147 protein-coding genes, 2 tRNA genes and 1 riboswitch are annotated in these 176,214 nt (G+C 36.0%); of the genes, 67 read left to right on the top strand and 82 right to left on the bottom strand.

Annotation, left to right across the window (positions count from 1 at the left end; translation table 11 throughout):
- From QUH73_RS12345 to QUH73_RS12335, 3 genes are all read left to right on the top strand, one after another.
- Window positions 1–1,080: gliding motility-associated C-terminal domain-containing protein (locus tag QUH73_RS12345; protein ID WP_289530743.1), on the top strand; the 1,080-nt coding region annotated here is incomplete at its 5' end.
- A 229-nt stretch (window positions 1,081–1,309) separates the two neighbouring features.
- Window positions 1,310–2,668 carry a choice-of-anchor Q domain-containing protein gene (locus QUH73_RS12340; protein ID WP_289530742.1) on the top strand — a complete coding sequence of 453 codons (1,359 nt, stop codon included), beginning with the start codon at window positions 1,310–1,312 and terminating at the stop codon, window positions 2,666–2,668.
- A gap of 1 nt (window position 2,669) precedes the next feature.
- Window positions 2,670–3,725: an endonuclease/exonuclease/phosphatase family protein gene (locus QUH73_RS12335; protein ID WP_289530741.1), complete on the top strand. Its 1,056-nt coding sequence runs from the start codon at window positions 2,670–2,672 to the stop codon at window positions 3,723–3,725.
- A 43-nt stretch (window positions 3,726–3,768) separates the two neighbouring features.
- Here the strand turns inward: QUH73_RS12335 and QUH73_RS12330 are convergent, their stop codons facing one another.
- Window positions 3,769–5,217 (bottom strand): monomeric [FeFe] hydrogenase, encoded by a 1,449-nt coding sequence (locus QUH73_RS12330; protein ID WP_289530740.1) that lies wholly within the window; start codon window positions 5,215–5,217, stop codon window positions 3,769–3,771.
- A 127-nt stretch (window positions 5,218–5,344) separates the two neighbouring features.
- Window positions 5,345–6,778, bottom strand: a complete 1,434-nt coding sequence (locus tag QUH73_RS12325) for a CCA tRNA nucleotidyltransferase (protein ID WP_289530739.1) — start codon at window positions 6,776–6,778, stop codon at window positions 5,345–5,347.
- Window positions 6,779–6,986: 208 nt separating this feature from the next.
- On the opposite strand from QUH73_RS12325, the gene trxA (QUH73_RS12320) reads away from it, so the two are divergent.
- The 6 genes from trxA (QUH73_RS12320) (at window position 6,987) to QUH73_RS12295 (ending at window position 13,442) form a co-directional block, all read left to right on the top strand.
- Window positions 6,987–7,346 (top strand): thioredoxin, encoded by a 360-nt coding sequence (gene trxA, locus QUH73_RS12320; protein ID WP_289530738.1) that lies wholly within the window; start codon window positions 6,987–6,989, stop codon window positions 7,344–7,346.
- Window positions 7,347–7,581: 235 nt separating this feature from the next.
- Window positions 7,582–8,025, top strand: coding sequence for a thioredoxin (gene trxA / locus QUH73_RS12315; protein WP_289530737.1), 444 nt, complete (start codon window positions 7,582–7,584; stop codon window positions 8,023–8,025).
- Between the two features lie 89 nt (window positions 8,026–8,114).
- Window positions 8,115–8,211, top strand: a riboswitch (TPP riboswitch).
- 64 nt (window positions 8,212–8,275) lie between these two features.
- Window positions 8,276–10,714: a TonB-dependent receptor gene (locus QUH73_RS12310; protein WP_289530736.1), complete on the top strand. Its 2,439-nt coding sequence runs from the start codon at window positions 8,276–8,278 to the stop codon at window positions 10,712–10,714.
- Between the two features lie 70 nt (window positions 10,715–10,784).
- The gene (gene pnuC / locus QUH73_RS12305) at window positions 10,785–11,375 is read left to right on the top strand and encodes a nicotinamide riboside transporter PnuC (RefSeq protein ID WP_289530735.1); all 591 of its coding nucleotides are present in this window, start codon (window positions 10,785–10,787) and stop codon (window positions 11,373–11,375) included.
- A gap of 51 nt (window positions 11,376–11,426) precedes the next feature.
- Complete coding sequence (locus QUH73_RS12300) at window positions 11,427–12,044, top strand: thiamine diphosphokinase (RefSeq protein WP_289530734.1); 618 nt, start codon at window positions 11,427–11,429, stop codon at window positions 12,042–12,044.
- Between the two features lie 144 nt (window positions 12,045–12,188).
- Window positions 12,189–13,442, top strand: a complete 1,254-nt coding sequence (locus QUH73_RS12295) for a hypothetical protein (RefSeq protein ID WP_289530733.1) — start codon at window positions 12,189–12,191, stop codon at window positions 13,440–13,442.
- A gap of 51 nt (window positions 13,443–13,493) precedes the next feature.
- Here the strand turns inward: QUH73_RS12295 and QUH73_RS12290 are convergent, their stop codons facing one another.
- The 5 genes from QUH73_RS12290 to QUH73_RS12270 are packed head-to-tail and all read right to left on the bottom strand — an operon-like array spanning window position 13,494 to window position 19,274.
- Window positions 13,494–15,359, bottom strand: coding sequence for a sensor histidine kinase (locus tag QUH73_RS12290; RefSeq protein WP_289530732.1), 1,866 nt, complete (start codon window positions 15,357–15,359; stop codon window positions 13,494–13,496).
- A 39-nt stretch (window positions 15,360–15,398) separates the two neighbouring features.
- The gene (gene dacB / locus QUH73_RS12285; protein ID WP_289530731.1) at window positions 15,399–16,823 is read right to left on the bottom strand and encodes a D-alanyl-D-alanine carboxypeptidase/D-alanyl-D-alanine endopeptidase; all 1,425 of its coding nucleotides are present in this window, start codon (window positions 16,821–16,823) and stop codon (window positions 15,399–15,401) included.
- Window positions 16,816–17,016 carry an exodeoxyribonuclease VII small subunit gene (gene xseB / locus QUH73_RS12280; protein ID WP_101259469.1) on the bottom strand — a complete coding sequence of 67 codons (201 nt, stop codon included), beginning with the start codon at window positions 17,014–17,016 and terminating at the stop codon, window positions 16,816–16,818. Before xseB ends, dacB begins: the two co-directional genes overlap by 8 nt.
- On the bottom strand, window positions 17,009–18,421 hold the full coding sequence (xseA, locus tag QUH73_RS12275) for an exodeoxyribonuclease VII large subunit (RefSeq protein WP_289530730.1): 1,413 nt from the start codon (window positions 18,419–18,421) through the stop codon (window positions 17,009–17,011). Before xseA ends, xseB begins: the two co-directional genes overlap by 8 nt.
- A gap of 52 nt (window positions 18,422–18,473) precedes the next feature.
- The gene (locus tag QUH73_RS12270) at window positions 18,474–19,274 is read right to left on the bottom strand and encodes a toxin-antitoxin system YwqK family antitoxin (RefSeq protein ID WP_289530729.1); all 801 of its coding nucleotides are present in this window, start codon (window positions 19,272–19,274) and stop codon (window positions 18,474–18,476) included.
- Window positions 19,275–19,601: 327 nt separating this feature from the next.
- On the opposite strand from QUH73_RS12270, the gene QUH73_RS12265 reads away from it, so the two are divergent.
- From QUH73_RS12265 to QUH73_RS12230, 8 genes are all read left to right on the top strand, one after another.
- Window positions 19,602–20,285: a hypothetical protein gene (locus tag QUH73_RS12265; protein WP_289530728.1), complete on the top strand. Its 684-nt coding sequence runs from the start codon at window positions 19,602–19,604 to the stop codon at window positions 20,283–20,285.
- 320 nt (window positions 20,286–20,605) lie between these two features.
- The gene (locus QUH73_RS12260; protein ID WP_289530727.1) at window positions 20,606–20,803 is read left to right on the top strand and encodes a helix-turn-helix domain-containing protein; all 198 of its coding nucleotides are present in this window, start codon (window positions 20,606–20,608) and stop codon (window positions 20,801–20,803) included.
- 10 nt (window positions 20,804–20,813) lie between these two features.
- A complete protein-coding gene (locus QUH73_RS12255) occupies window positions 20,814–23,510 on the top strand; it encodes a DNA methyltransferase (RefSeq protein WP_289530726.1) in 2,697 nt (898 codons plus the stop codon).
- Window positions 23,511–23,512: 2 nt separating this feature from the next.
- The gene (locus QUH73_RS12250) at window positions 23,513–24,544 is read left to right on the top strand and encodes a virulence RhuM family protein (RefSeq protein WP_289530725.1); all 1,032 of its coding nucleotides are present in this window, start codon (window positions 23,513–23,515) and stop codon (window positions 24,542–24,544) included.
- 87 nt (window positions 24,545–24,631) lie between these two features.
- Window positions 24,632–26,599: a DEAD/DEAH box helicase gene (locus QUH73_RS12245; RefSeq protein WP_289530724.1), complete on the top strand. Its 1,968-nt coding sequence runs from the start codon at window positions 24,632–24,634 to the stop codon at window positions 26,597–26,599.
- Window positions 26,592–27,809, top strand: coding sequence for a GIY-YIG nuclease family protein (locus tag QUH73_RS12240; protein WP_289530723.1), 1,218 nt, complete (start codon window positions 26,592–26,594; stop codon window positions 27,807–27,809). Before QUH73_RS12245 ends, QUH73_RS12240 begins: the two co-directional genes overlap by 8 nt.
- A gap of 426 nt (window positions 27,810–28,235) precedes the next feature.
- Window positions 28,236–28,895: a hypothetical protein gene (locus QUH73_RS12235; RefSeq protein WP_289530722.1), complete on the top strand. Its 660-nt coding sequence runs from the start codon at window positions 28,236–28,238 to the stop codon at window positions 28,893–28,895.
- A gap of 264 nt (window positions 28,896–29,159) precedes the next feature.
- Window positions 29,160–29,915 (top strand): hypothetical protein, encoded by a 756-nt coding sequence (locus tag QUH73_RS12230; protein ID WP_289530721.1) that lies wholly within the window; start codon window positions 29,160–29,162, stop codon window positions 29,913–29,915.
- Here QUH73_RS12230 and dcm read toward each other — a convergent pair.
- Window positions 29,912–30,892: a DNA (cytosine-5-)-methyltransferase gene (gene dcm, locus QUH73_RS12225; RefSeq protein WP_289530720.1), complete on the bottom strand. Its 981-nt coding sequence runs from the start codon at window positions 30,890–30,892 to the stop codon at window positions 29,912–29,914. The two genes, QUH73_RS12230 and dcm, sit on opposite strands and share 4 nt — an antisense overlap.
- Before the next feature lie 192 nt (window positions 30,893–31,084).
- Entirely contained in the window at window positions 31,085–32,986 is a 1,902-nt protein-coding gene (gene dnaK / locus QUH73_RS12220) for a molecular chaperone DnaK (RefSeq protein ID WP_289530719.1), read from the bottom strand.
- A gap of 365 nt (window positions 32,987–33,351) precedes the next feature.
- Between dnaK and panB the strand changes: the two genes are divergently transcribed.
- The gene (gene panB / locus QUH73_RS12215; RefSeq protein WP_289530718.1) at window positions 33,352–34,170 is read left to right on the top strand and encodes a 3-methyl-2-oxobutanoate hydroxymethyltransferase; all 819 of its coding nucleotides are present in this window, start codon (window positions 33,352–33,354) and stop codon (window positions 34,168–34,170) included.
- A 120-nt stretch (window positions 34,171–34,290) separates the two neighbouring features.
- Window positions 34,291–34,989 carry an RluA family pseudouridine synthase gene (locus QUH73_RS12210; protein WP_289530717.1) on the top strand — a complete coding sequence of 233 codons (699 nt, stop codon included), beginning with the start codon at window positions 34,291–34,293 and terminating at the stop codon, window positions 34,987–34,989.
- A 77-nt stretch (window positions 34,990–35,066) separates the two neighbouring features.
- On the opposite strand, the gene cdd is transcribed toward QUH73_RS12210, so the two are convergent.
- Complete coding sequence (gene cdd, locus QUH73_RS12205; RefSeq protein WP_289530716.1) at window positions 35,067–35,552, bottom strand: cytidine deaminase; 486 nt, start codon at window positions 35,550–35,552, stop codon at window positions 35,067–35,069.
- Between the two features lie 319 nt (window positions 35,553–35,871).
- On the opposite strand from cdd, the gene QUH73_RS12200 reads away from it, so the two are divergent.
- Together QUH73_RS12200 and QUH73_RS12195 are read left to right on the top strand one after the other, a co-directional pair.
- Window positions 35,872–36,807 carry a glucosaminidase domain-containing protein gene (locus tag QUH73_RS12200; RefSeq protein WP_289530715.1) on the top strand — a complete coding sequence of 312 codons (936 nt, stop codon included), beginning with the start codon at window positions 35,872–35,874 and terminating at the stop codon, window positions 36,805–36,807.
- Between the two features lie 175 nt (window positions 36,808–36,982).
- Complete coding sequence (locus QUH73_RS12195; protein ID WP_289530714.1) at window positions 36,983–37,324, top strand: hypothetical protein; 342 nt, start codon at window positions 36,983–36,985, stop codon at window positions 37,322–37,324.
- Between the two features lie 60 nt (window positions 37,325–37,384).
- On the opposite strand, the gene QUH73_RS12190 is transcribed toward QUH73_RS12195, so the two are convergent.
- The 3 genes from QUH73_RS12190 to QUH73_RS12180 form a co-directional block, all read right to left on the bottom strand.
- The gene (locus tag QUH73_RS12190; RefSeq protein WP_289530713.1) at window positions 37,385–37,765 is read right to left on the bottom strand and encodes a hypothetical protein; all 381 of its coding nucleotides are present in this window, start codon (window positions 37,763–37,765) and stop codon (window positions 37,385–37,387) included.
- Between the two features lie 21 nt (window positions 37,766–37,786).
- Complete coding sequence (locus QUH73_RS12185; RefSeq protein ID WP_289530712.1) at window positions 37,787–38,368, bottom strand: RNA polymerase sigma factor; 582 nt, start codon at window positions 38,366–38,368, stop codon at window positions 37,787–37,789.
- 373 nt (window positions 38,369–38,741) lie between these two features.
- The gene (locus QUH73_RS12180) at window positions 38,742–39,737 is read right to left on the bottom strand and encodes an NAD-dependent epimerase/dehydratase family protein (RefSeq protein WP_289530711.1); all 996 of its coding nucleotides are present in this window, start codon (window positions 39,735–39,737) and stop codon (window positions 38,742–38,744) included.
- A 499-nt stretch (window positions 39,738–40,236) separates the two neighbouring features.
- Here QUH73_RS12180 and QUH73_RS12175 point away from each other — a divergent pair, with 499 nt between their 5' ends.
- Window positions 40,237–40,608, top strand: a complete 372-nt coding sequence (locus QUH73_RS12175; RefSeq protein ID WP_289530710.1) for a hypothetical protein — start codon at window positions 40,237–40,239, stop codon at window positions 40,606–40,608.
- A gap of 572 nt (window positions 40,609–41,180) precedes the next feature.
- Here the strand turns inward: QUH73_RS12175 and QUH73_RS12170 are convergent.
- From QUH73_RS12170 to QUH73_RS12130, 9 genes are all read right to left on the bottom strand, one after another.
- Window positions 41,181–42,965, bottom strand: a complete 1,785-nt coding sequence (locus QUH73_RS12170; RefSeq protein WP_289530709.1) for an acyl-CoA dehydrogenase family protein — start codon at window positions 42,963–42,965, stop codon at window positions 41,181–41,183.
- Between the two features lie 91 nt (window positions 42,966–43,056).
- On the bottom strand, window positions 43,057–44,232 hold the full coding sequence (locus QUH73_RS12165) for an acetyl-CoA C-acyltransferase (protein ID WP_289530708.1): 1,176 nt from the start codon (window positions 44,230–44,232) through the stop codon (window positions 43,057–43,059).
- Between the two features lie 31 nt (window positions 44,233–44,263).
- A complete protein-coding gene (locus tag QUH73_RS12160) occupies window positions 44,264–46,666 on the bottom strand; it encodes a 3-hydroxyacyl-CoA dehydrogenase/enoyl-CoA hydratase family protein (RefSeq protein WP_289530707.1) in 2,403 nt (800 codons plus the stop codon).
- Window positions 46,667–46,687: 21 nt separating this feature from the next.
- Window positions 46,688–48,457, bottom strand: a complete 1,770-nt coding sequence (locus QUH73_RS12155; RefSeq protein ID WP_289530706.1) for an AMP-dependent synthetase/ligase — start codon at window positions 48,455–48,457, stop codon at window positions 46,688–46,690.
- 287 nt (window positions 48,458–48,744) lie between these two features.
- On the bottom strand, window positions 48,745–49,710 hold the full coding sequence (gene fmt, locus QUH73_RS12150) for a methionyl-tRNA formyltransferase (RefSeq protein WP_289530705.1): 966 nt from the start codon (window positions 49,708–49,710) through the stop codon (window positions 48,745–48,747).
- A 6-nt stretch (window positions 49,711–49,716) separates the two neighbouring features.
- Window positions 49,717–49,884, bottom strand: coding sequence for a DUF5522 domain-containing protein (locus QUH73_RS12145; RefSeq protein ID WP_289530704.1), 168 nt, complete (start codon window positions 49,882–49,884; stop codon window positions 49,717–49,719).
- A gap of 1 nt (window position 49,885) precedes the next feature.
- Window positions 49,886–50,356: a nuclear transport factor 2 family protein gene (locus QUH73_RS12140; RefSeq protein ID WP_289530703.1), complete on the bottom strand. Its 471-nt coding sequence runs from the start codon at window positions 50,354–50,356 to the stop codon at window positions 49,886–49,888.
- Complete coding sequence (locus QUH73_RS12135) at window positions 50,349–51,809, bottom strand: LptF/LptG family permease (RefSeq protein WP_289530702.1); 1,461 nt, start codon at window positions 51,807–51,809, stop codon at window positions 50,349–50,351. The genes QUH73_RS12140 and QUH73_RS12135 overlap by 8 nt, the downstream gene beginning before the upstream one ends.
- A gap of 185 nt (window positions 51,810–51,994) precedes the next feature.
- A complete protein-coding gene (locus QUH73_RS12130) occupies window positions 51,995–52,369 on the bottom strand; it encodes an START-like domain-containing protein (protein WP_289530701.1) in 375 nt (124 codons plus the stop codon).
- A 366-nt stretch (window positions 52,370–52,735) separates the two neighbouring features.
- Here QUH73_RS12130 and QUH73_RS12125 point away from each other — a divergent pair.
- The 4 genes from QUH73_RS12125 (at window position 52,736) to tsaA (ending at window position 54,661) form a co-directional block, all read left to right on the top strand.
- Window positions 52,736–52,809, top strand: a tRNA-Met gene (locus QUH73_RS12125).
- 389 nt (window positions 52,810–53,198) lie between these two features.
- Window positions 53,199–53,272 (top strand) — tRNA-Met (locus tag QUH73_RS12120).
- A 229-nt stretch (window positions 53,273–53,501) separates the two neighbouring features.
- Window positions 53,502–54,014, top strand: a complete 513-nt coding sequence (locus QUH73_RS12115; protein ID WP_289530700.1) for a DUF4494 domain-containing protein — start codon at window positions 53,502–53,504, stop codon at window positions 54,012–54,014.
- A gap of 149 nt (window positions 54,015–54,163) precedes the next feature.
- Complete coding sequence (gene tsaA, locus QUH73_RS12110; RefSeq protein WP_289530699.1) at window positions 54,164–54,661, top strand: tRNA (N6-threonylcarbamoyladenosine(37)-N6)-methyltransferase TrmO; 498 nt, start codon at window positions 54,164–54,166, stop codon at window positions 54,659–54,661.
- A gap of 136 nt (window positions 54,662–54,797) precedes the next feature.
- Here the strand turns inward: tsaA and QUH73_RS12105 are convergent, their stop codons facing one another.
- The 10 genes from QUH73_RS12105 to nifH form a co-directional block, all read right to left on the bottom strand.
- Window positions 54,798–55,916 (bottom strand): homocitrate synthase/isopropylmalate synthase family protein, encoded by a 1,119-nt coding sequence (locus QUH73_RS12105; protein ID WP_289530698.1) that lies wholly within the window; start codon window positions 55,914–55,916, stop codon window positions 54,798–54,800.
- A 34-nt stretch (window positions 55,917–55,950) separates the two neighbouring features.
- Window positions 55,951–56,256, bottom strand: a complete 306-nt coding sequence (locus QUH73_RS12100; protein ID WP_289530697.1) for a (2Fe-2S) ferredoxin domain-containing protein — start codon at window positions 56,254–56,256, stop codon at window positions 55,951–55,953.
- 51 nt (window positions 56,257–56,307) lie between these two features.
- A complete protein-coding gene (locus QUH73_RS12095; RefSeq protein WP_289530696.1) occupies window positions 56,308–57,567 on the bottom strand; it encodes a radical SAM protein in 1,260 nt (419 codons plus the stop codon).
- A gap of 54 nt (window positions 57,568–57,621) precedes the next feature.
- Complete coding sequence (locus QUH73_RS12090) at window positions 57,622–59,019, bottom strand: nitrogenase component 1 (RefSeq protein WP_289530695.1); 1,398 nt, start codon at window positions 59,017–59,019, stop codon at window positions 57,622–57,624.
- Between the two features lie 5 nt (window positions 59,020–59,024).
- Window positions 59,025–60,356, bottom strand: a complete 1,332-nt coding sequence (nifE, locus tag QUH73_RS12085; protein WP_289530694.1) for a nitrogenase iron-molybdenum cofactor biosynthesis protein NifE — start codon at window positions 60,354–60,356, stop codon at window positions 59,025–59,027.
- Between the two features lie 173 nt (window positions 60,357–60,529).
- On the bottom strand, window positions 60,530–61,912 hold the full coding sequence (gene nifK, locus QUH73_RS12080) for a nitrogenase molybdenum-iron protein subunit beta (RefSeq protein ID WP_289530693.1): 1,383 nt from the start codon (window positions 61,910–61,912) through the stop codon (window positions 60,530–60,532).
- Between the two features lie 14 nt (window positions 61,913–61,926).
- Window positions 61,927–63,558, bottom strand: coding sequence for a nitrogenase molybdenum-iron protein alpha chain (nifD, locus tag QUH73_RS12075; protein ID WP_289530692.1), 1,632 nt, complete (start codon window positions 63,556–63,558; stop codon window positions 61,927–61,929).
- A 10-nt stretch (window positions 63,559–63,568) separates the two neighbouring features.
- Entirely contained in the window at window positions 63,569–63,937 is a 369-nt protein-coding gene (locus QUH73_RS12070) for a P-II family nitrogen regulator (RefSeq protein WP_289530744.1), read from the bottom strand.
- Between the two features lie 30 nt (window positions 63,938–63,967).
- A complete protein-coding gene (locus QUH73_RS12065; RefSeq protein ID WP_101310082.1) occupies window positions 63,968–64,294 on the bottom strand; it encodes a P-II family nitrogen regulator in 327 nt (108 codons plus the stop codon).
- Window positions 64,295–64,353: 59 nt separating this feature from the next.
- Window positions 64,354–65,178, bottom strand: a complete 825-nt coding sequence (nifH, locus tag QUH73_RS12060; protein ID WP_289530691.1) for a nitrogenase iron protein — start codon at window positions 65,176–65,178, stop codon at window positions 64,354–64,356.
- 514 nt (window positions 65,179–65,692) lie between these two features.
- On the opposite strand from nifH, the gene QUH73_RS12055 reads away from it, so the two are divergent.
- Window positions 65,693–67,249, top strand: coding sequence for a sigma-54 interaction domain-containing protein (locus tag QUH73_RS12055; protein WP_289530690.1), 1,557 nt, complete (start codon window positions 65,693–65,695; stop codon window positions 67,247–67,249).
- A 26-nt stretch (window positions 67,250–67,275) separates the two neighbouring features.
- The gene (locus QUH73_RS12050; RefSeq protein WP_289530689.1) at window positions 67,276–67,767 is read left to right on the top strand and encodes a GNAT family N-acetyltransferase; all 492 of its coding nucleotides are present in this window, start codon (window positions 67,276–67,278) and stop codon (window positions 67,765–67,767) included.
- 19 nt (window positions 67,768–67,786) lie between these two features.
- Here QUH73_RS12050 and hemH read toward each other — a convergent pair whose 3' ends face one another.
- The 4 genes from hemH to QUH73_RS12030 all read right to left on the bottom strand — a co-directional run bounded on the left by hemH (window position 67,787) and on the right by QUH73_RS12030 (window position 72,007).
- Window positions 67,787–68,800 carry a ferrochelatase gene (gene hemH, locus QUH73_RS12045; RefSeq protein ID WP_289530688.1) on the bottom strand — a complete coding sequence of 338 codons (1,014 nt, stop codon included), beginning with the start codon at window positions 68,798–68,800 and terminating at the stop codon, window positions 67,787–67,789.
- A 137-nt stretch (window positions 68,801–68,937) separates the two neighbouring features.
- Window positions 68,938–69,831, bottom strand: a complete 894-nt coding sequence (gene hemF, locus QUH73_RS12040) for an oxygen-dependent coproporphyrinogen oxidase (RefSeq protein ID WP_289530687.1) — start codon at window positions 69,829–69,831, stop codon at window positions 68,938–68,940.
- A 36-nt stretch (window positions 69,832–69,867) separates the two neighbouring features.
- Window positions 69,868–70,179 carry a DUF6787 family protein gene (locus QUH73_RS12035; RefSeq protein WP_289530686.1) on the bottom strand — a complete coding sequence of 104 codons (312 nt, stop codon included), beginning with the start codon at window positions 70,177–70,179 and terminating at the stop codon, window positions 69,868–69,870.
- Window positions 70,180–70,363: 184 nt separating this feature from the next.
- Window positions 70,364–72,007, bottom strand: a complete 1,644-nt coding sequence (locus tag QUH73_RS12030; protein WP_289530685.1) for a peptide MFS transporter — start codon at window positions 72,005–72,007, stop codon at window positions 70,364–70,366.
- Between the two features lie 410 nt (window positions 72,008–72,417).
- Here QUH73_RS12030 and QUH73_RS12025 point away from each other — a divergent pair, with 410 nt between their 5' ends.
- Both QUH73_RS12025 and QUH73_RS12020 read left to right on the top strand, forming a co-directional pair.
- A complete protein-coding gene (locus QUH73_RS12025; RefSeq protein WP_289530684.1) occupies window positions 72,418–73,929 on the top strand; it encodes an NAD(P)H-hydrate dehydratase in 1,512 nt (503 codons plus the stop codon).
- Window positions 73,930–74,005: 76 nt separating this feature from the next.
- Window positions 74,006–75,148 carry a DUF4831 family protein gene (locus QUH73_RS12020; protein ID WP_289530683.1) on the top strand — a complete coding sequence of 381 codons (1,143 nt, stop codon included), beginning with the start codon at window positions 74,006–74,008 and terminating at the stop codon, window positions 75,146–75,148.
- 87 nt (window positions 75,149–75,235) lie between these two features.
- Here QUH73_RS12020 and QUH73_RS12015 read toward each other — a convergent pair whose 3' ends face one another.
- The 6 genes from QUH73_RS12015 to QUH73_RS11990 form a co-directional block, all read right to left on the bottom strand.
- Complete coding sequence (locus QUH73_RS12015) at window positions 75,236–76,507, bottom strand: adenylosuccinate synthase (RefSeq protein WP_289530682.1); 1,272 nt, start codon at window positions 76,505–76,507, stop codon at window positions 75,236–75,238.
- A gap of 243 nt (window positions 76,508–76,750) precedes the next feature.
- Window positions 76,751–77,209 carry a Fur family transcriptional regulator gene (locus QUH73_RS12010; RefSeq protein ID WP_289530681.1) on the bottom strand — a complete coding sequence of 153 codons (459 nt, stop codon included), beginning with the start codon at window positions 77,207–77,209 and terminating at the stop codon, window positions 76,751–76,753.
- A gap of 101 nt (window positions 77,210–77,310) precedes the next feature.
- Complete coding sequence (locus QUH73_RS12005; protein ID WP_289530680.1) at window positions 77,311–79,557, bottom strand: RelA/SpoT family protein; 2,247 nt, start codon at window positions 79,555–79,557, stop codon at window positions 77,311–77,313.
- A gap of 182 nt (window positions 79,558–79,739) precedes the next feature.
- Window positions 79,740–81,056, bottom strand: a complete 1,317-nt coding sequence (locus tag QUH73_RS12000) for a M16 family metallopeptidase (RefSeq protein ID WP_289530679.1) — start codon at window positions 81,054–81,056, stop codon at window positions 79,740–79,742.
- A gap of 2 nt (window positions 81,057–81,058) precedes the next feature.
- Window positions 81,059–82,297, bottom strand: a complete 1,239-nt coding sequence (locus QUH73_RS11995) for a M16 family metallopeptidase (RefSeq protein ID WP_289530678.1) — start codon at window positions 82,295–82,297, stop codon at window positions 81,059–81,061.
- Between the two features lie 33 nt (window positions 82,298–82,330).
- Window positions 82,331–83,284 (bottom strand): NAD(P)H-dependent flavin oxidoreductase, encoded by a 954-nt coding sequence (locus QUH73_RS11990; protein ID WP_289530677.1) that lies wholly within the window; start codon window positions 83,282–83,284, stop codon window positions 82,331–82,333.
- 373 nt (window positions 83,285–83,657) lie between these two features.
- Here QUH73_RS11990 and QUH73_RS11985 point away from each other — a divergent pair, with 373 nt between their 5' ends.
- From QUH73_RS11985 to QUH73_RS11975, 3 genes are all read left to right on the top strand, one after another.
- Window positions 83,658–85,433 carry a chloride channel protein gene (locus QUH73_RS11985; protein WP_289530676.1) on the top strand — a complete coding sequence of 592 codons (1,776 nt, stop codon included), beginning with the start codon at window positions 83,658–83,660 and terminating at the stop codon, window positions 85,431–85,433.
- A gap of 339 nt (window positions 85,434–85,772) precedes the next feature.
- Window positions 85,773–87,548, top strand: a complete 1,776-nt coding sequence (locus QUH73_RS11980; RefSeq protein WP_289530675.1) for a chloride channel protein — start codon at window positions 85,773–85,775, stop codon at window positions 87,546–87,548.
- Between the two features lie 127 nt (window positions 87,549–87,675).
- Window positions 87,676–89,451, top strand: coding sequence for a chloride channel protein (locus QUH73_RS11975; RefSeq protein ID WP_289530674.1), 1,776 nt, complete (start codon window positions 87,676–87,678; stop codon window positions 89,449–89,451).
- Between the two features lie 38 nt (window positions 89,452–89,489).
- Here the strand turns inward: QUH73_RS11975 and QUH73_RS11970 are convergent, their stop codons facing one another.
- From QUH73_RS11970 to QUH73_RS11960, 3 genes are all read right to left on the bottom strand, one after another.
- Window positions 89,490–90,050 (bottom strand): hypothetical protein, encoded by a 561-nt coding sequence (locus QUH73_RS11970; protein ID WP_289530673.1) that lies wholly within the window; start codon window positions 90,048–90,050, stop codon window positions 89,490–89,492.
- Between the two features lie 134 nt (window positions 90,051–90,184).
- Window positions 90,185–90,691, bottom strand: a complete 507-nt coding sequence (locus QUH73_RS11965; protein ID WP_289530672.1) for a hypothetical protein — start codon at window positions 90,689–90,691, stop codon at window positions 90,185–90,187.
- Window positions 90,692–90,727: 36 nt separating this feature from the next.
- Complete coding sequence (locus QUH73_RS11960) at window positions 90,728–91,210, bottom strand: hypothetical protein (RefSeq protein WP_289530671.1); 483 nt, start codon at window positions 91,208–91,210, stop codon at window positions 90,728–90,730.
- Window positions 91,211–91,643: 433 nt separating this feature from the next.
- On the opposite strand from QUH73_RS11960, the gene glyA reads away from it, so the two are divergent.
- Together glyA and QUH73_RS11950 are read left to right on the top strand one after the other, a co-directional pair.
- On the top strand, window positions 91,644–92,924 hold the full coding sequence (gene glyA, locus QUH73_RS11955) for a serine hydroxymethyltransferase (RefSeq protein WP_289530670.1): 1,281 nt from the start codon (window positions 91,644–91,646) through the stop codon (window positions 92,922–92,924).
- 204 nt (window positions 92,925–93,128) lie between these two features.
- Window positions 93,129–93,899, top strand: a complete 771-nt coding sequence (locus QUH73_RS11950) for a sulfite exporter TauE/SafE family protein (RefSeq protein ID WP_289530669.1) — start codon at window positions 93,129–93,131, stop codon at window positions 93,897–93,899.
- Window position 93,900: 1 nt separating this feature from the next.
- On the opposite strand, the gene QUH73_RS11945 is transcribed toward QUH73_RS11950, so the two are convergent.
- From QUH73_RS11945 to QUH73_RS11925, 5 genes are all read right to left on the bottom strand, one after another.
- Window positions 93,901–94,848: a cell envelope integrity protein TolA gene (locus QUH73_RS11945; RefSeq protein WP_289530668.1), complete on the bottom strand. Its 948-nt coding sequence runs from the start codon at window positions 94,846–94,848 to the stop codon at window positions 93,901–93,903.
- A 9-nt stretch (window positions 94,849–94,857) separates the two neighbouring features.
- Window positions 94,858–95,250, bottom strand: a complete 393-nt coding sequence (locus QUH73_RS11940; protein ID WP_289530667.1) for an ExbD/TolR family protein — start codon at window positions 95,248–95,250, stop codon at window positions 94,858–94,860.
- A gap of 7 nt (window positions 95,251–95,257) precedes the next feature.
- Window positions 95,258–95,968, bottom strand: coding sequence for a MotA/TolQ/ExbB proton channel family protein (locus tag QUH73_RS11935; protein ID WP_289530666.1), 711 nt, complete (start codon window positions 95,966–95,968; stop codon window positions 95,258–95,260).
- A gap of 122 nt (window positions 95,969–96,090) precedes the next feature.
- The gene (gene nhaD / locus QUH73_RS11930) at window positions 96,091–97,479 is read right to left on the bottom strand and encodes a sodium:proton antiporter NhaD (RefSeq protein WP_289530665.1); all 1,389 of its coding nucleotides are present in this window, start codon (window positions 97,477–97,479) and stop codon (window positions 96,091–96,093) included.
- Between the two features lie 163 nt (window positions 97,480–97,642).
- Entirely contained in the window at window positions 97,643–102,010 is a 4,368-nt protein-coding gene (locus tag QUH73_RS11925; protein ID WP_289530664.1) for a translocation/assembly module TamB domain-containing protein, read from the bottom strand.
- Window positions 102,011–102,231: 221 nt separating this feature from the next.
- Here QUH73_RS11925 and tsaD point away from each other — a divergent pair, with 221 nt between their 5' ends.
- The gene (gene tsaD, locus QUH73_RS11920; protein ID WP_289530663.1) at window positions 102,232–103,254 is read left to right on the top strand and encodes a tRNA (adenosine(37)-N6)-threonylcarbamoyltransferase complex transferase subunit TsaD; all 1,023 of its coding nucleotides are present in this window, start codon (window positions 102,232–102,234) and stop codon (window positions 103,252–103,254) included.
- 36 nt (window positions 103,255–103,290) lie between these two features.
- On the opposite strand, the gene QUH73_RS11915 is transcribed toward tsaD, so the two are convergent.
- The 6 genes from QUH73_RS11915 to QUH73_RS11890 all read right to left on the bottom strand — a co-directional run bounded on the left by QUH73_RS11915 (window position 103,291) and on the right by QUH73_RS11890 (window position 111,317).
- On the bottom strand, window positions 103,291–103,728 hold the full coding sequence (locus QUH73_RS11915) for a hypothetical protein (RefSeq protein WP_289530662.1): 438 nt from the start codon (window positions 103,726–103,728) through the stop codon (window positions 103,291–103,293).
- Between the two features lie 86 nt (window positions 103,729–103,814).
- On the bottom strand, window positions 103,815–104,357 hold the full coding sequence (locus QUH73_RS11910; protein ID WP_289530661.1) for a class IV adenylate cyclase: 543 nt from the start codon (window positions 104,355–104,357) through the stop codon (window positions 103,815–103,817).
- Window positions 104,358–104,481: 124 nt separating this feature from the next.
- Window positions 104,482–105,048 carry a chemotaxis protein CheB gene (locus tag QUH73_RS11905; RefSeq protein ID WP_289530660.1) on the bottom strand — a complete coding sequence of 189 codons (567 nt, stop codon included), beginning with the start codon at window positions 105,046–105,048 and terminating at the stop codon, window positions 104,482–104,484.
- Window positions 105,048–105,890, bottom strand: a complete 843-nt coding sequence (locus QUH73_RS11900; protein WP_289530659.1) for a CheR family methyltransferase — start codon at window positions 105,888–105,890, stop codon at window positions 105,048–105,050. The genes QUH73_RS11905 and QUH73_RS11900 overlap by 1 nt, the downstream gene beginning before the upstream one ends.
- 2 nt (window positions 105,891–105,892) lie before the next feature.
- On the bottom strand, window positions 105,893–107,488 hold the full coding sequence (locus tag QUH73_RS11895) for a response regulator (protein WP_289530658.1): 1,596 nt from the start codon (window positions 107,486–107,488) through the stop codon (window positions 105,893–105,895).
- Between the two features lie 82 nt (window positions 107,489–107,570).
- Window positions 107,571–111,317, bottom strand: coding sequence for a response regulator (locus tag QUH73_RS11890; RefSeq protein ID WP_289530657.1), 3,747 nt, complete (start codon window positions 111,315–111,317; stop codon window positions 107,571–107,573).
- Between the two features lie 310 nt (window positions 111,318–111,627).
- On the opposite strand from QUH73_RS11890, the gene QUH73_RS11885 reads away from it, so the two are divergent.
- The 3 genes from QUH73_RS11885 (at window position 111,628) to QUH73_RS11875 (ending at window position 113,928) form a co-directional block, all read left to right on the top strand.
- Window positions 111,628–112,164, top strand: a complete 537-nt coding sequence (locus QUH73_RS11885; protein WP_289530656.1) for a hypothetical protein — start codon at window positions 111,628–111,630, stop codon at window positions 112,162–112,164.
- On the top strand, window positions 112,148–112,693 hold the full coding sequence (locus tag QUH73_RS11880) for a PepSY-associated TM helix domain-containing protein (RefSeq protein WP_289530655.1): 546 nt from the start codon (window positions 112,148–112,150) through the stop codon (window positions 112,691–112,693). Before QUH73_RS11885 ends, QUH73_RS11880 begins: the two co-directional genes overlap by 17 nt.
- A 191-nt stretch (window positions 112,694–112,884) precedes the next feature.
- Window positions 112,885–113,928, top strand: coding sequence for a tetratricopeptide repeat protein (locus QUH73_RS11875; RefSeq protein ID WP_289530654.1), 1,044 nt, complete (start codon window positions 112,885–112,887; stop codon window positions 113,926–113,928).
- Between the two features lie 67 nt (window positions 113,929–113,995).
- On the opposite strand, the gene QUH73_RS11870 is transcribed toward QUH73_RS11875, so the two are convergent.
- Complete coding sequence (locus QUH73_RS11870) at window positions 113,996–114,502, bottom strand: LytTR family DNA-binding domain-containing protein (RefSeq protein ID WP_289530653.1); 507 nt, start codon at window positions 114,500–114,502, stop codon at window positions 113,996–113,998.
- Window positions 114,503–115,021: 519 nt separating this feature from the next.
- Here QUH73_RS11870 and QUH73_RS11865 point away from each other — a divergent pair.
- Entirely contained in the window at window positions 115,022–116,104 is a 1,083-nt protein-coding gene (locus QUH73_RS11865; protein WP_289530652.1) for a sensor histidine kinase, read from the top strand.
- 34 nt (window positions 116,105–116,138) lie between these two features.
- On the opposite strand, the gene QUH73_RS11860 is transcribed toward QUH73_RS11865, so the two are convergent.
- Window positions 116,139–118,484 (bottom strand): ABC transporter permease, encoded by a 2,346-nt coding sequence (locus QUH73_RS11860; protein WP_289530651.1) that lies wholly within the window; start codon window positions 118,482–118,484, stop codon window positions 116,139–116,141.
- Between the two features lie 32 nt (window positions 118,485–118,516).
- Entirely contained in the window at window positions 118,517–119,230 is a 714-nt protein-coding gene (locus QUH73_RS11855; RefSeq protein WP_289530650.1) for an ABC transporter ATP-binding protein, read from the bottom strand.
- 226 nt (window positions 119,231–119,456) lie between these two features.
- On the opposite strand from QUH73_RS11855, the gene QUH73_RS11850 reads away from it, so the two are divergent.
- The 8 genes from QUH73_RS11850 to QUH73_RS11815 all read left to right on the top strand — a co-directional run bounded on the left by QUH73_RS11850 (window position 119,457) and on the right by QUH73_RS11815 (window position 129,992).
- Complete coding sequence (locus tag QUH73_RS11850; protein ID WP_289530649.1) at window positions 119,457–120,830, top strand: sigma-54-dependent transcriptional regulator; 1,374 nt, start codon at window positions 119,457–119,459, stop codon at window positions 120,828–120,830.
- A 10-nt stretch (window positions 120,831–120,840) separates the two neighbouring features.
- Window positions 120,841–122,199 (top strand): sensor histidine kinase, encoded by a 1,359-nt coding sequence (locus tag QUH73_RS11845; RefSeq protein WP_289530648.1) that lies wholly within the window; start codon window positions 120,841–120,843, stop codon window positions 122,197–122,199.
- An 83-nt stretch (window positions 122,200–122,282) separates the two neighbouring features.
- The gene (locus tag QUH73_RS11840; RefSeq protein WP_289530647.1) at window positions 122,283–122,861 is read left to right on the top strand and encodes a TetR/AcrR family transcriptional regulator; all 579 of its coding nucleotides are present in this window, start codon (window positions 122,283–122,285) and stop codon (window positions 122,859–122,861) included.
- A gap of 173 nt (window positions 122,862–123,034) precedes the next feature.
- Window positions 123,035–124,105: an efflux RND transporter periplasmic adaptor subunit gene (locus QUH73_RS11835; RefSeq protein WP_289530646.1), complete on the top strand. Its 1,071-nt coding sequence runs from the start codon at window positions 123,035–123,037 to the stop codon at window positions 124,103–124,105.
- Window positions 124,102–127,158, top strand: a complete 3,057-nt coding sequence (locus QUH73_RS11830) for an efflux RND transporter permease subunit (protein WP_289530645.1) — start codon at window positions 124,102–124,104, stop codon at window positions 127,156–127,158. Before QUH73_RS11835 ends, QUH73_RS11830 begins: the two co-directional genes overlap by 4 nt.
- Before the next feature lie 107 nt (window positions 127,159–127,265).
- Window positions 127,266–128,633: a TolC family protein gene (locus tag QUH73_RS11825; protein ID WP_289530644.1), complete on the top strand. Its 1,368-nt coding sequence runs from the start codon at window positions 127,266–127,268 to the stop codon at window positions 128,631–128,633.
- 92 nt (window positions 128,634–128,725) lie between these two features.
- Window positions 128,726–128,920: a hypothetical protein gene (locus QUH73_RS11820; protein ID WP_289530643.1), complete on the top strand. Its 195-nt coding sequence runs from the start codon at window positions 128,726–128,728 to the stop codon at window positions 128,918–128,920.
- 307 nt (window positions 128,921–129,227) lie between these two features.
- The gene (locus QUH73_RS11815; RefSeq protein ID WP_289530642.1) at window positions 129,228–129,992 is read left to right on the top strand and encodes an adenylate/guanylate cyclase domain-containing protein; all 765 of its coding nucleotides are present in this window, start codon (window positions 129,228–129,230) and stop codon (window positions 129,990–129,992) included.
- On the opposite strand, the gene QUH73_RS11810 is transcribed toward QUH73_RS11815, so the two are convergent.
- The 8 genes from QUH73_RS11810 to QUH73_RS11775 form a co-directional block, all read right to left on the bottom strand.
- Window positions 129,969–132,812 (bottom strand): ATP-binding protein, encoded by a 2,844-nt coding sequence (locus QUH73_RS11810; RefSeq protein WP_289530641.1) that lies wholly within the window; start codon window positions 132,810–132,812, stop codon window positions 129,969–129,971. The genes QUH73_RS11815 and QUH73_RS11810 overlap by 24 nt on opposite strands.
- 201 nt (window positions 132,813–133,013) lie before the next feature.
- Window positions 133,014–133,586 carry an electron transport complex subunit RsxA gene (rsxA, locus tag QUH73_RS11805; protein WP_101310131.1) on the bottom strand — a complete coding sequence of 191 codons (573 nt, stop codon included), beginning with the start codon at window positions 133,584–133,586 and terminating at the stop codon, window positions 133,014–133,016.
- Window positions 133,587–133,598: 12 nt separating this feature from the next.
- Window positions 133,599–134,183 (bottom strand): RnfABCDGE type electron transport complex subunit E, encoded by a 585-nt coding sequence (locus QUH73_RS11800; RefSeq protein WP_101310132.1) that lies wholly within the window; start codon window positions 134,181–134,183, stop codon window positions 133,599–133,601.
- A complete protein-coding gene (locus QUH73_RS11795; RefSeq protein ID WP_289530640.1) occupies window positions 134,176–134,796 on the bottom strand; it encodes an RnfABCDGE type electron transport complex subunit G in 621 nt (206 codons plus the stop codon). Before QUH73_RS11795 ends, QUH73_RS11800 begins: the two co-directional genes overlap by 8 nt.
- 2 nt (window positions 134,797–134,798) lie before the next feature.
- A complete protein-coding gene (locus QUH73_RS11790; protein WP_289530639.1) occupies window positions 134,799–135,794 on the bottom strand; it encodes an RnfABCDGE type electron transport complex subunit D in 996 nt (331 codons plus the stop codon).
- A gap of 77 nt (window positions 135,795–135,871) precedes the next feature.
- A complete protein-coding gene (gene rsxC / locus QUH73_RS11785) occupies window positions 135,872–137,200 on the bottom strand; it encodes an electron transport complex subunit RsxC (RefSeq protein ID WP_289530638.1) in 1,329 nt (442 codons plus the stop codon).
- A gap of 15 nt (window positions 137,201–137,215) precedes the next feature.
- On the bottom strand, window positions 137,216–138,166 hold the full coding sequence (locus QUH73_RS11780; RefSeq protein ID WP_289530637.1) for a Fe-S cluster domain-containing protein: 951 nt from the start codon (window positions 138,164–138,166) through the stop codon (window positions 137,216–137,218).
- Between the two features lie 3 nt (window positions 138,167–138,169).
- Window positions 138,170–138,598 carry a SoxR reducing system RseC family protein gene (locus QUH73_RS11775; RefSeq protein WP_289530636.1) on the bottom strand — a complete coding sequence of 143 codons (429 nt, stop codon included), beginning with the start codon at window positions 138,596–138,598 and terminating at the stop codon, window positions 138,170–138,172.
- Between the two features lie 670 nt (window positions 138,599–139,268).
- On the opposite strand from QUH73_RS11775, the gene QUH73_RS11770 reads away from it, so the two are divergent.
- Window positions 139,269–139,694 carry an HIT family protein gene (locus QUH73_RS11770; protein ID WP_289530635.1) on the top strand — a complete coding sequence of 142 codons (426 nt, stop codon included), beginning with the start codon at window positions 139,269–139,271 and terminating at the stop codon, window positions 139,692–139,694.
- A gap of 146 nt (window positions 139,695–139,840) precedes the next feature.
- Here the strand turns inward: QUH73_RS11770 and recG are convergent, their stop codons facing one another.
- Complete coding sequence (recG, locus tag QUH73_RS11765) at window positions 139,841–141,946, bottom strand: ATP-dependent DNA helicase RecG (protein WP_289530634.1); 2,106 nt, start codon at window positions 141,944–141,946, stop codon at window positions 139,841–139,843.
- A 261-nt stretch (window positions 141,947–142,207) separates the two neighbouring features.
- Here recG and QUH73_RS11760 point away from each other — a divergent pair, with 261 nt between their 5' ends.
- The 3 genes from QUH73_RS11760 to QUH73_RS11750 all read left to right on the top strand — a co-directional run bounded on the left by QUH73_RS11760 (window position 142,208) and on the right by QUH73_RS11750 (window position 143,917).
- Window positions 142,208–142,975 (top strand): hypothetical protein, encoded by a 768-nt coding sequence (locus QUH73_RS11760; RefSeq protein ID WP_289530633.1) that lies wholly within the window; start codon window positions 142,208–142,210, stop codon window positions 142,973–142,975.
- A gap of 99 nt (window positions 142,976–143,074) precedes the next feature.
- A complete protein-coding gene (locus QUH73_RS11755; protein ID WP_289530632.1) occupies window positions 143,075–143,635 on the top strand; it encodes a cob(I)yrinic acid a,c-diamide adenosyltransferase in 561 nt (186 codons plus the stop codon).
- A gap of 60 nt (window positions 143,636–143,695) precedes the next feature.
- Complete coding sequence (locus QUH73_RS11750) at window positions 143,696–143,917, top strand: DUF2795 domain-containing protein (protein WP_054714819.1); 222 nt, start codon at window positions 143,696–143,698, stop codon at window positions 143,915–143,917.
- A gap of 21 nt (window positions 143,918–143,938) precedes the next feature.
- Here the strand turns inward: QUH73_RS11750 and QUH73_RS11745 are convergent, their stop codons facing one another.
- The 6 genes from QUH73_RS11745 to guaB all read right to left on the bottom strand — a co-directional run bounded on the left by QUH73_RS11745 (window position 143,939) and on the right by guaB (window position 151,940).
- Window positions 143,939–145,519 (bottom strand): OstA-like protein, encoded by a 1,581-nt coding sequence (locus QUH73_RS11745; protein ID WP_289530631.1) that lies wholly within the window; start codon window positions 145,517–145,519, stop codon window positions 143,939–143,941.
- Between the two features lie 6 nt (window positions 145,520–145,525).
- Window positions 145,526–146,491, bottom strand: a complete 966-nt coding sequence (locus tag QUH73_RS11740; RefSeq protein WP_289530630.1) for an AAA family ATPase — start codon at window positions 146,489–146,491, stop codon at window positions 145,526–145,528.
- Between the two features lie 78 nt (window positions 146,492–146,569).
- Window positions 146,570–147,922 (bottom strand): peptidylprolyl isomerase, encoded by a 1,353-nt coding sequence (locus QUH73_RS11735; protein ID WP_289530629.1) that lies wholly within the window; start codon window positions 147,920–147,922, stop codon window positions 146,570–146,572.
- Window positions 147,923–147,932: 10 nt separating this feature from the next.
- Window positions 147,933–148,775, bottom strand: coding sequence for a hypothetical protein (locus tag QUH73_RS11730; protein WP_289530628.1), 843 nt, complete (start codon window positions 148,773–148,775; stop codon window positions 147,933–147,935).
- A complete protein-coding gene (locus tag QUH73_RS11725) occupies window positions 148,768–150,387 on the bottom strand; it encodes a peptidylprolyl isomerase (RefSeq protein WP_289530627.1) in 1,620 nt (539 codons plus the stop codon). Before QUH73_RS11725 ends, QUH73_RS11730 begins: the two co-directional genes overlap by 8 nt.
- A gap of 83 nt (window positions 150,388–150,470) precedes the next feature.
- Window positions 150,471–151,940 (bottom strand): IMP dehydrogenase, encoded by a 1,470-nt coding sequence (gene guaB, locus QUH73_RS11720; protein ID WP_289530626.1) that lies wholly within the window; start codon window positions 151,938–151,940, stop codon window positions 150,471–150,473.
- A 179-nt stretch (window positions 151,941–152,119) separates the two neighbouring features.
- Between guaB and QUH73_RS11715 the strand changes: the two genes are divergently transcribed.
- From QUH73_RS11715 to QUH73_RS11680, 8 genes are all read left to right on the top strand, one after another.
- Complete coding sequence (locus QUH73_RS11715; protein WP_289530625.1) at window positions 152,120–154,027, top strand: RecQ family ATP-dependent DNA helicase; 1,908 nt, start codon at window positions 152,120–152,122, stop codon at window positions 154,025–154,027.
- A 99-nt stretch (window positions 154,028–154,126) separates the two neighbouring features.
- A complete protein-coding gene (locus QUH73_RS11710) occupies window positions 154,127–154,756 on the top strand; it encodes a DUF5063 domain-containing protein (RefSeq protein WP_289530624.1) in 630 nt (209 codons plus the stop codon).
- A 43-nt stretch (window positions 154,757–154,799) separates the two neighbouring features.
- Complete coding sequence (locus QUH73_RS11705; RefSeq protein ID WP_289530623.1) at window positions 154,800–155,384, top strand: 3'-5' exonuclease; 585 nt, start codon at window positions 154,800–154,802, stop codon at window positions 155,382–155,384.
- 148 nt (window positions 155,385–155,532) lie between these two features.
- Window positions 155,533–156,720 carry a class I SAM-dependent rRNA methyltransferase gene (locus QUH73_RS11700; RefSeq protein ID WP_289530622.1) on the top strand — a complete coding sequence of 396 codons (1,188 nt, stop codon included), beginning with the start codon at window positions 155,533–155,535 and terminating at the stop codon, window positions 156,718–156,720.
- 124 nt (window positions 156,721–156,844) lie between these two features.
- Window positions 156,845–158,053, top strand: coding sequence for a DEAD/DEAH box helicase (locus QUH73_RS11695; RefSeq protein WP_289530621.1), 1,209 nt, complete (start codon window positions 156,845–156,847; stop codon window positions 158,051–158,053).
- 19 nt (window positions 158,054–158,072) lie between these two features.
- Window positions 158,073–159,275, top strand: coding sequence for a protoporphyrinogen/coproporphyrinogen oxidase (locus tag QUH73_RS11690; RefSeq protein WP_289530620.1), 1,203 nt, complete (start codon window positions 158,073–158,075; stop codon window positions 159,273–159,275).
- Window positions 159,276–159,428: 153 nt separating this feature from the next.
- Window positions 159,429–161,558 carry a Tex family protein gene (locus QUH73_RS11685; protein WP_289530619.1) on the top strand — a complete coding sequence of 710 codons (2,130 nt, stop codon included), beginning with the start codon at window positions 159,429–159,431 and terminating at the stop codon, window positions 161,556–161,558.
- 511 nt (window positions 161,559–162,069) lie between these two features.
- A complete protein-coding gene (locus tag QUH73_RS11680; RefSeq protein ID WP_289530618.1) occupies window positions 162,070–162,306 on the top strand; it encodes a hypothetical protein in 237 nt (78 codons plus the stop codon).
- A 170-nt stretch (window positions 162,307–162,476) separates the two neighbouring features.
- On the opposite strand, the gene QUH73_RS11675 is transcribed toward QUH73_RS11680, so the two are convergent.
- The 7 genes from QUH73_RS11675 to QUH73_RS11645 all read right to left on the bottom strand — a co-directional run bounded on the left by QUH73_RS11675 (window position 162,477) and on the right by QUH73_RS11645 (window position 169,627).
- Window positions 162,477–163,202 (bottom strand): head GIN domain-containing protein, encoded by a 726-nt coding sequence (locus QUH73_RS11675; RefSeq protein ID WP_289530617.1) that lies wholly within the window; start codon window positions 163,200–163,202, stop codon window positions 162,477–162,479.
- A gap of 157 nt (window positions 163,203–163,359) precedes the next feature.
- On the bottom strand, window positions 163,360–164,085 hold the full coding sequence (locus QUH73_RS11670) for a head GIN domain-containing protein (RefSeq protein WP_289530616.1): 726 nt from the start codon (window positions 164,083–164,085) through the stop codon (window positions 163,360–163,362).
- 193 nt (window positions 164,086–164,278) lie between these two features.
- On the bottom strand, window positions 164,279–165,097 hold the full coding sequence (gene cobA / locus QUH73_RS11665; protein ID WP_289530615.1) for a uroporphyrinogen-III C-methyltransferase: 819 nt from the start codon (window positions 165,095–165,097) through the stop codon (window positions 164,279–164,281).
- A gap of 196 nt (window positions 165,098–165,293) precedes the next feature.
- Window positions 165,294–166,997, bottom strand: a complete 1,704-nt coding sequence (locus QUH73_RS11660) for an NADPH-dependent assimilatory sulfite reductase hemoprotein subunit (protein ID WP_289530614.1) — start codon at window positions 166,995–166,997, stop codon at window positions 165,294–165,296.
- Between the two features lie 96 nt (window positions 166,998–167,093).
- The gene (locus QUH73_RS11655) at window positions 167,094–168,869 is read right to left on the bottom strand and encodes an assimilatory sulfite reductase (NADPH) flavoprotein subunit (protein ID WP_289530613.1); all 1,776 of its coding nucleotides are present in this window, start codon (window positions 168,867–168,869) and stop codon (window positions 167,094–167,096) included.
- A 33-nt stretch (window positions 168,870–168,902) separates the two neighbouring features.
- Window positions 168,903–169,385 carry a precorrin-2 dehydrogenase/sirohydrochlorin ferrochelatase family protein gene (locus tag QUH73_RS11650; RefSeq protein ID WP_289530612.1) on the bottom strand — a complete coding sequence of 161 codons (483 nt, stop codon included), beginning with the start codon at window positions 169,383–169,385 and terminating at the stop codon, window positions 168,903–168,905.
- 11 nt (window positions 169,386–169,396) lie between these two features.
- Window positions 169,397–169,627, bottom strand: a complete 231-nt coding sequence (locus QUH73_RS11645; RefSeq protein WP_289530611.1) for a DUF2061 domain-containing protein — start codon at window positions 169,625–169,627, stop codon at window positions 169,397–169,399.
- Window positions 169,628–170,351: 724 nt separating this feature from the next.
- On the opposite strand from QUH73_RS11645, the gene QUH73_RS11640 reads away from it, so the two are divergent.
- From QUH73_RS11640 to QUH73_RS11610, 7 genes are all read left to right on the top strand, one after another.
- The gene (locus QUH73_RS11640; RefSeq protein WP_289530610.1) at window positions 170,352–170,606 is read left to right on the top strand and encodes a hypothetical protein; all 255 of its coding nucleotides are present in this window, start codon (window positions 170,352–170,354) and stop codon (window positions 170,604–170,606) included.
- A gap of 107 nt (window positions 170,607–170,713) precedes the next feature.
- A complete protein-coding gene (locus tag QUH73_RS11635) occupies window positions 170,714–170,968 on the top strand; it encodes a hypothetical protein (RefSeq protein WP_101310164.1) in 255 nt (84 codons plus the stop codon).
- Window positions 170,969–170,985: 17 nt separating this feature from the next.
- A complete protein-coding gene (locus tag QUH73_RS11630) occupies window positions 170,986–171,174 on the top strand; it encodes a PspC domain-containing protein (RefSeq protein ID WP_101310165.1) in 189 nt (62 codons plus the stop codon).
- Between the two features lie 254 nt (window positions 171,175–171,428).
- Window positions 171,429–172,142 carry a hypothetical protein gene (locus tag QUH73_RS11625; RefSeq protein WP_289530609.1) on the top strand — a complete coding sequence of 238 codons (714 nt, stop codon included), beginning with the start codon at window positions 171,429–171,431 and terminating at the stop codon, window positions 172,140–172,142.
- Between the two features lie 130 nt (window positions 172,143–172,272).
- Complete coding sequence (locus tag QUH73_RS11620; protein ID WP_289530608.1) at window positions 172,273–172,653, top strand: nucleoside triphosphate pyrophosphohydrolase family protein; 381 nt, start codon at window positions 172,273–172,275, stop codon at window positions 172,651–172,653.
- Window positions 172,654–172,669: 16 nt separating this feature from the next.
- Window positions 172,670–173,461, top strand: a complete 792-nt coding sequence (locus QUH73_RS11615; RefSeq protein WP_289530607.1) for a PhzF family phenazine biosynthesis protein — start codon at window positions 172,670–172,672, stop codon at window positions 173,459–173,461.
- Window positions 173,462–173,499: 38 nt separating this feature from the next.
- The gene (locus tag QUH73_RS11610; RefSeq protein WP_289530606.1) at window positions 173,500–174,075 is read left to right on the top strand and encodes a pentapeptide repeat-containing protein; all 576 of its coding nucleotides are present in this window, start codon (window positions 173,500–173,502) and stop codon (window positions 174,073–174,075) included.
- Window positions 174,076–174,229: 154 nt separating this feature from the next.
- Here the strand turns inward: QUH73_RS11610 and QUH73_RS11605 are convergent, their stop codons facing one another.
- Window positions 174,230–175,900 carry an alanine/glycine:cation symporter family protein gene (locus tag QUH73_RS11605; RefSeq protein ID WP_289530605.1) on the bottom strand — a complete coding sequence of 557 codons (1,671 nt, stop codon included), beginning with the start codon at window positions 175,898–175,900 and terminating at the stop codon, window positions 174,230–174,232.
- Between the last annotated feature and the right edge of the window lie 314 nt (window positions 175,901–176,214).

Raw genomic sequence — 176,214 nt, 5'->3', positions numbered from 1 at the left:
CAGGGAATTCATGTTATTAATTGGACTTTTGATGATGGCAACGGGAACAGCATCATGGTTCCTCAAAATGTAATTATTGATGATGTAACGGCTCCCACCGCTCCGGTTTTGGATGATGTAAGGGCTATGTGTACCCTTAGTCTTGCAGTACCAACAGCAAACGACAATTGTGCAGGAGAGATACAGGGAACTACATTGGATCCGTTGACTTATAACACCGAAGGCAGTTATGTTGTCTACTGGATATTTGATGATGGCAATGGCAATAGCAGTAGAGTTGCACAAAATGTAGATGTATTTACCATTGTGGAAGATGTTGAACTAAGTTCTTCAGCAACAGAATTAACCTGCGGTGTAAAGAATATTGATTTGACAGCGAGAGCGAAAGTACAAGGGGAGGTTCATTACAAATGGTTTAAAGATAATGATTTAATCTCCGGGGAAATGGCTTCTTTTTTAGAGATAGGAAATGGAGAAGAAGGGGCGTATACAGTTGAAGTTTCAGATGAAAATCTCCAATGCAATGTGCTTTCTGATCCAATACTTATTACAGAAGATGTAGCTGTTCCTATAGTTTCACTTTCGCCACTTTCAGGTAGTTTATCCTCTGCTGAAAGTATTATAATTAATGCCACAGCAATTACTAAGGGAAATGCAGGTTATATTTGGTCTACAGGGGAAATTACTTCAGGTATAGAGGTTAAATATCCGGGCGAATACAGTGTTGAGGTAATTGATCATGCTAATGGATGCAGTGTAAATTCTGCTGATATAGGACAGAAAGCAATAATATTGAATTATTGGGAAGAAAACCTTCTTAGAGCTTTTACTCCGAATGCTGATGGCTTTAATGATAGCTGGCGTATTGAACGAGTTGGATTGGTACAAAAATTGAAAATTGTGATATATGATCGATGGGGTAAAGTAGTTTATAAGTTCAGTGGTTCGGGAAATGAATATAAGGGAACACCTTGGAAAGGAACCGATGGAAATGGTAATTTACCGATTGGTTCGTATTATTATGTCATCAAAATAGATGATGAAAAACCAATGAAGGGAACTGTTACAATTATGAGATAAAACACCTAAAATTCAATTTCAACATTCCAAATAAAATGAAGAGGGAGAGTAGATTGAGAGAAAGAAGAGCTGCTGATCGAAATTTTAGTAAAACAAAAACCTCACGTTACAAGAGAAACAGCAAAAGTTATATCTTCTTTTAAGAAATTTTAGAAGAACTTGAATCCGGTATTTTTACATAAAATACCGGATTTTTTATATCTTCAAGTTCGATTTAAACAAGTAAGCTATGCATTTCTATCGTCTTCTTTTTTTTGTTGTCATCTCACTCACAATTATTTCCTGCGACGAAGATGATAATTTTACGACCGATCCAAATTTTAAATTGTCATTTTCAACGGATACCGTTTCATTTGACACCTTATTCACTGGATTCGGTTCAACAACCAAGCAATTAAAGGTGAAGAATACCTCCTCCAATACAATTAATATCTCGCACTTATACCTTCAAAATTCAGAATCAGCATATCGGCTGAATGTGAATGGAATTCAGTCGAATGATTTAATAGATATTAAGCTGGATGCGAAAGACAGCCTTTTTATTTTTGTTGAGGTAAGTCTTGAAACAAAAAATGAGGATACTCCACGGTTATTGGAAGACCAATTGAAGTTTGAGATGAATGGGCGGGTGCAGGAAGTGATTTTAGAGACTTTTGCACAAGATGTTTATATAGTTAATGCGGACATCAAAAATAATACTGTTTGGACTGATGATCGTCCTTATCTTATTACGAAGCCTGTTTGGATTGATGAAGGTGTTGACCTGATAGTTAATGAGGGAACAAGGGTTTATTTTAGAAAGAATGCAGCACTGCATGTTAAGGGCAATTTTGAGGTGAGAGGAAGTTTTCAAAAACCTGTTTATTTTGGAAGTTCACGATTAGAGGAATTGTACGAAAATGTTCCCGGCCAGTGGAATGGAATCTACTTTTACGATGGAAGTACAACTCACCTTCTTAGTCATTTTATTCTCGAAAACGGCATTAATGGATTAAGTTTTCCTAAAACCATATTGGATAACAATCCAATTTTAATAGAGTATGGAATTATTCGGAATTTTACGGGGAAGGGATTATTTGCTTTAAATTCCACTATTGCAGCTCATGATATGCTGATTAGTAATTGTGGCGAGGAATGTATTCGGTTAAAAGAGGACGGCTCCTGTCTGATATCTCATTCAACTTTCTATAATTCGTGGTTTTTTTCTGCTCGCTCGAGAGCAATTATATCTTACGATGGTCCTGGTGAAAAAGGCTTGACAATCAGAAATTGTATTCTGTATGGGAATAGATCTGACGAGTTGGAATTCGAAACACCCGAACATGTTTCTGTTCAGAATTCACTTTTAAAATTGGGCAATTCAGCCCGGACTAATTATGCTTCAATATTTACCGAATGTTTGTTTAATGAAGATCCTGATTTTCTTGATTTGGAAGAGCTTAATTTTAGCTTGAGTGAGCAATCACCAGTTATAAATAAGGGGAGTATTGAATTCATATCGACCTACCTTTTTGATTTGGCAGGTAATCGCAGAGATAATGATGTTGCCCCGGATATGGGTTGTTACGAATTTTCAGAAATTAAATAATATGAAGTTTTCTCTAATCCTAATCATTTGCCTGTTCTTGTGTGCGAGAATTAGTTTGGCACAATCTGTTATCGATGGATCGGAGGAAGGAATAAGAGGTGATTTTAGACTGATGTTCTATAACGTTGAGAATCTCTTTGATTGTTTTGATGACAGCCTTACGTTGGATAATGAATTTCTTCCAAGGGGAGAGCGGAATTGGACATGGGAAAAATATCAGAAAAAATCACAAAAGGTTGCCAAAGTGATATTAGCAGCTGGAGGTTGGGAGTTTCCCGATTTAATTGGACTCTGCGAGGTTGAGAACCGATTTGTTTTAGATGGTTTATTTAAAATTGGATATCTGAACAATGCAGGATATCAAATTATTCATCGCGAATCGCCGGACAGGAGAGGGATAGATGTGGCATTAATTTATCAGCCTGAAACGTTTCATCCCATCGATACGACTTTTCTCAAATTGATTTACGAGGGAGATTCAATCTCAACTACTCGGGAAATTCTCTATGTAAAGGGGAAAACAAATACAGATGATACTTTGCATGTCTTTGTAAATCACTGGCCTTCACGTTGGGGAGGCCAGCTGGAGTCCGAGAATAGAAGAATATCAGCATCACATTTGTTGAAAGGAAAAGTATCTGAAATTTTTAATCATAACGGCAATGCCTTGATTATAATAATGGGCGATTTTAATGATTATCCGGACAACAGATCTTTACAAACAGAACTGAATGCTTTATCTCCGGAGAAAGAGTTTTGCGATCATAAATTATACAATTTGGCTTATCCATTTTTAAATAAAACAGGAATTGGAAGTCATAAATATCAAGGAAAATGGGGAATGCTCGATCAATTCATTGTATCAGGAGCTTTGCTTAATAAGTCTGGATTTTTGTATTGCGATCCAGATAATATGAGTCTTTTTAAACCCGAATTCTTATTGGAAACTGATAATACTTATTTCGGTGAAAAACCTTTTAGGAGCTTTGTAGGATATAAATTTAATGATGGTTTTAGCGACCATCTTCCTATTATTCTTGATTTGTGGAGAAAATAAAAATGGTTGTCAATTGATATTGGCAACCATTTTAGTAATTTATTTATTCTGCAGAAATAATATCTGCAAGATTTTTTTCATATAATTTACTACCCGTTTTCGGATCGAAATTCGAACTTGGACCGGAAATGCAACCACCTTCGCAAGCCATTACCTCAATAAAATTACCACTTGTTTTACCTGTTTTAGCAAATGCCTTAAGCATATTAATCTTCTTTTTGTCAAGACCATTTACAATTACAGGTTTAATGTTAACGTAAGGCTTAAGTTCAAGTACCGATTGTGCCACACCACCACTTGCGGCGTAAGCTCTTCCGTGATTTAAGATGCTTTTGTCAAGATTTATTGTATTTTCCATTTCCATCTCAACTTTCCAACCTTTAAAAAGAGCCGATAATTCTTCAAATGTCATTACGTAATCTACGTTCGGATCATTCATTCCTTCCCGGCGTTTGGCAATACATGGCCCAATAAATACAATTTTTGCCTTTGGATATTTTGCTCGGGCAATTTCTGCTGCATAATACATCGGACTCTTGGTATGCGAAATGTATTTTTTCATTTCGGGTATATGCTTGTCTACAGCAGAAACATAAGCAGGACAGCAGGAAGTTGTCATAAAAGGGGCTTTAGCTCCTAGACGTTCCAGTAATTCGTCGGCTTCATTTTCAGTAGTTACATTTGCACCTTTAGCCACTTCTATTACATCTGTAAAACCCAATTTCTTGATTCCTCCCAAAACATTCTCTATTTTAGAATGGAATTGTCCAAGAACAGCAGGAGCAACAATGGCAATGGTTTCTTCCTCTTCCTTTTTTATGGATTTCATCACATCGATTATTTGAGAATTCTCCATGATTGAACCAAAAGGACAAGCCGTAATGCATTTGCCACAATCAATACATTTATCTTCATCGATTCGTTCGATACCATACTCATCCTTGGTGATAGCGCCAACAGGACAAGCATTTTCGCATGGTACAGGCATGTATATAATGGAATGATAAGGGCAAACACTCATGCAAATACCACAATTAATACAAGTTTTTGGATTGATTTGAGCCTGACCGTTTGCATTCCAGCTGATGGATTCCTTAGGACAGTTCATCATACACGGATGAGCAACACAACCTTTACAAAGATTGGTTACGATGTAACTGTTTTTTACACAAGAAGTACATGCTTCGTCAACAACCGTTAATATTTTATTTATTGGATTTTTTCTTTCAAGTGCTTCTTCAGCATACGAAGCCAGAGTTTTAAGCTCATCTGTATATTCATCTAAATCGAAGCCTAATAGAGGAATCAATTTTTCTTTAATGATTACACGTTCTTTAAAAATACAGCAACGATCAGATTTAGGGCTTCTGCGAGGAGCCATTTCAAGAGGAATTCTATCAAGTCCTTCCATCAATTTCCCTTCATTAAAAAGATCTGCCATTCTTGCCAGAAGATCTCTTCTGATTATCATTGTATTGTCAACGTACGCCATTCCTGAATACTTTATAAGTGGGTTGTTTTCTATTTTTTTTTCAGGCTGCAAAAATAGATATTATTGCTTTATTTTATGATGCTGTTTAGCACGAAAAAGTTATTAAGGTCAAAAAAAAACCTTTGGACTAATCCAAAGGCTCATTTTTGTTGGTTTTTCTTATGGGTTCAAGCCCCAGTTCTTTTCCTTTTTTCAGCATAAATTGATAGGCTGCATCATGTTCATTGGGAATATCTCCATCAAGAATAGCCTCTTTTATTGCCATTTTAATATCTCCAATTATCCTGCATGGCGATAAATTAAAAATATCAATAATTTCCTGTCCATCAATTGGTGGCTGAAAGTTACGCACAGAATCCTTTTCCTCTACCTCTTTTAGTTTCCTTCGTACCAATTGAAAATTATCGAGAAACTTTTTCACTTTTTCTTCATTTTTAGAAGTGATATCGGCTTCGCATAACTTCATTAGTTCATCTACATCATCGCCGGCATCAAATAGCAATCTGCGAATTGCAGAATCGGTTACAACCTCTTGAGCCAATACAATGGGACGCATATGAAGAAGCACCATTTTCTGAACAAATTTCATTTTCTCGTTCAAGGGCAATTTCATTTTCTTAAATATACCGGGTACCATTTTCTCACCAATAAAATTATGAGCATGAAACGTCCATCCAATTCCATCCACAAATCTCTTGGTATTCGGTTTGGCAATATCGTGCAGCAAAGCCGACCATCGCAGCCAAAGATTATTGGATTTTGGTGTTAATTGATCCAGTACCTCAAGAGTATGGTAGAAATTGTCTTTATGACTGATTCCTTTTCTGGTTTCCCGTCCTTTTAGTCTAACAAATTCGGGAAATATTAATCTTAACAAGCCTGTTTCATCCAGTAACTTAAATCCGATAGAAGGTTTGTCTGAAAGAATTATCTTATTTAATTCCTCGATAATTCTTTCCTTAGTGATGATATCAATTCGATCCTTATTGGTACGAATAGCTTCAAGAGTTTCCTTCGATATTGTGAAGTTAAGTTGAGTTGCAAAACGTATTGCCCTCATCATTCGCAAAGGATCATCAGAGAATGTTATTATTGGTTCCATTGGTGTTTTAATGATTTTATTATTTAAATCATTAATTCCATCAAATGGATCGAGCAACTCTCCAAAATTATCTTGGTGCAGGCTAAGAGCCAGAGCATTAATTGTGAAATCTCTTCTTTTTTGATCGTCTTCGAGCGTACCGTCTTCAACAATAGGGTTTCTGGAATCCCGATTGTAAGATTCTTTTCTGGCACCAACAAATTCAATTTCCAGATCTTTATACTTTAGCATTGCCGTTCCATAGTTCTTAAAAACAGAAACTTTTGATACGCCGGCTTCTTTTGCTACTTTTTTGGCAAGTTCGATACCACTGCCAATAACTACAATATCAATATCTTTAGATCCTCGTTGTAAAAATAAATCTCTTACAAACCCACCAATTACATAACTCTCTAGATTTTCACGGGTTACAATTTTGGAAATAATTGAAAATATAGGATGTTTTAAATGTTCTTTCACTTTACTTTTTTTCAAACAGTTTACTCTAAATCATGTGTTTCAGGTGCCTAAATTCATAAATCCCTGATTCATTGCGCTGACAAAATTACAATTATTTAGATGGAATCTATAAAAACAAGCAAATTTTGAATTTGGCATACAAATTGTAAGATATAAATATGTATATTTATACATGTAAAATGATTGTATTATTTTAATATTGAAGGTTATGGTAGAACATTTGACAGTAGAAACATTTAAAGCGAAAGTATTCAATTTCGAACAAAATAAAGATTGGAAATTTGAAGGTAACCGACCTTGTTTGGTTGATTTTTATGCGGATTGGTGTGGTCCATGTAAAGCTGTTGCTCCTATTTTAGAGGAATTACAGGAAGAGTATGGCGATAATCTGGATATTTACAAGATTGACACAGAAAAAGAACGTGAATTAGCATCAATGTTTGGAATTCAAAGCATTCCGTCTTTGTTGTTTATTCCTACAGATGGCCAACCACAGATGTCACAGGGTGCTATGTCAAAAGAATCCTTTAAGCAGGCGTTTTCCGAGGTTCTTGGTGTAGGTAAATAATGTTTGAAACTTAAAGTTTTGTTAAAGCTCCGGGATAATAATGATGGTTCTGAAAAAAGTATCATTTTTGTAAGAGAGTAATAATAAAAAAAGAAGTTGAACGAGGGGTTGTTCTTTTGTTGGGTTACCTCTGTAAAGAAACAAAGATGAAACGAGCCATGAGAAGACTTTTCTCACACATGAGGATGACTAAGTTGGCGAGTTCCATGTGGCAATAAAAAACAAATTTAGACACATGAAAAAAATATTTTTTGCATTGTTTGTAGCAATGATAAACTTAAGTGCATTTTCCCAGGCAGCAAATGAAGTCATTCACTTGGATGATAATAGTTTTAAGGAAAAGGTATTTGATTTTGCAAATAGTAAAGAATGGAATTTTAAAGGGGATAAACCTGTAATCGTTGATTTTTATGCAACATGGTGTGGTCCGTGTAAACGTGTTGCGCCTGTGCTTGAGGAGCTTCAAAAGGAATATGGCCAGGACATTCAAATTTACAAAGTTGACACCGATAAATCACCAATGGTTTCCAGAGCATTTGGAATTAAAAGTATACCAAGTTTTTTGTTTATTCCTGTTAGAGGCAAACCAACAATGGCACAGGGAGCTTTACCAAAAGAAACATTTGTAAAAGCGATAAAAGATGTTTTGGGCGTTAGTGCGCCTGAATCAATTAAATAGGGTTGGAAAAATGAAAGTTTAGGTTTTAGAAAGAGTCGGCATTTAGCCGGCTCTTTTGTTTTTGAACTATTTCCGATTATCTTTGACGCAAAATCACAGTGGGGTGCCTTAAATAACAGGCTGAGATCATACCCTTTAAACCTGATCCGGATAATGCCGGCGTAGGGAAAATTGCGAATTAACTTTTCGCCAACCTGATCTTATTTACAACCTCATTGCAATATATTATTAACGTTTTAACTTATAAACAATGTTTACAAGAAAGATGAACTGTGTTTTGTGCAGAGCAGCAGTGTTAATTTTATTGCAATTTGTATGTTTTATCGGATTCTCTCAACTTACCTTAACTGGTAAAGTTACCGATCAAGCAGGAAAAGCACTCCCGGGTGCCACAATCGCAGTAAAAGGAACTTATTTAGGAACCGTTGCCAGTTCGAATGGTACATACAGGTTTCAGAATTTAAAAGAAGGAAACTACAGTTTTGTGGTTTCATTTTTGGGTTATGAAAGTGCTCAAAAAGAAGTGAAGCTGAGTAAGTCAGAAGAAATTGACTTTAATTTGGAAGCATCTGCCATTATGGCCGATGAGGTTCTTGTTGCTGCTACCCGTGCGGGGAATAAGGTTCCGGTTGCTGTTACAAATCTCTCCGGGGATGATGTAAAAAGGCAGAATACAGGACAAGATATTCCTTATCAGTTAAGTTTAACGCCTTCATTGGTTGAGGCTTCAGAATCAGGTAATGGTGTTGGTTATTCTTCCTTGAGAATTCGAGGAACAGATGCTACCCGCATTAATGTAACGATTAATGGTGTTCCTTTGAATGATTCAGAATCACAAGGTGTTTTTTGGGTAAATATGCCCGATTTTTCGTCTTCGGTAAATAACATTCAAATTCAACGGGGAGTAGGAACATCAACTAATGGTTCTGCTGCTTTTGGTGCTACCATTAATTTTCAGACAGAAACTATTAATGCTGATCCTTATGCAGAGGTGCAAAGTGTTGCAGGTTCTTATAATACGTTTAGGAATACGGTAAAAGTAGGAACTGGACTAATTGATGGCAAGTTTAGTTTTGATGCTCGTTATTCCCGTTTAAAATCAGATGGTTTTGTTGATCGTGCATTTTCGGATCACGAATCTTTTTTTGTTAGTGGAACTTACTATACAGAAAAAAGCATGGTGAAATTTAATGTGATGAGTGGCGATCAGAAAACAGGTATTTCCTGGTGGGGAAATGATGATATGGATGGCAAAGGTAGAAAATACAACCCAGCTGGGAAGTATAAGGATAAAGATGGCAATACGAAATTCTACGATAATCAAACCGATAATTACAAGCAGACTCATTACCAGTTGTTTTATTCTCAGGAGTTGAATTCAGCTTTGAATATGAATGCAGCTTTGCATTACACCAAGGGGAAAGGGTTTTATGAGCAATACAAGGCGGATGAAAGCTATGCAGAATATGGGTTAAGTAATCCAAAGTATGGCGCAGAAGAGGTAAGTACTACAGATTTAACTCGTCAAAAATGGCTGAAGAATGACTTTTATGGATTTACATATTCTTTAAATTATAAGAAGAACAGTGTAGATGCTTCATTAGGTGGTGCTTGGAATCATTATGATGGAGATCATTTTGGAAATATACTTTGGGCCAAAAATGGTGGTATAATAAATGATTACCAGTGGTATTTAAATAATGGTAAAAAAACAGACTACAATGCTTTTGCAAAAGTCAATCTTGAATTGAGTGATCAATTGAATGCATATGGTGATGTTCAGTATCGTCATATTTCGTACGAGATGGATGGAATTGATGATGATTTGAAGCCATTGGTTCAAGATCATAAATTTGATTTCTTCAATCCTAAAATGGGATTGTTTTATACAATTAACGATAGAAATAATGTCTACCTATCTTTTGGTTTGGCTCATCGTGAGCCAACACGTACTAACTTTAAGGATGCTAAAGAAGACATTACAAAATTACCAAGTTCAGAGTCTTTATTTGATTATGAATTAGGTTATAATTTTAAATCTGCGAAAGCGACATTTGGGGTAAATATTTACTACATGTATTATCATGATCAGTTGGTTGCAACTGGTGAAAGGAATAATGTAGGTTCTGCAATTATGACGAATGTTGATAAGAGTTATCGTGCCGGCATTGAGTTTATTGGAGGTGTGCAGCTTCTTCCTAATTTGAAGTGGGATGCTAATCTGACTTTAAGTCGAAATAAGATTAAAGATTTTACAGATTATGTAGGTGTGATTGATGAAAATTGGCATGAAGTTGATGTGAAAGCTATAAAGCTAGGTGAGACTGATATCAGTTATTCTCCGAAAGTAGTGGGTAGCAGTATTCTAAGTTGGACTCCTGCAAAAGGGTTGGGTGTTAGCTTTATTAGCAAATATGTAGGCGAGCAGTTTTTCGATAACACATCAAACGATGATCGTAAAATTGATGCTTATTTAGTAAACAACCTACGCTTCGAGTACACCGTTCAACCAAAATGGATGAAAGAAATTGCTTTCAATGTTCAGATCAATAATTTGTTTGATAAAGAATATGAGAACAATGCTTATGGTGAACACAACGAGGGTTTAGATGGGACTCCTGGAACTTGGAAAGCATATTTCCCTCAGGCAGGAACAAATTTCATGGCAGGATTAACATTTAGATTTTAATTATTTGATATACAGAACACCGGTTTCTATCTTGCATAGAATCTGGTGTTTTTTTTAATATGCTTCATAAATGAATTGGATTGTTGATAATATTATTGAAATAATTGGGACCATTGCCGGTTTAATCTTTCTTTATCTTGAAATCAAGCAGAATAAATGGTTGTGGCCTGTGGGTTTGCTCACCTCTGCAATGTACATCTATGTGTTTTTTATTGCCAAGTTGTATGCAGACATGTCTCTTCAATTCTACTATGTATTTATTAGTATTTACGGTTGGATTGTTTGGTCGAAAGAAGCTGGTCAAAAAGAACTTCCGGTCATTAAATTATCCAAGGAATTATTTTTGATTCTTTTTGGAGTCAGTATGTTAATCTATGCTGTTATCTCGTATATATTGGTGGCCTATACTGATGCTTCTATTCCATATTGGGATGCTTTCACAACAGCCTTGGGTATTGTTGCTACCTGGATGCTGGCGCGGAAAATATTGGAACAATGGCTGGTTTGGGTAATTGTAAATGCGGTTTCTTTGGGCTTGTATATCTATAAAGGACTGTATCCAACCTCTGTTCTTTTCTTCTTTTATACTGTTTTGGCGGTGGTGGGATATATCCAATGGAAAAAAGATATGCTTTATACTGAAGCAATTTCCCATGAATAGTTACTTTTGTGTTTGTAAAATTCAAATTCTGAAAGATTTAGATTAATAAGCATGCAAAAGAAAGCGGTAATTCTGGCTAATGGCTCATTCCCTATACACAAAATTCCTTTAAACGAATTAAAATCCTCAAAATATATTGTTTGCTGCGATGGTGCAATCAATAAATTGGATGAAGCGGGAATTGAGCCTTTCGCAATTGTAGGTGATCTGGATTCTTTAAATCCGGAAATGAAATGGAAATACCGCGATATCATTCACCATTTTGCCAATCAGGATAGTAATGATTTAACCAAAGCCATTAATTGGTGCCTGGAAAATAAATTTTCTCAAGTTATTATTGTTGGAGCAACCGGACAGCGTGACGATCATATGATTGGAAATGTGTTTTTACTGCCGCAATACGCAAAAAAAATTCGTGTGAAAATGCTTACCAATTATGGTTGTTTTACACCTATTCTTCGTTCAAAAAACTTCGACAGTTACACTCGTCAGCAAGTTTCAATATTTTCTCCAAACACGGAGACTCTAATTTCTACAGCCAACTTACGATATGCATTAACAGAGCAAAAGCTGGAGTTGATGAATCAAGGAACCCTAAATGAATCGATGGGGGACAGTTTCCGAATTGAATTTGAAGGAGGTCCGTTAATTGTTTATCAGGAGTATTGATAGATCTATCTGATAAATAGTTGTTTCTGTGATTTTATTTTGATGTTCTTTTGTTCTGGATACGTGAATGAAAAGCTGTTTTATAATATCCTTAGAAACGAATATTCCTGTATATCTTTGCGGTGCAAAAAACTAATAAGATCTATGAAACAAATTAACTACCTACTACTTTTAATGCTTTTTTGTGTTGGCATTCCTACAGGTAAAGCACAAGAGAAAAAACAAGAGATTTCTGTTAAATTTGGAGGCTATGTGCACTCTTTATTTACCTACGATACCCGTCAGACGGTTAGTGCCCGGGAGGGATTCATATTACTTTACCCACAAGATGAAGATTTGGATGCTGCCGGAAAGGACATGAACAAAGGCGGTGTTTATAATTTGGCTGTTATTCAGTCGCGTGTAAATGCAAAGATTACAGGTCCGGAAATTTTAGGAGCGAAGACCAACGGTTTATTGGAAGCTGAGTTTATCGGCAATGCTGAATCGGATGTCAATGGAATGCGTTTACGTCACGCTTATGTGAATTTAAATTGGGGGAAGACTTCCCTGTTGATTGGACAAACATGGTCTCCTTTATTCGTAGATGAAGTATTCCCAGAGACTGTTGGTGCCAATGCCGGATTACCATTTAAAGCATTTGCACGTAATCCTCAGATGCGTTTAACTTACAGAACAGAGCATTGGAAATTGTTGGCTGCTATTTCTTCGGAGCGTGATTACACAAGTACAGGCCCCGACGGAGCGAGTAATAAGTATCTAAGAAATTCAGGATTACCTATTCTTCAAGGACAGGTTCATTATTATGTAGGAAAACATCTGCTGGGACTTAGTGCCGAGTTTAAAAATATCAAACCATCTTTAACAAGTACAACTGGTTCTGGAAATGATTTAATGAGATGGAAGAATGATGAAACACTTTCTTCGTGGGCATTGGTTGCATATTATAAGTTGAATTTAAAACCAATTACTTTTAAGACTCAAACTACTTATGGAACCAACTTAACCGATGTGTTAATGTTAGGTGGATATGCAGCGAAAAGTTTAAATCCTATGACCAACGAGGCCAGTTATACAGGAATAAAGGTTTTAGGAACATGGGCTGATGTTTCTTACATTAAAAATAATTTTGAGTTGGCCTTACATGCCGGTTATTCAAAAAATATGGGTGCTGATGATAAGGTTATTACAAGTATGATTTATAGCCGGGGAAGTGACATTGGAGAATTGTATCGCATTGCACCACGGGTTTCGAAACGTTTCGAGAATTTAAAAATGGAGCTTGAGGTAGAATATACTGCGGCTGCTTATGGCGACATTACTGAGAAAGCAGAAGTTGAGAATACTCATTGGGTAGGAAATACTAGAATTTCGGTAGGTTTGTACTATTTCTTTTAAGAAGAAATTGATTAAGATATAGCAGGCGGACAGAGATGTCCGCCTTTATTTTTAGAATGGAATGGTGAAGTAAAAGGTAGTTCCTTCATCAAGTTTCGAGGTAAACCAGATTTCGCCTCCTAATAATTCGACGAGGCTTTTACTAATTGCCAATCCCAATCCGGTACCTCCATATCTCCTTGTATCTGCATTTAAATCAGCCTGCCGAAAACGGTCGAAAATAATTTTTTGTTTGTCTTCAGATATCCCTATTCCTGTATCTTTCACAAAAAACCGCAGGAAGTCTCCTTTAATATCATATCCAATTTCAATTGTTCCTATGCTGGTAAACTTTATTGAATTTTCGATCAGGTTGTTGAAAATTTGAACCAAACGCATTGTGTCAGTATTGAATTCAGTGATGCTTTTATCATCGGGGATTGTGGTTATAATGGAAAGTTTTTTATTATCATGCAAGTCCAATATGGTTTCGTAGATTTCATTCAGATTTACGAACAGATTATCCAGTATGCATTTATTTTTTACAATCTTTAATTGATTGGTCTCAATTTTTGAGATGTCCAATATATCACTAATTAAGCGAAGCAAGTGTTTCGTATTTCTTTGAATAATTGAGATAAAACGGGTACGTTTTTCTTTTACTACATCATCAGTGGCTAAAAGATCCGTAAAGCCTAAAATTGCATTCATTGGAGTTCGGATTTCGTGCGACATATTAGCCAAAAATGCCGATTTCAGCCTACTTGATTCCTCAGCAGCTTCCTTAGCAATTTTCAGTTCTTCATGATTGGCTTTTATTTCCAGCAAATGAGCTTTTTCTTTTTGAGCACGAACCTTCCGTAAATGCATATTAACCGTCATCACAATGATAATAACTGTCAGTAGAATCAATACTGTTAGGGTTAGAATAACAATTTCTTTATTTTCGCGGACAAAATTGGATGGTTCATTTATAATTCGGGAATCTTTAGGGAGTTTCGATCTGTCTATATTAAAATGTTTTAGTTGTTTGTAGTCAAAACAATTCTCGTATTTTGCCTTCTGGGAAGGAATGTCATCTATACGAGTACCTGAAAGGACTCGTTTTGCCATTTCGGAAACTTGTTTTCCTTGATTTCTACCGGTAATTAATGAGCCCCCAACAGCGCCTTGATCCATGTAAAAATCCCAAATACTGTAAATTGGCACCTTGCAATAAGGTATTACTTCTCTAAAACTATTTTCGTACGTATAATACTTCCCTTCAGAGTCTCTATTGTAAAGCAGATATAAAACAATCGAATTTTCATCCAACGAGGAGAGTTCTCTTTGAAGATGCTGCATGTTATCAGGTTGAATGATTCTGTAGCGAATCAGTTTTTTCATGTTTTTGATGTCATTTTCAACCAATTGTGCCATGACTTTTCCTGTGGTGGTTTTGTCGCTGACGATAACAAGTTCTGAAAACTTTGGGTGATTTTTCTTAATGAGATGAATGGTAGAACAAAAATTCATATTTTCGAAAACTCCGCTATATCCTTTCGGAATGCCAATAATTGAGTTCAAACCACAAAACAATACAGGTACTGAGCCAAAGACCTGATCCTTGTATTTCAACAAAAAATCGTAAGCGTTGTTGTCTGTTGATATAATTAGGTCGATTTTTTTTTCCTTATATTTTTCCTTGTAAAAATTGGCAAGTACATTCAAATAGTTTTGCGAGAAATACCTTTTTGTATCCATATCCTCTATGTAAACAGAATAGGATGATTCCGTTGAAAGTTCTCGCTTGATACTCGATACGATGGAGTCGGTCCAGCTTAAGCCATTGTGATAGGAATTTAATACCAGGATATCTTTCTGGTTAGAGGAAAGTCCCTTAAAACAGAAAACCAGAACAAGGAATACAATAGGTAAGTACTTCTTTAAAATTCTCATAACATCAAATTGGGATCAGTAAACAGATGCAATCTGAAGTTAAGAATTATAAAGATGATTTAAAAGAGTTAAAAGTTTAATATTTAAAGCAGAAGATGAACAGATATAATTATTAATCAGAATGGTTACAGAGTATTCTTTTCCCGTTTTTGTTTTTAAGTAGCCGCAATAAGTTCTCACACCAGTCATCGAGCCGGTTTTAGCTTTCCAGTTCCCTTGCAGATCACTATTCCTGCCAAACGATTTTAAAGTCCCAGATATTCCGGCAACAGGCAATGAAGAGCTAAACTCATTTGAATACCTGCTCTGATACATGATTCTTAAAACCTGATCGAAAAAGTTTGCAGAAACAGCGTTGAAGTGGGAGAGTCCGCAACCATCATACAGCGACAGGTATTTTGTGGGAAGACCTTTTTGATTCCAGAAATTTTTAACCGCTTCAATCCCGTTTTCCCAGCTTGCCTTTCCTGATTCTTTTGCACCAATTTCGAAAAGCAGATGATCGGCAAACAGATTGATGCTTTTTTGATTGGTAAGGCTTACAATATCTTTTAGCTCCGGAGAATTCAGATTAAGAAGCAAACTTCTTTCTTTAGCCGGAACAACTTTGTTTTCTATTGAGATTCCTACTTGCAGAAACGATTGATTCAGGGATTCGATTAAACTGTTTTTTGGCTGCAAAAGGGCGCCTTTTACTTCAAATTGAGATCTGTTTTGCGGAATACTGCCTTCAATTCTTCGATGATTGCTGGTGTTTCCGCCAAAAATATAGGCCAAGTCGCGATTTACAACCGAGCTGATTACCTGATTGTCGAAAATCAATCCTGTGTTTTGTGGTTCTGTTTTTATCAATTGTGTTGCAGTGACGGCTTTTCCCGATGAAAAGAACAGACTGTACATATTATCATGAAAGCTAAGTCCGTTGGGAATTGCACCGTAATAATTTCCGATATCTTCCCAGATCCATGTTGTTGGTATTTTGGCTTCAATATAAGAGTCGTCAGCCAGTATTTTTCCTTGAATTTTCCGAATGCCAAGAGCCTTAATTTTCTCTGCAATCTGTTGCTCAATCGGTTTTTCATTCTCAAAATATTTCGATCCCAGTGTGGGATCTCCAAAACCTTTTACAATCAGGTTCCCGGCAAGAGTTCCGTTTTTAAGAAGTTCTCCGTCGGTTTCAATTTTAGTTGTAAACTGGTAATTGCTTCCTAAAATTTCCAAGGATGCCGCCGTAGTAATTAATTTTTGTGTTGATGCGGGAACCAAGGCCAAGTGAGCTTGGTTCGTTGCTAAATTTTCACCTGTTTTCACATCCGAGACTACAATTCCTATTCCGGCCGAATAAAAACAGCTGTCCGATACAAATTCATCTACATAAGTCTGCAATTTATTCGTCTCAGGTTTTTGAGCCTCACAAGAAATTCCCAATAAGGAAACCATGAAAACAAGCAGTAATTTATTCATCCATCTCATTTAAAATTTTCTCAACTTCTTTTTCGGTATTGTGAAGTTTCTCCTTGCAAATTACAAGAAGTTCCGAAACCCGTTTTACCTTATCGGATAAATCATCCACATCCAGCTCGTCATTTTCGATGGAAGCAATGGTTTCTTCAATTTCGGTAATTGCATCGCGGTAGCTTGTCTTTTTTTTAGCCATTAGTATTTAATTTAGTCGTTTTCTTTTTCCGGTTGATTTTTTGAACCTGACTTTCAACGCTTCCGTTGGCAAACCGGGTTTCAATAATGTCTTGGGGCGATAGCTGATCAATATCCTTTATAATTTTTCCTTCTTTCAAACTTAAGGTATATCCTTTTTTCAGAATATGATCAGGATTAAGATATTTTACCGATTGCCCGAATAATGAAAGATGGTGTTTCTGTTGCTCAATCTGTCTCTTAATCTTGGTTTTAAGTTTTATTTGCAACTGATTGATAAGCATTTTTTGATTTTCGATTCTTCGTTCTGTAGAATGCTGAAATTGTGAATTCAATCTTTGCTGATAATGAAATTGATTGCCCAGCAAATGAGTACCGGCAGTTTTCAGTCTCAGTTTAGCTGCACTCAGCTGATTCGATTTCCGTTCCAGTATCTGACTCACCATGGGCGAGAATTTGTTGGTTAAATGAACCAGTTTTTCCGATGACGATAAAAGAACTTCATTCACCTCTTCTAAAAATTGCTCCCGTAAATTATTCTGATATTCTCTGCATTCGTCGAAACAATCAATTAAGAATTCGGCAGCAGCAGTTGGTGTTTTTACTTTGGTATGAGCCACCAAATCAACAATCGTTTCATCTCTTTCGTGTCCGATACCCGAAATTACAGGCAATGGAAATTGAGCAATGTTAAAAGCCAGCCAATAGCTGTCAAAACAATTCAAATCTGCCTGCGAGCCGCCACCACGAATAATCACGGCAACATCAAATACATCTTCGTACTCATTTATTTTATCGAGAGCAGCAATTATCGATTCTTCGGCATTATTTCCCTGCATAATAGCCGGAAACAATTTGTAGTGAAATTTGTAGCCGAATGAGTTGTTGTCGAGCTGATTTGTGAAGTCATCGTAGCCTGCAGCTGTAGGCGAGGAGATGATGGCAATGCATTTTGGAATCTCAGGAAAATCCAGTTCCTTGTTCATTTCCAACACACCTTCTTCATCCAGCCGTGCAATAATTTCTTTTCTTCGTCTGGCCATATCACCCAAAGTGTAGGTAGGGTCAATGTCTTTAATATTTAAAGAGAAGCCATAAATTTCCTGAAACTCAACACTTACATTTACCAATACTTTTATTCCTGACGAAAAAGACTGACCTGTTGTTGTTTCGAAGTAAGGCTTCAGCATTCGAAAGGTATACGACCAAATGGTAGCTTTTGCTTTCGCAATAATCTGATCGCTGTTTTCATCTTTTTCTACCAGTTCCAGATAACAATGTCCGTTTTGATTGTAACGCAGTTCACTAATTTCAGCCACAATCCAAACGCCCGAAGTAAATGTATCGGAAAGGATATTTTTTATTTGTTGATTCAGTTGAAAAAGACTGATTCCTTTTTGGCTCATCTACTTATAATTAATGAAGTTGTGTTTCGGAGAATGGCAAATATGCTGGTGTTTATCTCATTTGCGATCGGAGATAAGAATCCGGATCATCAACAAAATTTTCCGGATCAACCAAATGATCCTTTTGTTTTTCCATATCCTCTAATTTTTTCTGTTGGATACTATCCAGTTCATCCTGATTGGCGGCAATGCCGTTTTTGTATTCTATATTGAAAAGAAGCTCCCCTTTTTCAGAATAAAAATACCATTTCCCGTCGCGCCTGTTGTTTTTGTAAGTGCCGCTAAATTCGATCACTCCATTTGGGAAGTACGATTGAGTGATGCCATCTAAATTTCCGGAGTTGTAATTCGCCTCCAAATATGTTTTTCCATTTTCAAAATAACGTTTCCAAATCCCATGTCGTTTGCCATTTAGGAAGCTAAGAGTCTCGGCAGGTTTGCCGTTTTTAAAGTAGTACACACTTTCACCATTTTTTATTCCCTTAGTAAATGTTTCGCTGGCGCGGATGTTTTTATTCTTATCGAAATACAGCCAAATACTATCCTTTTTCGATTGTATGAAATTTCCTTTTGCAATTAATCCGGCAGATTCATTGTAAAGAATGGCTCTCGCTTTTTGTCCTTCATTGGTAAAAAATAATTCAGCTTTTAAATTGCCGTTGTCGTGATAACGTTTCATTTCTCCAATCGGGTAATTATCTTTAAAAGTTCCGGAATAGTTAAGCCTGCCATTGGCGTGCGATTTTTCCCATACACCTTGCTTGTTGCCCAACTCGTCGGTTTTGTTAATTTGCTGTGCAAAGTTTAACAGTGGCAAAAGGATAAAGGCGAGTAATAGTATTTTTTTTGTCATCTTATTTTTATTGGGTCTATACAAAACTAATAAAAGATTGATTGATGCTGAATAAAACAGATAGCTTTTCACATTAAAATCAAGGTCTTTTGCTGAGCGATTCTAAAAACATGTTTTATATCATTTTTTATATTTTTCCGATTGTGCTGATTTTTTGTATTTTATGAGTCGGAAATGATTGGATTTTGTGTAATTATGTTATTAATTACAGAAGGATTATTTCTTTGATTTTCGATGCTGTTTTATATAGATTCTGTAAGTGGTGAGATAGAATAACAGCAAAGAAAGAGAGTGTAAAATGTATGCATAACTAACAAAAATGGTGGTATGGAAACAATAGATTTTCCTTTTAGTTTTGATGAAATGCCGGTGGCGGCAAAATTCTTGCTGGATAGTTACACGCGGGATATGGCAGATTTCAACAGAATGTATCCTATATTCGATGAGACTTTTAAAGCCCGTGTAAGTGAGCAAATTCAGCGGGCAAAAGAATATGTGAATTGTGGTCCCGAGGGAGTACAGATTCAAAACCTGCGCTTTGGAATTTATAAACGGATCGAATCTCTGAACAACATGATATTGGAGGTTCAGGATAACTTCCCGGTATCCCGGATAAACGAATTTGATCAAATTGTAGAAATCATTGAAAAGAAGGATTTGAAAGCCATTCTCACAGTGATTCCAAAATTTATAGTGCAGTTGGAAGCGAATATTCCCCGCGAAAATGCCGAGGTAACCCAAACGATTATTGAGAAAATTTTGACACTTTTTCAAGTGCTCAAATTAAATAGAATAGAACTCAATCGTTTGCTTAACTCGAGAGGTCTGCTTAAAGAAGAAGTATTCCGTTGTTTGAATCACTTGTGGGCAACCATGCAGGATATCATGGAAATAGGACAGGATTTGTATAGAAAATCAGATCCTATGAAATGCGTGGAGTACGAATCGAACTACTTAAAAATGAAAGTGAAGAGTTTTTGGCTGCATACCAGTCAGGATTTAGTGGCATAGTAACACTTCACGATTTGTTAAACTCTAAATAAAATACAAAGCCCGTTTTGATCGAAACGGGCTTTTTGTTGCCTTACATACAAATTAATAGTGCTTACATAAAGTAGGACGACAATATCCTTTATTTAGTTCATTTATAATGCCCTGTAAAATATGATTGGGAATGTTTTGTTTAGGGGTTCTTGTTTTGTGAGGAACGAACAAAACAAAAGCGCTTTAGTGTACCATTTACAAATAAACTTCGCGGCCATTTTTATACTCACCCAATGAGTATATTGAAATAAAATACTTACTTTCGAAAATTGACCAAAAGAATTATAATGAATAGAATAAAAGAGGTTGTTAAGCAAAAAGGAATCAAACAAAATTGGTTAGCTGAAAAACTGGGTAAGAGTTACAATATGGTTAATTCTTATGCACAAAACAGACGACAACCCAGCTTAGAGGATTTATTTAAAATTGCTGAAATCCTTGATGTTGACATTAAAGATTTAATCGTTTCAAACAAAGAGCACTGATTCCGAAAGAATGAATACAAAAGATATAGAACACAACGTACAATCCGTTTTCGAAGACTTCTCTAAAGACGAATTTATTTACGACTTACTAGTTGCTTACGGTATTTCAAAAACCTCGGTTACTAGACTTAAAAAGGGAGACTTTAACTTATCTAAAATTGAGGGCGAAGTTTTATACAAAAAGAAAATATTCTTTAAAGTTGAAACTGTCGATCAACTCTTAAATACTATTGACTCAATCTCTAAAGAAGAGAGGATTTTAAAGCATAAACCACGTTTTGCGATTGTAACAGACTACAAAGAATTAGTTGCCAAAGACCTTAAACTTGGCAAAAGCCTGGATATAAAAATTGAGGAACTGCCTAACTATTTCGACTTCTTTTTACCTCTGGCAGGTAGCGAGGTTTACAGCTCATCTAACGACAACGAAGCCGATAGAAATGCCTCATACAAGATGGCATCTTTATACGACTTGTTAATTGATGAGAATCCTCACACTTACAACTCAAAAGACAGAGTTCATCACCTTAATATATTCCTATCGAGACTGCTTTTCTGCTTTTTTGCTGAGGATACCGAAATTTTCGCAGAGGAAAGCGTTTTTACAAACACATTGGCTCAGCATACATCAAAAGATGGAGCAGATACGCACCTGTTTTTAAACGAATTATTCAAACGACTTAACACTAAAGACGGCAGTAAATACCCTGCCTATTTAGCAAAGTTTCCTTATGTAAATGGAGGTTTGTTTAAAGACACTATTGATGCGCCCCTGTTTACATCTAAGGCGAGAAAAACCCTAATAGATCTTGGTGAGCTTGAATGGAAAAACATCAACCCAGATATTTTTGGCTCCATGATACAGGCGGTAGTAATACCCGAGTACCGCAGCGACTTAGGAATGCACTACACCTCGGTACCTAATATCTTAAAGCTAATAAAGCCTTTGTTTTTAGATGAATTGTATGAGGAGTTCGAAAAAACCAACACCGTAAAACAGCTCAGGTTGTTAATGCAACGCATGTCGAAAATCAAGTTTTTCGACCCTGCTTGTGGCTCTGGTAATTTCCTTATTATTACCTACAAAGAGATTCGTTTATTAGAGATCAGAATCCTCCAAAAGATTATAGACTTAAGCCCCAATCCAACTTTAGAGTTTACCCAAATACAACTATCGCAATTTTACGGCATAGAGCTCGACGATTTTGCTCACGAAATGGCAATCCTATCACTTTGGTTGGCAGAACACCAAATGAATAGCGTGTTCGACGAACAATTGGCTGGTTTTGGACAGTCTAAACCCATACTTCCGCTTAAAGAGGCAGGGCAAATAAAACAAGGCAATGCTACCAGACTAAATTGGAAAGAGGTGTGTCCTATCGAACCTAATGATGAAGTTTATATTATTGGCAATCCACCTTATTTAGGGGCTAGAGAGCAAAATGAAGAACAAAAAAATGATATTAAATTAGTCTATTCAAAATATAGTGGAAGTTCAAAGGTTGATTATATTTTTCCTTGGTTTTTGAAAGCATCAGAATACATCCAAGGAAATATTCAAGCTAAATTCTCTTTTGTTTCGACTAACTCAATTTGTCAAGGTGAACAAGTTGCTTTATTGTGGCCACATATCCTACATAAAAAACTAGAAATAGGATTTGCTTATAATTCCTTTAAATGGAACAACAATGCTAAAGGGAATGCTGGTGTTACCGTTGTTATTATCGGAATAAGAAATAGATCATCAAAACCGAAACGACTATTTCAAGAAAAATTCATCAAAGAGGTTAAGAATATTAGTCCCTATTTGATTGAAGGTAGTGATAACTACATTACTAAAAGGACACGAACTTTATCCTCTTTTCCAAGAATGGAATATGGTAATATGGCAATTGATGGTGGTAATTTATTATTATCTAGGGAGGAAAAGAAAGAACTAATTGCGCAGTGTAAAGAAGCTGAGAAGATAATAAAAAGAGTGATGGGCGCACAAGAATTCTTAAATGGTAAAGAGAGATATTGTTTGTGGATTCCTGATGATGAATTACAGTTTGCTCTATCAATACCTGTTATTTCTCAACGTATAGTATCTACTAAAGAATTTCGCTTATCTAGTAGTGATAAAGGCACTCACAAAATTGCCAAAAGACCACATCAATTTAGAGAGATGAAAGAGTCTGAAAGTGCAATCATAGTACCTACAGTTACATCAGAAAGAAGAGATTATTTACCTATTGATTTTCTTAGTATCGATAAAAATGTAATTGCACCAAATCAAGTTATTTATGATGCAGATCCTATTGTTTTTGCAATCATTAGTTCAAAGATGCATATTATTTGGGTGAGAGCTGTTGGGGGGAAAATGAAGACAGATTATAGATATTCTTCAACATTATGCTACAACACCTTCCCTTTTCCTAATATCAGCCTTAAACAAAAAGAGAACTTAAATCTTTATGTGTTTGCCATATTAGACGAACGTGCCAAGCACCCAAGTAAAACCTTGGCTCAATTGTATAATCCCGAAACTATGCCAAAAGGTTTAAAAGAGGCACATCACGAATTGGATGAAGCAATAGAAAAGTGTTACCGTTTGCAACCCTTTAAAAACGACACCGAGCGTTTAGAGTACCTTTTTAAAGAGTACGAAAAGATGATTAATAAAGAGACGCTTTTTGCCAAACCAAAGAAAACAAGAAAGAAATAGCCATGAATAAGAAACCGGATATAAATAAAAAAAATGAGTTGCAACAGTTCTCTAACTTTGTGATTTTCCAAACCGAAAGTGGCAAGGTTAATATCGATGTTTATTTTCAGGACGAAACACTTTGGCTAACACAAAAACGCATAGCCGAGCTTTTCGAAAAAGGGCGTTCTACCATTACCGAGCATCTTAAAAAGATTTTTTCGGATAATGAATTAGACGAAAATTCAGTATGTCGGGATTTCCGACATACTGCCGAAGATAGCAAGCAATACACAGCAAAATACTACAATCTGCGGGCAATTACAGCTGTGGGTTACCGTGTCAACTCGCACCGTGCCATTGAGTTTCGTAAATGGGCAACCGAAATTTTGCACGAATACATCATCAAAGGTTTTGCAATGGATGATGAGCGACTAAAACAAATCAAACATTTTGGTAAGGATTACTTCGACGAAATGTTGGAACGAATCCGCGAGATTCGTTTAAGCGAACGTCGATTATACCAAAAAATTACTGATATATATGCCCTATCAGCCGATTACGATAGTAAATCAGATATCACTCGTCAGTTTTTTGCTACTGTACAAAACAAATTGCATTGGGCTATAACAGGAAAAACAGCAGCTGAGATTATTTACACCGAAGCCGATGCCGAAAAAATACACATGGGTTTAAAAACATGGAAACAAGCTCCCGATGGTAAAATAGTAAAAAGCGACGTTACTGTAGCCAAAAATTATCTAAACGTTGAGCATATTAAGGCTCTCGAACGAATTGTAAGCTCTTATCTAGATATGGCCGAGAACAGGGCTGTTAACCGACGAGTAATGAACATGAAGGATTGGGATAAATTTTTAATTCAATTCTTAGATTTAGCCGATTATCCTATTTTAACTCACAAAGGAAAAATATCGATGTTAGAGGCAAAACTGAAAGCAGAGGACGAATACGATAAGTTTAGAGTAATTCAAGATAAAAACTACATTTCCGATTTCGACCGTGAGATTAAACGAATAATAAAAAAGAATGATTAATTACGATGCACTGAACGTAGTCGAAGTGTTAATGCTGAATATTATAATTCATCACTCATAATTCACCATTCATAATAAAAAAAATATATGCCCAATTTAGTAGAAGTTAACTACCAACAAACAGGAAAAAGCAAAAAGACCAATGAATTTGGTATGCGCGAAATGCAGGAAAAAGCATTCGAAGCTCGTACGGCCCAGTATCTTTTAATTAAAGCACCTCCTGCTTCGGGTAAGTCCAGAGCCCTAATGTTTATTGCCTTAGACAAACTTAAAAAGCAAGGCATCAAAAAAGTAATTGTTGCCGTTCCCGAAAAATCAATTGGTGCATCATTTGGTACTACCGAATTAAAAAAAAACGGTTTTTTTGCCGACTGGTCTCCAAACCCAAAATACAACCTTTGTACTCCGGGCGAAGAGAAGAGTAAAGTATCTGCTTTTTTACAGTTTTTAGAAACTGATGAGCAAATTTTAGTTTGTACTCACGCCACATTACGATTTGCATTCGATGGTTTAGACGAAAAGAAATTGAACGGTACATTGGTCGCAATCGACGAATTTCATCACGTTTCGGCTGATGGGGATAACCGTTTGGGCGAGGTTCTCAAAAACATTATGGCTAAATCTAATGCACACGTAGTTGCCATGACAGGCTCGTATTTTAGAGGCGACAATGTGCCTGTTTTAATACCCGAAGACGAGGCCAAATTCACGAAAGTAACCTACACTTATTATCAGCAGCTAAATGGTTACGAATACCTTAAATCATTAGGTATTGGGTATCACTTTTATACAGGTCGGTATTTTAAAAAACATCCCGAAAAAGAGATGTCTGCTTTAGCAGAAATTCTGGATGAATCAAAAAAAACCATCATCCATATCCCAAGTGTAAATTCTGCAGAATCATCAAAAGAAAAATTAGAAGAAGTCAGTCATATTATCGATGTATTAGGAGACTTAGACTATCAGGACAAAGAAACAGGTGTTTTATATGTAAAAAGTAAAAAATCAGGTAAAATACTTAAGGTTGCCGACCTTGTTAACGATGATCAAAAAGCTAGAGAAAAAATAAGTAACTACCTAAGAACGATCAGTTCGCCCGATGATATGGACATCATTATTGCATTGGGTATGGCAAAAGAGGGGTTCGACTGGCCATATTGCCAACATGCTTTAACCATTGGCTATAGAGGTTCTTTAACCGAAATTATACAAATTATAGGTCGCGCAACCCGTGATAGCAGTAATAAAACTCATGCGCAATTCACTAACCTTATTGCTCAGCCCGATGCCGAAGACAACGACATAAAACTATCTGTAAACAACATGCTTAAAGCGATTACAGCATCATTATTAATGGAGCAAGTTTTAGCACCAAACTTCAAATTCAAAATCAAGAAAGATGATGATGACGAAGACAATTCCGATGATGAAGACGATGATAGAACCATTAAAATAAGGGGGTTTAAGCTACCAACATCTCAACGTGCAAAAGATATTATTGATACGGATCTTAACGATTTAAAGGCTAAAATTCTTCAGGATGATAAAATGCTTAAAGCTATGCCTGGTAATATTGAGCCCGAGGTAATCAATACAGTTTTAATTCCTAAAATTATCAGAGAAATATATCCTGATTTAAGTGATGAAGATGTTGAAGCAGTAAGACAACATGTAGTGGTCGATTCTGTAATAAAAAATAGTACAATAGAAGAACAAGGCGATAAAAAGTTTATTCGCATGGCAGGTAGTTTTGTTAATATCGATGATATTCATATCGACCTTATTGATCAGATTAATCCATTTCAAAAAGCATTTGAAATATTATCAAAATCGGTAACAACACAAGTTTTAAAATTAATTGACGAACACATACAATCTACAAAGATTGATATGACTGAAGACGAAGCCATACTATTATGGCCTAAAATTAAAGAGTGGAGAGAAAAAACAGGAGAAGTTCCAAGTATTCAATCTTTCGACCATAAAGAGAAAAGAATGGCAGAGGCTATTATCTTTTTAAAAGAGCTAAAACGTCAAAGAGATTTAAATGAGTAAGAAAAAACCAACATTAGACGACATCTTTAACGATGATAATTTTGGATTATTAGAATCAAAAGCTAAAACTTCGAATGTAAAATCCGAAGAAGATAGACTTATTGACTCTTTTGAAGAAATCAATTCGTTTTACGATAAAAATAAAAGAGAGCCCAGCACATCAAGTATGTCTGAATATGGTTTATTGGCAAAACTTAAAAATTTCAGACAAAACGAAGAGCAAAAAATTATATTAAAACCATTTGACAGGCACAATCTGTTAGGCCATGTCGAAATCGAAAAACCATCCTTAGATGATATTTTAAATGAAGTTGATGATTTTGGATTGCTCAGTAACGATGATGAATTATCTATATTCAAATTTAATCATACGCCTAAACCAGAGGATAGAGCCGAAACTGATTTTGTTGCTCGTAGAAAATCATTATCCGAAGAGGAATTTGCACCATACGAAGAAATGTTTCATAAGGTGCATCAAGAAATAAAAGAGGGCAAAAGGAAAATTAAAACGTTCCACAATATCGAAAAAAACCTTCATGTGGGCGATTTCTATGTAATGGACGGCATTTTACTTTATCTTGAAACAGCAGATTTAAAAAGAGAAGAATGGGAACAGAAATCAGGTAACCGAGTACGTATTGAAGGCAGAACTAAAACTGTTTTCGAAAATGCTACTTATAGCAATATGCTATTTAGATCATTAGGTAAGCAAATTCAGAAAAACGGCAAGTTAGTAACCAATACTGATGCAAAATCAGAACAAGAAATGTTTGTTAATGCCAATTTAATCGCAGAAGAAGACATGCAAACAGGTTGGATTTACGTTCTAAAAACACAATCTAAAAATCCAGAATTAACATCAATAAAAGATTTATACAAAATCGGATTTTCAAGCACTTCGGTTGACGAAAGAATTAAAAATGCTAAAAACGAAGCAACATATCTTTTTGCCGGTGTAAAAAAAGTGGCTACATATAAATGTTACAATCGCAATGCAGACAAGCTCGAAATTTTGCTTCATCGTTTTTTTGCTAATGCTTGTTTAGATATTGATTTGTTCAACGAAAAAGGACAGCGCCTTAATCCAAGAGAATGGTTTGTTGTTCCCTTTGAAGTTATTGAGGAAGCAATCAAATTAATACTGAATGAGAATATTGTGAATTACGCATACGACTCTAATTCTAAAAAAGTAAAATTAAAAGATCAGTAGCAAATCTTTTTCTTGTTTAGGCGCTTGTGCAATAAAAGCTCAAAGAGCTTAAACTGTTTTTAAACAAAAACTATGTATCATTTTCTTTTGTCTGTTTAACATTTTTAACTACTTTCATAACTGATTTTTACAAAATCAGATGCAAATACCCTCAAACACCAACAAATATGGGGTATGTTAAATAGAACAGCAGTTACAAAGAGCAGAACGGCGGGTACAAATGGTCAAACAGCCGTGATTAATAACAAAACGGTCGTGATTGATGGTTAAACGACCGTGATTAGTGGCAAAACAACTGTAGTTTAAGGCAAAACGTTTGTGATGGGTAGGCAAACAGTGGGGATAGATAATCAAACGCTTTTTAGACGCATCTGTTCTTTAAAAATGTATTTTATTTTTTTAGTATAAACTTTAAATACATTACACATGATTAGAACACAAAGCAAGTCCGAAGGACAGCTAATCGAAACATTCCGCATTTCATTGGCAAATGTCGAAAATCAACCCAAAATTGCAGCAACAATGGCCGAGTTCGGTTATGATTTATCTACTATCACAAAAGGCAGGGAATTATTAGAAGCAACTATCTCCGCTTTTAATTTCAACCAGCAAGAAGACAATGAAACCATTCAAGCTCGTGCCGATTTCGATGCGAAAGTCACTCTAATGACTGAAAAATATACATCGCATCGCAGAAAAGCTAAAGTCGCTTTCCGTAAAGACGAAGTAGTACTTAAACAACTTGGTTTGGCAGGGAACTATTCCAAAGCTTACACGAAATGGATTACTACAATGAAAACATTTTACAATGGAGTTCAGACAAATGCAGCCCATTTAGCGAAACTATTAGTTTATAAAATTACCGAAGAAGAGATTGCAGCTTGCATTACAGAAATTAATGCCTTAGAAACAACTAGAACATTATATTTAAAAGAAGTTGGGGAATCACAGGAAGCCACAAAGTTAAAAGACAAAGCCCTTGCTGACCTGGAGGAATGGATGAGCGACTTCTACGCTGTTGCAAAAATAGCAATGGAAGACCAACCACAACTTCTCGAATCATTAGGACTATTAGTTCGTAGCTAGTAGCAGGCATTTGCAGGCATATTGCCAAAGGCCACGTACCAACGCACAATCAAACTTTGGCAAAGCCTGCAAGTAACAATTGAATAGCTTATCTCTCTAAAACCGCTGGTACAGAACAAAAGTAACTCTTGCTTAACCACTTCCAATTCCAAAAAAATAGAAGGAAACCTTAAAACTTTGCGACTCAGGTATAACTTTTAAATAGCCATAGTAGTAATTTCTCTACTATAAATTTTAGTGAAGTACTTGGTTTAAACTAAAACAATGAAATTAGAGCTTAAGAATTCCCGTGAATATTTTATTACTGCTAAAAGAGAATTTAAAGCAGTTGCAATCGACCGTATTACAATTGTCGCTTGTTTTGATTTTGCATGGCGCATGGTTTTTGGGGAAGGCCATCATCGAAGGCATCGTTCGGGAGGAAAGCAGGAAAGGAAAAGGGGCGAATTGTTTGCGAATACTTTTCAGGGGAAATTGGCCGAATTTGTTACCTACAGGGAGCTGTTGAAAAGAGGTTTTGCAGATGTTGAGAAACCCGATACCGGTATTTACGGCAAAGGCATTTGGGATGATGCCGATCTGGAATACCGGGGCAAAAGAATCAATATTAAATCGGCGGCTTTTTTTTCCAATTTGTTACTGCTCGAAGCAAAAGACTGGAATGGGAAAGGGGAGTACATTCCTAATTTGGCGAACGGCACCAAGCAACACTACGATTTCTTTTTACTGGTGAGAACTAAGCCTGATAGTAAAAAGCTGTTGAAACACCATCAGCTTTTTTACTCCAACGAGCTTGATTTTGAGCAGTTGAAAGAAATAATATTGGGTGAGAAATGGACTTTCGATTTTGCGGGTGTTTGCACTCAGGAAACCATCAGGCACATTATTGGTGAAGGGTATCGGTTGCCTCAGAATGCTCTTTTAAACGGCAAAATAAAAATGGATGCAACCAATTACTACATCCAGTGCGGCGATTTAAAAGAATTCGATTTCCTGATTTGTGAATTGCAAAAGCTTTAGTTACCGCTGATTTTGCAGTCAATCCCCTTAATTGCTTTTAGTATGTTTTCGGCAATTTTCTCGATAACGGGAACACTCACCGAGTTTCCGGCTTGTTTGTAGAGGTGTGAGTTGGCAATTTCGGGCAAAATATAAGTATCGGGAAAGCCCTGAAACTTAAAACACTCTTTGGGCGTTAATTTTCTGATTCCGAACTCAGTTTTTATTAAAGGTACATTGTGTCCGCCAGTGCCCATATTGGCCGTTAAAGTGGGGCAAACATCCGATTTGTTCTCTCTCACATATTGTCTTCGGAACTGATATACGGTATCGTCTCTTGTGATATCGTTCTGCAGCATTTCAAACATGTACTTGTCTTCGCGGTAATAAAATTTCTCATCTACTTTATCTTTTAGGAGTACACTTTTCACCTTTCGGGTTAAGGTTTCTTTGGCCGGAAAATCGAAGTATTTATAGTTTTCGGGGTACACATTTTTATCGAAGCCGATAATGAAAATCCGTTCCCTGTTGTGTGGAATGTTGCCGTAATCTTTTGTGTTCAGTACTTTGGAGTGAAAAGAATAGTTTCTCTTCTCGATTTCGTTCCGAATTACTGTAAAGGTATTTCCTTTATCGTGCCCAACCAGATTTTTCACATTTTCGAAGAATAAAACTTTGGGTCTCATTTCGTCCACAAAATCGAGCATTCTAAAAAAATGATTTCCCCGGTTGTCGCCGAATCCTTTTCTGTAGCCTGCCACCGAAAAAGGCTGACAGGGAAAACCACCGGCAAGCACATCTACTTTATTCAAGCTGCTGATATCAATTTCCATGATATCGCCTTCAATCAGTTTGTGAGTGAAATTTTCACGATAGGTAACACAGGCGTTTTTGTCGTATTCGTTGGCCCAGGAAACAGCAAATCCTGAGTTTTTAAATCCCAGACAGATTCCGCCAACACCTGCATATAAACTCCCAACTGTAAATTTGTTCTTCATAAATCTGATAATTGTAGTTTGCGAAAATAGGGGTTTTTATTGAAAAATGAGAACGGAAACAGGTTAAAGGAGAGTGGAAAATAAGAATGAGTAATTGGCCTGCAGGTGAAAGTAAGAATCAGTTACAATTTGTACAAATAAAAAATGGCGGTCAATTAATTTGACCGCCATTTGCTTTTATCTGAAGTTGAATTATTTCACTTCTTCGAAGTCTACATCAGTAACTTCGTCATTTTTGGATGCACCTTCAGCTTGAGGTTCGCCTCCTGGCTGACCAGCCTGAGTATCTTGTGCCTGAGCGTTGTACATCTCCTGAGAAGCTGCCTGGAAAACAGTGTTCAACTCTTCAACTGCTGCATTACATGCATCAACATCCTGAGCTGCGTGAGCAGTTTTCAATTTAGCCAAAGCATCTTCGATAGGCTGCTTTTTATCAGCAGGAAGTTTATCGCCGATTTCTTTCAATTGCTTTTCAGTCTGGAAAATCATACTGTCAGCTTTGTTCAAAGCATCAACTTTTTCTTTTGCTGCATTATCAGCAGTTTCGTTTTCTTTTGCTTCCTGTCTCATTCTTTCGATTTCAGCATCAGATAATCCTGATGAAGCTTCGATACGAATACTTTGCTCTTTTCCAGTTCCTTTGTCTTTCGCAGAAACATGAAGAATACCATTCGCGTCAATATCAAAAGTAACTTCGATTTGAGGAATTCCACGAGGTGCTGGTGGAATGCTGTCTAAATGGAAACGGCCAATTGTTTTGTTGCCGTTAGCCATCGGACGCTCACCCTGAAGAATGTGAATTTCTACAGAAGGCTGGTTATCAGCAGCAGTTGTAAAAGTTTCAGTTTTCTTAGTAGGAATGGTTGTGTTCGACTCAATTAATCTTGTCATTACACTTCCCATTGTTTCGATTCCCAATGAAAGAGGAGTAACATCTAAAAGAAGTACATCTGTTACATCACCGGAAAGAACACCACCTTGAATTGCTGCACCAACTGCAACCACCTCATCAGGATTAACACCTTTTGAAGGAACTTTTCCAAAGTAATCCTCAACCAGTTTCTGAATAGCAGGAATACGTGTAGATCCACCCACTAAAATTACTTCGTCAATGTCGGATGTTGAAATACCAGCATCTTTAAGAGCCAATTTACAAGGTTCAAGAACAGCTTGAATCAATTTGTCAGACAATTGCTCGAATTGTGCACGGGATAATGATTTAACAAGGTGTTTTGGAATACCATCAACCGGCATAATGTATGGCAAATTGATTTCAGTGCTGGTAGAACTTGAAAGTTCAACCTTAGCTTTTTCAGCAGCTTCTTTCAAACGTTGAAGAGCCATAGGATCTTTACGTAAGTCAATTCTTTCATCGGCAAGGAAACTTTCAGCCAACCAGTCAATAATCACCTGATCGAAATCATCACCACCAAGGTGAGTATCACCGTTAGTTGATTTTACTTCGAATACACCGTCACCCAATTCAAGAACAGAAATATCGAATGTTCCACCACCAAGGTCAAACACAGCAATTTTCATATCCTGAGCTTTCTTATCAAGACCATATGCCAATGCAGCTGCAGTAGGCTCGTTAATAATACGTTTTACTGTAAGACCGGCAATTTCACCAGCTTCTTTAGTAGCCTGACGTTGTGAATCGTTGAAATAAGCAGGAACAGTAATTACTGCCTCGGTTACTTCTTGTCCTAAATAGTCTTCAGCAGTTTTCTTCATTTTCTGAAGAACCATAGCTGAAATCTCTTGTGCAGAATATTTACGGTCATCGATAAGAACACGAGGTGTGTTGTTATCACCTTTGATTACTTTATAAGGAACGCGACCAATTTCTTTAGTCACTTTATCGAAACTTTCTCCCATGAATCTCTTGATAGAAGAAATTGTTTTTGTTGGATTTGTAATAGCCTGACGTTTTGCAGGATCCCCAACTTTTCTTTCACCGTTTTCTATAAAAGCAACAATAGATGGTGTTGTTCTTTTACCTTCGCTATTAGGAATAACAACAGGCTCGTTACCCTCCATTACAGAAACACAAGAGTTGGTTGTTCCTAAGTCAATTCCAATTATTTTACCCATTTTTAGTATTTATTTAATGTTTTAATTCTATTACTTGTTTGAGATGTTTGTTTCATCCGATAGCAATTTATCAAAGCCTGTGCCATTAGTTATTTTGCCAAAAGAAATGTTATTCTGGCATCGGCGGGCGAAATTTTATGCATTCGACTGACATGTTTTCTGCCAAAAAGACAGAACAATCTAATTTCGAAGTAGGAATTATTAATTGCAAATTGAGTGCTGTCTGGAAATGATTTTCACTTTTTTAAGCTTTTGCCTTTCTTCTTTTATCTTGTTGCTTTTGCCTTATTTTATAACTTTGCAATTCAATATTCATTATTGTTGGTTAGATTTGATTAGCCAAACTAATATCAAAAATTTTAAAAATGTCAATCCATAAAGAATCCGCAAAGAGAGTTACTACACATGTACTTTCTGAAATGAAGTTGAAGGGCGAGAAAATTTCTATGCTTACTTCGTATGATTATTCCATGGCACTGATTGTTGACAGAGCAGGTATAGATGTAATCCTGGTTGGCGATTCGGCTTCCAATGTAATGGCCGGACACGAAACTACTTTGCCAATTACTTTGGATCAGATGATTTATCATGGTGCATCGGTTGTAAAAGCTGTGCAAAGAGCATTGGTTGTTGTCGATCTTCCGTTTGGAACTTATCAGGGAAATTCGAAAGAAGCTTTGAACTCATCCATCCGAATTATGAAAGAGGCCAGTGCCGATGCAGTGAAGCTGGAAGGTGGCCGTGAAGTTTTGGAATCGGTGAATCGAATTCTTTCTGCAGGAATTCCGGTAATGGGGCATTTGGGTTTAACGCCGCAGTCTATTCATAAATTTGGAACCTATGCGGTTCGTGCCAAAGAGGACGAAGAAGCCGAAAAGTTGGTTGAAGATGCTAAACTGTTGGAAGAAGCAGGATGTTTTGCCATTGTTTTAGAAAAAATTCCAGCAGCTTTAGCAACTAAGGTCGCACAGAGTGTTGCCATTCCAATTATTGGAATTGGTGCCGGCGGCGGTGTTGATGGTCAGGTTTTGGTGATTCATGATATGTTGGGAATTACTCAGGAGTTTTCTCCACGTTTCTTACGAAGATATCACAACTTATTTGCTGAAATACAAGGAGCTGTAGAGACTTATATTGGTGATGTAAAATCAAGGGAATTCCCGAATGAGAGAGAGCAGTACTAAAAGCAGAAGGAACGGGAATAAAGTCTTAGGCATCAAGTATCAGATCCGATGATAAGTATCAAGTCTTTTTTCTTACCTTTGCGCGCTTTCATTTGAAAATTAAATAAATAAGGAGTACCAATGGCGAAAGAACAATTGGATATATTATTCGAAGACAATCATATAATTGCCGTAAATAAAAAGTGTGGTGATATTGTGCAGGGTGATAAATCGGGCGACGAACCTTTAAGTGAAAAGGTAAAAGCCTATATAAAGGAAAAATACAACAAACCCGGCGATGTTTTTTTAGGTGTTCCACATCGTATCGACAGACCCGTTAGTGGTGTTATTGTGTTTGCTAAAACCAGCAAGGCTTTAACCCGTTTAAGTCTGATGTTTCAGCAAAAGGATAAGGAAATCAGTAAAATATATTGGGCAATTGTTCAAAACTGTCCAAGACTCGAGGAAGAAACATTAACTCATTACTTGCTGAAAAACGAAGAGAAGAACAAAACCAATGTTTTCGATAAATTGAAACACGGAGCTAAGGAAGCAACTTTAGAATATAAGTTACTGACTCGTTCTCAGAAATATTTTATGCTCGAAGTGAAACTGCATACCGGTCGTCATCATCAGATTCGTGCACAGCTGGCCAAAATTGGTGTTCCAATTCGCGGCGATTTAAAGTACGGAGCTCCACGGTCTAAAACCGGCGGTGGAATTGGTTTGCACGCCAGAGAAATATCGTTTATTCATCCGGTAAAACAAGAGCCGATTCGAATTGTTGCTCCTGTTCCCAAGAATGATAATCTTTGGAAAGAACTGGCGAATCAGCTATAAGTAAACGGGGACTCTTAATAAAGAATAAGAAATGGCTAAATCATCAGCAAGCGCTTACGATTTAGCCATTTTAAATATTATTCATCAAGCATTTCTTTTTCAAAATACAGGGGAAGCATTTCTTTTATCGTTTCAACAATTCTGATTTTTTTCTCCCCATACAAAATCAATTTAATTGGCTGATTGAATCTTTCTTCCGTTTCCAATAATACCTGTCGGCACGAACCGCAAGGAGGAATTGGTTTGTCTGAAAATTCATCATTGGTACGCGCAGTAACCGCAATTGCTTTAACGGCTGTGTTGGGAAATTTTGAATTGGCATAAAACATGGCAACACGCTCGGCACACAGGCCGGAAGGATAAGCCGAATTCTCCTGATTATTACCTTGAATGATTTCATCATTTTCGAGAAGAATGGCTGCGCCAACACCAAATTTTGAATAGGGTGAATAGGAGCGGTGAGCTGCTTCTTTGGCATTTTTAACCAATTCTTGTTCTTTCAGAGGTAATTCATCTACCGAATCGTATTCGAATACAGTTGTAATTATTTGAGTTTTCTTCATTAGTTATTCTGTTTGCTCAGATTGTTTTACGAATTATTGGTATTCCTGCTTAAAGAAATGGAAGCTTGTATCCATTTCAAATGGCAATTAAATCAATACTTTCTGAAATTTAAACATTTTTTTAATAATTATAATAAACAAGCAAGAATAGGCGTTTCCATACATCAGAAACAGATTGTTAATTAAATTAATTGTTTAAAGTAACGGAGGATAACAGGATTGTTATATTTTTATGGTTGTTTTGGAAATCGCGACTAATATATACATAAATAGATTGATTTCCCATTTTTCACACACGATTCAAAAAAACCTAAACCGAATGAAGAGAGTTTTCCTATATATCGTACTGAGTTTTGTTCTTGGTACATCTGTTTTTGCAAAAGACTTAACCCGAAAACAATACATCGAAAAATATAAGGATTTAGCTGTTCGCGAAATGCTGCGAACAGGAATTCCAGCTAGTATTACTTTGGCTCAGGGGTTACTTGAATCCGGAAACGGCAACTCAATACTGGCAAAAAAAGGCAATAATCATTTCGGAATTAAGTGTCACGACTGGACCGGTCCGAGTATGAAAATGGATGATGACCGCAGAAATGAGTGTTTTAGAAAGTATGATCATGCCTATGATTCTTATAAAGATCATTCTCAATTTTTAACCACCCGCTCGCGTTATGCATTTCTGTTTAAATACGGTTCCAATGATTACAAGCGTTGGGCTCATGGCTTAAAAAAAGCAGGATACGCTACCGATCCTCAATATGCACATCGATTGATAAAAATTATTGATGAGGAAAATTTGCATCAGCTTGATCAAAAAGGGAAAGGTGAAGATCTGATTATTGAAAAACCTACAGGAACCGATTTGGCAGATATTGATTCTTATTTGGAAATTGATCCGTTTGGAGCACGCTTGGAAATTGCGAATGGAGTGCATTATATAACCACCAAAAAAGGCGATACATTTTTTAGTATTGAGAAAAATTTAGGGGTAAACCGTAGGAAACTCTTGAGGTATAATGATCTTCCCAAGAATTATATTCTGCAGCTCGATCAACGATTGTATTTGCACAACAAGCGCGGAAGAGCAGCCCGAGGTTACAATTTCCATAGGGTGAAAGAAGGGGAAAGCTTGTATAGTATTTCGCAGGAATATGGAGTTCGGTTGAAGAGGATCCGAAAATTTAATGGAGTGGATAAGAATTACAAGCCTGAGCCTGGAGAACGAATATGGCTGAGACATAAAAAGAGATAAGTAATTGAATCCGGTTCGAAAGAATCGGATTTTTCATTGATTAGGTTTTTTCTTTCGTTTTACATAAATTTAAAATTCACAGGCAAGATAATGGAGTATCCATAAACCTAAGGGAAACCGGGGATAATTGCGTTAATATTTTGCATTTTTAATCATATAACTAAATCGAAAAAAAATGAGACAGCTTTTTTTTATTGTTCTTTTAGCAATTTTTGCTTGTAGTTGTGCAATAACTCAAACTACGGTTACGCCGCCACCTAATGTAAATGTACCCAAGCATGCTGTTTTTATTTCGCAATCGGGAACTCAGAATTATTTAATGCAAACAGTTCTGGATTTGAAGAACAACGAAATGGTGGTGTTGAGTTATAATTTCAATTATCTGTCAACCGTAATTAGAACGGGTATTTATTTAAATCCTGATGATTACAAAGGGGTGCACATTATAGGAACAGATGCACCGTTTAAAGAAGAGGTGGAAGAAAACAAAACGGAAACTTCAGAGGAAAATAAATAAATTAAAAATGGGGCAATTCAATAGCAGATTGCCCCATTTCATTTTTAAGACGTTTAGAATTTATTCTTCCAATTGATCTTTTGTACGGCTCAGCAGCAGTACATCGGCTACCTGAATCGAAAGAATACAAAGCACACCAAACAGAAGAGGATATTTGTACGTAAAAACCAGTTCGAGAATGACATCTACTTTAGCCGATTTTAAATAGTAAAGCAGGCCAAAAGCGATTCCGGGAATGCCAAGATATCCTAAACTCATCATTAACATACGCAGCAATGCCTCTTTAACCGATTTTTGTTTCTCCACCTTTTCGGTCACTAAATCGGCAAAATCATCAGGAATCGAAACCGAAAAATCCTGCTCAAGACTCTCCTTAAGCAGTTCATCAATCAGTTTTAATTCATCTAAATTCCAGTTTTCTTCTGCATTTTCGAAATTCATATTCATATCTGTATTAAAATCTCAAAGTCCTTTCCTCTCATATCTTGAATCTCTTTTCAATTCGCTTTTCTCCAACATTTCTTTCAGCATTTTCCGGGCTCTAAAAATATAATTTTTCACTGTTCCCTCGGGCAAACCAGTTATTTCCACTATTTCGTGGTAGGCGTATTCCTCCAAATGATACAAACTCAAAACTGTTTTGTATTGAGCCGGAAGTCTGTCAACCATTTGTTGAACCATTTCCTTCAACTCTTTTTTCTGCGTCAACTGCTCCGGATTTTCATCAGAAACTCTGCTGTGTTTTAGCAATTCATACTGCGGTTCTCCAATATCCACATCGGGTTTTCTCTTTCTTAAATGATTCACCGATACCCGGTAAGCAATGGTTGCAATCCATGTCGAAAGTTTCGAATCACCTCTAAATTCAGGCAATTTCTGATGCACCTTTATGAAAACCTCCTGCGCCACATCCTCCAAATCTTCCTGCTGATTCAACAATCTTCCGGCTACATGAAACACCAATCGCTCATATTGCTTCACCAAATATCGGAAAGCTTGAGGATTGCCATTACAAATCTGTTGTATCAGCTCGGTTTCGTTCATCTTTGAAGGAGTAGACAAGCACTCTCATTTATTTGTTGCACGATATGGCAATTAAATTTCATTTTCTTTTGGGCGTTCCCCTTCGGGTCGGGTCATCCGCTCATACTCCTCGTTCGTACCTCACTGCGGGGTAACCGCTTCTACCCCTAACGCATGTGCCCTGTAAGCAAGCAATTCTAAAGTTAGGGTATTTTTAGATCCACTATTTGAAATTAAGCGTGGTGCTCCTGTTTTAAATCGGGGTACAAGTAAGCATACCTCCTTCACCTTTAGGAGAAAGGGCCGGGGATGAGGTCTTTTTGACGAATTTAAATACCTAAATTCCAGATTGCAAATTCGGGTCAGCTGATTTACCTCATCCTATTCTTCGCCTTTAGAAAAAGGGGTATAAGGCCTTATAGGCATTTAAAATGTTGTCAATTTTAGCATTGGTTTCGGGATTAATAAATTTCATATCCGGATTTTGATTCAGCCATTTTAAGGTTCTTTTTATTCCAGTGGAAAATGGGATTGCAGCCTTAAATTCCGGCACAAAAGTTTTGATCTTTGTATTATCAAAAATGACACTTTCACTTTTATCGGCAAGCAATGTTCCTGTAAAAGAAGGTTCTATTTTACAAATAAAATCAGAAGCAATATGCACCACCTTTGCTTCACAACCTAAACTGTCAGCTAAAATTTTATAAATCATGTTCCAACTTAAAATTTCGTCGGAAGTAATATGAAAAGCATGTCCTATGGCTTGTGTTAAACCCAATAAGCCAACCAATCCTTTTGCAAAATCATCCGAATGGGTTACAGTCCATAATGAAGTTCCGTCGCCGTGAATAATAATACTTTTTCCTTTTAAAATTCTGTCAGCAGTTGTATATTCCTTAAATCCCCCAATGGCAATTGGGATTACAGTATCATATGTTAACGAAGGGCGCACAATTGTAACAGGAAAATTTTCTTCCCGATAAGCTTTCATTAATCGCTCTTCACATTTAATTTTATTAGCCGAGTAATCCCATAAATTATTACTTAAGGGAGTCGATTCAGTAATTATAGGATAACTAAGTGGTGTTTGATAGCACGAAGCAGAACTTATAAAGATGTATTGTTTGGTTTTTCCTTTAAAAAAGGCAATATCACGTTCAATATCATCTGGTGTAAAGGCGATCCAGTTTACAACAACATCCCAGTTGTGTTTTTTCAGATCGGTTACCTCATTCATTTTATTACTATCACCTAATATAACTTTAACACCTGATATTTTCCGGAGTGTATTCCCTCTGTTCAAGTGATAAATTTCAATTCCTTTTTCAATGGCTAATTGGGTGGATGAAGTACTTATGTTTCCTGAACCTCCTATAAATAATACTTTCATTCTTGGTTGTTGGGTGGTTAATAAAATCTTGATTAGCAAGATAAAAATAAATTAATAGTAAAAGTCACACCTTTAATCTTATACCAATTTAATTTCAAAAGTATCTTTAATAAAATGGAATAATTTTCTGCCGGATCGAGGCAAAAAAGTAAAAGACAGCCAGGTTAGCTTGCATCTTTTTTAACGAAGATATAGCTGAAAAGAAACATTTTATAAGATCAATTTTGATGTTAATTTGGTATTATTTATTTCTGCAATTGAATTAGGTACTTTTATTTTCTTCTGCGTTGAGGCTGGTGGTGATGTGGGTTTTGCTTCGGCTCCCATTAACTTTTTAAAAATAATAAATACACTCAAGAGGTCGTTTTCGGGTGAAAATTTGTTTTTCGGACAAGTCTTGAGGGGATGAGGTGTAAAAAAAACAAAAATTTTTTGCAACATTCTGCAAAGCACTCTGGTCTAATAGGCAAAATACATTCAGAAACTTAAAACTTAAAATATGAATTTAGGCGAAGTATTAATGGCAGCGGTGGTTTTTTATAGTATTGTTACTTTTGTTAAAATTATGTCATCGCATTTTTTGAAGCGAAAAATTATTAAAACAGGACATTTCGATCGTGCTGAAATATTGGATCAGAATACTGATGTTGAAGTGAAAAAACAAGTGAAATACGATCAGTATCCGGCTTTAAAATGGGGCTTGGTTGTTTTGTTTGGCGGACTGGGCTTAATAGGTATAGAAATTTTAGGTTTAAATTATCCCGAATTTATCCGCTACAATAGTGTAATGCCTTATGGTATTGAATTCGTTTCGGTCTCTATTGGTTTCTTGTTGTATTATTTAATAATGAGCAAAAAAGTAAAAGAGTAAACTTCTTTATCGATCATAGTCAAAGTAAAACCTCCGGTTGCAAATAATTTGCCCCCGGAGGTTTTTTAATATGCTAATATTATTTGAGAGGTTTAAAATTCGTCTGTTTCAGGGGACGAATTTAGTTAGGGACTATAAGGTTTACCCTTTTGTCAAAAAGCAAGTCCCGGCATTGATTCCCTAAGCCTAAAAGTGCCTTCCTGGTACTAAAAAGTGCTTCCCTATGCCAAAAAGAGCCTTCCCGATACTAAAAAGTGAATTCCCTATATCTAAAAGTGTCTTCCCGGTACTAAAAAGTGCTTCCCTATGCCAAAAAGAGCCTTCCCGGTACTAAAAACTGAATTCCCTAAGCCTAAAAGTGCCTTCCTGGTACTAAAAAGTGCTTCCCTATGCCAAAAAGAGCCTTCCCGATCTAAAAACTGAATTCCCTATGTCTAAAGTGCTTTCCCGATACTAAAAAGTTCCTCTGCACTTAAAAGAGTGTTTTTCCCTATCTCTGTGTAAAGGTTAAAAATAAGCATACTGCAAATCCATCTAATAGTTCATGTCTAACATCTAACAACCTGCTGTTATCAGAAACAATACTTGTTTTCTTCAATCAATTTACCCGCGATTAACCGGCGTTTTTCTTTGCTGTTGAGTCCGGAGTGTTTTGTGAATCGTTTCAAACCCAAAAGCATCATGCGCAATTCATCACCCTGAGCTATTGAGTTTGCAGCATCTTTGGCATTTTTATGAATACGATCGGCAGCATCATAAAAAAAGACCTCACACATGGCTGTTTGTTCTGTACATGCTTCTTCACCTTTTAAGGCAATCAGCTTTTTTGCCCGCAATAAAAGAGATTCTGCCTGATAGCAATCGATAATGATATCAGAAATATTCATGAGTATTTCCTGTTCACTGCTTAGTTTTTGCATGAATTTTTGCGCAGCTGCACCTGCTATTAGCAGGGCACTTTTCTTAAAACCGACTATTAATTTGCTTTCCCGGGCCAACAGGGATGTGTCTTCTTCGCCAAATTCAGGAATTGCCATTAATTCTTTTACAACGTTTTGGGCTGCCGATAAAAGAGGCAATTCATTATTAAAAGCTTTGCGCAACAGGAAGTCGACCACCAGCATTCGGTTGATCTCGTTGGTTCCTTCAAAAATCCGGTTGATACGGGAATCGCGGTAAGCGCGCTCCATAGGTGCTTCGGAAGAGTAGCCCATTCCGCCATAAATCTGAACGCCTTCATCGGTTACATAGTCCAAAGCTTCGGATGCTGCCACTTTTAGGATGGCAGCTTCGGCGGCAAATTCTTTTTGAGCCTGAATAACAGCCTTTTCTTTCGGCATTCCTTCCTCGATTAAATGGAGCATTGCATTTTGTATGTCGTTGCTGCAGCGGTAAATGGCCGATTCAACCGCATAGGTTCGAATTGCCTGTTCTGCAATTTTGTATTGTATGGCACCAAAATTTGCAATGGCTTTCCCGAATTGTATGCGCTCATTGGCATAAGTAATTGAATGGGTAATTATTTTTTTGCCTGCACCTAAAACGGCAGCAGCCAATTTTATTCTGCCGTTGTTCAGAATATTTAAGGCGATTTTAAAGCCTTCGCCCCGTTTGCCGAGCAGATTTTCTGCCGGAACTTTACAATCTTCAAAAAACATCATACAGGTCGACGAGCCTTTAATGCCCATCTTTTTCTCTTCCAGTCCGAGCTTGATGCCATTAAAAGTTTTCTCAACAATAAACGCACTTAGGTTTTTATCGTCATCGATCTTGGCAAAAACAGTGTAGATATCTGCAAAGCCGGCATTGGTAATCCACATTTTTTGTCCGTTTAAAAGGTAGTGTGAACCATCTGTCGAAAGTGTGGCTTTACTTTTTCCTGAATTGGCATCCGAACCCGCTCCGGGTTCAGTTAAACAATAGGCTCCTTTGGCTTCACCGCTTGCAAGCAGGGGTAAATATTTTTCCTTTTGTTCCTTGGTTCCGTAATACAAAATCGGAAGGGTGCCAATTCCCACATGCGCGGCGTAGGCAACAGCAAAGGAACTGTAGGTTCCCATAATTTCGGTACTCAGCATCGATGTATTCAAATCCTGACCGAAACCACCATATTCTTCCGGAACAGCGATTCCCAGTAAACCCAACTCACCTGCTTTATCCATGAGAGAGGTCATTAATCCTTCTTTCTGACTGTCGATTTCATCCAGCAGAGGAAGAATTTCCTTTTCCTGAAAATCACGGCAGGTTTCCATGATCATTTTTTGCTCCTCCGAAATTTCTTCGGGGATGAAAATATCCTGAGGGCTGGTTTCTTTCACTAAGAATTGTCCGCCTTTTACTGTTTTTATCTTTTCCATATTGTTTCATTTTACAGTTAGCAGTAAACAGTAATCAGTGAAGGATGTTTTTCTTGAATTTACTTTCACCTTTTACCTTAATCCTTTTTCCTTATAATAATTCAAAAATCCCGGCAGCACCTTGTCCCGAACCAACACACATGGTAACCATGCCGTATTTCTGTTTGCGCTTTTTCATTTCGTGAAGCAGTTGCACGGATAATTTCGTACCTGTGCAGCCAAGCGGATGACCAAGAGCAATGGCACCACCATTTACATTAATGATTTCAGGATTCAGGCTCAATTCTTTTATCACGGCAAGTGCCTGTACCGCGAAGGCTTCGTTTAGCTCAATCTGCTCTATTTGATTCATCGATAAACCTGAGCGTTTTAAAACCTTTGGAATGGCCTCTACCGGACCAATCCCCATGTGTTTGGGTTCCACACCTGCAACAGAATAGGAAACAAAGCGGGCTATTGGCTCCACATTCAACTGTTTCAGCATTTTTTCGGATACCACCAAAACAAATGCAGCACCATCGGAGGTCTGCGATGAGTTGCCCGCAGTCACACTTCCTCCTTGCGCAAAAACAGGGCTTAATTTACTCAAAGCCTCTTCTGTTGTTCCCAATCTAGGTCCTTCGTCCAAACCAATGATGTGTTCTCGGGTTTGTGCTTTGTCCTGTCCATTTACAAAAGTCTCCAGCACGTGAATGGGAACAATTTCATCTGCAAAACGATTATGAGCCTGTGCCTCCAATGCTTTTCGGTGAGAGTGAAAAGCAAATTCATCCTGCTCTTTGCGAGATATATTGTACTTCACCTGCAGGGCTTCAGCTGTAATTCCCATATTCCAGTACCAATCGGGGTGCGATTTTGCAATTCCCAGATTCGGCACCAAGCGCCATCCGCCCATCGGCATCAGCGACATCATTTCAACCCCACCGGCAAAGATACAATCGGCCAGACCGGCCTCAATTTTCGAAGCGGCAATGGCAATGCTTTCCAAACCCGATGAACAATACCGGTTCACGGTCATTCCCGGAACCTGCACATTGTCCAATCCCAGCAGGGCAATCATACGGCCAACATTCAATCCCTGTTCTGCCTCAGGAGTTGCATTTCCAACAATTACATCATCCACCATTGCTGCATCCAAATTTGGAATCTCTGTCATGATCCGCTGCACCACCTGGGCCGCCAAATCATCGGGACGAATGAATCTCAGATTTCCTTTTTTTGCTTTGCCTACAGGGCTTCGGTAGACGGCTACTATATATGCGTTCATATTTTTGCTTTTTGTTGTGAGTACCGGGTTTTTAGTTTCGAAGAATTTTGCCTTTTTGCAGCAGACTTTGCATTCGCTCCAGGGTTTTCTTTTGCTGACATAGTTTTACAAAGGCAACCCGTTCCAGATTTAGCATATAGTTCTCAGAAACTTCGGCAGGTTCGCTCAGTTCTCCGCCACTCAATACTTTCCCAAGTTCAATGGAGAGATATTTATCGTAGTCCGAAATGTAATTGCCAACTTCCATTCCGTCGGCTCCGGAATAAACTAACGCCAGTCCTTCAGCACCTAGCACGCGAATATCTTTGGTTGGCAGAGGAGGAGTGTAGCCTTTTTCGCACATCAACATAGCGGCTTTTTTCGCATATAACAATTGATGCTTTCTGCTTACAATCACTTCATCTACGTCTTTTCGCAGGTAACCTAATTCAAAGGCTTCATATCCTGATGTTGATACTTTTGCTTGTCCGATAGTTAAGAATTTATCACGGAAACGGTTGGTTCTAATATCGTCTGCAGCCATTTCTTTCGATAGGCGATAGGCAAATTCTTTGGTGCCACCACCAGCAGGAATTACGCCAACACCCAATTCAACCAATCCCATATAGGTTTCGGCATGAGCAATCACCTTATCGGAGTGCATGCAGACTTCACATCCGCCACCCAGTGTCATTCCATGCGGAGCGGCAATTACTGGTACCGATGCATATTTTAGTTTCAGCATGGTATTTTGAAAGGTCCGGACAACCATATCCAGTTCTTCAAACTCCTGTTCAATGGCCAGCATAAATACCAGACCAATATTTGCCCCAGCCGAGAAGTTTTCTCCTTCGTTGGAAATGATGAGGGCTTTGTATTCCGTTTCGGCCAGCTCAATGGCTTTGTTAATCCCCTGAATAATCTCACTTCCAATGGTATTCATTTTGGTATGGAATTCCAGATTAATTACGCCATCACCCAAATCGATAATACTGCATCCTTCGTTACTCCATATGCTATGTGTTGGACGAAGATTGTTGAGCAATATTAATTCTTCTGTTCCTGGAATTGTGAGATAATTCTGACTTTTGACATCATAGAATTGCTTATTGCCATCTTTCAATTGATAGAACTTTAGGTCTTTTTCTGCCATTTTATAGATCCAATCGGCAGGTTTATATCCCAGTTCTTCCATTAGGGGAATGGTCTTTTTCAATCCCAGAGCATCCCAAATTTCGAACGGACCCATTTCCCAGGCAAACCCCGTGCATATAGCTTCATCAATTTTGTAAATTTCATTTGAAATTTCAGGGATTCTGTTTGATACATAGGCGAATAATCCCAAAAACAATTTGCGGTAAAATTGACTGACTTTTCCTTCTCCTTTTATCAGCAGTTTAAACCGGTCGTTCAGATGAGGAATGGCTTTGGCTGCTTCAAATTCAGCAAATTTAATTCTCTGTTTGCCCTGATATTCAAAGTTGGATAAGTTCAGGCTAAGAATTTCACTGATTCCTTCTCCATTTTTGATCTTTTTATAAAAGCCTTGTCCTGTTTTTGCTCCCAGCCATTGGTTTTCCATTAATTTCTGAATGAAATCAGGAATCTCAAAAACATCTTTGGATTCATCCTGAGCAAGTGCTTTTTTTAGGTTTTGAGCCACAAGCACCAAAGTATCCAATCCAACCACATCGCAGGTTCGGAATGTCGCAGATTTTGGTCTTCCAATAATTGGGCCGGTTAACTTATCTGTTTCTTCCACCGAAAGGTCGAATTCTTTTTGAAGATGAAATACGGACATCATGGAATACACTCCAATTCTGTTGGCGATAAAGGCTGGAGTATCTTTACAAATCACTACTGATTTTCCCAAGTGTCTTTCTCCAAATTCAGTGAGGAAACTGATTACTTCCTGTGATGTGTGTTTTGAAGGAATGATCTCCAGAAGTTTGAGGTATCTTGGCGGGTTGAAAAAATGCGTGCCGCAGAACGATTGTTTAAAATCATCCGATCTTCCTTCCAATAACATTCCAATCGGTATTCCTGATGTGTTGCTTGTAATTAAGGAACCTGTTTTTCTAAATTCCTCAATGCGGGCATATAATTTTTGTTTGATGATTAAATTTTCGATGATTACCTCTATCACCCAATCACAATCTTGAATTCGATGAAGATCATTTTCAAAATTTCCGATCAAAATCCGCTTTACAAAACTCCTTAAATACAAAGGGGCGGGGGTTATTTTCAACGTTTTTGCAAGCATTTGGCTTACAATTCTATTCCTCACTTTAGGATGTTCAAGAGATAAACCTGCTTTTTCTTCTTCAGCATCTAATTCTTTTGGAGGCATATCCAACAAAAGAACTTCTATGCCAATATTTGCAAAATGGCAGGCGATTTGGGCACCCATAACACCGGCTCCCAAAACGGCAACTTTCCTTATTTTACGATGCATATATAGTATTTTAAGTGTGTGTTAGGAATAAATTTCTTCAATTATTAATTGATATTTAATTTTTAAAACGGAACGTTTTAGCTTTAGAGTAGGTGAGAGTTCTCCAGTTTCAGGAGTCCAAACGTGAGGAACCAATCTAAAACTTTTAATTTTTTTCGGACGATCCAGATTAACATTCATTTTTTGAATTTCTTTCCAGATACGAACTTGAATTTTCTGATTGTAAATGATCTGATCAGCACTCTCAAATGGTATTTTCTTACGTCTGCAATATTCTTTTAGAAAAACAAAGTTAGGTGAAATGATTACGGAAGGGAACCTTTTAAATTCACCACAAACAATACTTTGATCAATAAATGGAGATTCTTTAAGTTTGTTTTCAATTTCCTGAGGAGCAATATATATTCCTCCGGATGTTTTAAACATTTCTTTTTTCCGATCAGTAATTTTTAAAAAACGCTCATCTTCCCAACAGCCAATATCTCCCGTATGAAACCAACCATTTTCGTCAAGAACTTCCTTTGTTAATTCCGGATTTTTGTAGTAGCCAAGCATTACGTTCGGTCCCCGGACTAAAATCTCACCATCCTCCGCAATTTTAACTTCTACACCTTTTAATACTGGTCCCACAGTACCAAACCTCACGTTAGGATAAGAATTCTGATTTGCCGAGATAATTGGTGATGTCTCTGTTAGCCCATATCCCTCTTGAACAGGAATTCCCGCAGCCCAAAAAAGTCGCTCTAAACGAACCTGTAAAGGGGCACCTCCGGAGCACATGAATTTGATATTTCCGCCTAAGGCTTCCTGCCATTTGCTGAAAACCAGCTTGCGGGCAATTTTCAATTTAAATTCATACCACCAACCATTTGCTCGATTCAGTTCATATTTTTGCCCTAGGTTAACAGCCCACAAGAAAATTGCTTTCTTTAAAAAAGGCTGACTTTTCCCCTTTGCCATGATTTTATCATATACTTTTTCGAGTAAACGAGGAACAGTAGCAAAACCATGAGGCTTTAATTCGCGTAAATTGTCACCAATCGTATCCATGCTTTCGGCGTAGTAAATACTAATTCCTTTATATTGATACTGGTAGTTTACCATTCGTTCGTAAACATGGTTAATTGGCAGGAAACTCAAGGTTTTGTGAGATGAATCTAAATTTAAGCTGGCAGCAGACGCCAAAACATTGCTTATGAAATTGTTGTGAGAAAGCATAACACCTTTAGGATTTCCTGTAGTTCCGGATGTATAAATGATGGTTACTAAATCATCTGGTTGAATACTATCTTTTATTGCCAACAGCTCTTTTTGCATTTTGTTTTCTGTCATTTCGCCTATTTCCAGTAAGCGGCTCCAGTGAGCAACAGATTTTATTTTTTCAAATGAATACACAAATTTTACTGATGGATGATTGTTTAGCAGAGGAGCAATCTTTTCATATAAAACATGATCAGCAACAAAAATGGCAATGGGTTGACATTGCAGAATGATATAATCGTAACTTTTGGTGTTTATTGTTGGATATAGGGGGACGTGCACAGCACCAATCTGTGCCAGACCCATATCAACAAAATTCCATTCAGGTCTGTTGTTGGTTATTGTAATAACGCAATCATTCTTTTTAATTCCATTTGCCAGCAGAGCATAGCTTATATAATCCGAATAAGTAAGGTATTGCTCAGTTGAAAACGGTATCCATCCGTCTTTTTCTTTTTTAGCAAAGGCATCTCTTTTGTCCGGAAAGTTTTTCCGGTAATTTTCCAGTAAATCAAAAATGCGCGTTACCATAAATTATAAGTTTATGTAGGTAAGATAGAACAGCATATCAAAATGTAGAAGTGACACATGATGAGGCGCAAAAGAATATAGTCTCTAAGGGGAAGAGGTGAGAGGATGAGAATATTATTCTGGCAGCTGTGTGAATATGATCTAATTGGGAATTTAACTTCCTGAAAACCAAATTAGAGCTATATAGAATTTACGAAAAGGTTTTCGAAAATAAAAGAATAATTGGTGAGTATCCTTTTTTATTTGGTGAGCATAAAAAAAGGAAGCTGAAACAGCTTCCTTGTATTTTATAAATGATAGTTCTTTATTTGTTGAAATCCTCGGAGAAAATCTTCCGTTTTCATGCGCTTTTTGCCCGCTTGCTGAAGCATTTTGATGGAGATAAAACCTCCGTTTACAGCTACCTTTAAATAGGTCTTGCCATCGGTAACGATATGGCCAATTTCTTCATTGTGATTTATTTTTTCTTTTTCGCTTGTGAAGATTTTAAGTCCAATTGCTTTTCCCGCTTCATTAGGGATTAGTTCAGTCCATGATGCCGGGTATGGACTTAAGCCGCGAATCAAGTTATGGATAGAGTTTAAATCTTTGCTCCAATCAATTTTACAATCTTCTTTGAAAATTTTTGGTGCCGATTTTAATGTAATTACTTCATTGGATAAATTTTCCTGAGGAATCTGAGGATATTCTCCCGCCTCTATAGCACGAACTGTTTTAACAACCAGTTCAGAACCAACAGTCATTAATTTATCATGAATAACTTCTACGTTATCATTATCTCCAATCGAAATTTTTTCCTGAAACAGGATATTACCGGTATCAATTTCGTGCTGAAGAAGGAAGGTAGAAACACCTGTTTCCTGATCTCCATTAATAATAGCCCAATTGATCGGCGCCGCACCTCTGTACTGTGGAAGAAGTGATGCGTGAAGGTTTAACGTTCCGTATTTTGGCATGCTCCACACCATTTCCGGAAGCATTTTAAATGCAACCACTACTTGAAGGTCAGCTTTTAATGCTTTTAATTCTTCCAGAAATTTTTCATCTCTAAATTTCTCCGGCTGAAGAATTTTTAGTCCTTTTTCTACTGCGAATTTTTTCACTGCAGCTTCCTGAATTTGTTGACCTCTGCCGGCAGGTTTGTCAGGATTTGTAATTACACCAACAACATTGCATCCTGCATTTAGTAAGGCTTCAAGAGGAGCAACAGCAAAATCGGGCGTACCCATGTATACAATTCGAAGTTTATTCATAATTCCTTACTCTTTTAATGTTCTGTTTCCTTTATTGTGTTTTGGGAAATAAGGACAATGTTTGCATCCGTTTCCACAGCAATATCCTCTCTCTGTTAAATACTTTTTTGTGAGTATTCGATATCCGTCGGGACTCATCGTATAATCAATATCTGGTTTTAAGTCGTCGAACATGTTATTCTTGATTGATTCGTAAAAATTCGTTCATCTTTTCATTTTTAATGGTGACTGAAAGATGATAGTGTGAAATTTTAAGTTCTCCATTTTCAAGAACAATAACCCCCGATCCGCGGCAAACACCCATCCAGGTATTTAGTAGTTCATCAAACCAGATGGTTTTGTGATCATCGGAGAAATATATTTGTCGGTCGAAAGGCTTAAAATCCCAGGTTTTTCCTTTTAAAAAGTGAGGTTTGCAGAATGCGAAAAACTCTTTTTTAGTCCAGCGTTCGCCTGCATCTGTACCAATGTAAACAGCATTTTCACTCATCATATCAAAATAGGATGTCAATTCTGCCTCAGCTGCAGTTTTGTGCCATTTATTAATGAATTCATCTACTTCCTTATTCTGTGGCGACACTGATGTGCTGCAGGAACCCGATATAAGAATAAAAAGTAATCCTAAAATAAGGGATAGTTTATGCATTTTTTTTCTTGAAAAATTTCAGAGGATTAATTTTTTTAAAGAAATCAATATAATTCTCGATATTGAATACCGCGGAGTCGGTTGTCGCTTTATAAGTAAGAATTATTCCTAAAGGCAGAACGATAAGTGAAGACATCCACATGCCCCAAACCGACTGAAGAATCAACTCTTTTGAAAAGCGTTCTGCTGTCATCGAAATAATGTAGTAAATAATAAAAAACAAAATCGAGATAATTACCGGCATACCCAATCCTCCTTTACGGATAATTGCTCCAAGAGGAGCTCCAATAAAGAAAAAGATAAAGCAGGCAAAAGGCAATGTGAATTTACGATGCCATTCGTTGGTGTATTTTCTAATCCATTTAATTTGGCCGGAAAATTCGCCATCTTTTCTGGAAATATTTTCACGGGCTTTTCTGCCTTTATTTAAAGCATAACTAATTGTAGTGAGTTTTTTTGATGAGGAAAGCTTATCGAACAAAGAGTCCGCATCTTGTATCTTTTCTGTAATCAAGATGGATTTTATGGAGTCCCTCAATAAGTTCTTAGGTTCTTTTTGAAAATAATGTCTGGCAAGTAAACTTTTAGTAAAGGTATCTTTTTCCTTTTTTAGGTTAAGTTCAAGAGAGTCTTCCTGATTTACCAATTGTCCCAAATTCAGCATTCTATAACTGTTTTTGTAAACATTTTCGTCAGTCCTCTTTAAATCTGTGCCCGGCAACGAGATATTTTGCTTGAACACCCTGAATTTTATTCTTCGGGAAGGATGATTTTTGTTCCTGTCTCGGGGTTTTTGTTTTACTTCCTGATAAATATTACCACTATATAGCGTAAGATTCATGGTTAGCTTGTCAGCTGAAGTTACCATAGTTCCCGAATCGGCTACAGTTACATCTGTATTACCTAGATTTTCACGATGATCATAGATCAAAAGATCATACATCATTCCTGTATTTTTATCTATTTTTCCAACCTTAACACTAAATTTTGGTAAGTCGTTAGTGAATATTCCCTCCTTAAGAATTAATTCAGGGTTTTGTCTTTTGATATCACGAAGTAAGGTTGTTGTTTTAAGGGAAGCAATAGGCATTATATTGTTGGAGAAATAGAATGCACCTAAACTAATAAGAATAATTAGAATAGTTAATGGTTTCATGATCCTTTGTAAGGATATTCCAGCCGCTTTCATTGCTAAGAGTTCGTAATTCTCACCCATATTGCCGAAGGTCATTATGGAGGCTAATAAAATAGCTAAAGGAAGTGCCATTGGGACTAAAGTCGCCGAAACATAAAATAGAAATTCAGCAATAACAGTCCAGTCAAGACCTTTTCCTACCAATTCATCTATGTAACGCCATAAAAATTGCATGAGTAAAACAAACATGCAGATGAAAAAGGTAAATGCCAGAGGCCCTAAAAAGCTTTTTAAAATAAATGAATGCAATCTTTTCATTCCTTGCCATTTTGGTTGATAAATGGAATCTAAAATATCTTTCAACCAGATTAGTAAATCATGTTTGTTGAAACTTCACGGTTTGTTCCATACAAAACAAGACCAATAACACAATGAGACTGGTCTTGAGGAATACAAAAATAAGGTATTTTAATTAGGTTTCGTAAATGTGGAGTGTTAAAAAATTAGATGCCTAAAACTTGTTTTAGTTCTGAAATTTGTGAATCCCATAGTTCAATTCCCTCTTCAACTTCATCTTCTTCGGCATAATCAGTGATAATTAAGGATAAATCGTTGGTTAGAGCATCTATTTCAATTTTGAATTCGAAGAAACTTTCATCGTCTTCGCTGTCCAGCCAATGAAAACGAATCAGGCGATTGTCTTTTTTTAGAATTAGTTCCGCTTGTTGTTCCGAGCCTTCCCAAATGAAAGTAAAAATTTTTCCTTTTTGATTAACATCATCAGCAAACCATTCTGATAATCCACTGGCACTGCTTAATCTATCGTAAATTACTTTCTGTGAGGCATGGAGCACATATTCGAGTTCAAATTGTTGCATTGGACGGGCTTTGATTTAATAAAATAATTAGATGAAAATATGTAAAAACCATTTATACATGTCTATAGTTTTTTCATATAACCCAAAATACAGGGGTTTTTCTAACTAAAAACGTGAATTGTAAGTTACTACTGAAATTTTTCGCAAGATACTTAAGAATATGGAATAAAAAAAAACAGGATAAAACTTACCGGATTTCCATATTGTTCAGTATTTTTCATTTTGTCAGTGGTTTAACTTTAGTAATATAAGGAAAATTTAAGAAATAAATTTTAGAGATTGCAATTCTAAACTTTTTAGAAAAAAATGGGTGAGGATTTTTTTTAAATGAAAAAGGATTTTATATTTGCACCTCGTTAGAAAAACGGCGAGGTAGCTCAGCTGGTTAGAGCGCGTGATTCATAATCACGAGGTCGGCGGTTCAAGCCCGCCTCTCGCTACAAAAAGGGAATAACTTTTCAGTTATTCCCTTTGTTTTTTTATTAAAATCCAGAACCAAGTGGGATCTGATTTTGACATATTCATAGTCTTTGAAAATTGATTTGAATCAGGATATTCAGATGTTTAATGGGAGGAGGTTGTTTTACGATTAAGTTGTGGCAAGTAGACTACTTTATAGATACGAAATTGGTTCATATTTGGCCTGTTTTTTTTAATTGAGTAAGGATTATTTGCTTTTTTGAAATAAAATAAAATAAATTTTGAGTGTAATATTTCTGTAATTGAGATAGTTTGCCCTATTAAAACCAAAGCTTGATTCAATTTCCAATAAAAAGATTTTTTTTAGAACTAAAATGCAATTATATTTGCACCGCAATCCAGCAAAAACGGCGAGGTAGCTCAGCTGGTTAGAGCGCGTGATTCATAATCACGAGGTCGGCGGTTCAAGCCCGCCTCTCGCTACAAAAAGGATGTCTTTACAGGCATCCTTTTTTTTTGTGTCGGAACAATTTAATATATAAAATGCAGTTTTAGTAGGGGACGCTGTTTACATATGTCTTCGGCACGTGCATATAAGTTTCCTGCAGCAGGAGAATAAATGGTTAAGAATATTTCCATTTTTATTCTAAATCTAATAATGATTACTTCTAGGTTATTTTATCTTTGTTAACCTAAAAAAAATAAATTGAATATGATGACAAATAATTGGTTTGAGTGCAAAGTAAAATATGTAAAAATTGATGAAGCATCTGGCAAAGAAAGAAAAGTATCTGAACCATATTTGGTAGATGCTGTCTCTTTTACAGAGGCCGAAGCAAGAATTCATAAAGAATTGGAACAAATGATTAGCGGAGATTTTAATGTTACAAACATTAGTAAATCGAATGTGACAGAATTGTATCCGAACGAGAATGGTGATCGTTGGTTTAAAGCAAAGGTTTCTTTTGTAGATGTTGATGAAGCTTCCGGAAAAGAGAAGAAAGCGACTCAATATATGCTTACTCAAGCCAATAATGTGAAGCAGGCATATGAATTTTTGGAAGAGTGTTTAAGTACAATGATTGTGCCTTATGAAATTCCTGCAATTTCAGAAAGTCCATTAATGGATGTATTCCCATATTTTAGCGATGAACTTAATGAAGAGATTCCTGCACATTTAAAACCGATTGCAGAAATGGAAGCAAATAGTGACGAATTTGAATAGATAAAAATTCTTCGAATAATGAGATTTTATTTAATCTGTAATAACTGATACAGATTTGGCATACAGAAGAGGTTGCTTCGTTTATCGGGGCAACCTCTTTTATTTTAGTGAGAATTGTTAATTTTAGTGTTCATTTCAAAATTGTTACGATGCCAGAAATAAAATTTGAGACCATAGGAATTATCCGAACTTCATATAAAACCCTTGAAAATATGCCAATACAGCCAATGGGAGCGAAGGGGGTAAAGGCCACTGTTGAATTAAAATCTGAATTTGTTGATGGATTAAAAGATTTGGTGGAGTTTTCTCATATTACTTTGATTTACCATTTGCATAAAGTAACTGATTACAAATTAAGAGTAATTCCATTTATGGATAATGAAGAGCATGGTGTTTTTGCAACCCGATCACCTCGCAGACCAAATGCAATAGGTATCTCAACCGTGAAATTGATAGGTGTAAATGGAAATATTCTTCATGTTGAGGATGCTGATGTTTTGGATGGCACACCTTTGTTGGATATTAAACCATTTTTTGGACAGTTTGATAATCGTGAACATGTAAAATCAGGTTGGTTAGATCGGAAATGGGATGAAAAGCACAAAACATTGAAATCTGATGAACGTTTTAAAACATCAATAGACTAGATGGAGATTTTTTAATCAGAAATAAAAAACTGCCAAACTTCCTTTTTACAAGAAGCCTGGCAGCAACCTAATTTACCGCATATTACCACAGAATTGACTTTTGTATGTTTTGTGATTTGGTCTTTTTGTGTTGAAATTAATTAGTGCAGCAAAATAAGTTATTGTATAATTGTTGTAATTCATTCCTGTTTAGTCCTGATTTTTTTCTGGCTGAGAGCTTTTTCACAGCATCAATAAATAATTGGCTTTGCTTGTCGTTTAAATGAATTCCCATTTCTTTTAATGCATCTTTTAGAACAGCCGCACCAGAGTGTTTACCTATAATGAATTGACTTTTTTGCCCGATTAACTGTGGGTCAAAAGCATGATAACTCAATGGATCCCTGAGAAGACTGTTGCAATGAATTCCCGATTCATGGCTGTAAACTTTTTCGCCTGAAATGGGTTTTGATTCGGAGTTTTTTCGTCCCGAAGCCTTTTCTACAAATTCGCAAAGCTGAATACAGCTTTCTAAATTGATTCCACAGGATTTCGAAATTGAAAAAGCCATAGCTGCCACAACTTCTTCCAAGGCGGCATTACCAGCCCGTTCTCCAAGACCATTAACTGTTACAGAGACGGTATTGGCTCCTGCACTTAAAGCGGCAATGGTATTGGCTGTAGCCATTCCCAAATCGTTGTGAGCGTGAAATTCCAGTTCTGTTCCTGACAAGCAAAGTTGATATCTTTCAAATAGTTTTTGAACCGACATGGGATTCATGATGCCTACCGTATCGGCCAATCGAATGCGGTTTACCTTCAGGTTTTCAGCGGCAAAAACAAAATCATCAAGCAAATCGGTTTGACAACGGGAAGCATCCTGCGCACCTACTGCAACGAATTCAAACATGTTTTGTGCCTGCTTAACTACTGTTGATAAGGTGCCAAGCATCCAATTCCGGTCTTTTCCAATCGATGCCAGATGAATTGCTGAAACCGGGAAGGAAATGTTGATTCTTGAAACACCTGTTCGGGCAGCAGCCTGCAGATCATTAGTGCAGGCGCGCGCCCAACAGGTGGCATTGAAACGAAATCTTTGATCGTTGATGATCCTAATATCTTCTTCATCTGCCAAAGAAATGGCAGGTGTTCCTATTTCCAATTCTTTTACACCAGCCTCGTCCAACAATGCTGCAATTTTTAGCTTTTCTTCAAGAGAGAACACAACTCCAGGTGCTTGTTCTCCATCACGAAGAGTGGTATCGATAATGTGCATGGTGTTTTTAGTTTAGTGATTTTTGATAACGAGCCTATTCTGCAATTAAATATTCGGCTACCGCTTCGCCTTCTTCCAGGGCATCCAGAATTTCATCAATTCGATCCGGCGTTACGCCTCCATACCATAGGTTGTTTGGATGTATTACCATTACCGGACCTTGGGAGCAAACATTAAGGCAACCAGTGGTTGATACTGTTGCATCAAGGCCTCTGTCTGCACACTCTTCCATAAGGTATTGAACCATGTCTACAGATCCGTTTTTATTACAATAGCCTTGTGCTTCGCCTGCTATTCTAAATGAATTGCAAACTAAAATATGAAATTCAGGTTTTTTCATGATGATAAAGATTTTATGTTTTTTAATTGATAATTTGAATTTGTTCGTATATCAACCGCATCCTGTAGCAGAACCTGTACATCCTGTTCCGCATTTTGTCATGTCGGTTTTGCAAAGAGAGCGAAGTTCTGTGCCTTTGTAAACAGAATCCAGACCTTGGTCGATTAATCCACTCATTTCTATGATTTTAATGCCACTTCGGCCTAGGATTCCTGCAGGTTTTTTGCCGATTCCTCCAACTAAAATTGCACGGCAGTCAGCCAAAGTTTCTGCCAGTTTTTCCCAGCGGGAATCGCCTTGTCCAGTATCGGGAGTTGCCCTAACATTTACCAGTTTGTATCCTTTCGGCGTTTCTCTAAAAACGTGAATTCGATCAGCTTCACCCAAATGCTGATTTACCAAAATACCTTCCATGGAGGTGACTGCAACACAAGGTCTTTCTTCTCCTTTTTCTACTGTAAGAAGCGCTGTTTCAGAAAGTAATTTGGCTGCTTCGGCTGAATCTTTTCCGAGTAATCCTGCTGCGTCGGCTCTGCATCGTGCGCAGTGTGACATTGGGGGAAGAAACACTTCTACTTTTTCACGTAATGATTTCATGAATTCAGGAGTAGGCTCTTCCATGTGTTCCATGGCGGTATCTTTTACCGGGAACAAAGGAATTGTATTCATTAAATCTACTCCAAGTGATGCGATTTTTTCTGCAATTTCTGCAATTTCATGATCGTTAATGCCCGGCATTATAATGGTATTTACCTTTACAGTAATGCCAACTTCTTTTAGTCTGTGGATTGCTTCCAATTGTTTTTTAAGTAGATATTCTCCGGCTTGGGCTCCAAAATATCCTCTTTTGTCGTGTCGTACCCAACTGTAAACTTTTGCCAAAGTTTCGGGACGCAGGCTGTTCAGAGTAATTGTAACGTGTGATACGTCCAGCTCTTTTAATTCATCGATATATGGAGCAACATTTAAACCATTTGTAGATAGGCAAAGCAGCATATCTGGAAAGTTGTCCCGAACCAAATGAAGCGTTTTCATGGTTTGGGTAGGATTGGCAAATGGATCGCCTGGTCCTGCAATTCCTACCACTTTAAGTTCGGGCATTATTTTCACCAATTTAATCAGATAGCTTAATGCCTGATCTGGTGATAAAACGCTGCTGGTAACTCCGGGTCTGCTTTCGTTTACACAGTCGAATTTTCGATTGCAATAGTTGCATTTTACATTACATGTTGGAGCTACAGGCAAATGTACCCGGGCATATTTATGATGTGCGTCTTTGTTGAAACAAGGATGAGTTGATAAATCTTTCATGATGCGGCTTTTATGTGAGATTTCTTAACTTTTATTGATTGTAAATGGTCTCTTTTACATGTATTTATATCCGATAGGAGAATTATTTTGTTTGTATTCAATCGTGGCATTTACCACCTTGTCGAATAATTCCTGAGTTCCTTTATATCCAAGAAGAGTAATTCGTTGTCCTCCAATTCGATCGTGAATTGGGAAACCGACTCTTATTAGTGGGATATTGAAATTGCCGGCGATATAATTTCCCTTGCTGTTCCCGATTAGGAAATCTGGTTTAATTGTATTGCACGCCTCATTGATTTGTTCAAAATCAGAATCACTAATTACTTTGATGGTTTTTCCATGTTCGGGACAATGTTTGATGATTTCCTTTTGAAGTTTTCCGCTGTTTGCTCCCGATGCAGCCAAAACAACTTCGATACCTATTTCATCGAGAAAAGAGCACAGACCTAGAACTAAATCTTCTTCGCCGTAAACCACAGCCTTTTTTCCGAAGATGTATTTGTGTCCATCGGCATAAGAATCCAGTAAACGACCTCGTTGCATTTGATATTTTACAGGTATGTCTTTTCCGCTCACTTTGCTTAGAATATCAAAAAATGAATCGCAACTGTTCATGCCTATCGGGAGAATACACTGGTGATTTTTCACGCTGTGTTCACTTTCCAGCCACGATGCTCCGCTAACTTCTATTCCACCGTTTTGTCCGCCTTGTTTTACAGTTGTAAAAACACCCAATTCAACAGATGCATAAGCTTCTCCCATTTTTTCAAGCTCTGATATTGGTGTTCCTCCCTTTGGTACCCGATAATATTGATCCCAAACGGGGTTGTCCAAGGTATCCGAGTAATCGGGCAGAATTGTTGTTTTAACATCAAAGTCGATAATAATTTCTTTGAGATGACGAATGTCTGCAGGCGAAACAAAACCTGGAAATAAATTGATCTTGTCTGCAGGCGGTAATTTTTTTGCAAATTTTTTGATAATTTCCAATACCGTTGCATGAAATCCATCCATGTGTGTTCCTTGATAACTTGGAGTTGAAACGGTGAATAAACTTGGCAAATTGGAATTTGAGCTATCGTTTCTTATGTGACTTAATTGTGAGGCAACGTCCTCGCCAATGGTTTCGCTCAGGCAAGTTGTTGCGACTCCAATTGCTTTGGGCTGATATTGATTGGTAACATTGGTTAGTGCAATTTTTAAATTGGCTTCTCCACCAAAAATTGTAGTTTCTTCACTAAAATTGGAAGAAGCAATGTCGACCGGTTCTTTGTAATGGCTAATTAGGTAACGGCGAATGTAGGTGGCACACCCTTGAGAACCGTGAATTACAGGAACGCAACCTTCAATGCCCTTTATAGCAATACAGGCACCCAAGGGTGAGCACAGTTTACACGCATTTCGCGTTGATACAAATGGTCTGATATATGATAATGTTGGGATTTTTTCCATGTGTGTTAGCGTTTAAAGAATTTCCAAACGGGACTGGTAACCGAGGCGTAAACCTCGTTTGCAAAGTTTAGCATGCCTTCGAAACCAGCCAATGCTTCTTTTCTTTCGTGATTGTGATCGCAGAATCCAATTCCTAATTTGTAAGCAATTGGACGCTCTTTTACGCCACCAATAAAGAGGTCGACTCCTTTTTCTTTTACAAATTCTGAGAGTTCATTCGGATTCGAATCATCAACAATAATGGTTCCCTCATCGCACAATTTTTTAAGCAAATTGTAATCGTCTTTGTTCCCGGTTTGCGAACCTACCATTACGGTTTTCATTCCAATCAATCGAAGTGCTTTTACCAGGCTGATTGCTTTAAAGGCACCACCAACATAAATTGCCGCCTTTTTTCCTTGTAATTTCTCTTTGAATGGTGCCAAAGCAGGCAGTAAAGTCTTTATTTCTTCGGATACTAAATTTCTTGCTTTTTCAAGCATTTCATCATTCTTAAAAAAGCCAGCTACTTCGTAAAGGGCATCAGCCATATCTTCAATACCAAAATAGGATACTTTTATGAATGGAATGCCGTATTTTTCTTCCATTTCTTTGGCCAGATGCATCATGGAGCCGGAGCATTGAACCACATTTATTGAGGCTTTGTGTGCCTGGCGAATTTCATTTATTCTGCCATCGCCGGTAAGGCCGGTAATAATGTTTACACCAATTTTTTCGTAATATTCTTTTAACATCCATAGTTCTCCAGCCAAATTAAAATCTCCTAAAATGTTAATGCTGAAAGGAGGTGCCTGAAATTCATTATCTGTGCCAACAAGTTTCGATAGGGCATCGCAGGCAGCTTTGTACCCATCTTTTTTTGTGCCTTTAAAACCTTCGGCCATAACCGGCAATACATCTATTTTTTGTTCTGCGGATACTTTTCTGCACACAGCTTCAACATCATCGCCAATAACTCCAACAATACAGGTGGAGTAGACGAATGCTGCTTTGGGCTGGTAGGCTTCAATCAGTTCAGTAAGTGCAGTATATAGTTTTGGTTCTCCGCCAAAAACGACATCGCGTTCGCGTAAATCGGTTGAAAAACTTAATCGGTGCAATTGTGGCCCGGAGGATAATGCACCGCGGATATCCCAGGTGTAAGCGGCACAACCTATGGGACCGTGAATTAGGTGCAGGGCATCGGCAATGGGGTAGAGTACAACCCGCGAGCCGCAAAATACACAGGCGCGTTGGCTGACACTTCCAGCTAAGCTTTTCTTTTCACAATCTAAATCGTGTACAGATGTACCTATTGTGTGTACCTGAGTGGATCGTTCTTTGATTATTCTCTCCATTGTTGTTAATTATAGTTGTGCAAGCCACAGGTTCATATTGAGAATGAAGAAAGTTTTACTTTCTTTTATTCCGGATGATAAAAATGAAGGAGGCGGGAGACACTTTATCCTAGCTATGAGAAAAGGGTATAATTTGCATATCAGCTAGTTGCCTCCTTCATTTCATCGCATCACTACATGACCAACTCGAATGATTCTTCAGGGCAAGTTGCATCCTGTCGGTCCATAAGTACAGAAAGAATTTTTTCAAGAATTCTTAAACCTCCCATATAGCCTAGTGTAGGAAAATAACTATGTCCAACACGGTCGATAATAGGGAAGCCCATTCTTACGAATGGAATATTTTCATCTCTTGAAATGTATTTTCCATAGGTGTTGCCAATTAGCAGATCTACAGGGTTTTCTTTGATCCATTGGTGCATTAACAGCATGTCGGCATTGGCACCATTTTTATATTTGGCTTCAGGTACACTTTTACCAAGAATCTTTTCCATTCTTTTTTCGAATGCTTTACCTGGAGTTCCTGAAACAATATAAACCGGTTTCATATCCATGTCTACCAAAAATTCAGCCAATGGAATCAATTGATCTGGATCACCCCATAATGCTACCCGCTTATTATAAAGGTATTGGTGCATATCAGTAATCACATCAACCAAGCGTCCACGTTCATCGTTAATAGATTCGGGAACCGAAACAGAACCTAATTTCGCTAATGATTGAATAAAACGGTCAGTTGCCTGAATACCAATTGGCAGATCCTGCATGCTGAATTTTACTTTACACTGATTGTCCAGATTGACAGCCGCTTTTTCTGTTGCCCATTCGCCCAATGCTATAGTATGCAGGCTATCGCCCATACTTACCATTTCAGGAATTGTTGTTCCTCCTTTCGGATACATTTCAAATTTTCCTGTCATTGGTGAATCTAAAACATCAGAAGTGTCAGGTAATAAAACATTTTTCACCTTCATCAGTTTTAAAATCCTTTTTAATTCTCTCATATCTGAAGGTTCTACCCAACCTGAAAGAATATTTAACTGGTTTTTAAGTTCATCGCTTTTTTTAGCAAAATATTTTACAATACCTTCCAGCATATTGGCGTAACCAGTTACATGACTTCCAACGTAGCTAGGTGTTGGAGCCTGAATAACGTGCTTTCCCTCCGGAATTTTGCCATCTGATGCAGCTTTGCTTACAATCTGACCTAAGTCATCTCCAATTGTTTCTGATAAACAAGTGGAATGCACAGCGATAATATCCGGCTCGTATATTGTAAAAATATTCGTGATTGCCTGCAGTAAATTTGCTTGTCCGCCAAAAACAGACGATCCTTCGGTAAAGGAACTGGTTGCAGCCATTACAGGTTCTTTGTAGTGGCGTGTTAAGGTGCTTCTGTGATAAGAACAGCAACCTTGTGATCCATGACTGTGAGGTAAACATCCGTGTACTCCTAATGCGGCATACATTGCACCAATAGGCTGACAGGTCTTCGCCGGATTTACCGTTAAGGCCTTTCTCTCTACTATTTTACTTGTTGTATGATTTAATAACATGTATTTGTCCTCCTTTATTCGTTAATGGCAAAACTTCCAACAATCTCAGGGTCGGTTTTCCAAGGTGTATTCACCATTTTCCAGATTCGGGTGCAGAGCATGCGCTCCATTTCAAGGTAGAAATTGATTGCCCCTTCAAATCCGGCATACGGGCCACCGTAATCGTAACTGTGTAATTGTTTTAATGGAACTCCTGATTTTTGCACCACATATTTTTCCTTAATACCTGCACAAAAAATATCCGGTTTGTAGTACTCAATTAGTTTTTCAGTTTCCCAATGGTTGATATCATCAATAACCAGTGAGTTCTTTTTCATTTCGGGCATCATACCGTCATAGTTGCTGAATTCGTAACCGTTCTTAAGTAGTTTTTCTTTTTTTACAGCTAAGTCTTCCCGGTATAATTCAATGTCTTTCTCAACAGTTAAATCTTCAATGTTTCGGGTATCGGCATCAATTTTAATGCTTGGAATAACGTCTCTGCCTTCGTAATCGTCACGGTGAGCAAATTCATATCCTGCCGATACTGTTGTTACACCTATTTCTGCAAATAAATCCTGATAATGGTGAGCTCTGGAACCTCCAACAAACATCATGGCTAATTTGCCTTCTGTTTTGGCCTTTACAGCTTCTCTTACGGCTATCACTTTCTTCATCTCGCGATCAATAATCTCTTCCACTTTTGCACTTAGCTCAGCATCATCAAAATATTCAGCGACTTTTCGAAGAGCTTTTGCACTGCCTTCTGCACCAATGAAACTAACTTTTACCCAAGGAATACCATATTTTTCTTCCATCATCTCAGCAATGTAATTGATGGAACGGTGACACATAATCAGATTAAGGTCAGCGGTATGAGCATATTCCATACTTTCGATCGTAGAGTTTCCACTAAAAGTGGACAGCAAAGTGATTCCTGCTTCATCAAACAATCTTTCCAATTCAAAAGCATCACCACCAATATTGTATTCGCCAAGCAGATTGATTTGGAATTTGCCAATACGGTCTCTGTTGTTGTTGCCGATTACATTTTTGAATACACCATTATTAGCAATGTGGTGACCTGCCGATTGAGATACTCCACGGTATCCTTCGCAACTAAAACCAAAAATATTAATTCCCAATTCCTCTTTCATCTCGCGGGATACTGAGTGAACATCATCTCCGATTAAACCAACAGGACAGGTCGAGAAAATACCAATTGCTTTTGGTTTAAATATTTCGAATGCTTCACGAACTGCATCTTTTAGTTTTGCTTCACCACCAAATACAATGTTGGAATCCTGTATGTCGGTAGAAAAACTGTAGGTAATAAAGTTATCTTCCCCTTCAGCAGGTCTGGTTTGGTTTCTTCTTGTAAGCCAAGCGTAAAAACTGCAGCCAATTGGTCCGTGAACCAAATTAATAATATCTCTGGTTGGACCTAAAACTACTCCTTTACATCCTGCGTAAGTACAACCGCGTTGTGTAATAATTCCAGGAATGGTTCTTACGTTCGCCTGAATTTCTTTTCCTTCAGCAGGATCATTAATCACCAATGACTTTTGACGTTTCTTGGCGATTTTTGTCGGGTATTTTGCCATGATTTCATCCATCACTTTCGATGGATCCGGCAAGCCCTGTGTTATATCTAATTTTTTTACCATAGCTTTTCGTTTAATTATCCAGAACTTGATCACCGCTTTCTGCAGTTCTTACACGTATCGCTTCATTTACAGGCAAAACGAAAATTTTACCATCTCCTGGGCTTTTTGATTGATTCGCTTCGATTATTGTTTCAATACATTCTGATACCTTATGGTTCGGAACAACAACTTGAAGCAGGCGTTGAGGGCGAAGTCTGGGTTCTTTTCCTAAAAGTTCCAATGCTTCAGGTTGATCATTCTTCACACCTTCTAAAACTTTAGCATCCCAAAGGCCTTTGCCACGTCCGAAGACACTGCCTGTTGCAGTCATCGAAGAAAATCCGGCATCACGTAAAGCCCTTTTGGTTTTGTTCATTTTATTAATTTTGATAATGGACATTATACACTTCATACCTTCGAGTTTTTAGGTTTATAATTCTTTGGTGCCTCTGCTTATTGTATAGGCTTCATCAACTGGAGATACAAATATTTTTCCATCACCGAAGGCTCCTTTTGGAGTGGATCGGGCAGCATCCAAAATGGTATTGATAGCGAAGTCTTTGTCTTCATCTTTTATAACCATCATCAGCATTTCTTTAGGTAGTTCATCGTAAGTAACATCACCTATTTTTATTCCCCGCTGCTTACCGCGGCCAACCACCGGCATTTTTGTTACAGCGATGTATCCCGCTTCAAATAGAGCTTTTAAAACTTTATTGGTTTTTTCAGGACGGATTATTGCTTTTATCATTAACATATTCTGTATTGTTTTAAATGTTTGGAATTATGTGTTTTTATTAATTTGGGTAAGATTTATTAGGCGTCAATACCAAAATCGATTAGAAGTTTTTCCAATTCTTCCATTTCCAGAGGCGTAGGAATTACAAACATTTGATTGCCATCTATGGCATTGGATAATTTACGATATTCATCGGCCTGTCCATGTTCCGGTTCATATTCAATCACTGTTTTACGATGAATTTCAGCTCTTTGAACAACATTGTCACGAGGAACGAAGTGAATCATTTGTGTGCCTAATTTTCGTGCCAATTCTTCAATCATATCACTTTCGTGATCAACATTACGAGAGTTGCAAATTAAACCTCCCAAACGAACAACTCCGTTCTGTGCATATTTTTGAATTCCTTTACAGATATTGTTTGCAGCATACATGGCCATCATTTCACCTGAAACAACAATGTAGATTTCTTCCGCTTTTCCTTCACGGATCGGCATTGCGAAACCTCCGCAAACCACATCTCCAAGAACATCGTAGAATGTGTAGTCTATTTCGTATTTGTCATCCCAGGCACCTAGTTGTTCCAGCATGTTAATCGAAGTAATAATTCCACGACCGGCACAACCAACTCCTGGTTCAGGTCCGCCTGATTCAACACATCTTACTCCTCCATAGCCCGGACGAACAATATCATCCAAATCAACATCTTCACCTTCTTCACGCAGTGTGTCAAGAACTGTTTTTTGAGCTAATCCTCCTAATAATAATCGTGTGGAGTCGGCTTTTGGATCGCATCCAACAACCATGATGTTTTTTCCTGCTTCAACCAATCCTGCTACAGTATTTTGTGTGGTTGTTGATTTTCCAATTCCACCTTTTCCGTAAATGGCAATTTTTCTCATGTCAGTTATATTATTTGTTAATAGTTGTCAGGTTGTATTCATAAAGCGTACCATTTGCAATTTTAAATTGTTTACTTCTTGATTCTAATTGATCGTAATTAGCTATCTGTGAGTTGGTTATGTTTATTTTGTCGGGATGTGTTCGATTCTCATTGCACTTCAAAATCCTACAGATTTGTAGGAAATATAGCTTTTGAGTACATATTTGAATATAAGTGCATATTTGTTGATTCAGTAAGGGGTTGCGAACTGTTTTATTATCTGGGTCATACAAAAATGTATTATTAGTAAAACCTGAATTGAGGACTCAAATTCTGATAAAATGATTTTGTTTGTGTTGAGGATTGTTTAAATGGGGTATGTTTGTTTTAAATGTATTTTATTTGTATTTAATTGTGTTTTGTGTGGGGGGTGTGATTTAAAATAGATATAAATAATTAAATCATTTATTGATTTTATGGGGGTGATGTTGGTTTTTTTGTAATTTCGCAGATGTATCCCCTAAATTTCGATTATGAGTTTAAAATGTAAAAAGGCTGGCGACGAATGTTATGGTTTTAAAGAGATGTCTCTTCTTTTCGAGATAAGCCAACGACTTTTGAACAGTAATGAATTGAAACAGGATTTATCACCGATATTAGCTTGTTTGGTGAAACACTTGAATGCCGAAAGAAGTTTTATTACTATTTTCAATCGGCAAACAAACCGAATGATGATTGAGGCAGCTTATGGTTTAAGTGCTTCGCAGCAAGCAAGAGGAAAGTATGATTTAGGTGAGGGAATTATAGGTAAGGTTGTTGAATTGGCCAGACCTGTTGTAATTTCTGAAATATCAAAATCGAAACTTTTTATTAATAAAATAAAAACGGAACTTACAAAAGACGGACAAGAGTTAACTTTTATTTGTGTGCCTCTTTTGCTTGATAATGCTGTTACCGGGGCTTTAAGTGTTGTGAGAATTTACAATTCCAACATTTCGGTTAATGAGGATATTCAACTATTAAGTATTGTTGGATCGATGATTGCAAAAACGGCCCGTTATAAGCAAGCTAAGGTTGAAGAACTTGAAGCATTAAGAGAGCAAAACAGAGAATTGCAAAGTCAGCTAGATAGCCAAAAACCGCATAATATCATTGGCAATTCGGGTAAGATGTGTGATTTGTATGCATTGGTAAATCGGGTAGCCCAAACAAACAGCACGGTTTTGTTACGTGGCGAAAGTGGGATTGGAAAAGAACTATTTGCCGAGGAAATACATACTAAAAGCAAACAAAAGGATCATAAGCTCATTAAAGTAAATTGTTCTGCATTGCCAGAAAGCTTAATTGAAAGTGAACTTTTTGGACATGAAAAAGGAGCCTATACAGGTGCCGATCAAATGAGAAAAGGACGATTTGAATTGGCCGATGGAGGAACAATATTTCTAGATGAAATTGGTGATTTGCCTTTATCTACGCAAGTAAAATTGTTACGGGTTTTGCAGGAAAGAGAGTTTGAGCGTGTGGGTGGTTCAAAAACCATTAAGGTGAATGTACGAATAGTGGCAGCAACAAACCGTAATTTGGAGGAGTTAATTGAGAATGGTGATTTTAGAGAAGATTTCTATTACCGAATTAATGTTTTTCCAATATTTATTCCTCCTTTAAGACAAAGAAGGGATGATATCCCAATTTTGGTTGATCATTTTATCGATAAATTCAATCGGAAGAATAATTTTCAAATTAAAAGAATAACAACATCTGCATTAAATATGTTAATGGTTCATCGTTGGCCAGGAAATATTCGGGAACTGGAGAATGTTATTGAACGATCATGCATTATGACGAAAGACAATGTTATTCATAGTTATGATTTGCCTCCAACTCTTCAAACTGCTGATTCAACAAACAGTGTAATGGAGGGGGGAATGATGGTTGTTGTTGAGCAGCTTGAAAAACAATTAATTCGTGATGCACTCACTACTACGGGTGGAAATGTAACAAAAGCAGCAGAATTGCTTTGCATTACAGAAAGAATGTTGGGGACAAGAGTAAAAAAATATGAGATTGAAACCTGGCGTTTTAAAGTGTAATTTAAAATAGATTCCAAACTATAAATATGACAAGACCTTCTTATTCCTATGTCGAGTTGGATCTTGATGATCCGGATCATCAGACGGCATTGTTCAATTTAATGAATGCGTATATGTTGGATCGGATGGGTTGTGAAAAGCCATTGCACGCAGATTCTTTCAAAGAATTAGTATGTGGATTGAAAAATCAGGCTAATTATTTAGGTGTGTTGGTAAAAAGTCAGGGTAAATATATTGCTTTATCTAATTGTTTTGTGAATTTCTCAACTTTCAAGATGTCTCCCCTCATAAATATTCATGACTTAATAGTTTTACCTGATTATAGGGGGAAAGGTGTAGGGCGATTCTTAATTCAATCTGTTAAGGCCATTGCCCGGAAGAGAGATTGTTGCAAAATAACCTTAGAAGTCCGCAATGACAATAAAACAGCTCAAAATCTTTACCTTTCGAAAGGCTTTAAGGAGTGTAATCCTCCAATGTATTTTTGGGAAGCAACTATTGATCGGGCTAACAATTAGGCGAATTAATTATTTTGGGTTATGAATTAATTACTAAATCCTTCAAGGTCGCAATCCACTTCGGATGATCGTTTAAACTTTCAACCAATACTAATTTTTCGCCGCCGTTTACCTCGAAAATTTCTCGGTATTCCATTCCAATTTCTACAGTTGTCTCTAAGCAATCAGCAACAAAAGCAGGGCTGAAAACGAGTATCTTTTTAGTGCCATTTTTTGCTTTTTCTTCTACTACTTTATCAGAGAATGGTTCCAGCCAGTTTTTGTCCAATCGGGATTGAAAAGAAACCGTGTATTTTTCTTTAGGGATAGAGAGTTTTTCAGCCAATAGACGACTGGTTTCGAAACAGGTTGAACGGTAACAATAGTAATCTGTTTCCGGAATAAATTTTTTGTGACAATCGCATTTAATACAATTCCGGTTTGGATGAACTTTGTTTATTTGACGAATTGGCAAGCCATGATAGGAGAATATGAAATGATCGAAGTCATTCAGATCATTCTTTTGGGCATTTTCAGCAATCGTATCCAAATATCCTTCATGGTCGAAGAATTGATTAATAAATCTGACATCCGGAATAACTTCCCATTTTTTGATAATTTCCATTGCTTTCTGGAAAGTTGAGCCTGTTGATGAGGAAGCATATTGAGGATACATTGGAAGGATAATCAACTTCTGAGGCATATCCTTTTGTATTTTATCCAGAACGCTCTTCATCGACGGTTGCTGATAACGCATAGCCAACTCTACAGTGAAATTGGAATCCAGTTCCCTTTGAAGTAAATCTTTTACTTTCTCTCCAGAAATTAACAATGGGGAACCATCTTTGGTCCACAATTTCTTGTATATTTTCGATGAACCTTTTGCCCGAAAAGGAACGATAATTAGGTTCACTAATATTTTCCGTAACAACCAAGGAATGTCAATTACTCTCGGATCGTTTAGGAATTCGAAAAGATAGGTGCGAACATCTGATACATCAGGACTTTTTGGTGTTCCTAAATTGAGTAGTAAAACGGTCGTTTTTTTTGACATGGTGTTCATCTTGGTTATTGAGACAAAAAGGGAGTGTTTAGCTGTTTCCCAGTTTAAAGTAATAAAAATTTTCTTCCACTGCTAAACAAATCAAACTGCAATTTGTTTTTTGATTTGGTAAGTAAACAGGATTGTACTTATTCCACCCAATTAATTCCTTTTTTTAGAAGAGAAAGTGTTAGCTCTTCTTTGGAACCTCTTTCAATTGGGTACTGATAAGTCCATCTCACTTCAGGAGGCATGCTGACCAGTATTGATTCGGTTCTTCCATTGGTATCCAGTCCAAATTTGGTTCCTTTATCTAGTACCAGGTTGAATTCTGCGTATCTTCCTCGTCGGTGCAATTGCCAGTCTTTTTCTTTCTCCGAATAGCTTTTCCCCTTGTTCTGACTCATTATTCGACAGTAAAGAGGTGCAAATAAATTGCCTACATCCATTGTGAAATTAAAAATTTGCTCCTTGCTTAAACCATCTGTTCCATTCAAATGATCGAAGAAAATTCCTCCAACACCACGTGTCTCCTCCCGAAAGGGAAGAAAGAAATAATTATCAGCCCAAGTTTTGAATTTTGAATAATATTCCGGATGATGACGATCGCATACTTCTTTCAGTTCCTTGTGAAAATCTTTGGCTTGATCTACATTTATATAAATAGGAGTAAGATCGATTCCTCCACCGAACCAAAACGTACCATCCTCTAATTCGAAGTAACGAACATTCATGTGTACAATTGGTACATGAGGGTTTTCGGGATGCATGATTAGTGAGACTCCGGTTGCAAAGAAATTTGAATTGGAAAGATTTAATTTGTGTTTGATTTTTTTTGGTAATTTGCCGTGAACTGCTGAGAATTGAACTCCACCTTTTTCTATAATGTTACCATTCGCTATTACTCTGCTTCTACCACCGCCACCTTCTTTGCGTTCCCAAGTATCTTCAGTAAAATTTGCTTTTCCATCGGTTGTTTCAATGGCTTTGCATATTCTGTCTTGTAACAGGCGAAATTTTTCGGCGATTATTTCTTTGTCCATGTAAGTGTGATTGTGTTCTTGATCCATATTGTTTTTCTAGGATAGAGGTTGTTCTTTCTTTTTAGGGATAAAACGGCTCAGCATTTTCTTCTCGAATTTCCAAAAGAATCGAAATTGGCCTAACAGACTGCCAACAATAATTAAAAACACCTGATAAGTTGGAGTGATTATTAAAATGCTCATGAAAATTTTAATCAGCAGGTTTGTGTCAGTACCAATTGACAAGTAGGCAAAAACAGACTTGCGTACCATAACCGCAAGACTTCCAGTAACCGAAAAGGCAATAAAAATTAGAATTAATTGGATGTTAGAGGTGATCTCCCAACGCTTTTTAAGTTTCTCAAACATGAGGTTTTATTTAGAATTATTTTGAATAAGAACAAATATAATATAAAATACCTTTATGTCTTAAATAGGATGCTAAAATTCTGTTTGAATTTATTGGTGAACCGATTGAATGTTTGATTTGAGAGTGGCAGGCATAAAAAAACCGCCTCTATTTGAGGCGGTTCTAATAGGCTATATTTTTATGTTAGGATACTTTCTCTAGTTTTTTCATGATAGAAAAAATGAAAGAAGCAGCAATAAAACACAGAATAATGAAAATTGTCCATACTTGCCAGATTGCAACTCGTTCATAAAGATAACTGCCAATGCTTAAAAATAAGTTTCCAACCGCAGTTGCACCCAACCAACATCCTTGCATGATTCCTTGGTATTTTGGAGGAGAAACTTTTGACACAAAAGAAATTCCCATCGGACTTAAGAATAATTCAGCGATAGTTAGAGTAAAGTAAGTGCTGATCAACCAACCTGTACCAACACGAAGATGATTAGGATCTGCTTGCATTGCATTAAAAGGATCTAAGCCTAAAGATCCAATTAAAAGAATTAAGAAACCAACAGATGTTATAATCATACCAATACCAATTTTTCTTGGAGCTGATGGTTCGATGCCTTTTTTGTTTAACCATGCAAATATACCAACAATAATAGGCGTAAGTAATACAATCATTGTTGGATTAAAATGCTGGAATAACTCAGGAGAGAATGCATTTACTTCAGGGTTTTGAGTATAGAAGTAATAGGTTGAAATTACAGAAACTGCAAGCACACCAGCTCCAATTAATTTGTTTTTTGCTGATGCTCCTTTGTTAAATATAGAGCTTAAAGCAAGTATTCCAATTACAATTGAAAGTAAAGACCAAATATTGAAAACCAAATAGGTTGCAGGTCCTACGCTGGTTACTGTATAGTCACGAGCAAAGAAACTCATGGTTAAACCGTTTTGGTGAAAGGCCATCCAAAAGAAAATAACGACACCAAACACAAGGAATAATGCAGTAAGTCTTTGTTTTGTTTCTTCTTTCGACATTTCAACAATTGCTCCTTTTGCTTCACCGGCTTTTTGCACATCTGGAAGTAATTTCTTATAAATAGAATAGATTACAAGAGATAAAATCATTGTAAGTCCAGCGACACCAAAAGCATAATTAAAACCAGAACTATAAGCGGAGAGATATTTTGTTGCAAAGTCTGATAAATCGGCAACAGGAGCTCCAGATACCTTATCAGCAAGTGTTTGCAATTCAGAAATAATTCCGGTATCTGAAGGAGCTGCTTGAAATTTATGGATGATTGCCGGTAAGGCATCATCACGTAAAAATCCTTTTGATTTTATAAACCAGTTAATGATTCCGGCAGCGGCACTAGGTGCAAAAAGAGCACCAACATTGATACCCATATAGAATACGCTAAACGCTGAATCTCTCAAATGAGAATATTTGGGATCATCATAAAGTTGACCAACAACAGCTTGCAAATTACCTTTGAACAAGCCATTTCCTAATGCAATTACGAATAAAGCAAGAACCGTGAAAACCAGACCAAAGCCTGGAATAGCCATTAATACATAGCCGGCTAGCATCGTAATAAGCCCGATATAAATGATGCCTTTGTAGTTTTTAGTTCTATCAGCTAGAAAACCTCCAACAAGAGCTAATCCATAGATAGAGCCATAAAAAACACTGTATATCATACCTGCTTTAGTCGCAGATAAACCATATTTTGCGGTAAGGTAGTATACCAGAATTCCCATCATGGTGTAGAAGCCGAAACGCTCCCCCAAGTTGGCGAAAAATGCAACGTATAGTCCTTTAGGATGTCCTTTAAACATAAATGTTAGTTTTTAGTTATAAAAGTAAAGTTTCAGTTTTAAGATTGACAAATATATAGAAAAAAAAAGAAGACAGTAAGGATTTGTTATCAGAATGAATCTATTTAAAACGTTTTCGTAAGTAGAATTGGTTATTGAAAGTTTAGTATCTTTGATTGAAACGTTCATAACATAAGAAATAGGAACGCAGAAATAGACGAAAAAAGTAAGATTGATACTGATACCTGAAGTGTTTTGTTTTATCAGATTATGATATTTTGCTTGTATGCCTATGGATTGCGTGCAATTTAATTTTTAAAAACTTAATACAATGAAACGTCCACGATTGAATAATTACTAACTCACACACGGGCATGATTATTTTAATCATGGTAAGTTCCATCTGACCATAACATGAAAAATATATACAGATGAAAATATTTACTGCTAAACAGGTTGCTGAAATAGATGCTTACACTATAGAGCACGAACCAATATCTTCTATCGATTTGATGGAACGAGCCGCGGGTCAAATTTTTAAATGGATTATTTCACATTTTCCAGCCCCTAAAAATTGCAAGATTTTTGTTGGTCCGGGTAATAATGGAGGCGATGGATTAGCCTTGGCACGCATGTTGGCTGACAAAAATTATGCTGTTGAAGTATTTGTGCTTCGAATAAATGATAAGGTATCGGCTGAATCTGAGGTGAATCTGGAGCGAATAAGAAATCTGAATACATTGGATTTGTACGAAATGACTTCGATTGAATCGATGCCATGGCTTTTTAAGGATGACATAATTGTTGATGCAATTTTTGGCTCAGGCTTATCAAGGCCTTTAGAGGAATTGTCGTTGGATGTTGTGAAAGCCATAAATGCCAGTGATGCAAATGTTATTGCCATTGATATTCCATCGGGCTTGATGGGAGAGGATAACTCTAAAAATAATCTGAGAGGAATTGTCCGGGCAGATTACACATTAAGTTTTCAATTTCCCAAATTGGCATTTCTTTTTCCCGAAAATGCTGAATATGTTGGTGAATGGGAAGTCTTGCCAATTGGGTTGCATCCCGAAATAATTCAAACAGAACCCACTGCCTACAAGTTATTAAGTAGAGAGTTTGTGAAATCTTTATTGATGCCCAGGAAAAAATTTGATCATAAGGGAACCTACGGTCATGGCTTACTTATAAGCGGCAGTTATGGGAAGATGGGGGCTGCAATACTGGCTTCCCGTGCTAGTTTGCGTTCAGGAATTGGACTGTTAACCACCCATATTCCGCGTTTGGGATATCAAATAATGCAAACAACTGTCCCCGAAGCCATGGTTAGTATCGATCGTTCAGATATTATTTTTACAGAATATCCCGATTTGAGCCAATTTAAGGCGGTTGCTATTGGTCCGGGCATTGATAAAAAGCAAAATTCTTTTATGGCAATGATTGATCTTTTAAAGGAAGTAAAAGTTCCTATGGTAATAGATGCTGATGCGATTAATATCATAGGAGAGCATCCTGAACTAAAAGAAGAATTGCCAATGGGAAGTATTTTTACTCCACATGTTAAGGAGTTTGAGCGTTTGGTAGGAAAAAGCGGTGATAGTTATACCCGCAATTGCATGCAGCGGGAGTTTGCAAAAAAGCATGGACTAAGCTTGATGCTAAAAGGAGCATATACGGCTATTTGCTGTCCGGAAGGAAGTTGTTATTTTAATCCCACAGGTAATCCGGGAATGGCAACAGCTGGCAGCGGTGATGTGTTAACTGGAATAATATTATCTTTGTTATCGCAGGGCTATTCATCACATATCGCGGCAATAATTGGAGCGTATCTGCATGGTTTAGCGGGCGATTTAGCTTCTGTAGATGTTGGTGTAGAGGCACTTACTGCCAGCGATATAATTGACTATTTGCCAAAAGCATGGTTGCATTTAAAAAAATAGTAAGCTTTGTATATTAGTTCGGTAATAATTACCGTTAATATTATTAGCCGATTTTAAACAAAAAATTCAGATGATAATGAACCGAATGATTCTAAGAACTTTATTGGTATTACTTGTTGTAATTTCTTGTCAGTGGTACGCCGGTGCTCAAAAAAGAAGAACACTTGAAACTCCAAATACAGTAGTGTATGCATTACCTCAAACAGTTTTAAAACTTAATGTGACTGCCGAAAAAACGATTTTGAAAAGAGGTCCTTTTGCCGAATATGCAAAAAAATATCTGAATATTTCGGATGTTGTTTCTGCTGATGGAGTGGAGTGGGAACTAAAATCAATTGATGTTTCCTCTCATGGTGAGGTAGATCCGGAAGAATATCATAAAATTACCACTTCAGTGGATTATGAGCCTGGTTTAATTTCTTTAACTCCTAACGGATTAATTAGAGGCTTTAACTTGGAGAAGAAAATGATATTGAAAGAAGAAAAGGAATCTGTTTTCATTACTGAAGATAAGATTAATATAGAATACGGGAAATTTTCAATCGATCCAATAATAAAGTATAAAGAGGATACCATTTTTAAAGTTGTGGAAACTGATACTGCCTTTGTAAAAGTACCGGTTCTGGAAAAGCAGGTCTTGGTAAAATCAATGGAGGAAAAAGCGGAAGAAGCCGCTCATCAAATATTTAAGTTAAGAAAAAGACGATTTAAAATATTAACTGCAAATTATGATGTATTGCCTCCGGATGGAAAGGCTTATGAGGTAATTGTTGGAGAATTGGAAAAATTGGAAAATGATTACATGTCTCTGTTCATTGGTAAGAGAGTTGGTTTTTTAGAGAGTTTTCAGTTTTTATACACTCCTAAAAATGGTGAAAATGGCGGCGTGATTTTTAGAATGTCTCCGCAAGCTGGTCCTGTAGGAGTCAATAATTTGGGAGGAAAACCAATTCGTGTCGATTTTAAAAATTTAGAGCAAACAAGAGAATTGGCTATTATTCCTGCAGTTGGGCTTGTTCCTCAAAAGCAAATATTTTACCGAATTCCAGGAATGGCTGATGTGTCCATCTCTAATGGAAAAGAAATATTATTTCAGAATAGAATGCCGATTGCACAGTTTGGAAAAATAGCGAACATGCCTGCAGAAGTATTGCTGAATGAAAATTACAGCATTGAATTCTATCCTGATTTAGGATCGATTAAAAATGTAAGTAAATAATGTTTTACAGAATTAAAAAAAACCTGTTTGAATTTTCAAACAGGTTTTTTTTTGAGTCTTAAAAAGACTTTTATTATAGGTGCCTGATTAATCAAGCATTCTTTCAATAGTTTGAGCTCTGTTTGGACCAACAGAAACAACTTTAACAGGCACTCCGGTTTCTTCCTCAATAAAATCAATGTACGCATTGAATTCTTCAGGGAATTCATTTTCATGAGTAACAGCAGTCATATCCGTTTTCCAGCCTTTAAACTCTGTGTAAACAGGTTTAATTTCGTCAGTCATTTCATAAGGAACATGCTCAACTTCTTCCCCGTTTACAAGGTAAGAAGTACAAATTTTAATCGTATCAAAATCGTCCATTACATCCGATTTCATCATGGTTAATTCAGTAACGCCGTTAATCATGATTGAATATTTAAGAGCAACCAGATCCAACCATCCGCATCTTCTGGCACGACCAGTTGTTGCTCCGAATTCATTTCCTTTAGCTCTTAACAAATCTCCATCTGCATCAAAAAGTTCAGTTGGGAATGGTCCCATACCAACTCTTGTGCAGTAAGCTTTAAAAATACCAACAACTCTGCCAATTCGATTTGGTGCAATACCTAAACCAGTACAAGCTCCTGCACAAACAGTGTTCGATGAAGTTACAAATGGATAGGATCCAAAGTCAACATCGAGCATGGTTCCCTGTGCACCTTCAGCAAGAATTGATTTACCATCTTTAAGAGCATCATTAAGGAATTGTTCGCTGTCGATTAACTGAAATTCAGCTAAAACTTTAATTCCTTCAAACCATTCGGTTTCGTATTCAGAAATATCGTAATCAAACTCATAAAGTTTGTCAAGCATTAACCGATGCTTGTCAACTAAAGAGTCGTATTTTTCCTTGAAGTTTAATTTGATATCTCCTACACGTAAACCGTTTCTTCCGGTTTTATCCATATAGGTTGGTCCAATTCCTTTAAGGGTTGATCCAATTTTTGATTTTCCTTTAGCTGCTTCAGATGCCGCATCAAGAATTCTGTGAGAAGGTAAAATTAAATGAGCCTTCTTCGAAATAAATAAGGTCTTGGAAAGATCGACTCCAAGTTTTTTTATTCCTTCAATTTCTTTCTTGAAAATTACCGGGTCGATAACAACGCCATTTCCAATAACATTAATCTTATCATCGCGGAAGATACCGGAAGGGATTGTATGCAGAACGTGCTTAATTTCATTAAATTCCAAAGTGTGTCCTGCGTTGGGGCCACCCTGAAAACGGGTAATAAAATCGTACTTTGGGGTTAGTACATCCACAACTTTTCCTTTACCTTCATCTCCCCATTGGAGGCCTAAAAGTACATCAACTTTCATCTGTCTAATAATTTGATAGTAAATCTTAACAAGTAATTATCCAAACCAATTTTATGATTGGATTTATAAAAATGGTTCGGGTTATGCGGTTAAATCTTGAAGAATGCTTGCAAGTTTTAACAGTCAAAGGTAATAAATATTTTTATTTTGGGCAGTAGAAAACGGGTCTTGTTGATAAGTCATTTTTGGGCATAAAAAAACCTCTGGTTACAGAGGTTTTTGGAGATATTTATTGTTGATAAATTAATTGGTTTCAATTTTCCGACATTCTTGACATGTTCCGTAAATGTATAAGGAATGATGAGAAACTTTGAAGTCCATATCATCAGAAACATTTTTACGAACATCTTCTAAACGGGTATCGCAAAATTCAAGAACTTTGCCACAACGGATACAAATTAAATGATCGTGCTTGTTGCTGTCATATGCTTTTTCGAATTGAGCGATATTTTTACCAAATTGGTGCTTAACTACCAATTTACAATCTAAAAGAAGATCTATAGTATTGTAAAGTGTTGCTCTACTAACACGATAGTTTTTATTTTTCATAAAGATATAAAGAGATTCAATATCGAAGTGACCTTCCCGGGAATATATCTCATCTAGTATTGCGTATCTTTCCGGAGTCTTTCGATGTCCCTTTTTCTGAAGATATTCTGTAAACATCTTCTTAACAATTTCTTTAGTGTCTTCGTTGCTCATATCAAAAAATAACCTAGGTGTTATCTAATCTAATTTAAAATAATGGGTCTAAAATAGTGATTTTTTTTAGAACTGAAAGCTTATTTAGAATAAATTTTAATTTAGCTGTATTCTTCAATATTTTCGATACGCTTCACATTATCAAGACCTTTGATCTTAATTAGTTTCATAATTAAATTGTTAAGATCTTCAGTATTGTGAACATAGAGGTGGATTAAGCCCTCAAACACACCATCATGGCTTTCAAAGTGCAGCGAGCGCATATTTACATCATGATCTTTTGAGATAACATTGGTAACTTCATTAACAATACCAATTTTATCAATTCCTGTCAATTCAATAATGGCGAGAAAAGACATTAACCTGTGGCTGGTCCAATCTGCAGCAAGAATACGATCGCCCTGACTTGACATTAATTTTAATGCGTTGGGGCATTTTCTTTTGTGAATGGTTACATTATTAGCCATATCCAGATAGCCAAGAACTTCGTCGCCAGGTATTGGTTTGCAGCAGGTTGCAATTTTATAACTCTCATTAGCTGCTAATTCGGTGAGCATAAGAGTTTTCTTTTTATCAAGTTCTGGTTTTGTATTAGGAGTTTCAAGGATTTCTTCGTCCTCATTTTCGGCAGAATTTCCAAAAAACTGAAGTTTCCAATACTTAATAAATTTACTTTTTGATTTTTTTCGAACAACACCATCAATTTCGTTGATATTGATGTTTCCTAAACCAATTTTATAAAATAATTCTTCTTTATTTGAAAGTTTGTAGTGCTCCAGCATTTTGCGAAATGCTTTTGCATTTAGGAGAAGACCGCTGTCAGATAACTGATCTTCTATCATTCTAGCACCTTTTACAGTGTATTCTTTTCTTTCTTTTTTAAAGGCAGATTTAATTTTGGATTTTGCCCGGGCAGTGATTACAAATTCAATCCATTCATATTTTGGGATCTGTTTTTCAGAAGTTAGAATTTCCACTTGATCACCACTTTTTAATTCATGGCTTAACGGCACCAACCGATGATTTACTTTAGCTCCAATACAATGATTTCCAATATCTGTATGGATGTCGTAGGCAAAATCAAGAGTTGTGGCTTTTTTGGGTAAAGTGCGAATGTGACCTTTAGGTGTGAAAACCTGAATTTCCTTCGAAAATAAATTCAATTTAAATTCGTCGAGGAAAGCCATGGCGTCAGCTTCTGGATTATCTAAGATTTCACGAACATCGTTTAGCCACTTATCCAATTCGGACTCACCACTTCCACTGGTATTGTATTTAGAATGAACTGCAAAACCTTTTTCTGCAATGTCATCCATTTTTTCTGTTCTTATTTGAAATTCTACCCACTTTCCCTGAGGTCCCATAGCTGTTACGTGCAGAGCTTGATAACCATTGGCTTTAGGTGTACTAACCCAATCCCGAATACGTTCTGGTTTAGGTTTGTAAATATCAGTAATAAGGGAATAGATATTCCAACATTGGTTTTTCTCAGGAACACCTTCCTTGGGTGTAAAAACGACCCGAACCGAAATCAGATCATAAATTTCTTCGATGCTGGTATTCTGGGTCTGAATTTTATTCCAAATAGAAAAAATTGACCGTGGTCGGTTTTTAATGGAGCACTGAATATCTGCTTCTTTAAGTTTCTCCTTAATTGGAGCAATTATGCTCTGTATTATTTTTTGTTGTTTTTCTTCTTGTTCTATTATCTTTTTAGAAATGTTGTCAAAGTCATCCGGGTGTTCATATCTCAGACTTAAATCTTCCAATTCAGATTTAATAGCATACAATCCCATTCGATGCGCTAAGGGAGCAAAAAGAAAAAGTGTTTCGCCGGCAATTTTCATTTGCTTGCGCAATGGCATAGAGCTCAAGGTGCGCATATTGTGTAGTCTGTCGGCCATTTTTATCAGAATTACCCTAAGATCATCGGATAGGGTTAACAGCATTTTTCTGAAATTCTCTGCCTGCATTGAAGTTTGCTGATCAAATACGTCCGAAATTTTAGTCAGACCATCAACAATTTGGGCAACTTTTTCACCAAAATGATTTTGGATATCTTCAAGTGTATATTCGGTATCTTCAACTACATCATGCAATAAAGAAGCTACAATAGATTTTGTTCCCAGCCCCATTTCTTTAGCAGCAATTTGAGCTACAGCAATTGGATGCAAAACATAAGGCTCTCCTGATTTGCGACGTACCTCTCTATGAGCTTCCCATGCAAAATGAAAAGCTTTATCTATCAGTTGTTTACTTTCAGGCTCACGACTCCTTTTGCAATGTTTCAAAAGCTCCTCGTAGGCATCAAGTATTAGTTGTTTGTCTTTTTCGGTCTCACTACTCATAAAAACCTGTTTGTTCTGTATAAATCGTTGCTAGGATTAAAAGTAGCAAAATCTTATAATTTTAGGATACTAAACGCAGGACTTGTTTGCCTTTTTTTAGCAGGTAATCACAGTTCTGTGAAGTTTCACAGCAAATTACCATACGTTAAACGGAAGTATCATCCTGTTTAGTAAAAAAGGAATTACTTTGGAAAAGTAACAGCTTCTTCACATTCCTTCGGTCCACAGACTATAAGGTAAAGATCATCAAGCTGTAAATACTCATTCGCCAATTCCATTATTCTTTTGGCAGTAACGGCCTTTAAATCCTTAATGAATTGGGCAAAATAAGTATTGTCTAAACCAAAAGGTAAATTTCCTTTTAATCCATCCGACAAGGCAAAAGGACTGTCTAAATTTCTAAGCATTTCTCCTGAAATATAATTTTTCACTAGTGTCAACTCATCTTCAGAGACTAATTCTTCTCTTAATCGTTTAACTTCGATAAAAATTTCTTGAACTGCAGCTTTACAAACTTCAGCACCTACCTCAGTAACAATCGTAAAGTGACCATCTTTTAAATGAGAGAGTATGATGGAGTTGATTCCGTAGGTAAATCCTTTATCTTCCCGGATATTTTGCATCAATCTCGATCCGAAATAACCTCCCAGTATTAGATTTAAGAGTTGCATTCCAGTATAATCTGGATGGGTTTTAGTGAATAATTTGCGGCCAATTCGGATTGTGGATTGAACAGCATCACCTTTACATACGAAGGCTGATTTTTCTTTTGAACCAATTATTTTATGATCGAAATCAATTGACTGAATTTGATTTGTCCATTTATTTTTACCAAATAAATCTTCAACTTCAGTTAATACATTATCATCCACCTTTCCAGCTATTATAATGTGGCAATTGTCGGGAGTGTAATGTTTTTTGTAAAATTCTTTAACTTCCTGCAGACTGCAATTGTCAAATTCACTACTATCATAAATGTTTGAATAAGGATGATTTTTTCCATAAATCATCTCTGTGAATTTTTCTTTAGCTAAAACATTTGTTTTCTGATGATCAATTTGATATTGCTGTTTTTTATTCGTTAGAATTGTTTTGAATTCTTTCTCGGGGAAAATGGAATTCTTAATTAGATCAGCAAGTAAAGCAAGAGTCTCAGAAAAATGTTTTTTAAGGCTGTACAGCGTAACACTTGCATCATGTTTGCTGGTAGAAAACCCAATGTGAGCCCCTAAAAAATCAAATTTTTCTGCAATATCAGATGCAGTTAAAGAGGTGGTTCCCTCGTTAAGCATTGTGTTTGTTAAAGTAGCAATTAACGGCTTTTTTTGTTGCCAGATTCCAGCATTAAAAACAAATTCAATTTTCACAACGTCTTGACTGCCACCGTTAATAATATGAACGGGAATGTTATTGCTCAACGAATGTTTTAGTGAGGGCAGAATTTCAACGCTATCAACAGTTTTGAATTTGGGAGCTGTGTTTCTATATAAATTTTCCATTCCTATTTTTTTGAGTAGTAATAAAGTGTAGAGCAATTTTCTTTTCTGAAAACTTTAGCGGAACTGTTTAAAATGTCAGCAACACTTACTTTCTGATATTTTTCCACTTCTTTATTGATATCGTCGGCATCACCTAATAATTCATGTGTTGCTAAGTTCATAGCCTTGTTTAAATAGCTGATTTCTGAAAATACTAAGCTTGACTCCACTTTATTTTTTACTTTTTGAAGTTCATATTCATCAACTTTTATTGTGGCTATTTTATTCAGTTCTTTCCAAATGGCGGCTTCTGCGGTTTCCATGGCTACACCTTCAACCAGTTTTCCTGTAATTAGAAACAATCCCGGTTCAAATTCACCTGTAATATAGGCGTCGATCGAAGAGAATAAATTCTTTTCTTTTACCAAAGATTGAAAAATCCGGGACGATTGTCCGTTAGACAATACATCCGAAACCAAATCAATAATATAGAAATCCTCGTCCATTCTTTTTCCCATATGAAAGGCCATATAGATTGCATCGAATGGAACGTTACTGTCAATTCGTTTGCTCCGGAATTCATTTTGAGTTGGTTCTACAGGAAGATTTCTTTTCTGAATGTCTCTTCGTTCAATTGGGCCAAACCATTTTTCCGATAGTTCTTTAACTTGTTGAGTATCTACATTTCCTGCAACAACCATAATTGCATTGTTGGGTGCGTAATGGTGAAAAAAGAAATCTTTAACTTCTTCTAAAGTAGCTTTTTCAATGTGATCAATAGATTTTCCAATTGTAGGCCATTGGTAGGGATGTTCTTTATAAGCCAAAGGGCGAAGATGTAACCAAACATCGCCGTAAGGCTGATTGAAATATCGTTGTTTAAATTCTTCAATGACTACACTTCGTTGTACTTCCAGACTTTTTTCGCTGAAAGCAAGACTCAGCATTCTGTCGGATTCCAACCAAAAAGCAGTTTCTAAATTTGCTTTGGGGACAGTAAGGTAGTAGTTAGTGATGTCATTATTGGTCCATGCATTGTTGTCGCCTCCTACCATTTGCAGGGGTTCGTCATAATTTGGAATATTTATCGATCCTCCAAACATGAGGTGTTCAAAAAGGTGTGCAAATCCGGTTCTTTCAGGATTTTCATCTTTTGCTCCAATATTGTATAATATGTTTACGGCAGCCATTGGAGTGGTTTCATCGCGATGCACAATTACCCGCAAGCCATTCTTAAGTGTAAATTTATCAAATTCAATCATAGTTTTTTCTGTGTAATTAAGAATGGATACGCCTTAAAATTTATATTTATCGGATTGTAATTGAGCCAAACTTTCTTGATATTCTTGTTCTATTTGGGATATAATTTCAGAAACGGTTTGGATTTTAGTGATTAGTGCCGAAACTTGACCAATCTCCAATTCGCCTTCCTCTAAATTTCCTTCAAACATGCCGCTTTTAGCGCGACCTTTTCCTAAAATTTCCTTCATTTCTTCCGAAGAAGCACCTCTGCATTCCGCTTCATTCACTTGATTGAAAAAATCATTTTTAACCAAACGGGTAGGGGCTAACTTTTTCAAAGCCAGTTTTGTTCCGCCTTCACCTAGTTTCAGTACCGATTTTTTAAAATTTTCGTGAGCCGATGATTCTTCAGAAATGGCAAAACGGGTTCCCATTTGAACTCCATCAGCTCCTAGTATCATTGCAGATAACATACTTTCTCCGGATCCAATTCCACCAGCCGCAATCAAAGGTAATTTAATGGCTTTTCGCACCGAAGGAAGTAATGTCATTGTAGTTGTTTCCTCTCTTCCGTTATGACCTCCAGCTTCAAAACCTTCAGCAACAACTGCATCAACACCTGCTTCTTCGCATTTTTTCGCAAAAAAAGCACTTGATACAACATGAACCACCGTAATATCATGTTCTTTTAGAAACGGAGTCCATTTTTTAGGGCTTCCTGCCGATGTAAATACAATTCTAACACCTTCATTTATAATGATATTCATGATTTTATCCATTTCAGGATAAAGTAATGGAACATTAACACCAAATGGTTTATTGGTTGCAGCCTTTGCTTTCCGAATATGCTCTTGAAATGTATCAGGGTGCATCGATCCGGCACCAATTAAACCTAATCCTCCGGCATTACTAACTGCCGTTGCTAACTTCCAGCCTGAGCACCAAACCATTCCACCTTGAATAATAGGGTATTTGATATTGAAAAGAGATGTTATTCTATTTGTCATTTTCTTTAAAATCTAATGTCATTCAATCAAAAAAAGACACAAGAACAAAGATTGTATGCTTGTGTCTATGAATATGAATTGGGGATACTGCAAATTTAGAAAAATTCTTGATAAGAATAAGACATAGAAGTATGATTTTAAGCATGCCTATTCAACTTGTTATTCTTTTGAACGTAGTAATAGGATCTGACAGATGTTCTTTAGATCTATTATATATATCAGATTACATTGGATTATTCTTTCGTTTAGGGAGTTCCTACTTGTATCTTAAGGAAGATATTCTTTATTTTAAGCTTCGAATGAAGGAATTTGGTGAATGATTGGCAATTGGTTTGCGTCGGAATCGTGAGATTGGTCTTATTTAAACTTTAGAGTGAAAAAAAAATCATTATTAGGTCGTTTTTTAGTTTGGCGTTTAAAGCACATAAATAATCGTCAGTTTATTTCGATGTTAGCCATCCTTATTGGTGTAACATCAGGAATAGCAGCCGTAATTATTAAAAATTCTGTGCATTTTATTAGTTCTCTTCTTCACCGTAACTCCTCTCCGGAATATGAAAATATTCTGTACGTTATTTATCCCACTATTGGAATTCTAATGGCCGTTTTATTTATAAAATATGTAATCAGACGTCCGGTTCGGCATGGTATACCTAATGTACTGTATGGCATTTCAAAATCCAATGCTCAAATTAGCCGCCACAATATGTTCTCATCAGTTGTAACATCGGCTCTAACAGTTGGATTTGGTGGTTCTGTTGGTTTGGAAGGACCAACCGTGGCGACCGGAGCTGCTCTTGGATCAAATATTGGCCGTTTATTTCACTTGAATTACAAGCACATTACATTGCTTTTGGGTTGTGCCTGTGCGGGAGCAATGGCTGCTATTTTTAAAGCGCCGATTGCTGCAATTGTTTTTGCTTTGGAAGTAATTATGCTTGATCTTACCATGTGGTCTTTGGTTCCGCTTTTGTTAGCATCTGTATCAGCCATTATAACCTCCTATTTCTTTCTGGGAATGGATGTTTTGTATCCTTTTAAGGTGCAAAATGGGTTTATTATGTCGGATTTACCTTACTACATTGTTTTGGGAATTTTCACCGGTCTGATTGCTACTTATTTTACGAAATGTTACATGTTTATACATGGTATTTTTGAGAAGATTGATTCGATTTATAAGAGATTAATTTTTGGAGGATTATCACTGGGAGTTATTATCTTCTTTTTTCCCTCTTTATTTGGTGAAGGCTATGATGCGATAAACTCTTCTTTGTCAGGAAATTACTCATATTTGTATAATAATTCATTTTTCTATTCTTTTCAGGATAGTTTTTGGATGATTATTGTTTTGTTGGTCATGGTAATATTTTTTAAAGTAATTGCCTCTTCAATTACTTTTGGTGCAGGCGGTATAGGCGGTATTTTCGCACCAACACTGTTTATGGGCGTTAATGCAGGAGTTTTGTTTGCTAAACTTGTGCAGCATTTGGGACTCCGGGATTTAGAGGTTAATAATTTTGCTCTTATCGGTATGGCAGGAATGATCGCGGGAGTATTGCATGCCCCATTAACCGGATTATTTTTGATCGCTGATATATCAGGAGGATATCAATTGTTTGTTCCTTTGATGATTACAGCTACGGTTTCTTATGCTACCGTAAAAACCTTCGAAACACATTCTGTTTATACCATACAGTTAGCCAAGCGTAAGGAGTTGATGACACATGATAAAGATCAAAATGTGCTGTCGTTGATGCGTGTTACCAGATTAATAGAGAAAGACTTTAGTACCGTAAATTCAGATGCCACATTAGGTGAATTGGTGAAAATTATTGCTAAAGCACATCGAAACATATTTATTGTAATTGATGAAGTTAATAATTTTCAAGGCATTGTAAAACTGGATGATATTCGGGAGATCATGTTTCAGCCGGAGAAGTATGATGATGTATTTGTTCGGGATTTGATGGTTGTTCCTGAGGTTGTTATTCAGCACGACGAGTCGATGGCTGATGTGGCTAGTAAGTATCAATATTCTGATAAATTTAACTTGGTTGTTCTTAATGAAGGTAAGTATTGTGGATGCGTATCAAGGGCACAGATTTTTTCTACTTACCGTCGTATGTTAAAGCATTTTTCAGAAGATTAATAAAATCAAATTTTAAGATTGTTTCTTATACTTTGTAACAACAAACGTTTGTTCTGTTTGTGTTGATTGTCAGCGTCTTAGTTTGTTTTGGGTAAAGTTTATAAAATTTCCTGTCAAAAGGTTTTCTCCTTATTAATTATCTGTTACTTTTGCAGTCCATTTGAAGAGCTGTTATGTAGATGTATTGCTTAATAAGTTCAGATAATCAGTGGGGTACATAATATTAATAGAATCGCTGGATTTTTTTATGTAATTCTCTAGAGGGTCGCCTGACTTCTTCAGCCATCCGACCGATACGTATTAATAATGTCGTTAGACGTAAACGTTGATTTTTTAGAAATGAAGAATAAAAGCTTGCTTTCCCGTTTTTTAATTTGGAGAGTGAAGAACATCAAGGAGCGGCAATTCGTTCTGTTATTAAGTTTTTTAGTTGGTCTTGTAAGTGGTATAGCTGCTCTTCTATTAAAGAATGCAATTCATTTTACACATCATTTTTTAACGCATCGATTGCATGTTGATTCTGCCAATTTATTGTATTTGGCTTATCCCGCAATCGGAATATTTCTGGCCGTTTTGTTCGTGAAATTTTTTGTGAAGGATAATATCGGACACGGCGTATCGCGTATCTTGTATGCAATATCAAAAAAGAATTCTCAAATAAAACCTCATAACAACTACTCTTCAATTATTGCCAGTACTTTAACAATTGGTTTTGGAGGATCGGTTGGAGCTGAGGCACCCGTCGTGCTTACCGGAGCATCTATTGGTTCGAATCTGGCCCGTCTCTTCCATATGAACTATAAGATTGTTACACTGATGGTTGGATGTGGTGCAGCAGGTGCAATTGGTGGAATTTTTAAAGCCCCAATGGCTGGAATGATTTTCACTTTGGAAGTTCTCATGCTCGATTTAACCATGGCTTCTTTAATTCCTCTTTTAATTTCATCGATTACAGGAGCCAGTGTTACCTATTTTTTCATGGGAAAAGCTGTATTATTAAGCTACGATGTTACAACTCCTTTTGTGATTAATAATATTCCTTACTATATCATTTTGGGTGTTTTTGCAGGCTTGGTTTCACTCTATTTTACCCGTTTTTCAATGTATCTGGAATCTATATTTGGGAAGATTACCAACTGTTATCGCAAAATGGTTGTCGGAGGTATTTTGCTGGGGATAATGATTTTCTTGTTTCCTCCGCTTTATGGAGAGGGTTATAACACCATTCAATCTTTGCTGAATGGTAATCATACTGATTTAGTAAATAACAGTATATTCTATTTTCTGAAAGACAACTATTGGCTGTTGTTAGGATATGTGGTGCTTGTCATTGGTTTTAAGGTGATTGCATCAACGGTTACTACGGGTAGTGGAGGGGTTGGAGGTATTTTTGCACCATCTTTATTTTTAGGAGCTGTTGCCGGATTTTTTGTTGCCCGGGTAATTAATGGATTTAATTTTATTAAGCTTTCCGAAAGTAATTTTACCCTTATCGGGATGGCTGGAATGATGGCAGGTGTTATGCACGCGCCTCTTACAGCAATATTTCTTATTGTTGAAATCACCGGTGGTTACGCATTGTTTGTGCCAATCATGATTACAGCAACCATAGCTTATCTTACAATCATGTATTTTGAGCCACATTCAATTTACACCAAACGTTTAGCAAAACGTGGCGAGTTGATTACTCACAATAAGGACAAAGCGGTTCTTACGCTTATGAAAATGGGTAAGGTGATCGAAACGGATTTGAAACGAGTGAACCCGAACGCAACTTTAGGAGAATTAGTGAAGATTATTTCACATTCACAACGAAATATTTTCCCTGTAGTTGATGAGGATGAGAAATTGTTGGGAATAGTGCTGTTGGATGATATCAGAGACATCATGTTTAATCCTGAAATGTACGATGATACGTACGTGTGGAGTTTAATGATTATGCCACCTGCAATTTTGGATGTTGATGCTCCTATGGATACAGTAATGCGGAAATTTGAAGAAACAGGAGCCTGGAACCTTCCGGTTGTACAGGATGAAAAATATTTGGGTTTTGTATCAAAAGCGAAAATCTTCAATGTTTACAGAAGAGTTTTGGTACATTTTTCGGATGAGTAGTGAGTTAGGATTAGTTATTAGATTAGTTAAGGTCCATTTTGCAATTGCGAAATGGACTTTTCTTTTTTTGTAAATAACTGATATTAAAATTCTATTTATTAAATTAGAACTAAACCAATTGAATTTCATGATCGGAAACACGCGATGGCGTCGATTTCTAATATGGAGGCTACGTCACATCAACAATCAGAGCTTTATTTTAATTCTGAGCGTACTTATCGGTATTGCTTCCGGAATGACTGCGCTTGTATTGAAAACCGCAGTCTATCGCGGGCGTGAGTTTTTGTTGGAAGGAATCAATTGGAGTTATCAGAATTATTTGTTTTTTCTGTACCCGATGATCGGGGTTGGTCTTACTTTGGTATTCAGAAAATACATTCTTCGCGATCTAGCAAAACACAATCTCACATCACTACTACATGCAATATCAAAAAGGAATAGTATAGTGAAATTACACAAAACCTATTCATCGGTTATAGGAGCCATTATTACTGCAGGATTTGGAGGTAGTATTGGTCTGGAGTCTCCAATCATTTCTTCAGGCGCGGCTATTGGATCGAATATGGGGCGTAATTTTCATTTAAACTATAAAGAAATTACCTTGATGTTGGCTTGTGGTGCATCGGGAGCAATTGCAGCTATTTTTAATACTCCTATCGCAGCTATTGTATTTGCTTTGGAGGTATTGTTAATCGATTTGTCGCGATTCTCCTTAATTCCCCTACTAATGGCCTCGGTTAGCGGGGCAATAACAACAAAACTTTTTTTGGATGAGGATATATTGATTGAATTTGCTATCATTCACCCTTTTGCTATACGGGATATTCCATTTTTTATTTTATTGGGAATTCTATCAGGACTTGTTTCTGTTTATTTCACTAAAACATTTCTTTGGATCGAAAACCGATTTGAGCAAGTTAAATTTTTGAGAAACAGGATGCTGATTGGAGGACTTTCATTAGGAATACTTATATTTTATTTTCCTGCTTTATATGGCGAAGGCTATAATACAGTAAAAGCATTGGTGGGTGGGAATCTTGCTGAGGTTTTTCGTTCAAGTTTGTTTGAAGATTATACTGATGTTTGGTATATGGTAGTCATTTTTATTGGAGCTTTAGTTTTTTTTAAAGTGATTGCAGCCTCAATTACTTTAGGTGCGGGAGGAATAGGTGGAATTTTTGCTCCTTCGGTATTTACAGGAGCGATGCTGGGCTTTCTGTTTGTATTTATATACAATCATTTTGAATTGGGAGAGCCACTCTCGGAAAGTAATTTCACACTGGTTGGCATGGCCAGTGTTCTTGGTGGTGTTTTGCATGCCCCATTAACCGGGATTTTTTTGATAGCAGAAATTACGAGTGGATACGAGCTGATTGTTCCGCTGATGTTGTCAACTACTATTTCTTTTATTACGGTAAAGAGTTTGCAAAAAGAGTCGATTGTTACCGCTCAATTGGTTAAACGGGGAGAGCTGATTACTCACAATAAGGATTTGGCCGTTTTACGTTTTATGCAGCTTTCAAAAGTGATAGAAACAGATTTAATCAGCATTTCAGAAGATGGAAATTTAGGTGATTTGGTGAAAGTGATATCCAAATCGAAGAGGAATATATTTCCTGTACTTACCGAAGAAGGTTATTTAATTGGAATAATTTTGCTTGATGAAGTTCGTGAAATCATGTTCAACAGTGAATTGTATTCTATGCCAATTAGTAACTTTATGATTATGCCACCCGCTTCAATTTCTTTTACAGACTCTATGGAAAAAGTGTTGGCCAAATTTAAGGAAACAGAATCCTGGAATTTGCCTGTTTTGGATAAAGGCAAATACGTTGGATTTGTCTCGAAATCAAAATTGTTTTCTGCTTATCGGCAGCATTTGCTTGAGATTACCGCCGATTAGCAGTTTTTCTTCTTGAGAAACCGTTCTTGCATTAGAGTTTACAATTCGAGAGATTTGCTGTTATCGCTTTTATTTTTACGATATATGGAATCTCTTTGTTGAAAATATCTCTTTTGTTTTTTCATAAAATCATTGTGCAGAGAATCAAGATTTCGATGCATCTTTTCATTGTGTTCCTTAGAGAAATTCATGTGCTCTTCCATCATTTTCTCCATTTTTTGAAGAATATCATTGTGACTGGAATCACGGGAAAAAAAATCATTATTATAGAAATATTCGTTGAAAAACGGATGGTGGAACGGTTCGTTTCCGGAACTGTCTCTGTTAAATAAATGCTCCATTTGTTCCTGCATCTTTTTTCTCATCTCATGGATATCCGAAAAATTATAAAAGGCAGAGTCGGGAGTAAGCTGGTGGCAGCTATCCGAAGACCAAGTGTAAACATAGGTTGAATCATATCGGATAAGGTTCCCATCTTTATCAAATTCTTTGTTGACTTTAATGTCCTCGTTTGGCTTTGTTTTTGTGACCTTGTTTTGAGAAAATCCGGAAAGGGAAAACAGTAAGATCAAAACAAAAAATACAGATTTAGTTCTCATTTTAAGTAAAGTTTAGTTTCCAATATCACCGTAAATTTACAAAAAGAGTGATTTTATTCCGAGTTAAATAATTTTAAAAAGTATTAAAAAAGCCACTCGGAATGAGTGGCTTGCATCTAATATCTTGGTGGGTGCTAGTCCATGTGTTTTAATTGCACCGCATAAAGGATAACAAATAGAGTAACTACCGCTCCTCCAATTAAGGAATTTGTCATTGATGCATCAAAATCGATTAAAACCAAAGGGACTAATACCCAAAAGTAATTTACAATGGTGTATAAGTAGAAACCATTCTTTTTCAATTTAAACATCATGAAAACACCAAGTAGACTTAATAATGCAAAAAGACAATTTACACCAGTTATCAGTCCGAGGTTCTGAGACATTTTCTCTAGTACTACGATTCCATTTTCAGTGCTTTTGTAGAAAAAACCTGAATCCATTCCTGCCTGTTCTAATTGATCCATTGCGGTAGTTAATTTTTCCATTTGAGCAGGATAAGTGCTTTCAAATGTTGCATACTGATATACAGAATACAATAATCCAAGTCCACCGCTGCCAATTAATGACAGGATACAAAGAACAGTTAAGAAAGTTGGTCTTTTTTTAGGGGCTTCGATAGTTGTTACATTTTCTTCCATAATAGTTTGGTTTTTCTTAGGGATAATAAATATTAATTAATTCATTTTATTAAGGTTGATAGTATAAAGGGCAATAAATAAGATGGTAAATACACTTCCAAATAAGATTCCAATATTAACAAATAAGTTAAATTCAATAAACAAAGGAGCTACAAAGAGCAGTAACATCTGAGCTACTGAATAAATGTAAAATCCTGTTTTTTTTAATTGAAACATCAGAATGGCTCCTATTAAGCTTGCTGCATACAATAGGAATTGAGTCAGAGAAATTTCAAAAATATGCTGAAGAGCTTTCTGCCCTATTTCGAGTGCCTGTTCTACAAATTTCCGGGCATACTCATCATGTACATTGTCCAGTGCAGTTTCGAAGAGATCAGGATCCAGCAGTTTTTGGAGAGGAGACATAATCATCCCAAGAATATTTTTTAAAATACCGAAACCACTTCCAATAAAGGTAAGAATACATAAAGCAGTTAGTAGTCCTGGTCTTTGTTTTGGGTTAATGTCTACGATTTCCATCCTGGTTTATTTAGGGTTAATTGCAATGTTAAATTTACAATAAATGTGTTAAGTTGTGAAATGAAAATTTAGAATTTAGATTTTATGTGCTTATTGAAAGGTGAGTTGGGATTTTTACAAGATGATTATTGATTTTTATAGCTTCATGAGTTTTGTAAGAATGTAATGAGATTAGGGATTTTAATTGGTCTATTTTATATATGCTTTATAAATATTCATTTAAGGATGAATTATGCAGGAAATAATTTTTTTAATATGCTGATTTGTCTAATTTTGAACCTGCACTTTTAGGAATCTATAATTTTATTTTTTTTGTGGTGCATCATCTTTTCAAGGGGGAGTAAATACTTTATCGATAAGGAATTATATTCCTTCTAAACACTAACAAATCATTAATTCATTTCGATTAATTTCGGAAAAAAGACAAACAACAATGGAAAGAGATATTCAAATTTTCGACCTAATTGATCAGGAATACCTACGTCAAAAGAATGGTATTGAATTAATTGCTTCTGAGAACTTCGTGAGTCAGCAAGTGATGGACGCAATGGGCTCATGCTTAACAAATAAATATGCTGAAGGATATCCAGGAAAGAGATATTATGGTGGTTGTCAGATCGTAGATCAAACTGAACAATTGGCTATTGACAGAGCATGTGAATTATTTGGAGCAGAATATGCTAACGTGCAGCCACACTCTGGTGCACAGGCAAATGCTGCTGTATTTTATGCTTGTTTGCAGCCAGGGGATACATTCTTAGGATTGGATTTGTCACATGGTGGTCACTTATCACACGGATCACCGGTAAACCTTTCCGGTACTTTGTACAATCCTGTTGCGTATCATGTAAAAGAAGAAACCGGAACAGTTGATTACGATGAGTTAGAGCAATTGGCTTTGGAGCACAAACCAAAAATGATTGTTGCAGGAGCATCTGCTTACTCCCGCGATTGGGATTTTGTTCGTTTGCGTGAAATTGCAGATAAGGTAGGTTGTTTGCTTATGGCGGATATCGCTCATCCTGCAGGATTAATTGCAAAAGGATTACTAAGCAATCCAATTCCTTACTGTCATATTGTGACAACAACAACCCATAAAACTCTTCGTGGACCACGTGGAGGATTGATTTTAATGGGAAAAGATTTTGAAAATCCTTGGGGACAAACAACTCCAAAAGGGGAAGTGAAAATGATGTCTCAGGTATTAAATTTTGCTGTATTTCCTGGACAACAAGGTGGACCTCTTGAGCATATTATTGCTGCTAAAGCGGTTGCTTTTGGTGAGGCTTTAACCGATTCATATAAAGAGTACGCTGTTCAAATGCAGAAAAATGCAAAGGTAATGGCTGCAGAATTTATGCGTTTAGGATATAAAGTTATTTCGGATGGAACGGATAACCACTCAATGTTGGTTGATCTTCGTTCAAAATACCCTGAAATATCTGGTAAGAAAGTGGAAAATGTATTGGTGAAAGCTGATATTACCATTAATAAAAATATGGTTCCATTTGATACTCGTTCTCCATTTGCAACATCTGGTTTACGTGTTGGAACTCCAGCAATTACAACTCGTGGTTTAAAGGAGGAGCATATGGCAGTTATCGTTCAAATGATTGATGAGGTAATTAGTAATATCGAAAGCGAAGAGGTTATTACTTCTGTTCGCGAACGTGTAAACGAAATGATGTGTGAGCGACCAATGTTTGCTTGGTAGGCACATTTCACAAATATAGAAGAAGAGGAGGATTTGATTCTCCTCTTTTTTTGTTCGATATTCTGAGAAATACTTCGCAATTATTGATTTTCTAATTGATTCATAATATGTTTAGTCAAATTAATTTCTCAAAAGAATTTTGTTTTTTAACATGTTTTGTTTGAATTTTTATTTTTAGTTTAAACATCTAAAATAGATGAAATTATGGAGTGGTATTATTATATTTTAATTGTAGTTGTCGGCGTTTTTTGTGGGTTTCTAAATACGCTTGCGGGTAGTGGATCAATAATTAGCTTGGCTATGTTGATGTTTATGGGGCTTCCCGCAAATGTCGCCAACGGGACCAATAGAATTGCCATTCTGATGCAGAATATTGTTGGGGTCAGCAGTTTTAAAAAGCAAAAAGTTTTTTCCTTTAAAGAAGGGATATGGCTGGCACTTCCAGCTATTGTTGGATCGGTAATTGGAGCAAGTCTGGCTGTTGAAATCAATGAGGATATGATGCAGAAAACCATTGGAGGTTTGCTTATTTTCCTTTTTTTTATTGTGCTTTACAAACCTGATGCCTGGGTGAAAGGACAAGCTGGTTTAATTCGATCTAAACCAAGTGTGATACAAGTTGTAATTTTCTTTTTTATCGGATTGTATGGTGGATTTATACAAGCTGGGGTTGGATTTTTTCTTCTTTCAGGATTGGTATTAGGAGCAGGTTTTGATCTTGTGAAGGCAAATGCGATTAAGGTATTTATTGTTCTTCTTTATACTCCGTTTGCTTTAGGCATTTTTATAATGAATGGACAAATTGATTATAAAATTGGTTTTATTCTTGCGGCAGGAAATATGATCGGCGCTTATATTGCGGCTAATTTTGCTGTTAGTTTAGGAGCTAAATTTGTCCGTTATATTCTTCTAACGGTAATTATTTTCGCCTCTCTTAAGTTTCTTGGCGTTTACGAAATGCTTGGATTGATATAGATCAATCCAATTGAAAATGATAAGTGATTGATCCCTGTTGAAACGCAGAAGCTTTTGGGTCAGAATTGAAAACGGCTTTCATTGCTGCCTTCCTGGCTGCTTCGAATAGAGTAGAGTTACTGGTTGTAGAACCTGGCATTCCAGGTCTTGCATTAACAACTTTGCCATTTCTGTCAACAGTTATTTCGACCACAACTTTTCCACTTTCCTGAAGATTGTATTGTGGCTTTGGGATAGACAGCGAGTTTCTTCCTTGTAAATCATACGAAACTCCTTTATTTCCTAATCCGGAACCACTGTAATTATCTGAGTCGGAAGATCCGTTAGGGTTACCTTGATTACCCGACGGAAATGTTTTGCCCTGCGATGAATTCGAAGAAGTTCCCTGACCAAAAACGTTTTTCGCCTTATTGTTGATGTTGTCAATTTTTTCCTGTCTTTCCGCTTCTTCTTTTTTAAGTTTTTCAATTTCAGCCAAACGTTGTCTTTCAGCCTCGGCTTCCTGTTGTTGTTTGATTTCTTCTTGTCGTTTCTTTTCGGTTTCGATTTTTTTCAGTCGATCTTGTTCCGCTTTTATTTTTTTATTTTTTTCAACTTCAGCCTTTTTTTTCGCAATTTCTTTTGCAGAAGGAACAGAAGGAGCATCTTCGCTGTCCTGAGTAAGAATTTTTTCGTTGGCTGAACTTGCTGATTTTTCTGGTTTCGTTTGAGAAGCTTGTGGTTTTGGTGCAGGCTTTGAAACAGTAGTAACCGCTTGAGTCGATTGGGAAGGAGCCGGATCTTTTTTCCCTAGTCCCTGATTCGTATTCCCAAAATTTACCAAAATACCTTCTTCTTCAGGCAGAGGAAGTGGCGTATGAAAGCCTAGATAAAATAGTATGGCAAGTAATCCAATGTGGAAAATTATAGTCCCAACAAACCCAATTCGTTTACCTTTAGAATTACTCATCTAATAAAATTATTTAGCTCTTGTTGCCAATATTAACTTGTACTTGTTGTTTTTCGCAATATTCATTACCCTAACAACTTGCTCCATAGGCACAGATTTATCAACGTGCAAAGAGATGGTTGGATCCTCTTCTCTGGCCAATCGTTTTTGCAAACGATTTTCAAGTTGAGAAAATGGAATAGGAGTGGTTTCAATAAAAAAGTTAAACTCCTTATCGATAGAAACTGTAGTTATTGGTTTTGCAGCAGTTTGATTCTTACTTTGTGGCAGGAGTAATTTTAGTGCGTTTGGAGCGATAAGAGTTGATGTTACCATAAAGAAAATTAGTAACAAAAACACAATATCTGTCATTGATGACATACTAAAATTAGGATTTACCTTATTTCTGGTTTTTAATGCCATGAGCTGATTACTTAATTGGTTCGTTCAATAAATCCATAAATTCGGTAGTGGTTGCTTCCATAGTGAAAACGACTTTTTCAACCTTTGCCACCAAAATATTATAAGCAAAATAAGCGATTATCCCTACAATAAGACCAGCAACAGTTGTTACCATTGCAGTATAAATACCGTGCGACAGAAGGGATACATCAATATTATTGCCAGCAGTAGACATATCGTAAAAAGCCTGAATCATACCCATTACTGTTCCAAGGAATCCAATCATAGGAGCTGCGCCGGCAACAGTTGCAAGAGTCGGCAGGTTTTTTTCAAGTTTAGAAACCTCAAGATTGCCGATGTTTTCAATGGCAGCATTAACATCATTCAGTGGTCGTCCGATGCGCTTAATTCCTTTCGAAATCATCTTTGCTACAGGAGTATCATTCGACTCACAAAGAGCTAATGCCGAATCCATTTTTCCTTCATGAATATAATCTCTTATTCTGTTCATGAAATTTGAATCTACTTTCGTTGCTTTTCGTATCGCATAGAATCTCTCAAAAAAAATGTACATCGCAATACCGGAAAGTACTATGATTGGAACCATAATCCATCCTCCTTTAAAGGCCAGATCAATAAAATTAAGAGAAATTTCGGTGGCTTCCGTTCCTTGTCCTTCAAGTAAGGCCTCATTTTGTGCCGCAGTTTGAATCCCAGCTAAAATCAAAAGATAATTCATATTTACTATTTTCAAGTTAAATCTTACACATAAAAAAAACGAGATATAATACAGAATATTATATCTCGCTAAATTAATATTATTGTTTTTGATTCTTGATACAAAAACAGGAAATTCTAATTTTAATGCAATAAGACTGCTTCGAGGTAGTATACGCCAGCACCAGCAAGGTATCCGGCTAAAGCCAGAAGTGAAATCTTTTTCAAATACCAGATAAAATCGATTTTTTCCATTCCCATTGCAGCAACACCGGCAGCAGATCCAATAATCAAGATACTTCCTCCTGTACCAGCGCAATAAGCTAAAAATTCCCAGAATAAACCATCCTGAACAAAGTTGGATAGATATCCTACAGCTCCTGCACTTTCAATAGAATACATTCCCATCGCTCCTGCTACCAATGGCACATTATCCACAACAGATGAAAGTAGTCCAATTATTAGATTGATGATATAGATATTATGAATGTTTTCATCCATGTATCTGGCTAAAATATCCAAGTGTCCTGCAGATTGTAAACTGGATACGGCTGATAAGATCCCTAAAAAGAAAAGTACGGTTGGCACATCCACTTTATTAAGGATTCCTACAACAGTTAGTTTTTTCTTATTTTCATGAGTCTTATTTTTATGCATAATTTCGGTAACCATCCACATAACACCTAATCCAAATAACATTCCCATGTATGGAGGTAAGTGGGTTACGGTTTTAAAAACGGGTACAAACAACAGGGAGGATATACCTAATGTTAAAATGAAGGCACGTTCTTTGGCTGTAGTAAATTCTTTTTCGTTTTCGTTTGATGATGTTGGACGTTTAACGTTTCCTTTCATCCAAAATGAAACGATGATTAACGGAACAATCATTGTGAACAAAGAAGGCAGGAATACTCCGGAGATAATTTTAAGAGTGGTTACCTGTCCGCCAATCCAAAGCATAATAGTTGTTACATCACCAATTGGCGACCAGGCACCTCCGGCATTTGCGGCTAATACAACCATTGATGCAAAAAACCAACGGTTTTCTTTGGCAGAAATTAATTTACGGATAAGGGCAACCATAACAATTGTTGTAGTTAAATTATCCAAAGCTGCAGACATGAAGAAGGTTAAAATACTTAGTACCCAAAGTAGTTTAATTCTGTTTGTTGTTTTAATTTTGTCCGTAATAATTTTAAATCCTTGATGCTGATCTATGATCTCAACAATTGTCATTGCTCCTAAAAGGAAGAAGAGAATGGCGGATATTTCAGATAAATGATGAAGAACCTCGTGATGAGTTATAAAATCTAACATTCCTTGATGACTGTCAGCATCCGGATTTATTGCAACATATTCATTCCAAGCTCTGCTAACACCTGTTGAAAGAATATCAACTCCTCCAAATACATAAAGAACCCAGGTTATTACTCCGATTAATAGAGCCGAGGCGGCTTTGTCAATTTTTAGTGGATGTTCCAGAGCGATAGCTGCATATCCGAGAACAAAAACCACAACCATTAGTGTAAACATAGTAATAGATTATTTTTGAGTGAATTAATTTTTATTAGATAAGATGCTAATATAACAATATTTGCTATTTAATATCCGAGGTAATTAAAGAAAAAAACCTCTAATTAATTCTGTTGAAAAACATTGAATCTACAATTATAAAACACATTTCGACTAATAATGGCTAGTTCTCTTTTTTGTCTTTGTTTGATTTGAGGAAATTGAGGTATTTTTTCACTAATTCGGAAAATGTGTTGAAGTCTTCTTTGTAAAAAATACCGATTCCTTGTGTATTTCTTGTTTCTTCGTACACTAAATATTCATTTGAGCGGGTGAATGCTTTTAGTTGTAGCTTTCCTTTTTTATCCAATTTAAAGTTCACATCAACATCACCAACAATATCACTATTACGGGTTTGGCTATTTCCTGTTCCTACATTACCATTAATTGTAAGCTTATCGTTAAAAACCTGAGTGGAGAGAGCTAATTCAATTTCATCATTAGTTAAGTTATCTCCGGGTCTATAGCTTACTCCAACATCAAAATCGTTACTGATTTGACTAAGCCAGTTCGATAATTGATTGGATAGCAATTCGCTAGTGGTGATTCCAACAGCATAGCTGGAGTTTTTATTTTCAAAATCAGGATCTGTTGATCTAAGATACTCCGGAGTGTAAAATCGGTTTAAAACCAATAAAGATAAGATTTGCTTATTCATCTCATCTTCGGTTGAAAACAGGCCTTCCAAAATGCTTTGTGTTTGCTGATCCAAAGTAGGGAAATTGATGTCAAAGCGAATAAGTGGATTTTCAAGTTGTTGACTTAGATTCATGTTACATTCAACCGGAACCTTCTTGGTATTATCGATATATGGTGTATTTAACAGCAGATCGTATAATGTTGTTTTAACATTGTATACAGCATTAATATTAAGTGTTGCATTGTAAGGATCGCCATCCCACTTAATGTTTCCGCCATTTGCCAAATCGAACTTTTTATTGATCACATTCTGCAGTGTGAAAAGGTAACTTCCTGTTTGAATTGTATAATCTCCAAATATCTTAAAATCACCTTTGGTGTCGATTTCGAGTTTTAAATTTCCTCCTCCTTTGGCCTTTAGAACATCGCCGATTTTTGAATCAAAAATAATTTGCACCTCTGTTTCCGGAGTAATCTCCAAATCACAATTTAGGCGAATACCCGACAAGTCAATTTTATATTCATTTTCTAAATTGGTTTCCGATTGGCGATTTGAATTTACGAATGTGATGAAATTACTTTCCTCAATATCGCCACTGTTGTTTAGCGGAACAAATAATTTGGTATTCTTGTCAGTCTTTACTCTAACCTCAATATCCAAGTCATTTATAGAACCAAACAAAGTTGTTATCCCGGTTATGTAGGCTTCTCCGTAAAATAATTCGTTGTCAGTTATTTTTGTATCAAGAATATTAAACGAACGTGCATTTACTGCCAAATCTAAATTAAAGTTATGAAATTGCTGATGAGATATAACACCATAAATGGTAGCTGTGTGTTGATCAGTATCTACTAGTTTAAAGTTATTAAACTGCAATTCTGATGGCGTTATTTTAACACTGTCGTTGCAGGTATAGCTTGTTTGAAGCTCGTTTATTGTGAAATTTGCATTTTCCAATTTAAGAAAACCCGATGTTTTGGGCTTACTGGACTGCCCGGCTACATGAACGTGGCCAGATGCATTTCCTTTTATGTTAGAAATATTTTCTTGTAGGTATGGATTTAATAAGTTCAAACGTATATTGTCAATATTAATGTCCATGTTTAAGGAATCCAGTTCAGGGAAATAATTACCGTATAAATCCAACTCTTTGTGATTGTTGTGGTCAGTAAAAGAGGAGAATGAAAGTTTCTTTTCAACTTTATCCCAATCGCTAACCAAGTAAAAATTTCCTAAGGTGTCATTATTAAGAACAAGGTTTTCAAGCATGAGATTGGAGTTGGATAATCTGTCGCCGTAAAAGTCGGAAATCTGCACGTAGCCACGAACGGTTCCATCAATTCCAATGTTTTGTTCCCGGGTTAAATCATTTAGATTCTTTAAGCTAATGTTTTGAATTTGAAAGTCAATACTGTCAGTAGGATTGGAGGAAATCTTTCCATTTAAGCCAAAATATTGATTATCTCGGCTGATTCTGAAATTATTAATGGCAAAACTTGTGCTGTCAATAACCAGTTTGGATTGTTGAATAGACCAAATACTATCAGCCATTATTAAACTGCTTGGAAGCAGATTGATATCCCAAACAGGATTATTCGATTCTTTTGACTTTTGAACACTCGCATTAGCGCTAACAAAACCACTGTAGGTAACAGCATCCCAGTTATTCCATAGGAGATCTAAACTAACGTTATTATTGCTGGCAGTAATTTTTTCTGACAGATTGTACAATTTAAATTGATCTGAAAAACTAAATTTATTTGTACGTCCCTTTATAACAAGTTCTTGATTATCGGTAGAGAGATCTAATCTGAGTTCTTCAAACGATTTATCTTGTATCGCAAGAATTGGCGAAATAAAATGCATTTCGATTAACTGCTCTTTTGCATTTAATTTCCCCGTTAAGCTAGTATTTGGAGCTAATTTAATATCCGGATAAAAAAGCTTTGTAGCGGGTTCTGTTTCTTTTAAATTTATTGAAAAATTAAAATTATTTGTACTGTCGGTATTTACAAATTCTTTTTCCGGAGCATAGGCTGGAAAATAAACATAGGCCATGTTTGCAACAGAAGAAATTAATTGGTCAATTTCATAATTCCCTTCTACTTTGGCGTCTGAAATATCAGATTTCAGGATAATTCTTTTAAATGTTGGCGATGAAAATGAGTTAATTGTAAATTTGTTGAGAACAAATTCACCCAAACTGTTTTTGTATTCAGTATTTGTAATTTCAATATTACCATTTGCGTTATCAAATTCGCTTCCGGAAAAATTCGCATCCAGAGATAAGCTAAGTTCTGATTTTGGATCTTTTGTATTTAAATGAAGGGGAAAAAGTTTAGCATTACGAAGATGGGAACTAAATTTCATTGTTGGAATCTCCTTTGAAAAGTCAATGTTACCGGTAAAATTCAATCCTATATTCGGATCTTCAATAGAAATTTGACCATCAAAGCTTGAATTAGTGAAAAATCCATCTAAGGAAAGGTTTTTATATTCGTAATCGTAGAAATCCACTTTACTAATATTTCCTTTCATTTCACCTTGGGTTGTATTTGTTTCAGTAAAACCGTTTACCGAAACATTTAAGGAAACATTTCCAACTTTTTCCTGTTCGATTAAACCTCCGAGGTAGAAGTTTGATGCTTTAAGATCTCCCGTGAAATTTAATCTGCTGCTTCCAGGGTTGGGTTTAAATAATATATCCGTTTCTATTTCTCCCAATTCAGTTTTAAAATCTCCATAGAAAACAAAGTCATTTAAAAAACCATTAAATTGACCATTGTAATGAATTAAGCCTAAATTATCGAAGTATTCAGGCAAATTAAAGAATTCTTTTTCATAACCTGGAATGTAAACTTTTTCAATATCAGAAATTGTAGTTGTGAGCTCTTCAAAATCGGCTTCTAAATATGCATCTTTTAGGTAAGGAAGGCCATTCATATAAAATTTTCCTTTAAGAACTGTATTTGCACCATATAGAATATCAATATCACGACCTCTTAAATCGTAAACAGTACCATAAATATGTCCGGAAATAAATCCGGTCTCCCTAAATCCCAAAAGCAAACTGTTAAAATAAGCGACATCTAAAAAACTAACCCGCGAGGAGATTAATTGGAAATCCAGCTTCATTTTTTTAGTGAAATGCTGCCAGTATTGCTTACCAGGTTCGTAGTTGAAATATAAATGTTCTGCTTGAAGCTTACTGTTTGATGATGTAATATTTACATCTTTTAATCCCCATTGATGACTTGTTATCCATGTTTTAGCAGTAAAGTCTTTCAATTCGAATCCTGATTTCTCAATACAACTTAAATGCTGCAGTTGAAAATCTACCGAATCTCCAACAATTTGAATATTTCGGGCTTGCAGATTCAATTTTGTGACATAAATATTGTTATAATTCATGCCAAATTCTTGAGGGATAGTATCTGGTGCGCTATATCCAAATTGAGAATTGATAAGATCAACGTTGGTAACGGTAATTTCCCATGATTTTTGAATTGTATCAGTCGTATTTCCTTTTTTACCACTTGATAGTGAGTCCAGAAAAACATCATAGTTAAACAATCTGTTCTCATCTTCGCGAAGATTTACATAGGCCCTGTCTAAAGTCAGTTTGTTGATGAAAATCTTTTGTTTTCGGATACTAAAAGAATCAATTTTAGCAGTTAGATTACCAACATAAACCAAAGTGTCCTTCTGATAATCTTCAATATAAAGGCCTTTAAGTATTATGCTTTTAAAGGGGGAGATGTTTACTCCTTCAATTCTGACAGGAGTATTTGTTTGTTCTGAAATATAATTGGCAATTTTTTGGCTTGCGTAGGTTTGTACACGACTGTTCAAGAATATCAAATAGGTTAAAATGGGTATCATAATGATAACCACAAGTGTCCAAATTGATATTTTGAGAAATTTTTTGATAATTTTGCTTTTTTATGAGATGCACAAAATTAGCTAAAAAGAAGAAGATTTTTACACCTTAATATAGTGTTTCAAGAGATTTTTGATTTTTTTAACCTTTTAAGTGTGTAAAGCCATTTTTATTCTGATTTAAATAAAATTTAATGAGTATAACTATATTAGGAATTGAGTCGTCATGCGATGATACTTCTGCTTCAATATTAAAGGATGGAGTAATTTATTCGAATATCACAGCCAACCAAGATGTACACATGGATTATGGCGGAGTTGTTCCAGAGTTAGCTTCCAGGGCACATCAACAGAACATAATTCCCGTGGTTCATCAAGCCATGCAAAAAGCAGGAGTTACTGTCGATGAGATTGATGCAGTTGCTTTTACCAGAGGTCCGGGTTTATTGGGGTCATTAATGGTTGGAACTTCCTTTGCTAAAGGTTTTGCTCTTTCTAAAAATATTCCTCTAATCGAGGTAAATCATCTTCAGGCACATATTCTTGCACATTTTATTGATGATTTAAAGAACAAATACGAGCATCCTGATTTTCCTTTTTTGGCTTTGCTTGTATCCGGCGGTAATTCTCAAATTATTGTGGTTAAAGATCATTTAGAGATGGAAGTAATTGGGGAGACCATTGATGATGCCGCAGGAGAAGCTTTTGATAAATGTGCCAAGGTGATGGGCTTGCCTTATCCTGGAGGTCCAATAATTGATCGTAATGCAAAATTAGGCAATCCTCTTGCGTTTGAATTTAGCCGACCAAAAATTCAAGGTTTAAACTATAGTTTCAGTGGTCTTAAAACGTCATTTTTGTATTTTGTTCGTGATCGGATAAAGGAAAATCCGAATTTCATAGAGGAAAATATGAATGATTTGTGTGCATCACTGCAACACACAATTGTTGATGTTTTAATGAACAAAGTTAAAAAAGCAACAAAAGAAACCGGGATTAAGCAAGTGGCTATTGCCGGTGGAGTTTCAGCCAATTCGGGTTTGCAAAAAGCATTGACCGAGGCAGCCGTAAAATTCAAGTGGAAAGTTTTTATTCCTCAGCTTGGTTATTCTCTCGATAATGCTGCTATGATTGCAATTACCGGATATTTTAAATTCCTTAAAAAAGAATTTGTAGAACAAGATACAGCTCCTTTTGCAAGGATGACCATTAAATAACAAATAGAAAACGGAAGAAATTAAAGTCTTCCGTTTTTATACATTCAAATAGTTTTTTAGTACCGTAATTGCATTATCACTAAAATAACAGAGATTGACAGGTATTTTTTCTTTGCTTTTTAGAACAATAATTAGTTTGTGATCTGTTATGGTAAAATCTTTAATATCCTTTAAGTAAATTTTCAGCTCTTTATTTCCCCATCCTGTTTTATAAGTTAATTTTCTGGCGTTGATGGTCAAATATTCTTTTGGGTAAAGCAATTTACAACCTAAAAGTAAACCAATGAAATAAAGCGATGCAATTACCAAAACAAGAACAAGGTATTCACTAAAAGGAAAGAAATCAAGATGGTTGATAAACAAAAAAAATGAAACGGCACAAATTAACAAAGAAATACCCAAGGCGAGTTGTATTCCTCTCGATTCGTTATTGTTAATTTTATGGTCTCGTATATCAAATTCAAATTGGAGCATCAATACATAGCTTTAGATTCTATTTTAAAGTTACTAAATTGTTCGATGATATAGGTAAAAAAAATACGACAGATTCAATGGAAGTATTATTCATCAACTAAAATCTGACTAAAAAGATTATTCTGTTGTAACAGATCAGAGTAGGATTCTGAGATTAAATCTTTCGCATTGATTTCGAGGGTTTTAATGTATTGGTTGCACTGTTCCTGCAATTTTTCATTGGATATATTGCCATCACCCTCTTTGGCTTTAATTTCAACAAAATCACCTAATCCTATAACTGTGTCGATATGGAATGTCACATTATTTATAATGTAAATTTCTCTTGTTTTCTCGACTATGGATCTCGTACCTACGGTCTTTTCAAGAATTTCTTTTAAGGTAGAATCGGGACTTGTTAGGTATAAGTGCACCCGACTTTCATTAGATCCTTTTTTGTTTTCCCTGATATAATGAATTAACTTATTTTCGATAGATCCTTCTTTAAGCTTTAGTGTGCCTGATTTGGAATGGAAGTACGTGTCTGTTTGGTGATCAATTCCGCAACATTCGGCACCAATTGATAAGAGTATTTTTCTAATTTTCTCCTTGTTCTTACAATACGCTTTAAACTCTATATTGGTTGGCATCTTTTTTGAATTAGTTATTGCGGAAAGTTCGGGAAAAATATTGGTTTATATCTTACTCTAATAAAATCTGAAGTATTTTGGAGCTTATTTCTAAATAAATCTGTCGATAGATTTGATTAACAACTTAATCCAGCTTACTTAATTCGATTATTTTTTTAGAAATTTGGTCTAAGTGTAAGATGTAGTCTGGTTTCATTATTTCAATGGCCGAAGCAGGCATAATTGTAGCAATTGCGGTTTCTGGATCTTCCACGATAGTAATTCCACAATATTTTTGGATTTCTTTTATTCCAAGAGCACCATCATGATTCAAGCCTGTTAAGAGAATGCCAATCAATTGATTTTTAAAGTGCCAGGCGGCCGATTCAAACAAAACATCAATAGATGGTCTTGAATGGTGTATTTTAGGATCAGTAGATAAAGCAATGGTAGAATTGTTTTCTATCAGTATATGATAGTTTGGCGGTGCGAAATAAACCGTTCCTGCTTTTATTTCTTCTTTTTCTTCGGCCTCTTTTATTTTTACTTTACTCTGTTTGTTTAGGTATTGAATGAAAGAGTCGTTTTTATTATCACCAATATGAAGTACAACAAAAATTGCCAAAGGGAAATCTTTTGGCAGATGCGGAATAATAGCTTTTAAAGCATTTAAACCACCATAAGATGTACCTATAACTGCAGCTCTAAACATTAATTGATTCTCTTTTTATATATTTTTTGCGAGGAATCGATATTGGCAAAATTGCTTTCTAATTGCGTAAAACGAAGGCTCTCTTTTGTTCCTAAACACAAAAATCCGCTTGATGATAAGCTCTTGAAGAATAAATTGATTACTTTATTTTGAAGATCTTTATTAAAGTAGATTAAGACATTTCGGCATAGAATTAAATTAACCTCAGCAAATACATTGTCGGTTACTAAATTGTGATCAGCAAAAACCACTTTTTTTGAAAGAGATTGATCCAATTTAAGAGAACCGTATTTAAGAGTATAATAGTCGGAAAGTTTTCCCTTACCACCGGATTCGATGTAATTACGGCTGAATTTTTCAAGATCTTGAGTTGGGTATATTCCTAATTTAGCAATATCCAAAACTCTTCGATTAAAATCTGTAGCATAAATCTGACATCTGTCAAGCAGATTTTCTTCTTTTAAAAGAATTGCAAGTGAGTAAACTTCTTCGCCGGTAGCACATCCGGCATGCCAGATTTTAATAAACGGGTAGGTTCTTAAATTGGGCACAACATGCTCACGAAAAGAGGAATAGAATTCCGGATCGCGAAACATTTCGGTAACGTTTATGGATAGATCTTCCAGTAAGCTGATAAAAAAGCTTTTATCCCGAAGAACTTTATCTTGCATCTGGGAAATTGTTTCAAATCTTCCAATTGCCATACGATGCATTAAACGTCTTTTGATATGTGCAGTTGAATAATCTCTAAAGTCGTAACCATATTTCTGAAATATTGCCTCAAGAAACAAAGGAATTTCTATATCGATATTTTCGAGATCTTCAAGTTGGTTTGGATTCATATCTATTGTGCGATGCTTTTCGAAGCCTGACTCAAAATTTTTCTAAGATCAGCTTCTTTAAATGGTTTAGTAAGGAAATCGTTCATACCAGCTTCAATACATTTTTGTTTGTCTTCGATAAAACTATTGGCTGTAAGAGCAACAATATATGTAGGCTCATCAATAGTTTCAGAAATTTCGAAGCTTCTAATTTTTTCGGTGGCACTAATTCCATCAAGAACCGGCATCTGCATGTCCATAAGAATAATTTGATGACGATTTTTTTTATACAATTCAAGAGCTTCAACGCCATTTTTTGCAATATCACAAGTTAATCCCATCATTCGAAGGGTGAGTGTAACCACTTTTTGGTTTATTGGATTGTCCTCAGCTACGAGTATCGATAAGTTAGAAGGGAGTGTAATGTTTTGATGAATGGGCATGTTTTCTTTTCTTTCCTTGCATCCAAATTTCAATTCAAACATGAATTCTGAACCAACTCCCAGTTCGCTTTCAACAATAATTTTTCCGCCCATTAATTGAGTAATATTTTTTGAAATGGCAAGGCCAAGACCTGTTCCTCCATATTCCCGGGAGATTGAACTGTCTGATTGGGTGAATTCTCTAAACAGTTTTTTTTGTGCATCCTTTGATATTCCAATACCGGTATCTTTAATGGTGAAGAATAAAGACACATGCTCTTTCGATTTTTCAATGCATTTTATGGATAGGGTAACAGAACCGTTTTGTGTGAATTTGATTGCATTATTTGTCAAATTCATGAGTACTTGATTTAAACGAAATGAGTCTCCTATTATATTTTCAGGAATGATTTCATCCACCTCAATTTTAAATTCAATTTCTCTTTCAATGGCTTTATAATTTAAAAGATGAAAAATTGTGTCGGTCACTTTTCGGATATCAAAATCAATCTCCTCAATTTCAATTTGTCCCGCTTCAATTTTCGAGTAATCTAATATATCATTAATAATTTGAATTAAATTTTCACCTGATCTTGCCATCACATCAAGCATATCTTTTTGCTCTGAATTGAGTTCGGATTGCTGTAAAAGTTTTGAAAGACCTAAGATCCCATTCATCGGAGAACGAATTTCATGTGACATGTTTGCCAAAAATAATGATTTTGATCGGGTCGCTTCCTCAGCTTTATTCTTTTCAATGATAAGTTCTTCATTCTTTTTTTCTAAATACACCAACAACAAATCCAATTCTTTACGCTGACGATATAAATCTAGAAATACACTTACTTTTCCTTTCAAAACTTCAGGAATAATAGGCTTCGGAATAAAATCGACAGCTCCGGTTTCTATTCCTTTAATGATGTGTAAATCGCTTTGATGAATTGCAGAAACAAAGATCACCGGTAAATATTTGGTTTTCTTTCGTTGCCTCATTAATTCAAGGGTTTCATAGCCATCCATTTCTGGCATTTGCACATCAAGAACGGCCATTGCAAATTCATCTTTCAGAGTATATTTTAGGGCATCTTCACCAGATGATGCACGAACAAATTCGACATCAAAATCGCTAAGAATTCTTTCAAGGCTTATTAAATTTTCTTCCTTGTCATCAACGATTAATATTTTGTCTTTTTTCATTTTCCTGTTATTGTTTGTTGTCCAATTGTATTTTGTTTGGTACTGATTTTCCGCTTTAATTGAATGTATTTTAAAAGCAGCATTAATTGTAAAGCCATATTTTTAACATCGAAAACAATTTATTTTCATCAATTGGTTTTGATAAATAATCATTTGCTCCCGATGAAATTGCTTTCTCATAATCTTCTTTCATAGCCTTGGCAGTTAGGCAAATAATAGGGATATTTTTAATTTCGGGAGTTTTTCGAATGATAGTCATGGCTTCATAACCATCCATTTCCGGCATCATAATATCCATAAGCACTAAATCTACATTTTTGTGTTCTTTTAAAATATCAACCGCAATTTTACCATTCTCGGCTTCAAGAACCTCTATTTCTTTATCTTCAAGTATTTTACCCAACGCAAAAATATTTCTGATTTCATCATCAACAACCAGTACTTTTTTTCCTTTAAAAATAGAATCATCTATTTCGGTAACCTTAATTTTAGGATTATCGGGAATTGTTGTTGCTACATGATGCAGAAAGAGCGTAACTTCGTCCATTAATCTTTCATCGGATTTTAATCCTTTTAAAATAATTGAATTGGTGTATTTGCTCAGTTGCCGGTGTTCTTCCCGTGATAATTCTTTACCTGTATAAATAATTGTGTTTGGTATAATTATATTGGCTTCGGATAGCTTGGTTAGCAGTTCATTCCCTGTAAAATCAGGCAGACCTAAATCTAATATTACGCAATCGTAACTATTTTCCCTAATTAGTTTAAAGGCCTCAATACCAGTAGAAACTTCTTCTATTTCAGCATTTGTTGATTTTAAAAGAGTTCTAATAATTTTCCGCGCAATTGCGTCATCTTCAACGATTAATATTTTTTTTGATTCTGAAAATAGTTCTTTTTGAATTTTTTTTATGGCACTGGAGAAATCTGTAGCTTTAACTGTTGGCAGTACATTTTTTTCTCTTTCTCTGATTCCCTCGACAGGATTTACGATGTGAATTGGCAAATTAGATGCGAATGGGTGTGATCTTAACCGATCCAATTCTGCTTCGCCATTTTCCATAAGCAATTCGACTCCTATGATGATTGCCGAAGGTTGATGAGCTTCGATGAGTACAATTGCGTCTTCAACATTTGAGGCAGCCAAAGCGTGAAAACTGCTTTCGTGAATTTGGTAGTACAATAAGCTTGCTTCTTTTTTGTCGGGATGAATAATTACTACAGTAGAACCTGTATGCGGAATATCTCGATCATCATCAATGAAAAGAGGAAGAACAATATGTTTTTCAGCTTCAGGCAGTAAGTTTTTCTCCTGTAACTCCAAAGCAGGGTTTTGAACGGTTTTAACGGATTGTTTTACCGGCAACAGTAAAGTGAAGGAAGATCCTTTCCCAGATTCACTTTTCAGATGAATTTCGCCACCCAGCATTCTGGCTAATTCTTTTGAAATAGACAAGCCTAATCCTGTTCCACCATATCTTCTTGAAGTACTTCCATCGGCTTGTTGGAATGCTTCAAAAATAGCGTCTTTCTTTTGATCCGGTATTCCTACTCCGGTATCAGTAACAACAAAGGCACATGTTTCAATTTCTTTTAAATCATCGCGTCGCACTATTTCCTGATCAGTAAGCTTTCTCATAGTTACAGAAATAGTACCTTTCGAAGTGAACTTGAATGCATTCGATAATAGATTTTTTAAGATTTGAGCCAAACGTAATTGGTCTGTCTCTATTGTTTTTGGGAAGTTCTCTTCAATATCGATAGAGAAATTTATTTTTTTCTTTTCAGCCTGATGTTTAAAATTCATTAATATTTCCTGTGCAATACTGTCGGAACTTAAGTTTTCGAAATGAACAGTCATTTTTCCGGCTTCAATCTTCGAAAGATCCAGAATTTCATTAATAAGCTGAAGAAGATCCTTGCCGCTTTTGTTAATAATTTCGATTGATTCAATATCTTCATCATCTAAATTACCCTTTTTGTTTTTCGCGAGAAGATTTGATAAAATAAGTAAACTGTTTAATGGCGTTCGTAATTCGTGAGACATATTTGCAAGAAAATCAGTCTTGTATTGACTTGTCTGTTCCAGTTCACGTGCTTTTGTTTCTAATTTTTCATGTGTTTGTGATAAGCTGATGTTCTTGCTTTGAATTTCGTCTTTTTGAATTTCTAATTGGTTGGTTCGTTCTTCCAATTCCTCGTTGGCAACTCTTAACTCTTCCTGCTGAACCTGAAGTTTTTTCTCATTATCAATTAATATTTTAGTTTGTTCAGCTAATTCTTCGTTAGCCACTCGAAGTTCTTCCTGCTGAACTTGTAATTCGCTGGCTTGTTTCTGAGTGGTATTTAATAAATTCTCTAGTCGGACGCGCGCTAATGTTGAGGCAATTTTCACAGTAATACTTTCACGAACCGCTTTAATGAATTCAATTTCCGCTTCGCTAATCTTTTTAATTGATGCTAATTCCATTACACCCCAAAGAGTATTGTTGAAAATTAATGGAACAATAATTATACTGGTAGGCTTTATTTCTCCCGTACCAGAGAAAATTGTGAAATAATCTTCAGGAACATCTTTAATGTGTTTTAGTTTTTTTGTTCGAGCCACCTGACCAATTAATCCATGTCCTATTTGAATATTTTTGTATTGGTTTTTATTTGGTATGCCAATGGAGGCAGTAAGTGATAAATTCTCATTTTCTTCTTGATAAACGTAAATTGCACCAAGCTCAGCTCTTAAGAATTCAGTCATGAATACAAGAGAGTTGTCCGAAACTTTATTTAAATTTTGATCCCCTTGAAGAACCTCATTCAATTGATTCACCCCGGATTTAAACCATGATGTTTCATCATTTAAGGTTTTTGCATCCTTAAGGGTTTTCACCATCTGATTTAAAGAGGCTGATAATTCATCTTCTCTGGATTTAGGTGTAAGACTAATACTTAAATCACCATGCGCAACTTTTTGTGTGTAGTTAACAACATTCTGGAAATCTTGTTGAATAATGTTGAAAGAATTAGCTAAAGCACCAATTTCGTCTTTTGAATTAATACTTAAAGGTGTGTGAAAGTTGCCTTTGGCGATAAGTTTAAAGTTGTTTACCATTTGTTGAACAGGGACAGAAATCGATTTGGAAATATATCTTGATAATAGCAGAATTGTAATTGCCAGGAGTAAAGCAAATCCGAGCATCACCCAAATTAATGCAGAATTGGTTTTTTCCGCTAAATTACTAAGAACAGAACTAATTTCTGCATAGTGTTGTTTAATCTCGCTTAGCTGTATTTTTGTTGAATCAAGGTTTATATTTTCTCTTTTTGTAAGTAATTCATTTTTTATTTTTTCAACAAGATCAAGAGTTTTTTTTGCATGAATTCTCGTGTCTTTAATGTTGCTGTTTTTTAGTGTTTTAAGTATTTTTAAGCGATTCACTAAAAGCCTGGCATTATTAATCTCATTATTATAGATTTCAGGAAAATTCTTGAACAGATGCTTTGCTATTTCATCATTGTTTTTGAATGCGAAATCATTGTTGATTTGTATAAAGTCTTCAGCTAAATGGTTTGCCTGGGTTAAATATTCGGCAGATTTTTCAAGATGTTCAACTTCTTTCGAAATTTTGAAATTATAAAGTTCCTCAGTGGCATTTTGGAGTAGAGTTTGATGAACACGTACGCCATTAATTATTATATTAAGAGTTTTGTTTGTGTTGAAAAAATAGTTTGATGTCAAACTTAAGAAAAGGATACTTAAAAGTGTTAGAAGAGTCAGCAAAAGCAGCTTGGATTTAATCTTCCAGTCTTTAAATCGTGTAAATCTTGTAAGCATAGTGTTTGAACCGGATTAAATACTTTATGAACAATTTTGTTTGTGTGTTCTTGTTATCCGTAGTAGTACGGCATTGCGTGCGAATGGTTACTAAAGTAGTGCGAATGTTACTTTTTATTACTTTAATTTCTAAAGTAGTGTTTTTTTCAATTACTGGCATCAAAACCAATGGATATTTAATTTCATTTTTTTCATGTATTATGGAAAGAAATCTTGTTAATGAATTGTTATTTTGTTAGGATTTATTCCTTGGTAATCATAAGTTTGTGTGAGTCAAAATAAACATTTAATAATTCTAAAAAGTAACACAATGAAATACGTAAGCATCATTGCAATTTGTCTTTTTTGTATGTCTTGTAATCCAAAACAAAAAGAGACAAAAGAAGGTAGTATTGAAAAAAATCAGTTAGCACAAACCAAAACAGCTGTTGTAACCATTGATCAGTTAATGGTAAATGCTGAAGAATTGGTTGGTAAAGAAGTTCATTTTACAGGATTGGTAAATCATGTTTGTGCACATTCCGGCAAACGCTGTATTTTAAAGAATTCGACAGGTAACTTATCTATTCGCGTAGAAGCAAGTGGAAATTTGGAAGGATTTGATAAAGAAATGGCAGGGCAGGATATTAAGGTATCTGGAATTTTGAGAGAGAAACGACTTGAAGAAGCGGCGATTGATGAATGGGAAACAGAAGTGAAGGCTAAGGATGCTTCGGAAGAAGGTGGAAAACATTGTAGTTCGGAAATGGCTAATATTAAGGAAATGCGTGACTGGATGAAAGAGAACAACAAAAATTATTATGCAATTTATTATGTAGACGGAAATAGTTATGAAGTTGTGGAATAATGTAAAGCTTAGAAAATGGCTCCGTTTTATACATCGTGATCTGGGATATTTTTTTGTTGGAATCACTATTATTTATTCCGTGTCAGGTATTATTTTAAATCATAAAAAAAATGGAGAGGATCCGGCTTACCGCACTGAGTCTAAAACAATACAGTTGGCTTCAAATTTAACACCAGATCAACTGGAGGCTTATTGGCATAAGAACATTATTGATTATCCTTTAAACCGAATACTTCCAGATGAAAGTAAATACAATGTATATTTAAAAGGAGGATTGGGAAATTACGATCCGGTAAACGGGCGTTTATCGTTTGAGGTATATGAGAAGAAAGAATGGGTTTATTTTATTAATAAACTTCATTACAATAGTAGAAAAGGCTGGACACTAATGGCAGATATTTTTGCCGTTGTACTGATTGTGTTCGCTTTATCCGGGATGTTTATGGTTCCTGGTAAAAAAGGAATTACCGGAAGAGGAAAATGGTTGATTGTTATTGGAATAATCATACCGTTTTTGTTCTTTCTATAAAGAAAATAATTCGGTAAAATTAAGAGTTCATTGAGAAGGTTTAAAATACTTTTAAAATGAATTTTTTTTGTAGTGCTTTCTAATAAGTAAGTTTTGGAATGATAATTGACTAATCAATAAAGTTCTTTAAATACTCATTTTGTTAATCAATTTATTCCTGTAAATTGCTAACTCTAAATCTGATTTATACCATGAATAGAATACTTGTTACACTACTACTGATTATTTTCCATATTAGCTCAATGAGTCAAAATAAGGAGTTAAAAAAATTGTTCTCGAAAGGAAAATACGATCAGGTAATTGAGAAAGCTCAGTCTATGTTGCAGGGAAATGTAGTAGATGCGGATTTAAATTCGATTTTAGGTCGAGCCTACACTGATTCCAAGCAGTTCACAATTGCCATTCCGTATTTGGAAAAAACGATCGCATCGGCAACAGTATCGAATGATGTAAAAGAAATAAGTAAGGCGTATTTGGCAAAATGTTATTTTATAAATGGTGAAGAGCAAAGAGCTGTAAAACTATTAAAAGAATGTCAGAATGACAGGGAATCAAGAGAGGCCGCTAATTATGCGGATAAATATTTGAGTTTGTTTCAAACCGGGATTTATTATAAAGCATGGGAAGTGGTTGAATCAGAGAATATCCGGTTTCATTTTCAGGATAAAAATAAATTGGAGAATGTTGGTGAATTCATGGCAAGAAACGATATTAACTATAGAAGGATTACAGAATCCCTTGATGCTGAACCAATTAAAAAAGTAGATTTTTTTGTGTGGAGTGATGGAAATGAGGCATATAGAAAGTTTAATCGTCCTCTTGGATTCTCAAATTCGGATCTTCGTATAGTGAATGTACTAAATAAGCAGTCTAATGATTACGAACTTTGCCATATGCTTTGTCAGATGGCAATACAACCAAAGTTTAAGACAATGTTAATCCAGGAAGGTTTGGGAATGTATTTCGACAAGATGGATCAGAATTTATTGAGAATTGCACGACTTAGAGTTCCAAAGGATAAATTCTCACTACTGCAGTTGTGGGAGGAGCCCACTAAATATGAAAGAGATTTAAGTTATCCTGTTGGAGCGGCTTTTATTGAATTTTTAATCAATAAGGGAGGAAAGCAAAAATTGAAGGAGTTCTTAAAAATACAAACCATAAAACATGCCGGGGAAGTTTATCCTGAGTTTCATAAATGGGTGAAAACTTTTGAAGCTATGTTGATGAGGTGAAATTTACCTTTACTGGTTGGAAAGGTATTTTTCATAAGAAAGTTTACTCCTGAATAAGCAATAAGAGCTATTCAATTCCTTCTGTAATTTCATTGAAATTAGGTGTTTTTTTAATCCATTTATAAAACTCCCTCTCCTTACTGTTTGTAATAGAAACTATTTTGTCTTTAGGTATTTTTAATCTCACCGAAATTTTACCATTCGAAGAGGTAATTTTTTTGATATTGTTTTTGTTGACAATACATTGTCTATTGATTCTAAAGAAGTTATCGTTAAGTAATTCCTCGTAATGATTGAGAGAATGCGTTAACACAAAATTATTTCCTGAAAAATTGATCAACGTAACTATTTTGCATTCAATATACATATAAGCAATAGTACTACTGTTTATAGTTAAAGTTTCACCTCGTTTTTGAATTTGTATGTGTTCTTCAGTACTGATACTTGTTCTGTTTAAAATTTGCAATGTGTTCGACGAGGTATATTGAAAGGGAGTTCCTTCTATCGTGATTTTATATTCTTGTTGATCTTCTATAGCTTGTTGGTATTTCTTGCAATTCTCTTTACAATTCATGTTTGTTGTATATGTGTTTTAATTATTACCATAAGGGAGGGAACTGGATAATCAGCTTAAATCATGAAAATTATTAACATATAAATAAAATACTGAGTTGCTAATGTTTTGCCTGGAATTTCCGGTCTATTATCAGAGATTAATTGAATTTTAATAATTATGTGGTATGTGGATAATAGCTAGCAAATATATAGAATTGAGATGATGAATTTCAATGGAGGATTTGAATTTGTTGATGAATGGTCATTTATTGTATGTTAATCTTGCTTTGTCAGAAAGTATTTTCTATCGATGGAGTAGAGTGATTGATAAACAAAGGTTTAATTTCGATCATAATTTTATTTGTCATTTTATCATATCGATGAATATTGTGAGTAAAAGGTTGTGGATATATATTTTTTTTAAAGGTGGGATTAGTATAATAAGTGATTTCAAAGTTTGGAAGTTTAAGTGTAAGAGGCATTTTTACTGTGGCATTGGGAAGAGGAATATTGCCAATAATAAAATCTTGATATAATAATGAGAGAAAATAAAAAGAAAGCTTTGCTATTTTGTGTTGATAATAAAGAGCGGGAGATGCTATTCATAATATTGGATGCTTTTTCTGTTGAAGTATTTGAAGAAACATGCGTGAATCGGGCAATAAATGTAATTAATGAACACGGTATTGATTACATTCTTGGAAATGAGGAGGATGAGAAATTCATTAATGCAAAAAACGCTTTTAAAAGGCAGGCGAATACTTCTTTTCAATTTATTTGTTTCTATAAAAGTACATTCTACTTTTATTTAAGAGTTTTTAGGAATGAAGAGGATTTTTTTGATTTAAAAATAGATATAAATGATTTTTTTGGAAATCAAAAGTCACGTGAAATATCGAATGATAATCTTCTTTCTATTCTAAGTCATGAAATGTTCACACCTCTTAATTCAGTACTAGGATTTTCTACATTGCTTCAGGAATATAGCTATACAGAAAAAGATGTGAAAAAGTATTCTGGGTATATTTATAAATCTGGTCAGGAGATACATAATAAATATCGATTACTATTAGATTTTATTGCATTAAAAGAAGGAGGGAGAAGTTGTCAATTTTCATATTTTTCCATTGTATCTCTTTTTAATGATCTTTTGGAGAAATATAAATTTAAAAAGGAATCTATCTTGCTTAAAGTTGAATATAATTATGATCTAAATCAGGTTGAAGTTTTTACGGATAAAACCAAAGTGGAAAAAATACTTGAAAATATTTTAGATAATGCAATAAAATTCACGGAAGAGGGAACAGTTGTTTTTGGTTTTGCAATTAATAAGAATAAGTCATTGGTTCTTTTTGTGAAAGATACTGGTATTGGGATTTCAAAAGAACATCTGAATTCTGTTTTTGATGCCTTTTGGCAAATTGATAACTCTGATTCAAGAAAATATGGTGGTTTGGGGATTGGATTGTATTTGGTGAAGGAATTTCTAGATCAGTTGAATGGAAAAATAATATTGAATTCGGAGGAAAGTAAAGGCACTTGTATTCAAATGGAAATACCTCTTCCCGAATCAATTCAGTCTGAAAAGGTTCGATTGGAAGAGGCCTGTTCTTTTAAATAATAATTGCTAAAACACTAAAATGTTTACTGTGCTGTTATTCGTATTTTAAACTTTTAATAGGGTTTTGGGTGGCTGACTTCCAGCTTTGATAAGCAACTGTAATAATAGCTATCATTAATAACAGTATGAACACTGCAAGAAATAACCAGAATGGAAAATCAATTCTGAATGGGTAGTTGCCAAACCATTGTTCCATTGCAAAATAGGTGATTGGCCATGAAATTAACGAGGCGATTACAATCCATTTACTAAAATCTTTGCTGAATATCATAATCAATTGTCGCATTGAAGCTCCTAATACTTTTCGCACTCCAATTTCTTTAGTGCGTTCTTCAGCATTAAATGAAGCCAAGCCAAATAATCCTAAACAGGATACAATAATTGCAAAAATAGAGGCATAAAGTAAAGTGCTAACTGTAGCTTTTTGATTTTCATACATATTACTGTAATGATCATCCATAAACTGATATATCAATGGAAAATCCGGATTATATTTTGAACAGATTCTTTCGATTTCATGCACTGCTTTCATCGAATTTCCTTCAGCATATCTTATAAATAAGTAATTTGGATCGTGACACAAACGAAGCATGAACGGTTGCAATTTCCTAGTGTTTGGCGTACAATTATAATCTTTTACAACGCCAATAATTCTTAAATCTTCGTTGCCGGAATGAATCATTTTATCTAAAACAGATTCTTTAGAAATCATTTTTGCCAATTTTTCGTTAATGATTACACAGCTTGAATCTGCTGCTGGATTGTCAACATTGAAAGGTCTTCCTTTGATAAATTTGATTTTAAAAACATCGAAAAAATCAACATCAACGTACGGATAAGTGATTAAAGGGTGAAAGTTCGGATCTTTTCCTTCCCAATTTTCGCCCCAGCCATTGGAAAAAACCGTGTATGGAATGTGTGAACTATAGGACACATTTTCAATAAGATAACGGCTTTGTAACTCGCTTTTTATGGTTTCTATTTTGTCCCTCATTTGTTGATTCACATTCACCGAAATAACATTGTCTTTATTTAAACCAACATCCATATTGGCAAGATATCTGGTTTGAAGCACGATAGTTAAGGTAGAGATTAGTAGTGTGGAGGCTAATATGAACTGGATAACCACTAATGTTCTTCTGAATCGATTACTGCCCTTGCCACCTGAGAAGGTTCCTTTTAATACCATAATGGGATTGAAGGAAGACAAGTAAAAGGCCGGGTAGGCACCTGCGACTAATCCTGTGAAAATAGTTACTGCAAAAATAATTAACCAAAATTCAAGCGATGAATAGTCTATAACCAATTGCCTGCTCATTAATAAATTGAATTGTGGTAAGAATAAATGCGACAATATAATTGCAAAATTTGCAGCTACAATTGTGATAAGTAAGGATTCACCCATAAACTGTTTGATTAATTGAGTATAGGTAGCCCCAATTGCTTTTTTTAAACCAATTTCTTTCGCTCTTTTTGCAGCTCGAGCTGTTGAAAGATTCATAAAGTTGAAACAAGCAATGATGAGGATAAAAATGGCAATCATGAAGAACATTTTCACCTGTGTTATTTTGGTTGGATTGCCATCCAGATTATACAAATGCACTTTGGTGATTGGGAATAAGAATGCATATTTTTCACTTTCCTTATCAACATGATCAATATAAAATTGGTCTAACTTTTCATTAAGAGAGGTAATGTCAGTTCCTTTAGCAATTTTAGCATAACCAAAGTAGTTGTGTGAACTCCAATTTTCAGAATAAGGGTTTTGTTTTCTCATCATTTCAAAAGGAATCAGAAAATCAAACTTTATGCTGGAATTACTTGGAATATTTTCAGTTACTGCTGTAACTACCAGTGGTTGTCTATTGTCAACATTTACGATTTTACCGATTGGATTTTTCTCCCCAAATATACGTTTTGCTGCTTTTTCTGATATTATTAGCGAATTGATATCATTCAAACAGGTTTCCATATTTCCGTAAATCAATGGGAAATTAAATATTTTAAAGAAATCCGGGTCAGCGCTTTTGATATTTTCGTACTGCTTTTTACCTTTATATTCTACTAATAAATTTTCTCCCCAAGCATTATAATGAGTAGCATATTCTATTTCAGGATATTTTTCTTTGATTGCATCTATTAATGGAGTAGGTAAATTTGGCATTGCATTTTTTGTGCCATTCCAGGTTTGGTAGTTGGCTACCTGATATATTCTGTCAACGTCTTTATGAAAGTTGTTAAAGTTCAATTCATGGTTTACCCACAGCAGGAGTAATATTGTACAGGCCATACCAATAGCCAGGCCTGATATATTAATGAAACTATACCCTTTGTTTCTGATTAAATTTCGATAGGCAATTTTAAGGTTGTTGAAAAACATGATATGGGTTTTAATATTTTGAATTGTCTAAATTATAAAAAGGAAACGGCATTGGCAGGCGTTGTTATTTTGGATTTGTTGTTTTCACTTACAATTTGTCCGTCAAATAATTGAATTATTCTGCTTGCCCTTTCTGCATCGGAGCTCGAATGCGTAACCATCACAATGGTTGTTCCTTCATCATTAAGCTGCGAAAGTAAGTTCATAACTTCATTGCCGTTAGCAGAATCAAGATTTCCTGTGGGTTCATCAGCTAAAATTAAATTAGGATTCGCAACTACAGCTCTTGCGATGGCAACTCTTTGTTGTTGTCCTCCTGATAATTGTTGAGGAAAATGCTTGCTCCTGTTTTCTATCTGAACTCTTTTTAAAACTTCATTTACTTTTATTTTTCTTTCGGCTATAGGTACTTTTTGATAGATCAATGGAAGTTCTACATTTTCATAGACACTCAATTCATCAATTAAATTAAAGCTTTGAAAAACGAACCCAATATTTTCTTTTCTCAGTTTCGTTCTTTGTTTTTCTGAGTAGTGAGATACTTCATTTTCTATGAATCTGAAATTGCCTTGACTGGGGTTGTCCAATAATCCAATAATGTTTAATAGTGTTGATTTTCCACATCCAGAAGGACCCATAATTGCAACAAATTCACCTTTTTTTATTTCTAGATTTACATTTGTCAGTGCCGAAGTTTCTACTTCTTCGGTTCTGAATGCTTTACATAGATTTTCAGTTTTTATCATGGCTTTGTGTTTTTAATAATTATTGATGCTGGAAGCTATATTTATGCCAATATATATAATTGCCTAGTAGTGAGATTTTTGTGATTGTTTGTGGTCGTTGTTAAGGTTTCAAAGTGTCACAAAATCATCCAAGAGATGTATCAGAATGGAACAATTGGTTTTTTAGTTGATCAATTTGATTTACTTTTAAATCTGTAATAACGAAAGAGTAAATCTTTTTTGAAATATGAAAAAAGCAGGTAACGTATTAATTGTTGATGATAATAAGAGTGTTTTGGATTCTCTTCAATTATTTTTGAAGCGTAAATTCGACGAGGTGATTATTTGCAGTAATCCTAATCGAATCCCCAATCTACTTTCCAGTCATAAATTTGATGTTGTGCTTCTTGATATGAATTTTTCAACAGGCATTAACAATGGAAATGAAGGTTTGTTTTGGTTGAAGGAGATATTGAAGATTGATTCAACTTTGGTAGTAATACTTTTTACAGCATATGCCGAGGTTAATCTGGCAGTGAATGCAATGAAAGACGGAGCTGCTGATTTTATTCTGAAACCTTGGGATAATAAAAAACTATTTGCAACACTTAAGAGTGGTGTGGAATTGCATCAAACAAGACAAAAAGTTGAAAGTTTAGAAAATCAAAAACAGTTTTTGGAACAAGATTTAAATCAGAGTTTCGAGAAAATAATTGGTGATTCGGAAGCCATGAAACCTATTTTTGAAACAATTAGAAAGGTAGCAAATACAGATGCTAATGTTCTTATTCTTGGCGAAAATGGAACAGGCAAAGAGTTGGTTGCCAGAGAACTTCATTTGTTGTCTAAACGGAGAAATGAAATTTTTATGGGGGTGGATTTAGGCTCCTTAAGTGAATCAATTTTTGAGAGTGAATTGTTTGGTCATGTAAAAGGTGCCTTTACCGATGCAAAGGAAAATCGACAAGGACGTTTTCAATCTGCCTCAGGAGGAAGTCTGTTTTTAGATGAAATAGGAAATTTATCGTCAGCCATGCAGGCAAAGTTATTGACTGTTCTGCAAAACAGAAAGGTAACACCTTTAGGATCAAACCGGGAAGATCATGTTGATATTCGCCTGATTTGTGCAACCAATCAAAATGTTCAGGAAATGATAATTGCAGGAAATTTCAGAGAAGATTTGTTGTATCGTATTAATACCATACAGATTGAGTTGCCACCTCTTCGTAACCGAGGTAATGATATCATTACAATTGCAGAACACTTTTTAAAACGCTATGCTGATAAATATGGAAAAGCAGAGTTGAAGCTAAGACCTGAAACGAAAGATAAATTATTAAATTATTTGTGGCCGGGAAATATTCGTGAACTCCGGCATTGCATGGAACGGGCTGTTATTTTAAATGATAAGGAAGAATTGAGTCCGGAAGATTTTCTTTTGGAAACACAAAATTCGTGTATTGAATTGGTATACAGTCCTATAAGTTTGGATGAGGCTGAAAGATTGATCATTGCAAATTCAATAAAAAGAAATCGTGGAAATATTAGCAATGTCGCTAAAGAATTGAATATTGGACGGCAGACATTGTATCGTAAAATTGAGAAATACAATATTTCTTAAAATTTCAAATATGATTTATCCAAAACTAACGATAGTAATAATTGTTCGGGTATTTGCTTTACTGGTCAACTGTGTTTTTTTGGCTCTGGTTTGGGTGTACTATAAAGATGTACTTGTAATTGTGAATTTACTAATCATTTTAAGTATTCAGATTTATTTCTTTATCCGAAAGTTAAATGCTGTAAATCAGGATTTAGAAAACTTTTTTAAAGCAATTCGAAATAATGATACCAGTATTAAATTTCAAAACAGGAGATCAAACTTAGGCTATAATCAATTATTCACTCAATTTGATCTGATTAATAAAAGCATACAAAATATTAAAATTGAGAATGAAAACAGAAATCAATATTTCAAAGTATTGGTGGAGCATGTAGGAGTTGGATTGGTTTCTTTCAACGAAAAAGGAAAGGTGTTTTTATTTAATGGAGCAGCAAAGGAAATATTTAATAAGACTAATTTATTTCATATCCAGCATCTGGATAGGATTCAGGAAGGAATTTCGGGTTTGATATTAAATTTAGAGCCATCTGAACAAAAATTGATTTCTCTTTATCGAAATTATGAAATGATTCAGCTTTCTGTGAAAGCAACTAAATTGAAAATGTCCGACCAAAATTTAACGCTCGTATCTTTTCAAAACATTAAAAATGAGTTGGATGATAAAGAGTTGGACTCATGGCAGAAATTAATTAGAATCCTAACACATGAGATTATGAATTCTATTAGCCCGGTAAATTCATCTCTTTCTACTTTAATTGATTTTTACCGCGATGATGATACAAATGAGCTGATTTCCAATAAAGAGGTTGATGCAGAGATGATATCTGATACGGTTAGCGGACTGGAGATTATTTATGAACGAATTAAAGGCTTATTAGATTTTGTTCATCGGTTTAGAGGTATTGCCATAGTTCCAAAGCCAAATATTCAGCGAATTGATATTCTGGAACGAATCGTAAAGATTTCTAATTTATTTTCAGAAAAATTTAGAAGTTCCGACATTAAATTTCATCTGATATGCCAGGAAGAAAAAGTTGTTTTAAATGTAGATCCAGTCTTATTGGATCAGGTTATTATTAATTTACTGACAAATTCTATTCAGGCATTTCAAGTAATTGAGGATAGAAGGATAATTCTTCGCATTGGTAGGAATGAAGAAGATAGGAGCTTTATTGAAATTGAAGATAATGGATGTGGAATCGAAAAAGATCTTCAAGAAGAGATTTTTGCTCCTTTTTTCACCACAAAAAAAGATGGCTCAGGAATTGGTTTAAGTCTTTCAAGACAATTAATGAGACTTCATGGTGGCACGATTTCTTTTAAATCAATACCTAATAAACAAACTCTGTTTAGATTACAATTTTAAATAATCGTTAATAATCTATAAAGTGTATTGTATGAATATATTTTTGTATATATTTGTACTCGAAATACCAAAAGAGTTCATTTATGGCAAAATCAGATAAGGTGGAGATTCAGGAGAGAGTTACTAAGGTAGCAATGGATATGATGCTAAAATATGGACTGAAAGGATTAAATATGGTTGAGTTGGCCCGGGAGTGTGGTTTGGCAAAAGCAACCCTGTATAAGATTATTGGCACAAAAGAAGATTTGGTAAGAGAAATTGCATTTGAAATATTTCATTTGAATATTATTAAGATTTTAGAACCTTATAAATCTATTAATGATCCAGCAAAGGCAACGCAGGAATTTTTAGATAACTATTTGAGTTATGCCATTGCAGGACAGAAGGTTCTAATACAGCAGATTTATAAAGAATATCCTTTGATTGAGAAGTATGTTGATGAAAAATATGAAGATGAAATAAATGTTGTTTATGGTAAATATACTGAATGGCAGGAACAGGGCTTAATTCGTCAGGATATTAATGTTGAGTATTGTATTGATGCATTACAAAGTTTAAATGATATCTATATTACAAGGCATTACTCTGAAGAAGAAACGATTAATAGATTACGTGCAGCTTTTCGATGTATGATTATGGGAATGGGAATTCCTTTAAAGTAGAAAATGAAAAAAATAGTTTTTTAACTACCTAAAATAAGCGATACAGGTGGTTAAAGTCTTTTTAGAAATAGTATAGAGTGTGTAAAACTGTTGAGGTAGATATGCTTCAATATTTTTTTTGAAGAAAATGAACCCGGTGAACTAAAATAGTTCAAAGCAACAAAATTAAAATGATGAAACTAATTAAAATGGTGATTCTTACTACAATTTTATCAGTAGGGATTTTTGCATGCAAGAAAAAAGAGGAATCCAAAACGGAGATTATTCAGCCAGTTAAGGTGTATAAAGTAAGTGATAACTCCAATGGCACTTCAGTTAAGGTTTTTACAGGTTTGGTTAAGGAATCCAGAGAAGTAAAATTAGCCTTTCAAATTGCAGGACCACTTGTAGATTTAAAAGTGAATGAGGGCCAGTTTGTTGAAAAAGGAGAGCTTGTAGCGGTATTAAATGATCGTGATTATTTGGTGCAATTGGAATCTGCTAATGCAAATTTTGAGAATGCAAAATTACAAGCAGAAAGATATACTGCATTGTACGAGAAGAAAAGCACATCAAAAAGTACGTATGATCAAATCCAGGCAGTATATAAATTGGCAAAAGCACAAAAAGAAGCTGCCGAGAATTCTTTAAAAGACACAAAAATTTACGCACCATTTTCAGGATACGTGCAAGCTATGTATGTTGAAAATTTCGAAAAAATTGGTGCCGGTCAGCCTATTGTTTCCCTTTTGGATTTGAAAAATTTAGAAGTTACGGCCGCTTTAAGTGAAAATGATTTTCTTCAGCATAAATTATTTACCGAATTCAGTGCGAATTTTGAAAACTTTCCAAATATTGATTTCAATCTGAAATTAATTGAAATTGAAAGAAAGCCAAATGGGGATAATTTTTTTAGAATGAGATTGAAAATCGATACTCAGAATAAACAAATTGTTCCGGGAATGGTGGCAAGTGTTACAACAAAATTAAAACCGACAACTACTACAGGTTGTAAAGTACCGGTAGAGTCTGTGTTTAGTAAAGAGGGAAAATCGTATGTGTGGGTTTACAATGAGAGCACGAATTGCGTAAAAAGCAAAGAGGTGCAGATGAAAGGTTTTGATTCCATGGGAATGATTAACATCATTAAAGGTATTTCAAGTGGAGATTTGATTGTATCTGCTGGTATTAATAGTCTTCGAGAAGGTCAAAAAGTAAAGCAATTACTTCAAAAGTCAAACTCTAATATCGGAGGTCAGTTATGAATTTTACAGAGGCTGTATTGAATCATCGGAAGGTATTGCTTTTTGTGCTGATTGCTATTGCAATTGGAGGTGTTGTTTCTTTTCTAAAAATGTCAAAGCTTGAAGATGCCGAAATTAGTGTGAAATCAGCTTTGGTAATTACTAAGTATCCTGGGGCTTCTCCTCATGAAGTAGAATTGCGCGTTACAGATATTTTGGAGACAGCCATTCAATCTATGGATAATGTCGATTTTATTGAATCCAGATCGATGGCAGGATACTCAGAGATTACTGTGGAAATTGCTCCATCGGTGCGAACTAAAGATCTCCCTCAAATATGGGATATTCTGCGTCGAAAAGTGAATGATGTAAGTGTTTACTTACCATCAGGAGTATCTCATCCAATGGTATTTGACGATTATGGAGATGTTTATGGGATTTTTCTTGCTTTAAGCGGAGATGGTTTTTCTGATGAGGAATTAAAGGATTATTCCCGATACATGAAGAGAGAGCTACTTCTTGTGCCTGGAGTGAAACGAATTAACTTATTTGGAGAACAGCAATCCTGTGTTAATATTGAAATTTCTCAAGAAAAAATGGCTTTTTTGGGTATTCATCCCTATAAGGTGATTCAAATTCTTGATGCTCAAAATAAGATTGTTGATCCCGGCACTTTCAAAGTTGGGAGTAATAGGGTAAGAATTGCTTCGAATGGGAGTTTCCATCAGCTTGATGATTTAAAGAATTTATTGATTTCGGGCAGTGGTAAGAATTCGGTTTTTCTAAAAGATATTGCTGATATTAAGAAAGATTCCTATACACCATACACCAATAAAATGAAGTACAATCAATCTTCGGCTATTGGTTTGGCAATAGCCATGGATAAGGGTGGAAATGTGATTGAATTGGGAGAACTTGTTCAGGATAAGATTGATAAATTAATGACAAATGTTCCTGTTGGGATACAGATCAACCGCGTTTTTTATCAGCCGGATCGTGTAAGTATTGCTATAGAGCAATTCATGGCGAATCTAATTGAATCGGTTTTAATTGTGGTGATTGTATTGCTTCTGGTTATGGGATTCAGAACAGGTCTTTTGATTGGTAGTGGTTTGATATTTACCATATTAGGAACTTTTATTGTAATGCTTAGTTTTGACATTGCATTGCAGCGGGTGAGTTTGGCTGCGATTATTGTTGCAATGGGAATGTTGGTAGATAATGCTATTGTTATTGCCGATGGTATTTTGGTTGATCTCAAAAAAGGGATTCCGCGAAAAGATGCTATGGTAAGGACATCTAAGCAAACTGCCATGCCATTACTCGGAGCTACTTTAGTGGCAATACTTGCCTTTTTGCCAATTTATTTATCGCCGGACAGTACAGGTGAATTTTGTGCCAGTTTGTTTCAGGTAATTGCAATTTCTTTGTTTTTAAGTTGGTTGCTGGCCTTAACCCAAACACCTTATTTCTGCGATTTATTCTTGAAAGGTAAGAAATACAGTAAGAAAGAAGGGGATAATACAGATCCATACAGTGGAAAATTCTATCAGTATTTCCGTGGTTTTGTTAAATATTCTTTGCGACACAAAACATTAATTATTTCACTTACCGTATTGGTATTTGTATCATCAATATTTGCTTTTAAAAATGTGAAGCAACTGTTTATGCCAAATTTGGAGTATAATCAGTTTATTGTGGAGTATTATTTGCCTGTAGGTTCTGATATTGAAAATGTTGAAAAGGATCTTGGCGAGGTTGAGGCATATTTACTGAAACAGAAAGATGTACTAAATGTAACAACTAGTTTAGGTGCAACTCCTGCCCGATATACATTGGTTCGTCCTTTTATAAATAATAATTCAAATTATGGAGAATTGATAATCGATACAAAGGATTATGAGACAACAAAAAGATTAGGAAAGGAGGTTCAGGAGTATTTAGATGCAAATTATTCCTCGGCAAGATGTCGTGTAAGATACTATTCTCCAATTTTTGCAGAATATATGATTGAGGCTAAGTTTTCAGGACCGGATCCTAAGGTTTTAAGAGATTTGTCCGATCAGGCGGAAAAAATTATGGCGGCAGAACCTACAGCAGCTAAAGTAACCAATAACTGGAAAAATCCTGTTAAGGTTTGGAATCCTGTTTTTTCGCAGGCACAATCACGGGTAACTAATATTTCCCGTTCCGATGTGTCGAATGCATTGGCTTGTGCAACTGATGGTTTACCAATAGGGCGTTTTTATCAAGGTGATGATATGATGCCGATTATTCTGAAAACAAAAGCGAAGGAAGACAACTACATCGAAGCTTTGGAAAATACGCCTGTTTGGGGAAATGTAGCCCATAGTATTCCACTGCGTCAGGTAGTTTCGGATATTAAAATTGATTTTGAAGATCCAATAATTAAACGTTACGACCGTCGAAGAGCAATTAAGGCTCAATGTGATCCGGCACCAGGATATAAAGCTCCGGATACATTTAAAAATCTTCATGCAAAGATTGAGGCAATTCCTTTGCCCGAAGGGTACGATTTAGAATGGTTAGGAGAGCATAAAGATAGCGTAGATGCAACTGATAGTATTAAAAAATTTATGCCTTTGGCATTTTTGTTGATAGTAATTATTATCATGATGCTGTTCAATAATTTCCGACAACCAATTATCATTTTATCCATTCTTCCACTCGCTTTTATTGGTGTGAGTTATGGTTTATTATTTACCGGGAAACCTTTTGGTTTTGTGGCAATAATTGGTACACTCGGACTTATGGGGATGATGATTAAAAATGCTGTGGTCTTACTGGATCAGATAAATCAGGATATAAATGAGGGAAAAGAAATTTTAATGGCCATTATCGATTCTGCAGTTTCGAGAATGCGTCCGGTTATTATGGCATCTTTTACAACAATTCTTGGTATGATCCCTTTAATCAGCGATGAACTATTTGGTGGAATGGCCGTTGCCATTATGTTTGGGTTATTGATTGGCACTCTAATAACTTTGATCGTAGTACCTGTTTTGTATGCAATTTTTTATCGGGTTTCAACCAAAAACGTAATGGATTTATAAGTGTTAGCAGATATGAAACGTTCATGCCAAAACGATTGCGACACACAGGGAGATGATTATCCCGGCAGGATAAGTTCCATATGGCAAGAACATACAATTATTATCATATGAAAAATAAAATACTTGGTCTTTTGAGCTTTTCCCTGATTGCTTTTCATGGATTTGCACAGGAGCAGTTGTCATTGAGCGAGAGCCGCACATTGGCATTGGAATACAATCAGAAAATTAAAATTGCTGATGAAATGATTGCGGAAAAGGAGTCGGATGTTCGATATGTATTCACTCAGTTTTTACCAAATTTAAAAGCAAGTGGATCGTATAATTATTATCATGACATAGATGATATTAATTTGCCGGGCTCGTTTCTACCTACAGCGAACAGTTTGTCTGAAGCGCAGCAGGGAATTTATAGTGGTACCAGTGATGTTTATTTTCCTGGTTTTAATTTAGAGTTGGGAGATATCGATTATTTTTCTTCTAATTTAACGCTTACCCAGCCAATATATATGGGAGGAAAAATAAGAAGCTCCTATCAAATGACTAAGATGGGAAGAGAGATTTCCATCTACAACAGGAAGTTGCAGTCATCGGATGTTTTGCTGGAAACTGATCAGGCGTACTGGAATCTTGTTTCCATAAATGAGAAGGGTAAATTGGCTGAGAAATATGTGAAGATGCTTTCAGCTTTGGTTCAGGATCTGCAAAATGCATTTGATTTGGAGATAACCACTAAAAATGAATTATTAAAGGCTCAGGTACAATTGAATCAGGCAAAATTGGATTTGTTTAGGGTGCAAAACTTGATGGTATTGTCTAAAATGTCTTTGTGTCAGGTGATTGGAAGAGATTTGATGGGTGATATTATTGCCACAGACACAACAATTACAATCACACAAAATGCAATTGATGCTGATTACATGCAAAAAGCATTAAATCAAAGACCAGAACTATTGATGTTGGGTAAACAGGTTGAAATTTCACAGGAACAGATCAAAAACACTCAGGCTGATTATTTACCTCAGTTAGGAGTTGGTGCATCTTACTCTTATATAAGTAGAATTGAAAGTTTGATTGGGTCATCAAAAATTTTGGCTGTTCAAGCGAATTTGTCTGTTCCGGTTTTTCATTGGCAGGAACGCAAGCATAAAGTCGCATCTGTGCGGTTTAGAAGTAAACAAAAGGAGTTGGAAATGGATCGCACCAGAGATCTGATTAGTCTTGAAGTGCAGCAGTCTTACTTCAAATTACAGGAAGCATATCAGCAAATTGAATTGGCGAAAGTGTCAATGGATCAAGCAAATGAAAACGTTGAGCTTACTCAGAATAGTTTTTATGAAGGTTTGGCCAATACAACAGAATTGCTTGATGCACAGGCTTTTTGGCAAAGAGCACATGGTGAGTTGATTGATTCAAAGATAAACTACAAGCTAAAGGAAATTCGTTTCTTGAAATCAATTGGAGAATTGGCAATCTAATAGTGGGGTGGATGTGACCGAATTAATCAGTAGGATGGGACTGATGTTTAATCGTCAGTTTTAATTCGGTCACTCCTTTTTTATATACAGGTATGATAGTAGATAGCAGGCATCAGGACAGAGACAAATTATATCAGTTTGGAATCACCAAATTGGGTAAAACATCTCGGGAAAATATTAAAATATTAGAGAATCATTTGTTTCATCTTAAGATGAATGAGGATTATGTGATAAATTCGTATAAAGAGGTGGAGGAGTTGGTACAGTTTCTTAACGGCAATGGATAAAGTCTCATTCAAATCAAGCTACAGATCACTAGGTGTTTATTTCCTCACTATAATCTCTGTTTGGATACTTGCGCTCTTTTTTTTAATGATTTTCCAAGTAGATGAAACAAGTCATCTGTCTGTTTATAAGATACAAAATATTAAAAATGTACTGTGGACCGGTATTATTGCTGGAATAATTTGGGGTGTAATCTTTAAATTGGCTAGATATCTTCGCAACAAGATACCAACATATTTTCTTCTAATAATTGTTAGCCTGTTGGTAAATGTTAGCAGTGCTTATTTACTGATTTATTGTATGTATCATATGGGAGATTTTTTTTCTATAGATGATTTCCCGGCTACCTTTCCTCAATTATTGTCTCTGTATCGTTCTCAGATGTTTTACGCCATATTGGTTTACTTTTTTATCGTTGGAAGTTTAATTGAGATCTTCCACGAAATTGATCGGAAATTGGGAAAAGGAATACTCGTAAAATTTTTGTTGGGAAGATATTACAAACCAAAAGAAGAGAAGCGAATCTTTTTGTTTATGGATTTAAAATCTTCGACTTATTATGCCGAAAAATTGGGACATTTTAAATATAGCAGGCTGATTCAAGACTGTTTTAAAGACATTTCTGATGCCGTTCGTGTAAATCATGCTCAAATCTACCAGTACGTTGGTGATGAGGTTGTATTGACCTGGAAAATAAACGATGGAATAGAAAATCTGAGATGCCTGCAGGTATTTTATGATTTTTTGGATATTCTTGAGAAGAAAAAGGGATATTATCAAAAGACTTATGGAATGATACCCATTTTTAAGGCTGGAGTGCATTCAGGTAAAGTAATGGTAGCAGAAGTTGGAGAGTTAAAATCTGAAATTGCTTATCATGGTGATGCAATAAACACAGCTTCAAGGATTCAGGGACTATGTAATTCTTATGAATCAAGACTGCTGATTTCCGGAGATTTGTTGGCAGAGCTGAAAAAGAAGAACAAGAAGGTTGATATGTATACTTTTTTGGGAGCAGTATTGCTGACAGGAAAAAAAATACCAACAGAATTATATTCCTGTTTGGTTAATTAACTTATTTCCCCTTTTTAGGTGTTTATTAATTGTGGCAAGCAACTTCTTTTCGTCAAAAGGTTTTGCTATGAAATCATCACATCCGGCTTCAATACTTCTATTTCGATCTTCTCTAAAAGCATTTGCTGTTTGAGCAATAATAGGCAGATTGTCTCTCATTTTTTTGATAGACTGAGTTGCTTCCAAGCCGTTAATGTCAGGCAATCTTAAATCCATTAACACCAAATTAATAGTTGGGTTTCTCAGGCTTAACTCAATGGCTTTATTGCCTGATATTGTGTGTAATATTTTAACTTTTGTTGGTCTTAAGGCGGCTTCAATGTATTTAAAATTGGTTTCATCATCTTCTACAACAAGAATTAGTTTATCATCCCATTTGTAGTTTTTTTTATTCGTGTTTTTTACGATTTCCTCCTCTGTACCTGCAGGTTTATAAGGAATAGTAAAGTAGAAGGTTGTGCCTTTATCTTCTTCAGTTTCCATTCTTATTTGTCCGCCCATTAATTCAACAAAGCCTTTCGAAATTGCTAAGCCAAGTCCTGTACCTCCATATTTACGGGTAAAAGTTTCTTCTACCTGTCTAAAACGTTCAAATATAATTTCTTGTTTTTCCTTTTGGATTCCAATTCCTGAATCCTGAACATAGAATTCCAAAAAATTATTATCAATTAATTTGTATCCATATTCGATAAAACCTGAAGAAGTAAATTTAAATGCATTATTAAGTAAGTTGTAGAGTACTTGGCGCAACTTTCTTTCTTCAGTTATTACAAATGTTTCTTCATCCGAAAGTGTCTTGTTAATTCTAAAATCAATACCATCGTCCGCACTATTTTCTTTAGAGAATTGGGTAAACAATTCGTCTAAGATAACATTCAGGAAGCATTTCGTTTCTTTAATAAAGGTTTGCCCCGAATCTAGTTTTGAAATGTCAAGAATATCATTAATGATTTTTAGTAACTGATTAGAGCTTTTGTAAATAATATTGATATAGGTATCACTCTGAGCTTCGGTTTTGTCTGATCTGCGAAGCATATCCGCAAAACCAATAATGCCATTCATTGGTGTTCTTATTTCATGAGACATATTGGCCAAAAAGGCAGATTTTAAGTGATCACTTTCTTCTGCTTTTTCCTTGGCCTTCACCAATTCTTTTTGTGTAGATATAATTTCCGAAATGTCATTAATGATAATCATTGATGAATTATCAAAAGGAACCATAAAGAATTCACAATGACGAACTTCACCATTTTTAATTGTCATATGAAATTCTTGTTTTCCTATGTCGGTATGCTCTTTTTTTGCTTTGGCAATAGCCTCTTTCCAAATGTTTTTAACTTCTTCACGATATTTTCGATTAGGGAAACACGATTTATACCAATCATCCGAAGTTTTTATGTCATCTAAAGTGTATTCAAACAGCTCTATAAATTTATCATTAAAGTATTCAATATTTTGCTTTTCATCAGTAATAACAATAGGAAGGGGAGATTGATGAATCATTTTTTTCAACCTTCGCTCGCTCTGTACAATTGCCTGCTGAGCATGTTTACGTTCTGTAATATCTCTTGATGTTGATAAGATGACATGTTTTCCCTGCAGAGTCACAAGTTGACTAACGGTTTCCATTGGAGTCTTTTTTCCATACTTGGAAACGAAGGTTTGCTCATGAGTGAATTGTTTCTCTCTGGTTAATCTTTTTATAGAGTTAATGATATAATCATCAGGAAGATCTTCAATGTAATCCGCTGGAGATAGAGTGAAAAGTTCATCTCTTGAATAACCCAGCACTACACAGGATGTGTCATTTGCTTCTATTAATTTAGAACTGCCGTCACCAATATATTCATTTACCAGAATAATATCGGTACTGCCGTTTATTAGATTACGATATTTTTCTTCACTTTCGGCTAAAGCCATTGTTCGTTCAGTAACTCTTTCTTCCAATTTATCATTAAAGAGTCTTAATTTTTCTGAATATTCATGAATTTCCTGATACTGAACACGAATGGTGTCCTCGCCACGCTCCCGTTCTTTTATTTCATTCTGAAGTTTGGTATAGGTTTGAGTTAATTCGGTCATGGAATGATCCAGAAGCTGTTCTTCACTTATATGACGGATAGAGCCTTTTCCTTGACCTTGATAGATTGCCTGCGCTTTGTAAATAAATTTTTTAATGGGTCTGGAAATACTCTCCGAAATAATATAGGTAATAAATAAACTTGCAAGAACAATTAATATGGCTATACCAATAAATATATATAATTTTTTTGTGTGTGCTAAAGTTGCTTCCTTATAGATGCGATTTGCCTGTTCTTCGGCAAAATCAGTCATTACTTTCGTTTTTTCTTTTAATTTATTGAGGTGTTCAGCCGCAATTCCATCAACCATTTTTTTTGCACTTACCTCTTTGCCGCTAACTTTTAAATCGATGATCTGATTTCGAAGTTCTTCCCATTCTATAAAGGTATGATAGGCAATTCCAACATCTCTTTTATCGCCTAAAAAGCGATTGAAAACAGTATCGAATTGAGTCATTACTTTTAGGTGATATAAATTGATTGTATCAATAGCCTGATCGAATTCTTGTTGTGTTTTTGCTAGAAGAATATCCTTCATGGCGCTTTCCATGGTTTGGATATGTGTATTAATGTCCCGAACAGCGTTACTTACGGTATAGGTATGAGTATAAATAAATTTAGACTCGTTGCGAAGGTCTTTTACCTGAAAAATAGAGAGGATAACAAATGATACCGTAAACAGCAATATTAAACCGAATCCGGCGATTACTCTGGTGCGGAATTTCATTTTATTTAACATGAAATCTCAACGGGTTTAAGAGTGTAACATAGTGGTAGTTTTGATCCAAATTGATCGCATTTGACACCAAGTTAATTATTATTACGGATTTACACAATAAATTTGATTAAAGGTGGATATTGACCCATGTAGAGGCGATAATATGCAATAAAAAGGCAGCTCATTTGAGCTGCCTTTAAAGTATAATGATGTATTGTTTGACTACACAATACCGGAAAATCCCATAAAAGCCATCGCCAGTAATCCTGCTACAATTAATGCTGCCGGAGTGCCTTTTATTCCCTTTGGTAAATCAACAAGGTCGAGATGCTCACGAAGACCTGCGAAAATCACTAAAGCAAGACCGAAACCAATAGCTGTAGATCCTGAGAAAACAACTGCTTCTAACAGATCATAGTCTTTTTGAATTGTTAGAATAGCAACACCCAGAATTGCACAATTAGTTGTAATTAAAGGAAGGAATACTCCTAATGCCTGATACAATGCAGGACTAACTTTTTTGAGAATGATCTCAACCAACTGTACCAAAGCTGCAATGATCAGGATAAAAGTGATGGTTTGCATAAAACCAATACCAAATGGATCCAATACCAATTTTTGAAGTAGATAAGTTACAATAGTAGCCAAAATCATTACAAAAGTAACAGCACTTGACATACCTACTGCTGTTGATACTTTCTTCGATACTCCAAGGAAAGGACAAATTCCAAGGAATTGAGCCAAAACAACGTTGTTTACGAATATGGCAGATATAATAATTATAATATAATTCATGATAATTTCTCTTTAGGCTTTTTTAATGCGGTTAATAATAGCAATAAGGTATCCTAATGCGATGAAAGCACCAGGAGCTAATACAAAAATCAGCATACCATAATTATCACTAAATATAGAAATACCAAAAACTTTTCCACTTCCTAATAGTTCACGAACAGATCCCAAAAGTGTTAAGGCCATTGAAAAACCTAAGCCCATTCCTGCTCCGTCCAATATTGAAGGCAATATTTTATTTTTAGAAGCAAATGCTTCTGCACGTCCTAATACAATACAGTTTACAACGATAAGGGGAATAAATACGCCCAATTGTGCATGTAAGGCAGGAGTGTATGCCTCCATTAAAAAACTAATGATCGTAACAAATGCTGCTATGATTACAATGAAGGAAGGTATTTTTACTTTTTCAGGAATCTGAGAACTTACCATTGAAATCACCATGTTTGACATGATTAAAACGAATGATGTTGCCAGACCCATTCCCAGTCCATTAATTGCCGAGGAAGTAACCCCCAAAGTAGGGCACATTCCAAGTAGTAATACAAAAATGGGATTTTCTTTAATAAGTCCTTTGGTGAAATTTTGAATGTTACTCATTGCTTACCTCCTCCTTATTGTTGTTTTTTTTCATGTACTCGTCATAACCAGTTTTAATGGCATCCAGAAATGCTCTTGAACTAATGGTTGCTGCAGTAATTGCATCAATATCTCCACCATCTTTGCTTACCGTGAAATTTATAGAGCCAGGGTTTTTATTGACAACACTGGATTTTTCACGTGATGGTTCTGTTGGTTTAAACCAACTTACCATTTTTGTTCCTAAGCCTGGCGTTTCCGTGTGTTCCAATACAGAATAATTGTGAATAGTTCCATCAGGTTTAAAACCAACCATAATCCAAACGTTACCGCCAAATCCTTTAGTAGTTAGAGTTTTAACTGCCGTACCAACTAATATTCCGTCTTTTTTAGCTGGATAAAATTCCAGAGTATCTTTTTCGTTCAATCCAACTTTGTACATCTCATCGCTGGGATTGTTATTAAAGTCAGGAACAACTTCTTTAATGGCATTGAGTTTTTTTGCCAGTTTTGCGGCAGCAATAGGTTCTTTGGTGATTTCGTATACTGCTCCTAATGCAGCAGAGGCTATCAGTGTTATTACAAACAACACCAAAACCATATTTATAAATGTCGATTCTTTTTTCTCAGCCATGATTATTTCCTTTTTTCGCCGAAACGCTTTGGTTTAACATACACATTAATCAGTGGCACAAATGCATTCATAATAAGAATTGCAAAAGATACACCTTCCGGATAAGCTCCGAATACGCGAATTATAACAGTAAGTAAACCAATACCAATACCGTAAATTATCATTCCTTTATTCGACATGGGAGAGGTAACGTAATCGGTAGCCATAAAAATAGCACCAAGTAGCAATCCTCCTGTAAGAAGATGGAATAAAGGACCTGCATATGCTTCTGGATTAGACATGTGAAGAATCCCCGAAAACACAGCAACAGTTCCAAGTACAGCTACTGGGATATGCCAGCTAATGATTTTTTTGAATAGCATGTAAGCCAAACCAAGAAGTAAAGCAATACCTGCAACTTCTCCCATAGATCCACCCATATTCCCCATAAGCAAATCCATATTGCTTGGTACATCATGCATTAGCTGCGATAATGGTTCACCTTTCTTTAATCCTTCTTTGATAAGTGCTAAAGGGGTTGCACCTGTTTGCGCATCAAAATAAGCGGTGTCAAAACCTAAAGGTTTTGGCCAGCTGGTCATTTGTACCGGAAACGAGATTAACAGAAATACACGACCAACTAAAGCCGGGTTGAAAACATTGTTTCCTAATCCGCCAAAGGTCATTTTGCCAATACCAATGGCAACCAAGGCTCCAATCAGAATGATCCATATTGGAAGGTTTGCTGGAACGTTAAAGGCCAAAAGAATACCTGTGATTAATGCAGAACCATCAGTTATGGTAGGAACTTTTTTAAGCAGGTATTTCGAGATTAGAAATTCGAAAAGATAACAGGATGCTACGGCGGTTAGGGTTACGATGATTGCACCCATGCCAAAGTAAACGAATGAAAAAACAAGCGCCGGAAGCATCGCAAATACCACTCCATACATGTTCTTTTGTATGGAATCTCCACTATGAACGTGTGGAGATGGGGCGACTAGTACTTTGGTGTTCATATGTTAAATTTATTAATTAATTTACTGGTTTATTGAAATTTGAAGTACTTATAATTTGTTGTGTACACTCTAAGTACTTACTTTCTAGATCTCATAATCTGACCAACTTTTCCTTTTCCTAATCGGATGTAATCCAATAAAGGACGGTTTGCCGGACATGTAAAACTACAAGATCCACACTCAATACAGTCCATAACGGCATCACTTTCCAAACGGTCGTATTCTTTTTTGTCAGCCAAAACCATTAGTAAGAATGGTTCAAGTCCCATTGGACAAACCGAAACACATTTTCCGCAACGGATACATGGTTTAGATTCTTTACGTGCAGCTTCTTCGCGAGGTAATAGCAATAATCCAGAGCTACCTTTGGTTAAGGGAACATCAACAGTCGTTAAAGCTTTTCCCATCATTGGACCACCGCCAATAATTTTGCCTGTATCTTCAGGTAAACCACCTGCTGCATCAATCAAATCTTTTACAGGAGTTCCAATTCTGAATCTCCAGTTTGAAGGATTTTTTAACGATTTACCAGTTATGGTTGCTACACGCTCGAAAAGGGGTTTGTTTTTTTGAATAGCTTCGTAAACAGCAAGCGCCGATCCTACGTTTTGTACCACGGCACCAACTTCAATAGGTAGTGCTCCCGACGGAATTTCACGTTTAATAATTGCTGAAATTAATTGCTTTTCACCACCCTGAGGGTATTGAGTTTTTAGCGGGCAAATTTCTATTCCTTGGTAGTTTACTGCAAGTTTTGTTAAATGTGCTATTGCATCAGGTTTATTGTTTTCAATTCCAACAATGGCTCTGTCAACACCTAAAGCTTTCATTAAAATTTGAGTTCCAACCAATACTTCATCGCCTTTTTCGAGCATAACCCTATGGTCAGAAGTCAGGTAAGGTTCGCACTCAACTGCATTAATGATCAAAACTTCGGCAGTTTTTCCCGGAGGAACCGACAATTTTACATGAGCAGGGAAGGTTGCTCCACCCAAACCAACAATTCCAGCTTCGGCTATCTTCTTTATAATTTCTTCTTTGCTTGCGCTGATTTCTTTTACCAAATCTTCGCTTCGATCAATTGTTTCCATCCATTTGTCACCGTCAACTTTAATGATGATAGATGTTTTACGGAAACCACTTGCATCCATTATTTCATCCACTTTAAAAACGGTTCCTGAAACCGAAGAGTGAATATTTGCGGATACAAATCCTGATGATTTTGCAATCAATTGCCCAACTTTAACTTCATCGTTTTTTTTAACGATCGGAGTAGCCGGAGCACCAATATGTTGAGAAATTGGAATACTTACTGTTTCTGGTATTGGCAATACCTGGATTGCGCTGCTTGCCGATAATTTGTTTTCGGCAGGATGAATACCTCCTAATGAGAATGTTTTTAACACTGATGATCCTCCTATTTATTTGTTCTCAGTTGTTTCGTCATTTGCTGTTGGCTCAGTCTTTGGAGCCTCTTCTGCCTTTACCTCAGCTTTTGGTGCAACAACAGGTTTTACACTTGTTGCAGTTGACTTGCCGGCAGGGGTTTCTTTTCGAGGTGGAAAATTCAACTCGTGAATTGCATTTGTTGGGCAAACTACTACGCATTTTCTACAAAGTTTACATTTGTTGTAATCAATGTATGCAAGGTTGTTTTCCAAAGTAATCGCATCGAAAGGGCACTCTTTAACACACTTACCACAACCAATACAGGCAACGTCACAAGCTTTTTTAGCAATCGCACCTTTGTCTTTATTCACACAAGACACAAAGACTCTTCGACTTTTTGGTCCTTTTTTACGAAGCTCGATAATGTTGTTAGGGCAAGCTTTTACACATGCACCACAAGAAACACATTTGTCTTCAATAATTACTGGAAGACCAGTTTCCTTGTCCATATACATTGCATCGAAATTACATGCATCAACACACTCGCCTAGTCCTAAACAACCAAACTGACAACCAGTTTCACCGCTGTAAAGAGAGGCCGCAATTGTACAAGATGGTGCGCCATCGTACTGATTGGTTTTAGGTCGGTTTTCACAGGTTCCGTTACAACGCACTACTGCAACAGTAGGTTCCGAAGCGCTAATTTCATGACCAAGAATGGATCCAACTTGCGACATAACAGAAACTCCGCCTACAGGGCAGTTCATTTTTGAAATGTCATCTGCTTTTACCAATGCTTCGGCAAAACCTCTACATCCGGGATAACCACAACCACCACAATTTGCGGCTGGTAATGCTTCTTCTACCTCGTCGATGCGAGGATCTTCATACACTTTGAATTTTTGCGCTACAAAAAACAGTATAATTGCTGCCGTTACTCCAATAGCACACAAAGCCAGAATAGTGATTACTATAATGCTCATAGTTTAAATGTTTACGATTTTCTCGATTGTAAATGAAAAAGTTTTCTTAAAATGACCTTTATAAAAGGACAGTATTATATAGTAGGGAAGTAATATGGCTAATGCCGAAATCCCGCTTATTAATTCATTATTGGTAATTGCTGTGGCAATGATTAGGACAAGTATCACCAATACAAACGGCAACACATAGGCAAGGAACATTGCCAACCATCCTAAAGATTCCCGATAGCTTAGGATAACCTTTTCTCCAACTTTAAATTTGTTACTGTAATCAATAACATCAATTGATTTGTCTTTCATGTCAGACATGGTGCAAGCACCTTTTGCATGACAACTTGCACAAGCAGAAATATTAACAATGCCTACGGTAATCTTACCATCCTCTATTTCAAGGATAGTCCCTTCGTGATCAATTTTTTTGTGATCCTGCATGTACTTTTCCCTATTAATTGTCGTTTCTAAGTGAAAACTCCTGCGAAAGCAAATGAGTTTCATTCATGTAACATTCATCTAGTCAATTTGGTAGTGAATGGGTGCTGTTTAACACAACGCAACAAAAATAACACTTTCAGTTACATTCGATTCTGGCAAAAGTCAATTTATAGTGTGTTTAAATAGAGGCAGTTCCCTACTTTTGTAAAGTAGAGATTGCAATTTTTTTTGTATCTCTATTGAATACAGTTAGTTTGGGCTATTCCTGAAAAAAATCAGTAATTTAAGTCTGTTTTGCAATCGAGTTAATTTAGATTCATTATGAATAAAATAAAGGTTGCAGGATTTTAGTCAAGGAATTTATTAATGCCAATTTGACTAAATTTAAATTGATGCGGTAATTCTTTGATAGTGTGTGTGATTAGTATTTTGTTTCATAGTTCGCCTGTTAAGCAATCTATATTGTTAAAATTGGCATATTTGTGATAATAGAATTGAGAATTTTAAAGAATTTTTTTTTAGTTATTTAAGGGCAAGAATTAAAAAAAACGTCAAAAACAATAGTATTTCAATACCAGTCAATCTTGTGCTTTTTATATATTTGTTGCCTTACAAATAGCATAAATATCAAATACATAAAAACCAATTATTTATATAAAATATGCTTATTATGCCAACTCCTGTTTCAGAATGTTTGTATTGCCAAGACAATGAATTGTTGCACAATTTAATGATTAAGATTTGTGATTTGGAAGTGTCGCAATTATTTCTGTTTAAAGAACAATCGTATTTAGGGCGCTGTAATGTTGTGTACAAGGATCATGGTGTAGAATTTCATGAGTTGAGTGACGAACAACGCAATGCATTTATGAATGATGTGGCTAAAGTTGCAAAGGCTATAGATACTGCGTTTCAACCTGCAAAAATTAATTACGGTGCTTATGCCGATACTTTATCGCATTTGCACATGCATATTGTTCCAAAACACAAAGATGGATATGGATTTGGTGGTGTTTTTGAAATGAATCCACAAAAATCAACTCTTACCGAGTCGGAATATATTGAGTTAATAGAAAAAATTAAAATGGGATTGTAGTTTAGCCTTTGATCGAAAATCATTGTTTTTTTAATTAAACAACTTATTACTTGTATCAAGTAATAAAGCATGCAATATTCTCACATTAAAAAACAGCGAAATTCCAAAAGGGTTTCGCTGTTTTATATCTCGATGTATTTATTTTTTTAGCTGATTACACTCCAGTTTATTTTGGTTTTACTCAGTCGTTTCACCTGTTTTGCAAGAGTGAAATTTTCTTCCTTGTCGAGCAAGGGATCATCGTCAAGTATCTCCTGAGCAACATCTCTTGCATATTGAAGCAACTGACCATCTTTACCAAGATTGGCAATTTTTAAGTTGTAAGAAATTCCGCTTTGCTGAGTTCCCTCAATATCTCCGGGACCACGAAGTTTTAAATCTACTTCGGCAATTTCGAAGCCATCGTTCGTACGAACCATTGTTTCAATTCGCTTTCGCGACTCGTTAGAGATTTTGTAGGAAGACATTAGTATGCAGTAGGATTGTTCGGCTCCACGACCAACCCGACCACGTAACTGATGGAGTTGGGATAAACCAAACCGTTCTGTACTTTCAATAATCATTACTGATGCATTTGGAATGTTTACACCAACTTCTATAACTGTTGTTGCTACCATTATTTGAGTTTCCCCTTTTGCAAAACGCTGCATTTCCGCTTCTTTTTCAGCAGGTTTCATTTTCCCATGAACCATACTTATGCTGTATTTTTCAGCAGGGAAGTAGTGAGAAATACTCTCGTATCCTTCTTCCAGATTTTTGAAATCCATTTTTTCAGATTCTTTAATCATCGGATAAACCAAATAAATTTGTCTTCCCAAATCAATCTGCTTTTTCATGAAATCGTAAACCTGTTTTCTTCTTTTCTCGAAGTAGTGTACCGTTTGTATTGGTTTTCGCCCTGGCGGTAACTCATCTATAACCGAAACTTCCAAATCACCATACAGAGTCATGGCAAGAGTTCTGGGAATAGGTGTTGCAGTCATCACCAAAATATGAGGAGGGATGTTGTTTTTTTTCCACAATCGTGCCCGCTGAGCAACACCAAACCGATGCTGTTCATCAATAATAACCAGACCTAAGTTGTTGAATTGAACTATGTCTTCTAAAAGAGCGTGAGTTCCAATCAAAATTTGCAACTCACCGTTTAGTAATTGTTCATGAATAATTTTGCGGTCTTTCTGCTTGGTTGATCCGGTAAGCAAAGCCACTTTAATATCAAGTCCCTCTAAAAACTCACTGATGGACTCCATGTGTTGAGTAGCTAAAATTTCAGTTGGAGCCATCAAACAGGACTGACAACCATTGTCAAGTCCAATTAGCATGCACATCAATCCAACCATTGTTTTGCCACTTCCCACATCGCCCTGTAAAAGGCGGTTCATTTGTTTTCCCGAACCAACATCTTTTCTAATTTCTTTGATCACTCTTTTTTGAGCATCCGTAAGTTCGAATGGAAGATTGTTTTGAAAGAATTGGTTAAAGTTTTCTCCTATTTTAGTGAACTGATGACCACGATAAAGCACCCTGCGCTTCATCTTCATTTTAAGAATGTTTAGCTGAATGTAGAACAGTTCTTCAAATTTTAAGCGGTAGGTGGCTTTTTTTAGTATTTCTGTATTGCTAGGGAAATGAATTTGAGTAAGAGCTTCATGAAGATTAATTAATCCTAATTTACTTGTCAAACTTGCCGGAAGTGTTTCCGGAATTTTCCCATTTAATGATTGTAAGGCATTTTCCTGAAGTTTGTGAATTGCTTTAGAGTTGATAAAACTACTTTTCATCTTTTCGGTAGTCAGATAAAAAGCTTGCAGGGAAGCATTCAATTTCCCATTTTTGGCTTCACTCTCTTCAAGTTCAGGATGAACTACATTTATTTTCCGATTGAATTCGGAGGGTTTACCAAAAACGATGTATTCAGTCTTGGGTTTAAGGCTTGCTTTAATGTATTTAATTCCCTTAAACCAAACCAATTCCATTACACCTTTTCCATCAGTAAAATATGCAACGAGTCTTTGTTGTTTTTTTTCTCCAATTACCTCAATACTGGTTATCTCACCTTTTACCTGAATGTATGGTAGTTTAGAGTGAATTTCACTGATTTCGTAGAATTTAGTTCTGTCAATATATTTGTAAGGAAAATGATACAGTAAATCTTCGTAACTGTAAATCGATAATTCCTGATTAAGGATGGAAGCCCTTTTGGGACCAACGCCTGCTAAAAATTTTATGTCGAGTCCAGCTAATTCTGACATTCTAACGATTCTAACGATTCTAATTCTATATTATAAGGAGGAATAAAATTTTGTCCTTTTGTGAAAATGCTTTAAAAATCTAAAAGTACAAACAAAAGTAAATTGAAAAATTTTTATTTTAAAGAAATGATTGCTTAATCTTATGCCATATTATCACTAAATATTATTAAGATAATGCCTGCAACAGGTGATATCTTGGCTTAAGGATTTGAAGAAATTCAAATTTACGATTAAATTCGCCAATTCTAGTTTTATGTAATTATGGGTCGAATCCGCTACAAATTAAAGAAACGTTTATATCGCTTAAAGGCCTTTCGCCGAAAAGGATTTGGGGTTCATTCACCCTTTACTTTTCACCTGATTGTTAATGTAATTGAGGCAAAATTGTCTTACTATGCATTTGGTCAGTTATTTCCTTATCGGAAGATTATTGTGAATGCGCTAAAATCAAGATTGGGGGATGATGAGATTAGTAAGGATTTGGCAAAGAAGTACAAAGAGGAAATTCAAATTATTAAATCGACAGAAGCGTTGGATCGATTGCTGTTTCGCCTGATGAACTTTTGGCATGCTGAAAAATCAGCTTATTTTGGTGGCGGAATAGGATTCTCCCTTGCTTACATGGCAAAACTTGATTCCCGGAATAATATTTCATGTCTGGATCGGGAAACTGTTTTCTCAGAATATTCAGATGATATTTTTCGGAACTATATGGGAATTCAGAATTATAAGAGTTTTAACTATAATGAGATTTTGGAGCAAAATCCAAATTATGATTTTCTTGTTTTTTCTGAAAATACCAGTAACGAAATTTTGTCTGATTTTATTCTGAATTGTGAACTGTTGCTTGCAGATAATTGCATGATTGTTATTCAAAATCCACATAAAAACGATACGATTAACCTCTTTTGGAAACAGATGAAGAAACTGGAGAGAGTTTCCGTGAGTCTGGATTTATTTCATTTGGGAATTCTTATTTCAAAAGACGGAATGCAGAAACAAGATTATGTAAGAAAGTATAGGTTCTAGCTATTGCATAGATTCTATGAAATTTTATCTTTGTAGTAGCTATGCTGTAGGGTCTAAAAATATCCCAGATGTAGGAGCAAATTAAAACACTCACACACAATGACTAAATTTAAAGTATATACAAAAACCGGTGATTCTGGTACAACAGGTTTGATTGGAGGAACACGAGTTCCAAAGCATCACTTGCGATTGGAAGCCTATGGTACCGTTGATGAATTAAACTCTTATATTGGGTTGATCCGGTCACACGATATTGAGTCTAAATCAAAAGAGATTTTGTTTGAGATTCAAAATAAATTGTTTCTAATTGGTTCAAGGTTGGCAACCGATGAGGAAAAATCTGATTTGAAGGAGAAGTTACCTATCGTAGAAGCGGATATTCTTTTATTGGAACAAGAAATGGATCGGATGGATGAAGAGTTGGCTGAACTCAATAATTTTGTATTGCCCGGGGGTAGTTTGGCTAACGGATTTTGTCATGTTGCAAGAACGGTATGCCGAAGAGCAGAACGCCGGGCAAATCAACTATCAAATGATGTAAATATAAATCCACTATTGTTGAAGTATTTAAATCGACTTTCGGACTATTTATTCGTGCTTTCACGTAAGGTTTTGCATGATGCAGGAGCTGATGAAATTAAATGGAAGCCTGACTTGTAAATTCAAAAAAAAAAATTATATTCGCAGAATAATAAAAGAACCTAATAAAATATTAAATATATGTACTGGACACTTGAATTAGCCACTAAATTAGAAGATGCACCTTGGCCTGCTTCCAAAGATGAATTAATTGATTATGCGATCCGTTCCGGAGCACCATTGGAAGTGATTGAAAACTTGCAGGAAATTGAGGAAGAAGGTGAGATTTTCGAAAGTATTGAAGATATTTGGCCTGATTATCCAAGCAAAGGAGATTTTCTATTCAACGAAGATGAATATTAAAATATAAAAAAAAGGGACTTTTTATAAAGTCCCTTTTTTTATTGGTTTTTTTGCGGATGAATTTAATTTTCGAATGGGCGTATATTCTTTCCAGATGAATATATCTTCCTTAGATTTTGGTTGGTATTCTTCAAGCCATTGAAAGTCTTTAAGAAATTTCATTTCTTTTTCTACTTCAAAGAGGGGATACATATTGCCGTCAGGTTTTTTAAGAAAGATAATTTTATCAATTTTATTGTTTTCGATAAGAATACTGATATTACTGCTCTTGGCAATATTCATTCCCATAATTACTTCTTTATCAACAGGGTAATATAAAGTTTCACCATTGCCTCTAATATCAAGTTTGTAAAGCTTATTGTCTTTAATGTGCCCGAGCATATTTCTACCTTTTATCTGATTGAAGAAAGTGGAGTCTTCTTTTGCTGTTAAAAAGGAAGATCCTCTAAAATGCAGATAACGAATTGCTTCATTTTGGGTTTCAATACCGATTGTATCTGCTACCATTTGGTTTTGTTGTGCCCAAAGAACAGGATCGTTGAATAATCTGATGGTCGAATCCTGCATGGTATAAACCAACGAATCGCAAATTCCCTGCAAATCTGTACGGTAAAATTTCACATGATGGAAAGCCTTAATTCGTTCAAATTTGGCACTGTCTTTTTCAATTTTTAAAGTGTCGGAATGAAGAAACAGTGAATCACTATCAGTAATCTGAATAAAGACTGCAGAATCGGTCATAAGAGCCTCCTCAGTATTCTTAAACGTTTCAAGATAATTGCCCTTCAGTATTAAATTATTCACCGTGTCGCGCAACTCAACATTTTTAAAGATACGGGCAAGTTCGTTGTTTCGATCCAAATAAATACTGTCGCCTTTAATTTGATACGATTTACTGTCAAGAGTTGTGTTTTTAAAGAACTGAGAGATATTTGATTCTGTATTGTACCAGCCATCTTCCGAATATAAGGTTTCTTTCTCTCCAACAATTTTAGTTGGCCCTAAAATAAAAGCAACCTTGTTAACCGTATTGTATTTTAAAGTATCTGAATAGAGTGTGTAATCAGTAGTTACAGCTTTAACACTATCTTTAAAAAACAGCAGCTCTTGTTTGGTGTAATACCTTCCAATATCACTGGTAAGAACATTATCTGAATCGACAATTTTGCCGCCATTAAAATAATATCCAACACTTTCGTTCATGTCAAAATCAAGAAATTGTGTTGTTACTGTAACCGATTTGTTTTCCAGCTTCACATTATCTCTCATTTCAGCAAATTTTGTGTTGCCAAAATACTTTAAGTAATCTCCGTAAATATGAACAGTGTCGGCATTAATAATATGAACATTCCCAAATGCCTCAAGAGTGTTTAATTTTTCAATTTGATAAGCACTATCACAGTACATTTTAATATCTCCATGCGTGATAAAAACATCGCCCAAAAATTTGGTCAACGCAGGATCTGTATTCATAATAAACTGAGCTGTATTCGAATTTTTAATCAGCACTTTCGACTTCTTTTGAGCAGAAGACGAAAGATTTGCCAGGCAGATAATGCTTGTAACTATTATAAATATGTATCGGTTAGCTTTGCTAAGCATTCTTTATTACTTTAAGAGTTCTTGTATGATATTTTCAATGCTGATTCCTTCAGCCTCAGCTTTGTAATTCTTCATAATTCTATGCCGAAGAATTGATACTGCAACCTCCTTTACATCTTCAATATCCGGAGAATATTTTCCTGATAGTAAAGCATTTGTTTTGGCGCCGATCACTAAATATTGTGATGCTCTTGGCCCGGCTCCCCAATTAATGTATTCGTTGGCCATACTATGAGAATTCTCAGTGTTTGGTCTTGTTTTGGCTGCTAAATTTACAGCATATTCCAATACGTTTCTGTTAATCGGGACTTTCTGAATTAATTTCTGATAGTATAGTATCTGTTCAGCCGACATTATTTTATCAAGAGCAATTTCTTTGCCAGAAGTTGTGTTTTCAACAATTGCCAACTCGTCTTCAATTTTTGGATAGTCCAGATATATGCTAAACATGAATCGATCCAACTGTGCTTCAGGAAGGGGATAGGTTCCTTCCTGTTCAATAGGATTCTGCGTGGCAAGTACAAAAAACGGTTTCTGAATCTGATAAGTTTTACCGTTTACTGTCACCATTTGTTCCTGCATAGCTTCCAAAAGTGCCGACTGAGTTTTTGGAGGAGTCCGGTTTATTTCATCAGCAAGAAGAATGTTTGCGAACAAAGGTCCTTGAATAAAGTTGAATTTTCTTTCATTGTTCAATATTTCAGTTCCAATAATATCCGAAGGCATTAAGTCGGGAGTAAACTGAATTCTCTGGTATTTTAAATCAAGAACCTGAGCTATTGTGTTTACTAAGAGTGTTTTAGCTAAGCCAGGAACGCCAACAAGTAAGCAATGTCCACTACTAAAAATAGAGATTAATACTTTTTTGATAATATCATCCTGTCCATATATTTTTTTCCTGATTTCAGCAGTTAATTTTTGGTAATCTGCTTGCAGGGCATTTGCGGCTTCAACTTCAGTTTTAAAATTCATAGGATTTCTTATTGATTATTGCCGTTAATAAAGCAGACACAGCATAGGCTGTGTCTGAGAATAATATCGGTATTTTATTTACTTTATCCAGCCTTTGAATCGGAATTTAGCATTTTTATAGGTGTCATCAACATGAACGTAGGTCTTTTCTTGTTTCTCAGAAATCCATTTGTTCAGAATCTTTTGTTGTTTTTGGTTTGTCAGCATATTTTCAAATATGCTCCAATCGTCAGATAAATTTGCTTTATGCGCTTTTGTTTCCGATTTTATTTTAATCACCTTATAGGCATCCTTACCTCCTGTAACATCTAAGAAAGCTGAAGATATTTCATTTAGTTTAAGATCGTTTACAGCTTTAGATACTGCCGGAGGTAAATTATCCTTCTCGAATTGAGAGGCTCCGGTATAAGGATTTACAAGTAATCCCCCGTTATTTCTGGTGTCTTCGTCATCTGAGAAATAAAAGGCAGCCTCTGCAAAATCCATTTTGTCCTCACGAATTAAATCGGCAATACTGTCCAGTTTATGAATAGCGGAGGTTCTTTTTTCCTCTTCAATTTTGGGTTTCAGAAGAATATGACGAACATTAATACGTTCTCCCTTTCTGTCAATTAGCTGAATAATATGGAATCCAAATTCAGTCTCAACAATTTTCGAAACTTTATCTGTTTTTAAGTTAAAGGCTACATTTGCAAACTCAGGCACTAAATTAGATCGTGGCATATATCCAAGCTCTCCACCTTTTTGTGCACTTCCAGGATCTTCCGAATAAAGAACTGCAAGTGTTGCAAAGCTATCGCCGTTTAGAACTCTTTCCCGATATCCTCTTAACTTGGTTCTGATTCTGTCTTTTTCATTGTCCGAAACCTGAGGGTATTTTACAAGCTGCTGAATTTGAAGTTCGCCTGGAATAGTCGGCAGGCTATCCTGAGGAATAGAATTGTAAAATTCCCGTACTTCAGCAGGAGTGATGTGAATATTTTTTGTGATTTCAGCCTGCATTTTTTCTTTGATACGTTCGTCGCGGGTATCGTCACGAAGATCGTTTTTCATATCAATAATGCTTTTGTTGAAATATTGTTCCAGTTTTTCTTTGGATCCAATACGTTGAATATACATTTCCATCTTGCGTTCCAGCTGATCTTCAACTTCCTGATCGGTTACCTCGATACTATCAACTTGCGCCTGGGCAATCATTAGTTGTTGAATCAAAAGATCTTCAAATATTTCAGTCTTTAAATCAACACTCCCGGAAGTGTATCCCTGAGCTTGCATGCTTAAAAATCTGTTTTCTACATCCGATTTTAGAACCACCTGATTCCCAACAACAGCAATTACTTTATCTACCACATTATCTTGAGCATTGGCAGAAAAAACGCCAATTAAAATCAAGGCTAAAAGAGTATTGAACTTCTTGAAAATTTTATGCATATTTTATGGATTAATAAATTTTGAATTTGTTTTTGGATTCAGCATCTCTGTAAATATTTTCTTCCAAATTTTTAATAAACTGAATTTTACGTTTGTTTAATAATATTTTTTTAATGTCTTCCTTAACAAAAGGCAAAGGAGCAAGATTGTCTTTTAGTTTAAATTCCTGAATTTTCACAAAGTAATGATGTGTTGAATCGCTTGTCTCATAGTATTTTGTATGCTTCAGAAACTTATCTTCATCATTTATACTACCTGGAAGTTTATTCAAAAGTTCCTGCGCATAAATCCAACGATCGCTAAAATTATCAAATTTTGTCGCATTCTGAAAACAGTAATCTTCCAATTCAGCCCAATCGTCTTCTTTTTCCGATTTGTAAAGCTTTTGAACTTTTGAAAGATTAGGAACCGGAATAGGTACTTTTATATACAATGCCTTAAGAATGTTTCGGTTTAAAATGAAATTGGCCGAATAGCTCCTGTAATAATTATCGATTTCAAATTGACTAACCAGAGTGTCAATTTTCTGTTCTATTAATTGTTGCTGGTACTTGTGAATTATTAGTGATGATCGGTAGTCTTCAACCATCTTACTAACATCTTTATCTTCCTCAGTCAGATTGAGTTCTGCTTTTGATATAATAAGTTGTTTTTTAATCCACTGATGTGTATAGTTTTGGGCAATAAGAAGGCTGTCCTCCTTGCTGATTCCATTTGGAATTACCTCTTTAACGGTACTTAAATAAAGAATGTTGTCGTTTACTTTTGCTATTGGCTTATCGTTTTTACTTTTATTCGAACTGCATGAATAAAAAATTACAAAAAGTAATAATAGTAAGGAATATTTAGTCATTTTGTTGTTGAACTATTTTGTTTAATGCTGATTGTGAGATTTCAATTTTGTATTTTTTTCGCAATTGATCTTCCCAAACTTCTTTTAAATACATTTTGTAATCAGAAGTAACCTCTTGTTTAATGCTTTCAAAATCAACATTGTTGTTGTATCTATTTATCTGGTTTTGATAGAATTCCATCAAACCTGTATTGTTGTGTTTTGCCGGCAGCCAAACTTTTTGTTTTGTAATGCCCAGAATTAACACCCTGTTTTCATAATTTTGAATCAGATTTATAAGATCGTTATTGCTCTCAAGTAACTGATTTTTGTAAAAGGCTAAGATACTATTGTTTGAGAAATTATCGTAAATTCGGTTAATGTATTCTATAAAATTTTCATAAATATCTTTAGATGCCTGCTGACTAAGATAATTTGCAAAATCTTCTTGAGTATATCCCTTTCCTGCTATTGTGAAAAGAGGTTCCCATAAATCAGCATAGGCATAATCTAAAATGGAATAAAAATTAGAAAGAAGCTCTCTGTTTTCTTTAAATTGATAGTCTTTCTTTATTTTGGCTATCAATTCTTCAGTACTTAGTTTTGAACGACTGTCTGATGCAATTAGGTGTTGAATTTCTTCTCTGCAATTGTCTAATGAAGAATAGTTTTTTGTATCGGTTAATTGTAAAATATGATATCCGAAATCAGTTTTAACGGGTTTCGATATTTCTCCAATTTCTTTTAGTTGAAATGCAGCTTCTTCAATTTTCGGGTGTGTTTCAAATAATCCAAACCAAGGAAGAATTCCTCCTGATGGAGCTGATCTTTTATCTGCGGAATTCTCTTTTGCTAATTGTGCGAAATCAGTACCTTCCATAAGCATTGCATAAAGCGAATCAATTTGTTGTTTTATTTCCGATTCATTTTCGGGTTGGTACTCCAGAAGTATGTGTCTGACTTTTACTTTTCCAGGATTTGGTATTTTTTCTAGAATTTGAATTATATGGTAGCCAAATTGCGTTCTTACGGGTTTCGAAAATTCGCCGATCTTCAATTTGTAAGCAGCAGATTCAAACTGGTATTCCATGTCGAATGCGGTAAAATAACCTAATTCTCCATGGTTTTCTTTTACCGATTGATCATCTGATTTTTTTCGTGCTGTTTTTTCAAATGATCTTCCTTGTAACAGATCCTGATAAATTTCCTGTGCTTTCTGATAAGCTGCAAGTGTATCGTTAGCTCGCTTGCTGATTTTCACTAAAATATGTCTCGCTCTAAGAAAATACTGAATCCGGTTGAAAGCTTCCTTCGTTTTTTCTTCTGTTATAACTGTAGGGTAAAGAAACGAATTAAGGGCTATGTCTCTGTTGATTTGTAATTCGTGTTTTACTTCAGGAAGTGTATCAATCCTTATTTTTTTTGCTTCGGCTAATTTAACTTGAAACAGGATGTAAAGATTCAGAGCTTCTTCTATAGATAACTGATGGTTTGCCTGGTATAGTTCTTTAAACTCCTGAGAAGAGAAAGGAGTGTTGTTTATGGTAAAAAGAGTATCTGTTGGATGTGATTGCCCAAAGCTTGCCATTTGGCAACACAGCATTATTGATAGATAAAAGAATACTCTCTTCATTTAGCAGATTTAATGTGATCATTGAACCGCAAAAAAAAATGATAACCTGTACGCGACAGGCTATCATGAAATATCAGATATGACTATCTGCTGTAATTTGGAGCTTCGCGGGTAATTGCAACATCATGAGGATGACTTTCTGCCATTCCCGAAGCGGTTATTTTTACAAATTTAGCATTGTGAAGTGCTTCGATATTAGGAGCACCACAATAACCCATTCCGGCTCTTAGTCCACCTACCAATTGATAGATAACTTCATAAAGGGTTCCTTTATAAGGTACACGGGCTACAATTCCTTCCGGAACTAATTTTTTGATATCATCTTCAGCATCCTGAAAGTAACGGTCTTTTGATCCTTGCTGCATGGCTTCAATGGATCCCATACCTCGGTATGATTTAAATTTACGACCATTGTAAATGATTGTTTCTCCTGGTGACTCTTCAACGCCTGCAAATAGTGAACCTGCCATAATTGAATCTGCACCGGCAGCTATTGCTTTTACGATATCTCCTGAATACCGTAAACCACCATCTGCAATTACAGGAACACCAGTTCCTTCAAGGGCTTTGGCAATTTCAAAAATCGCGGTAAGCTGAGGAACGCCAACACCTGCAATTACACGTGTAGTACAAATAGAACCAGGACCGATACCAACTTTTACAGCATCAGCACCTGCTTCAACTAAAAATAAAGCAGCTTCAGGAGTTGCAATGTTTCCAACAACAAACTGCATGTCTGGAAATCTTTTCTTCGCAATTTTAAGCAGATCGGCTACACCTTTTGTGTGGCCGTGAGCTGTATCGATAATAATTGCATCGGTATTTGCATGCACCAATGCTTCAATTCTGTCAAGAGTATCGCCTGAAACACCTACAGCTGCAGCTACTCTTAGTCTCCCTTTTTCATCTTTACATGCCAAAGGCTTATCTTTTGCCTTGGTGATATCTTTATAAGTAACCAGGCCAATTAATTTATTGTCGGAATCAATAACAGGTAATTTCTCAATTTTATAAGCCTGAAGAATTGCGGCGGCCTTTTCGAGGTCGGTTGAGACCGAAGTCGTTACCAAATTTTCTTTGGTCATTATCTCAGAAATAGGACGATCCATATCCAACTCGAAACGAAGATCACGATTGGTCACAATACCTTTTAATGATTTGTCTGATTCGACAACAGGAATACCACCAATTTTAAATTCTTTCATCAATGCCAATGCATCTTTAACTGTTTTGTAGGAAGCAATAGTAATAGGATCATAAATCATCCCATTTTCTGCTCTCTTCACAGTCATAACCTGTTTGGCCTGAGATTTAATACTCATGTTTTTGTGGATGACGCCAATTCCACCTTCACGGGCAATAGAGATGGCTAAAGCCGATTCGGTTACAGTATCCATTGCTGCTGATACAATTGGAGTGTTCAGAGTAATGTTACGGGTGAAACGGGTTTTTAAATTTACATCTCTGGGTAATACTTCCGAGTATGCAGGAACTAAAAGTACATCATCAAAAGTCAGGCCGTCAGAAATAATTTTATCAGAAACAAATGACATTATGCAATAATTTTAGATTTAAATTGCATGCGAAATTACAAAAAAATAGTGGAACAGAGATCGTTCTGAATTCTAAAAAGTGTTAATTAGTTGATTCATTTCAAAAGTTACTATTTTTAATTAGTTATTTATCTTTCGAAATCGTGTTTTTTTAATCAAATTAGTTGTTATTCAGTTCAATGGATCGTTTTAACGGGATTCTAAAAAAATATTGGGGCTATGTAGGTTTTCGACCTTTGCAGGATGAGATTATTAAATCTGTTGCAGATGGGAAGGATACGCTTGGTTTAATGCCAACAGGAGGAGGGAAGTCTTTAACTTTTCAGATTCCTGCATTGGCGATGGAAGGGATATGTCTTGTTGTTTCTCCTTTGGTCGCTCTAATGAAAGATCAGGTGCAAAACCTAAAAGACAAAGGCATTAAGGCTGAACTTCTGTATTCAGGATTGACGCATAAAGAAATTGAAATTATTCTGGATAAGTGTTTATTCGGAAATATTAAATTTCTATATATCTCGCCCGAGCGGATAGGTTCAGATTTATTTCAAATAAAATTAAGGCAAATGAATGTTTGTCTGATTGCAGTTGATGAATCGCATTGCATATCGCAATGGGGTTATGATTTTCGGCCTGCTTATTTAAAAATAACACACTTGCGGGAGTTGCTTCCCGAAGTGCCGGTTTTGGCTTTAACAGCTACGGCAACATCTGATGTAGTTAATGATATTCAGGATAAACTGGGATTTAAGGAGAAGAATGTTTTTCGGAAGAGTTTTGAACGCAGGAATTTAATTTATCTGGTTAGGGAGGTTGAAGATAAAAAGAGATATCTGCTAAAAATATTCAGCAAGCAGAGGGGAAGTTCGGTTGTATATGTTCGAAGTAGAAAAAGATGTAAAGAATTAGCCGAGTTTTTAAAAACAAATCATATCAGGGCGGAATATTATCATGCCGGTTTACCAAATGAGGTGAAGGATTTTCGTCAGGACAGATGGAAAAGGGGCATTTTTCAGGTTATGGTCGCGACCAATGCTTTCGGAATGGGTATTGATAAAGCTGATGTGCGAACCGTAGTTCATATGGATTTACCCGATTCGTTGGAAGCTTATTTTCAGGAGGCCGGCCGTGCTGGTCGCGATGGGAAAAAAGCCTTTGCAGTATTGCTTTACTCGAAACCGGACAGAGTACAATTGTTGAAACGGATTTCTACTTCTTTTCCTGAAAAAGACACAATCAAAAGAGTGTATCAATCGGTGGGGAACTTTCTGCAGGTTGCTGAGGGGGCAGGAAAGGATGCAGTTTTCGATTTCGATTTAGCTTTGTTTTGCCATAATTTCAAATTTAATGTACTTCAGGCTTTTAATAGTTTAAAGGTTTTGCAAAGAGCGGGATATTTGGAGCTTACTGATGATTTGGAACACGAATCAAGAATACATTTTCGAATTGAAAGAGATGATTTGTATAAATTTCAGGTAGCCAATAAAGATTTTGATGCTTTTATAAAAGTTCTTCTTCGGTCTTTTACCGGTTTATTTACCGATTTTGTTCCTGTTAATATTGATTTACTGGCAAAACGGACAAAAACGTCTAAGGAGTTAATTATTTTTTATTTGAAAGAATTATCTAAATACAAGGTGATTCAATACATTCCCAGAAAAAAAACACCATTCATTATTTATACGCAGGAACGATTACCGCTTAATTTTATAAAGTTTACGAAAGAAGTTTATCAGGATCGAAAGGAAAATTTATCTCAGAAAATTAATGCGGTAATTAATTACGCTGAAACAACAACCATCTGTCGGTCGAAATATTTATTGGAGTATTTTGGACAAAAATACGCTCCTGAATGCGGGCAATGTGATATTTGCAAAGAGGCGGAGGGAAATGGCTTGAGTAAGGACGAGTTTACTAAGATTTATAATGAAATTTACGCCACATTGGGCAAGGAAACTTTATGTGTTGATGAGATTATTAAAGTGTCGAAACACTCAGAAGAATCGGTTTTGGAGGTGATTCGTTTTTTGAAAGACAATGAAGAGGTTGAGTCTTTAAATGGCAATCGTGTTCGTTGGATCTCCTTTTAACTCTTGTTTTTATTCTTTTGTAAGCAGTAGTATATTACTATTCTGCCAAATATTCGTAAAATCTTATTATTTTTGCATGCTTATAGTATTAGATAGAAGATGAAAGATCAGTTTGACCATATTGTTTATTCAAAAAATGTTATCGAGTTTGTAGCAGTTGCCAATGAGTTTTGTTTGCTGTTGGAAACCTGTGCTAAGATATCAAAGATTGATTTTATAGAAACAGCTCAGAAATTATTGCCTTTGCTTTACCTAAAGGCATGTTTGTTGCCTAAAAATGAAACAGACTTAGAGGAAGAGATTGAAAAATTCGTTTCTGAGTCGGATTGGGAATTCATTCATTCTTCGGTTCAGTCAAAAATGGGAGCTCACGATCAGTATCTTGAAGTGTTCGAAGAAGATATGGAATATAGTGAAACACCTGTTGTTGCTTCTATATCAGAAAATTTTGCCGATATTTATCAGGATATAAAGGATTTCCTTACCTCCTACAGAATTGGCACAATGGATGTGATGAACGAGGCATTGTGGGATCTAAATAATAGTTTCTATCAACATTGGGGACAGAATTTAGTAAATTCATTGCGGTCAATTCATAATTTGGTGGCCAAAAACGAAAATCTTGATGAGGAGATTGAAGATTCAGATCGCCCCAAATTAGATAATATCGATTTAAGTGACTCAATCTTTTCGCAGAGGAAAAGAGAATGGGGAGAAGAGGATCAATAGATGGGAAAATAAATTCATGTTTTCCTTAGAAAAAGAGTAATAGATGTTACCATTTCAAAAATCAATTACAAAGGAAGAAGTAAACGAATTGCCATTACAGGGCTTTGATGGTGAAATTGTTCTGGTCGATCAAGACATGGAACTGGATGACGCTGTTCAGTATTTGAAAAAATTTCCAATTCTGGGATTCGATACAGAAACGCGACCGTCATTTAAAAAGGGAAGAGTTAACGATGTAGCTTTGTTGCAGTTGGCGGCTAATTCCAAGACTTTCCTTTTCAGGATAAATAAAATAGGATTGCCTGAGCAATTGCTTGATCTTCTTGCTGATCCACAAATACTAAAAGTAGGTGCGGCTATAAAAGATGATATTAAGGGATTACAAAAAGTAAATGATTTTGATGCCAACGGTTTTCTTGAGTTGCAGGAATATGTCTCAAAGTTTGGGATTGAAAGTTTCTCTCTTAAAAAACTGTCAGCTATTGTTCTTAATTTCAGAATCTCGAAGCGCCAGCAGGTTTCCAACTGGGAAGCTGAAGAGTTAAGTTTCGGACAATTAAAATATGCAGCTACTGATGCTTGGGTGTCTCTTAAGATATTCGAAAAGCTCAAAGCTTCAATAGTATAGTAAACAAAGCTTTAATTAAGAGAATTCTTCTTTAGTATCTGTCCTGAATTATAAAAGTTTGAATTATTATTTTAAAGAGAGAATCGGCAGTGAAAATTATTTTTCCGATTAGAATTCTCTCTGTTCAAAAAGAAAAGAAATTTCCAAAATGATAAATTATCCAAAAGTTATCCTAAAACAAGGGAAAGAACACTCTATTAAACGATTTCATCCCTGGATTTTTTCGGGAGCGGTAAGTAGAGTGGACGAAGGGCTGGAAGAAGGAGATTTGGTTGCTGTTTATTCGGCAAAAGAAGAGTTTTTAGGGATCGGGCATATTGCCATTGGATCCATTGTGGTGAGAATTATTTCCTTCGAAAAAGTAGAGATCAATCTTGATTTTTGGGTGGGAAAATTCGAATCGGCCTGCAATATGCGTAAAGCAATTGGTTTGTATGGAACTGCAGATAATAATGTTTGTCGTTTGGTGCATGGTGAGGGAGATGGATTGTCTGGATTAATCATTGATTTTTATGCGGGAACTGCTGTGATTCAATGCCATTCGGTTGGGATGTATTTACATCGCGAAGAAATTGCGAAAGCATTATTAATCGTTTTGGGTGATGATTTAAAAGCTGTTTACGATAAATCGGAAGGAACAATTCCTTTTAAATCAGGAATTGAACCGAAGAATGAATATTTGTATGGAAATACAGATTCGTTTGTTGCTTTAGAGAATGGATTGAAATTCAATGTTGATTGGTTAAAAGGACAAAAAACTGGATTCTTTATCGATCAGCGCGAGAACAGAAACCTTTTGGAACAATACTCAAAGGGACGATCGGTGCTGAATATGTTTTGCTATACCGGAGGATTCTCCTTTTATGCCATGCGTGGAGGTGCTGATTTGGTGCATTCGGTAGACAGTTCGGCACGGGCCATTGAGATTACAAAAGAAAATGTTGAATTAAATTTCCCGGGAGATTCCCGTCATGAGGCATTTTCGGAGGATGCTTTCAAATATTTGGATCGATCAGCAGGAAAATACGATTTGATTGTATTGGATCCTCCCGCTTTTGCAAAACACAAAAATGTGCTCGTGAATGCTTTAAAAGGATACAAACGATTAAATACAATAGGTTTCGAACAGATAAGGAGTGGTGGTATCCTATTTACTTTTTCCTGCTCGCAGGCGGTAAGTAAAGAGGATTTTAGAAAAGCCATTTTTGCTGCGGCAGCGAGTGCCGGAAGAACAGTACGGATTCTTCATCAGTTAACACAACCGGCTGATCATCCTGTAAACATCTACCATCCTGAGGGAGAATACCTAAAAGGATTGGTTTTATACGTAGAGTAGTATAAATATTTTCACAGAGGAATTGGTAACAGAATTATCAGTTTTTTGTATCTTCCCTGTTGCTTGATATTTAGTTGGTTTTCAAATTTGAAAACCCAGTAATCAATAAGTAAATCGAAAAAAATTGAAGTTTTCTGAATTTAACTTTACACCTGAATTAATGGACGGGCTTGCAGCCATGGGGTTCGAAACTCCTTCTCCTGTTCAGGAACTTGCTATACCGCAAATCATCGACAATAAGGATTTAATTTGTTGTGCTCAGACAGGTACGGGAAAAACCGCAGCCTATTTGCTGCCAATAATGGATAAAATACAAAAGAATAAAATTGATGGTTTTAGCACTTTAATTTTAGTGCCGACCCGTGAACTGGCGATGCAAATCGATCAGCAAATGGAAGGTTTTGGCTACTTCGTATCAATTACATCGCTTTCGGTTTATGGAGGTGGAGACTCTTCTGTTTGGGATCAGCAGAAAAGGGGATTAATGGAAGGTGCTGATATTGTAATCGCCACTCCCGGCCGAATGATTTCTCATTTGAGTCTGGGCTATGTAAACACATCTAAATTAAAGCATCTGATTTTAGATGAGGCGGATAGAATGCTGGATATGGGGTTCTTTGACGATTTAATGCAAATCATTGGTCATTTGCCGAAAGAGCGTCAGAATTTAATGTTTTCGGCTACCATGCCACCAAAAATTCGCGAGCTTGCCAATACCATGATGAATGATCCTGAGAGCATCAATATTGCAATGTCGAAACCGGCAGCGGGTGTTTTGCAGGCGGCATATATGCTTTATCCTGAGCAAAAAATTCCTTTGATCAATCATTTATTGAAAGGCAAAGACATCAAAAGTGTTATTATTTTCTCTGCCACCAAGCTGAATGTAAAAGCAATTACCAAAGAGCTAATAAAGAATAAATTTAAAGCGGCAGGAATTCAATCCGATTTGGAACAAAAAGAGCGTGAAGATGTTCTTCGAGATTTTAAAAACCGCAAGTATCAGATTTTGGTGGCTACGGATATTATTGCCCGGGGAATTGATATCGATTCAATCGACTTGGTGATCAATTTTGATGTGCCTCATGATGCTGAAGATTATGTGCATCGAGTTGGACGAACAGCCAGAGCTGAAACCGAAGGAGTTGCGATTACTTTAATAACTCCGAAAGATCAGAATGATTTTAAAAAGATAGAAGATTTGATTGAATCTTCAATTTATAAGATTCCTGTGCCCGAAGAATTAGGAGAAGCTCCTGAGTACAATCCAAAGTCATATAGTGGAGGCGGGAAAAAGAAATTTTTCAAGAAAAAGAATTTTAAAAAGAAATAAATCCAAACGAACCCAAATCATGACTCATTCTAAAGTATACGACATGATTGTTGTGGGCGCCGGTATTAGTGGACTAAGCCTGGCCTGTCAAGTTGCCAAAAAAGGAAAACAAGTTCTTGTATTAGAAGGAGATGATAGAATTGGCGGTTGTTTAAATACTTACTACCACGATAAAAATGATTTTTGGGTGGAAATGGGAGCGCATACTTTCTATGCTTCCTATACAAACTTGATTGCGTTGATTCAGTCTTCAGGTTTGGAACCAAGTATTGAGCCAAGAGCTAAGGTGGAAATGAAAGTTTTTACTAACAAGCATGAGAAAATCATGTCGGGGGTTAGTAAATGGGAATTGTTAACATCAGTGCCAAAATTGTTTTTTTCGAAGCGTGACGGAAAAACGGTAAAAGAATACTTTGGTAATATTGTTGGCAAAAAGAACTACGAAAAGGTTTTTAACCGCATGTTTAGTGCGGTAATTGTTCAAAATGCAGATGACTTTTCTGCAGAATTTTTCCTGAAACGAAGAAAAACAAAAAGTAAGGAACATCCTAAAAGCTTTATCCTGAAAAGGGGAATGCAGAGTTTTATGAATGCATTGGCCGAAACTGAAAATATCACACTTCTTACCGGGCAAAAAGTGGTTTCGGTTCAAAAAGAGAATGAGGTGAGCGTTACTACAGAATCAGGAGAAGAATTCAACGCGAAAGACATTGCTTTTGCTGTAACTCCATCGGTTGCCGGCGGTTTACTTACTGAAATTGATTCCGATTTGGCTGCTAAGCTGAAAGAATATACCACAAAAAATATTTTATCGAGAACCGTTGTTCTGCCAAAGGAAAAATTGTCCTTCGATCCGGTTTCCTTTATTATTCCCTTGCAAGATTCTTGCCTTTCAATGGTGACAAGAGATGTAATGGAGCATAAGGAATCAAGAGGATTTGCTTTCCATTTTGAGAGAAATAGTATTGCGAAAGAAGAGCAGGAAGCTTTAATGGCAAAAATGCTGGGTGTTGATGAATCTGATTTGGGGAAAACAATTGTGGCAAATCACAGGTTGCCAGTTTTGGATTTGGGTCATAAAGAGCGAATTCAGGAAATTCAAAAATTGGCGGAACAAGCAGGAGTTTATCTGACCGGCAATTATTTTAACGGACTTTCGTTAGAAGATTGTGTAGAGCGTTCAGGAAATGAATGCAAAAGATACCTAAGAAATAATAGTTAAGAGGCAGGAGAGGTCTCAAAATATTATATCCAAAACAATGAAAAAAGGAGTTTGGTAATAGCTCTTATTTTGACAAAGGAAATCAATGAAAATTAATTAAATATTTTTGTTCTCCTTGACTCTTGATACTTTGTACTTGATACTTATACAGAAATGAAAAAATACATAGATCACATAAAGAAAAGCTTGCAGTTGCAGGCTTTTCAGGTTGAAAACACCTTGCAGCTTTTAAGTGAAGGTGCCACTTTGCCATTTATTTCCCGATACAGAAAAGAGATGACCGGTAGTTTGGATGAAGTTCAGATTGGCAATATAAAAGACGAAATTGCCCGTTTAACGGAGCTGGACAAGCGTCGCGATAGCATTTTGGATTCCATTGAGAAGCAGGACAAGCTGACGGATGAATTGAAACAACGCATTCTGGCTTGTGGTGAGCTAAATCAGTTGGAAGATTTGTACCTGCCCTACAAGCAAAAGCGAAAAACCAAGGCGGTAAAGGCCAGGGAAAAGGGACTGGAACCATTGGCGAAAATTCTGATGAAACAGGAAGAACGTGATGTAGAAGGTCGCGCCACTCAGTTTTTATCGGATGAAGTGCCAAACACCGATGAAGCTCTGCAGGGGGCACGTGATATTATTGCCGAGTGGGTAAACGAAAATGAGGTGGCCAGAAATTCGGTTCGCAGCATATTTCAGCGTCAGGCGGTAATTCGTTCTAAAGTAGTAAAGGGAAAAGAGGAAGAAGGAGAGAAATTCAAAGATTATTTTGAGTCGGAAGAGCCTTTAAAAAGAGTAGCCTCGCATAGAATACTGGCTTTGCGAAGGGGCGAGGCCGAAGGAGTTTTGCGTGTAAGCATTGCTCCCGATGAGGAGGAAGTATTGGATCGGTTGAACCGGCTTTTTGTGAAAGGAAATACTCCGGCTTCCCAGCAGGTTGAACTAGCAGTTAAAGATGCCTACAAAAGATTGTTGGGATCGTCACTGGAAACAGAATTTGCGAACACATCCAAAGAAGCAGCTGATAAAGAAGCCATTCGTGTGTTTTCAGAGAATTTGAGACAGTTGCTTCTTTCATCTCCGCTGGGACAAAAACGTGTTTTGGCTTTAGATCCGGGTTACCGAAGTGGTTGTAAAGTAGTTTGTTTGGATGCGCAGGGAAATTTGCTGCACAACGAAACTATTTATCCGCATCCGCCGCAAAATCAGGGAAGTATGGCGGCTAAAAAGCTGACCAATATGGTCGAGACCTATAACATTCAGGCCATTGCTATTGGTAACGGAACAGCCAGCCGGGAAACAGAACGATTTGTAACCAATCTGCATTACGACCGCAAGGTTCAGGTTTTTGTGGTGAGCGAGGCCGGAGCTTCTATTTACTCCGCATCGAAAGTGGCCCGCGAAGAATTTCCCGAATATGATGTTACTGTGCGTGGTGCGGTTTCTATTGGCCGCCGGTTAATGGATCCATTGGCCGAGTTGGTGAAAATTGAAGCCAAATCGATCGGCGTGGGACAGTATCAGCACGATGTAGATCAGAATTTACTGCAGCAAAGCCTCGATCAGGTGGTTGAATCTTGTGTAAACAAGGTGGGTGTTAACTTGAATACGGCCAGTAAGCATTTACTGAACTACGTGTCGGGTTTGGGCCCGCAATTGGCTCAGAATATTGTTGATTACCGTGCCGAAAACGGAGCTTTTAATACCCGCAAAGAAATATCCAAAGTGAAACGAATGGGCGCGAAGGCATTCGAGCAATGTGCAGGTTTTCTTCGAATTCCAAATTCCGATAATCCCTTGGATAATTCAGCAGTGCATCCCGAATCGTATGGCATTGTGAAGCAAATGGCAAAAGACTTAAAGTGTTCGGTGGCCGATTTAATTGCCGATCAGGAATTGCGTAAGCAAATTGATCTGAATAAATATGTAAGCGATGAGGTAGGATTGCCTACCCTTAAAGATATTATTGAGGAATTGGAAAAGCCGGGCCGCGATCCGCGGACCATCATCAAAGTATTCCAGTTTAAAGAAGGAATTTACAAAGTAGAGCAGTTGGAAGTGGGCATGGAGTTGCCGGGAATTGTAACCAATATCACCAATTTTGGCGCCTTTGTTGATGTTGGCGTGAAGCAGGATGGTTTGGTTCATATCTCACAATTGGCTAATCGATTTGTGTCGAATCCGGCCGATGTGGTTCAGTTGCATCAGCACGTAAACGTGAAGGTAACCGAGGTTGATGTGGCCCGCAAACGCATTCAACTATCCATGAAAGAATGCGAGCAGTAAATCGAAACAGATACATTCCTCGAAGGTAAAATTCGGGGGATTTTTATTTGCGTACGATTATTATGGGGTTCCCCTTCGGGTCAGGCTTTCCATTCAAACTCCTCGCTCGTTCCTCACTGTGGGGTTTCCATTTTAATCCTTAACCCACCGATGCGAACCTTGTGCAAATAAAATCAACCAATATTCTTTCCTCGGGTCGATGCCCCAAGCTCCGATGTGTCAGGCCTTCAGCCTGATTAAAATTATGATTTGGGAAAGCTTCAGCCGCAAAAAAATGCCTTTCCCGAACAGGGGAAAGTCTGAAATCAAAAAAAGATACCTTTCCCCAACAGGGAAAGGTTTGAAATCAATGAAAGCAGAGCATCCCGTTATGGGGAGGCTTTGAACTAGATAAAAGATGGAGCTCCCGAACTTTTTGGGTGCTGAAATGGGATTTTTTTACCGATTGCATGGGAGGGATATTCCGATTTTTCCAATACTTTTGTGAATCGAGACTTAAAAATAAGAAAGCATGGAATTTAACGATCAGGAAGTAATTATAGAATGTCCGCATTGCAAGTGCGAAATTATTGTAAATATATTGGAGATCACCAATCATAAAACAGTAAGCTGTCCAAAGTGTTTGGGTAAAGTCGATTTAGCGGCAAACGATCCTTCTGCAAAATTGGGAGTTCCCAAAACTTACATGCCGTTCGAAGGTTTGGGTGACTATCTGAAACAGATTGAGGAGAAGAAAAAGAAGAAATAATATAAAGAACTTTCACCACGCAGGCAAATGCCTCTTTGTAGCTCAGCATTCTCTGTGGTAGAAAAAAAACAGGAAGAAATTTTGACCACGGAGTACACAAAGAATCACAGAGAAAAAAAAGGGTAAGAATTAGAAGAGGCATCTCGTTTCGGAAATGCCTCTTTGTAGCTCTAACGACGATTAACATCACCACCGTTAGAATCACTTGTATTTACCTCTTCAGGATGCCCGTAGTAATTAATATAACCAAAAGAACTGGCCCTTGCATCAATAGCTTCCGATGCATAAAGGCTAACACCTGCTACACCTGAAGCTTTTGCTTGGCCTACTTTTGCGATTAACTCTTTAGCTTCTAAGTGACTTCCACTACTTGCTTCTCCTGAAAAATAATTTGCTTTTCCTGTTAATAATGCATTGGCTCCTGAACTTGTGTTGCAAGTAATATCATTTGCATTAATTTCCATTTTTGCAAAACCACCACTACTTATATTAATGTCTAAATTAGTAGTGGTAAGAGCACCTCTCGTTTCTACCTTGGCACCGCTCAATATATTAATTTCATAAACATCAACAAGTGTTACATATACATTTAATTTGGTAGCTCTCCTAAAATGTCCATCTATTTTAATAATTAGCTCATTGCCTTTTACGCGTGTAGTAATATTATCCAGTAAATTTTCATCTGTTTCAACAATAAGTGATTCCTTGTCACCCTGAACGATATATACATTAATACCCATACTTGCAGATATTACTGAGAAGGATGCTATCTCACGATTTTCTTTTTGTATGTTCCCATTGCCTTTTTTGCTCCAGAATCGTGCATTAACATTAGAGGATAGCAAAAAAGAAAGAAGCACAATTAGTAGGCTTGTTTTTTGAATTAATCTTGTCATGAATCTATAGTTCTAGTGAAACGGTATTTAGCAATGAGACGATGTAAGCTACCTGTAAGTTACAGGCCAATTTAAGATAAGAGGATATTAATGATAAATAGTTGCTTATGGGGCAAAAAAAGAGACATTCCCGAATAGAAAATGCCTCTTTGTAGCTCTAACGACGATTAACATCTCCACCGCTTGAGTCACTTACGTTTACTTTTGTAGGATTGCCATAGTATCTAACATCGCCACCAGAACTGGCACTTGCCTCAATTTCTTCTTCGGCGTAAACCGTAACATCACCACCACTGGAAGCTTTTGCTTTACATCTTTTTGCAATTAATTGCTTTGCTTTTAAATCACTTCCACTACTTGCTTTGCCAGCAAAAAAATCAGCTTTTCCACTAAGGGTCGCATCAGCACCAGAGCTAACACTGCAACTTAATTCTTTTGCGTTTAATTCCATTTTGGCATCAGCACCGCTGCTTACCGAAATATCTAATTTTTCAGCATTTATCATGTTTCTGGTTTCTAAATCGGCACCACTTGAAACGTGTATTTCGTTTACATTTACCAGAGTAACATAAACATCCATTTTAGTTGCCCTGCGAATAGTACCATCTACCTTAAGAATCAGTTCGTTTCCTTTTACTTTGGTAACGATGTATTCCATCAGGTTTTCGTCGGCTTCAACACTTATCGATTCCTTGTCGCCCTGAAGCACATATACGTTAAGACCCATACTTGCCGATATTGCAGAGAATGACCCGATTTCACGATCTTGTGTTTGAACATTGCCGTTCCCTTTTTCGCCCCAAAATTGAGCATTTGTATTTCCTGTGAACAGGAAAGTAAGACCTACAATTAGAAGGGAGGCCTTTTTGATAAATTTTTTCATAGGTATTGTGTTTTAAGTGAAAATGTTAATCAGTATATAGGACGCCGTGAACTCGAATTAAGTTACAGCTCAAATAAAAAAAGCAGAAATTCATAAGAAAGCCTGCTTTTGATATTTTGAAGAAAAGACGATTACGTTGAGTGGAGTGTTGCACAGAATCTATTTGTTCTGCTCTGCATATTCATCTGAGTTTTTAAAACAGGTTTAAAAATGGTTGTCTGATAAAGTTTTTAATTCTACTCGAAACGGCCACTTTGCCTCTTAAACTGACTTCACGGCTTCCGGGAATTTGAGTGTGATTTCCCAATACAATTACCGCTGGCGAAGCCGGCAATTCGCTGTTTTTTATTTGGCTGAAAAACTTTGTGTTCCCGCTTATCGCATCACTGTCTGTATAGCTGACTTTCGATATTACGTTGATATTGGTTTCCTTCGATAATTTTTTGTGAAGCTCATTGGCCATGTCTTTTAAATGTTCCAGTCCCATATAGATTACAACGGTATCGTCATTCTCAATTTCCCGGATAATTTCGTTTAAAGCACTTTTTTCACCACCAACTTTTACTGCAGAATGAAAATGAATGCCCGATGATTTGCCTCGTTCTGTAAGCGGAATCCAAAACTCGCTGGAGGCGGCCATAGCAGCGCTGATTCCCGGAATCAGTTCAAACTCTAAACCCGCTTCCAGCAGGAAACGAATCTCCTCAACACCTCGGCCGTAAACCATTGGGTCGCCCGATTTCAATCTCACTACCTCACTGCTCAGCAAGTAATACATCAGCATCTGATCGTGAATGTACTCTTGCCTGCTTACGGGATTTTTGCCATCGCCCGAACGTTTCCCTACATTAATAAGAATTGCTTTATTGGGAAAGAGAGCTTGCACTTCATCAGTTATTAAGGCATCGTATAAAATTACATCTGCATTCTGAATGCTTCGTAAAGCTTTTATTGTGAGCAGATCGGCAGCACCGGGGCCGGCACCAACAATCCATATTTTTCCGTTTTTCATACTGTATATATTTGTTCTTTTCATTTTACCCCTAAATCCCCTGAAGGGGACTTTTGATCATTAGGGAAAATTAAAGGGAGTGCTATTAAACTTTAAAAACTAAGAGCTGTAAATCAAAGTCCCCTTTAGGGGATTTAGGGGTTTCCGAACTTTTGGACTTTCAACTTTTGGACTTTCAAGACTTTTCAAGACATTTTTAATGCTTAAAATCCCTTGGATTCACAATTTCGGCAACATATTGTTTACGGATTACAAAATCACCAAATTCTTCACCTTTTGTTCTGTTTTCCGAATAATCCTTAAGAATCGGACGAAGTTCATTCAGTATTTCTACTTCGTTCACATTTTCGCGATACAGGTTATTCAGGCGTGTTCCCTTAAAATTGCCACCCAAATAGAAATTGTACCTTCCAGGAGCTTTTCCGATAAAGCCTATTTCGGCTACGTATGGTCTTCCACAACCATTGGCACAACCCGTCATTCGAATCGCAATTTCATCCTTGGTTAAGCCAAACTCCTGAAGGCTGTCATCAATTTTATCGATTAAGAAAGGAAGATATCTTTCTGCTTCAGCAAAAGCCAGACTACATGTGTTTAGTGCAACACAGGCAATAGAATTGGCTCTGGTTCCCGAAATTGCCTGAGGTAAAAGTTGGTTCTTTTTCAGAATCTGATTGATTTTAGCTTTGTTCTCTTCCTCAATCTTGCCTAGAATCAGGTTTTGATTTCCCGTTAACCTGAAATCTGAAATATTCAGGCTTGCGATTTCCTGCAATGCCGATTTTATTTTAATCTGATCAACATCTTTTACTCTTCCGCCTTCAATAAATAGGCTCAGATACCACAATCCATCTTTGGTTTTTTGCCATCCGAATTTATCACCATTACGAACCAAAGCATAGCTTCTTTCTTTCCCTAAAGAATATCCCAGTCGTTCATTCAGAAGTTCTTTGAATTTATCAACACCAATTCGGTCGATGGTATATTTTAAACGGGCATTCTTTCTAACTTTTCGATTTCCCAGCTCCTTTTGCAAGAGCACCACTTTTTCCGCAACATCTACAGTGTTCTCAACCGAAATAAAACCCAGAACATTGCCCAATCGGGGATAAGTTTCAGCATCGCCAAAAGTTGTTCCCATTCCACCACCTACCGCAATATTGAATCCTTCCAGCACACCATTGTTTTCAATGGCAATAAATCCCAAATCCTGAGTGAAAATATCTGTATCGTTAAAAGGGGGAGTGGTAAATCCAATTTTAAATTTTCGTGGCAGATAAACCGGTCCGTACAAAGGTTCTATTTCGCCGGCACTTCCTTCAGCCACTTTCTTTTGGTCGAGCCAGATTTCGTAGTAAGCAGGAGTTCTCGGCGTTAAATGATCGCTCACCTTGCCAGCCCATTTTTGTACCTGATCGAAAACTTCGGATGCATACGGATGAGGACTGGCCATCACGTTTCTATTCACATCACCACAGGCTGCAATGGTATCGAGCAATGCCTTGTTTATGGATTGGATACTTGTCTTTAGGTTTCCTTTCAAAACACCATGAAACTGAAATGCCTGTCTGGTGGTTAATTTGATGGTTCCGTTGGCATATTTATCTGATATTTGATCGATTTGCAACCATTGTTTGGCATTTACAACACCGCCAGGCACTCTCACCCGAATTAAAAAGGAGTAATCGGGTTCCAGTTTGGTTTTCTTTCTTTCCCGTTCGTTATCCCGATCGAATTGCTGGTAAATACCATGAAATTTAGAGACTTGCCTATCGTCAAGAGCAATGGCTCCGGTAATTGGGTCAGCAAGACTGGCCTTAAGTGTTCCGCGCAAATAGTTGCTTTCGGTTTTTATTTTTTCGACTTCGGACAATTCTGCCCAGTTGATATTATCTGACATAGTTTTTTGAATTATAACCTGACAGCGTCGTAAGACCTGTCAGCGTTTGGATGATTTAGACTCAGACAGGTTTTTCAAACTCTGTCAGGTCTCTGTTTAGTAAACATCAAGCAGGAATCGTTTTTCTCTTTTCAGGTTTTTAAGATATTCCTCCGCTTTTTCAGGAGTTATTCCTCCTTCATTCTGAATGATTTCCAGTAAGCTTGTCTGAACATCTTTGGCCATGTGTTTTTTGTCTCCGCAGATGTAAAAATGAGCACCGTTTTCGAGCCATTGGAAAACTTCTTTTCCATTTTCTTTCAGTCGATGCTGCACGTAAGCTTTTTCTTCCTGATCTCTTGAAAAGGCAACATCCAATTTATGCAGTGTCCCTTTCTTAAGGAATTTTTGCCATTCTACCTGATAGAGAAAATCCTTTTTAAAACGCTGATTTCCGAAAAACAACCAGCTTTTTCCTTTCGCGCTATTTTGCTCCCGTTCCTGCAAAAAGCTTCGGTAAGGAGCCACGCCGGTTCCTACGCCAACCATAATCAACGGTTTGTTTTCATCATCCGGCAAACGGAAAGATTCATTTTTATCAATGTAAATGGGCAAATGGTCGCCTACATTAATTTCATCGGTGATGTAGCCCGAACAAGCTCCGTTTCTGTCGCGCTTTTTGCGATTGTATCGAACCGAAGCAATGGTAATGTGAACTTCTTCGGGGTTTGAACTTGGACCTGATGAAATGGAGTAGAGGCGCGCATACAAAACCCGAAGAGTGGATAAAAATTGGTCGCTGGTAATTTCTCCTTTAAAATCCTCCAGCAAGTCGTAAGCATCTGCTCCGTGAAGATAGTTTTCCAATTCATCTTCATTATTCAATAGCAGTTCAAGATCCTTATTCTGAGTTATGGCATTGTATTTTTCAAGAACCTCGCGATTCAAAACGGTTATCTCCAACTTGTTTTGTAAGGCTCGAAATAAACTAAGTTCTTTCTCACCAACGGTAACTATTCGTTCCGGATCGTCTTCCAACTTGTCAATTAGCAAGTTTACCAAATCAATAGGGTTATTGGGAAGAATTCCAATGCTGTCGCCAGCTTTATATTCTATGCCGGAATCAGCCAAAGATATTTCAACATGGTAAATTTCCTTTTCAGAATCGGGTGTGGTAATTCTCACCTTTTCAAGAACTTCAGCATAGTAGGGATTGGCGCGGTTAAATTTTTTCTTTGGCAGAGAAGCACCTGCAGATTGTGTTGAAACAGCGACTTCGGATACTAAGTTCTTCAATTCACCAATCACGTTTTCGATCCATTGTTCTGCGATTTCTTCGTAAGCAACATCACTGGTTTGAACCGGCAAAATTGCCTGCGCACCTAATTTTGCGAAAGTCTGGTCGAAATCAATTCCTGTCTGGCAATATTTTTTGTATGTTTTGTCACCCAAGGCAAGTACGGCATATTTGGTATCCGGCAATTTTGGCGCTCTTGTGCCATGTACATACTCGTATAAATCTTCAGCCTGAATAGGAGCTTCACCTTCACCATGTGTACTTACGATCAGGAAAAGGTATTTTTCCTTTTTCAAATCATTTTTTTTGTAAAAGTCAAGGCCTTGTATCTTAGCATTAAAGCCAAGTGCCAAAACTCTATCGTGAAGATCCATAGCTATTTCCTTACTATGTCCGGTATGTGTACCAAATAAAATAGTGATGCTTTCCGAAAGTTTTTGACTGGAAATAACCGGAACACCAATTGCATTCGTTTTTTTATTAATAATCCCCGATAGGTATCCGTTTACCCAAACCAATTGCTCGGCAGATAAATTTTGAATCAGCTGATTTAGCTGAGATAATTGTTCATGATTGATTTGAAATTCTTTTCCCATGTTCTTTCAGTTATAGAAAATGTTAAGCCTTTATTAGTTAGCAATTAGTTGTTTTTGAAGCTGGTAATTTTCGAAGTAATCTTTCAGTTGATTTCGCACCCGAATTGATTCGTAAACATCTTCACCATTTGAACTTACAGCAATGCTAATGTTCGATTGTTTGTAAATAGCCGGAGAAACAAATTCACAAAAATCTGGTTGATCGTGAACATTTAACAGAACTCCGGCTTCTTTTGTATCTCTTATTAATTGTCTCACAAAAGCAGGGTCTTCAACACAGCTGTATATTAGAAAATAATCTTTTAGCACTTCTTTGTTGTACTGTTTCTCGTAATAAATCACACCTGCATTTTTAATCCAGTTAATGATCTTGGGAGCAATCACCTCAATTAGATGTGTGCTCCGTTGTAATATTTTAAGCTTTTTATAAGCATCTTCACCGCCTCCAACAATGAGTATTTTTTTGTCTGTGATATCTAAGGCAATCGGTAAAAATTGTTTTTTCTGATTCGACATGATTTTTCTTTTTAAATGTGATAATCAATGGTATGTTCTTTTTCTTTTCCTAATTGGATTTTATTCCATGTTCTTTCATGGATAAAATAGAGTCCCATTTTTGTAAACAACTCAACTCCGCCAATCGACATGGCCCATTTTAAATCTCCAATTACTAAATAGGAGATTAAGATGGTATCAATTGTTCCTATCGTTCTCCACGAAATAGTTTTTAGTACACTTCGGTATGTTTTTTCCTTCATTTTAATCGACTTACAAGAATAAAAAAAGTCCTTCTGCATTGCAGAAAGACCCGATATGTAATGTTCACTTAAGTACATAACGAATTCTGCTAGGGTGGATTCCATAACATACACATACAACAACACATTGCTGCATTGATTCTGTTCTTTGTATGATTTGAATTTTTTTTCATTCCTGAGTGAAAAATATATTCCTGATTTGATTGAGATGATAGTTGAGATCATTGTTCTGGATATAAAAAAAGCCTTTTTGCTGTTGCAAAAAGGCTTTTTGAGAATATCCTGATATCTAATTCATCAATTTAAGCTGTTCCTTTTTGCATAACAATACTCTCCATACACATACAACATGTTGTACACATACACAAAGACATTTTGTTATTTTGAAGAAATTGACTCATTGCTAAATTAGGATATTTTGATCTGTTTATCGGATACAAGTTTAGGAAGATATATCGAGGATTCCAACAAAGAGATAATAAAAAAGACTGTTTTGTCTTTTTTATTATTTAAAAGAAACGTTTGCATGAAGAATGACATCTATAGCTTAATTAGTCTTTTAATCAGTGTGTTGTGTTTATTTTTATTGGGGGAATTATTTAAACTGTATTTTTTAAGAAGACAACATCTTCCGGTCCGGAAGAAAAAAAATAAGATTTTTTTTACATTAAATTATTCATTTAGTAGTTCTGTCACAGTAAACTTGTTGAATGAATATTCAAATATGGCCAGAAAAAATAGAATTGTAAGCTTTCATAAGATGAAGCGGGAAGTTGTACATCTGATTCATAAAAAATATCCTTTGGGCTGGGATGACGAGATTAAATTTTACAATTTAGGAGCCGGGAAAAGTTTTTATGCTTTTAATTTTATAACGGAAGAGTATAATTATCTGGTTAAAGTCGATATGAATGTTGATTATTTTGTGGAGGGAGTTGAGTTTGAAGAACCTAAAAATGAGGAAGCTGATTCATATTAAGTTTACTTGAGAAATAAAAAATAAGAATTAATAAATAGTTAAGTCTATTTTGTTGCTTGGAGTTCAATCTCTTCCTATATTTACATCACAAAATTAAATCAAAAATTATGCTTCCAAAGTTTTTATTAGCAGACAATTCACAAGAGTTACCAGATACTCTTTTTATCGTTCACACGCGTTCGCCAAAGTGTATTATTGAATGCGATGTTGAGGATTTTAATTCTAACCAAACTGTTTATTGGTTGGAGAAAACCCCGGAAGATCAAAATCTGATTGAAGATTTGATGGATGAGGCTGAAACCTTCTATAACGATGAGTTAGAAAATCAGGAAGACCTTTACGATGAGGAGTTTGATGATTAATTTGTAAAACAAAGATCATGAGTAAGAAATTGAAACGATCATCGGATAAGATGATTGCAGGTGTTTGCGCAGGCATTGCAGAATATTTAGGATGGGAAATTAGTCTTGTTCGGGTAGCTTATGTATTGCTCTCAATATTTAGTGCAGGATTTCCAGGTCTGTTGGTTTACATTATTCTTTGGTTCGTATTGCCTGAAAATAATTAGAGAATACATTGTTAGTACATAAAAGGGAAGAGCAATAGCTTTTCCCTTTTTTTTATGTGCAAATCCGTGCAGTTTATCGGGGATAATAGTGGACAATTTGCTGTGTTTAATAACAGTTGATATAGGAGATATTTATCATGATTTCCGTTTTCTTTTTCTTCTATTTTTGCACCGATTTTAACAAGCAGGAGGGAATACATTTTAAAATGCAAGCTCTCTTTATACTAACAACAACACCTTAATTTTTTTTACTGATGACGTTTTTTAAATCTATCATATTGATAGGATTATTACTTATCTGCGGGGGAGTAAAAGCAGACAATTTACCATCAAAAACCAGAGTGAACAGTAGTGTTGATCTGGTTAGCCGTCATTTGTGGCGGGGGTTTAACAGTGGCACTGCACCGACTATCGAGCCTACTTTAGAATTACAAACCGGCAAGTTCACAGTTGGTGCCTGGGGGGCATATTCTTTCGATGAGAGTTATCAGGAAATCGACTTGTATTTACAGTACAACACACCGTTGTTTCAATTTAGTTTATTCGATTTTTATTGTCCTGCTCCTGACTTTACAAATTCAAAGTTTTTTGATTTTAACAGCAATGAAAGTGTTCATTTATTTGATGTTTCGGCAAAGTATAAAGGCTGTGAAAAATTTCCAATCTCCGTAATGACTTCTGTTTTGTTTTATGGCGAAATGGATCGTGATGAAAACAATGACCAACGTTATTCAACTTATTTCGAATTTGGATATTCAAATTTTATTGGTGGAAAAAAATTCTCATGGGCTTTAGGTCTTACACCTTTTAAAGGGATGTATGATGACAAAATGAATGTAGTTAATGTGAACATGACTATATACAATAAGATTAAATTGAGTGATCAGTTTTCATTACCTGTTCGGGGTGGTCTTACTTTGAATCCTGTTACAGAAAAACTATTTCTGACATTTGCGGTTACTCTGTAATATTGAATTTAAATATTTGAAAAAGGCTGTTCCGAACAGCCTTTTTTTATGCAATCGGCTCGACAATTATAAAAGAATTGGTGATATTTAAACTTTAAATCCATTTTAAGGAAAATTGAATGAAAAGAGTATGACAGCATTGGAAAAGGTGAATGAGTTTCACAAAGCATTTGGTGTAAATGTGGAAAAGACACCAGTAATTCCCGCAAAAGAAAGATGTGAATTAAGACAAAATATCATCCAGGAAGAAGTTGATGAACTGAAAGTAGCCTGGGAGTCGGGAAACTTAGTTGAGGTGGCGGATGCATTGGCAGATATTCACTACTTGATTATGGGCACTGTGCTCGAATTTGGTCTTCAGGACAAATACGCTGAGATTTTTAGTGAAGTTCATCGAAGTAACATGAGTAAGTTGGATGAAAACGGGAATCCTATCTATCGGGAAGATGGGAAAGTAATTAAGTCGGAATTGTACTCAAAACCAGAGATTGCAAAAATCTTAACCCGTTAGGACAAATAGCTACACTATGAAACTTAAAAAATATCATGTAGATGCCTTCACAAATAAATTGTTTGGAGGAAATCCTGCTTGTGTTATCCCATTAAAAGATTGGTTGCCTGATGAAATCATGTTTTCCATAACCAAAGAGAATAATTTGGCTGAAACAGCTTTCTTTATTGAAATTAAGGATGGATTTCACATTCGTTGGTTTACTCCTGAAGTGGAAATGGATTTATGCGGTCATGCAACATTGGCAACGGCTCATGTGATTAAAAATCATTTTAATTATAAAGGTGATGTAATTCGGTTTCAATCGGCAAGCGGAGAGTTACAAGTGAGTTTTGAGGCTGATAAATATGTGCTGGATTTTCCTTCCCGTATGCCTAAACGATCTGAATTGCCCGAAATTATAAGTGCAGGTTTAAATATTCAGCCCAAAGAGGTTTATTTGGCCAGAGATTATGTGTTGGTTTACGAATCGGAAGAGGAAGTAAAGGCATTAAATCCTGATAAAAATACATTGGAACAAATTGATTTGGGACATGGCGGAATAATTTGCACAGCATTAGGGAATGAAGTCGATTTTGTGTCCCGATTTTTCACCCCCGGAGCAAGTATTTTTGAAGATCCCGTAACAGGATCGGCGCATTGCAGTTTGGTTCCATTTTGGAGTGACCGCTTGAATAAAAATGAGTTATTAGCTTATCAGGTGTCCGATCGGCATGGTGTTTTGTATTGCACCAACAAGACGGATCGGGTATTGCTTCGAGGGAATGCAGTAACCTATAGCATTGGAGAAATTTATTTGAAGCAGTGAGAATAATTTGGGAAATGAACTAGCAAATTTAAAATGAAATGATGCCAAAAGTATATATAGAAGATCAGGTTTTTGAAAAGAAGAATTATTCCTTGGAAGCTTTGCCAAAAGGAGAGTATGAGAATTGTCGTTTTGTGAATTGCTCATTTGCCAACAGCGATTTGTCTGAGAATATTTTTTTAGAATGTGAATTTGATCAATGCGATTTAAGCCTGGCGAAATTAAATTACACGGCTCTGCGCGATGTAGTTTTTAAAACCTGCAAAATGGTTGGGCTTGGATTTCAGGATTGCAATCAATTATTGTTATCGGTTCAGTTTAATGATTGCCAGCTAAAACTGGCTTCTTTTTACAAGTTAAAATTGAAGGCAACCAAATTCATCAATTGTAATTTGCAAGAGGTAGATTTTACGGAAACTGATCTTACCGGATCGACAATGGATAATTGCGATTTGAGCAGAGCTGTTTTCGAATATACAACTATTGAAAAGGCAGACTTACGAAGTTCTTTTAACTATTTGATCAATCCTGAAGTAAATAGAATTAAAAAAGCAAAATTTTCTTTGTTGGGAGTGGCTGGTTTGTTAAGTCAGTTCGATATAGAAATAGAATAAATGAAACGTCCATGTCAAGGTGTTTTGACACACAGAGGGATGATTATTCCAGCATGGTAAGTTCCATCTGACCATAAAATAAAAAATACAAACAGGAAAGAAATTTATCGAAACAAAAAAGAGACTCAATTGAGCCTCTTTTTTATCAGATGATTTATATTTCACCCGGATGTTCTTTTGAAAATTTATCAAGGTAAATGTTCATCGTTCCTTTCATATCTTTTCGCAATAGTAAAATACCAATGAGGTTGGGAAGAGCCATAAGTGCAATGGTAATTCCCGAAAGAGTCCAGATAATAGTTGTATCGGCAAACGAAGCAATAAAGAAGCCAATGCAATAGATGATTCGGTAGGGAAGAACACCTTTTGCACCAAACAGGTAGGTTACCGACCGACCGCCGTAGTAGGCCCAGGCAATAGCTGTTGAAAAGGCAAACAGAAGCAATCCAAGGGAGACAATCCATTTGCCCCATTCTCCAAAATAACTTCGGGTGAAGGCTTCTGCGGTTAAGGGAGCCGAGTGCATTAATGAATTTCCTTGAAAATATTCGCCATTTTCATTTACGTATTTTCCGTTTTCAATGCGAAGTATTCCACTGTACAATTCTTTATCGTTTTTGTAAACTTTCACTTCTTCGGCAAGTGAGCGGGAGTTGATTATAGAAACTGGATTTTGAATAATTCCATTTTTCACTTGTAATTCACCAGAGAAAACGGGCAAATCTGTTTTCCCATTTAAAAAATTAAAAAGTTTATCCTGATCTTTCTTAGTTGAATCGTTATACTGGTCAGCCATAATTACCATATCAGTATTCTGAAATCGGTTGGAAAGTTTTTCTTTCCAAACACCAGACGATAATATCACCAATCCGGTTAAAGAACAAATAATAATGGTATCAATAAATGGTTCCAGAATAGCAACCATTCCTTCAGATACGGGTTCTTCGGTTCGGGCAGCAGCGTGAGCAATTGGCGCGGATCCCTGTCCGGCCTCGTTACTAAATAAACCTCGGTTTACACCACGGTTAAAAGCATAAGCAAAACCAGCTCCCAAGAAACCACCTGTGGCTGCCGTTCCTGTAAATACATTTGCGAATACCGAAACCAGAGAAGGGATGATATTTTCGTAGTTATAAAGAATTACAGATATTGCACCCACAAAATAGATGATAGCCATTGCAGGAACCAGCTTGTCAGTAACCTTTACAATTCTTTTAATTCCTCCTAAAATTACAAATGCGAGCAGTACAGCCAGAACTCCGCCGGTAATCATTTGATCGAAGCCAAAAGTAGAATAAAGCGAACTGGATATGGAATTAATTTGTGGCAGGCTACCGGTACCAAAAGAAGAAACAATTGTCATGGCCGCAAAAAATCCGGCAAGCCAGGGCATTTTTAGTTTGTTTTTCATGTAGTACATCGGTCCACCGGATATGAATCCTTTTTCATCGATTTCACGATATTTATGCGATAGGGTAACCTCAACAAATTTGGTTGTCATACCCAAAAATGCGGTTACCAACATCCAGAATAATGCTGCTGGGCCTCCCAAATAAATAGCAAATGCAACTCCTGCAATATTCCCGGTACCAACAGTGCCGGAAAGCGCAGTGGCTAAGGCTTGAAAATGAGAAGCATCTCCTTTTTCGCCGGGTTTGTCGTATTTTCCCCGAACTACTTTAAGAGCGTGTTTAAAAAATCGGATTTGTGGAAACTTAAGGTAAATGGTGAAAAATATACCAGTGAGAAGCAGTAGAAAAGTAAACCAATTGCTTCCTCCTAAATAGATTTCAATTCCGGCTAAAAAGTCGTTTAATCTGTGCATAAAAATAGGGGATTAGTAATTTTTGGGTTAATAGATTTATTTTAAAATCTTTCTAAGATAAAGGTTTATTTTGAATAGTCTAAAATTGAAATTAAGAAAAGTCTCTTATTGGGAAGTTACACGAACAGGGTGATAATGAATAATACTGTACTGTCTTCATGATAAAATATATTACTTAATACTTTATATAATTTGTTTTTAAATAATAGTTATGTTAAATTAATTGAGTTTTTAATTTAAATTATTTATTAAATATTCACACTAGTGTCCCATTAAAATATAAAAAAGTTCTTTGAAAAAATTGAAATTTAGTT

Origin of the sequence: Labilibaculum sp. K2S (assembly GCF_030372765.1) — a bacterium.
In the GTDB taxonomy this organism is placed as follows: domain Bacteria; phylum Bacteroidota; class Bacteroidia; order Bacteroidales; family Marinifilaceae; genus Labilibaculum.
The sequence above is the reverse complement of the archived record's forward strand: the minus strand, read 5'-3'. Positions and strand labels throughout refer to the sequence as shown.

Bases quoted from the DNA above. Each gene is read 5' to 3' on its own strand.
- QUH73_RS12155 (WP_289530706.1), bottom strand. From the start codon at position 48,457: ATGGTAACGCGCATTTTTGATTTACTGGAAAATTACCGGAAAAACTTT.
- nifH (WP_289530691.1), bottom strand. From the start codon at position 65,178: ATGAGAAAAATTGCCATTTACGGAAAAGGTGGAATTGGAAAATCAACA.
- cobA (WP_289530615.1), bottom strand. From the start codon at position 165,097: ATGAAAAACGGAAAAATATGGATTGTTGGTGCCGGCCCCGGTGCTGCC.
- QUH73_RS12265 (WP_289530728.1), top strand. From the start codon at position 19,602: ATGGAAACAATAGATTTTCCTTTTAGTTTTGATGAAATGCCGGTGGCG.
- QUH73_RS11965 (WP_289530672.1), bottom strand. From the start codon at position 90,691: ATGGAAGAAAATGTAACAACTATCGAAGCCCCTAAAAAAAGACCAACT.
- QUH73_RS11640 (WP_289530610.1), top strand. From the start codon at position 170,352: ATGGCCAGAAAAAATAGAATTGTAAGCTTTCATAAGATGAAGCGGGAA.
- QUH73_RS11740 (WP_289530630.1), bottom strand. From the start codon at position 146,491: ATGAATTTTAAAACTGAAGTTGAAGCCGCAAATGCCCTGCAAGCAGAT.
- QUH73_RS11860 (WP_289530651.1), bottom strand. From the start codon at position 118,484: ATGTTTTTCAACAACCTTAAAATTGCCTATCGAAATTTAATCAGAAAC.
- QUH73_RS11885 (WP_289530656.1), top strand. From the start codon at position 111,628: ATGAAATACGTAAGCATCATTGCAATTTGTCTTTTTTGTATGTCTTGT.
- QUH73_RS11750 (WP_054714819.1), top strand. From the start codon at position 143,696: ATGTACTGGACACTTGAATTAGCCACTAAATTAGAAGATGCACCTTGG.
- nifE (WP_289530694.1), bottom strand. From the start codon at position 60,356: ATGGAGAGAATAATCAAAGAACGATCCACTCAGGTACACACAATAGGT.
- QUH73_RS11745 (WP_289530631.1), bottom strand. From the start codon at position 145,519: ATGCTTAGCAAAGCTAACCGATACATATTTATAATAGTTACAAGCATT.
- recG (WP_289530634.1), bottom strand. From the start codon at position 141,946: ATGTCAGAATTAGCTGGACTCGACATAAAATTTTTAGCAGGCGTTGGT.
- QUH73_RS11760 (WP_289530633.1), top strand. From the start codon at position 142,208: ATGGGTCGAATCCGCTACAAATTAAAGAAACGTTTATATCGCTTAAAG.
- QUH73_RS12070 (WP_289530744.1), bottom strand. From the start codon at position 63,937: ATGTCCATTATCAAAATTAATAAAATGAACAAAACCAAAAGGGCTTTA.
- QUH73_RS11630 (WP_101310165.1), top strand. From the start codon at position 170,986: ATGAGTAAGAAATTGAAACGATCATCGGATAAGATGATTGCAGGTGTT.
- QUH73_RS11990 (WP_289530677.1), bottom strand. From the start codon at position 83,284: ATGACAAATAGAATAACATCTCTTTTCAATATCAAATACCCTATTATT.
- panB (WP_289530718.1), top strand. From the start codon at position 33,352: ATGTCAATCCATAAAGAATCCGCAAAGAGAGTTACTACACATGTACTT.
- QUH73_RS12065 (WP_101310082.1), bottom strand. From the start codon at position 64,294: ATGTTAATGATAAAAGCAATAATCCGTCCTGAAAAAACCAATAAAGTT.
- QUH73_RS12105 (WP_289530698.1), bottom strand. From the start codon at position 55,916: ATGCACATTATCGATACCACTCTTCGTGATGGAGAACAAGCACCTGGA.
- QUH73_RS11735 (WP_289530629.1), bottom strand. From the start codon at position 147,922: ATGCATAAAATTTTCAAGAAGTTCAATACTCTTTTAGCCTTGATTTTA.
- QUH73_RS11800 (WP_101310132.1), bottom strand. From the start codon at position 134,183: ATGAGTAACATTCAAAATTTCACCAAAGGACTTATTAAAGAAAATCCC.
- QUH73_RS12000 (WP_289530679.1), bottom strand. From the start codon at position 81,056: ATGGAAAATTTATATAGAAACACAGCTCCCAAATTCAAAACTGTTGAT.
- QUH73_RS12170 (WP_289530709.1), bottom strand. From the start codon at position 42,965: ATGGAAAAGATAAAAACAGTAAAAGGCGGACAATTCTTAGTGAAAGAA.
- QUH73_RS12005 (WP_289530680.1), bottom strand. From the start codon at position 79,557: ATGAGTAGTGAGACCGAAAAAGACAAACAACTAATACTTGATGCCTAC.
- QUH73_RS12135 (WP_289530702.1), bottom strand. From the start codon at position 51,809: ATGAAAAGATTGCATTCATTTATTTTAAAAAGCTTTTTAGGGCCTCTG.
- QUH73_RS12115 (WP_289530700.1), top strand. From the start codon at position 53,502: ATGATGACAAATAATTGGTTTGAGTGCAAAGTAAAATATGTAAAAATT.
- hemF (WP_289530687.1), bottom strand. From the start codon at position 69,831: ATGGACAAAGAAATAATCGCCGAAAAATTTCGCCTGTTACAAGACAGA.
- QUH73_RS12200 (WP_289530715.1), top strand. From the start codon at position 35,872: ATGAAGAGAGTTTTCCTATATATCGTACTGAGTTTTGTTCTTGGTACA.
- QUH73_RS11875 (WP_289530654.1), top strand. From the start codon at position 112,885: ATGAATAGAATACTTGTTACACTACTACTGATTATTTTCCATATTAGC.
- QUH73_RS11970 (WP_289530673.1), bottom strand. From the start codon at position 90,050: ATGAGAACTAAATCTGTATTTTTTGTTTTGATCTTACTGTTTTCCCTT.
- QUH73_RS12240 (WP_289530723.1), top strand. From the start codon at position 26,592: ATGAGTAAGAAAAAACCAACATTAGACGACATCTTTAACGATGATAAT.
- QUH73_RS12300 (WP_289530734.1), top strand. From the start codon at position 11,427: ATGCAAAAGAAAGCGGTAATTCTGGCTAATGGCTCATTCCCTATACAC.
- QUH73_RS12330 (WP_289530740.1), bottom strand. From the start codon at position 5,217: ATGGCGTACGTTGACAATACAATGATAATCAGAAGAGATCTTCTGGCA.
- QUH73_RS11830 (WP_289530645.1), top strand. From the start codon at position 124,102: ATGAATTTTACAGAGGCTGTATTGAATCATCGGAAGGTATTGCTTTTT.
- trxA (WP_289530738.1), top strand. From the start codon at position 6,987: ATGGTAGAACATTTGACAGTAGAAACATTTAAAGCGAAAGTATTCAAT.
- QUH73_RS12175 (WP_289530710.1), top strand. From the start codon at position 40,237: ATGAATTTAGGCGAAGTATTAATGGCAGCGGTGGTTTTTTATAGTATT.
- QUH73_RS11790 (WP_289530639.1), bottom strand. From the start codon at position 135,794: ATGAACACCAAAGTACTAGTCGCCCCATCTCCACACGTTCATAGTGGA.
- QUH73_RS11980 (WP_289530675.1), top strand. From the start codon at position 85,773: ATGAAGAATAAAAGCTTGCTTTCCCGTTTTTTAATTTGGAGAGTGAAG.
- QUH73_RS11835 (WP_289530646.1), top strand. From the start codon at position 123,035: ATGAAACTAATTAAAATGGTGATTCTTACTACAATTTTATCAGTAGGG.
- QUH73_RS11995 (WP_289530678.1), bottom strand. From the start codon at position 82,297: ATGATTGAATTTGATAAATTTACACTTAAGAATGGCTTGCGGGTAATT.
- QUH73_RS11650 (WP_289530612.1), bottom strand. From the start codon at position 169,385: ATGTCGAATCAGAAAAAACAATTTTTACCGATTGCCTTAGATATCACA.
- QUH73_RS11945 (WP_289530668.1), bottom strand. From the start codon at position 94,848: ATGAGTAATTCTAAAGGTAAACGAATTGGGTTTGTTGGGACTATAATT.
- QUH73_RS11900 (WP_289530659.1), bottom strand. From the start codon at position 105,890: ATGAATCCAAACCAACTTGAAGATCTCGAAAATATCGATATAGAAATT.
- QUH73_RS11635 (WP_101310164.1), top strand. From the start codon at position 170,714: ATGCTTCCAAAGTTTTTATTAGCAGACAATTCACAAGAGTTACCAGAT.
- QUH73_RS12270 (WP_289530729.1), bottom strand. From the start codon at position 19,274: ATGACAAAAAAAATACTATTACTCGCCTTTATCCTTTTGCCACTGTTA.
- QUH73_RS11730 (WP_289530628.1), bottom strand. From the start codon at position 148,775: ATGACTAAATATTCCTTACTATTATTACTTTTTGTAATTTTTTATTCA.
- QUH73_RS11865 (WP_289530652.1), top strand. From the start codon at position 115,022: ATGAGAGAAAATAAAAAGAAAGCTTTGCTATTTTGTGTTGATAATAAA.
- QUH73_RS12195 (WP_289530714.1), top strand. From the start codon at position 36,983: ATGAGACAGCTTTTTTTTATTGTTCTTTTAGCAATTTTTGCTTGTAGT.
- QUH73_RS12245 (WP_289530724.1), top strand. From the start codon at position 24,632: ATGCCCAATTTAGTAGAAGTTAACTACCAACAAACAGGAAAAAGCAAA.
- QUH73_RS11645 (WP_289530611.1), bottom strand. From the start codon at position 169,627: ATGAAGGAAAAAACATACCGAAGTGTACTAAAAACTATTTCGTGGAGA.
- trxA (WP_289530737.1), top strand. From the start codon at position 7,582: ATGAAAAAAATATTTTTTGCATTGTTTGTAGCAATGATAAACTTAAGT.
- QUH73_RS11685 (WP_289530619.1), top strand. From the start codon at position 159,429: ATGAAAAAATACATAGATCACATAAAGAAAAGCTTGCAGTTGCAGGCT.
- QUH73_RS12095 (WP_289530696.1), bottom strand. From the start codon at position 57,567: ATGAAAGATTTATCAACTCATCCTTGTTTCAACAAAGACGCACATCAT.
- QUH73_RS11905 (WP_289530660.1), bottom strand. From the start codon at position 105,048: ATGTTTAGAGCTGCAGTTATAGGTACATCTTATGGTGGTTTAAATGCT.
- QUH73_RS12185 (WP_289530712.1), bottom strand. From the start codon at position 38,368: ATGAACGAAACCGAGCTGATACAACAGATTTGTAATGGCAATCCTCAA.
- QUH73_RS11840 (WP_289530647.1), top strand. From the start codon at position 122,283: ATGGCAAAATCAGATAAGGTGGAGATTCAGGAGAGAGTTACTAAGGTA.
- QUH73_RS12160 (WP_289530707.1), bottom strand. From the start codon at position 46,666: ATGCATCGTAAAATAAGGAAAGTTGCCGTTTTGGGAGCCGGTGTTATG.
- QUH73_RS11605 (WP_289530605.1), bottom strand. From the start codon at position 175,900: ATGCACAGATTAAACGACTTTTTAGCCGGAATTGAAATCTATTTAGGA.
- QUH73_RS12290 (WP_289530732.1), bottom strand. From the start codon at position 15,359: ATGAGAATTTTAAAGAAGTACTTACCTATTGTATTCCTTGTTCTGGTT.
- cdd (WP_289530716.1), bottom strand. From the start codon at position 35,552: ATGAAGAAAACTCAAATAATTACAACTGTATTCGAATACGATTCGGTA.
- QUH73_RS12230 (WP_289530721.1), top strand. From the start codon at position 29,160: ATGAAATTAGAGCTTAAGAATTCCCGTGAATATTTTATTACTGCTAAA.
- QUH73_RS12340 (WP_289530742.1), top strand. From the start codon at position 1,310: ATGCATTTCTATCGTCTTCTTTTTTTTGTTGTCATCTCACTCACAATT.
- QUH73_RS11815 (WP_289530642.1), top strand. From the start codon at position 129,228: ATGGGAGATTTTTTTTCTATAGATGATTTCCCGGCTACCTTTCCTCAA.
- QUH73_RS11770 (WP_289530635.1), top strand. From the start codon at position 139,269: ATGCCAACTCCTGTTTCAGAATGTTTGTATTGCCAAGACAATGAATTG.
- QUH73_RS11710 (WP_289530624.1), top strand. From the start codon at position 154,127: ATGAAAGATCAGTTTGACCATATTGTTTATTCAAAAAATGTTATCGAG.
- QUH73_RS12165 (WP_289530708.1), bottom strand. From the start codon at position 44,232: ATGAACGCATATATAGTAGCCGTCTACCGAAGCCCTGTAGGCAAAGCA.
- QUH73_RS11950 (WP_289530669.1), top strand. From the start codon at position 93,129: ATGGAGTGGTATTATTATATTTTAATTGTAGTTGTCGGCGTTTTTTGT.
- QUH73_RS12025 (WP_289530684.1), top strand. From the start codon at position 72,418: ATGAAAATATTTACTGCTAAACAGGTTGCTGAAATAGATGCTTACACT.
- QUH73_RS11670 (WP_289530616.1), bottom strand. From the start codon at position 164,085: ATGAAAAAATTTATCAAAAAGGCCTCCCTTCTAATTGTAGGTCTTACT.
- QUH73_RS11715 (WP_289530625.1), top strand. From the start codon at position 152,120: ATGGATCGTTTTAACGGGATTCTAAAAAAATATTGGGGCTATGTAGGT.
- QUH73_RS12090 (WP_289530695.1), bottom strand. From the start codon at position 59,019: ATGGAAAAAATCCCAACATTATCATATATCAGACCATTTGTATCAACG.
- QUH73_RS11660 (WP_289530614.1), bottom strand. From the start codon at position 166,997: ATGTCAGATAATATCAACTGGGCAGAATTGTCCGAAGTCGAAAAAATA.
- nifK (WP_289530693.1), bottom strand. From the start codon at position 61,912: ATGTTATTAAATCATACAACAAGTAAAATAGTAGAGAGAAAGGCCTTA.
- dacB (WP_289530731.1), bottom strand. From the start codon at position 16,823: ATGAATAAATTACTGCTTGTTTTCATGGTTTCCTTATTGGGAATTTCT.
- QUH73_RS12130 (WP_289530701.1), bottom strand. From the start codon at position 52,369: ATGCAACAATTTGAACTCGAATATGTGCTCCATGCCTCACAGAAAGTA.
- guaB (WP_289530626.1), bottom strand. From the start codon at position 151,940: ATGTCATTTGTTTCTGATAAAATTATTTCTGACGGCCTGACTTTTGAT.
- QUH73_RS11810 (WP_289530641.1), bottom strand. From the start codon at position 132,812: ATGTTAAATAAAATGAAATTCCGCACCAGAGTAATCGCCGGATTCGGT.
- QUH73_RS11870 (WP_289530653.1), bottom strand. From the start codon at position 114,502: ATGAATTGTAAAGAGAATTGCAAGAAATACCAACAAGCTATAGAAGAT.
- QUH73_RS11675 (WP_289530617.1), bottom strand. From the start codon at position 163,202: ATGACAAGATTAATTCAAAAAACAAGCCTACTAATTGTGCTTCTTTCT.
- QUH73_RS12145 (WP_289530704.1), bottom strand. From the start codon at position 49,884: ATGTTCGACGACTTAAAACCAGATATTGATTATACGATGAGTCCCGAC.
- QUH73_RS11610 (WP_289530606.1), top strand. From the start codon at position 173,500: ATGATGCCAAAAGTATATATAGAAGATCAGGTTTTTGAAAAGAAGAAT.
- QUH73_RS11910 (WP_289530661.1), bottom strand. From the start codon at position 104,357: ATGCCAACCAATATAGAGTTTAAAGCGTATTGTAAGAACAAGGAGAAA.
- nifD (WP_289530692.1), bottom strand. From the start codon at position 63,558: ATGGTAAAAAAATTAGATATAACACAGGGCTTGCCGGATCCATCGAAA.
- QUH73_RS12250 (WP_289530725.1), top strand. From the start codon at position 23,513: ATGAATAAGAAACCGGATATAAATAAAAAAAATGAGTTGCAACAGTTC.
- QUH73_RS12015 (WP_289530682.1), bottom strand. From the start codon at position 76,507: ATGAAAGTTGATGTACTTTTAGGCCTCCAATGGGGAGATGAAGGTAAA.
- tsaA (WP_289530699.1), top strand. From the start codon at position 54,164: ATGCCAGAAATAAAATTTGAGACCATAGGAATTATCCGAACTTCATAT.
- QUH73_RS12235 (WP_289530722.1), top strand. From the start codon at position 28,236: ATGATTAGAACACAAAGCAAGTCCGAAGGACAGCTAATCGAAACATTC.
- QUH73_RS12010 (WP_289530681.1), bottom strand. From the start codon at position 77,209: ATGAGCAACGAAGACACTAAAGAAATTGTTAAGAAGATGTTTACAGAA.
- xseA (WP_289530730.1), bottom strand. From the start codon at position 18,421: ATGAGCCAAAAAGGAATCAGTCTTTTTCAACTGAATCAACAAATAAAA.
- fmt (WP_289530705.1), bottom strand. From the start codon at position 49,710: ATGAATAAACTTCGAATTGTATACATGGGTACGCCCGATTTTGCTGTT.
- QUH73_RS11755 (WP_289530632.1), top strand. From the start codon at position 143,075: ATGACTAAATTTAAAGTATATACAAAAACCGGTGATTCTGGTACAACA.
- QUH73_RS12255 (WP_289530726.1), top strand. From the start codon at position 20,814: ATGAATACAAAAGATATAGAACACAACGTACAATCCGTTTTCGAAGAC.
- QUH73_RS12210 (WP_289530717.1), top strand. From the start codon at position 34,291: ATGGCGAAAGAACAATTGGATATATTATTCGAAGACAATCATATAATT.
- QUH73_RS11855 (WP_289530650.1), bottom strand. From the start codon at position 119,230: ATGATAAAAACTGAAAATCTATGTAAAGCATTCAGAACCGAAGAAGTA.
- QUH73_RS11935 (WP_289530666.1), bottom strand. From the start codon at position 95,968: ATGAATTATCTTTTGATTTTAGCTGGGATTCAAACTGCGGCACAAAAT.
- QUH73_RS12035 (WP_289530686.1), bottom strand. From the start codon at position 70,179: ATGTTTGAGAAACTTAAAAAGCGTTGGGAGATCACCTCTAACATCCAA.
- QUH73_RS11915 (WP_289530662.1), bottom strand. From the start codon at position 103,728: ATGCTCCAATTTGAATTTGATATACGAGACCATAAAATTAACAATAAC.
- QUH73_RS11700 (WP_289530622.1), top strand. From the start codon at position 155,533: ATGATAAATTATCCAAAAGTTATCCTAAAACAAGGGAAAGAACACTCT.
- QUH73_RS11705 (WP_289530623.1), top strand. From the start codon at position 154,800: ATGTTACCATTTCAAAAATCAATTACAAAGGAAGAAGTAAACGAATTG.
- QUH73_RS12335 (WP_289530741.1), top strand. From the start codon at position 2,670: ATGAAGTTTTCTCTAATCCTAATCATTTGCCTGTTCTTGTGTGCGAGA.
- dcm (WP_289530720.1), bottom strand. From the start codon at position 30,892: ATGAAGAACAAATTTACAGTTGGGAGTTTATATGCAGGTGTTGGCGGA.
- QUH73_RS12310 (WP_289530736.1), top strand. From the start codon at position 8,276: ATGTTTACAAGAAAGATGAACTGTGTTTTGTGCAGAGCAGCAGTGTTA.
- QUH73_RS11690 (WP_289530620.1), top strand. From the start codon at position 158,073: ATGACTCATTCTAAAGTATACGACATGATTGTTGTGGGCGCCGGTATT.
- QUH73_RS11655 (WP_289530613.1), bottom strand. From the start codon at position 168,869: ATGGGAAAAGAATTTCAAATCAATCATGAACAATTATCTCAGCTAAAT.
- nhaD (WP_289530665.1), bottom strand. From the start codon at position 97,479: ATGTTTACACTAATGGTTGTGGTTTTTGTTCTCGGATATGCAGCTATC.
- QUH73_RS11940 (WP_289530667.1), bottom strand. From the start codon at position 95,250: ATGGCATTAAAAACCAGAAATAAGGTAAATCCTAATTTTAGTATGTCA.
- QUH73_RS11825 (WP_289530644.1), top strand. From the start codon at position 127,266: ATGAAAAATAAAATACTTGGTCTTTTGAGCTTTTCCCTGATTGCTTTT.
- QUH73_RS11620 (WP_289530608.1), top strand. From the start codon at position 172,273: ATGACAGCATTGGAAAAGGTGAATGAGTTTCACAAAGCATTTGGTGTA.
- rsxA (WP_101310131.1), bottom strand. From the start codon at position 133,586: ATGAATTATATTATAATTATTATATCTGCCATATTCGTAAACAACGTT.
- QUH73_RS12180 (WP_289530711.1), bottom strand. From the start codon at position 39,737: ATGAAAGTATTATTTATAGGAGGTTCAGGAAACATAAGTACTTCATCC.
- QUH73_RS11890 (WP_289530657.1), bottom strand. From the start codon at position 111,317: ATGCTTACAAGATTTACACGATTTAAAGACTGGAAGATTAAATCCAAG.
- QUH73_RS11780 (WP_289530637.1), bottom strand. From the start codon at position 138,166: ATGAGCATTATAGTAATCACTATTCTGGCTTTGTGTGCTATTGGAGTA.
- xseB (WP_101259469.1), bottom strand. From the start codon at position 17,016: ATGGCTAAAAAAAAGACAAGCTACCGCGATGCAATTACCGAAATTGAA.
- dnaK (WP_289530719.1), bottom strand. From the start codon at position 32,986: ATGGGTAAAATAATTGGAATTGACTTAGGAACAACCAACTCTTGTGTT.
- QUH73_RS11725 (WP_289530627.1), bottom strand. From the start codon at position 150,387: ATGAAGAGAGTATTCTTTTATCTATCAATAATGCTGTGTTGCCAAATG.
- QUH73_RS11820 (WP_289530643.1), top strand. From the start codon at position 128,726: ATGATAGTAGATAGCAGGCATCAGGACAGAGACAAATTATATCAGTTT.
- QUH73_RS11795 (WP_289530640.1), bottom strand. From the start codon at position 134,796: ATGGCTGAGAAAAAAGAATCGACATTTATAAATATGGTTTTGGTGTTG.
- QUH73_RS11895 (WP_289530658.1), bottom strand. From the start codon at position 107,488: ATGAAAAAAGACAAAATATTAATCGTTGATGACAAGGAAGAAAATTTA.
- QUH73_RS11975 (WP_289530674.1), top strand. From the start codon at position 87,676: ATGATCGGAAACACGCGATGGCGTCGATTTCTAATATGGAGGCTACGT.
- QUH73_RS12050 (WP_289530689.1), top strand. From the start codon at position 67,276: ATGACAAGACCTTCTTATTCCTATGTCGAGTTGGATCTTGATGATCCG.
- QUH73_RS12190 (WP_289530713.1), bottom strand. From the start codon at position 37,765: ATGAATTTCGAAAATGCAGAAGAAAACTGGAATTTAGATGAATTAAAA.
- glyA (WP_289530670.1), top strand. From the start codon at position 91,644: ATGGAAAGAGATATTCAAATTTTCGACCTAATTGATCAGGAATACCTA.
- QUH73_RS12260 (WP_289530727.1), top strand. From the start codon at position 20,606: ATGAATAGAATAAAAGAGGTTGTTAAGCAAAAAGGAATCAAACAAAAT.
- QUH73_RS12140 (WP_289530703.1), bottom strand. From the start codon at position 50,356: ATGCATAAACTATCCCTTATTTTAGGATTACTTTTTATTCTTATATCG.
- QUH73_RS11845 (WP_289530648.1), top strand. From the start codon at position 120,841: ATGATTTATCCAAAACTAACGATAGTAATAATTGTTCGGGTATTTGCT.
- QUH73_RS12055 (WP_289530690.1), top strand. From the start codon at position 65,693: ATGAGTTTAAAATGTAAAAAGGCTGGCGACGAATGTTATGGTTTTAAA.
- QUH73_RS11850 (WP_289530649.1), top strand. From the start codon at position 119,457: ATGAAAAAAGCAGGTAACGTATTAATTGTTGATGATAATAAGAGTGTT.
- QUH73_RS12020 (WP_289530683.1), top strand. From the start codon at position 74,006: ATGAACCGAATGATTCTAAGAACTTTATTGGTATTACTTGTTGTAATT.
- tsaD (WP_289530663.1), top strand. From the start codon at position 102,232: ATGAGTATAACTATATTAGGAATTGAGTCGTCATGCGATGATACTTCT.
- QUH73_RS12295 (WP_289530733.1), top strand. From the start codon at position 12,189: ATGAAACAAATTAACTACCTACTACTTTTAATGCTTTTTTGTGTTGGC.
- QUH73_RS11615 (WP_289530607.1), top strand. From the start codon at position 172,670: ATGAAACTTAAAAAATATCATGTAGATGCCTTCACAAATAAATTGTTT.
- hemH (WP_289530688.1), bottom strand. From the start codon at position 68,800: ATGTCAAAAAAAACGACCGTTTTACTACTCAATTTAGGAACACCAAAA.
- QUH73_RS12030 (WP_289530685.1), bottom strand. From the start codon at position 72,007: ATGTTTAAAGGACATCCTAAAGGACTATACGTTGCATTTTTCGCCAAC.
- QUH73_RS11775 (WP_289530636.1), bottom strand. From the start codon at position 138,598: ATGCAGGATCACAAAAAAATTGATCACGAAGGGACTATCCTTGAAATA.
- QUH73_RS11625 (WP_289530609.1), top strand. From the start codon at position 171,429: ATGACGTTTTTTAAATCTATCATATTGATAGGATTATTACTTATCTGC.
- pnuC (WP_289530735.1), top strand. From the start codon at position 10,785: ATGAATTGGATTGTTGATAATATTATTGAAATAATTGGGACCATTGCC.
- QUH73_RS12100 (WP_289530697.1), bottom strand. From the start codon at position 56,256: ATGAAAAAACCTGAATTTCATATTTTAGTTTGCAATTCATTTAGAATA.
- QUH73_RS11880 (WP_289530655.1), top strand. From the start codon at position 112,148: ATGAAGTTGTGGAATAATGTAAAGCTTAGAAAATGGCTCCGTTTTATA.
- QUH73_RS11680 (WP_289530618.1), top strand. From the start codon at position 162,070: ATGGAATTTAACGATCAGGAAGTAATTATAGAATGTCCGCATTGCAAG.
- QUH73_RS11960 (WP_289530671.1), bottom strand. From the start codon at position 91,210: ATGGAAATCGTAGACATTAACCCAAAACAAAGACCAGGACTACTAACT.